The 230686-nt window shown below is 51.4% G+C and carries 187 protein-coding genes, 1 tRNA gene, 1 pseudogene and 1 riboswitch (1 of these 190 running past the window's edge); of the genes and pseudogenes, 91 read left to right on the forward strand and 98 right to left on the reverse strand.

From position 1 onward, the window contains the following. Window positions 1–40 precede the first annotated feature (40 nt). Window positions 41–478 carry a winged helix-turn-helix transcriptional regulator gene (locus tag GK091_RS08010; RefSeq protein ID WP_164036104.1) on the forward strand — a complete coding sequence of 146 codons (438 nt, stop codon included), beginning with the start codon at window positions 41–43 and terminating at the stop codon, window positions 476–478. A gap of 85 nt (window positions 479–563) precedes the next feature. On the opposite strand, the gene GK091_RS08015 is transcribed toward GK091_RS08010, so the two are convergent. Next, entirely contained in the window at window positions 564–2345 is a 1782-nt protein-coding gene (locus tag GK091_RS08015; protein WP_164036106.1) for a M61 family metallopeptidase, read from the reverse strand. A 335-nt stretch (window positions 2346–2680) separates the two neighbouring features. Here GK091_RS08015 and GK091_RS08020 point away from each other — a divergent pair, with 335 nt between their 5' ends. The 5 genes from GK091_RS08020 to GK091_RS08040 all read left to right on the forward strand — a co-directional run bounded on the left by GK091_RS08020 (window position 2681) and on the right by GK091_RS08040 (window position 11930). Beyond that, window positions 2681–3364, forward strand: coding sequence for a hypothetical protein (locus tag GK091_RS08020; RefSeq protein WP_170312634.1), 684 nt, complete (start codon window positions 2681–2683; stop codon window positions 3362–3364). A gap of 143 nt (window positions 3365–3507) precedes the next feature. Then, window positions 3508–4101: a YbhB/YbcL family Raf kinase inhibitor-like protein gene (locus GK091_RS08025; protein ID WP_164036108.1), complete on the forward strand. Its 594-nt coding sequence runs from the start codon at window positions 3508–3510 to the stop codon at window positions 4099–4101. A gap of 1050 nt (window positions 4102–5151) precedes the next feature. Continuing rightward, window positions 5152–7719 (forward strand): TonB-dependent receptor, encoded by a 2568-nt coding sequence (locus GK091_RS08030; protein WP_164036110.1) that lies wholly within the window; start codon window positions 5152–5154, stop codon window positions 7717–7719. Between the two features lie 443 nt (window positions 7720–8162). Beyond that, complete coding sequence (locus GK091_RS08035) at window positions 8163–11021, forward strand: TonB-dependent receptor (protein WP_164036112.1); 2859 nt, start codon at window positions 8163–8165, stop codon at window positions 11019–11021. A 57-nt stretch (window positions 11022–11078) separates the two neighbouring features. Beyond that, complete coding sequence (locus GK091_RS08040) at window positions 11079–11930, forward strand: ThuA domain-containing protein (RefSeq protein ID WP_164036114.1); 852 nt, start codon at window positions 11079–11081, stop codon at window positions 11928–11930. Window positions 11931–11977: 47 nt separating this feature from the next. Here GK091_RS08040 and GK091_RS08045 read toward each other — a convergent pair whose 3' ends face one another. The 4 genes from GK091_RS08045 to GK091_RS08060 form a co-directional block, all read right to left on the reverse strand. Continuing rightward, on the reverse strand, window positions 11978–12328 hold the full coding sequence (locus GK091_RS08045; protein WP_164036116.1) for a VOC family protein: 351 nt from the start codon (window positions 12326–12328) through the stop codon (window positions 11978–11980). 58 nt (window positions 12329–12386) lie between these two features. Beyond that, a complete protein-coding gene (locus tag GK091_RS08050) occupies window positions 12387–12854 on the reverse strand; it encodes a pPIWI_RE_Z domain-containing protein (RefSeq protein ID WP_164036118.1) in 468 nt (155 codons plus the stop codon). Window positions 12855–13270: 416 nt separating this feature from the next. Further along, entirely contained in the window at window positions 13271–13522 is a 252-nt protein-coding gene (locus GK091_RS08055; protein ID WP_164036120.1) for a hypothetical protein, read from the reverse strand. A gap of 51 nt (window positions 13523–13573) precedes the next feature. Continuing rightward, window positions 13574–14050, reverse strand: coding sequence for a pPIWI_RE_Z domain-containing protein (locus tag GK091_RS08060; protein ID WP_164036122.1), 477 nt, complete (start codon window positions 14048–14050; stop codon window positions 13574–13576). A gap of 137 nt (window positions 14051–14187) precedes the next feature. Between GK091_RS08060 and GK091_RS08065 the strand changes: the two genes are divergently transcribed. The 3 genes from GK091_RS08065 to GK091_RS08075 all read left to right on the forward strand — a co-directional run bounded on the left by GK091_RS08065 (window position 14188) and on the right by GK091_RS08075 (window position 16770). After that, complete coding sequence (locus GK091_RS08065; protein ID WP_164036124.1) at window positions 14188–15210, forward strand: helix-turn-helix transcriptional regulator; 1023 nt, start codon at window positions 14188–14190, stop codon at window positions 15208–15210. 17 nt (window positions 15211–15227) lie between these two features. After that, a complete protein-coding gene (locus GK091_RS08070; RefSeq protein ID WP_164036127.1) occupies window positions 15228–15749 on the forward strand; it encodes a YdeI/OmpD-associated family protein in 522 nt (173 codons plus the stop codon). A gap of 133 nt (window positions 15750–15882) precedes the next feature. Continuing rightward, window positions 15883–16770, forward strand: coding sequence for an NAD(P)-dependent oxidoreductase (locus GK091_RS08075; protein ID WP_164036130.1), 888 nt, complete (start codon window positions 15883–15885; stop codon window positions 16768–16770). A 91-nt stretch (window positions 16771–16861) separates the two neighbouring features. Here GK091_RS08075 and GK091_RS08080 read toward each other — a convergent pair whose 3' ends face one another. Next, entirely contained in the window at window positions 16862–19330 is a 2469-nt protein-coding gene (locus tag GK091_RS08080; protein WP_164036132.1) for a TonB-dependent receptor, read from the reverse strand. A 90-nt stretch (window positions 19331–19420) separates the two neighbouring features. Continuing rightward, a complete protein-coding gene (locus GK091_RS08085) occupies window positions 19421–19789 on the reverse strand; it encodes a hypothetical protein (protein ID WP_164036133.1) in 369 nt (122 codons plus the stop codon). Between the two features lie 438 nt (window positions 19790–20227). On the opposite strand from GK091_RS08085, the gene GK091_RS08090 reads away from it, so the two are divergent. After that, window positions 20228–20950: an SDR family oxidoreductase gene (locus tag GK091_RS08090; RefSeq protein WP_164036135.1), complete on the forward strand. Its 723-nt coding sequence runs from the start codon at window positions 20228–20230 to the stop codon at window positions 20948–20950. 63 nt (window positions 20951–21013) lie between these two features. Here GK091_RS08090 and GK091_RS08095 read toward each other — a convergent pair whose 3' ends face one another. The 4 genes from GK091_RS08095 to GK091_RS08110 form a co-directional block, all read right to left on the reverse strand. Beyond that, the gene (locus GK091_RS08095; protein WP_164036138.1) at window positions 21014–23209 is read right to left on the reverse strand and encodes a TonB-dependent receptor; all 2196 of its coding nucleotides are present in this window, start codon (window positions 23207–23209) and stop codon (window positions 21014–21016) included. 68 nt (window positions 23210–23277) lie between these two features. Next, a complete protein-coding gene (locus GK091_RS08100; RefSeq protein WP_164036141.1) occupies window positions 23278–24537 on the reverse strand; it encodes a sensor histidine kinase in 1260 nt (419 codons plus the stop codon). Then, window positions 24534–25217, reverse strand: a complete 684-nt coding sequence (locus GK091_RS08105; RefSeq protein WP_164036143.1) for a response regulator transcription factor — start codon at window positions 25215–25217, stop codon at window positions 24534–24536. The genes GK091_RS08100 and GK091_RS08105 overlap by 4 nt, the downstream gene beginning before the upstream one ends. A gap of 78 nt (window positions 25218–25295) precedes the next feature. Next, window positions 25296–26267, reverse strand: a complete 972-nt coding sequence (locus GK091_RS08110) for an aldo/keto reductase (RefSeq protein WP_164036145.1) — start codon at window positions 26265–26267, stop codon at window positions 25296–25298. A gap of 441 nt (window positions 26268–26708) precedes the next feature. Here GK091_RS08110 and GK091_RS08115 point away from each other — a divergent pair, with 441 nt between their 5' ends. Beyond that, window positions 26709–27020, forward strand: coding sequence for a putative quinol monooxygenase (locus GK091_RS08115; RefSeq protein WP_164036148.1), 312 nt, complete (start codon window positions 26709–26711; stop codon window positions 27018–27020). 19 nt (window positions 27021–27039) lie between these two features. On the opposite strand, the gene GK091_RS08120 is transcribed toward GK091_RS08115, so the two are convergent. The 6 genes from GK091_RS08120 to GK091_RS08145 form a co-directional block, all read right to left on the reverse strand. Further along, a complete protein-coding gene (locus GK091_RS08120; protein ID WP_164036150.1) occupies window positions 27040–27573 on the reverse strand; it encodes a hypothetical protein in 534 nt (177 codons plus the stop codon). 39 nt (window positions 27574–27612) lie between these two features. Continuing rightward, window positions 27613–28851, reverse strand: coding sequence for an MFS transporter (locus tag GK091_RS08125; protein WP_164036152.1), 1239 nt, complete (start codon window positions 28849–28851; stop codon window positions 27613–27615). Between the two features lie 51 nt (window positions 28852–28902). Then, the gene (locus tag GK091_RS08130; protein WP_164036154.1) at window positions 28903–29406 is read right to left on the reverse strand and encodes a GNAT family N-acetyltransferase; all 504 of its coding nucleotides are present in this window, start codon (window positions 29404–29406) and stop codon (window positions 28903–28905) included. Window positions 29407–29417: 11 nt separating this feature from the next. Continuing rightward, complete coding sequence (locus GK091_RS08135; protein ID WP_164036156.1) at window positions 29418–31223, reverse strand: family 43 glycosylhydrolase; 1806 nt, start codon at window positions 31221–31223, stop codon at window positions 29418–29420. A gap of 82 nt (window positions 31224–31305) precedes the next feature. Continuing rightward, window positions 31306–32250: an NAD(P)/FAD-dependent oxidoreductase gene (locus GK091_RS08140; RefSeq protein WP_164036158.1), complete on the reverse strand. Its 945-nt coding sequence runs from the start codon at window positions 32248–32250 to the stop codon at window positions 31306–31308. A gap of 121 nt (window positions 32251–32371) precedes the next feature. Further along, window positions 32372–33313, reverse strand: coding sequence for a cation diffusion facilitator family transporter (locus tag GK091_RS08145; RefSeq protein ID WP_164036160.1), 942 nt, complete (start codon window positions 33311–33313; stop codon window positions 32372–32374). Window positions 33314–33481: 168 nt separating this feature from the next. Then, window positions 33482–33682, forward strand: a riboswitch (cobalamin riboswitch). Between the two features lie 160 nt (window positions 33683–33842). Here GK091_RS08145 and metE point away from each other — a divergent pair. The 7 genes from metE to GK091_RS08180 all read left to right on the forward strand — a co-directional run bounded on the left by metE (window position 33843) and on the right by GK091_RS08180 (window position 40141). Continuing rightward, window positions 33843–36167, forward strand: coding sequence for a 5-methyltetrahydropteroyltriglutamate--homocysteine S-methyltransferase (gene metE / locus GK091_RS08150; RefSeq protein ID WP_164036162.1), 2325 nt, complete (start codon window positions 33843–33845; stop codon window positions 36165–36167). Next, window positions 36167–36748 (forward strand): PAS domain-containing protein, encoded by a 582-nt coding sequence (locus GK091_RS08155; protein WP_246202171.1) that lies wholly within the window; start codon window positions 36167–36169, stop codon window positions 36746–36748. Before metE ends, GK091_RS08155 begins: the two co-directional genes overlap by 1 nt. After that, on the forward strand, window positions 36726–36977 hold the full coding sequence (locus tag GK091_RS08160) for a cysteine-rich CWC family protein (protein WP_164036165.1): 252 nt from the start codon (window positions 36726–36728) through the stop codon (window positions 36975–36977). The genes GK091_RS08155 and GK091_RS08160 overlap by 23 nt, the downstream gene beginning before the upstream one ends. Next, window positions 36967–37368, forward strand: a complete 402-nt coding sequence (locus GK091_RS08165; protein ID WP_164036167.1) for an acyl-CoA thioesterase — start codon at window positions 36967–36969, stop codon at window positions 37366–37368. The genes GK091_RS08160 and GK091_RS08165 overlap by 11 nt, the downstream gene beginning before the upstream one ends. 27 nt (window positions 37369–37395) lie before the next feature. Continuing rightward, window positions 37396–37716 (forward strand): hypothetical protein, encoded by a 321-nt coding sequence (locus tag GK091_RS08170; protein ID WP_164036169.1) that lies wholly within the window; start codon window positions 37396–37398, stop codon window positions 37714–37716. Between the two features lie 146 nt (window positions 37717–37862). After that, window positions 37863–39146, forward strand: coding sequence for a GTP-binding protein (locus GK091_RS08175; RefSeq protein ID WP_164036172.1), 1284 nt, complete (start codon window positions 37863–37865; stop codon window positions 39144–39146). A gap of 221 nt (window positions 39147–39367) precedes the next feature. Beyond that, the gene (locus GK091_RS08180; protein ID WP_164036174.1) at window positions 39368–40141 is read left to right on the forward strand and encodes a ZIP family metal transporter; all 774 of its coding nucleotides are present in this window, start codon (window positions 39368–39370) and stop codon (window positions 40139–40141) included. A gap of 3 nt (window positions 40142–40144) precedes the next feature. Here the strand turns inward: GK091_RS08180 and GK091_RS08185 are convergent, their stop codons facing one another. Beyond that, window positions 40145–40603: a hypothetical protein gene (locus GK091_RS08185; RefSeq protein ID WP_164036175.1), complete on the reverse strand. Its 459-nt coding sequence runs from the start codon at window positions 40601–40603 to the stop codon at window positions 40145–40147. A 144-nt stretch (window positions 40604–40747) separates the two neighbouring features. On the opposite strand from GK091_RS08185, the gene GK091_RS08190 reads away from it, so the two are divergent. The 6 genes from GK091_RS08190 (at window position 40748) to GK091_RS08215 (ending at window position 47168) form a co-directional block, all read left to right on the forward strand. After that, entirely contained in the window at window positions 40748–41125 is a 378-nt protein-coding gene (locus tag GK091_RS08190; protein WP_164036177.1) for a hypothetical protein, read from the forward strand. Window positions 41126–41222: 97 nt separating this feature from the next. Next, on the forward strand, window positions 41223–43580 hold the full coding sequence (locus tag GK091_RS08195; protein ID WP_394351860.1) for a TonB-dependent receptor: 2358 nt from the start codon (window positions 41223–41225) through the stop codon (window positions 43578–43580). A 185-nt stretch (window positions 43581–43765) separates the two neighbouring features. Beyond that, window positions 43766–44908, forward strand: a complete 1143-nt coding sequence (locus tag GK091_RS08200; protein ID WP_246202172.1) for a sialidase family protein — start codon at window positions 43766–43768, stop codon at window positions 44906–44908. A 93-nt stretch (window positions 44909–45001) separates the two neighbouring features. Then, the gene (locus GK091_RS08205) at window positions 45002–45205 is read left to right on the forward strand and encodes a hypothetical protein (protein WP_164036184.1); all 204 of its coding nucleotides are present in this window, start codon (window positions 45002–45004) and stop codon (window positions 45203–45205) included. Between the two features lie 38 nt (window positions 45206–45243). Continuing rightward, the gene (locus GK091_RS08210; RefSeq protein WP_164036185.1) at window positions 45244–46059 is read left to right on the forward strand and encodes an MbnP family protein; all 816 of its coding nucleotides are present in this window, start codon (window positions 45244–45246) and stop codon (window positions 46057–46059) included. Next, window positions 46056–47168, forward strand: a complete 1113-nt coding sequence (locus tag GK091_RS08215) for a cytochrome-c peroxidase (RefSeq protein ID WP_164036188.1) — start codon at window positions 46056–46058, stop codon at window positions 47166–47168. Before GK091_RS08210 ends, GK091_RS08215 begins: the two co-directional genes overlap by 4 nt. Before the next feature lie 27 nt (window positions 47169–47195). On the opposite strand, the gene GK091_RS08220 is transcribed toward GK091_RS08215, so the two are convergent. The 3 genes from GK091_RS08220 to GK091_RS08230 form a co-directional block, all read right to left on the reverse strand. After that, window positions 47196–47576, reverse strand: coding sequence for a MerC domain-containing protein (locus GK091_RS08220; protein WP_164036190.1), 381 nt, complete (start codon window positions 47574–47576; stop codon window positions 47196–47198). 117 nt (window positions 47577–47693) lie between these two features. Next, window positions 47694–48398 carry a TapB family protein gene (locus tag GK091_RS08225; RefSeq protein WP_164036191.1) on the reverse strand — a complete coding sequence of 235 codons (705 nt, stop codon included), beginning with the start codon at window positions 48396–48398 and terminating at the stop codon, window positions 47694–47696. A 159-nt stretch (window positions 48399–48557) separates the two neighbouring features. Continuing rightward, window positions 48558–49433 carry a geranylgeranylglycerol-phosphate geranylgeranyltransferase gene (locus GK091_RS08230; RefSeq protein WP_164036193.1) on the reverse strand — a complete coding sequence of 292 codons (876 nt, stop codon included), beginning with the start codon at window positions 49431–49433 and terminating at the stop codon, window positions 48558–48560. Between the two features lie 216 nt (window positions 49434–49649). Between GK091_RS08230 and bshA the strand changes: the two genes are divergently transcribed. The 3 genes from bshA (at window position 49650) to GK091_RS08245 (ending at window position 52949) form a co-directional block, all read left to right on the forward strand. Then, entirely contained in the window at window positions 49650–50789 is a 1140-nt protein-coding gene (gene bshA, locus GK091_RS08235; protein ID WP_164036195.1) for an N-acetyl-alpha-D-glucosaminyl L-malate synthase BshA, read from the forward strand. 82 nt (window positions 50790–50871) lie between these two features. Further along, window positions 50872–52209: an NAD(P)/FAD-dependent oxidoreductase gene (locus GK091_RS08240; protein WP_164036197.1), complete on the forward strand. Its 1338-nt coding sequence runs from the start codon at window positions 50872–50874 to the stop codon at window positions 52207–52209. A gap of 92 nt (window positions 52210–52301) precedes the next feature. After that, window positions 52302–52949 (forward strand): sterol desaturase family protein, encoded by a 648-nt coding sequence (locus GK091_RS08245; RefSeq protein WP_164036200.1) that lies wholly within the window; start codon window positions 52302–52304, stop codon window positions 52947–52949. Window positions 52950–53030: 81 nt separating this feature from the next. Here the strand turns inward: GK091_RS08245 and GK091_RS08250 are convergent, their stop codons facing one another. After that, the gene (locus tag GK091_RS08250; RefSeq protein WP_164036202.1) at window positions 53031–53825 is read right to left on the reverse strand and encodes an alpha/beta fold hydrolase; all 795 of its coding nucleotides are present in this window, start codon (window positions 53823–53825) and stop codon (window positions 53031–53033) included. A gap of 99 nt (window positions 53826–53924) precedes the next feature. Here GK091_RS08250 and GK091_RS08255 point away from each other — a divergent pair, with 99 nt between their 5' ends. The 4 genes from GK091_RS08255 to GK091_RS08270 all read left to right on the forward strand — a co-directional run bounded on the left by GK091_RS08255 (window position 53925) and on the right by GK091_RS08270 (window position 55770). After that, window positions 53925–54170 (forward strand): hypothetical protein, encoded by a 246-nt coding sequence (locus GK091_RS08255; protein WP_164036205.1) that lies wholly within the window; start codon window positions 53925–53927, stop codon window positions 54168–54170. Between the two features lie 72 nt (window positions 54171–54242). Then, window positions 54243–54500: a hypothetical protein gene (locus tag GK091_RS08260; protein WP_164036206.1), complete on the forward strand. Its 258-nt coding sequence runs from the start codon at window positions 54243–54245 to the stop codon at window positions 54498–54500. A 103-nt stretch (window positions 54501–54603) separates the two neighbouring features. Further along, window positions 54604–54993, forward strand: a complete 390-nt coding sequence (locus GK091_RS08265; protein WP_164036208.1) for a DoxX family protein — start codon at window positions 54604–54606, stop codon at window positions 54991–54993. 69 nt (window positions 54994–55062) lie between these two features. After that, window positions 55063–55770 carry a hypothetical protein gene (locus GK091_RS08270; RefSeq protein ID WP_164036210.1) on the forward strand — a complete coding sequence of 236 codons (708 nt, stop codon included), beginning with the start codon at window positions 55063–55065 and terminating at the stop codon, window positions 55768–55770. A gap of 93 nt (window positions 55771–55863) precedes the next feature. On the opposite strand, the gene GK091_RS08275 is transcribed toward GK091_RS08270, so the two are convergent. Beyond that, window positions 55864–56523: a hypothetical protein gene (locus GK091_RS08275; RefSeq protein WP_164036212.1), complete on the reverse strand. Its 660-nt coding sequence runs from the start codon at window positions 56521–56523 to the stop codon at window positions 55864–55866. Between the two features lie 141 nt (window positions 56524–56664). On the opposite strand from GK091_RS08275, the gene sufB reads away from it, so the two are divergent. The 3 genes from sufB (at window position 56665) to GK091_RS08290 (ending at window position 61535) form a co-directional block, all read left to right on the forward strand. After that, window positions 56665–58149, forward strand: coding sequence for a Fe-S cluster assembly protein SufB (gene sufB / locus GK091_RS08280; protein ID WP_164036214.1), 1485 nt, complete (start codon window positions 56665–56667; stop codon window positions 58147–58149). A 180-nt stretch (window positions 58150–58329) separates the two neighbouring features. After that, complete coding sequence (locus GK091_RS08285) at window positions 58330–59523, forward strand: class I SAM-dependent rRNA methyltransferase (protein WP_164036216.1); 1194 nt, start codon at window positions 58330–58332, stop codon at window positions 59521–59523. A 239-nt stretch (window positions 59524–59762) separates the two neighbouring features. Continuing rightward, a complete protein-coding gene (locus GK091_RS08290; RefSeq protein WP_164036218.1) occupies window positions 59763–61535 on the forward strand; it encodes a pyruvate dehydrogenase complex dihydrolipoamide acetyltransferase in 1773 nt (590 codons plus the stop codon). 128 nt (window positions 61536–61663) lie between these two features. Here the strand turns inward: GK091_RS08290 and trxA are convergent, their stop codons facing one another. Together trxA and GK091_RS08300 are read right to left on the reverse strand one after the other, a co-directional pair. Next, window positions 61664–62008, reverse strand: a complete 345-nt coding sequence (trxA, locus tag GK091_RS08295) for a thioredoxin (RefSeq protein ID WP_164036221.1) — start codon at window positions 62006–62008, stop codon at window positions 61664–61666. 120 nt (window positions 62009–62128) lie between these two features. Next, window positions 62129–62983, reverse strand: a complete 855-nt coding sequence (locus tag GK091_RS08300; protein ID WP_164036223.1) for a sterol desaturase family protein — start codon at window positions 62981–62983, stop codon at window positions 62129–62131. Window positions 62984–63166: 183 nt separating this feature from the next. Here GK091_RS08300 and GK091_RS08305 point away from each other — a divergent pair, with 183 nt between their 5' ends. Continuing rightward, on the forward strand, window positions 63167–63682 hold the full coding sequence (locus GK091_RS08305; protein ID WP_164036225.1) for an acyl-CoA thioesterase: 516 nt from the start codon (window positions 63167–63169) through the stop codon (window positions 63680–63682). Window positions 63683–63835: 153 nt separating this feature from the next. Here GK091_RS08305 and GK091_RS08310 read toward each other — a convergent pair whose 3' ends face one another. From GK091_RS08310 to GK091_RS08320, 3 genes are read right to left on the reverse strand one after another with little or no spacing between them, the layout of a single operon-like run. Next, window positions 63836–64354 carry a nuclear transport factor 2 family protein gene (locus GK091_RS08310; protein ID WP_164036226.1) on the reverse strand — a complete coding sequence of 173 codons (519 nt, stop codon included), beginning with the start codon at window positions 64352–64354 and terminating at the stop codon, window positions 63836–63838. Window positions 64355–64410: 56 nt separating this feature from the next. Then, complete coding sequence (locus tag GK091_RS08315; RefSeq protein ID WP_164036229.1) at window positions 64411–65736, reverse strand: serine hydrolase domain-containing protein; 1326 nt, start codon at window positions 65734–65736, stop codon at window positions 64411–64413. Window positions 65737–65771: 35 nt separating this feature from the next. After that, entirely contained in the window at window positions 65772–66284 is a 513-nt protein-coding gene (locus GK091_RS08320; protein WP_164036231.1) for a hypothetical protein, read from the reverse strand. Window positions 66285–66721: 437 nt separating this feature from the next. Here GK091_RS08320 and GK091_RS08325 point away from each other — a divergent pair, with 437 nt between their 5' ends. From GK091_RS08325 to dnaE, 4 genes are all read left to right on the forward strand, one after another. Beyond that, window positions 66722–68017 (forward strand): NAD(P)/FAD-dependent oxidoreductase, encoded by a 1296-nt coding sequence (locus GK091_RS08325; RefSeq protein ID WP_164036233.1) that lies wholly within the window; start codon window positions 66722–66724, stop codon window positions 68015–68017. A gap of 139 nt (window positions 68018–68156) precedes the next feature. Then, window positions 68157–68477 (forward strand): hypothetical protein, encoded by a 321-nt coding sequence (locus tag GK091_RS08330; RefSeq protein WP_164036236.1) that lies wholly within the window; start codon window positions 68157–68159, stop codon window positions 68475–68477. A 250-nt stretch (window positions 68478–68727) separates the two neighbouring features. Further along, the gene (locus tag GK091_RS08335) at window positions 68728–71928 is read left to right on the forward strand and encodes a TonB-dependent receptor (RefSeq protein ID WP_164036239.1); all 3201 of its coding nucleotides are present in this window, start codon (window positions 68728–68730) and stop codon (window positions 71926–71928) included. Between the two features lie 198 nt (window positions 71929–72126). Further along, a complete protein-coding gene (gene dnaE, locus GK091_RS08340; protein ID WP_164036241.1) occupies window positions 72127–75762 on the forward strand; it encodes a DNA polymerase III subunit alpha in 3636 nt (1211 codons plus the stop codon). A 2-nt stretch (window positions 75763–75764) separates the two neighbouring features. Here the strand turns inward: dnaE and GK091_RS08345 are convergent, their stop codons facing one another. Beyond that, the gene (locus tag GK091_RS08345) at window positions 75765–76208 is read right to left on the reverse strand and encodes a hypothetical protein (RefSeq protein WP_164036244.1); all 444 of its coding nucleotides are present in this window, start codon (window positions 76206–76208) and stop codon (window positions 75765–75767) included. 242 nt (window positions 76209–76450) lie between these two features. Between GK091_RS08345 and GK091_RS08350 the strand changes: the two genes are divergently transcribed. The 6 genes from GK091_RS08350 to GK091_RS08375 all read left to right on the forward strand — a co-directional run bounded on the left by GK091_RS08350 (window position 76451) and on the right by GK091_RS08375 (window position 84603). After that, complete coding sequence (locus GK091_RS08350; RefSeq protein WP_164036246.1) at window positions 76451–77476, forward strand: fasciclin domain-containing protein; 1026 nt, start codon at window positions 76451–76453, stop codon at window positions 77474–77476. A 227-nt stretch (window positions 77477–77703) separates the two neighbouring features. Further along, complete coding sequence (gene polA / locus GK091_RS08355) at window positions 77704–80778, forward strand: DNA polymerase I (protein ID WP_164036248.1); 3075 nt, start codon at window positions 77704–77706, stop codon at window positions 80776–80778. A gap of 171 nt (window positions 80779–80949) precedes the next feature. Further along, complete coding sequence (locus GK091_RS08360) at window positions 80950–81165, forward strand: hypothetical protein (protein ID WP_212592946.1); 216 nt, start codon at window positions 80950–80952, stop codon at window positions 81163–81165. 354 nt (window positions 81166–81519) lie between these two features. Next, window positions 81520–82695, forward strand: coding sequence for an MFS transporter (locus GK091_RS08365; RefSeq protein ID WP_164036250.1), 1176 nt, complete (start codon window positions 81520–81522; stop codon window positions 82693–82695). Between the two features lie 98 nt (window positions 82696–82793). After that, the gene (locus GK091_RS08370; RefSeq protein ID WP_246202173.1) at window positions 82794–83795 is read left to right on the forward strand and encodes an SPFH domain-containing protein; all 1002 of its coding nucleotides are present in this window, start codon (window positions 82794–82796) and stop codon (window positions 83793–83795) included. A 79-nt stretch (window positions 83796–83874) separates the two neighbouring features. Beyond that, entirely contained in the window at window positions 83875–84603 is a 729-nt protein-coding gene (locus tag GK091_RS08375) for a universal stress protein (protein WP_164036252.1), read from the forward strand. Window positions 84604–84766: 163 nt separating this feature from the next. Here the strand turns inward: GK091_RS08375 and GK091_RS08380 are convergent, their stop codons facing one another. From GK091_RS08380 to GK091_RS08395, 4 genes are read right to left on the reverse strand one after another with little or no spacing between them, the layout of a single operon-like run. Then, the gene (locus tag GK091_RS08380; RefSeq protein WP_164036254.1) at window positions 84767–85249 is read right to left on the reverse strand and encodes an OsmC family protein; all 483 of its coding nucleotides are present in this window, start codon (window positions 85247–85249) and stop codon (window positions 84767–84769) included. 12 nt (window positions 85250–85261) lie between these two features. Continuing rightward, window positions 85262–85894: an FMN-binding negative transcriptional regulator gene (locus tag GK091_RS08385; protein ID WP_164036257.1), complete on the reverse strand. Its 633-nt coding sequence runs from the start codon at window positions 85892–85894 to the stop codon at window positions 85262–85264. Window positions 85895–85928: 34 nt separating this feature from the next. Continuing rightward, on the reverse strand, window positions 85929–86561 hold the full coding sequence (locus GK091_RS08390) for a LysE family translocator (RefSeq protein WP_164036259.1): 633 nt from the start codon (window positions 86559–86561) through the stop codon (window positions 85929–85931). Between the two features lie 5 nt (window positions 86562–86566). Then, the gene (locus GK091_RS08395; protein ID WP_164036261.1) at window positions 86567–87199 is read right to left on the reverse strand and encodes a pyridoxamine 5'-phosphate oxidase family protein; all 633 of its coding nucleotides are present in this window, start codon (window positions 87197–87199) and stop codon (window positions 86567–86569) included. 169 nt (window positions 87200–87368) lie between these two features. On the opposite strand from GK091_RS08395, the gene GK091_RS08400 reads away from it, so the two are divergent. Beyond that, window positions 87369–88853, forward strand: coding sequence for an aminotransferase-like domain-containing protein (locus tag GK091_RS08400; RefSeq protein ID WP_164036263.1), 1485 nt, complete (start codon window positions 87369–87371; stop codon window positions 88851–88853). On the opposite strand, the gene GK091_RS08405 is transcribed toward GK091_RS08400, so the two are convergent. Then, window positions 88843–89709, reverse strand: coding sequence for a bifunctional transcriptional activator/DNA repair enzyme AdaA (locus GK091_RS08405; RefSeq protein ID WP_164036265.1), 867 nt, complete (start codon window positions 89707–89709; stop codon window positions 88843–88845). The two genes, GK091_RS08400 and GK091_RS08405, sit on opposite strands and share 11 nt — an antisense overlap. A 242-nt stretch (window positions 89710–89951) precedes the next feature. Here GK091_RS08405 and GK091_RS08410 point away from each other — a divergent pair, with 242 nt between their 5' ends. After that, window positions 89952–90548, forward strand: coding sequence for a hypothetical protein (locus tag GK091_RS08410; protein WP_164036267.1), 597 nt, complete (start codon window positions 89952–89954; stop codon window positions 90546–90548). 17 nt (window positions 90549–90565) lie between these two features. Here the strand turns inward: GK091_RS08410 and GK091_RS08415 are convergent, their stop codons facing one another. Continuing rightward, window positions 90566–91279 carry a lysoplasmalogenase gene (locus GK091_RS08415; protein WP_164036269.1) on the reverse strand — a complete coding sequence of 238 codons (714 nt, stop codon included), beginning with the start codon at window positions 91277–91279 and terminating at the stop codon, window positions 90566–90568. A gap of 242 nt (window positions 91280–91521) precedes the next feature. Between GK091_RS08415 and GK091_RS08420 the strand changes: the two genes are divergently transcribed. Further along, window positions 91522–91824: a hypothetical protein gene (locus GK091_RS08420; RefSeq protein ID WP_164036271.1), complete on the forward strand. Its 303-nt coding sequence runs from the start codon at window positions 91522–91524 to the stop codon at window positions 91822–91824. A gap of 117 nt (window positions 91825–91941) precedes the next feature. Here the strand turns inward: GK091_RS08420 and GK091_RS08425 are convergent, their stop codons facing one another. The 4 genes from GK091_RS08425 to GK091_RS08440 form a co-directional block, all read right to left on the reverse strand. Beyond that, on the reverse strand, window positions 91942–92259 hold the full coding sequence (locus GK091_RS08425; protein WP_164036274.1) for a DUF3817 domain-containing protein: 318 nt from the start codon (window positions 92257–92259) through the stop codon (window positions 91942–91944). Window positions 92260–92277: 18 nt separating this feature from the next. Then, window positions 92278–92745 (reverse strand): hypothetical protein, encoded by a 468-nt coding sequence (locus tag GK091_RS08430; RefSeq protein WP_164036276.1) that lies wholly within the window; start codon window positions 92743–92745, stop codon window positions 92278–92280. A gap of 87 nt (window positions 92746–92832) precedes the next feature. After that, the gene (locus GK091_RS08435) at window positions 92833–93747 is read right to left on the reverse strand and encodes a helix-turn-helix domain-containing protein (protein ID WP_164036277.1); all 915 of its coding nucleotides are present in this window, start codon (window positions 93745–93747) and stop codon (window positions 92833–92835) included. Further along, complete coding sequence (locus GK091_RS08440) at window positions 93744–96338, reverse strand: M1 family aminopeptidase (RefSeq protein WP_164036279.1); 2595 nt, start codon at window positions 96336–96338, stop codon at window positions 93744–93746. Before GK091_RS08440 ends, GK091_RS08435 begins: the two co-directional genes overlap by 4 nt. A 329-nt stretch (window positions 96339–96667) precedes the next feature. Between GK091_RS08440 and GK091_RS08445 the strand changes: the two genes are divergently transcribed. The 3 genes from GK091_RS08445 (at window position 96668) to GK091_RS08455 (ending at window position 99873) form a co-directional block, all read left to right on the forward strand. Continuing rightward, window positions 96668–97852, forward strand: coding sequence for an asparagine synthetase B (locus GK091_RS08445; protein ID WP_246202272.1), 1185 nt, complete (start codon window positions 96668–96670; stop codon window positions 97850–97852). 192 nt (window positions 97853–98044) lie between these two features. Further along, window positions 98045–98899, forward strand: a complete 855-nt coding sequence (locus GK091_RS08450) for a 3-keto-disaccharide hydrolase (protein WP_394351877.1) — start codon at window positions 98045–98047, stop codon at window positions 98897–98899. 8 nt (window positions 98900–98907) lie between these two features. Further along, window positions 98908–99873: a Kelch repeat-containing protein gene (locus GK091_RS08455; RefSeq protein ID WP_164036282.1), complete on the forward strand. Its 966-nt coding sequence runs from the start codon at window positions 98908–98910 to the stop codon at window positions 99871–99873. A gap of 62 nt (window positions 99874–99935) precedes the next feature. Here GK091_RS08455 and GK091_RS08460 read toward each other — a convergent pair whose 3' ends face one another. Together GK091_RS08460 and GK091_RS08465 are read right to left on the reverse strand one after the other, a co-directional pair. After that, window positions 99936–100868, reverse strand: coding sequence for an NADP-dependent oxidoreductase (locus tag GK091_RS08460; RefSeq protein WP_164036284.1), 933 nt, complete (start codon window positions 100866–100868; stop codon window positions 99936–99938). 193 nt (window positions 100869–101061) lie between these two features. Further along, the gene (locus GK091_RS08465; protein WP_164036286.1) at window positions 101062–101667 is read right to left on the reverse strand and encodes a 2,3-bisphosphoglycerate-dependent phosphoglycerate mutase; all 606 of its coding nucleotides are present in this window, start codon (window positions 101665–101667) and stop codon (window positions 101062–101064) included. A 201-nt stretch (window positions 101668–101868) separates the two neighbouring features. On the opposite strand from GK091_RS08465, the gene GK091_RS08470 reads away from it, so the two are divergent. Continuing rightward, window positions 101869–102867 carry a type I glyceraldehyde-3-phosphate dehydrogenase gene (locus GK091_RS08470; protein WP_164036288.1) on the forward strand — a complete coding sequence of 333 codons (999 nt, stop codon included), beginning with the start codon at window positions 101869–101871 and terminating at the stop codon, window positions 102865–102867. Between the two features lie 72 nt (window positions 102868–102939). Here GK091_RS08470 and GK091_RS08475 read toward each other — a convergent pair whose 3' ends face one another. Further along, entirely contained in the window at window positions 102940–103986 is a 1047-nt protein-coding gene (locus GK091_RS08475; RefSeq protein ID WP_164036290.1) for an endonuclease/exonuclease/phosphatase family protein, read from the reverse strand. A 222-nt stretch (window positions 103987–104208) separates the two neighbouring features. Between GK091_RS08475 and GK091_RS08480 the strand changes: the two genes are divergently transcribed. Together GK091_RS08480 and GK091_RS08485 are read left to right on the forward strand one after the other, a co-directional pair. Beyond that, window positions 104209–104997, forward strand: coding sequence for a ThuA domain-containing protein (locus GK091_RS08480; RefSeq protein ID WP_164036292.1), 789 nt, complete (start codon window positions 104209–104211; stop codon window positions 104995–104997). A 32-nt stretch (window positions 104998–105029) separates the two neighbouring features. Next, on the forward strand, window positions 105030–106874 hold the full coding sequence (locus tag GK091_RS08485) for a glycoside hydrolase family 9 protein (protein WP_164036295.1): 1845 nt from the start codon (window positions 105030–105032) through the stop codon (window positions 106872–106874). Between the two features lie 7 nt (window positions 106875–106881). Here the strand turns inward: GK091_RS08485 and GK091_RS08490 are convergent, their stop codons facing one another. The 4 genes from GK091_RS08490 to GK091_RS08505 form a co-directional block, all read right to left on the reverse strand. Then, on the reverse strand, window positions 106882–107265 hold the full coding sequence (locus GK091_RS08490) for a VOC family protein (protein ID WP_164036297.1): 384 nt from the start codon (window positions 107263–107265) through the stop codon (window positions 106882–106884). 167 nt (window positions 107266–107432) lie between these two features. Next, window positions 107433–107789: a helix-turn-helix transcriptional regulator gene (locus tag GK091_RS08495; protein ID WP_164036298.1), complete on the reverse strand. Its 357-nt coding sequence runs from the start codon at window positions 107787–107789 to the stop codon at window positions 107433–107435. A 98-nt stretch (window positions 107790–107887) separates the two neighbouring features. Further along, the gene (locus GK091_RS08500; protein ID WP_164036300.1) at window positions 107888–109303 is read right to left on the reverse strand and encodes a PQQ-dependent sugar dehydrogenase; all 1416 of its coding nucleotides are present in this window, start codon (window positions 109301–109303) and stop codon (window positions 107888–107890) included. 79 nt (window positions 109304–109382) lie between these two features. Then, window positions 109383–111185 (reverse strand): ABC transporter ATP-binding protein, encoded by a 1803-nt coding sequence (locus GK091_RS08505; RefSeq protein WP_164036302.1) that lies wholly within the window; start codon window positions 111183–111185, stop codon window positions 109383–109385. 141 nt (window positions 111186–111326) lie between these two features. Between GK091_RS08505 and GK091_RS29800 the strand changes: the two genes are divergently transcribed. Continuing rightward, window positions 111327–111449 carry a hypothetical protein gene (locus GK091_RS29800; RefSeq protein ID WP_262889176.1) on the forward strand — a complete coding sequence of 41 codons (123 nt, stop codon included), beginning with the start codon at window positions 111327–111329 and terminating at the stop codon, window positions 111447–111449. Window positions 111450–111460: 11 nt separating this feature from the next. Here the strand turns inward: GK091_RS29800 and GK091_RS08510 are convergent, their stop codons facing one another. The 8 genes from GK091_RS08510 to pdxH form a co-directional block, all read right to left on the reverse strand. Continuing rightward, on the reverse strand, window positions 111461–111751 hold the full coding sequence (locus tag GK091_RS08510; RefSeq protein WP_164036304.1) for a protealysin inhibitor emfourin: 291 nt from the start codon (window positions 111749–111751) through the stop codon (window positions 111461–111463). A 29-nt stretch (window positions 111752–111780) separates the two neighbouring features. After that, window positions 111781–112815 (reverse strand): M4 family metallopeptidase, encoded by a 1035-nt coding sequence (locus GK091_RS08515; RefSeq protein WP_164036307.1) that lies wholly within the window; start codon window positions 112813–112815, stop codon window positions 111781–111783. A 193-nt stretch (window positions 112816–113008) separates the two neighbouring features. Then, complete coding sequence (locus GK091_RS08520; RefSeq protein WP_164036309.1) at window positions 113009–113929, reverse strand: helix-turn-helix domain-containing protein; 921 nt, start codon at window positions 113927–113929, stop codon at window positions 113009–113011. 71 nt (window positions 113930–114000) lie between these two features. After that, window positions 114001–115011 (reverse strand): aldo/keto reductase, encoded by a 1011-nt coding sequence (locus tag GK091_RS08525; protein WP_164036311.1) that lies wholly within the window; start codon window positions 115009–115011, stop codon window positions 114001–114003. Window positions 115012–115231: 220 nt separating this feature from the next. Further along, the gene (gene acs / locus GK091_RS08530) at window positions 115232–117127 is read right to left on the reverse strand and encodes an acetate--CoA ligase (RefSeq protein ID WP_164036313.1); all 1896 of its coding nucleotides are present in this window, start codon (window positions 117125–117127) and stop codon (window positions 115232–115234) included. Window positions 117128–117237: 110 nt separating this feature from the next. Continuing rightward, a complete protein-coding gene (locus tag GK091_RS08535) occupies window positions 117238–117471 on the reverse strand; it encodes a DUF6814 family protein (protein ID WP_164036315.1) in 234 nt (77 codons plus the stop codon). Window positions 117472–117553: 82 nt separating this feature from the next. Beyond that, window positions 117554–119122 carry an MFS transporter gene (locus GK091_RS08540; RefSeq protein WP_164036318.1) on the reverse strand — a complete coding sequence of 523 codons (1569 nt, stop codon included), beginning with the start codon at window positions 119120–119122 and terminating at the stop codon, window positions 117554–117556. A gap of 134 nt (window positions 119123–119256) precedes the next feature. Beyond that, window positions 119257–119898: a pyridoxamine 5'-phosphate oxidase gene (gene pdxH / locus GK091_RS08545; protein ID WP_164036319.1), complete on the reverse strand. Its 642-nt coding sequence runs from the start codon at window positions 119896–119898 to the stop codon at window positions 119257–119259. 95 nt (window positions 119899–119993) lie between these two features. Here pdxH and GK091_RS08550 point away from each other — a divergent pair, with 95 nt between their 5' ends. The 4 genes from GK091_RS08550 (at window position 119994) to GK091_RS29535 (ending at window position 124178) form a co-directional block, all read left to right on the forward strand. Further along, window positions 119994–122294, forward strand: a complete 2301-nt coding sequence (locus GK091_RS08550) for a DUF349 domain-containing protein (RefSeq protein ID WP_164036321.1) — start codon at window positions 119994–119996, stop codon at window positions 122292–122294. Window positions 122295–122431: 137 nt separating this feature from the next. Continuing rightward, window positions 122432–122515 (forward strand) — tRNA-Thr (locus GK091_RS08555). A 450-nt stretch (window positions 122516–122965) separates the two neighbouring features. Further along, window positions 122966–123922 (forward strand): hypothetical protein, encoded by a 957-nt coding sequence (locus tag GK091_RS08560; RefSeq protein WP_164036323.1) that lies wholly within the window; start codon window positions 122966–122968, stop codon window positions 123920–123922. A gap of 16 nt (window positions 123923–123938) precedes the next feature. Beyond that, window positions 123939–124178 (forward strand): DNA/RNA non-specific endonuclease, encoded by a 240-nt coding sequence (locus tag GK091_RS29535; protein ID WP_317166285.1) that lies wholly within the window; start codon window positions 123939–123941, stop codon window positions 124176–124178. 125 nt (window positions 124179–124303) lie between these two features. Here GK091_RS29535 and GK091_RS29805 read toward each other — a convergent pair whose 3' ends face one another. From GK091_RS29805 to GK091_RS08595, 6 genes are all read right to left on the reverse strand, one after another. After that, a complete protein-coding gene (locus GK091_RS29805; RefSeq protein ID WP_164040655.1) occupies window positions 124304–124459 on the reverse strand; it encodes a DinB/UmuC family translesion DNA polymerase in 156 nt (51 codons plus the stop codon). A 523-nt stretch (window positions 124460–124982) separates the two neighbouring features. Beyond that, entirely contained in the window at window positions 124983–125228 is a 246-nt protein-coding gene (locus GK091_RS08575) for a hypothetical protein (protein ID WP_164036325.1), read from the reverse strand. Between the two features lie 100 nt (window positions 125229–125328). Beyond that, window positions 125329–125709, reverse strand: coding sequence for a hypothetical protein (locus GK091_RS08580; RefSeq protein ID WP_164036327.1), 381 nt, complete (start codon window positions 125707–125709; stop codon window positions 125329–125331). Window positions 125710–125870: 161 nt separating this feature from the next. Further along, on the reverse strand, window positions 125871–126344 hold the full coding sequence (locus GK091_RS08585; protein ID WP_164036328.1) for a hypothetical protein: 474 nt from the start codon (window positions 126342–126344) through the stop codon (window positions 125871–125873). 2804 nt (window positions 126345–129148) lie between these two features. After that, window positions 129149–129307, reverse strand: a complete 159-nt coding sequence (locus tag GK091_RS08590) for a hypothetical protein (RefSeq protein ID WP_164036330.1) — start codon at window positions 129305–129307, stop codon at window positions 129149–129151. Window positions 129308–129905: 598 nt separating this feature from the next. Next, window positions 129906–130793 carry a PPK2 family polyphosphate kinase gene (locus GK091_RS08595; protein WP_164036332.1) on the reverse strand — a complete coding sequence of 296 codons (888 nt, stop codon included), beginning with the start codon at window positions 130791–130793 and terminating at the stop codon, window positions 129906–129908. Window positions 130794–131464: 671 nt separating this feature from the next. On the opposite strand from GK091_RS08595, the gene GK091_RS08600 reads away from it, so the two are divergent. Further along, entirely contained in the window at window positions 131465–132337 is an 873-nt protein-coding gene (locus GK091_RS08600; protein ID WP_164036334.1) for a PE-PGRS family protein, read from the forward strand. Between the two features lie 97 nt (window positions 132338–132434). Here the strand turns inward: GK091_RS08600 and GK091_RS08605 are convergent, their stop codons facing one another. From GK091_RS08605 to GK091_RS08615, 3 genes are all read right to left on the reverse strand, one after another. Then, a complete protein-coding gene (locus tag GK091_RS08605) occupies window positions 132435–132638 on the reverse strand; it encodes a hypothetical protein (protein WP_164036337.1) in 204 nt (67 codons plus the stop codon). A 134-nt stretch (window positions 132639–132772) separates the two neighbouring features. Further along, window positions 132773–136846 (reverse strand): hybrid sensor histidine kinase/response regulator transcription factor, encoded by a 4074-nt coding sequence (locus tag GK091_RS08610; protein WP_164036349.1) that lies wholly within the window; start codon window positions 136844–136846, stop codon window positions 132773–132775. Between the two features lie 293 nt (window positions 136847–137139). Further along, window positions 137140–137367, reverse strand: a complete 228-nt coding sequence (locus GK091_RS08615) for a hypothetical protein (RefSeq protein ID WP_164036351.1) — start codon at window positions 137365–137367, stop codon at window positions 137140–137142. 724 nt (window positions 137368–138091) lie between these two features. On the opposite strand from GK091_RS08615, the gene GK091_RS08620 reads away from it, so the two are divergent. Both GK091_RS08620 and GK091_RS08625 read left to right on the forward strand, forming a co-directional pair. Continuing rightward, window positions 138092–141220 carry a SusC/RagA family TonB-linked outer membrane protein gene (locus tag GK091_RS08620; RefSeq protein ID WP_164036353.1) on the forward strand — a complete coding sequence of 1043 codons (3129 nt, stop codon included), beginning with the start codon at window positions 138092–138094 and terminating at the stop codon, window positions 141218–141220. Window positions 141221–141256: 36 nt separating this feature from the next. After that, window positions 141257–142906: a RagB/SusD family nutrient uptake outer membrane protein gene (locus tag GK091_RS08625; RefSeq protein ID WP_164036355.1), complete on the forward strand. Its 1650-nt coding sequence runs from the start codon at window positions 141257–141259 to the stop codon at window positions 142904–142906. 40 nt (window positions 142907–142946) lie between these two features. On the opposite strand, the gene GK091_RS08630 is transcribed toward GK091_RS08625, so the two are convergent. The 7 genes from GK091_RS08630 to GK091_RS08660 form a co-directional block, all read right to left on the reverse strand. Beyond that, entirely contained in the window at window positions 142947–146081 is a 3135-nt protein-coding gene (locus tag GK091_RS08630) for an efflux RND transporter permease subunit (protein ID WP_164036358.1), read from the reverse strand. A gap of 3 nt (window positions 146082–146084) precedes the next feature. Continuing rightward, complete coding sequence (locus tag GK091_RS08635; RefSeq protein ID WP_164036360.1) at window positions 146085–147173, reverse strand: efflux RND transporter periplasmic adaptor subunit; 1089 nt, start codon at window positions 147171–147173, stop codon at window positions 146085–146087. A 1-nt stretch (window position 147174) separates the two neighbouring features. Beyond that, entirely contained in the window at window positions 147175–148461 is a 1287-nt protein-coding gene (locus GK091_RS08640; RefSeq protein ID WP_164036363.1) for a TolC family protein, read from the reverse strand. Window positions 148462–148595: 134 nt separating this feature from the next. Continuing rightward, a complete protein-coding gene (locus tag GK091_RS08645; protein ID WP_164036365.1) occupies window positions 148596–149963 on the reverse strand; it encodes a sensor histidine kinase in 1368 nt (455 codons plus the stop codon). 16 nt (window positions 149964–149979) lie between these two features. Beyond that, complete coding sequence (locus tag GK091_RS08650; protein ID WP_164036367.1) at window positions 149980–150675, reverse strand: response regulator; 696 nt, start codon at window positions 150673–150675, stop codon at window positions 149980–149982. Window positions 150676–150761: 86 nt separating this feature from the next. Continuing rightward, on the reverse strand, window positions 150762–151289 hold the full coding sequence (locus tag GK091_RS08655; protein ID WP_170312635.1) for a P-loop NTPase family protein: 528 nt from the start codon (window positions 151287–151289) through the stop codon (window positions 150762–150764). A gap of 178 nt (window positions 151290–151467) precedes the next feature. Beyond that, the gene (locus GK091_RS08660; protein ID WP_164036369.1) at window positions 151468–153762 is read right to left on the reverse strand and encodes an efflux RND transporter permease subunit; all 2295 of its coding nucleotides are present in this window, start codon (window positions 153760–153762) and stop codon (window positions 151468–151470) included. 951 nt (window positions 153763–154713) lie between these two features. On the opposite strand from GK091_RS08660, the gene GK091_RS08665 reads away from it, so the two are divergent. From GK091_RS08665 to GK091_RS08735, 14 genes are all read left to right on the forward strand, one after another. Then, window positions 154714–155115, forward strand: coding sequence for a response regulator (locus GK091_RS08665; protein ID WP_164036371.1), 402 nt, complete (start codon window positions 154714–154716; stop codon window positions 155113–155115). 39 nt (window positions 155116–155154) lie between these two features. Then, window positions 155155–156324, forward strand: a complete 1170-nt coding sequence (locus GK091_RS08670; protein ID WP_164036373.1) for a sugar transferase — start codon at window positions 155155–155157, stop codon at window positions 156322–156324. Then, a complete protein-coding gene (locus tag GK091_RS08675; RefSeq protein ID WP_164036377.1) occupies window positions 156303–157256 on the forward strand; it encodes a glycosyltransferase family 2 protein in 954 nt (317 codons plus the stop codon). Before GK091_RS08670 ends, GK091_RS08675 begins: the two co-directional genes overlap by 22 nt. A gap of 23 nt (window positions 157257–157279) precedes the next feature. Further along, window positions 157280–158473, forward strand: coding sequence for a glycosyltransferase family 2 protein (locus tag GK091_RS08680; protein WP_164036394.1), 1194 nt, complete (start codon window positions 157280–157282; stop codon window positions 158471–158473). 24 nt (window positions 158474–158497) lie between these two features. Next, on the forward strand, window positions 158498–159985 hold the full coding sequence (locus GK091_RS08685) for an O-antigen ligase family protein (RefSeq protein ID WP_164036397.1): 1488 nt from the start codon (window positions 158498–158500) through the stop codon (window positions 159983–159985). Beyond that, window positions 159982–161193: a glycosyltransferase gene (locus GK091_RS08690; protein ID WP_164036399.1), complete on the forward strand. Its 1212-nt coding sequence runs from the start codon at window positions 159982–159984 to the stop codon at window positions 161191–161193. Before GK091_RS08685 ends, GK091_RS08690 begins: the two co-directional genes overlap by 4 nt. A 221-nt stretch (window positions 161194–161414) precedes the next feature. Then, window positions 161415–162071 (forward strand): TolC family protein, encoded by a 657-nt coding sequence (locus GK091_RS08695; protein ID WP_246202177.1) that lies wholly within the window; start codon window positions 161415–161417, stop codon window positions 162069–162071. A gap of 4 nt (window positions 162072–162075) precedes the next feature. Next, window positions 162076–164310, forward strand: a complete 2235-nt coding sequence (locus GK091_RS08700; protein WP_212592947.1) for a GumC family protein — start codon at window positions 162076–162078, stop codon at window positions 164308–164310. After that, on the forward strand, window positions 164307–165743 hold the full coding sequence (locus tag GK091_RS08705; protein ID WP_164036403.1) for an MOP flippase family protein: 1437 nt from the start codon (window positions 164307–164309) through the stop codon (window positions 165741–165743). The genes GK091_RS08700 and GK091_RS08705 overlap by 4 nt, the downstream gene beginning before the upstream one ends. A gap of 3 nt (window positions 165744–165746) precedes the next feature. Beyond that, the gene (locus GK091_RS08710) at window positions 165747–166712 is read left to right on the forward strand and encodes a hypothetical protein (RefSeq protein WP_170312636.1); all 966 of its coding nucleotides are present in this window, start codon (window positions 165747–165749) and stop codon (window positions 166710–166712) included. A 146-nt stretch (window positions 166713–166858) separates the two neighbouring features. Beyond that, the gene (locus GK091_RS08715; RefSeq protein WP_164036405.1) at window positions 166859–167731 is read left to right on the forward strand and encodes an alpha-1,2-fucosyltransferase; all 873 of its coding nucleotides are present in this window, start codon (window positions 166859–166861) and stop codon (window positions 167729–167731) included. Window positions 167732–167768: 37 nt separating this feature from the next. After that, window positions 167769–168893, forward strand: a complete 1125-nt coding sequence (locus GK091_RS08720; RefSeq protein ID WP_164036407.1) for a glycosyltransferase family 4 protein — start codon at window positions 167769–167771, stop codon at window positions 168891–168893. After that, window positions 168890–170824, forward strand: coding sequence for a glycosyltransferase (locus GK091_RS29545; RefSeq protein WP_246202178.1), 1935 nt, complete (start codon window positions 168890–168892; stop codon window positions 170822–170824). Before GK091_RS08720 ends, GK091_RS29545 begins: the two co-directional genes overlap by 4 nt. 163 nt (window positions 170825–170987) lie before the next feature. Continuing rightward, window positions 170988–172487, forward strand: coding sequence for a T9SS type B sorting domain-containing protein (locus tag GK091_RS08735; protein WP_164036410.1), 1500 nt, complete (start codon window positions 170988–170990; stop codon window positions 172485–172487). 51 nt (window positions 172488–172538) lie between these two features. Here the strand turns inward: GK091_RS08735 and GK091_RS08740 are convergent, their stop codons facing one another. From GK091_RS08740 to GK091_RS08750, 3 genes are all read right to left on the reverse strand, one after another. Beyond that, window positions 172539–175967: a carbohydrate-binding protein gene (locus tag GK091_RS08740; protein WP_164036411.1), complete on the reverse strand. Its 3429-nt coding sequence runs from the start codon at window positions 175965–175967 to the stop codon at window positions 172539–172541. 426 nt (window positions 175968–176393) lie between these two features. Continuing rightward, the gene (locus GK091_RS08745) at window positions 176394–177464 is read right to left on the reverse strand and encodes a 3-oxoacyl-ACP synthase III family protein (protein WP_164036413.1); all 1071 of its coding nucleotides are present in this window, start codon (window positions 177462–177464) and stop codon (window positions 176394–176396) included. A gap of 52 nt (window positions 177465–177516) precedes the next feature. Beyond that, entirely contained in the window at window positions 177517–178026 is a 510-nt protein-coding gene (locus tag GK091_RS08750) for a hypothetical protein (protein ID WP_164036415.1), read from the reverse strand. Between the two features lie 305 nt (window positions 178027–178331). Between GK091_RS08750 and GK091_RS08755 the strand changes: the two genes are divergently transcribed. Next, on the forward strand, window positions 178332–180914 hold the full coding sequence (locus GK091_RS08755; RefSeq protein WP_164036417.1) for a glycosyl hydrolase: 2583 nt from the start codon (window positions 178332–178334) through the stop codon (window positions 180912–180914). Window positions 180915–181031: 117 nt separating this feature from the next. After that, window positions 181032–181421: a DMT family transporter gene (locus GK091_RS08760; protein ID WP_164036419.1), complete on the forward strand. Its 390-nt coding sequence runs from the start codon at window positions 181032–181034 to the stop codon at window positions 181419–181421. A gap of 78 nt (window positions 181422–181499) precedes the next feature. On the opposite strand, the gene GK091_RS08765 is transcribed toward GK091_RS08760, so the two are convergent. Next, window positions 181500–181691, reverse strand: a complete 192-nt coding sequence (locus GK091_RS08765) for a hypothetical protein (RefSeq protein WP_164036420.1) — start codon at window positions 181689–181691, stop codon at window positions 181500–181502. A gap of 280 nt (window positions 181692–181971) precedes the next feature. Further along, a complete protein-coding gene (locus tag GK091_RS08770) occupies window positions 181972–183132 on the reverse strand; it encodes a hypothetical protein (protein WP_164036422.1) in 1161 nt (386 codons plus the stop codon). A gap of 204 nt (window positions 183133–183336) precedes the next feature. Between GK091_RS08770 and corA the strand changes: the two genes are divergently transcribed. After that, window positions 183337–184419 carry a magnesium/cobalt transporter CorA gene (gene corA / locus GK091_RS08775; protein ID WP_164036424.1) on the forward strand — a complete coding sequence of 361 codons (1083 nt, stop codon included), beginning with the start codon at window positions 183337–183339 and terminating at the stop codon, window positions 184417–184419. Window positions 184420–184502: 83 nt separating this feature from the next. Continuing rightward, window positions 184503–186974 (forward strand): bifunctional UDP-N-acetylmuramoyl-tripeptide:D-alanyl-D-alanine ligase/alanine racemase, encoded by a 2472-nt coding sequence (locus GK091_RS08780; RefSeq protein WP_164036426.1) that lies wholly within the window; start codon window positions 184503–184505, stop codon window positions 186972–186974. Window positions 186975–187030: 56 nt separating this feature from the next. On the opposite strand, the gene GK091_RS08785 is transcribed toward GK091_RS08780, so the two are convergent. Both GK091_RS08785 and GK091_RS08790 read right to left on the reverse strand, forming a co-directional pair. Next, the gene (locus GK091_RS08785) at window positions 187031–187717 is read right to left on the reverse strand and encodes a hypothetical protein (protein ID WP_164036428.1); all 687 of its coding nucleotides are present in this window, start codon (window positions 187715–187717) and stop codon (window positions 187031–187033) included. Window positions 187718–187763: 46 nt separating this feature from the next. After that, a complete protein-coding gene (locus tag GK091_RS08790) occupies window positions 187764–188954 on the reverse strand; it encodes a THUMP-like domain-containing protein (RefSeq protein WP_164036430.1) in 1191 nt (396 codons plus the stop codon). Window positions 188955–189153: 199 nt separating this feature from the next. Between GK091_RS08790 and GK091_RS08795 the strand changes: the two are divergent. Continuing rightward, window positions 189154–189416: pseudogene (locus GK091_RS08795) on the forward strand (SulP family inorganic anion transporter); the annotation flags it as partial. Between the two features lie 32 nt (window positions 189417–189448). Continuing rightward, window positions 189449–189757 carry a hypothetical protein gene (locus GK091_RS08800; protein WP_212592948.1) on the forward strand — a complete coding sequence of 103 codons (309 nt, stop codon included), beginning with the start codon at window positions 189449–189451 and terminating at the stop codon, window positions 189755–189757. Between the two features lie 105 nt (window positions 189758–189862). Here the strand turns inward: GK091_RS08800 and GK091_RS08805 are convergent, their stop codons facing one another. Then, on the reverse strand, window positions 189863–190753 hold the full coding sequence (locus tag GK091_RS08805; RefSeq protein WP_164036432.1) for an N-acetylmuramoyl-L-alanine amidase-like domain-containing protein: 891 nt from the start codon (window positions 190751–190753) through the stop codon (window positions 189863–189865). A 61-nt stretch (window positions 190754–190814) separates the two neighbouring features. Beyond that, a complete protein-coding gene (locus GK091_RS08810; RefSeq protein ID WP_246202179.1) occupies window positions 190815–192545 on the reverse strand; it encodes an alpha-amylase family glycosyl hydrolase in 1731 nt (576 codons plus the stop codon). Between the two features lie 152 nt (window positions 192546–192697). On the opposite strand from GK091_RS08810, the gene GK091_RS08815 reads away from it, so the two are divergent. Continuing rightward, a complete protein-coding gene (locus GK091_RS08815) occupies window positions 192698–194560 on the forward strand; it encodes an alpha-amylase family glycosyl hydrolase (RefSeq protein ID WP_164036434.1) in 1863 nt (620 codons plus the stop codon). A gap of 58 nt (window positions 194561–194618) precedes the next feature. On the opposite strand, the gene creD is transcribed toward GK091_RS08815, so the two are convergent. Then, window positions 194619–195995, reverse strand: coding sequence for a cell envelope integrity protein CreD (gene creD / locus GK091_RS08820; RefSeq protein WP_164036437.1), 1377 nt, complete (start codon window positions 195993–195995; stop codon window positions 194619–194621). 244 nt (window positions 195996–196239) lie between these two features. Between creD and pgmB the strand changes: the two genes are divergently transcribed. After that, window positions 196240–196899: a beta-phosphoglucomutase gene (gene pgmB / locus GK091_RS08825; RefSeq protein ID WP_164036439.1), complete on the forward strand. Its 660-nt coding sequence runs from the start codon at window positions 196240–196242 to the stop codon at window positions 196897–196899. A 111-nt stretch (window positions 196900–197010) separates the two neighbouring features. Here pgmB and GK091_RS08830 read toward each other — a convergent pair whose 3' ends face one another. The 4 genes from GK091_RS08830 to GK091_RS08845 form a co-directional block, all read right to left on the reverse strand. Then, window positions 197011–199542 (reverse strand): DUF5686 and carboxypeptidase-like regulatory domain-containing protein, encoded by a 2532-nt coding sequence (locus GK091_RS08830; RefSeq protein WP_164036441.1) that lies wholly within the window; start codon window positions 199540–199542, stop codon window positions 197011–197013. Window positions 199543–199793: 251 nt separating this feature from the next. Then, the gene (locus GK091_RS08835) at window positions 199794–200537 is read right to left on the reverse strand and encodes a DUF4440 domain-containing protein (protein ID WP_164036443.1); all 744 of its coding nucleotides are present in this window, start codon (window positions 200535–200537) and stop codon (window positions 199794–199796) included. A 149-nt stretch (window positions 200538–200686) separates the two neighbouring features. Further along, on the reverse strand, window positions 200687–203500 hold the full coding sequence (locus GK091_RS08840; protein ID WP_164036445.1) for a TonB-dependent receptor domain-containing protein: 2814 nt from the start codon (window positions 203498–203500) through the stop codon (window positions 200687–200689). Window positions 203501–203676: 176 nt separating this feature from the next. Further along, a complete protein-coding gene (locus GK091_RS08845) occupies window positions 203677–204597 on the reverse strand; it encodes an RluA family pseudouridine synthase (RefSeq protein ID WP_164036448.1) in 921 nt (306 codons plus the stop codon). A 270-nt stretch (window positions 204598–204867) separates the two neighbouring features. On the opposite strand from GK091_RS08845, the gene GK091_RS08850 reads away from it, so the two are divergent. The 3 genes from GK091_RS08850 to GK091_RS08860 are packed head-to-tail and all read left to right on the forward strand — an operon-like array spanning window position 204868 to window position 207963. Next, complete coding sequence (locus tag GK091_RS08850; protein WP_164036450.1) at window positions 204868–206007, forward strand: FIST signal transduction protein; 1140 nt, start codon at window positions 204868–204870, stop codon at window positions 206005–206007. Window positions 206008–206010: 3 nt separating this feature from the next. Next, complete coding sequence (locus tag GK091_RS08855) at window positions 206011–207540, forward strand: ATP-binding protein (RefSeq protein WP_164036452.1); 1530 nt, start codon at window positions 206011–206013, stop codon at window positions 207538–207540. A gap of 54 nt (window positions 207541–207594) precedes the next feature. Continuing rightward, window positions 207595–207963 carry an Hpt domain-containing protein gene (locus tag GK091_RS08860; protein WP_164036454.1) on the forward strand — a complete coding sequence of 123 codons (369 nt, stop codon included), beginning with the start codon at window positions 207595–207597 and terminating at the stop codon, window positions 207961–207963. A 24-nt stretch (window positions 207964–207987) separates the two neighbouring features. Here the strand turns inward: GK091_RS08860 and GK091_RS08865 are convergent, their stop codons facing one another. Next, window positions 207988–208767, reverse strand: a complete 780-nt coding sequence (locus GK091_RS08865; RefSeq protein WP_164036456.1) for a LytR/AlgR family response regulator transcription factor — start codon at window positions 208765–208767, stop codon at window positions 207988–207990. A 48-nt stretch (window positions 208768–208815) separates the two neighbouring features. Beyond that, window positions 208816–209964, reverse strand: a complete 1149-nt coding sequence (locus GK091_RS08870) for a sensor histidine kinase (RefSeq protein ID WP_164040662.1) — start codon at window positions 209962–209964, stop codon at window positions 208816–208818. A gap of 181 nt (window positions 209965–210145) precedes the next feature. On the opposite strand from GK091_RS08870, the gene GK091_RS08875 reads away from it, so the two are divergent. The 3 genes from GK091_RS08875 (at window position 210146) to GK091_RS08885 (ending at window position 213397) form a co-directional block, all read left to right on the forward strand. After that, window positions 210146–210979, forward strand: a complete 834-nt coding sequence (locus tag GK091_RS08875) for an SdiA-regulated domain-containing protein (RefSeq protein ID WP_164036458.1) — start codon at window positions 210146–210148, stop codon at window positions 210977–210979. A gap of 212 nt (window positions 210980–211191) precedes the next feature. Next, window positions 211192–212214: a S66 peptidase family protein gene (locus GK091_RS08880; protein ID WP_164036460.1), complete on the forward strand. Its 1023-nt coding sequence runs from the start codon at window positions 211192–211194 to the stop codon at window positions 212212–212214. Between the two features lie 52 nt (window positions 212215–212266). Then, window positions 212267–213397: an AI-2E family transporter gene (locus GK091_RS08885; protein ID WP_164036461.1), complete on the forward strand. Its 1131-nt coding sequence runs from the start codon at window positions 212267–212269 to the stop codon at window positions 213395–213397. A gap of 100 nt (window positions 213398–213497) precedes the next feature. Here the strand turns inward: GK091_RS08885 and GK091_RS08890 are convergent, their stop codons facing one another. After that, window positions 213498–214505: a nitrilase-related carbon-nitrogen hydrolase gene (locus GK091_RS08890; protein ID WP_164036463.1), complete on the reverse strand. Its 1008-nt coding sequence runs from the start codon at window positions 214503–214505 to the stop codon at window positions 213498–213500. A gap of 191 nt (window positions 214506–214696) precedes the next feature. On the opposite strand from GK091_RS08890, the gene bshB1 reads away from it, so the two are divergent. Further along, a complete protein-coding gene (gene bshB1 / locus GK091_RS08895; RefSeq protein WP_164036465.1) occupies window positions 214697–215416 on the forward strand; it encodes a bacillithiol biosynthesis deacetylase BshB1 in 720 nt (239 codons plus the stop codon). 3 nt (window positions 215417–215419) lie between these two features. Here bshB1 and GK091_RS08900 read toward each other — a convergent pair whose 3' ends face one another. The 11 genes from GK091_RS08900 to GK091_RS08950 form a co-directional block, all read right to left on the reverse strand. Then, the gene (locus GK091_RS08900) at window positions 215420–216421 is read right to left on the reverse strand and encodes a hypothetical protein (protein ID WP_164036467.1); all 1002 of its coding nucleotides are present in this window, start codon (window positions 216419–216421) and stop codon (window positions 215420–215422) included. 52 nt (window positions 216422–216473) lie between these two features. Continuing rightward, entirely contained in the window at window positions 216474–219197 is a 2724-nt protein-coding gene (locus GK091_RS08905) for a hypothetical protein (protein WP_164036469.1), read from the reverse strand. 106 nt (window positions 219198–219303) lie between these two features. After that, the gene (locus GK091_RS08910) at window positions 219304–220695 is read right to left on the reverse strand and encodes a protoporphyrinogen/coproporphyrinogen oxidase (protein ID WP_164036471.1); all 1392 of its coding nucleotides are present in this window, start codon (window positions 220693–220695) and stop codon (window positions 219304–219306) included. A gap of 116 nt (window positions 220696–220811) precedes the next feature. Continuing rightward, on the reverse strand, window positions 220812–221573 hold the full coding sequence (locus GK091_RS08915) for a glycosyltransferase family 2 protein (protein WP_164036473.1): 762 nt from the start codon (window positions 221571–221573) through the stop codon (window positions 220812–220814). 335 nt (window positions 221574–221908) lie between these two features. Further along, window positions 221909–223075 (reverse strand): acyltransferase family protein, encoded by a 1167-nt coding sequence (locus tag GK091_RS08920; protein ID WP_164036475.1) that lies wholly within the window; start codon window positions 223073–223075, stop codon window positions 221909–221911. A 28-nt stretch (window positions 223076–223103) separates the two neighbouring features. Further along, window positions 223104–224906 carry a hypothetical protein gene (locus tag GK091_RS08925; protein ID WP_164036477.1) on the reverse strand — a complete coding sequence of 601 codons (1803 nt, stop codon included), beginning with the start codon at window positions 224904–224906 and terminating at the stop codon, window positions 223104–223106. A gap of 48 nt (window positions 224907–224954) precedes the next feature. Next, complete coding sequence (locus GK091_RS08930; RefSeq protein WP_164036479.1) at window positions 224955–225866, reverse strand: transketolase family protein; 912 nt, start codon at window positions 225864–225866, stop codon at window positions 224955–224957. 2 nt (window positions 225867–225868) lie between these two features. Beyond that, window positions 225869–226273 (reverse strand): hypothetical protein, encoded by a 405-nt coding sequence (locus GK091_RS08935; protein ID WP_164036482.1) that lies wholly within the window; start codon window positions 226271–226273, stop codon window positions 225869–225871. Window positions 226274–226280: 7 nt separating this feature from the next. Continuing rightward, window positions 226281–228281: an NAD-dependent epimerase/dehydratase family protein gene (locus tag GK091_RS08940; RefSeq protein WP_164036484.1), complete on the reverse strand. Its 2001-nt coding sequence runs from the start codon at window positions 228279–228281 to the stop codon at window positions 226281–226283. Window positions 228282–228367: 86 nt separating this feature from the next. Further along, complete coding sequence (locus GK091_RS08945; protein WP_164036486.1) at window positions 228368–229192, reverse strand: transketolase; 825 nt, start codon at window positions 229190–229192, stop codon at window positions 228368–228370. A 21-nt stretch (window positions 229193–229213) separates the two neighbouring features. Then, window positions 229214–230686, reverse strand: partial view of a glycosyltransferase family 39 protein gene (locus tag GK091_RS08950; RefSeq protein ID WP_164036488.1) — the 3' portion only. Its footprint extends 354 nt past the window's final position; only the last 1473 of its 1827 coding nucleotides appear in the window; its start codon lies off the right edge, out of view; its stop codon occupies window positions 229214–229216.

Here is a 230686-nt window from a genome sequence, read left to right on the forward strand (position 1 = left end):
GTCATCTTCGCAAGAAGGTATGTTTTGGTGCCTCAGTAACATGGACAGAACTATTGTTGATTACCAGTCGAATAGGTTACAGGAAAAGTTGCATAAAATTTTAGGATCGGTTGGCGGAACCGCGAGCGGTTGTCCAATCCGGAACATTCTGGACCGGTTCAGCGATAAATGGTCAACCTTATCCATCTTCCATCTGGGCGATGCGGGGACACTACGCTTCAACGAACTGAAAAAACGAATCGATGGCATCTCGCAACGAATGCTTACCGTAACGCTGCGTACGCTCGAACGCGACGGGCTGGTAACGCGCCGGGTGTACCCCCAGATTCCACCACGGGTCGAGTATGAGTTGACGGATTTAGGGCGTAGTTTCCTCGTTCAGATCATTGAGCTTGGCGACTGGGCCAGCGTTCATAGTGCGCAGATCATGCAGGCCAGAGAACAATACGCTGCCCGCGAGCATCTGGTTGTTGAGTGATTTCCCTCCCTCACCGACCCGTCGGACCGCCCCAACCCCTCCCGCAACGGCGGACCACCCATACTGGGCGAGGGGAGCAGAGGGGTTAACGCTGCTTCAGCCAATCGTCTAGTATTATTTTTTGCCGCTTGTCGGGGTTTGGGAGTCGCGAAATCTGAAAATTTCGTTCGGACTTTTTTTCTGCTATTATCGTCTTTTCCTGGGTTTGTCCCTGCTGAACCGGGCGCAGTTTTATAGCCTCACCAGTGCGTATGGCTTTAACCGCAGCCAACGTTGCCCGCTGTTCATTGAGTGTCAACAATAGGGCTCCGCTCCGAACACCGGCTTTCCAGGCTGGCGATTCCCAATCGACGGTCGAAACGAATAAACTGTCCGATTTTTCGCGTAGCGTCAAGCCCAGCCAGGCATCGGGCCTCTCCCGGAGTGTGGTATCAATCGCCAAGCCCGCGTAGGCGAGGTATTTTGGGTAGTCGATGGCATCGACGGTCGAGGCATAGGCAAAGATTTCATTTAGTGAGGTACCCGCCGTTTTCTCGCAGACTGCCCGGAATTCGTCATCTGAAAAGCCGCGTTTCTCCTTTTGATAATACGTCTGGTATAGAGTCCGCATCACGTCATCGAGCGACTTTTTGTTATTCGTCTCATGGCGTATCGTGAAGTCCAGTAACATACCCAGAACAGGGCCCTTATCGTAATAAGAAATCGTTTTGTAGGCTTCATCGCCCGTGCGGCCGAACGGACCGTCCGACCAGGTTTCGTAACTGGCCTGGGTAGCCGACTGAAACCGATGGCCTGGTTTGTTCTCATAGGCTGATAGGTTGCCGCGCAAGGCGTTCAGCAGTTCGTCTTCGGTCATCAACCCGGCCCGTCGAAGCATCAGGTATTCGTAATAAACCGTAAACCCTTCCGATACCCAGAGCATGTTTGTTCGGTTTTCCTGCTCGTAGTCGAAGGGGCCGAGCGCCATTGGCCGAATACGTTTTACGTTGTAATGGTGGAAATATTCGTGAGCCAGGAACAGGTACAAGCGTAATTTACCCTGGGGCGTGTTCAAACCGTTGCCGTCAAAACTGATCGAAGTCGAGTTGAGGTGTTCAATGCCTCCTCCACCCGGCCCAATAGCCAGAAAGGTGTAGTGTTTGTACGGAATATCGCCAATGATGGCAGCCCCGGCTTCAACTATTTTCTTAAGATCGGCCATGAACTGCTCCTGATTAAACGACCCCATGTTGTATCCCACGAAATAATGGGGAATACCCGATACCGTGAAGGAGGGGAGTTGCTCCAGGTTGCCCATCAGCATCGGACTGTCGTAGAGCACGTCGAAAGTAGGAGCGGTAAATGTGTTGGTTCTTCCGGCGAGCGAGTCCAGACCGGTAGCTACCCGTGGTTTCCAGCCCGAATACGGGTGGATGGTTACCGTAACGGGTTGCTGAAGTTGATTCGGCACATACATGAACAGGCCAGCGGGTGAGATGTAGCCCTTATGTTCGTCCAGATAGCTGCTGGCGACAAAGTTCCGGGTTGCTTTGACATCATACGAAAGCGTTACTACTGTTGCCTTATTTGCATACACGCGCCAGGTGCTCGCAGCGGTTTTCTCCCAGTTTAGCGGCTTGCCTGCTGCGTTCGTAGCCCGAACGTTCTCGACATGGCTGGCATAGTTCATGAGTTGATAATAGCCGGGTGTCCATACCGGCATTTTAAATTCTACCGTTTCTTGGTCAGGGTTTGGGTAGTTGAGCGTAACGTGGTATAGGTGACTGGCAGGCTTTTCCATTGTCACATCGAACGCCAAGCCGGTTGTCGTTGGTTGCGCGAGCGTATGCAGATGTAAAGTCAAAAATAGAACGGCAAAAATTGACATAGTTGCTGAGAATCGACGGAGCATAGCGAAGAAATAGCCTGAATGGAGGAAACGGCAAAGATAGCCCGATTGTGAAATGAGAAGGTGCTTATACCACCAAACTCGTTTAAAAATAGCTGGTTTTTAGGCGTGGAAAAAGCCGGAAAAAGGCAGCCGGATCGGTCTGATGTAGCGCGAATTATAGACGGGGTAAAATGACTGATTTTATTCGCGTTATCGCTTTGTTATCAGGGCATTGTTTCGTATATTTATCCCTCTAATTAGCAACAAACAACCATACTAATGATGCCGGTTCAGGGGCTATTTTGGTGGCCATTGACCGGCAGGACAACCGCATGAAGCGACGCTCAACTCCGAATCAACTCCAGATCGATTTTCTGGCCACTTTTCGCCGGATGCTCATCAGTCTTGGCAGTCCTGACAACCTGCCTGTCAACGAAAGCCTGTTTATGCGGCTAACCGATCAGTGGGAAAGCACTCAGGTCATTCCCGCTGATTTGTTGTTCCAGAAAAGTCCCATCGAAGCGATCGTTTTCCGGCTTCAGAAAAACGACGATCGGCTGCGTTTCCCTACCGAACTAATCGCGGGTGAGATTCGCGGTGAGCAGGGACTAACGGGGTTTTCTGCCAAGTTCCGTGAACAGGGGTGGGTAATTCTGCCCGCTGAATTATCGGCGATGTACAAAAACCTGTTCCTGAACATTCTGTCGGCGTCCATTGGGCTGGACTATTTGTATCCCTCCCGAATTGAGCTACTGGCCGAAGCCGAGCGTGTGGCCCTGACCGCCATGTTACCCGAAGAGGAGGTTCGTAAATTTTTTGGGTTACGGCTATCGAGGTTTCCGGATAGTTTCCGAAGCGAAGTATCGAACTACTTCAACCTGCCATTCGACTATGTATTGAAGCGTGCCAATCATCTTAATCTTGTTTCTGAACAGGTTATTGACGAAGCGCGGATCAATACACAGTCACTGCGCTCAACAACACTGCGTCGTCCGCAGAGCAGCCGGGCCGCTTAGATCGCGATGCGCAATTTAACGTATCCAAATCGACGTAAACTGCCACGTTGGTTAAGTTTTTGGTAGGGCTTCTTTGATTTTTCGTGAACTTTGGTTAATTATCAGCCGGTTAAGGATACAAATGTACCTAGCCGGCTGTTTTCATGCGCATTTTTACACGGATACTTTTTGGCCTGCTCGTCTTGTTTGGGCTGTTTCTGATCGTAATGCATTTCAGAGCGAAATCGCAGCGTGACGATGAAGAAGCCTATTTGACTACCCTGCGAAAGAACATCACGGTTGCCAGCGGGTCGTTCCCACCCAATGGCGATATGCCGGTCAACTGTAGCTGTCGGGGAAGTGAAGCCTCTCCGGAGCTGGCTTGGGAAGGTGATCTGCCCGATGCCGAATCGTATGTTATTCTGGCCACCGACTACGACGTACCGACGCCCACCTTCCCACTTTTTAATCTCTCTCACTGGGTTCTTTACAATTTGCCCGCATCGGTCCATAGCCTTCCGGAAGCACTGACTACTGAACAGATGCAGCTGCTGGGGGGAAAAGTCGGTAAGAACTCAAGTGGAAGCCTTAAATTTATCGGTCCTTGTCCCCCGGCAGGTCGTCATGCCTACGTCTTTCGCGTGTACGCACTCGACCAGCTACTTTCCTTTACCGATGTACCTACCAAACCGCAGGTTATCGATGCCATGAAAGGACATATCCTAGGCTATGGGGAGCTAAGAGGTTACTTCGAGTGATCAATCTATGCCTATGACAGCAGGTGTTTAGCGGTTGCCTGTCAACGCCTGAAACGAGTGATCCTGTTTCGTTGGTGGCGTACGGCTAGTGGCGCACGGCTAGTGGCGCACGGCTAGTGGCGCACGGCTAGTGGCGCACGGCTAGTGGCGCACGGCTAGTGGCGCACGGCTAGTGGCGCACGGCTAGTGGCGCACGGCTAGTGGCGCACGGCTAGTGGCGTACGGCTAGTGGCGTACGGCCCCGGATTGTGGTTAATTGTTCACAACTTCCCCGTGGGCAACCTGTTGTCAAAACTGACGTGTTGGTCGTCTGGTACCCCCCGCCAACGTGAGCAGAATTGCGAATGAGCACAATCCGCTGCAAATAGATACTTATTGGATAAGTAATAAATTTCTTCCTGTACAAAAACCAGCATAGGCTGTGGTCCTTGCCAATCGACTTGACAAGTTGGCTCACCGAGTAATAAACTTCGCCTGATGGTTAGTTTGGCCTGCATTCAGTCAATCAAGCATATTGCATTGACAATAGCAGTCCCCTTCTTGTGTGATAATATATTGACAATCAGTATTTTGAATTTTTATTGGTAATGTATAAACCTTCCTTTATGAGTCAGATAGGGGAGGTATGAATATCGAGAACAACTAAGGACAGCCATTTTTTTATTGGTAGATGTTTGGAAAAGAGAAGGTATCAGTCCTTACTTTGTAATCTCTATCAAATCAATAGGCTATAAGTACTATTAGTCTATCCAGTACCGGGAGTATAGGGAGAATACAAAAATGAGCACAGTTCGTAAATCCGTATTACAAGCAGCAAAGTCGCATCGACATACCCCAGGCACCCGCCCCCATTGGGTATCCGGCCAACCACACAGCCCATCATGTATGAAATCAACCAGAACCTTTACGAACACCTGTTGTCGCTGATAGAAGTCCCCGGCAGATGACCAGACTACCAGACTAACAGCTACAAGCTGGGATTCACCCAGAATGAAAAGCCAGTTTCGCGCGGCATAACTCACACGTATTACCCAGCACAATCCATTAGAAATGAAACAAGTTTTAAGGTTAACTTTTTTGATAGGTGTACTTATCACTCCTTTATTTTCATCCGCTCAGAATGCCCCTATCATTAATGCGACAATATCCGGAAAAGTTGTCGATGCCCGCACCAGTGAGGTGTTGATTGGGGCAACTGTTGTTATCAAAGGAACAACGAATGGCGGACCGACCAATCAAAACGGGGAATTCAGCCTGATTACCGGCCAGAAGCTTCCCTTTGTCGTTGTGGTAACCTTTGTAGGCTATCAGCGGAAAGAAGTCGTACTCAGTGGCGATCACGAAGAAATCAGACTTGAAGAGAGTGCCAACCAGTTGTCCGATGTTGTGATCACATCCAGACGTCGGCAGGAGTCGGCGCAGGATGTTCCCATTCCGATCTCGGTTGTGAGTGGTGTCCGCGCCGAAGATGCGGGTGCCTTCAACGTGAACCGACTGAAAGAGCTAGTTCCTTCGGTGCAGCTCTACGCGTCCAATGCGCGGAACACGACGCTCAACATTCGCGGGCTGGGGTCGAGCTTCGGGCTTACCAACGACGGTATCGATCCGGGCGTAGGATTCTACGTAGATGGCGTGTATTACGCTCGTCCGGCGGCAACCGCTCTTGACTTTGTCGACATTGAGCAGGTTGAAGTACTGCGGGGTCCTCAGGGAACGCTTTTTGGGAAAAATACCACAGCTGGTGCGTTTAACATTACGACCCGTGCGCCAAGTTTTCAGACCGGCGGTACGTTTGAGACAAGCTACGGTAATTTAAATTACATGCAGGCAAAGGCGTCGATAACCGGTCCGCTGAGCAAAAAACTGGCGGCACGCGTTTCATTTTCGGCAACCCAGCGGGATGGTACGGTCTACAACACCACCACGCTGAAACCAACCAATACCCTCAACAATTTGGGTTACCGAGTTCAACTGCTGTATAAGCCGACGGAAAAAGTCGCCATCACGATAACAGGCGATAACTCCCGCCAACGCCCCGACGGCTATGCGACAGTGGTTGCGGGTGTGGTGACTACGAAGCGGGCAGCTTACCGGCAATTCAATGCCATTATTGCCGATCTGGGTTATACGTTACCGACCACCAATCCATTCGACCGAATCACCGATGCCGATTCACCCTGGCGGGTCAACAATGATTTTGGCGGGGCTTCCGTCAATGTGGACGCTAAAATTGGACGAGGCACCCTGACGTCGACCACGGCCTGGCGTTACTGGGTCTGGGACCCCTCGAATGACCGGGATTTTACCGGTCTTCCCGTATTGACCAAATCGCAGGGTAATTCGAGACATCACCAGTGGACGCAGGAAATCCGATATGCCGGTCAGTTTTCGTCCCGGCTCAGCGGTGTGGCAGGAGTATTCATTATCGATCAGGACCTGCGATCGGACCCCGTTCAAACGGAAGAATCGGGATCAGCTCAATGGCGTTTTTCACAGAGTTCGACGAGTGCCTTATGGAAAACGCCCGGTCTGTTTGACGGCTTTGGTACCAATACCACGTCGCGACTTAAAACGTTAGGCGCAGCGGTATTTGGTCAGGTTGACTGGGCTATCTCCGATAAATGGCACCTGCTGCCTGGTATCCGGTTCAACTATGACAAGAAAGATGTCGATTATAAGCGTCAGACCTATGGAGGCCTGCAAACGACCGATCCGGCGTTGCTTGCCCTGAAAAATGGCCTTTACACGAATCAGGCGTTCGCGTTTGGGGTCGAAGAAAACAATTTTTCGGGCCAGCTGACATTAGCCTATAAAGCCAGTAAGCAGCTGAATGCCTATGCGACATACGCGAACAGCTACAAGCCGGTTGGGGTTAACCTGGGCGGTCTGCCTACGGCCAACGGAGTGACGCTGATTGATCTGGCCAGAGTGAAACCTGAATACGTGACGCACTACGAAGTAGGTGTAAAAACCCGCCCGACTCCCGGTTCTACCTTTAATGTTACGGTCTATAACACGGATATCGATGATTACCAAACGCAGGTGCAAACGGCGGAAGTGGGCGTGAACAGAGGGTATCTGGCTAACGCAGAGAAGGTACGTGTGCGGGGCGTTGAACTCGATGGGAACATCCGGGTCGGTAATAACTTCTCGTTAAACGGTGCGCTGACGTACACCGACGGCAAATACGTTTCTTTCAAAAATGCGCCTGTTCCCCTCGAAGAAACCGGTGGCGAGTCCGCATTTAAAGACATTTCGGGTGGTGTGTTGCCCGGCATCTCCAAATGGGCGGGTTCCCTGGGCGGAGAGGTGTCTGGTGCCGGGAAATTACTCAATCTGGATGGACGGTTTTTCCTGGCTATCGATGGCTATTACCGCTCCTCGTTCTCATCGAGTCCGTCACCATCGGCCTTTCTGAACATCGACGGCTACACGCTGTTTAACGCCAGAGTCGGTTTTCGGGCCTCCAACGGCATGTCTATTCTGCTCTGGTCCCGCAACGTAACGAACAAGAATTACTTCGAACAATTGCTGCCCGCGGCTGGTAATGCCGGTCAATACGCAGCCGTGCTTGGCGACCCCAGAACGTACGGCACGACGTTACGTTATACATTCTAAGCAATCTCGATCAGGCCCCTTGCGGGATAACGCTTTCTACGGGTGACCTCAGGCGCTGGTTCGTGAAGCAAAACCGGAGAGTTGCTCCGGCGACGCCGGAGCAACTAGAAATGAAGTGGGTGGGGTCTACCGGGTAAAGCTCGGTTTGATCCTGCCCATCAGTAATCTTGCCAGTGGTGTTCCGTATGCCAAAAAAAACAGTCCTTTTTATTGCTCGGTAGTGTGATATATCGTTACATTTATAATGTGAAAACGGAAGCGTTAATGGAGATGCCTGACGCTACGACTGCGGGCGTTGTTCCTTAAGCACGTTGCTACCATAAATAATGGTATAGATTTTGTAAAGCTGTTTACGTTATAGTTATCTAACGTGAACAGCTTTTGTATTTTTGTGCTGTTTGTATCCAACTTCCTTAAAATGTTACGCTTTCGACTGAGCGCCTATGAGACATTTCTTTTTACTGATACTAGGGTCATTACTTGGCATAAGTAGTGTCCGGGCTCAGATCATTATCGAGGGGCACGTTACAGACGAAAAAGACCAGCCATTAGCGGGTGTTACGATACTGATTCGGGGGACAAAAATCGGAACGGTCACGCAACCAGATGGACACTTCAGACTACCAACCACCGAAGAGCTACCATTAGGAATCAGCCTTTCCTTTATTGGCTACCGCCGTCAGGACGTAGCCGTTCGGGGTGGTAATTTTCGGAGCCTTTCCATAAAGCTTGTCGAGGAAACGATCGTGACTCGTGAAGTGATCGTAGCCGCCAGTCGTGTTCCCGAAGACATTCAGAAAGCGTCGGTGACCGTCGAAAAGCTTGGCGTCCGTCAGTTCCAGGAGTCCCCGGCAGCCAGCCCTTTCGATGCGTTGCAAAACGTGAAAGGCGTTGACCTGCTGACCCAAAGCCTGACGTTTAAGTCCGTCAACATGCGGGGGTTTGGTGCCAACAACAACAACCGCTTTTTGCAACTAAACGATGGTATGGACAATCGTTCGCCGGGGTTAGGATTCGGTTTCGGTACTATAGCGGGTATTCCGGATCTGGACATCGAGAGTATCGAAGTGATTCCCGGTGCTTCGTCGGCGCTCTACGGACCAGATGCCTTGCAGGGCCTGATGCTGACAACCAGTAAAAACCCATTTACTTACGAAGGGCTCAGTGCACAGGTGAAGGTGGGTGTCAATAACGTTGGCAAAGACGGTTTTGGTCCGAAGGGTTACAGCGACATGGCCATCCGCTATGCCCGGCAGCTCGGCAACCGCTTTGCAATAAAACTGAACTTTCAGCGGCTCAGCGGCACCGACTTCATCGCCGACGATTACAATGACCGCTCGACCCGCGCCCGCACGGGCTTTTTCGCTACCGATACCCGGCGTGGTGATGTGGCTACGGGAATTGGCTACGCACCGAATAACGACCCGAACACAAATCTTCAGTATGATGGCGTGAACACCTACGGCGATGATATAAATGCCGGAGGGGCGTACAAATTTTCGGACACATACGCCAATGCATCGCTACAGGGTAAGTTGGCGACGCGCACTGGCTATACTGAATTAGGCGTCATAGGCAACAACGGAAAAGTTGTTAACAACCGCGCCAATGTTGCGCTGCATTACAAACTGTCGGGGAATGTAGAAGCATCGCTGGGCTGGTATTATGGCAACGGTAATTTAATCCGAACGGCTGGTTTCCGCGAATATTTCCCGGACTATCACCGTCATCAGTTCAAGGCCGAAATCAAAGGGGATAATTTTTTGCTGCGCGCCTACACCACGCAGCAGCGGGCAGAAGGCTGGAACATCGGTCAGACAGCCGTTGCGATTAACAATTCCTGGAAATCACTGGACCAGTGGGCCACTGAATTCGGGCAGGTTTACATTGAGAACAAGGTGAGCGCCGGACTGGCCCGCAGTGAAGCCGATCGAGGTCGTTATTTGCCGGGTTCGGGGGTCTTTAACACGGTTCGGGATTTGTTTGCCAATACGTTCAATACCGACACCGTTCCCGGCTATAAAGGGGCGAAGGGGAACCGGTTCCGCGATAATTCGTCTCTCTGGCACTACGAAGGCATGTATAATTTCGCGGGCTTTCAGGACGTGATGGATGTGATTGTGGGTGGGAGCATCCGGCGTTACGTACTGAATACAGGCGGCACTGCCATTCCATTGCAGGAAGACGGATCGGAGTACACCATCAATGAATACGGCGCTTACCTACAGGTAACTAAAGACGTAAAGATCAATTCTACTGTGTCGCTAAAACCGACAGTGGCCATTCGATACGATAAGAATCAATATTTCGATGGTGGGTTTACGCCGAGGGCCGCAGTGGTGCTGAGTACCGGGTCCCACAATTTCCGCGCGTCGTGGCAATCGGCTTTTCGGAATCCATCGCCGGGGCAGCTCTTTTCCGTGCCAACGGCGGGTAAAGGGGGTGAGGTGGGGGGATCATCGCTCGCGATCGGGTCGATTGGTTTGGCTAAGAGCCCGGTTTACCGCGACTCCGACGTTACTGATTTTATCGCGGGTCGGATCACCGAAGCACAGCTCCTCAGCCGTGCTTACAACCCGGCTACCTTTACAACCGAAAAGATCAAAACATGGGAGGTTGGGTACAAAGCATTGATCCAGAACAAACTGTTTGTCGATGCCTTCTTCTTCCACAGTAACTACAAGGACTTTATTGCCGCCCAGAGTTTCTACCAGTCGAATACGGGAAAAGTGTCTGATTTCGAGTCAAGTACGTATCGGACGCTGCAAATCAATTTCAATAATACCAACGAGGTTTTCGTGAATGGCGGGGGCATTGGTCTGGAGTATGGATTGGGTCGGGGCTTCACCCTGAGTGGAAATTTTGCCTATCAGGTTGGAACCGTAACGCTTCGTGACGCGCAGGGTGTCGTCATAAAGGACAACGCCGGTAATGACATTGTTAAACGAAAAATGAGTAACCCCGAAGTGGCCCAGAAGGGGCGTAACTTCTTCAACTCGCCCGAAAGCCGGTACAACATCACCCTTGGCAATTACCGATTGACCGACCGCCTGGGGGCAACGATTACCTACCGCTGGACCGACCGGACGTGGATTGAGCAGGGCACCACGGCAGGCGATGTCTGGCTACCCGCCTGGACCAGTCTTGACGCGCAGGTATCGTACCGGATGCCTAGTTTTAAATCGGTCGTTAAAGTCGGGGGAACGAATGTCCTGAACAAGTATTACGCGCAGGGCTATGGGCTGGCTCAGATCGGTGGCTTGTATTACGTGAGCATCACCTTCGATGAATTGTTCCGGTAGTGAGTAGTTGACCCGCTGCTGAGGCTTAGGACATACAATACAATTAATCGAAGAAGTATGTCCCGACTGGATAGGCAGGCCATTATCGCCCTTGTCTTCTGTTTGATTTGTGTCGTTTCGAATACGCTGGCACAAACCAAAACGCCGAACTTTAACGTCATCGCTTTTTTTACCGCCAAAAACGATCAGGCGCACATCAGCTACGTACACGAAGCTAATCGATGGTTTTCCGAAGCTGCCGGGCGGTATAACTTTGCCTACGATTCAACGAACAATTGGGATAATCTGAACGCCGATTTTCTGGCGAACTACCAGATCGTCCTGTTTTTAGACACTCGTCCCGAAAAGCCCGCCCAGCGCGAAGCCTTCCAACGATACATGGAGAACGGTGGTGCCTGGATGGGGTTTCACTTCGCGGGGTTTGCGCTGACGCCCTCCGCGTATCCGCAGAACTGGGATTGGTATCACAACCAGTTTCTTGGGTCAGGTTCGTATAAAAGCAATACCTGGCGACCAACGTCGGCGATTCTGCGGGTCGACGATCGAAAACATCCGGCTACGAAGGGTTTACCCACCACCTTCAGCTCAGCGCCTAACGAATGGTACTGCTGGACAAATGACTTGCGGGCTAATCCGAACATCGATATTTTAGTGTCGATCGATTCAACGAGCTTTCCGCTGGGAACTGGTCCCAAACCGCACGAAATATGGCACAGTGGCTATTATCCGGTCGTCTGGACGAACAAAAAATACCGGATGCTCTACGTGAACATGGGGCACAACGATATTGACTACGAGAACAAAACCAACAAAGAGCTGTCGTCCACGTTTAGCAGTGAAGCGCAGAATAAGCTGATCATTACTAGTTTATTGTGGCTGGGCCGCGCATCGAAATCGGGTCGTAACTGATGCGATCACGTTTTCGTTAGCTGTTATTCTGCCCGTGCTCTTTTGCTTTACTCCACAAAATGCCAGCAGACCCCGGCCAGATCGATCAGGTTCACTTCGCGACCGTAGGGTTGCTCGATCGGTTTGCTGATTCGGATACCAAACGTTTCCGGTAGCTGTTTTTGCGTTACCTCCCGCCAGAATTCATCGGCGTTATCGATCCGAACGTTCAGCATGAGGTTTTGGGCAAACTCGACGTTGTCAAACTTCTGTAAGATGAATTTACACCCGTCCCGCTCAAAACCAACATAATCACCGGCATCCCAATTGATCGTGAACCCTAATTCCTGAAAAAACTGCTTCGATCCCTGAAAATTACTTCCTGACGGAACGAAGGGTTCAATTGATAGAAACGTCATGGTACTGATGTGGTTTGGTCGACTCGTAAACCAGGCAAAAAATAGTGTGAAGGGTACTCTACGCCAGGGCATCCTGAAACAGGCTTAGCCGTTCACGCATGACGTAGCTGCTCACGTCGGGATTCCAGCCAGCGCCATTTTTTAATGAGTACACCCGTAAGTCTGACGATAGTGTAGCGTATTTGTCCAATGCGTTGAACCAGACACTACGATCGCGGTACGGGGCTAACAGCACCCGCGCCTGACTCAGCGTACGATGTTGCCGGGGCGACCAGATTGTCCGCTGGCGATAGGCCGGGCCCTGACCGTTAAGCAGATCGGGGAGTGACAAGGCTGGTGCCAGGGGCAGCAACTCAGCCAGTAGGTACAGACCCAGTTCGACGTTGAGAAGTCGGTTGGCAACCATGCCGGGGAGGGCGTGTCGGTAGCGTAGCCGCGTTGCCAGTGGCTCCTGCCAGCGCAGTAGGCTGGACAGGGCCGGGCGGGCAACCGTGGTGGGATAGTTGGAAATTAATTGAGTGTTCATTAGTAAGGTCCGCTAAGGCGGTGTTGTTTGTTGTTCATATCAAAGTTACAACTAGAAGAACGTAACGTTTTTATGTTGTACATCGAGTTGTAACTTTTTTTTTGCGTACTGTCAATGATGCTTGATTAGCTTCCAGGCCAGCGATCGGGCTATCGGCTGATACATCCAGCACAAGGATCTGGATTGGTACACTACGGAACCAAGCGTCGTCAGATACTGCCAATAGAGATGACGGCCAAGCGTCAGGCTCCGGTGTATCAATTGTATCTGTTTTCGTAGTAGCCAGCAATTCATCCTGATTGGGCTCCGTGTCGGTGGAGCGTTTGCCCGATATGTGTTTCTTTGACATAGCGTATGCCCGACATGAATGCTGCAAAGCCGTATCGCTCGGAAGTCGGTGGTTAGCACCCGGCCTTCTAGTCGTGCGCGGGTGCCCGTTGGGTGGGGAAGCGGTAGACACGGAACAAACCCGTATCATTGATAGCCCAGCCTTCCTGCATCGCTACCGTCAGCAACCACTTCGATACTTCGGCCTGGTAGGGTGGGTAGCCCTGATTACGCAAAAACTGCTTGACAACCAGTTCGCTGGTTGCGCCTTCGGCTACGATGAGCGTCGTAGCGGCCAGACCAACGAGGGAAGGGGTGATTTGATCGACTGATGGGTTCATGCCAGAAAAGGGGTTTACCGTGGACACTAAATCGTACGAATCCAATCCGGATCAGCTCACCATCTGCTTCAGCGTAATGATGCGATTGCGGAAAAAACCGACCGTCTTTTCGCAGAACCGGCTCCGGTCGGCGCTGATGTCGTAGGCTTGCAGGCGATCGGGTATGGTCGTGTAGGCATCCAGCATGGCCGACCAGGCCGTTCCCTGTTGAATATGACCCAGTAAGAGCCGGCCCCGATTCAGTAGTTTATGTTGTTTCGGCGTCCAGGTAGGCCGATCGAGGAACGAAGACGTAGTGTCGGTCAGTAAACTGGGCAGGGCTTCCGGAGACGCCGACGGAAGCAGTTGCGACAACAGAAACAAGCCTAGTTCAACGTCTAACAACTGACCGGCGGATAACGCGGTCCGCTTCGACGGGCGGGTTGACACAGCAGCTACGGTCCATTCTACGGACGCGTTCAGCGGTGGGAAAATCGCCTGCGGGGAGCTTACGGCGCGGTTTGGGTGAGGGCGAAAGAAAGTGTTCATGAGTATGGTTGTTTAAAAATTCACAGAACAAAGTTCTACCGGGGAAAACGTAATCTTTTTACGCTCATCTTTTTTTGTGAATTTATTTTTTACAATCTTGCTCAGGCATCTGAAAACGGAATACCGTAAACCTAACTATGCCCATAACCCGCTCGGCCTTTCAACGGTACCGACTGATTGACGAAATCATCAGCCGCTATCCGCGCCAGTTTTCTAAACAGAAACTCTTCGATCTGTGCCGGGACAAATGCGGCATTCGCTCGATCTCGTCGTTGGAGAAAGACATCCAGCGGTTGCGCGAAGACCACGACGCGCCCATTGCCTACGACAAGCGACGCAACGGCTACTATTATACTGATCCTCAGTTTCGGCTGCTACGGCTCATGCTCTCGCCGGATGACATGGAAGCACTCGACTACGCCCGCGAAGTGCTGACGGCCACACAGGGGGCATCGGTGGCGGGTGAACTGGCCAACGCGTTGCAGAAAGTGCGGCAGAGTCTGGACATTATCCGGGAAGTGAAAACCGAAGGCTTGACCCGCCGGGTCGTATACGTGGAAGAGCGCGTGCTGGGTGGAAACCGGCATTACGTTCCCGTCCTGATCCGGGCTATCAACCAGAATCGACAGATTGCGTTTCGTTACCTGAAACACGAAACCGCCGTGGCTGACCACGATGCGTTTGCGGAAGTCCCCAGAATGCGGACTTTGCATCCGATTCTGCTGCGTGAAGTGGCCGACAGCTGGTACGTGATCGGCTACGACGAGCCAACCGGAAAAGAGCGAACCTTCGCGCTCGATCGGATGAGTGACCTGGAAATTACGGATGAGTTCTGCGCAGTTCCGCCCGATGTGTTGACAAACGTGAGCGAACTGTTCGAGCATATTTATGGCATCACCGACAGCAGCGGCCCCGTTGAAGACGTATTACTATCGTTTTCGCCCTTGTTTGGCCGCTACGTAAAGGCCAAACCAATTCACCAGACCCAGGAAGTCGTGCGGGATACTGACAGCGAGTGTGTAGTACGGCTCCGGCTGGCTCCCAATCGCGATTTGCTCATGCACCTGCGCAGCTACGGCGAACACCTGACGGTCTTGCAACCCGCCAGTCTGGCAAATGAACTAAAGGAGTCGCTGATGGCTACGCTAGCCCGGTACTAACGATTTATCAATACGGTATGATTTCCTTTACGACGATTTTACTGAAGTTCGACAAAAAAGGCGAGAAAACCGGCTGGACGTACATCGAACTACCGATTGACGGTACAACGGCCCTGAAGCCTGGTCGGAAAACCACCTTTCGAGTCAAGGGAATGCTGGATGACTACCCGATAAAACAGGTGGCACTGATCCCGATGGGCCAATCCAACGGGTCGGAGGGCGGTTTCATCATGGCCATCAATGCGACCATGCGTCGGGGTATCGGGAAAGAAGCGGGCGCAACAGTACGGGTCGAATTAGAGGCTGATGATTCACCAATCCTGCTGTCGACCGATTTTGTCGATTGTTTACAGGACGATCCGGCTGCACTGACATTTTTTGACACGTTACCCAAAGGACACCAGAATTACTTCAGCAAATGGATAGATGATGCGAAAACGCCCGAAACCAAGGCTAGCCGCATTGCCAAAGCCTTGCGGGGTCTATCGATGAGAATGGGTTACAGCGAGATGATCCGGTATTTCAAAAACCAGACGTGACTGCGGCACATTGTTCGATACGCCATATCTCCAAGATATGGCGTATCGAACAATGTGCCGCAGTCACTGAAACATCGTATCAACCGGTTTGTTAGAAGTAAGGAATCTACTTTGTTTACTAACCTGCATACCCATGAACATTGCTTTTATTGGGCTGGGCCAGATGGGCCAGGCAATCGCTCACAATCTGCTGAAAAGGAATCATACGCTAACCGTCTTTAACCGCAGCCGCGCCAAAGCGGATACACTGATACAGGCTGGCGCTCATTGGGCCGACACGCCCGCGAGTGCCGTGGCTGAAGCCGAGGTCGTGTTTACAATGCTCAGCGACGATGCCGCCTTACACGAGGTTGCCCTCGGCGAGTTCGGTTTTCTGGCCGCGCTACCCGAAGGAGCCATTCACATTTCCTGTAGCACCATTTCGCCCGAAACGGCCCGCCAGTTGGCCGAACAGCACCAAACCCGGAAGACGAAGTATGTGGCCTGCCCCGTATTTGGTAAACCGGATGCGGCTCAGGCGGCTAAATTATGGCTATGCACGTCGGGCAATCAGGGCGCTAAAGAGAACGTTCGTCCGTTGCTCGATCTGATCGGGCAGGGGGTCTACGACTTTGGTGATGAGGTTGGTGCGGCTAACGTGGTAAAACTGGCGGGTAATTTCCTGCTCGGCTGTGCCATCGAAGCAATGGCCGAAGCGTTCACGTTAGGCGAAAAAAACGGTGTTGCCCGCAGTGCCATGTATGACCTGTTCAGCAATACCCTCTTTGCGTCGCCCGTCTACAAAAACTACGGCAAATTGATCGCCGACGAAGTATATCAGCCCGTTGGCGCGTCACCGGCCTTGATTCGGAAAGATATGCGTTTGCTACTTGATGTTGCCCAAAAATCGCTGGTGCCGATGCCGTTCGGGATGGTTGTGTTCCAGCAGTTGACGGCTACCGTCGCCAAAGGTGTTCCCGACATCGACTGGGCGGGTTTTGCCGGTGAAGTATCAGAAAATGCGGGCGTTGGGAAGCGGTAATCGGTAAGCTAAACGAAAAACAACGATCCGGGTTTAGGGCGTCAAGCGTTTTACGCGACACCCTAAACCCGGACCAGTTTACAAGCCGACGTTAGTTAAACGGAATCGTCAATTTGACGCACAGGTTTCGTCCCATGCCGAAGATGCCCAGATGCCCATTGGGGGACTGGGTGAAATACTCGAAATACTTCAATCGACTCAGATTCGACTGGTAAGCCACATCGAACAGGTTATTGACCTGAACAATAAAACGCCAGCCGGGTCGATTCTGTCCCATGCGAATGAGTCCGTCAATACCGGCGTTGACGAGCGTGTAGGCTGCCGTAGCCGTTTCTGTGTCGTTCAGGCCCAGATACCGGTCTTGTCGGGCGTTATGCTCCACATCAGCTTTAAGGGTCAGTTCGGATAACCACTGGCTTTTCGTAGGAATTAGCTGGCTGACACCTGTAGACAGGCGCAGGGGCGGAATGAACGGTAAGTATTCGCCATTGACGCCCGCATCGGAAAAGCGATTTCCCCGGTTATAGCCATAGACAACCGCCAGGCTATTATCGAAACTGAATCCGCGCCAGGTAGTCGGGTGGAGACTAAACTGGGTTTCGAAGCCGTAAAGCTGCGCAGATGCCTGCTGATACTGGTACGTTTTATTACCCGGAACAATGACCACCGGCTCACCCTGTGCATCGACCAGCTGCGACAGCGAGATGTAATTCTGGATGTAATTGTTGAACACACTGACGCCCAGATTCACGTCGGGAAGGGTAAGCGTCAGGCCAATGTCTTCCTGCAAACTGAACTCTGGCTTGAAGTTTCGATTCCCGATGTAGACGATGTGGGCACCGGGATCAAGCCCATTCGAGGCAATCTCGGTGATGCTGGGTGCTCGGTAACCGCGTGCAATGTTCGCTTTTAACGCGAGTTTGTCGGAGAATTCGTAGGTCAATCCCGCGCTCATGGAAACACCGTTGAAAGATTGCTTCAGCAGCGGAAACTGTAATGTCGCACCGGCTGTATCGGGCAGCATCGCGTGCTCATCGAAGCCGGTTCTGGGATCGGTGCGCACGTAAAAATCGTCACCGTTCAACTGGCGCTGATCGTAGCGAATGCCCCCACTCAAGGTCAGCTTATCGGCCTGCCATTTCACGAAAACAAACGAGCCAACATCAAACAGGGTATAATCGGGAATAGGGAAAGCCGTACCGTTTTTATTCCGGTTGCTCTGGTACATCCCGTTTACGCCCACCGTCGTTGAGATGTTCGAAAAGTTGGGGAGGTTGTAGCGAACGCCGTAATTAAGCGTGTTGAGCCGGACGTATAAACCCGGCTGATCGGGTTGCGTGGGGTGGTTGTATTCCCGCCGAATATTTTGCTGGAAGGCCAGCAGGAGGTCGATCTCCCCGTTCCCGATCTGGTAATGGTTGTTCGTGTGAACCCGATAATGCTGTATGCGCTGGTGCAGGGGACTCAATTGGTAGGACGCTCTGGCGGGAACGATGGGCCGGTTCTGGATATCATCGTCACCCGATTCGGCTACCTGCTTCGTGAACTGGCGCGTTAGCGAGTCGCGACTTCCGTCGGGAATACCCTGCAAATTGTCGTACAGCGAAGCTCCGAATCGCGAGTAACCCCGCTGACCCGAATAGCCCAGCATAGCGGTGAGCGTCTTTTCGGCGAAACCGGTGTTATATACCCGACCATCGATCCTGTTTTTATAGTCGGTGGCGGCCCGCAGTGACCCGCGCAGATTCCACGCCCAGCGCGACCCGCCCGATGCCAGACTAATCGACTCGCCAAGCAGGTTGTTATTGGACTGATATTCGGTGACCAAACCAACCTTGATTTGCCCCTCGGTGTCTTTTGGGTAGTTCGGCATCATACTGACAACACCCGCCAGCGCGTCGGAGCCATACATCAGACTGGCCGGACCCTTAATGACTTCGGCCCGGTCGATGTTGTAATTATCGACCTCAACGCCGTGTTCATCGCCCCACTGCTGACCTTCCTGCCGTACACCGTCGTACAGCGTGAGGACCCGGTTATACCCTAGTCCACGAATAAACGGTTTGGAGATATTGGGTCCGGTTTTTACGGCGTTCAGACCGGGGGCGTTTTTCACCAGAATATCGATGATGTTGCTGCTGGCCGTGCCTTCGATGGCTCGGCGCGAAATAGCCAGCACCGCGACTGGATTCTGCCGAAGCAGCGTGCCCCGCGTAACGCCCGTGACGACTACTTCATTCAGGGTGTTTGTGTTTGGCAGTAATGCGGCTGTGTATTCGTCGGTTCCTACCGTGATCTGTATCGTGTCGGGCTTATAGCCCACGCAGGAAACGATCAGTTTACGCACCAGCGAATCGGGTTTCATCGCTAGCGAAAACTGGCCCCGCGCGTCGGTCAGCGCACCTTTTGTACTACCGATGAGGGTTATAGTGCCAAACGGAATTGGCTTTCGGGTATCAGCATCAAGGACTGACCCACGGATAATTCGATTGGGAGCTGGCTGCGCACAGGCAAGCCCCCCCAGTAGCCCAAGGCTAGCTAAGAGGAAAAATAATTTCATTCAGGATGACTTCGTTTGGTTGAGTGCTTCGATGGAATACAGCAACGACGCATCGGCTAATGAGCCGATGAGTCGTTGCCAATCAGGAAGTTACCGAACGACAGGAGGACCCCGATGCGAGAAACAGTAGAAGGCGGAGACGTAACGATACAAACGATCGGCGAACTGGAATACCGATTGTTGATAGCTACGCAACAGAAATAGAAAAGCGAAAAACTCACTGACAACCAGAGGTAGATTGGCTGCCAGATCGAGCAGCAAGATTTCCTGGGCTGTGTGCGTATTGGGCAGAATCGGCCCTTTACCGAAAGGCCAGTAGGGGTGAGCGTGAACGATGAGCCGTCCGTCGGATAACCGGTGCGCATGGCGAAACACAACTCCATTGACCCAAATGGCCAGGAAGAGCCCCAACAGGATTCGGGCTAGTCGGAGTTTATGTGTATGCAGCCACTCAAACATGGGTCACTCAGGCTACGGGATTCGGTACCAATAGGTCACGCTTTCCAGCAAATATAACAAACATCCGTTACGGCAATATATTTATTTATTTTTAGGGCTGTCTAAAAAACACTGCCAGATTCGGGAATAGTTCACGAAAGTAAAACGATCATTGATTGACTATCAGTTAGATAAATCCTGCTAAAAGTTGTTTTGTTGCTGGTTAGGCTTCCCATAGGTAGTTGGTCCAGAGCAACCCTTTGGGATAGGGTACGCTAGTCTGCCCCATTGCGGCAAACGGCTATTTCAGCTGATTGAGCCTGTGCGTCAGTAATCCATACATAGCAAGAGATTCGTAAAATTGGCTATAAAGATCGTCAGACAAACACTGCTTTGCGAATCGTATGACTCTCTTTGCGACCTTTGCCAGGCTGTAAATCTTTAGTCCAGTGAACACGTATGAATGTTGAAAACAAAACCATCATCATTTCCGGAGCCTCGCGGGGTATTGGCCGGGCAACGGCCATGCTGCTGGCTCAACACGGGGCCAATGTGATCGTTACGGCCCGTAACGCCGACGAGCTGAAACAACTCGAAACGGAGGCTACGCAAGGGTCTGTTCGGGGCAAAATTGTCGCCATAGCGGGTGACGTTGCCAGCGAATCGGATATGGCTGCTGTCGTTAGAACGGCTCTCGACCAGTTCCATCGCATTGATGTCGTGATCAACAACGCAGGTTACGGCGTCTTCAAAAACGTAGACGAAATATCGGTAACTGAGTGGGACGACCTGATGGCGACTAACGTAAAAGGTACGTTCATTCTGACCAAAGCCGCCCTGCCATCCATGAAAGCGCACGGGTCGGGGCATATCGTTGTCGTAGCCTCGGATGTGGCCAAGCGTACTTTTGCGGGAGGAGCACTGTATACTGCCAGCAAATACGCACAGGAAGCGTTTATGGGCGCGTTACGCAAGGAGGTTCGCTCGTTTGGTATCAAAGTAACGGGTGTTTATTCGGGCCTGGTCGACTCCAATTTCCACGCCAAAGGGCACGGTCACGAAACCTCGAAGAACTGGCTCAAGAATGAAGACATGGCCGAATCGATGTTATTTATCGTCAGCCGCCCCGCCCACGTGGTCATCGACGAGTTCATGGTGCACCCACTGTCTCAGGAGTATTAAGGGATAAAAGGTATATGCTGTAAGGTACATGCCATACATCTTACAGCATATACCATACAAATACTACAACGTATATTTCAATGCCAGATTGACAATGCGGCCTTCGAGTGGTGCCCAGATGGGGCGGAAACTTGGCTGGGTGATGGGGCCGCTGACAACGGTTTCGTAATTGGCCTGCTTAATGTTGAACAGGTTCTCACCATTCAAAACCAGCCGCCAGTGATCGCTGTAGTGATATTCGGCGGCTGCGGCAAAGAACCAGTAATTAGCTACTTTCTGATTGGCGTACAGGTATTGCGTGCCGACGTAACTACTCTCGATGCCAAACCGGAAATGCTCGTTTTCCCAGGCTAGCGTTGTCGAAAATTTGTCCTGTGGAGCCAGTGGCAGGTAGCTATTGTCACTGGCTCCGTCGCGTCGGGCGAGGGTATGGTTGTAGCCAAAATACAACTCATAGGCTTTGTACTCAAGTCGGACGTAGGTATCGGTTCCCAGACTGAACAGATTGTACGGTGCGTTGATCAGCTGCGTATACGCGCCGAGATTGCTGGACATGCTGGCAAACGCCGACACAACCGGCGAATTGACGTATGTGTAATAAAACGCCTGATCGACCTGTACCGAAAAACCATTTTCAAACGATCTGGAGTAGGCAACATCGATATTGGTCCCGACCGACCGTTCTGCTTTAACTGTGGTGACATCAATCGGTAACAGACGCGGGAAAATCAGGCTGACCATTGAGGCACCGGGTGTCTGGTTTACAAACAGGTTCGGTGTTTTGTAGCCCGTTCCAACGCTCAATCGTACTGTCCAGGGGTCCGATGGCTTGAGTTTGAGTGACAAACGGGGCAGTAGGAAATTACCGAACGTGTTGTGGTGATCGAAACGAAGTCCGGCCTGGATCGCTACGGTTTCGCCAACCTGCCAGTCGTCCTGCACGAAGGCACCGACCGTATTGTAGGTATAATCGACAAGGCGCGTGCTATCAGGGTTTTTTCGAAAGGCTTCGACTGTTAGGTTAGCCCCACTGATGAACTGGTGTTTACCGAATCGAACCAGGTCATTGGCTTCTAGATACACCGACGACTGCCGCCCGTCAGACAGTTTCTGGTAATCGGTGTTCTGGCGATGAAACGTGCTGACGGCACCCTTGACCGTTAGCGAATTACGTGCTGACGTATTGTGACTCGCGTTGAAATCGACGGTATGGCGTTGTAAATCAGTAACGTTTTGGTAGGCGTTGGGCATAGTTCCTTCCAGAGCGGGCAGATAACCACCCGCGCGGTGCTCAGTCGTAAAAGCGTAGCCAATATCTAGTTTGGTCCGGTCGGACGGGTTCCAGAAAAATTTGGGATGGAAATTAAATTGCTTTATTGCCGGGCTGTCGGTGAAGCCATCACCCGTTACATCTACTGCCTGCTGGTTCGTGTAGCCACTGAAGAGCGTGAGACCGGTTTTGCCGTAGCGCTGCGAGTAATAGGCATTGAGGTTGGTTTCTTTCAGGTTCGAGCGGTTGAGCAGTGCCGTAAACTCCGGTGTGCTGGACGTTGGTGATTTCGATACAATATTGATCATGCCGCCAATAGCACCGCCACCGTATAACGTCGATACGGACCCTTTCACCACTTCAATTTGCTTCAGATCCAGCGGGGGTATCTGCAATACGCCGAGATTACCCGAAAACCCTTCGTAAAGTGGCAGGCCATCCCGGAGGATCTGGGTGTATTTCGGGTCGAGTCCCTGCATTCGAATGGCCTGATTGCCGTTGACGGCTGATGTTCGTTGCACGTGAATGATTGAGATGTCGCCCAGAATGCTGCTCACGTTGCCCGGCACGACGGCACTTTCCTCGTCCATATCTTCCTGACCCAGTACTTCGACCTTGATAGGCAGATCATCAATGCGTGAATTGGTTCGAGTGGCGGTGACAGTCACTTCGTCAATGGATTCATCGGCAGCTTTAAGTCGAAACACAAGCGTATCGGCACCCAGTTGTATCGGGAATGATTCGGTCTTGTAGCCTACTGCGCTGACAGTAAGTGTAGTTATGGTTGCAGAGAACTCCGGCATGGTTGCTTTGCCTCGACCATCGGTAATCGTTCCAACGACCGGTTTGATCGATGTGGGTGTACGGATGGTTGCACCAATAACGGGCTCATGGGTCGTACTGTCCTCAACCTGGATGATACGGTTGGTTTGACCGAAAGCTGCGGCAATAAACAGCGTGAAGAACGTCAACAGAAAAAAAAGTCTCATTACATACAGCATTTTTCAGCAAGTAAAGACCCAATTATGAAGAGATTTTGAAGACGTTACACGCGTTGCTACCGTAGGCCAATCTGAAACGAATGTTTTTCCGCTGCGGAATCGTAGGTATACCCTATCGGTAAGCTATACCGATCACAGATCTGCTTCACCAGGGCCAGTCCCAGTCCTGTAGAATCCGGGCGGGCGGGATCTTTTACAAAACGAGTAAACAGCTGGCTTTCCGCAAATGGGAGTGGTCTCCCCGTATTACTGATAATGAGTGCGTTCGATAATAAGTCAATGGTGATACTACCGCCGGGAAGGCCATGCCGAACCGCATTTTTCAACAGGTTCGTCAATAAAACACCGGCTAGCTGGCGGTTCATCCGCTGGTATACGTTCGGAGCGATCGATGCGCTGAACTGCATTTGTTTATGCTCGAAAAACGGTCTGTATTCATCGGTATATTGACATACCAATGCACTCAAATCCAGCAGATCAGCACCGGAAAACTGATCATTTTCGACCTGCGTAAGCAGCAGCAGCGATCGGTTCATTTGGCTCAATCGGCTAAGTGCGTCGGTAGCACGTTGTAAATGAGCATGATCCGTTTCGGTCAATTGCTCCGATTGCATCAGTAACTCCAGCTCCGCCGAGGCAACGGCCAGTGGCGTTTGTAATTCATGCGACGCATTTTCCGTGAATTGCTTTTGCAATGAAAACTGGCGACGTACTTTCTGCGTCAGTTCCCGTAGTGATTGATTGAGCAAGCCAAACTCACGAATGCGACTTTGCGGAAATCCGGGATCGGTCGGCTGGTCGAGCTGGAAGCTCCCAAGCTGGTCGATGGTTGTGTAGAACGGACGCCATAATCGACGTGCCAATCCTAAACCAACACCAACTGACAGAGCCATCAGGATCAGGAAGCCAATGATAACGCCAAGTGACATTTCACGGGATAACTCGTTGAACTCGTGGTAAGGTAACCGAACCGTGATCTGGTACATTTGCCCGTTAACCAACGTCGTTGTGCTGAGTTGTCGAATGGGTTCGGGCCTGTTATTGGTCAATGAGTCCGCCAGCATAATGTCGGTAAACTCAGGCTGTTTAGCTGCCAATACGCGCTCGATATGAGGATTGTCGTCCCAGTTGGATAGAACTGTAACTGGCTGTGTCTGTAGTCGATGGATGGCTTGTTCAGCCTGGCTCGTCAGAATTTCATCGACTTCATACCGGATTTTTCGATGGATAAGCGTATAAAAGCCAACAGCTCCTGCCAGCGCAATGATAAACGCCGTAAGCAGCAGATAACGAGCCGTTTGACTAAGCAGACTCATGGTGTTCGGGTCGAGAAAATATAGCCCGCCCCGTAGCGCGTCTGGATGTAGTCGGGGCAACTTGCTGCCATAAGCTTCCGACGCAGGTTTTTGACGTGCGTATAAAGAAACTCATGCGAATCGGCGGCATCCATGGCATCACCCCAAACGTGTTCCGCAATCGCTGACTTCGACAGAAGACGCTCCGCGTTCGTGATCAGAAACAAGAGTAGTTCATACTCCTTCCCGGTCAGTTTAATGTCTCTGCCCCGTACGCTCACCCGCTGCTGATCGGGCCAGAGCGTGAGTTCTCCTGCCTGCACCGTTGCCTGACCGCCAAACAACCGCCTACGCAAAACCGACCGGAGTCGGGCATTGAGCTCGGACAGATGAAATGGCTTGGTCAGGTAATCGTCAGCGCCTGCGTCGAGGCCCGTCAACTTGTCGGATAGCGCATCTTTGGCCGTTACGACGATAATTCCAGCTGTAGACTGCTGGTTTTTCAGCGCACGAACCAGATCCAGGCCGTTACCATCGGGCAACATCAAATCGACCACAATACAATCGTAATCGTAGTCATGTGCCTTGGTAGCCCCCTGACGGAAAGTCTGTGCCGTCGTAACGGTATAACCTTCACCCTCAAGATAGTGACGAACAGCTGTTTGCAGGCCTGGTTCATCTTCGATCAAAAGAATCTTCATAAAGTTGGCTCAGACAGGCTCAGGCGCTTTGTACTAGTATTAATATACAGACAGCCGGAGTCTGTCTGAGCCGATACGTTACTGGCTCCACTCGGTTGGAGTCCGATCCCAGCGATGGCCTTTCAGCTCGTGCAGCACTTCCGGCGACAGACCACTACCGTCACTAACCGCCGTATTCGCTTCTACATTGCGCAACTGGCGCATACCGGGAATGGTCGTATGAACGTCAGGATTGCTCAGGATAAAACGCAGTGCCATTTCGGGCATCGTCATGCCAGCCGGAATCAATGGACGCAACGCATCGGCGTGGTCTACGCTGCTGTTGAGGTTTTCGGGCACAAAGTACGTTGACCGCCAGTCGTTTGCCGGAAATGTGGTCTCCTTGGTGAACGTGCCGGTCAGGGTGCCTTCATCGAAGGGTACGCGGGCAATTACGCCCAGGTTCAGTTTTTTACAGAGCGGGAACAGGTTATCTTCAGGGTTCTGGTCGAAAATATTGTAGATCACCTGTACCGCATCGATCAGGCCGGTTTGCAACGTGTTTAAGCAGTTGTCTGGCTCCCAGCGGTTTACTGAAATGCCCCACGCCCGGACCTTACCGTCCTGGGTGAGTTTCGTTATGGCTTCCTGCCAGTCGTCACGCTCCGCCCAGGCGTCTTCCCAGACGTGGAACTGCATCAGATCGATCGTATCGACGCCGAGGTTCTGCAAGCTTTTCTCCGTGTATTCAACAATGTAATCTGCCGGAAAAACGTCATCCAGTTTGAAGTCTGATTTAGAGGGCCAGATGCGGTTTTTTGGTGGAATTTTAGTGGCCGCATACAGTGTTTTTGCCGAATTTCGCTTTAGCAGATCACCCAGAATCTGTTCACTCAATCCGGAGCCATACCCCCACGCCGTATCGAAAAAATTGCAGCCACGCTCAACGGCGACGTCGAGGGCTTTTTCGATTTGTGAACGTTCGGAGCCGGTCCAGTCGGCAAGACCCCACATGCCGTAACCAATTTCAGAAATTTCCCAGCCAGTACGGCCGAATGTACGATAATTCATTTGTCAGGGTTTACGTTAGAAACGGAGACGCAAAGAACACGGAGATTTTTGACTAAACCCAACGTGATGCATGCCCTCGCTACGAAAAGAACTCGATTTAGTCCGTAAGGTTACCATTGATTTTCCGGTGGACGCCGTCTTGTACGCGTTCAACGTTAAAATTGATCCGAGGTCCCAATTTCAGGTGTGCCGTTCGGAGATAGGTCAGCAGCTGTAAGTGGTCGAATAGGATTAACGCGTGCACTGGCCCAAGCTTGCAGTATACCTCGATGCAGCGGCCTATTGTCTGGCGGCTTAGTGTATTACAAAATTCTTAGTTCACAGTTATGACGGTTTGGCGTAGTTTCACATAAAAATTCCCACGCGCAAAGAACACAGAGTTTTTTAGGTTAATTATCTCTGTGTTCTTTGTGTGTGGGAAAATAAAATGGAAATAAGCGTATGCTTGTTCGTATTGTACGCATGACATTTCAGGAAGATAAACTGGCTGACTTTCAGGCTATCTTCGATGCGTCAAAACACCTGATTCGGGCGTTTCCCGGAAATCGGTATCTTCAGCTTTTGCGCGATCCGGACAACCCGGCTGTGCGCATGACTTATAGCCTGTGGGATTCGGCGGAAGCACTCGAAAACTACCGGCATAGTGAGCTGTTCCGCACAACATGGGCTGCTACAAAAGTTCTGTTTACCGAACGAGCCGTTGCTTTTTCCGGCGAAAATCTGGAAACCGTACCGAGAATCGACATCGCCTGAGGCAACGGTCCATGAATGCTTACTTCGACCAAGCGGGCGCGGGTGTAGTTGAATCGAAAAGCTCGTCGATGTAGTAAGCCCGTCGCGACCGTTTGTCGCAAACGTCGTCCCCAATCGGATACCGACAGGTCGCATAAACCGCCACATCATCCGGATTCATCAGGCTTGTGTAGGCATGGTTTGAGAACCGGCTTGACTGATGCGCCCGACCGAGCAGGCAATGGCCCAGTTCATGAAACACCAGGCATTCGCGTTCGTTGGTGCTCGCTTTAGCCCAGCAAAAGTCATCCGGATTGATCGTAATGCGTGGCGTCTGACCAGCCTGTGCAAGGCAGGTTCCACACACGTCCTCGCTTTGTTGACTAGTTCCGAATGTTACGATCAGATTATCAATCGCCAGTGGGTTATTGCGTTTCTTGAGTTCATCCCGGAAGGATTGGATGTACGGCTCAACGTCAGCCGGAACAGCGTAGGTTGTAGCAGCTGGTTCCGTACGCTGACACCCGGTTAACAGCGTAAGAAAAAACAGAAGTAATCGTGTCCCTGGGCGCATCGGTAGTTCGATTAACCAATGAATCTACACTATCAATAGTCAATTGCTCATTCTTCTGAGTTCCTGGTTCGCCAGCCAGGCTACTACAGCCAGGCAAGCGCCAAACCAGGCAAAGGGTAATCGTAGATCAAGCAGCGATAAAGCGCCGAATACCAGTGTGGTTGTAAAGCTGGCCAGTCCCTGCAACGCCTGATTGATCCCAAACACTTCGCCCCGGTCTTCGTCGGTAGTACGCTGGGCCATCAAGCCTTCGATCAATCCCTGAATCAACGACAGCGTCAGGCAATCAATGGTGATCAGGATGTATAGCCAGACCATTGATGTACCAACCAGTCCATAGCTGCCTAACACGGGCGTTCCTACCAGAGCCAGCCAGAAAATGGCGCGTTGCTGGTTGATTCGATCGGCAATGTACGTATAGAAAACGTAACTGATAACAACGCTTAGCGCACCGAAATACATAAAAAAGTAAGACAGGTCTTTGGCGTCCATTTGCAGCTTGCCAAAACTCGCAAATACCACGAAATAGTTGTAATAGCCAACGCTGAACGTTAAGGCTAACTGCATAATGACCAGTTGCTTCAGCCCGACATGTTGTTTGTCTTTACTTGTCAGCCGACCCCAGAGTCGTTGCGCATTGAGGGATTGAATCAGTTCCGTTTTGAGGACCGAACGGGCAACGCCCGGCGGGTTAGGATGCGTCTCGCGGAGGGTCCAGCTCAGGATCATGTTCAGGCTCGATAACGAAACCGCCATGATCGCAATTACCTTGGCCTGATCGCCCTGCACGACATCGAACGTGGTGAGCAACAGACCCGATACTGCCGGGCCAATGACAAAGCCAAGCGAAATAATAGCACCTTCGATGCCGAGGTTCTTGAATAACTGATCTTTTGGCGAGATATCCGTAATGGCCGAACGAACTGTTGCATACATGCCATTGGTCGTGCCGTCGCTGATGCGGTTGGCGAAGTAAAAACCGACCCGAACGGGCAACAGAAAACAGTTGGCCAGGAAGGTACCGATGGCGGAGATGATAAAAATTGGCCGCCGACCATACCCGTCGGAGAGTTTACCGAGTAGGGGAGCCGAGAACAACTGCATACCCAGAAACAAAGCCGTGCCAATCGCCAGCCAAAGCTGTGGACGCTGAAGCCCTTTGACGAACTCGGGCAGAATAGGGCCTACCGCCGAGCCGACAATAACGTCGATCAGGATAATGGCGTAAATGTGAGGTAATCGAAAATCGCGGGTTGGTCGCGGATGCGGTTGCGGCATGAAGGTAAACGTATGGTGCCACTGGAAGAATAGGCCCCCAATGCTAAACCGCTAAAAAGTCATTCTGTAGAACTGGCACGTAAACGATTTGCCGAACTCCTGCATAGCGCGCTTGTAAGTCGGCTGAAAACCGTAACGCTCATAAAACTGCATTAGTTTAGGCCGTTTAGCGTCGGTTTCGAGCTGGAGCGTGTGAATATCCTGCTCCAGGCATTTAATCCGGCAAAAGTCAACGATCGAAGCAAACAGATTTTGGCCGTTGAAGGACCGTCTGATCGCCAATTTGTGAATAAAACCCGAGGTGTTGGCTGGAACATCAGGCCAGTAAATCGGATCTTCCCACTGTAGAATGAAAACAGCTGCGGGTTCCGGTCCATTGCCCCGGTCGGCATACATAACGTAAAGCTTATCGCGTGTGTAGTCGTCGATGAGGTTGTCAAGCGTGAGGTCATCAACCGACCAAAGTTCCCGGTCAGTATCGACGAGCCATTGACCGACTTCGCGCAGTATAGCTACTGCCAACGCTGGCTGGTCATTTCGGTAGGAGAATTGCATGGGTGAATCTATCACTTTTTCCCCAGTCCCGACCCGTCGTCTGTGACTTTACTTAATGGCGATACGCCGTTTTCGTCGAATGCCTCGATGGCAAAGTAATAGGGTACACCGACATTGAGCGCCCGGAGTTCGAAGGTGCTGGCTTCGTCGTTCCAGAACTGATAATTCTGATAGAGTTTATCCGGCGCAATGCCCCAGCGTATGTTGTAGCCAACGGCACCCGGCACTTTGCTCCACGACAGGTCGGCGTTGCGTTGGTCTTTCTGCCGTTTGGCGGTCAGCGTGGCGGGCGTCGCCGGGACGTTGCCGAACCCGTTGCCGAAGATACGGAACGCGTTGATGGCCAGATGCGGGCCCGCAACATAGACGTGTTCATACCGAACGTAGCGTGCTCGCGTTGGTTTCGCCAATTCGACATACGCCGAAGCCCGGTCGCGTTTGGGTTCTTTCGTAAGATCGGCGACAATTTCCCACTTCTTATTGTCCGTTGAGGTTAGGAGTTTGAACTGCGTATACACCGTTGAGTCGGAGTTGTAAATCGTCTGTTTATAGTCAATATAATCGACCTGAACCGCCCGAATTTCCCGTTCGGTCCCTAAGTCAGCGGTCAGGGTTTCGCCGGGTTTATTCTGAGCCGCCACCCAGAACGTACGCGGATTTTCGTCGGCCACATTAGCCGCTACCCGCACGGTATCGGTAGGGATGGCTAACGTTGACGAAGCAACGACCGGTTTTTTGTAGTTCAGGAGCATCCAGCCCGTAAACAACGCATCGCTGGCCATGCCGTTCTGATCGGGTATTTTCTGCGTGGCGAGGTAATGCGGGAAGTCGCCGAATCGGGTGTTGGCAAACATGTGATCATCTTTATCGAAACCCGCCGGATGCATAACGATCCGGCGCTCCATGCCCCAGTTGTAGCCGATCCAACTCGTACCCGTATTCCAGTAATTGCCAAAATTGTCCTGAAACGTGTTCCCATGCCCGCATCCCGTAGCGAAGCCCCCCGGCTTATAGGCAACCGGATTATAAGGCGCATAGTCAAACGGCCCCAGTGGGTCTTTGCCGACGTACGTGCCATTGCCGTACACATTGTATTCGGTGCCAGGCGCACCATATTGCAGGTAGTATTTGCCGTTGTGTTTTGTCATCCAGGCTCCCTCCGTGAACGGCTTGAAGGGGTCCGAGTGATTGTAGCCGAACCGTTCCCAGCCGTGTTGGTAAGGGTCGAGCCAGAGCATTGCTTTATATGCCTGTGCCGGGTTGTTCCCCGCGTAGGTCAGGTTTCGGCTCTTGTCCAGCTCCGCGCCAAAAATTGGATACACATTCGACGAACCCCAGTACATATACCACTTATCGGTATCGTCGTCATGGAACAGGGCCGGGTCCCAGGGGCCAATGTCTTTGGGAAGACGGGGAAGCCAGCGGTTATAAAAGGTAAGTTTGCCTTTTTCCGGCTCCGTCGAACTGAAAATGGGCCGCTGCTCAAACGTCGATTGGAACAGGTACAGGGTGTCGCGTACCGATAGGGCCGCCGGGGCACACATATCTTCCATCGGCCATTTATCGGGAACAATATAACGCCAGTTGATCAGGTCTTTCGAGTGCCACCAGCCACCCTGAATCGTGACGAACAGGTAGTATTCCTTTTTGTGATTGATGATGACCGGGTCTGCGCCGGAACGGTACGAAATCTTCTCGTTCAGTTGTTCGAAATTGTACCGATAACTGATATCCATCGGGTTACAATACGTTTTCTGCTGAGCAACGGACGGATAGACGCAGGAAGCGACCAGGAATAAAAAGAGCGTTAATCGCATGGAGCCGAAGTCATTATTCGGCAATAAAGATAAATTATTGGTAGTAAAATTTAATTTATGAATTGAGCCGTCCCATCAAAGACTAAGGCAGTGCTTCCGCATTAGCAAGTCGCGTGGCTAGATCCTCCGTAATCAGTTCCCGATTGATCATAACACCTGCCATGCTGCCGCTTGTTACAGCCGTGGATACCTGCCGCAACGGTGAACTGGTATCGCCCGCAGCAAAAACGCCCGCTACGTTGGTCTTGCCAAAGTTATCTGCGCTGATCACACCCGAGTCCGCAAGCGTACAACCCAACTGTTCGGCCAGATCGGTATGCTGCCGGAACGGCACGCGACTAAAAAGAGCGTCCAGTTCCTGAATCGATCCATCGGCAAAACGAAGGTTTGTCAGTTGACCATCCTGGTGATCGATGGCGGCAATGGTCGTTTCGACAAGGGGTATGCCGAGCTGGTTAAGGTCCTGCTGCTGGTCGGGTGTCAGCGTGGAAGGACCATTCGTGAATAGCGTCAACGTAGGACTCCAGTGTTGAATGTGTAAGGCCATCTCATACGCTGTTTCGCCATTGGCCAGTACTCCAAGCCGTTGACCGTGAGCTTCGTAGCCGTGACAATACGGGCAATGCAACACGGACCGGCCCCAGCATTCCGCGAAACCGCTGATTGGAGGCATGATGTCATACACGCCAGTGGCCAGTACCAGTTTACGTGACTGAACCTGTTGGCCGCCTGCCGTTTTTACCAAAAATCCAGCGGATTCAGCCTGCGCTGTTATGACCAGATCATCGATGAATGAAACGGTAGGGTAGTGGCGTACTTGTTCCTTCGCAACGGCGGCAATCTGAGCGGGTGTTTCGCCATCGCGGGTCAGGTAGCTGTGCGAGTGCGGGGTCTGGCGGTTACAGGGTTTCCCGCCATCAATTACGAGCACGCTGCGTAATGACCGGCCCAGCAGTAGAGCCGCACTTAGTCCCGCGTAGCTCCCACCCACAATGATGACATCAAATGAATCAACGGTTGAATACATAATCTGAAGAGGTTTTCAACAAAGCTACCTAATCGGGTGATTAAATGCAACATTGTTGCATTTAATCACCCGATTAGGTTATAGCCTGGTGGGCAATCACGAAGCTGGAGGTAAAACCTATTTATCCGCATTCACCGGCTCCACAATCGGCTTCGGCACTGAACTCGGTTTCGAGCGTAGCGTGGCCAATGTTGCGGTGTAACAAGCGATGCCGAACGTCGGCTTTTAGGGCCGTCTCGGCAGCATCCGACAAGCCCGGTTGCAGGACAAGATGCGCCGTAAGGGCGTTTTCGGTAGTGCTCATCGCCCACACATGAACGTGATGTACATCGCGCACGCCCGCAACAGCACGCAGGTCGGCGAGTACGGCGGGAAGATCAATCGTGGCCGGAACCCCATCGAGTGAAAGTCGTAAACTGTCGTTCAATAGTCGCCACGTCGAACCCAGAATAACGGCAGCGACCACCAGCCCGATAACGGGGTCGAGCCAGACCCAGCCGGTGTAACTGATGATGATGCCCGCAACCACTACGCCAAGCGATACCAGTGCATCGGCTGCCAGGTGCAGATAAGCGCCCTTGATGTTCAGGTCGTGGTCTTTGTCCCGGAAGAACAGGAGTGCCGAACCCGCGTTCACGAGAATACCAAATCCGGCGACCCAGGCAACCTGCCCCCCGGCAACGGGTTCAGGGTGGCGAAAGCGCTGGATGCTTTCCCATAAAATAGCCCCGATCGTAACCAGCAGAACAACCGCGTTGGTCAGGGAGGCCAGTACGGTGCTTTTACGATAGCCGTACGTGAAACTCGGCGTCTGACGAATGCGCGCCAGCCGGAAGGCCAGCAGCGAAAGTAACAGACCGGCTACGTCGCTGAGGTTATGACCCGCATCGGCAATGAGGGCCAGTGAGTTATAATAAACGCCCAGCGTAAATTCGACGGCTACATACACGGCGTTCAGGACGGCTCCAATGACCAGCGCCCTGTTCACCGACGTCAGAACTGTGGGTCCGTGGCTGTGTCCGGCGTGGCTATGTGAATGGTCGTGATGGTGTTCGTGCGCCATAAGTATACGTTCTGCTTACTAACGATTGGATGGGTGGAGTGGTTTCGAGATTTGGTACAACGACGGGTGATTTACGGTTTGTCGTTCCCCGGAGAAAGAATTGCAAACGCAATGTTTTCTTGTTTTTGCCGACCGAATCCAGTTAGTTTGCCGCAACGTTCTTTGTTTTCCGTCAAATTAGCTATCGGTTTTCCTGAGAGGTTCAGGAAATGAAAAAGGAATCGTGTGAGAATCACGAGCAGACGTTGCTACTGTCAGTGACCATTTAGAGAAGGGTTTGCCCTCGATGTCCATTGTCCCGCTACTGGGATGAGAAGGACGGCAGATACCGTCACAAGCCAGGAGACTTGCCTTTAGCTTTGCTGATTACGCCCACACGCGATTGGGCTTCATCAAGATTGACGTTCCTTTCATTACCTGCTTCGTTTCGAGGCCAGGTCGGGTATGTCGTGTTGGTAAAGTATTGATAATGAGTGGGCGTATGGAGTTCGGCATCGAACGCGATCAATCATTTTATCTTATTTACAACATGATCGCACACAATCTCGGCTATCCACGAATCGGTAGCCACCGCGAACTCAAACGGGCCAGTGAACAATTCTGGGCCCAGAAAATTACCCGTCAACAGCTGGAAGAGACCGGTCGGCGTATTCGACAGGACAACTGGCTGACGCAGCAGCAGGCTGGCATTACGCTGGTTCCCTGCAATGATTTTTCGTTCTACGATCAGGTGCTGGACATGTCGCTGACCGTTGGGGCGATTCCCGAGCGGTTTCGACCACTGGCCGGTCCGGATGATGACCGACTGACCCTGTACTTCGCCATGGCGCGCGGCTATCAGCAGAACGGTCTGGACCTGAAGGCGATGGAAATGACAAAATGGTTCGATACCAACTACCATTACATCGTACCGGAATTTACCGCCAACCAAGCATTCGAACTCGTTTCTGACAAGATTTTTACCGAATTTGACGAAGCCCGGCAAACGCTCGGTGTTACGCCAAAACCTGTGCTCATTGGGCCGGTGTCGTATCTGCTGCTCGGGAAAGAAAAAGAAGCGGACTTCGACCGGCTGGATTTACTGGATCGTCTACTGCCGGTTTATGAGCAGGTGCTGACTCGTCTACAGGCGCAGGGGGCTGACTGGGTTCAACTCGACGAACCGTGTCTATCGCTCGATCTGACCGATCAGCAGCGCGAAGCATTCGCCACGACCTACAACCGAATTCGGCGTCAATTCCCGCAGCTGAACCTACTCCTGGCCTCGTACTTTGAATGCTATGGAGCCAACCTGAATCTGGCCGTACAGTTGCCGGTCCATGCGCTTCACCTCGATCTGGTGCGTTGCCCAAGTCAGTTAGACGACATCCTGCAAACGGACTTCGTGTCGACCAAAACGTGCCTGTCATTGGGCGTTGTTGATGGACGGAACATCTGGATCAATGATCTGGAGCGTTCGCGAACCACGATTCAGCGGGCGGTAGTCGCGTTGGGTCAAGAGCGAGTATTGATCGCGCCTTCCTGCTCGCTGTTGCACGTTCCCTGCGACCTGAATTCGGAAATGCGTAACGAAGGGCTGACGCCCGAAATCAAGCAATGGCTGGCCTTTGCCCGGCAGAAACTGGATGAAGTAGCCACACTGGTTCGCCTGGTTAATGAGCCGGAAAACGAGCAGGTCGGTAACGTGCTGGCCAAAAATCAGGATGCCCTGAACGCCCGCCGATCCTCTGCCCTCATCAATCGGCCCGCGGTACGGGCCCGGTTAAACGCACTGACTGAGCAGGATGCTCAACGCGGAGCCGCCTTTGCGGAACGGCAGGCACTTCAGCATGAGCGGTTGCAACTACCCCTGTTTCCGACGACGACGATTGGCTCATTTCCGCAAACGGATGCCGTTCGGACCAACCGGTCTACGTACAAAAAGGGCGAACGGACACTCGACCAGTACGAAAAATTTATTCGGGTCGAAACCGAACAGGCGATCCGGTGGCAGGAGGAAATTGGTCTGGACGTGCTGGTTCACGGCGAATTTGAGCGTAACGACATGGTTGAATATTTCGGCGAATTGCTCGACGGGTTTGCCTTCAGCGACAACGGCTGGGTGCAGAGCTACGGCTCCCGCTGCGTGAAACCGCCGATCATCTACGGAGATGTGCACCGCCCCGCCCCAATGACTGTACGCTGGTCGGCCTATGCGCAATCGCTGACCGACAAGCCGGTCAAGGGGATGCTTACGGGTCCGGTTACGATTCTGCAATGGTCGTTCGTGCGCGATGATCAGCCGCGTCGGGATACCTGTCTGCAAATCGCACTGGCCATTCATGATGAGGTCGTTGATCTGGAAAAAGCCGGTATTCAGCTTATACAGATTGATGAACCCGCGCTGCGTGAGGGTCTTCCGCTGCGTCGCGAAAACTGGGATGCTTACCTGAACTGGGCCGTTATGGCCTTTCGGGTGGCGGCTTCGGGCGCGCAGGATCATACGCAGATTCATACGCACATGTGCTACGCGGAGTTCAATGACATCATTCACTCGATCGCCGATCTGGATGCCGACGTGATTACAATTGAAACGTCCCGGTCGCAGATGGAGTTGCTGGATGCGTTTGCGCGTTTCGCCTATCCCAACGAGATTGGACCGGGCGTTTATGACATTCACAGTCCACGGGTGCCCACGGTCGATGAGATGGTTGAGCTGTTACAACAGGCGACAACGGTCCTTCCAGCCCGTAATTTATGGGTGAATCCAGACTGTGGCCTGAAAACCCGTCGGTGGCCCGAAACGAGCCTGGCGCTGAAAAATATGGTCCAGGCTGCCCAAACCGTCCGCGAATTAGTTACAGAGTCAGTATAATGACTCACGGCCTTCTGCCGTTCAACCGGCAGAAGGCTTTAACTACCGTTAACATGGACTTTTGCGGAGTATATGACAAGCAGCTTTCGAAGCAACCCCAGCCCGTCTTTACTACGCCTTTGTGGGGTGGCTGGGAATTCAGGCCAAAACCGGATCTGCTGGCAGGCACCGCAGGCTGGATGGCGCTGGCCAAGTCACATGACTGGGATTTGCCCGCTGCCATTCGTCATGATTTACTCAGTGGTGACTGGGCGGTTGTCGTAACCGATCTGCAACAAATCATTCAGTACGTCAATCCACAATTCGAACGGATGACGGGTTATGGCAGCCACGAAACCGTTGGCCGACGACCCGACTTTTTGCAGGGTACATCGACCGATCCTGTGTCGAAACAGCGGATTCGGAAAGGGCTGGAACGGAAAAAAATAGTCATAGAACGAGTACTCAATTACCGCAAGAACCAGGACGCGTACTGGTGCCATATCGTTATCCGACCGATCGTGAACCGCCAGAAGCAGATCGTTAATTTTATCGCTTTTGAACAGGAAACCGAATTCGATGAGTCAGTTATCGGCCACTAGCAAGCACGAACATACGGCTTGCCCCCGTTGCCAGCGCACGTTCGAATGCCGCGTGGGTAGCATTAACCTGTGCCAGTGTCAGACGCTTACGCTGACCGAAGAGCAACGGCATTATGTTAGCTCACTGTATCAGGGGTGTCTCTGCGCCGACTGTCTGCACAGCTTACGAACGGATTATAACCAACTTACTCACCAGACTAAGGTAAACCAATTACTGCATGGGCATTGACCAGACAGATTCTGTTGCTGAACGAATTCTAACCGCCGAAACGCGCATATTCAAAGCGGTATTTCCCAGTACGACGAACCACTACGACACGCTTTTTGGCGGAACGGCGCTGCAATTGATGGACGAAGTGGCCTTCATTACGGCTACCCGGTTCTCACGCAAGCGAATGGTAACGGTGTCGTCCGATAAAATCAATTTTACGAAATCAATCCCGGCCGGAACGATCATTGAACTCGTTGGGCGCGTCGATCACGTCGGAAACACCAGCATTCGCATTGCCGTCGAGATATACGTCGAAGAAATGTATTCGATGGAGCGTCATCAGGCCATTCACGGTACGTTTACGTTCGTGGCACTTGACGAAGACAAAAAACCAATCCGCATTTTGTAAACCAGAAAAGTCCGGTAACCGGAGCTTATGTATTACAAAGCCAGTACATCCTTAAAAAAAGCCGACACGGAGGGACGGGTTCCCCAACACACACTGGGTCAATATGTTCGTAGCGAATTGTCCAGCCAATTGATAAAGGCGCTTAGGCCCCATTTGCCAATTAGCCGTCTTGACCAGTCCGGCCACATCGCCAATCAGAATACCGTCGATTTTACGACGGAACTCGTTTGTCTGGAACCGAACCAATGGCAGCGACTCAAGGAATCGCTGAACGGACACCTGAACCTGCTACCCACCGCCCAGCAACTCGTCATTCGACAGCTTATTGCTGAGGTCGATCATGAATAAACAGTAATCGCTTTAAGAGAAGGGCCCTTGGGCCTTTTTTTATGCCCGACTTCTGGTAAGTTTGATCCGTACGTCGATCACCGGTGTTTTTATTTTTCTTTTTGCAACAATGTTGCAAAAAGAAAAATAGTCTTTAGATTTGCCCCATGGCAAGTCAACCTATCTCCTCGGAAGTACGTAAGGCAATTGATCCGCGCTTACCGGTTACGGTATTAAGCGGTTTTCTGGGCGCTGGAAAAACTACACTGCTCAATCATATTCTTCACAACCGGCAGGGCCTCAAAGTCGCGGTTATTGTGAACGACATGAGTGAGGTCAACGTCGACGCTGAACTCGTTCGGCAGGAGGGAACCCTGTCGCGGACGGAAGAGAAGCTAGTGGAGATGTCGAATGGCTGCATCTGCTGCACCCTGCGTGAAGATTTGATCATTGAGGTTGAAAAACTGGCGAACGAAGGTCGGTTCGATTACCTGCTTATTGAGTCATCAGGTATTTCGGAGCCCCTGCCCGTCGCCCAGACGTTCACGTTTCAATCCGATGATTCGGTAGCGGACGCGCAAAAAGTCGATCTGTCGCGCTTCGCTCGGCTGGATACGCTTGTGACGGTAGTCGACGCCTTCAATTTTCCCCGCGACTTCGGCAGCATCGATACCGTTAACGACCGTGAATTGAACCGGGGCGCCGGACCGTCAGACGCGACCGATACCCGAACCATTGTCAATCTGCTGACGGATCAGATCGAGTTTGCCGACGTCATTATTTTAAACAAAACGGATCTGCTTAGCCGCCAGCAAGTGGGTGAACTAAAAGCGATTCTGCATACGCTTAACCCTAAAGCCCGGCTGATTGAAAGTCAGTTTAGTAAAGTCGATCCGGCGGAAATTTTAAACACAGGTCGGTTCAATTTTGACGAAGCGTCGCAGTCGGCGGGGTGGATTCAGGAGTTACTGAATCAGAAAAATGGGCAGGGACATACCCCTGAAACCGAAGAGTACGGCATCTCGTCGTTTGTTTTCCGTGACCGGCGACCCTTTCACCCCGTTCGTTTCTGGCATTATTTGAGCGAAAATTTTCCCGCTGGTATCATGCGGAGCAAAGGCCTGTTCTGGCTGGCATCCCGGCCCAATGATGCGCTGAACTTTAGTCAGGCCGGTGGGAGTTTGCGGGCCGAAGCCGCCGGAGTCTGGTGGGCCTCGATGCCATTTAGCCAGCGTGTTCAATACGGTTCCTTTCTGGAAAATCAGAAGTCGATCGAGTCACGCTGGCACAAGCGGTTTGGTGATCGGCAAAATGAGCTGGTCATCATCGGGCAGGATCTGAACGCCGACCGGATCACGAACGAATTGCAGGATTGTCTGTGTACCGAGCTGGAATTGAAGCACATGGAGATGGGTGGCATCTTCAAAGACCCGTTTCCCGTCTGGAAATAAGGGTAGCTGTCAGGCGTCAGGTAAGTGGTAAATCGTTGTTCATAACCGTCTGCATCCTGTGTCTTTCACCATACATCACTACGTCTTTTGTTGCGGGAGGGAGAGTGTCTTAGGGCTTCGTTTGATGGTTGGGTACTTTCTCGGTAGTCAAGCACTCCCCTCCGCCAAAATCATACCCGTTGGCCGGTCCTGCCAGACGGAAATAAACGCTAAAATTACGTATGGTAGGTACAGTCCAGATGATTCAATGGGCGATTTGGGGCCATAGTGGTCTGGCTGGTCTGGCGGTGTGCGGGATTTCGCTGATCGGTGGGCTGGCGTACCTAATGCCTTCGTCCGTTTTGCGTCGGCTATTGCCCCTGGGAATCAGCCTCTCAACCGGAGTTTTGGTAGGCGATGCGTTTCTGCACCTTATTCCCGAATCGTTGGAGCGAATTGGAAGCACGCAACTGGTGATGCTGGGAATAGTAAGCGGTATCGTCCTCTTTTTTAATCTTGAGAAACTGATTCGCTGGCGTAACCACCGGCACAGGTCGGGAAGCTCAGCGGTAAAGCCTTTGGCGACGATGAACCTAGTAGGCGACGCGTTACACAATTTCATCGACGGGACGCTGATTGCGGGTAGTTTTCTGGTCAGTCCGACCGCCGGGTGGGCAACAACGGCCGGTTTGCTGCTGCACGAACTACCGCAGGAAGTCGGCGACGTTGGCACACTGCTATACGGCGGCTTTACCCTTCGTCGCGCTTTGTTCTATAATTTAGTGTCAGCGTTAACCTGCCTGCTCGGAATTGGTGCGGTGCTGGTTACGGGATTATGGCTCGATGAGTATCTGATTTACAGCCTGCCAATTGCCGCCGGGGGATTTATTTACATTGCCGCCAGTGACCTGATCCCCGAACTGCACCGGTTACAGCAATCAGCTCAGTCGTGGTGGCAGAGCGCGTTCATGCTACTCGGTATTGGGCTGATGCTGTGGCTAGCCATGATGGAATGACCCTTACTGAACGTTCTTCGCGCGGTCGAGCGCCTGCCGGGTTTGGACGCTGATTTGCTTGATATTGGTTAGGAACTCCCGTTGCAAATCACGCATCTGGATGGCTGGCAGGTCTTTCGTGTCGTTGTTGTTCGCATGGTGGTGATGATGTTCACCAGTACCGTGCTCGTGGTGTTCGTGTTTCATACCGGGGACTTCCACCAGGTTTTCTTCCCATTCTTCGAAGGCCGTTTTCAGACTATCGAGTGATTGCGTCGTTCTCTTTGCAGCTGGTGACGTTTTTTTGACAAGCAGCGTGCGGACCGAATCGATCTGATCGATCAGTGGTTCGAGCTGCTCTTGAACAGCAGTAGCTTCGGTATGGTACCGTGCGGCTTCATCGAGCAGCGGTTTGTCGGCGTCCGACTTTCCTGAACAGGCAATCAGGCTGGGAACCAGACCTAAAAGAAGAATAGTGCGCATGGAGTACGTGTTTTTCGGTAAATATAGGAATATTTGCAACATTGTTGCGTTTGTGCTTTTGTTTGTATGAAGTTTGTGTTGCCGCAGAAAACTTTCACCACCGGGCAACGCACCGAAGCAATTCTACGGTACCTTTGTGCTGCCATGAAAAATGCGCTTCTCTACGTGTTGCTCCTTGCAACGCTGCTCCCAACGGTGAGCCAGTGGGGAACCATCGCGTATTATCATGCCAACAAGGCTTATATTGCGCGCGTGCTGTGCGAAAACCGCGATAAACCGGACCTGCATTGCAATGGACAATGCTATCTGGCTAAACGGCTAAAGGCGCAGCAGGACAAGCAGGATAAGGAAACCACGGAGCGGGTTCAGAACATGCCCGTTTTGCACTTGTTTTATGCCGCCAGCGAGCGATTCCTGTTCGCTCCTGACTGGTGCGAACAATTGCTCACTGCCTTACCTGTTTATCGGTTCCCCGCCTACAATACACCCACAGCTGGTTTGTTTCGCCCTCCCCAGGTTTAAGTCAACAGAATACCGATGATGTAGGCTAGCCGAGCACCCACGATGAATGGGGCCGACAGTCATGTCCTTTCATTTTCCTGACTTAAACAATTATTCATTGAAGACCTATAAATTGCTCATAGCCTTCGGCTTATGGGTTGGTGTTGCCTGTTGGGTAACTGCCCAATCAACTAAACAAGGGCTCGTTTTTGATGCCCTGACCAAAGAACCGTTACCGGGGGTGACCCTGATGTGGCCAGATGGGAAATCGGGTGTTGTAACGGATGCCAGCGGACGGTTTCTGCTACCGGCCAACTTTACCAAACTAGTTGTTTCAGCCGTTGGCTATCGTCGGCAGGAGGTAGCCGTAACGGCTGGCCAGTCCGTACGTATCGCGCTCGAACCCGCCGTTGAAGACCTGCAAACAGTGGTGGTAACGGGAAATCGGGAAGCAGCACTGCGTACCGAAACGCCGATGGCCATCTCAAAACTTTCGCCTAAGCTGATCGACGAGACAAAGCCAACGAGTATTTATGAAGTGATCAACAAAACGCCGGGTGTGCTGATGGTGAACCTCAATAATGAGCAGCACATGATGGCGATTCGCCAGCCAATGACGACCAACGCCTATTTCCTCTACCTAGAAGATGGCGTACCGATTCGGCCAATGGGGGTATTCAATCATAATGCCCTGCTCGAAATGAATCAGTTTACGGTCAGCTCGATCGAAGTGGTCAAAGGACCGGTATCCTCGCTGTATGGACCGGAAGCGGTTGGCGGAGCGGTAAACTTCATTACCCAGCGGCCAACGGCGGTCCCGACGGTTCGCGTGGGCATTCAGGCCGACCAGTGGGGATACCAGCGACTTCAGGTTGGGGCAGGGGCCCGGCAGGGTAAGTTCGGAATCTACCTGGGAGGTTTCGTATCCAGACAGCGCAACTCGTGGCTGGCCAGCTCCGACTATGATAAAGCGTCGTATTTCGCGCGTCTCGAATACGCGTTTACGCCAAGTACGCGCCTGACCGGTACGTTCTCCTACAACGACTACGATTCCCAAACCAGCGGTAGTGTTGACAGTACCGCTTTCTTTGCGCGTCAGTACGCCAGCACGACTGATTTTACGTATCGAAAAACGCGTTCTGTACGCAGTCGCCTGACGCTCGAACATACCTGGAAAGCCGGTTCGTCCGGTGTATCGGCGCAATCGTTTCTGACCGCTTTCGTGCGGAATAACAGCATCGGCCAAAACCCGACGTATTCGATTCGATGGGTGAGTGGTGCATCGACGGCAACGGGCCAGATCAACAGCAATGATTTTCGGAGTTATGGCTTCATTGCGCAACACACGCAGCCACTCAATTTCCTGAATAGCAAGCTCATCGTCGGGGCCACGCTCGATCTGTCGCCCAATACGTATTACGCCTATCAGACTGATTTGGCCGCTGAGTTACGGCCCGACAAAAAATCGGTGCTCAAGTATACTCAATTGCGCGAGCGGCCCGACATTCAGTTAGCCAACTACCAGGCCGATATTCATAACACGGCTGCGTATCTGCAATATGATCTGGAACCCCTGCGCAAACTACACTTGTCGGCCGGACTTCGCTACGACCGGATGGCGTTCGATTATACCAACGCGCTGGATAACAGTTCGGGCGGTAAAGCCTACAGTCAGGCAACCCCCAAACTTGGTGCAACCTACGATCTGGGTAACGGAAAAGGACTGTACGCCAGCTACTCGCAGGGTTTTTCTCCCCCGGCGCTTACCTCGGTGTTCCTGAAACGGACCACGCCGACGGCTTCCGGTGATTTGTTTTACTACAATCTCCAGCCCGCCCAATTCAACAATGTTGAGATTGGTGGCTGGGCTTCCTTACTGAACAATAAGGTCTACGTTGATGGTGCGCTCTACCAGATGAACGGGACTAACGAACTGCTCAACATACGCCAGCCCGATAACTCGTTCGATTACCAGTCGGCGGGCCGTACCCGTCACCGGGGCGTTGAACTTGGGGTAACGTATCGTCCGTCGAAGCAAGTGTTTTTTCGCTTTGGGGGAACTCATGCCGTTCACCAGTTTGTCGAGTTCACGCTTAGCCAGCGACAAACGGATGCGGTGCAGAATGTGAATGGAAAAGACATGCCATCGGCTCCCCGGACGCTGTGGAATACGGAAGTCAGTTACTATCCGACCTGGCTCAAAAACTTCCGAACGTCGGTGGAATGGCAGCACGTATCGGGCTGGTATCAGAACCAGATCAATACGGTCAGCTACGGTGGTTATGACTTTGCCAACGTGCGCGTAGGTTACCAGTGGAAGGGTATTGAACTCTTTTCGAACGTGCTGAACGTAACCAATGCGTTGTTTGCCACAAACGCGACACGGGGTAATAACGCCACCGATCGCACGACGTATACCCCGGCCGCACCGCGCACGTTTGTGGTTGGTATTCAATATAGTTTTTCCGGAAAATAATAATATCTGTAGAGACCGGTCCGCCGGTGCGGCAATCCCTTGCGTCTCCTGTGCGTCAGCAAAACCGTCCGGTCAGGAGACGCAAGGGATTGCGTCTCTACAAAAAATGAAAATGTATGATATACACATTATTTCTTCCGATTCTGAGCTGGTTACTAGCCGTTATCACTCCTGCCGAGACGACTATGTCTGATCCTCAATTTGTTGGAGCAACGCCCCGTCTGACAACCGATGCGGCTGGGAATCCGCTGCTGAGCTGGGTTGAAAAAGAAGGCGAAAAGAGTGCTGCCTTTTACGTCGCTACGTCCACGGATGGCCATTCGTTTGGGCCGAAGATTAAGGTGAAAGCGCCAGCTACGCTCTCAACCCATGCCGAGGGTATGCCCAAAATCGCCGTCAAGGCAGACGGCACGTTGCTAGCCGTTTTCGAAGTGCCACGGCCAACGCCCGAGTCGCGCTTTGCCGGTGATTTGCTGTATACGATGTCGACCGATCAGGGGAAGACCTGGCTGGAACCAAGACCCGTTCATCAGGAGGCCGCGCCCGGAAAGAGTCATTCCTTTGCTGATGTAACGCGGTTGCCCAACGGCGAGATCGGTATCGTCTGGCTCGACGAAAAATTGCCGAACCGCGATGGGCGACCCGTGGTCTTTGCGCAGACAACCAAAGGGAAAGGGTTCGGAACGGCGGTGCTGGTCGACGACAATGCCTGCCAGTGTTGCCGGACGAATGTATTTGTTGATAGTCGGAAAGCGATCCACCTGACTTACCGGGATATGATTCCATCGGCGAACGTGGGCGAAATTCCGGCCCGCGACATCAGCACTGCCGTATCGGTCGATGGAGGCAAAACGTTCGGGAAACCGCAGGTAGTCGTGGCCGATCACTGGCAGGTCAATGCCTGTCCGCACGCGGGACCCGTGGTGGCCGAATCGGGCAATGATATACTGATGACGTGGTTTTCGGGCAAAGAAAATGCCGCTGGGCTGCGTCTGGCCCGATTGGGTACTGATAAACTGGTATCGGACGTATTGACCAGCCGGGCTAAACATCCGCAGGTGGCAACGGTCGATGGCCGGATCGTCTGGCTTTGGGATGAAGCGATTTCGAAAGATGGCTCCGGCGAAATGGGGTCGTTCGTGCAGCGAATTGGTATGCGAACCGTAACCGGCAATAATGTTAGTGCAACGTCGTATATCACCCCTGAAACCGCCAGTGCGACGTATCCGGTTGCTATCGCTACAAAACAGGGGCTGCTGGTTGCTTATGAGCAGACGACCGCCGGACAAAATACGGTGATCGTAACCCGGCTAATGGAGACGCTGTAAGGATCGTTTATGAGTAACGAACTGGTGACTGTTGAAAATAGAATGGTCGCCCGTTCGTTACTTCTATACCGAAATCACTCCTGTTCCGCTGATATGTTTCGTCGACTGCCCCCCATCATTCAGTTTATTTTTGTCAGTATGATTGGCATTTTTCTGGGCACGGTCGCGGGACTGATCGACGAGTTGCTGCAAAAGCCGTTCAGTGCAGCCAATGCCCTGGTCTGGCTGTTTCTGATGATCGTTAGCGCGGCTATCGTGGCGGTCATTGCCGTGTACGGTCGCAACGGGTTTCGGTAAATTAACGTATTGCTAGTAACGTAATCCCCAAACGGGTCATGAAAAACTCTATTAAATTATTGGTGGCGTCAGTGCTGTTCATCGGCCTTGCCATTACGGCCTGCGATACGACTAATCCCTACGTTCCTCCTGATCCCTTTGGTTCCATATCATTGACGCTCGATAACGTTGCTGGTGACCAGGACCTTAAACTCAATACTAATACCTATCAGAATGCGGTAGGGGAGTCGTTTATTCCGACGAAGTTCAACTATTTTGTCAGCAATATCCAGCTTAAAAAGCAGGATGGCAGCACGTATACTTTACCACAGGCAAACAGTTACTTTCTGGTGCAGGAAGAAAAGCCCGAATCCCAGTCGCTGACATTGGCGAGCATACCATCGGGAAATTATACCGCAATCACATTTGTAGTGGGTGTCGATAGCGTACGTAGTCTGGCCGATATCAGTCTGCGAACGGGCGTTCTCGACCCCGCGCTCAACGACGGGATGTACTGGGAGTGGAATTCGGGCTATATCTTTATGAAACTGGAAGGGACGTCGGCCCTTGCACCGGCCACCCAGAACAATACATTCTTTTACCACATCGGTGGCTTTGGTGGTGGCTATAACGGCAAGAAGACCATCAATAACCTGCGTAAGATCACGATTCCATTCAACGGTGATGTGGTAAACGTAGACCCGTCTGTCAAGCCGCAGGTTCGATTGAAAGCCGATCTGTTGAAGGTGTTCAATGGATCAACCAGACTGAGTATCGCACAAAATTCGTCGGTCATGTTCGATGCTTACTCAACGAACATTGCCAATAATTACGCGAACATGTTTAGTTACGACGGTATGAAGACGAATCAATGAGCGAACAAGCCCGCCATAACGCCCGGAAGATTGGTCTGATTGTCAGCCTTTTTTTGTTTGGACTGGCCGTCGCCTGCCAGACAAAATCGGGTGATACTGTGCCGACTCCCGATCCGACATCGACCAATCCGGGCGGTATTCAGTTTAACCCAGAACCTGTTACCCTCCGGCGACCGGCCAATTTTCCGGCTCCGGTTTATGATCTGAGTCAGAATCCGCTCACCGTTCAGGGGGTAGCCTTGGGGAAAGCGCTGTTCTATGATACGCAGTTGTCGCGGGATAGCAGTGTCAGTTGTGGGTTCTGCCATCAGCAGTTCGCAGGATTCGCCCATTCCGACCACCCGCTGAGCCACGGAATCGACAATAAGTTTGGTACCCGTAATGTGCCTAGCCTGCAAAATGCAGCCTGGGGGCGGGAGTTTTTCTGGGATGGCGGAATTACGGATTTGAACACGCTGTTCATTGCACCCATCACGAACCCGGTCGAGATGGATCTGAAGTTCGCGGATGCACTAGCCAGGGTTCAGCAAAGTCCCAAGTACCCAAGTATGTTCAAATCTGCATTTGGGTCGGACACGGTTACCACGGCGCGATTCCTGAAAGCCATTTCGCAATTTGTTCTGACGCTCGTTTCGGCTGATTCGCGCTATGATAAATACGTCAGAAAAGAAGCAGGTGGCGAGTTGACGAGCGACGAACTGGCCGGGTTAATGCTGTTTCAGCAAAAGTGCGCGACCTGCCACGCAACCGACTTATTCACCGATCACAGCTACCGTAACAATGGCCTTCCGACCAGTAGTATCAACGATCAGGGCCGCTATACGATTACGCTGAACGAAGCCGACCGGCTAAAATTTAAGGTGCCAAGCCTGCGCAATGTCGAGCGTACGTTTCCCTACATGCACGATGGTCGTTTTACAACGCTGGAGCAGGTGCTTACTCATTACACAACAAATGTGAAGGATAGCCCAACGCTGGACGCTGCCCTCAAAACGAACGGAAAGCTGGGCATTGCGTTGACCGAGACCGAAAAAGCACAGGTCATCAGCTTCTTAAAAACGCTGACCGACAACACGTTCCTGACCAATCGGGCATTCAGCGCGAACTAGAACCGCTGGGTCGCCCCACGGTTCTGACTAGTGCGCGTGTTGTAAGCGATGCTGACGAATATTGGTGAGATGGGTGATAACTAAACCCGCTGAAGCGACGTAGCCGATGTATTCAAAAATAGGGTTAACGTCTTCCAGCACAATAGCTATGGCAAACAGGCCCAGAAAACTCCACAACGCTTTTTTGACAATCGGAAGGGCATAATGGCGGGTTGCGAAATAGACCGCAACGATATTGACACCAATAAAGACATAATCAAGACTCAGATAGCCGAAACGCAGGTGGTCGTCCTGAAGCAGAGCGGTGGACATCAGCAATATTGGTGTGATCAGGCAGTGGATAATGCACAATACAGACCCGGTGATGCCAATGTAGTCGGCTTTGCGAGAGAGAATTTCTGTTTTCATGGGCAACAGGACAATGCTTCGGTCAATCGTATTTCCTCCTAACCGACTTTTATGCAACAAAGTTGCGTAAATTTTACTTTTCGTCCAATCGCCCTGTAGCCGGCAACGTGAATTAACTCAGTTCGCCTTGCTCAACAGGGTATAACCCATAAGCTTACCATTTTTGTTGTACGTTTCTGATTTGACATCCAGGAGCTGATTGCTGGCCCGGTAGCTCACGATATGCATGGTGCCTCGGATTGGAATCGGAATACTCATCATGCGATTATCAAAATTCATATCCGACGTTATTTTGTAGGTGTCGAACGTACCGGCGGGCGTCGTTATCGACTGCTGTCCTTCGACCTGCCGGTTGTTCACCGTCATGTTCATCGTCATCATAGTGGAGCCATTGCTGAGCATATCGGCCTCCATTTGTCCGTCCGCTAATTTCTGCCCGACGCTGAATTTACCCGGATACACCAGCTTGTTGGTTTTGAGCCTCATTTCCATATCCTTCATGCTGCTTTGCATCCCCTGCGCCATGCCCGATAAGTCGGCAATCAGCTCATCGCCGGTGCAGGTGTAGTGAATCGGGTAGGGCGGTCGCTGGTTGCCTTTTTCGTCCTGAAACTGGGCAATAATGTCCATGACCGTTGATTTACCTTCTTGATGAACATCCTTCACCTGATACAAAACCTTGCCGGTTGGTTTGTCTTTGCCACTGAACATGCTCATTTCAAAGCTCATGCCGGATTTGAGTGTCATGCCCATACAGGTCTGTGCATGGGTTCGGGGTACCGTTATCAACAAAATAAGGAAGGCAAAGGCAAGTGTTTTCATAAGAATGGAGTGAATTAGTCCGTATGAAAACAAATGTATGCGGAACGGGGCCGCTACGGGCAAACCCTTGAGTGAACGGCAGGAGTAACTACGTATGGTGTATTATCGATGCTGTATGTGGTCTGGAAAGTGCCGCTTTTGACGGTAAACCAGTCACCATCAAGCCCACACCATACTGACAACACCCAGGAGCATAATAAGCTTGCAGAGGTTGCTGAGGTAGCCAAAATCGCGCCGGGTATCGGCGAAGACCAGTCTGTAAATGAGCCAGATCAGGGGCACGAGAAGCAGCAGAAAAATGATGCCGAGCCGTAGATTACTGAGCGAATCGGCGATCATGAACAGGCTGAGAATAAACGACCCGATCAGGACATAAAGCAGGTATTTGGTTCGACGCAGACCCCAGACGATGGGTAACGTCCGGCAGCCGAACCGGGCATCGCCCCGTACGTCCTGCATATCCTTGATGATTTCCCGTACAAGCGAAATGCCAAACGAAAACAGCGCATAGATAAGCAGCATCTCCGCATTCTGCCGGTAATATACGGCCAGTACGATCAGTGACAGTGCCGTAAGGAGTGAAACGACAATGTTGCCGATAAACGGCTGCCGTTTCAGGGTGGACGAATAAAGCCAGAGCAGCGATACCGAAATGACATCGGCCAGAAAAACCCACTTGCTCAGGTAAAGGCCAATCAAACAGCCAATTACGTTGAGCAACTGATGGGTGCCGATCGCGACCCGACGTTTCAGGAAACGCCCGATAACGACCCGCTCCGGTTTGTTGACAAGATCGATCTTGATGTCGAAATAATCGTTGATGATGTAACCGGCGGCCGCAATGCAAACGGTAGAGAGCGAAAGCAACCAGATGGTTGGGTCAACGAGCAGACGAGGCCACGATTCGCGGGGACCAACCAGAACGATACGGGCCAGAAACTGCGTCAATACAACAATCAACAGGTTCTGCACCCGGATCAGTCGAAGGAATCCGAATGCAAACGCCGAGAAAGGTATGGGCTGACGCGTTGACATACTGTTTTTTGCAAAAGTAAGGCTTTTAGTGATCGGGTGCGTAAGGTGATCGGGACAATTCTGACCAATTGGTAACCACTTCGTGCCGCTGACCGGACTGGTTTCGTATCAGGTCATCGACAACCCTGGTTACCAAATCCTGGATCATCGGGATTCTTTTTGCTGTAGTTTGGTGTTGTTCGAACAAATCGTTTCCGGCTCGCAAGGGCTTAACGCATGAAAATTGGTATTGTATGCTACCCGACTTTCGGGGGCAGTGGCGTTGTAGCCACCGAACTTGGCAAAGCGCTGGCTAAAAACGGCCATCAGATTCACTTCATTACGTATCAACAACCACCCCGGCTCGATTTTTTCAACGAAAACGTTTTTTACCACGAAGTAAATATACCATCTTATCCGCTCTTTCAATACGCTCCCTATGAGTCGGCGCTCGCCAGCGAAATGGTCAATGTCGTATTGAACGAAAACGTTGATTTACTGCACGTTCATTACGCTATTCCGCACGCATCGGCGGCTTACATGGCTAAAATGATTCTGCGCTCACAGGGTCGGACAGTGCCCGTTGTGACAACGCTTCATGGTACGGATATTACGCTGGTGGGAAAAGATGCGTCGTACGAACCCGTCGTCACATTCAGTATCAATGAGTCCGATGGGGTAACGTCGGTTTCCGAAAATCTCCGGCAGGATACCTACGCTCATTTTAAGGTTCACCGCGAGATCGAGGTAATTCCGAATTTTATTGATCTGGATCGTTTTCAACGTCAGCAGAAGGAGCATTTCAAAAAAGCGATCTGCCCCAACGGCGAAAAACTGATCGTGCACACGTCGAACTTCCGGCGGGTGAAGCGCATCGACGATGCCGTTATGGTGTTCTATAAAGTTCAGCAGCAGATTCCGGCAAAACTCCTGCTGGTCGGCGATGGCCCTGAACGGGCACGTATCGAGCGGCTGGTGCGGGAATTGGGCATCTACGATCAGGTGCGTTTTCTGGGTAAGCTGGATGCGGTTGAAGAAGTATTGTCGGTCGCCGATCTGTTTATTATGCCGTCCGAAAACGAGAGTTTCGGGTTAGCCGCGCTCGAAGCAATGGCCTGTGAGGTGCCGCTGATCACGTCGAATGCCGGTGGACTTCCGGAGCTGAACTTGCAGGGCGTAACGGGTTTTCTAAGCCCGGTTGGTGACGTAGACGATATGGTTAAAAATGCCCTGTATGTGCTGGATGATGCGCATCTGCCCACCTTTATGGCAAATGCCCTGGCGCGTGCCAAAGAATTCGAGTTATCCCGTATCTTGCCGCTTTACGAAGCTCATTACGAGCGTGTGTTGAGCGAATCCAGGTCATTGGTTTCATAAACATAGTTTTTGTGTCGTTTGTGAGTTGAGGTGTCTCAGTCCTATAAACGACTTTTCATCGTCAACCGACAAATCAGACGTAATGAATCCAAACATACCCTCAACAGATCGGAAGCGCGTTGTTATTGTTGGTGCCGGTTTTGGTGGCCTCAAGCTGGCCCGCAAGCTGTCTCGCACCAAGGAGTTCCAGGTAGTGCTGGTCAACAAGCAAAACTACCACGAATTTCAACCCTTGTATTATCAGGTTGCTACCGCCGGACTGGAAGCCAACTCCATTCTGTTCCCATTGCGGGCCGTGTTTGGTAACTGTAAGAATGTACACATCCGGGTCACTACGGTAACGGGTGTTCGCACGGCCGACAAAACGATCGATACGGAGCTTGGTCCTATCACCTACGATTATTTAGTGATGGCTACCGGAGCCGACACTAACTTTTTTAATCAGCAGAATATCATTGAAAAAGCACTGCCCATGAAGTCGGTCGCTGAAGCGATTGCCCTGCGTAACCGGATGCTTCAGAACTTTGAGGATGCACTGAGTGTCGAAACGGTAGACGAGAAAGAGGGGCTGATGGATGTCGTCGTCGTTGGGGGTGGGCCTACCGGTGTCGAACTCTGCGGTACGCTGGCCGAGATGCGCCGAACGGTGTTGCCAAAGGACTACCCTGAGTTGGATTTTAAGATGATGGACATTTATCTCATCGAATCGGGCGGGGAGTTATTAGGGCCAATGTCGGTACAGTCGCAGGAGCATTCGCTGGACTATTTGACGGGTCTGGGCGTAAATGTCAGGCTAAATACCCGCGTTAAAGATTTCGACGGACGGATCGTTACCATGAACGACGGCACAACGTTACGGACCAATAATCTGATCTGGGCCGCTGGTGTCAAGGCGAACCCGCTGGCGGGCCTGCCCCCGGAGGTGATCGGTCGTGGGGGGCGCGTGCTGGTTAACCGGTACAGCCAGGTTCAGGGATTTACGGACGTATTTGCCATTGGCGATGTGGCATTAATGACCGAAGAAAAGTGGCCCAATGGCCATCCGCAGGTAGCGCAACCGGCCATGCAGCAGGGTCGACAATTGGCTAAAAACCTGCTCCACCTAGTTCATAATGAGCCAATGGGAGAGTTTACATACCACGATTTGGGGACAATGGCCACCATTGGTCGCGGACTAGCTGTCGTTGATTTGCCATTTTTTAAGTTTCAGGGATTTTTTGCGTGGCTAACATGGTTGTTTGTACATCTGATGTCGATAGTTGGCGTAAAGAACCGCCTGTCGATCTTCCTGAACTGGATGTTCAACTACCTGACCTACAGCAATTCACTGCGGTTAATTATTAAACCGAAATTGCCGAAGGGAAACCTGGCTGATATGCAGGAAAAACTCTCCGACCAGCTGGAAGTCAGTAAAACGTAATCGGGATAGTAAACCAAATTTACTATTTGGGATGGCAAACCCATTTTTCGTTCTAATTTTGCACTATTATCATTTGTCAACGTATTTGCCCTATGGAATCAACTACTGAGAAGTTGCACACAATGGCTGGTCACGGCAAGACCCGGCCCAAAAACAACGGCACCAAAAAATTATTCGATAACCCAATCCTGGAAGCCCTGTCGCGTACCCACATTCTGGTCCCCATCTCGATGTGGCTGGTTCTGTCGGTCTTTCTGGGTTGGTACGCGTTCACCTACACCGAAATGAGTACGAGCACCATCGCGACGTTGTTCGTAACGGGTTTACTGGTGTTCACACTGTTTGAATACGTTTTACACCGGTATCTATACCACATAGCGCCTACAACACCAAAACGGGCTAAGATCCAGTATACATTCCACGGTATTCACCACGAATATCCGAAAGACAAAACCCGGCTGGCTATGCCTCCAGCGCTGGCTATTTTTGTGGCGGGTGCCTTCTTCGGTCTGTTTTTCCTGATCATGGGCGAAGCAGCTTACGCATTCTTTCCTGGTTTTCTGGTCGGTTATTCGGGTTATCTGGCTGTGCACTTTATCGTTCACGCCTATGCTCCTCCGAAGAATTTTTTCAAGCAGTTGTGGGTAAACCATAGCGTGCACCACTACAAGAATCCCGAAAGTAACTACGGTGTGTCGTCGCCAATGTGGGATTATATCTTCAAGTCGTTTCAGAAGTAGAAACCGCTGTCTGATCAAGAACAAGCCCGTCTGGATTCGTCCAGACGGGCTTGTTCTTTTTGTCAAGTAATAGAAACGGCTTTAGTTGGTCAAAAAACTGACTACCGCCTTTGCAAATTCGGGCGTGCGCATAGCCCCGCCATGATCGCCCGGCACGACGACCAGCCGGGAACCCGGAACCGCATCAACCAGCGTTTGCGGATCGCCATTGTCTTTGTCCTGATCCCCGTTGACAATCAGGAGCGGCACGTTGATTTTTGCCAGTTCGGCCCGCGTCGTAACGGGTTGAAACTCCTGCAAGCGAGCCAGCACCACCGTGTCAGCCCCGGATTTTTTGGCGTAATCGATAGCTCCCTGCAATTCCGGATGGCTTCCGGGCTTCGTTAACGCTTCGTGGAAATTCTTTCGGCGAATCCAGTTCGGGTCCGAGAAGTCGACACTGATGCCGCCCATCACCGCCCGACGAACCTGCTTATCCATGGTCAGTAATTTAGCTGTCAGGATGGCCCCGCGCGAGTAGCCAACCACATCATAGTTTTTCAGGCCGAGGTGTTTCATCAGGCCGATCACGTCTTTTAGCTCGGCATTATCGCGGTAGGCTTCGGCGGTGTGTGGTTTATCGGACAGGCCATTGCCTCGCAAATCGAGCGTTATGACCTTGAACCCGGCGTCGACCAGTGCCTGCCGGGTAGCGGCTCGTTTCCAGCTTTCGCTCGTACTGATAAAGCCGTGCAGCAGCACGACGGGCTTTCCTTCCCCCAACATGTCGTAGTGAATTTTTGTCCCGTCGAACGAGGTAAAGAGCGGTTCGCGAGTCGGCTGTGAATAACCGGCAAGCGCAAAAAGTAGGCTGATCAGTAAAAAAAGAGGGTTCATCTGAAAGGCAGGGGAATGGTTCAGCGTGAGCGAATTGGATAAGTCTAACTTTTCGCTAGTTTACCGGGTTATCTTACAATAAACAAATACGGAACGATCATGGCAACGATATTCAACACAAACGATGGCGACGTAGAACTGATCGGTTCACGAATTGCCCGTATTGATCCGGATAACTTTAGAAACCAGAGCGGTGCCAGCACCGACGACAGCGACAAGGACGATGAGGTCATTGACGACGAGGAACCAACGGATGAAGACGGTGACCCGACCGGCGAACATGATCATCAGCAGGATGATAACTACGCACTGGGTGGTCACGTGACGCGGTCGAGCGGTGAATAATAGACCATGGACGAACCGTTGCCTTTAAGTGTCTTTACTCAACTTTTAAACCGGGCTTCAGCCCGCATCAGCATGAATTCGAACGATAACTCAGCTATGTACAATCCCGCCGACGATGACAACCAGGGTGTCGTGCAACTATTGGCCCAGGGCGAAGAAGCCAACTCGGGCGTTTCGCAGATCGGGTATATGAACCCGGTGACGGCGCAGGGACCAGAACCCGAAAAAGCGGAAGTCGATGATTCTGATGTGGACGCCAATGGTGTTAACGACGATCTGCTGGCCGAAGAAGAGGTAGAAGATGGCGATGCCGATACCGAAGAAGAATAAAAAATAGAGAATGGATAGTGAGCAAAAGCGGATTCCCTTCTTATAAAAGCAAAACTCATTTGTAACTGCCTGCGCAGTTTAGTATTCATTCTCGATTGATAGTATGTCGAATAACCAACTGGCCCAGCTTGTCATTCGTATTGGCTTGGGTATCAATATGCTTATGCACGGACTCGTGCGTATTCCCCAATTAACGACGTTTGTAACGAAGACCGCAGCGGGCTTTGGCAAAACAATTCTGCCGGCAGTACTGACAAACGGATTTCTCTATACTCTGCCGTTTTTAGAACTTATTTGTGGTGTCTTGATTCTGATTGGTGGACAATTGAGCCGGTGGGGGTATTTGCTCGGTGGCGTCATCATCGCGATGCTTTTGTTCGGCACGACCTTAAAAGAAGACTGGGCGGGTGCATCTACGCAAACGATCTATGTCATAGCCTTTTATCTGGCCTTGCGCGGTCTGGACAGTGGAAGCCGCAGTCGGCACCGCTGATTTTTTTCGATTGGTTTCCAACGTTTCCTATCAGGAGCGGCTCCCTACAGGAAACAAAGTGAGTCGATAATGAAATCAACGTTGTTGTTAATGTCCGTCCTGACGGGCAGTTTAGTTGCGTTCTCCGCTTGCAAGGATAATGATGTTACAGTACAGCCAGGGCTTCCGTATCAGTCCAATTTCCAACGGGATCAGGATGGATGGGTAGCCGACATTGCCGACTATGGGGTTGCGCAGGAGGGAATTATGGAGTTCAGATCGGGCCTGAAAAACTTACCCGCTCCACTGGATACGACCCGTAAATCAGTGCTGCTGGAAAGCATGAACCGTAGTGATGATGCGTTCATGTTTCTGAAGAAGAAAGTAACGGGCTTGCAACCGAACAAGGATTATTCGCTGGTTTTTGCTATCGAACTGGCCTCGAAATACCCAACGAATTCAATTGGAATCGGCGGTTCGCCGGGAAGCAGTGTTTTTCTGAAGGTTGGTGCGTCTGCGGTTGAGCCCGTCAAAGAAAAGAAAGACGACTTCTATTCGCTGAACATCGATAAGGGCTACCAGAACGATAATGGTAAGGATGCGATTTTGATAGGGAACATTGGCGTCGACGATGATGACGCAGATGGGTACGAACTCATTACCCGTTCCAATGCCGACAAACCGTTTGTTGCCCGCAGCAGCAGCAACGGTGAACTCTGGTTGCTGGTTGGTACCGATTCCGGTTTCGAAGGACTAACTACGCTGTACTATAGTCAGATCAAGGTGTCCGTAAACTAGGGCCTTACATACTTGTGTGTGTGCCGAATGCCACTGCATTGTGTAGTGGCATTCGTTATTTTAGTTGTCACACTTTCCCCGAGCGACTGTTAGCTATGGTTTAGACGGGGGCGGGCAGTTGGCCAGCTGAAGAACGCTATTCCGATTGAGCGTATGGGTGAGTTGCCAGCAATTATCATAAACGTCGCTGTATGTGACCCGGATATGGTAACTGCTGTCGGCAACTAAGTCACCCATCCATGAGACGAAAGGGCCACCATTCGACCCGCTTCGCTTAAACGTAAACAGCAGCCGATTGTCTCCTTCCTTGATAGCGCTTCCTGCATATAGTATGTCCGCATCTTTGCCACCCTGTACATAATCATCGCTAATCCGAAACTTCTTGCTGGTTCTGAGGAGCGAGTCATACTTAGAATTCGTTAACTGATTTTCAGGAATAGCATTTAAAGCGACCCGAAAATCATCCATTACACCAATGATAAACTCATTGTAGCTATCATTGTCTTTCTGGTGATAGGAAGTGGCAAATGATTTTATAAAAGCGGGGCCAACACCTTGATTTTCTAGGTAAATAACCAGTTGGTTGTCAGAAATCTCGTGCCGGATCTGCAAATAAGGCAGCACTGACTTATGCTGTTGCTCGCGGGCGATCTTGGTTTGAAAGATCGAAACGACCAAAGCGGCTAAACTCAGAAATGTGGCTGAAATGCCAAGAAGCAGCTCAATATTGATGGTCCGTTTGGGAACACGCATGGTAGAAGGCAATACCTGAATGAAATGCCCTAAATAACGGAAACTTTCCGATATTTGTCCAACCTGCCCGGAACATACCTATCCAGGCTTTTGTTAAAATTATAACGCAATGGTGCAAAAACCACGCGATTAACCGAGACTATGAGCAAGGACGCTGACATTCTAGAAAGCATAACCAACGCCGAATATAAATACGGATTCGAAACGCTGATCGAAGCGGACGAGGCTCCTGTGGGCCTTGACGAAAGCACGATCCGTTTTATTTCCGCCAAGAAAAACGAACCCAGCTGGTTACTTGAAAACCGCCTGAAGGCATTCCGGTTGTGGCAGGAGATGATCGAACCGCATTGGCCGAACGTCAAATACCCGAAGATCGATTATCAGGCCATTAAGTACTATTCGGCACCGAAGCAGAAAAAAACGGTTAATTCGCTCGACGAGATCGACCCCGAACTGCTGGATACGTTCAAGCGGCTCGGTATCTCGTTGAATGAGCAGAAACGACTGGCTGGTGTGGTCGATGGCGAAACGGAGCAACGGGAACTTCCTCGCGTCGCTGTCGATGCCGTTATGGATTCGGTTTCCGTAGCCACAACGTTCAAGAAAGACCTGGCCGAGCGCGGTATCATTTTCTGTTCCATCACCGAAGCCGTTCACGAGCATCCCGAACTGGTGAAAAAATACCTTGGCTCGGTTGTTCCGGCTAAGGACAATTATTTTGCTGCGCTGAATGCTGCCGTGTTTACCGATGGCTCGTTCTGCTACATTCCGAAAGGTGTTCGCTGTCCAATGGAGCTGTCGACCTATTTCCGCATCAATGCGGCTGGTACAGGCCAGTTCGAGCGGACGCTGATCATTGCCGACGAAGGCTCGTACGTGAGCTACCTCGAAGGTTGCACGGCCCCTATGCGGGATGAGAATCAGCTCCACGCGGCTGTGGTTGAGTTGATTGCCCACGCCGATGCTGAAATCAAATACTCGACGGTACAGAACTGGTATCCGGGTGATAAAGAAGGTAAAGGAGGAATTTACAATTTCGTGACCAAACGCGGTATCTGCGAGGGGGCGAATTCAAAAATATCCTGGACGCAGGTGGAAACGGGTTCATCCATCACCTGGAAATACCCGTCAGTGATCCTGAAAGGTGATAACTCGATCGGTGAGTTCTATTCGGTAGCCGTTACGAACAACATGCAACAGGCCGACACGGGCACCAAAATGGTCCACATCGGCAAAAACACCAAGAGCCGGATCGTATCGAAAGGTATTTCGGCGGGCAAGAGCCAGAACTCGTATCGGGGACTGGTGCAGGTGCTGAAACGCGCTGATAATGCCCGGAACTACTCGCAGTGTGATTCGCTGTTGTTGGGTGATAAATGCGGTGCGCATACCTTCCCGTATCTGGAAGTAAGCAACCCATCGGCTACGGTCGAACACGAAGCGACCACTTCGAAAATCGGTGAAGATCAGTTATTTTACTGCAATCAGCGGGGTATCCCCACCGAGCAGGCCGTTGCATTGATCATCAATGGATACGCAAAAGAAGTGTTAAATCAACTACCGATGGAGTTCGCCGTGGAAGCGCAAAAGCTACTGGCAATCAGTCTGGAAGGTAGTGTTGGTTAATAAAGAAATCAATAGCGAATTGGAAGCCTCTGCGGAAACGTAGGGGCTTTTTTGTGCGCTCTGTTGCCAACTATTGGCTGAGTTGAATCGGTGATAAAAAGGATTGTAACGCCAACTAGACACCACATTGATGTATGACAAAGAACACTAACGTATCTTTGCGGTGTTTTTCGAATAGGAATGTCATTTACTAAATTATTTTTGCAGGCCGGACGTGATGAAGCCGTCCGGCGATTCCATCCCTGGGTATTCTCGCGGGCTATTGGTCGCTACGAAGGCAATCCCGAAGACGGTGACGTTGTCGAAGTGTTCGACCGGAAAGGGCATTACCTGGCCACTGGCCATTACCACGATGGCAGTATTGCTATCCGTATCTTCTCGTTTGGCGCAACGGCTGGCGGTCCCGTAACACCAGACGTTCCCTACTGGACCGAGAAATTACGGCACATCCGCACGATACGGCAGGCTATCGTAACCGGTAACACGAACTGTTATCGGCTCGTTCACGGTGAGGGCGATGGCTGCACAGGCCTGATCGTAGATATGTACAACGGAGTCGCGGTGGTGCAGGCCCACTCCATCGGGATGCACCGCGAGCGGCAGTTAATTGCCGAGGCACTGAAAAATGTTTTCGGCGACGAACTACAGGCGGTCTATGACAAAAGTGCCGATACCCTTCCTGACGAATACGGGGCCACGGTGATCAATGGCTATTTGTATGGTCGAACGATCGTACCGCATCCGGCGCAGGAAAATGGCAATACATTCCTGATTGACTGGATTACCGGTCAAAAAACTGGATTTTTCCTCGATCAGCGCGATAATCGCCAGTTATTGGCTCAGTATTCACACGGAAAGCGCGTTCTGAACGCATTCTGCTACTCGGGCGGATTTTCCATTTATGCGCTCAAAGCCGGAGCCAAGCTGGTTCACTCGGTCGATGTGTCGCAGAAGGCGATCGACTTGACGAATCAAAACGTTGCGGCCAACTTTGGCGAAACGGATAAACACGAAGCGTACGCAGAGGATGTGATGCATTATCTGAAAGCCCACGATCACCAGTATGACGTCGTTGTGCTCGATCCGCCAGCGTTTGCCAAAAGCCTGACAGCACGACACCGGGCCGTGCAGGGTTACAAACGGCTGAACGCTGAAGGACTGCGTCGGGTCGCCAAAGGGGGGATTTTGTTCACGTTTTCCTGCTCACAGGTTGTTGATCGGGAGTTGTTTTACAACACCATCGTAGCCGCTGCCATTGAAGCCGGACGTCAGGTGCGCGTGTTGCATCACTTGAGTCAGCCCGCCGATCATCCCGTCAGTTTATTCCATCCGGAAGGAGGATACCTGAAAGGATTGGTCTTATGGGTCGATTAATTGGCCCGTTTAATGATTGTCTGGCTAGTCAGCAGGGTCATTTAAGGCATAACGAAATGCCTTCGTTACTAGTTAATAGAGAAAACGCCGGTCAGCGATACAACATAGAGCCCTTTCCGTTAATTTTGGCCCCAACCGGGATGCCGGATCAACGGAGTGGCTGCCTGATAATCCGGCACAGTCCGCCGTTGCGGGCCCAACCAGTCTTTTTACAACTCGATATATACCCCTAGCTGGATATGGCTGAATTAATCCGAATGCCCAAGATGAGCGACACAATGACCGAAGGCGTCATTGCGGAATGGCACAAAAAAGTGGGCGATAAAGTAAAGTCCGGCGATGTGCTGGCTGAAGTCGAAACCGATAAGGCGACGATGGACCTCGAATCGTACGAAGAAGGTACGTTGCTGTATATCGGCGTCGAAAAAGGAGCATCCGTACCAGTAGACGGTGTGCTGGCCATCATTGGTGCCGACGGCGAAGATTATAAAGCCCTGCTCAACGGATCGAGTGGCGGCAGTCAGGAAGCACCGAAAGAAGAAGCGAAACCAGCGCCACCAGCGGGTGATGCCGCCCCTGCACCCAACGGTGCCGCCAGTGGTGAAACCGCTACCAAATTGCCCGATCAGAAGGCTGTTTCAGCCGCCCCGGCCGAGAATGTCAACGCAACTGTCATTCGTATGCCCAAGATGAGCGATACGATGACGGAAGGGACCATTGTTGCCTGGCATAAGAAAGAAGGCGACACGGTGAAATCCGGTGACATTCTGGCCGAAGTCGAAACCGACAAAGCTACCATGGATCTGGAAGCCTACGAAGAAGGTACGTTGTTGTACGTCGGCGTGAAAGAAGGGTCAGCGGTTGCCGTAGACGATATCATCGCCGTTGTCGGTGAGAAAGGTGCTAACTTCAAAGTGCTTCTGGATGGTGGTGGGTCTGCTCCTGCACCCGCTGAGCAACAGGCTCCCGCGGGCGAGAGTGGTAGCGAAACGGCCCAGCAAAATCCACAGGCCGATTTGCCAGCTAATGCTGACAGCGATTTGTCTTACGGTGGTGGTGAAGGCGATGGCGCTGAATCGAATGGTCGCCTGAAAGCGTCGCCCTTAGCCAAGCGCATTGCTGAAGAAAAAGGAATCAATCTGGCTCAGGTTCATGGAAGCGGTCCGGAAGGTCGTATAGTGAAGAGCGATGTCGAGTCGTTCGTACCGGGCGCACCCGCTGCCAAACCAGCGCCTGCGCAACCAGCGGCTCCCGCGCCAGCCCCAGCTCCCGCAGCATCACAACCCGCGCCGGCAGCACCACAGCCCGCTCCCGCAGCATCGCAGCCACAAGGAGACTATGAAGATGTGCCGGTTAGCCAGATGCGCAAAACGATTGCCCGTCGACTGAGCGAAAGCCTGTTCACCGCTCCGCACTTCTACCTGACCATGGAAATCAACATGGACAAGGCGATGGATCTGCGCGGAACTGTCAACGCGGTTAGTCCGGTGAAGGTGTCGTTCAATGATTTTGTGATCAAAGCGGCTGCGCTGGCGTTGAAACAGCACCCGAACGTAAACTCATCGTGGTTAGGTGATAAAATCCGGAAATACAAATACGTCAACATTGGCGTAGCGGTAGCCGTAGACGAAGGACTACTAGTTCCGGTCGTTCGGAACGCCGATCAGAAAACGCTTTCGACCATTTCGGGCGAAGTGAAAGACCTGGCCGGGAAAGCAAAAGATAAAAAACTGCAACCGAAAGACTGGGAGGGAAGCACTTTCTCGATCTCGAACCTTGGTATGTTCGGCATCGAAGAATTTACGGCCATCATCAACCCACCCGATTCCTGCATTCTGGCCATTGGGGCAATCAAGCAAACCGTTAAGGTTGAAAACGGTGAGATCAAGCCTACCAATGTCATGAAGGTGACGCTCTCCTGCGACCACCGGGTCGTTGATGGCGCAACGGGTTCTGCCTTCCTGCAGACGCTCAAGCAACTGCTCGAAGACCCAATGCGGATGCTGGTCTAAATAGTTTGCCGGTTTATCGGGATAATAGGGTTTAAGCCCCGCATTCCGATAAACCAAAACACTTACAAATCATAAAAAGGGCCTCCTGAAATTCAGGAGGCCCTTTTTGCTATCTATTGAAGAGCGAACTATACCGTTGTTGGTTCCAGAGCAGCCTGTAGCTTTTGCTCCAAAACGTTGCGGGGAACGGCACCGATAACCTTGTCGATCAATTGACCGTTTTTGAAGACCATCAACGTCGGGATACTACGGATACCGAACTTAGCAGGAATCTGGGCGTTTTGATCAACGTCCATTTTCGCCACAACGGCTCTGCCTTCGTATTCACCAGCGAGTTGTTCCACAACTGGTCCGATCATTTTACATGGACCGCACCATTCGGCCCAAAAATCTACTAAAACCGGCTTATCGGAATTAATCAGTTCGTTGAAGTTCGCATCGGTCGCTTCGACGGCATGTGATCCTGCTGCCATGAGTGAAATCTGTTTATTTAGTTTAACTTGTTTCTCACTCATAAACCGTTTTCAGGGCGATTAGTTCCGGATTATGTTCTTCCTGGGGCCTCTTTCCCCAGATACAATGAGTGGACTGACCTATGGCTGAATTTCCTTTTCGGTGTGAGTTGGTTCGCCCACCGGCGGCCGATAGGTCTGGAATGGAATCTTCAAAAGGCCGCCAATATGCGAGTGCTCACGCGGTTGTGGGTGCGTGTCGATGCCGTAGTGGATGTCCTTGCCCGCCATTTCGTGGTAAGTGCCGAACAGCCGGTCCCAGTACGGAAAAATATTGCCATAGTTGGTGTTGGTGACGGGTAACACATAATGGTGGTGAACGTGGTGCATATTGGGTGTTACGATAACCAGCCCCAGTAATCGGTCGGCCCAGCGTGGCAGCTCGATGTTGGCGTGATTGAACTGAGAGAGCAGCACCGACAACGCCTGATACAAAAAAACAAGCCACATCGGCGCACCGGTCACCAGAACGGCCAGTAGCGTAAAGACGAACCGGATTACGCTTTCGCCGGGGTGATGACGGTTCGCCGTGGTCGTATCCACATACACATCGGTGTGGTGAATAAGATGAAATCGCCACAAAAACGTAACCTGGTGCTGGGTCCAGTGGGGTAACCAGGCACCAACCAGATCTAAAGCCAGTAAGCCAAGCAGTAATTCAGCCCAGCGTGGCAACGATAGCCATTGGAGCAGACCAACATGGTGCTGCACCGTCCAGTCGCTGGTCCGCAGTAGCAGAAAAGCTAGACACACATTGACCACAGCGGTTGTCAGCGTAAAGAAAATATTGATCCCGGCATGGGTGGTTTTCCGGTACGAAAACTGAAACAACGGAACCGCGGTTTCGATTAGCCAGAAGATAGTGATGCCACCGACTAGTATCAAACTTCGATGTAACGACGGAATGTGCTCAAAATAATTGACAAGACGTTCCATGGGTTTTGTCTTATTCGTTAGCCTTATTGTTCAAATATACGATTTATGTGGAACACCAGAGGCATGGTAAACCCTCCGCGTTTGCCATTCGTCGCGGCTACTCTATATACAGTAAAAGCTGTTATACTTGTCCGTTTCGATTTTCGGTCGTTGGTTTGTGTCACTGATTACTACGAACTAAAAATGCCTCAGCCAAAACTTGCCCGTGAATCCATGACGGTGATGACCGAAATGGTGCTTCCCAACGATACCAATACGCTTAATAACCTGATGGGCGGGCGCTTATTACACTTCATGGACATTGCGGCTGCGATTGCCGCTCAAAAGCATTCCAACCGTATCGTCGTGACGGCTTCGGTCGATAACGTGTCTTTCTCCGAACCGATCCGGTTGGGTAACATCGTCACCATGAAAGCCCAGGTGACACGGGCGTTCAGTTCGTCGATGGAGGTATTTATTGAGGTGTGGGCCGAAGACATTCCGGCGGGTATTCGGGTGAGTACAAACAGCGCGTTTTATACGTTCGTCGCTGTTGATCAGAGCGGTCGACCGATCGAAGTTCCGACGGTTATTCCCGAAACCGACGAGGAGAAAGACCGCTATGCCAGCGCATTGCGTCGACGGCAACTGCGCTTAGTATTAGCCGGTCGTATGAATCCCGAGGATGCCGTTGAACTCCGTGAGTATTTGAAAGTCTAAACGAAGTCTTAACCGCCGGGCGACCCTACAGGATTTGTCTAATTTACTTTGATCTGTTTGATTTCGTTATTCGCTTCTTTGGAGTGCTTTACTGGTATAAGATCATGGTCAGTCAGGTAAATCCCATAAATGCCGCGGGGCCGCCCGGCGGTTTTAATTAGCCAGCCTGATCGACTGCCAGGCCACCATTTGCCATTGCTTGCCTTTACGCACGTATACATCCGTGTATTTCAGGTGCGTGTTGATCGTCTCGCCATTACTCATGGCCTTGATCATACACATACCATTGATAATGGCCGTGTTACCGTAGATGCGGACCTTTTGTTCTTCCACATCAATGGCATCGTACTTCGACTTACCGTCGCGGATGGATTGAATATACGACTGTTTGTTGTCCGTATTTCCGTTCGAGTGCGTGTAGACCAGATCATTGCCAAGCACCTGATCGAGTACGGCGTAATCTTTGCTGATCTGCGCTTCAAACCGTTGCTTTTCCGCAGCAATAACCGCATCCACGGTGGCCGCTTTCTCGTCGGCCGAATGGGCCATGGTCGACGTGGGGGCGGCCGCCGTGGATACGGCCGCCGTGGACACGGATGGGACGGGTACGGCTGACTGGGCATGTACCGAATAAACAGAAAGAAGAAGGGCCAGGGTAAGGATGTTTTTCATAATCTCAAAAGAAATGATGAATCGATTCCTACCGTTTGCCAGTTGGTAGAACGAGCTTACTTCGCCTGCATTTGCAGGATGGCCTGATAGACCAGAACTTTGAACTTGTCGTTCAAATCCCCATAGCTGTTGGGGGCTTTCTGTGTATAAAGCAGACCGACAATCCCTTCTTTGGGGTCGACCCAGTACGTGGTGCCGAAAAAGCCACCCCAGTCATACGATCCCTGCGACACGGGTAAACGGGATGCGCTGCGCTCCGACGTGATGGAAAACCCCAACCCGAATTTGTTGGCCCCCTGATTCACGTCGCCAATCTGATTGGTTGTAATGAGCCGCACCGTTGTCGGACTAAGAATGCGTTTGCCGTTGTATTCACCCCCGTTGAGCATCATTTGCAGGAAAATCGCGTAGTCATACAGGGTAGATGACAACCCCGCGCCACCGGAGAAGTACGTTCCCGGTCTGCTGGGATAATCGGCAGGGACACCACCACGGGCGGGCATCGGCCTTATGCTGGCCGTCGAGTCTTCGGTGTAAAGCGTTGCCAGTCGATTTTGCTTTGAGGTGGGCAGGTAAAAATAGGTGTCGTTCATCCCCAGCGGATCGAACAACCGCGTCCGAAGAAACTGATCGAGTGGTTGCCCGGACAGCACTTCGATGAGGTAGCCAACCACGTCGACACTGAGGCCGTAGGTCCAGCGGTCGCCGGGTTGGTGCATGAGCGGCAAGCTTGCCAGCCGAGTCATGGCATCGGCCAGTAGTATGCCATCAGGCGCACCGATACCACTTGGAATTTTATTTTTGGCGTAGATCGCAACGGCTTCTTTGGTTCCGATGCTTGGGTAGCTAATGCCCGACGTATGCGTCAGGATGTGCCGGATGGTAATCTCCCGCTTCGCCGGAACGGTCGTGTACGTAGTGTCTTTCTCGTTGTATTTGTCCAGCATTTTCGGATTTTTGAACGCGGGAATGTACTTCGAAATCGGATCGTCGAGCAGGAATTTTCCTTCTTCGAACAGCATCATCAATCCAATGCTCGTCAGGGCTTTTGTCTGTGAGGCAATTCGGAAAATGGCGTCGCGCTTGAGGGGCGTTTTGGCCTGAATATCATCCTGACCGTAGGCTTTGTGATACACGATCTTGCCGTTTCGGGCAACCAGCACCGCAACGCCTGCCTGACGACCTTTGGCGATATACTCGTTGATAACGGCATCCATCCGCTGAAGCCGGGCTGTGCTCATGCCAACCGTTTCAGCCGTAGCATCCTGCAACGGAGCCGATTTCGCCAGTCCGTTCGCCGTGACGGATTGAGCCGGAAGGTTTTGTAGGAAAGATGATAGAAAAAAACCGACCATCAGGCCGGTTAGGAGAACTTGTTTCATGAACGAGCCGGAGTTAGGAGCCGGTACGAAGATACTTAATTTCGCAACCCCGTATACGTTTCTGCTTTTCGAACGGCGGTTCCTTGCTCCAGCGTTTCCGTTGTGGCATTAATAGCAATCGCCTTTTTCCCTGTTGCCTGATCGACATCAAATACGCCCGTTGCCTTGTAGCTGCCGGTATAGGTGGTGTTACCGAATGGAATAAAGATCTGATTGGTAGACTTGTCGATCACCGTAAAGTTAGTACCGTTCAACTCAGCGGTCACTTTGAAGGACTGACGAGCCGCTTCGATGTAGATTTCCTTTGGATTGGCGCCCTTGGTGACCACAATGGTCGCAGCACCGTATTCAGTGAACGGAATTGTACTAATCGTGATGATACTCTGATAACCCTTATCGCCCCCTTCATACGTACCAACGTACTGGTCGCGTGGATCGACATCGGAGCCGCCGGAGCCTGACTTTTTGCAGGCAGTTGTAAAAAAGGTCAGGAGAGTGACGGCAATAAATAAAGTACGGAGCGATCGAAATGTATTTCGAGTAGCCATGAGTGAGTTGAGCTATGAGTTAGATTGGTAAGCTGTCTATCAAACGCCGGGTCGGGTTTGTCAAGTATAGGCGGCCGAAAAAAGGCCAGATTCCTGTATGTTCCAATGATGCATGATTGCCTGTTGGCTGATTGGCTTGTTGGGAAATAACCAGGAATAAAAATTAACTATTGGTGATTTTAAAAAATTATATTTTACATAAGCAGCTAATTTGTTATTTTTCTACGTTGATCGGGTTCTCCGCTACAACGGAAACGTTCGCCTTGTGCCGGGTGAAGAACCGCCGAGCTAAACGCAAAGGACAGGGTATTGTCAGGACAGAATCGTATGGCGTGTGTGTACGTAATTTATCACAGTTATACTTAGGTCGCCTGTTAAATAGAGCTGGTCGATCAATGTAGAATACACCACTATAACTCATTTCTCTTTCATCGTTCATGGAAATTGACCCCATCACTTCAGGTAAGAAAAAGAGTATCAATCGCCGGGAACTGTTAAAATATAGCCTACAGGGGGCTGCGGTAAGCGCACTGGGAACCGCATTACCTCCGTCGGCAATGGCCCACATGCCCGCCTTCATTAAAGCACCGGTAAAAAACGGGAACGTCATTGTGGTCGGTGCTGGTGCATTTGGTGGCTGGACTGCACTCCATTTGCTTCGACAAGGCTATACCGTGACGCTCATTGACCAGTTTGGTGCGGGCAACAGTCAGGCGAGTTCGGGTGGAGAGACCCGGCTGATTCGTGCCTATTATAAGGACCCGATCTACGTCGATATGGCGATGCGCGCCATGAACCTCTGGAAAGAGAACGAACCCCGCATGGGTCAGAAACTATTGCATCAGAATGGCTTGCTGTTGTTCAATTACCCATCCAGCAAAGCGGAATCCGATTCGGCGGTGGCTATCTACAAGAAAGCTGGTCTACCACTCGAAAAGGTGAGTCTGGCCGATGCGGTCAAGCGATGGCCGCAAATCGGTACGGATGGTCTTGACCATGTCATGTACGATCCGACCGCTGGGTATTTGGACGCGCGTAAAGGATGTCAGGCTGTGTGCAATTTGTTCGTCAAAGAAGGAGGGACCGTTTTGCAAAAACAGGTGAAACAGGCGTCCATGAAAGGTGGCAAAGCAACGTCCGTATCCCTTACCGATGGCAGTGTACTGGAAGCCGATCAGTTTGTGTTTGCGTGCGGTCCGTGGCTGGTACGGCTGTTTCCTGAACTCACGAAAAAGCTAAAAGTGACTCGTGCGCTCTGTTTCTTTTTTGCTTCTCCATCGGGCCAAGCCGACCTTGTGGAAAATAAACTACCTACCTGGATGGATCGTGACATGGATGGGCCATTTCGCTCGTTTGGGGTACCGGGAAGCGACTTTCGGGGCTTCAAAGTTGGGTTGACACCGCCGGATAATAACGTGACCGATCGCTTCGATACCTATCACCGCTATGCCAAACCCGAAGAGCTGGAACTGGCGCTGAACGTACTGGCTAAGCGATTTCCTAAAATGGTCGGTCAACCCCTGATCGAGCAGCGGGTTTGCCAATATACCAGTACACCCGATACCGACTTTATCCTGGACACGCATCCTGAAGCCGATAACCTTTGGGTGATGGGTGGCGATTCCGGTCACGGTTATAAACAAGGTGCTTCATTTGGTGAGATGGCTGCCCAATCGATTGATGGTAAACTGGAGAAACTAAGCAAATTTGCCCTCAAGCGATTGATTGGTTAAGTTCGTGAACGCCCGAATTTTTGGTGCATGACTCGATTTTAACAACACTCCTTCGTTTGCTGAGTTGTTAGTGAAACAGCAGGCCTTGTACCATCCTTCTATATACCCTGTTCTATTCGGATAATAATCGCCAATCAGTATGCTCATCGAACTGTATGCAAACCCAGACTTTCAGGCCGTAAAACTGCCCGAATCACCTATTGCTAACCTCAACGGCGAACTCCCCGATGAAGAAACGGGCCTCGAACTGGGTGATCTGCTGGGTAGTTTTTCGTCTAGAGAAGAAGCCATAGCGGCCATCACACAACACGTTAATGAGCAGAATGGTCAGGTTACCGAAAGCCACAGTGCTCCGTTCAATGACTATAGCCATGTAGAGTGGTTGACCGTAACGATTGAAACGGACCATAAGCAAATCGAAAATCGTGCCTATTATCTGGTTAGCGATGAAGGCTACTGACCCGAAACGAATAATCAACCAGGCGAGGAGACAAAATCATAACAAACGGTAATTTTGCAAACTATTGTTTATGAGGTAGTTAAATGGATTGGGCCGGTGGTCAGCGGTTTCACTATTAAATTCTTTCGTTTATCCGCGCCGTTCCTACCTGTTTTGTTCGTACAAAGATCACAAACTGATAATGGTTTAGTAACATCAAACCAGAGGAGGATCACTCTCTTTGCAGTGGGAAAAATTTCACTCCTGCTGTATGAACAAACATATACTCCTTTCAACTATTTTATTGCTTCTTTTTGCGTGTCTATCAATTCATAAAGTAAGGGCGCAAACAACGCAGGCATCGATTTCGGGGGTCATCTCAGACGATAAGAAATCGTCTCTGCCAGGTGCAACGGTTCAGGTCCGCAACGAATCAACGGGCTTTACAACCGGGACCGTAACCAACGCGCAGGGTGAATACCTGTTCAAAGAATTGCCACTGGGCGGACCGTACACCATCCGCGCTACGTTTGTCGGTTTCGGCGATCAGCAAAGAACGGGCTACATGCTGAACCAGGGCGATGCTATCCGGGTAAATCTCAGCATGGAAGAGACGGGTCAGTCGCTCGAAGTCGTGCAGGTAGTGGCATCGGGTCTGAAAAACAAGACCGAATTTCTGGGAGCGGCCACGACCATATCGGCGCGGTCGATTGCGGCTTTGCCGGTCAATGGCCGGAATTTTACTTCCCTAACGGATCTGTCACCTCTGAGCCGGGGGACCAATTTATCCGGTCAGCTTGGCTCATCGACCAACTTCACGATCGACGGGACAACGGCCAAGAACCCAACGTCGGCCGGATCAACAACCAGTCGCAGTGGCGCTCCGTACTCGATTTCTATTGAAGCCGTCCGGGAGTTTAAAGTGGTTACCAACCAGTATGACGTTATTTACGGTCGTAGCGGTGGGGGCACCATCAGCGCAGTAACCAAAGCAGGAACGAACAAATTAACCGGTAGTCTTTTCAATTACACACGCGCTAACTGGCTATCGAGCCGGTACGACATTCGGGGTAATGAGCGCAAGGTTCCGTTCTCGACCAACCAATACGGCTTCTCCCTGGGTGGGCCGATCATCAAAGACAAGCTGCACTTTTTTGTCGTCTGGGATCACCAGCAGGATTCGCGTCCGTTGATCATTGCCGACGTTCAGACGCCCGCTGACGAAAGCCGGTTTCTGGTGACCAGAACCACCCTCGACCGGTTTGTGGGCATTGCCCGTGCTCAGTACGGTACAGCCAATACACCCCAGTATGGTACATTCGATAAAGTTCGGGGTTCTGACGCTGCCTTCGCCCGCATCGACTGGCAGCTGAACGAGAAAAACCTGCTGACCATCCGCAATAACTACACCAACGACCGTAACAAACTGGGGCTGGCCGATAACACCGCCATCAACATCTACGAGTCGTACGGGAACGATTTCAACGTGGATAACAGCCTGCTGGCAACGCTGCGTACGTCGCTCAATTCTAAGTTTACGAACGAGCTGAAAGTTCAGCATTTATACACGTACCAGAAAAGTAGCCCCGGCGATCAGTTACCGGCTGCCAACATTCCCCGTAACATCGTCGAGAACGTAGCGTCGACCATCGACGGGGTCAGTCGGGCGACGAACATTCAGATGGGTGGCCACCGCTTCGCGCAGGAAGGCTTCACGAATAACGTACTTCAGCTGGTCGATAATCTGTACTACAACACGAACAAGGCGCAATACACGTTTGGTGTCGACCTGATGTACACCCATGCGAAGTCGCTCTACGGTAGTGAGGTCAACGGACGTTTCCATTACACGGTCGATGGGTCGGCTTCGGCGCTGGATAAGTTTGAACGGTTGCAACCCTACCGGTATTTCCGGGAAGTGCCTCTCGTCGCCGATCCAACGGTTGTCGGTAACACGCTCAACGCCGGTTTATACGGTCAGATGAGTACGAAATTGGCTCGGGGTCTGGACATGACCGCCGGTTTACGGTTCGATTATGGTGTATATCCAAGAGCGGCCTTCAATCAGGTGGTGTTTGATGACCTGGGACTGCGCACCGACAATCAACTTAAATCATTCGTGGTCCAACCCCGCTTGCAGTTAACATGGGATGTCAGGGAAGCGCACAAGGATTTCATCCGGTTCGGAGCGGGTGTGTTCGCATCTGATATCAACAACTACGTCATTATCAACAACCTGACGTTCGACGGAAAGCATTACGGAACGGTTGACGTACGGTCTCCGAACGTACCAACGCCGGATTTTGCCGCCTATCGGTCCAATTACGCCAGCATTCCGTCACTGGCCGCTTTCCAGTTGCCGACCATCAACATGACGGGAGCCGATGCGCGGGTGCCGGTATTGTACAAAGCCAACCTGTCGTACACCCACTATCTCACCGACAAGCTGAAAGTCAGTCTGACGGGCTACGCATCGCTGGCCCGCCACAACTATACCTACGTGGACCGGAACATTGTGGCGCAGCCCTTCTTCCGATTAGCCAACGAAGACAACCGGGGTGTTTATGTGCCTCTGGCCACCATGCCTGCCAATGGCGCGGGTGACTGGCAGCAGGGGCGGGTCAGCCAGCGATTGGGCCGCGTTCTGGAGCTGGGCAGTCAGGGTAAAGTCAACCAGTTTGCGCTCGTGCTTGACGGAACCTACCAGTATTTCCGGGATGGCGAAATCTCGGCGAGTTATACCTGGAACGATAGCAAAGACAATACCTCCTACAACGGTAACGTAGCGAACACCGCTACGCTGGTACAACTGGTAAAAGACGATCCGCGCGACCTAAGCCGGATGACGTATTCCGATAACCAGTTCCGGAACAAAGTGGTCGTCTACGGTACGCTGCCTTCGTTCTATGGCATTTCGATCGGGTTCCGGTACTCAGGCATCGGCGGTACGCGGTACTCGCTGCTATCGGGCGCCAACAACAACGGTGATTTTGTGTCGAATAATGATCTGGCCTTTGTTTTCGACCGGAACAATACGGAGACAGCTGCCAACGTACGGACTGGTTTGCAGAGCCTGTTGGATAGTCCCACCGCCAGCCAGAGCCTCAAAAATTACATCAACGATTACTCAGGTAAAATTGCCGAACGCAACGGGGGCATCAACCGATTCTACGGTGTTTTCGATCTTCGGGCCAACAAGCGCTTCCAGCTGTTCAGAAAGCGGACGTACCTCGATCTGTCGGTGGATGCCTTCAACGTGGCGAACCTGCTAAACCGCAACAAGGGTACAAACATGGCATTGAGCAGTCAAGCGCTGTATGCGCTGGGTGTTCCGGCTTCGGGAGGTAATGCCGCCATTTCCCCCTTTAGCCAGGCAACCCAGCAGTTTAACTACCGCGTAAACGCGACGGGTATCGTTACCCCATCGGGTGATCCATTCCAAATTCAGATTGGTGCCCGTTTTGGATTTTAACAGCGTAGAAAAATAAAGGCGCTTCACTTAATTCACCTCACCGACTGTCGGTGAGGTGAATTTTTTTGTGGTAGGATGTGGTTAACTACACGCGGTTGCCACTCAGCCCTTTACCAAATTCTTTCTAAAATTCTGCGATCATCGTTGCCCGTTACCCGCGTAAAGTGGCTATTTTTAACCCAGTAATCTGCGGATCCTATGCAATTTTCACATCTCCACTGCCACACCCAATACTCGTTGCTCGACGGGCAGGCCGACATTAAGAAGCTGATTAAGAAGGCTAAAAATGACAACATGCCCGCCGTTGCGATCACTGACCACGGTAACATGTTCGGCGTATTCGAGTTTGTGGCCGAAGCCAGCAAGCAGGGTATCAAGCCGATTGTGGGGTGTGAGTTTTACGTGGTAGAAGATCACCATAAAAAGCAGTTCACCAAAGAGCAGAAAGACGTTCGGTATCATCAGTTGCTGTTGGCAAAAAACGCACAGGGCTACAAAAACCTGGCGAAACTTTGCTCACTGGGGTACATGGAGGGCTTGTATGGCAAGTACCCGCGCGTTACGAAAGAACTGATTGACCAATACAAAGAGGGGCTGATCGCTTCGACTTGCTGCATTGGCGCATCGGTACCGAAGACCATCCTGAAAAAAGGCGAAGAAGCGGGTGAAATTGAGTTCAAGTGGTGGCTTGACCGGTTCGGTGAAGATTATTACGTCGAATTACAACGGCACGATATTCCGGATCAGATTAAAGCCAATGAAGTGCTGATCAAGTTTGCCCGGAAATACAACGTCAAGATCATTGCGTCCAACGATTCGCATTACGTCGACCAGGACGACTGGGTGGCGCACGATATTCTGCTGTGCGTGAACACCAACGAAAAGCAAAGCACACCGTCGATGAAGGATTTCAGCGACGACGATGTGATGCCCAAAAATACCCGCTTCGCCTTCTTCTCTGACCAGTTCTACTTCAAGAACACGCAGGAGATGACAACGCTGTTTCATGACCTGCCCGAAGCCATCGACAACACGAACGAGATTGTCGGGAAGGTGGAAACGCTGAAACTGAAGCGCGATATCATGCTGCCTAACTTCCCGATTCCCAGGGAGTTTCAGCAACATACCGACGACGTACTGAACCAGTGGGAATACCTGCGTCACCTGACGTATGAAGGTGCCAAGGAACGTTACGTCGATATTCTGCCCCATATTCAGGAACGCCTTGATTTTGAATTATTCACGATCAGGACGATGGGTTTTGCCGGGTACTTCCTGATCGTGGCCGACTTCATTAAGGCGGGTCGCGATCTGGGCGTGATGATCGGGCCCGGTCGTGGGTCGGCAGCGGGTAGTGCCGTGGCGTATTGCACCGGTATCACCAACATCGACCCGATCAAATACGACCTGCTGTTCGAGCGGTTCCTGAATCCCGACCGGAAGTCAATGCCCGATATCGATACTGATTTTGACGATGAAGGTCGTCAGAAAGTGATCGACTATGTGGTGCAGAAATATGGAAAAGCGCAGGTTGCCCAGATTGTTACGTACGGTACGATGGCGTCAAAATCATCGATCAAGGACGTAGCGCGGGTGATGGATTTGCCCTTGCAGGACGCCAACGCCGTCGTGAAACTCGTACCCGACAAGCCGACGTACAACATGACGCTCAAGCGCATTTTCGAGGACCCCCTCGAAGGGCCGGGCGGTTTGTCGAACGTCATCCAGCCGGAGGAGCTGGACAATGTGAAGCGGATGCGGGCGCTGGAGTCGGGCGATAAGAGTGCGGCAGCGGCCATGCGGATCGTCGATTACGAAAAAGTGTCGGCGGTGCTTAAGCAGGCTCGTAAACTCGAAGGTACCGTTCGAAATACGGGATTACACGCGGCCGGAATTATCATTGCGCCCAGCGACCTGTCGGACATCGTACCCGTCTCGACCTCAAAAGATACGACCCTCATCATTACCCAATACGAGGGGAAAGTCATCGAGGATGCGGGCGTAATTAAAATGGATTTTCTGGGGTTGCGCAACCTCACCATCATTAAGGAGTGCCTGCGTCTTCTTAAGCAGAACCACGGAGGATTGCTCATCGATGGCGTCGAAACCGGCATTGATGACATTCCACTGGACGACGACGAAACGTACAAACTGTTCCAGCGGGGCGAGACCAACGCGGTGTTCCAGTTTGAATCCGACGGCATGAAGAAGCACATGAAGGACCTGAAGCCTGACCGCTTCGGTGATCTCATTGCGATGAACGCCCTCTACCGCCCCGGCCCGATTGCCTACATTCCGAACTACATCAATCGGAAACACGGTCGTGAAGAAGTTAAATACGACATGCCAGAAATGGAAGAGTATTTGGCGGATACCTACGGCATTACGGTCTACCAGGAGCAGTTGATGCTGCTGTCGCAGAAGCTGGGTAACTTCACCAAAGGGGATGCCGACGTACTGCGGAAGGCAATGGGGAAGAAAGACCGGGCCACGCTGGACAAAATGAAAGGTAAGTTTATGGATGGCTGCGCGGCCAATAAACTACCCCTCAAAGTCTGCGAGAAAGTCTGGACCGACTGGGAAGCGTTTGCGTCGTACGCCTTCAACAAATCGCACTCGACCTGTTACGCGTTCGTCGCTTACCAGACGGCCTACCTCAAAGCGCACTACCGCCCGGAATACATGGCGGCCGTTTTGACGAGCTGCCTGGGCACCATCGACAAGATTACGTTCTTCATGGAAGAATGTAAAAACATAAACATTCCGGTTCTTGGCCCGGACGTCAATGAATCCGAACGCTTTTTTGGCGTTAACAAAAATGGGGAGATCCGCTTTGGGTTAGGCGGTATCAAAGGAGCGGGTGATGCCGCCGTGGAAGCCATTATCGAGGAACGCAAAGCGGGTGGCCCGTTCAAAGACATCTTCGATTTTGCCATCCGGGTCAACCTGCGAACGGTGAACAAGAAAACGTGGGAATCGCTGGCTTATGCCGGTGCGTTCGACAGCATCGACGAGTACCACCGGGCGCAATATTTTGAGTTGGCAGAGGGCGATACGTCGCCGTTTCTGGACAAGATTATCCGGTACGCCAACAACTACCACGCCGAAAAAGCTGCGGCTCAACAGTCGCTGTTCGGGGCCATGATGGGCGGGGAGCCCATGCTCAACCGGCCTAAAGCTCCTCTTGTAACGGAGTGGAACCAGATCGAAAAACTGAAGTTCGAGAAGGACGTCGTTGGCTTTTACATCACCGGTCACCCACTGGATGAGTTCAAGCTCGAAATGGATGGCTTCTGTAACACAACGCTGGCCACTATTTTCGAGACGAAACAGCCCGAAATTAAAGTCGGCTGTATTGTTTCCGCCGTACAAATGCGCGTCACCAAAAGCGGCAATCCGTTCTGTATTTTCAAAGTTGAGGATTACAACTCATCGCTTGAAATGGCCCTATTCGGCGACGATTACGTCCGGCTGGTTCAATACATCGAAGTGGGTCGGTTCCTGCACATTACGGGCAAAACCCAAAACAAATGGGGTTCCGAGCAACTGGAATTCAAACCGACGAGCATTCGGCTGCTGAACGATATGCGGGAAAAATTCTGCAAGGAACTTCGCGTGTCACTGACGATCGACTCCCTGAACGCTCAACTGGTAGCCCGGATCAACGAACTCGTCAATGCCCATCCCGGAACCTGCACCCTGTCCCTGAACGTGGTCGATCCGGCTGCCCGTATTGAAATTAGTTTGCAGTCCCGAACGCTGAAGGTATCGCCGGCTAATACCTTTCTGCGGGCGTTGGAGTCCATCGAAGGGGTGACGTGCAAAGTGGCGTAAACTCAGGGGCAAGTCATTTTATTGAGGACATACGCATAGCCAGTGCCGGGCTGTTTGAGGACCCATACACCTTCTTTTTCGACGCGTTCGCCTTCGTGCCAGGTAATGGCATCGGCTTTGAGCGTCAGGTCAAGCGCGTAACGTTGCGTGACGCCTTCACCCGAACGGTCCCAGTTTGCCCGAATCTCGTTACCGCTGATCGTTCCCTGAATCGGTCCCCTTGCCCGATCTTTTTCGTATGGATTGATGTCGAGATAACCCGTTGCCTTTGTCCCGTCTGTGATCAGGCGGAGCGTTGTTGTATCACGTTGCAGCACCTGCTGAAAGCAAAGCGTGTCGCGTGATACTGGTGCTTTGGTGGACTGGGTTTGGCTGGATTCGGTCGTCGAACGACTTTGGCAGCCGAAGGCTAAAACAAGGTTTACCAAGAAGAGAACAGTGCGCATAGACGGGTGAGGTAGTGAGATCTATTTTCCATAACTGGCATTCCACCCGGATGGTTTAGGCCTTTGATACTAGCAATGTTCTCACTATCAATTGGTCGAATCGACAGCTAGTGGTCGCTAAACTGATTGAACGGACAATAAATATACCGTCGGGTGTGCTAACAAAATAGGTAAACCGTCGTTCTTTTACAGAATAGACCAAAATAACCAGAACCTGTTTGCTTACTAACTCTCAATCAATCATGACGCTCAATCTACGCCTATCAGGTGGACGAACGTGGGGCCTTGTATCGGCCATGCTTGTCGCTGTTACTCTTTCGTTCTCGGCTTGTAAAAGTAACGACGACAATACACCAACGCCATCAACCGTGAATGACCTGATCAACACCGGAAATGGTACAACCAATCAGTTCACTATTTTCAGAACGGCTTTACGGCAATCGGGGTTGAGTGGCCCGCTCAGTCAGCAAGGCACGTACACCGTATTTGCCCCAACGGATGCAGCTTTCCGAGCTTTTGGTTACGCTGATACGAATGCAATAAAGGCAGCTCCCGTTTCTTTACTTACAGCAGTCATGCAATATCATGTGTTAACCAGCAGGCTTGATGCGTCGGCTATTCCAACTGCGGTCAATTCCCCCGTACAAACTTTGTCTGGAGGAACACTATACATAACCAAAGGAACGTCTACATCAGCGACGTCTACCACGGGTATTTCGGTTAACGGTGCACGGGTCGTATCGAGCAACGGAGACGCTAGTAATGGAATTGTTCATGTGATCGACCGAGTTCTCTTACCCCCTGTGTTTGGTAACGTCGTGCAGACCATTGCCGGCATCCCAAGCATATTACCAACAGCGTCGTTCAACTACCTGAACGCAGCCGTAACCCGGGCTGGCGTGGTCAGTTCATTAACCGCTACCTCGGGTGGACCCATTACGGTGTTTGCGCCGACGGATGCTGCCTTCACCACGTCGATCCCCAGTCTGACGTCGGTAGCGGCTGTCAATGCGCTACCAGTAGCGCAGCTTCAGCAGATTCTAGCCTACCATGTTATCCCCAATAATCGGTTATATACGCCGTTGATCACCAATGCGTCCAGTCTATCGACCAGTTTGCCAAGTTCGGTACTAACGGCGGCTGTCAGCACGACAGGCGTAACCGTAACCGGTAGAGGAAACGGTACTTCGGCTTCCAACATAACAGGGCCCGACATTACGGCAACGAATGGTGTTGTGCATATTATCGACCGACTGTTAGTGCCTTAGTAACGGCGCTTTCGTGTCGTACTTTCACCAAGAACCGCTTCTGATCAGGAGCGGTTCTTGGCATGTTTAGGGGCTTCCGAACCGGGTGTACAGGAATCAAAACTATGGCTGGACTGTTGTGTTTATAGGAATAAACTCTAGTCCAAGTCTCAATTTGTCGAGTCGAACGTGCGTGATTGTCCGTAAGACTGTCGACCTTTGACACATTGACTTGTGACCTGTATCGAATGGCCAAACCACAAAAAAAACTCTTTCTGTTAGACGCGCTGGCTCTGATCTACCGCGCTCATTTTGCCTTTAACAAAGCACCCCGGATTTCGTCGCGCGGGGTCAACACATCGGCAATCTTCGGCTTCATGAACGCCATGATTGAGGTACTGACGAAGGAAAAACCGACGCATATCGGTGTTGCCTTCGATTCGTCGAAGAAGACGTTCAGGCACGAACAGTTCCCGATGTACAAGGCTACTCGCCAGTCGCAGCCCGAAGACATCAGCGTGGCTACGCCCTACATCAAGCAGATTGTGGAGGCCATGCACATTCCAATTCTGATTCTGGACGGCTACGAGGCCGATGACATCATTGGAACCATCGCGAAAAAAGCCGCACTGGCCGATTTTGAGGTGTACATGATGACGCCTGACAAAGATTACGGGCAACTGGTTGAAGAGCATATCCACATCTACAAGCCCGCTTTTATGGGAAAACCCGCTGAAAAGCTGGGCGTTCCGGAAGTGCTGGAACGCTGGCAGATCGAACGTATCGATCAGGTCGCGGATATGCTGGGGCTAATGGGCGATTCAGTAGATAACATTCCGGGTATTCCGGGGGTTGGCGAAAAAACAGCGCAGAAGCTGATCGCTGATTTTGGTTCGGTCGAAAACCTGATTGCCAACGCCGATCAGTTGAAGGGAAAGCTCAAGGAAAATGTTGTCAATTTTGCGCAACAGGGTTTGCTGTCGAAGCAGTTGGCAACCATTCATCTCGATGTTCCGGTTGCGTTCGATGAAGAACATCTGCGCCATACTGAATACGACAAACCCCGGTTGGCTGCTCTGCTGGATGAACTGGAGTTCCGGCAGATGAAAACCCGGCTATTGGGTGGGAACTACGACGAAAAACCATTGCCCGACGCGTTTAAGAACAATCCATCAGCCCAAATGAATCTGTTCGATTCACCGGGTGGGGACACACCGGCATTTCTGCCGTTCCCGAATATGGGGGCGCTAAAGCCGTCTGGTGCGGATGATCTACCGTTTGACTTCGGATCGGGTTCTGCTCCGGCGGCACCGGCCCCCGTCGAAAAACCAAAAAGTAAGCGCACTAGCGTCAAAGTACCCGTTGCGTCGGCATCGGCAGCAACGCCGGATGCGGTGACTGATTCAACGACCATCGAAGGGGGCGAAACGGTTACGCCAGCGTCGGACCAACCGGCTTATCTGGACGTTTATCCCGACTACGAAATCGACGAAAATCAGCCCGAACGTCGTAAGACAATTTTATCTGTTAAACACGATTACCGCCTGGTCGACACGCCGGAGTTACGCGCGAGTCTGGTGCATTACTTGAGCCTTCAGGAGAGCATTTGCTTCGATTCCGAAACGACCGCCATTGATCCCGTAGAGGCCGATCTGGTGGGTATGTCATTCTCGTATCGGAAGGGAGAAGCCTTTTATGTGCCCGTACCCGAAGACCGTACCGAGGCTCAGGCGGTCGTCGATCAGTTCAAGCCCGTGTTCGAGAACCCGACTATCGGTAAGATCGGGCAGAATCTGAAATACGATCTGCTAATGCTCAAGAAATACGGCGTCGAGGTCCAGGGCAAGCTGTTCGACACCATGATTGCGCATTACCTCATTGAGCCGGAGATGCGTCACAACATGGACATGATGGCGATGACGTACCTGAACTATAGCCCGGTGGAGATCGAAGCCCTGATCGGGAAGAAAGGCAAAGGTCAGCTAACGATGCGGGATGTCGACGTGCAGAAAGTGGTCGAATACGCGGGTGAAGACGCTGATATTACGCTTCAACTGAAAGAAACGTTTGCGCCCCGGTTGGAAAAAGATAACCTGCACAAGCTCTTCGATCAGGTCGAAATGCCGCTCGTACAGGTGCTGACCGATCTGGAGTTAGAAGGCATTACCATTGACACAAACGCACTGGCCGAACTGTCGGCGACACTGGATGTAGATATGCGTCAGGTGCAGCAGGAGATTTTTGGGATTGCAGGTGGTGAGTTCAACATCGGGTCGCCGAAGCAGTTGGGCGAAATCCTGTTTGATAAACTCCAACTCGACAAAAACGCCAAAAAGACGAAAACCGGTCAGTATGCTACGGGCGAAGAAGTATTGTCCAAGCTCGAAGCCGAACATGAGATTGCCCGTAAGATTCTGGACTACCGCGAACTGATCAAACTGAAAAATACGTACGTCGACGCGTTGCCGCTGCTGATCAGCAAGCGAACGGGGCGGATTCATACGTCATTCAACCAGGCGGTGGCTTCGACGGGGCGGTTATCATCCACGAATCCAAACTTGCAGAATATTCCGATCCGTACCCCACGCGGTCAGGAAATTCGAAAGGCCTTCGTACCGCGCGGACCCGAATTTCTGATCATGTCTGCCGATTATTCGCAGATTGAATTGCGGATTATGGCGGCTTTCAGTGGCGATCAGACCATGCTCGATGCGTTCAATAACGGCGTAGATATTCACACGCAAACGGCCAGCAAAGTTTTCCACGTGTCGATTAACGAGGTGACGGGGGAGATGCGTCGGAAAGCCAAGACCATTAACTTTGGTATTATCTACGGCATCTCGTCGTTCGGCCTTGCACAGCGATTGAAAATTCCCCGTAAAGAAGCGGGCCAGATCATCGAAGAGTATTTCGCGGGATTTCCGGCGGTGAAAGATTACATCGATTTGTGTATCGAAAAGGCGAAGGGCTTTGGCTACGCCGAAACGATTCTGGGTCGGCGTCGGTATCTGCGCGACATAAACTCCCGTAACCAGACGGATCGGATGTTTGCCGAACGCAACGCCGTCAACGCGCCAATTCAGGGGAGTGCCGCCGATATGCTCAAGATTGCCATGATCCGTATCCACGAATTTATGCAGGCCGAACGGTTAAAGTCGAAAATGATCCTGACGGTTCATGATGAACTTGTCTTCGATGCGCACCGCGACGAAATCGAACTGCTTCGTGAACGTGTCGATGACATTATGAAGAACGCTATCCCGATGGGTGTGAAGATGGAAACCGGCATCGGTGTTGGTGCGAACTGGTTGCTGGCTCACTAAGCCCTTTACCTACCAGTAAAGCCTCTCTCTGAATACGTTGTATCGGAGGGAGGCTTTTTTATGGGCGCCAGTTATTCGCAACAAAAACCGTCCGGCTAATTTCCCTGCCTCCTGAATGGGAAATACCGCTGATACGGAAAAGCCGCCTTTCACGACCCTACGTTTGCCATTGTGATTACGAGGGAGGGTGATAAACTGTATGGTCCGGCTAAGGGCCAATTCTGGTTTGACTTATTCGCCGAGTCCCAAACAAAATTTTACCTCAAGGTAGTCGATGTGAAGGTATCGTTTGTGAAAAACGAGAAAGGAGAAATAGTCAACTCGTTCTTCACCAAAACGGGCGGGATGTACCGGGAAAACGGATATCACAGCGAGGTAGTAAATTGAACAATTCGAAGAGATTCTTTGCGTCAGAAAAAGCTGTAAAACTTATTTGAAGCATCCTGATCAGACTTAAAGAACGATCAGGATTTTTTTTGATACAGCCTACGTGACCTGTCAAAGTAGTCAGAGCGATCGTATAGCATAGGTTACGCTCAGAAATGACCTTTCGAAGCGACTTCTTTCGTTGCCCCTTGTCGACAATTGTACCTACTGATTAATAAATTAGAAGATTTATAGAAGTGGGAACGTTTTTGTACTTTTTTTATTTGCCAGATAAGATAGCCTTCGTGTAAGAAGGAGTATTCTGGATTTTTCGATTGGGAGAATCCATACGCTGCCAGAAACTAGTCGCTGCAAATGAAAAAGAATTTATTACCCCTTGCCATTGGAGGCTTCGGCATTGGAATGACCGAATTCGTCATGATGGGCATCCTGCCTGACATTGCTACCTCGCTACACATCTCGATTCCCGCTGCCGGTCACCTGATCGCGGCTTACGCACTTGGTGTTGTACTGGGCGCTCCACTACTGGTTGGTATTGCCGGAAATTATCCCCCGAAAAAGATTCTGCTGGGCCTGATGGCCCTGTTCACATTCTGTAATGTGCTTTCGTCCTTCGCGCCTAATTATGAAATCATGATGCTTACCCGGTTACTATCGGGACTGCCACATGGCGCTTTCTTTGGCGTTGGTGCGGTAGTGGCGAGTCGATTGGCGGGTAAAGGCAAAGAAGCGCAGGCGATCTCGATGATGTTTGCCGGGCTGACCGTTGCCAACATCATTGGTGTACCGCTGGGTACATACATCGGACATACGATGAGTTGGCGGATTACGTTCGTGATCATTGCGGCTGTAGGTCTGGTGACTATGTTCTGCATTCAAAAACTACTGCCAGTCATGCCGGTGGTGGGGGAGTCGAACCTTCGGAAAGATCTCAAACTGTTCACGCGGGCCGAGCCGTGGCTGATTTTGGGTATCACCGCAATCGGTACGGGTGGGCTGTTTGCGTGGTTCAGTTATATCGCACCGTTATTAACCGAAGTCGCTCAGTTCACCAGTGGTCAGCTTACGTGGATTTTGGTCTTGGCTGGCTTAGGCATGGCCGTTGGCAATCTGCTGGCCGGACGCATGGCTGATTTCATTGCGCCCATTAAAGCTACCGCTTTCTTTCTCTTACTGATGGTGCTTTGTCTGCTGATCATTTACGCGGTTGCGCCTTTCAAAGTGCCAATGCTGGTAATGACCTTTGTTACGGGCGCGATTGCCTTCTCGCTAGGCGCACCGATTCAGATTCTGATGATCCGGGCGGCCAACGGTTCCGAAATGCTGGCTTCGTCGGTTAGCCAGGCTGGTTTTAATATTGGTAATGCGCTGGGGGCATACCTCGGCGGTTTGCCGATTGCCGCCGGACTGGGCTACACGTCGCCTGAGCTGATTGGTGCCCTGCTCGCCTTCTCCGGATTCCTGCTGGCGATGGTCGTCTATTTCCGGCAACGGAGTGTCGTTAGGTACGAGTTAGCCACTGGTAATTAAGCACTGATAATCGCCGGTCTGATAAAAAAGTCACATGCATATCAACGGATTCTGTACCTTACACAGAATCCGTTTTTTGTTTATAACCTAGTCATCGTATGAGCTTTTTAGGCATTTTAGTCGTCTTGGCGATCATCATTATCTACCTGTCCATTGTCATCGTGCAACAGGGTACGGTGGCTGTGGTAACGATTTTTGGGAAATATTCGCGGGTGCTGGGGCCGGGCCTGAACTTCAAAATTCCGTTCATTGAGGTGATTTACCGACGTATTTCGATCCAGAATCGATCGGTTGAGCTGGCGTTCCAGGCCATCACTGCCGATCAGGCAAACGTGAATTTCAAGGCTATGCTCGTTTATTCGGTGCTCAACCAGCAGGAAGAAACGATCAAAAATGTAGCCTTCAAGTTCATCGATGAAGCGTCGTTCATGCAGGCGCTGATCCGGACGATTGAAGGCTCAATCCGTAGTTTCGTGGCCACCAAACGACAGTCGGAGATTCTGGCGCTGCGTTCCGAAATCATTGAACACGTTAAGGCACAGCTTGATACACTACTTGAAAGCTGGGGATATCACCTGACTGACCTGCAACTGAATGATATTGCTTTTGATGAGGTCATTATGCGGTCGATGGCGCAGGTTGTGGCTTCGTCCAATCTGAAAGCAGCCGCCGAAAATGAAGGACAGGCGTTGCTGATTACCAAAACGAAAGCGGCAGAGGCCGAAGGAAATGCAATTAAAATTTCTGCCGAAGCCGAAAAGACAGCCTCTCAGTTGCGTGGACAGGGCGTTGCTTTGTTTCGCGAAGAGGTCGCCAAGGGGATGGCTGAATCAGCCAAAGTGATGACGGAGGCTAAGCTGGATGCGTCGCTGATCCTGTTCTCGATCTGGACCGAAGCGATCAAGCATTTTGCCGAAAATGGGAATGGGAATGTTATTTTCCTCGATGGATCGACCGAAGGCATGGAAAAAACCATGAAGCAATTGCTGGCCGTCGAAACGATGAACAGTGGTAGCGCACGAATTATCGTTCCACCATCCGATGACGCTGGTAGAACGACCCAGGGCGGAAGCACCCCGGGCGGAAGCACCCGACGCTGAAAAATTGATAAAATTTGCTGATTGTTGAGAATGTTGGTCCTCTCGTTTGTTGATAAGACAAACTACTGTTCACTCAAGTATGACAAACCTGCTTTTCCCTACCGATTTTTCAATATCGTCGACGGCTGCTTTAGATTGGGCACGCCTTTTCGCACGCAAAACCGGGGCTACCATTACCCTGTTGCATGTCTATCAACCCATGATTCCCGACTCGACTTTCCCAACGGTTGGCGATGCTGGACTGGGCTTGATGGCTTCACAGGAGGTAGAAGAAATTAGTCAGCAACGCCTGGCGGAACTCGAAGCGGAGCTACGAGCCGAAGGGCTGTCGGTGCAGTCGAACTGGCGGCTTGGTTCCGTTGACGACGAGGTGCTGGATTTCGCCAAAGAATTACCGGCTGATCTGATTGTGATGGGACGTAGTGACTTAAGCACATTTTTCGACCGTGTGGCGGGTAGTGCCGTAACCGATGTGGCCGACGAATCGGTTTGCCCGGTATTGATTGTACCGCAAACGCCCGAAGGGCAAGCGGTTCGTCCGGCTCAGGTGCAGACGATTGCCTACGCGATGCAGTCCCAGACGACGCAAAGCCTGGTATCTGCCCAAACTGACTCGTTGGTCGACGCGTTCGACGCCCAACTTTCGGTTTTGACCGATGATCAGCTTGACAACGCTCATGCTGACCTGATTGTGATGCAGCTGTATCCGCAGTCGGGCTTTTTGGATAAGCTTCTTCATCCAAACCACACGGCCCGTCTGGTCGAAAAATCAGCCGTACCCGTGCTGGTTTATCACGAAGCGAAATAGATACTGGGTTAATAACCAGGTGAGTGGGTAAGTAAGGTAACTGGCTGTGTCGCGTTTATAGACTGTCAGCTACGTTACTAACCCACTCACCTTTCGGTGTAAGGCGGTACCAAAAAGAGCGATGTAACGCTACGATGACCCCTAACCAGAGCCGGTAGATATGTTAGGCAATTACATCTATCGCGTGGCAGGTAGGGTCATGATGAATCGGAAAATTGCAGGAATTGGCAATGAAGCACAAGGCGTGAGCCTGATAATGAAGCTCATTTGCTTTATCGATCATCGATTGATCCGCCACTACGACTTCCGGAGATAGCGTAACTTCACTGAAATGCCCACCGCCGTCCGGCGTCTCCACCATAATACCCGTTGGCTGATCGACATAATCGACAACGATAACACCGGCTTCGGCACACAGGTGTAAATACCAGAGCATGTGGCAGGTAGACAGCGACGCAACCAACAACTCTTCCGGGTTATAGCGCGTTTTATCACCCCGAAACGAGGGATCTGACGAGCCGGGAATATCCGGTTTATTGGCCGCCGAAATGACGTGCGACCGTTCATAAGTCTTGTAGGCGCTGGTTCCTTGGCCAGTATTGCCTGTCCACTTGGTCGTTACGGAATAGGTGTGTTGTTTCGCCATAATGAGCGGAGTTTATGGATTGATCGTTGGTCGGCGGTGGGCCATTTCGCTGGCGACCGCCTGAGCATTTGTATCGTCCTGCTGATTCAGTTCTGCAATAATAGCCTGATAGTTTTTATCGTCACGGTTCTGGCTCAGTTTGGCGGCTCCTTCTATCGTCTCAATGGCCATACTAAAGGCGACAAGGCCGCGCATCTGCTGTCGTACATAGCGCTCCGTCATGCTTTCGATCGACACGGGGCATTTCGACCGGGCTTCGTATTTATCAACTTGCTGGCGAAGAAGTTCCAGCGTCTCATCATCGGATAGCAAGGTTGTCCGGCCGGTTATCTGCACTGAGAGGTAGTTCCAGGTTGGTACGTTAACGTGATCATACCACGACGAGGAAATGTAACTGTGTGGCCCCGAAAAGACGGCCAGTGCCGGTATGTCGCGGCCAAGTAATGTCCACTGGGCATTGGCCTTTGCCAGATGACCAACCAGTTGAAAGTTACCGTCGGTTGTTGGTTGAAGTTCAATGGGAAGATGCGTTGCTACCGGAATGCCATCGTCGCCCGTGGTAATCAACAACGCGAAGGAATGGTCGCGGACGAATTGTAGCAAGGTCGTTTGGTCCGTTTCCTGAAATGATTTGGGTATGTACATGACGGTATAAAGTTTGGGTAAATGGCAAACTGGTTCAGTTCCCTTTATCGACTGCCATACGCACGGCAAGGCCGGTCAGGATACTGGCCATGACCCATTTCTGTACCCGGCTATAAAGTGGGCGCGCCTGGAACCAGCGTGCCATTCGGGCTGCGGACAGAATAATAATCATGTTGACCAAACCGCTGATGGCCAACTGAGTCAGCCCCAGTTGCAGGTTCTGGGTCAGTAGCGAGCCGTATTTGGGATGGGTAAATTGCGGAAAGAACGACAAATAGAATACGGCTACTTTCGGGTTCAGTACGTTCGTCAGGAAACCCACGCGAACTAGTTTCCAGTCGGAATCATGAGCCAGGTTTCTCGTTTGAAACGGTGAAACACCACCGGGCCTGATTGCATCCCAGGCCAGATAAAGCAGGTAACCGACGCCGAGCCAGCGCAGTACTTCGTAAGCTACCGGGATGGCCAGAAACAAAGCCGTTAGCCCGAACGAGACTAGGCAACTATGGACCAGAAAACCAGCCAGCACCCCCGTGAGCGATATGAGCCCGGCGCGTCGCCCCTGGGTGATTGAGCGGGAGATCAGGTAGATCATGTTGGGGCCGGGGCTGAGTACCAGGCCCAGAGCCGCCAACGCAAACAGCAGTAATTCGTTGATAGGAATCATGGTGTTTAGTTCGGTTGCTGTATATAATCGGGTAAGGCTATTCCCTGACTGTAATCGGCCGTAACGGGTTCTAGCCGCATTGTTTTCAACGGAATTACGCCCGCCCACGTTGGTAAATCCACGTCGTCAGGATCATCTCCGGGTCCACCCGTCCGGACTTTAGCCGACGCTTCGGCCAGTGAAAAAGCCAGTACCGTTGTTTTTCGCATTTCGCTGTCCGTCGTCGGACGGAGATCGGCCCAACGACCGGGAATCAAATGGTCCGTGATCAGCGCCAGTGCTTCCATTCGTTCATCTTCGTCCGTTACTTTCTCGGCGGTAGCGAAGATGATTACCGAGCGGTAATTGACCGAATGGTTAAACGCTGATTTAGCCAGCACCAGTCCATCGGCCAGCATAATCGAAATGCAGACGGGGCCACCTTTTTCGATTTCGCGAATGAAATGACTGCCAACAGACCCGTGGATATAGAGCCTGTTGCCACTTCGGGCAAACGCGGTAGGAATAGCCATTGGCTGACCATCGACAGCGTAACTGACGGTACAGAACAGGGCTTCGTCTAGAATCGGATGAATAATGTCGGCGTCGTAATGAACGCGTTTAGCGGAACGGCTGGGGGTTGTGCGGGGTGTTTGCATCGATAAAATGATAAGTGATGGAGTCGCGTGGGTGGAAACCCGCAGTTATGATTACGATCGCGGGTTTCCACGGCAGCGGCCGCCCGGCCGCGCTACTTTTACTGAACAAATGTCGTTCTTTGCCGGACTAGGTAAATCGTCCGGTTTCTAGAATCCCGCTAGTCCAGTTATGACACCGTTCAAATCACTTCTTCAAGTAGATAAGTCCTCATCGACGCCTGTTTTCCTTCAGATCAGTGAACAGCTTGGTCAACTCATCCGCGCCGGAACGCTCGTGGCTGGGCAACGACTGCCGGGAACGCGTCAACTGGCTGATCTGCTTAAACTGAACCGGCAAACAATTGTAGCCGCCTATGACGAGGGGATGGCGCAGGGCTGGCTCGCGAGTCGGGCGGGGAGCGGAACCTACGTAGCGGCTCATTTTCCCGAAATCAAACCACAACCGCTAGCGAGTACTGAGGCTACTGAATCGGGAACTGGACTGGCGGGCACGCAACCCGGCTACTCCTTCGAATCGCTTCCTTACCTGATTCGACCTGCCCTCACGCAATCGGCCGGGCTGCATCTGGATGATGGTTTCCCCGATATCCGGCTGGCACCGATGGACGAACTTAGTCGGGCTTACCGCTCGTATTTTCGCTGGGGAAATCCGCAGACCCACTTCGGCTATGGCGATACCAAAGGACATCTGCTGTTACGGGAACAGCTTTCGGTGCATCTGAACGAAACCCGAGGGCTGCGGACAAATCCGGATAACATCCTCATTACGCGCGGGAGCATCATGGGACTGCACCTGACGAGTCAGGTTTTGCTTCGGTCGGGTGATGTGGTCGTAACGGGGAAAACGACCTGGGCTGGGGCCACGATGAATTTCCAAAAAACCGGCGCTACGACACGAACCGTACCCGTTGATGCGCACGGTCTAGATGTCGATGCGCTGGCGCTTCTTTGTGAACACAACGGCCCCGTCCGGCTGGTTTCCGTAACCCCGCACCACCACTACCCAACGACCGTCACCTTGCGGGCCGACCGGCGGACGAAGCTGTTGCAACTGGCTGAACGTTATGGGTTCGTCATTCTGGAAGATGATTATGATTACGACTTTCACTACCTGAGTCGGCCAATTTTACCGCTGGCTAGCGCCGATCAGCAGGGTATGGTCGTTTACGTCGGTTCGCTCACCAAATCGGTTGCTCCCGCCTTCCGGATTGGCTACGTGGTGGCACCAACTGCCCTGATTGACGAACTGGCCCGGCTCCGGCGGATCATTGATCGGCAGGGGGACCCCATGCTTGAATTTGCGATTGGCCAGCTGTTTAAGAATGGCGAGTTGAAGCGTCATTTCCGCAAGTCATTGCGCACCTATCACGCCCGCCGGGATCGAATTTGTGAACTGCTGACGACTGAACTACGTGACGCGATACACTATGACAAACCGGATGGCGGCATGGCGGTCTGGGCTCGTTTTGATCCGGCTATTGATCTGGGTGTTCTGGCTAACCAGGCTGTACAGGAAGGCTTATCGTTCTCGAACGGTTTGCTGCACAACCCACCCGGTCAGCGACTAAACAGTACGCGACTGGGATTTGCGTCGAGTACAGAAGATGAGTTGGAGCGTAGCATATCGATAATGAAGAAGCTCATTAACCGCTGACCCGTGCCGCTTCCCAGCCAAGCATGGCTTGTTTACGGTTGGTACCCCATCGGTAGCCGCCAAACAACCCCGTTTTTTTGATAACCCGATGACAGGGAATCAGGTAACCGATTGGATTCGAGCCAATCGCTGTACCAACGGCGCGCGACGCTGTCGGCTGGCCGATCGCTTCGGCAACTTGGTCGTAACTCGCTAACCGACCTTCGGGAATTTTCAGCAAAGCTTCCCACACTTTCAGCTGAAAGGCCGAGCCACGCAGCAGAATAGGCAGCGGTTTGTCGGAGGTAATGTCACGTTCGCTGGTAGTTGTCGCATCAGTCAAGGGGAAAATCTGTCTCGTCAGTGGCCGAACGGCTTCGGTATCCTGCTGTAACGTTGCTTCCGGCCATGCCCTTGTCAAAATAGCTTCCGGTCGGTCATCGTCATTTAGGAAGTGGAGCACCGCGATTTTGCCGTTGATAGCCCCCAGCACATAATTGCCAAACGGACTATCGAATACGCCATACGACAGCAATAGTCCCGAACCCGCCTGCTTGAACTGCCCCGGTGTGACCCCTTCGACGGTAACAAACAAATCATGCAGGCGACCCGTGCCCGAAAGACCAGCCTCATAAGCTGTGTCGGCAAGGGGTGCACCCGTGCGCAGTCGGGTTTTTGCGTGTTCGAGCGTCAAGTATTGACTGAATTTCTTGGGGCTCACACCTGCCCATTCCGTAAAAAGTCGCTGAAAATGAAACTCGCTCATATTCACCGTTTCGGCCAGTTCGTTCAACGAAGGTTGCTGCCGAAAATTTGCGGTCAGGTAGTCGATGGCGCGGGCAATCTGCTGATAGGTAGTAGGGCTATTGGCGTTCATGTCGATTGTTGGTTGGGTGCTACAAAAGTCGGCGCAAACCCGTAGGTAACAAACCCGATTCTTGCGGAGTTTTCGTTGAAAATGGAACGTGATAGACCACTGAATAACGCCGGGTATGAATGCCTGAAACCAAAATCTTGACATTTATTGAGTAGGAAATAGCCAGAACGTGGTTACTGAATAGGGGTTGGTTTGTCGATAATGTTTATACGTATAAACTCCTTTTCAACATGCTAGGCTATATGAAAATTACACTTCTTTTCAGTTTTTCGGTCTTTCTCGCTCTGTCGGGATGCCGGGAGTCAATGGCTCCTAATGAAGATGTGCCTACGCTTAACCAGCGGTTTCATGGCAAATACAGACCCGTCTCGTCAATCGCAGAGGAAGTGGTCGACCTGAATTTTGATGGTAAGCCGTCAGCTGATTTACTAGCCGAGATCAGGGATTTGGCCACGACCGATCTGCGAATAGACATATACGGCCCGAATAAACACCTGGCAAAACGCAGTTATCTGTTTTACCAGCAATGGCCGGAGCAGTACGTATACAACTCATCCACGCGAAAAGAGCCGACAGCGTATGACTCCGTGGCAACGGTAAATTACAACAGACAGGGCGCAACCCGGCAGTTTGAATTCGATCAGTCGATCAAGCAGATTTATGTGCAGCCCGACGAAACGCCACTGGCTTATCCAGAGCGGTTTCCCTTACCTGAATCGGCTACGATAGAGGACGGCAACATGATTCGTGTCGTGAATCGCAAGCGGTTTTATACCCGGTCGGGATGGAAGTCAATGCGCGTAGAAACCGTATATAAACGATACACGACCGCGACATGACCCAGGGCCCTGATGTGCTATGTTGCTATTTTTAGGGACGCGTCAGAAGTCAGTTGCTGCATCATGCCAACCGCAATCAGATACTGAGCGGCTGCATATGTGCTCATAATCACCCAGGCTGAACCGGGAATTGGCTGAAGGAATTTATCGATGGCAATCGCCGAGTCGGAAAGAATGAACAGTAGGGCACCCGCAACGACCCAGGCGTATCCGGATAACTGCTGACGTTGGGTGGCGAGTAACCCCATCAGGCTCAGACAAAACGTGTAGAGAACAACGGGCCACCAGAGAACCGTTAGCGCTGAATTTTTGACGAACTCCGGTCGGAGCAGTACCAAAAAGAGAGCACCATACACCACAAAGCCGAGAACAACCAGCCCCGTCAAACGAACGCTGAAACGGTTCCGGCGCATCGACAGCCAGAACGCGCGGCAATAGCACAGTTGCATCACCAGAAAAGACGCCAGCCCCAACGCAAACAGATCGATCTCCTGAATCATCAGCAACACATCGCCGAGGAGGGCAAAGACCATCCCGATCAGTAGCCAGCGTGCGTAGTCCGACCAACCCGCCGACTGGATGCATTGACGGACATACAGCATAAGCAGCGCCATGATGAGCGGTTTGCAGCCGTAATGCAGAAATCGGATCGCCAGCGAATCGCCAATCATTTCGAGGACTGTACTACCAACGAACACAAGGGTAAAGGGTAAGGTGGGCCTGGCCGACATACGGATTAGTTGACTGATTTAGACATGCTAAAGGTAACGGTTATTAGGCGAATCAGACAACTTGGTAATTATTTGATAGACAGGTAATTGAATCGATGGTGTACTTGGTCTCAGCAGTAGAAAACTAGTCGTCGGATTCGTGATAGGATGATCGATGCCATCAAAAAAATCAAACCATTTGTCCGTCAGTGCGTTTATTGTCCAGTACTCGACACAAAACACAAACAGATAATACTACCATCATGGATAAGGCACAGAAGTTTGAGTTAATGAACAAAGTTGTTCGTGAACTGGAAGATCTTCAAAATAGCCAGACGGCACTCATTACTAAAATCGGTCAGATTGAAGTTGATAACATGAATGGGTTGAACGATTCGACTCTGGAGAAAAACCTGGGCGATATGCACTCGAAAATCGCGGAGAACGTCGACTCAATTAACGAAATCTTCTCGTACTTCGAAACACAGCGTGACGAGTACGCAGAGAAAAACGCAGCGGCTATTGCGGCCATCGAAGCTGCTGCTGCTGCCGAAGCGGTGAAATAGATAAGAAATAGTGGTGCTTCCCATAACGTGACGGCGGTCACAGAGACTAGTTTTAGTTCTCTGTGACCGCCGTCACGTTATGGGAAGTTTTTTTGTCGAGAGTAACTAAATGGTTTGTCAGACCTTTTCCGTATTGTCCGGTAAATGCCGAAAGACTTTGTGGTCGGCGTAGAACGTACCGCCCGGAATGATCGACGCCAACATGGCCAGCGCCGTTTTGCCCAATGGCCATCCGTATTCCGTTTTCGCCTGAATCGTGGTCAGGATATACAGGACGAAGAGTAGTCCATGAATCGGGCCGAGGATTTCTACGGCTTCCGGATGTCCGCCGATTCGTTTTAAGGGTACGCCAATGAATAACAGAAGTAGGTACGAAACACCTTCGGCGAAGCCTACGACGCGTAACCGGATTTTAGGAGAGTTGAAGAAATGCATAGTTTATACAATAATGAGTTAAAACGAGCGAAGCCAGGGCCGGGTTGCTAACGGTGAAAAAGGCCACGGAATAGCGATCAGTATGAGCAAAAGACCAAGGGTAAAGTAAATGACTGTCGTTTTGAATTTCTGTTGCGGCAGCGTTTGTCGTTTGGCCTTGCTCGACCCAACCGTCACAAGAACGACCGATGTGAACATCAATCCAATGTGAATCAGGCTGAAAAACCGAAACTCAGGCGCTTCGCTGGCGTCCGGAGAAAATTTCCAGTAGTAGCTAACAATCGGACTTTTGGCGTAAAGATAAAAACCAACCAGCAACTGTGTATGCGCAACGGAGGTAGCGATGACGCGCAACGTCTGGTCAATGGGCCGATACGAGCGGTTTCTAAGCCACCCCACGTAACTGCCGCCGAGCGAAGCCAGTAAACTTCCCAGCACGAGCCAGCGCAGGGCATTGTGAATGACTAATAAAACAGGGTAAATCATGTATAGAGGAAATCGGGCAACTTCCCGCAAAGTTCTGTCAATCTGCGGTTTTGTTGGTAGGCTCGAACCGGCTTCTATTCGTCAGAATCAATCATTCGTACCTGCGTAGCGGTTGCGAAAATCAGTTGGACTCACCTGTGCATATTTGCGGAAGAGCTTCCCAAACGTCGATTGATCCTCGAAGCCGAGCTCGTGTGCGATCTGGGCTATGCTTAAACCCGACTGAAAAAGTAGTACCTTGGCTTCCAGCACAATTCGCTCATCAATCCACACCGATGGCGATTTGCCCGTTCTGCCTTTGATTACCTTATTGAGGTGATTCGGACTGATTGTCAACCAGTCAGCGTATTGGCTAACCAGTCGTGTCTGGCGAATTTGGGTGGTCAGTAAGTCCATAAAACGCTGCACCAGCCCGTCGCCAGCGTCGATTTTTGGTCGTACTGTTCCGGCATACACTCGGTTGACCTCAGCCAGCAAAGCCGATAGATAGGGGCGAATCAGATCCGTGTTGGCCGACCCGTTTTCGGTGTATTCAACCGTAAGCCGATGCAACACCGCACCAATGAAATCCAGTTGTTGGTCCGACAGCGTCACATGGGGATTATTCGTTAATTTTAAGAAGTCAAAATCGGTATCGCCCACGGCCCGAAACACTAGTTCCTGACTAAAAAAGCACAGGAATCCCTGCGAATCTTCCCGTATCGCGTTGATCGTAAAGATCTGTAGAGCCGGTACGATCACCAGCTCGTGATCCGCCAGCGAATACGCCTGATGCCCAATCGTCATCTCGACCTGTCCGCCCGTAACCAGCACTAGCACGTGATTACTGGTTCGGGATGGCGGTAACGGAAGCTTAATGACCGGTCGGCTGTACTGGAGGGGCGCGATGATGAACTGGTTAAAATCGGCCTTGAACCGCTCCGTCGACGATGCATCGTTTACGATAAACCGGTCGCGGGCCATTTCGGGCGTGATGGCCGGGAAGGCGGAATCGTTCGTCATGGCCGATACAGTAAGGCACTGGCCCGAAACGGACTATCAGCCGCTTGCAATAGTTTGGCGCGTAAACGCGGATTGTACGTTGGGCGATCGGCGAGAAAGGTACGGATCAGCTTCGCCGTTTCGGGCGTCTGGTAGCTGGACAGGGTCGAACGAAGCCACGATTCGGGAAAGAAAATATCGCCCGTTCGCTGAATATCTTCCAAGAGTTCGAGACTTTTAGGCAGGTACTTCGCCGACGTTTGCGCGCGTAACGGGTGATGCAGATAGCCCAGGGCCGCCGTCACCCAGGCTTCCCGCTCACGGTTGGATTCGCTGGCCAGGGACGCAAAGAATGCGTCGCGTTCGGCTACATTGGACGATAGGGCGGGCATCATAAATTCCAGACGTTTCTTACGGTCCGGATTTTTGATCCGGGCCAGTTGCTTCGCCAGAATGCCTTCTACGGGATAGTCACGAACGGCCAGCGAAAGAGCCAGGCTCGTGTAATCATCTTCGGTGAGCGTAACCCCCTCGGGTGCTTTCTGGTCGTTCCAGATGGTATACAGCCGGTCGCGGGCCTCCGGGCTGAGGGCAATAGCCTGATACAGCCGGAAGAGTAATTTCTTTTTCCCCGCCGATGGCTCCTGCTCCATGGCCTGCCAGGCCCGCTGTTCGACCGAAGCCGCGAGGGCTAACCGATTTTCCGGTTTGGTGAAATTCCAGACGATATCCGACAACTGATTAGTCAGCAGGCGAAGGTTTAATTCCTCGGATTCCTTGCTTAATAAGTTCTGATAAATTGTCGCTAGCCGTACGGGGTCAATCACCTTGCCGGCCAGCATGTTCTCGTACAGGTTGATGTACGAAGCCGCCCGCGTAACCGGGTTCTTCAGCGTTGCCAGCTTGGTAATCATAGCCGTATCGATGGGAAAAAGACCATATCCTTGCCCCGATGCGTTAAAAACGATAAACGATGGCGCGGGCTTACCGACGGCTTCCTTGAGTTCGACCTGAGCCTGCGTCATCGGTACGGTCAGCTCATCGACGTGATCCGGATACACCAATGCGACTTCGAATCCCTGCGGCCATAACCGATTGGTGCCATCTTCGCCCTTCTGCGAAAGCAGGAACCGGCTGATCGTACCGTCTTTCTTTTCCAGTTGATAGGTAAACGTTGGCCGGCCCGTTTCCGAAACCCAAACCCGATTCCAGGCCCGTAGGTCGGTGGGCGTGTAGGGGTCGAGGATGGCAATCAGATCATCCCAGGTCGCGTTATTAAACGCATATTTTTTGAGGTAGGCCCGCAACCCATCGCGCAGGGCCGTTTTGCCCATCAACCGTTCCAGTTGCCGCATCATAATGGGCGCTTTGTGGTAGATGATACCGCCGTACAGTGTCCCGGCTTCTTTCAGGTTCGCCAGTGGTTGCCCGATCGGATTGGCCCCTTCCGTGCGATCGACCGCGTAGGCGGCCGGAAAGTGATCCACCACAAACTGAAGATCGTAGTTGGCATCGGGCGACGAGATTTCGGTGATCTTGTCGGCCATGAAGTTGGCGAATACCTCCTTGAGCCAGACATCATTGAACCAGCGCATCGTTACCAGATCGCCAAACCACATGTGTGCGGTCTCGTGAGCGATTAGCGTTGCGCGCGAGAGCTTCTGATCGCGGGTTGCCCCATTGTCCAGAAACAGGCTCGACAACTTGTAATCGATCGCTCCGGCGTGTTCCATGCCGCCGTACTGAAAATCGGGGATAGCGGTAAAGTCAAACTTTTTGAATGGGTACGGAATCTGGGTGTAGTCCTCCAGAAAGGTCAGCGCATCGGCGTGTAGGGTAAAGATCGGGTCGAGGCTGAGCCGTAGTTTGGTCGTATCGGTTTCGCGGTGCAGCAGCGTCATTGGCCGCTTGTTCAGCGTTCGGGTGACGGAGGTGAACTTTCCGGCTACGAACGAGAACAAATAGGTCGGGATGATGTCGGAAGGCAGAAAGCGGATCGACTTCCGGTCACCGGTTATGGTCGAGTCGTTCACGGCGGCATTAGTCATCGCCTGCCAACCTACTGGAACCGTCAGCGACAGTTGAAATGAGGCTTTCAAATCGGGTTGATCGAAGCAGGGAAATACCGTCCGGGCGCGGTCGGGAACGAGCAGGGTATAGAGGTATTCATCGTTTCGGTTCAGCGATGAATTTCCGGCAATAAACTGAATGGAAACTGTATTTTTTCCGGCGGCCAGATAAGCAGTAGAAATTGACACATGTTCGCTCTCGAATACAATGGGAATCGCTTTGCCGTTGACTGAAACCGACTGCAAATGAGCGCGTTCTTCTTTGAAGTCGAGCAGCAGGGGTGATGCGTTCTTCGTCCAGGTAAATGTTATCGACTCAGTCGCTGGAATAGGTTGGGTTTTCTGCGCGGGAATGTCGAACTTTAAGGCATAGGCTACCTGGCCGATGGTCTGCTTGCGGGCTTTTGCCAGCGTCTGCGATACCCCCGTTTCGATGGGTGCCGATCGGGCGGGCGTAGATTGGCTTTGACTATCCACAGCGATGAAGAAAAGTAGGCTTGCCGTAATACCGTAACGACTAATTATTGACGAGTTCCAGATCATGTTACGCAGGTAGAGCGGGGTTTTAGTGGCTGGCGCAGGTTGTTAACCGTTGTGGCATTGGCGAATGCTGTGTGCCCCAACAAGCCACCCACGAACCTGTAAACTACAAACTAAACTTGGTTTGGCAGTGCGATCGCAACGTTGGGTCAAAAATAATGCATGCTATGAAACGTCAGCTTACTTTTCGCGTTGATTCAGTCCACCAGACCGAGATAAAGGCCACGGCTTCGGGGACCAATGGTCGCTTCCGCTGGTTTCAACGACCCGCCTTCGCTTTGCTGCTGGTGCTGACGGCTGTCGTCAGCCGTGCCGGTTCGGTCCTGATTCCGATGGATGCTCAGCAGAGCAATCACCTCAAAGCCTACGGCATCGCCTACAAGGTACTCAAAGACGGCGACGATGTTGACTGGCTCCTGAATTATCGGGGGGGGAGTTTCCTGGTCAAGCAGACGCAGGCCGTGGAAACCGAATGCCGGGTTCGGGGAGTTTCTTTCGAGGCTATATCGGATGCCAAAGCCGCTTCGATCCGGCAGCAGCTCTCCGATCCTGATCTCAACACGAACGTGGTGACGCTTCAGAAGGCGGCCAAGATCATTGTCTATTCGCCCATCAAGGTTAGTCCGGCCGAGTTTGAAAATACGGATGCGGTTCTGCTGGTACTGACCTATGCCGAAATTCCCTACGAGGTGATCTACGACGAAGAAGTGCTGAAAGGCGACCTGCCCAAATACGACTGGCTGCATCTGCACCACGAAGATTTTACGGGTCAGTATGGTCGGAACATGCACCGGCAATCGCTGACCGATATCAAAGTGCAGGAAGATATTGCGCGTAAATATGGCTATCCGAAAGTATCGCAGATGAAGCTGGCCGTTGCCAAGGGCATCAAGGAGTTCTGCGCGGGTGGCGGCTATCTGTTTGCGATGTGTTCGGCTGCCGAAACGCTCGATATCGCGCTGGCTGCTGAGGGGGTCGATATTGTGGGAAGTGCCTACGACGGCGACGGGGCTGACCCGGATGCGCAGGATAAGCTCGATTTTACCAAAACGCTGGCCTTTGGCAATTTTACGCTCGAAGGCGACAACGGCTATCGGGGCTTCTCGACCTTCTCCGACATCAACTCATCCGGCGGGCGCGGGTTCGACCAGCCGAGCGGGTTCTTCGAACTGTTCAATTTTTCGGCCAAATGGGATGTGATCCCGTCCATGCTCACGCAGAATCACGAGCCGATCATCAAGGAGTTTTTTGGTCAGACGACCGCCTTTCGGAAGGGAGCCGTTAAGCCGAGTAGTCTGGTGATGGGTGAGGGTAAAACGTCTGATCGCTACATCTACGGCGAAGTTGGCCGGGGCCAATGGACGTTTTATGGGGGGCACGATCCCGAAGGTACACGCGGTGGAGGTAGTTTTCGCAACCCGACCGACCTGAACCTGCATCCGCACTCGCCCGGTTATCGATTGATTCTCAACAATGTACTTTTCCCATCAGCGCGCAAAAAGAAGCGGAAAACGTAGTGATGCCTGATGGCAGTTCTGGATCGAAAAAAAGTCCAGCTGAAGCAATAGGCAGGCAGAATCGTAAATCATTTTCCGTTAAGCAGTAGGCCGCGCTCATCAATCGCCTTTTCGGGGAAACTCCATCCAAAACTCGGATTGATGAACGTAATTACGCGTGTTTTCGCAGGTATATTTCTCCTGTTCGTGGCGATGCCAGCCGTCATGGCCCAGTCGAAGGCCGATAAAGAAGAATGGATTCAGCTCTTCAATGGTAAAGATCTGCGCGACTGGGATATAAAAATTGCCGGTCTGCCGCTGAACGACAACTACAAAAATACCTTTCGGGTCGAGAATGGCGTGCTGCGAATCGCCTACGATCAATACAAAACCTTCGACGGCAAGTACGGGCACATGTACTACAAAACGCCGTTCTCGTATTACATCGTCCGATTCACGTACCGCTTTGTCGGCAACCAGACGCCAGGTGGCGACGCGTGGAATGTGCGCAACAGTGGCGTAATGGTGCATTCGCAATCGGCCAAGAGCCTGTCGCTGGGGCAGACGTTTCCGGTGTCGCTTGAACTACAATTGCTGGGTGGTTTGGGGAAAGGGGAGCGTCATACGGCTAATCTCTGCACGCCCGGTACGCAGGTGTACATGCATGGGAAACTTCAGGCTGAACACTGCATCGACTCCGACTCCAAAACGTATGACGGCGACCAATGGGTAACCTCGTCGGCCATTGTACTGGGCGATTCAATGGTGCATCATCTGATTGGGAAAGACACCGTGCTAACTTACGAAAAAACGCAGGTTGGGGGTGGCTTTGTGAGTGCCGACCATGACTGGAACGCGGGCCATTTCAGTTCGGAAGCGGCTAATTACTGGGCCAGTCGTGCCAACACACCCCTGAGCGAGGGCTATATCGCCCTTCAGGCCGAAAGTCATCCGATCGATTTCAGGGTAGTCGAAGTGCTTAATCTGAAAGGGTGCATGGACCCGAAGGCTCTCAATTATAAATCCTATTTTATTAAATCCGACAACACGCAGTGCACGTACAAATAATCCCCGCTATGAACCGAGTTTTTCTGTATAGTTTTTGTCTGGTTGTCGGTGGATATGCGGCTCACGCCCAACGCTGGCAACCCGTTACAACGCAAAATACCTGCGATACCCGCCACGAAAACGCGGCTGCGCTCGTGGGCGATAGTTTATATGCCATCGGTGGGCGCGGGATGAAACCGCTGGAAGCCCTGAATCTGAAAACGATGGTATGGCGCCGACTGCCGGTTCCGCCGGTCGAAATGAATCACTTTCAGGCTATTACGTACAACGGAGAGATTTACGTGATGTGCGCTTTTGAAGGGAAATATCCGCACGAAACGCCCATTCCGAACATCTACATTTACAATCCGAAAAAAGGCGAGTGGCGCAAAGGACCGGAAATTCCCAAGGAGCGTTTGCGTGGGTCGGCGGGCGTGGTGGTCTACAAGGACAAAATTTATTTGGCGTGTGGCATTACGGACGGTCATTGGGATGGTCACGTTGCGTGGCTGGACGAGTATGATCCGAAGACGAACACCTGGAAACGACTGGCCGATGCCCCCCGCACCCGCGATCATATTGCCGCTGCTGTCGTGGGCGATAAACTCTACCTGGCGGGTGGCCGTAATTCAACGGCTCGTATCAACAAAGTACTGGAAACGACAATTGCCGAGGTTGATGTGTACGATTTTAAAACGGGTCGGTGGGAAACCTTGCCCGCTACGGCCAACATTCCAACGCAACGGGCTGGCAGTACTGCCGTTACGCAGGGCGGGAAAGTCTGGGTAATTGGGGGCGAAACAACCCAGTTACTGGCCCATAACGAAGCTGAGGCACTTGATCCAAAAACCAACCGCTGGACAGCCGGCCCGACCATGAATCAGGGTCGTCATGGCACACAAGCAGTTGTCTACGACGGAAAAATTTACATCGTCGCTGGTTCGGCTAACCACGGCGGAGGACCGGAGCTGAATACCGTAGAGGTGTTGAAATAAAGGCGTTGACATTTTAAACCAAGCCATATGCCGTATCTCCAAGATACGGCATATGGCTTGGTTTAAAATGTTAATACAATTTTCCCCGTCGTCCGGCGGCTTTCCAGCGACTGATGCGCTTCGGCCATCTGACTGGCAGGAAGTACCCGGCTTACGTTGATCTTTAGTTTGCCATCATCGATTAGTTGGTTGATGGTTCGCAGGTCATCACCACTCGTGTGGACCAGGATACGTTCCGCGCGAATGTCGGGCCGAATGGCAAGTACTTTATCCATGGCTCCGTACGCGATCGAAATGAGCCGTCCGTTGGGTTTGAGAACCCGTGCTGAGTCGAAAATGGTATCGGCTCCGGCTGTATCGAAAACGAGGTCCACATCGTTCAGCACCTCGTCGACTTTCATTTGGGTGTAATCGATCACCTCGTCGGCACCGAGCGATTTGACAAAGTCAGCGTTTTTGCCTGACGTTGTACCAATCACGTGAGCACCCAACGCTTTGGCAAGCTGAACGCCCAGATGCCCCACACCACCCGATGCGGCCTGGATCAATACCTTTTCTCCCGCTTTCAGTTGTCCATGTTCAGTCAGTGCCTGCCAGGCCGTTAGCACAGCCAGTGGAGCGGCCGCGGCCTCCTCAAAAGACAACGTAGCTGGTTTCAAAGCCAGATGAGCGGCCGGTGCTGCCACGTATTCGGCGTACGCCTGACCCGGCTCCGGAAAATTCACCATCCCGTAGACCGCATCACCTGGTTTAAAGGTCGTAACATCGCTACCCGCTTCGACAACTTCACCGGCCATATCCCAGCCCAGAATAATTGGATGCGTGTAGCCTTTGGCGTACGGTGCCGTACCGGTGCGGGTTTTAAAATCGGCCGGATTGACACCGAACGCTTTCACCTGGACAAGTACTTCGTCCGCCTTGATCGTTGGTTTAGGTACGTCCTGAACGAAGAAATTCTCCGGACCGCCCCAATCGCTTAATACAACAGCTTTCATACGTTTTTTGACTAATTATGTTCGTTTTAACAGGATCGGTTGTGGAAGAATTCGCGAGTAGCCCCGAAAAAAGAGTCCCCGTGCTCCCAATCAGTAGCGCGGGTTTCCACCCGCGACTTTAAGGTTTGCGTGTTTTTGCGTCAGCGGGTTTCTACCCGCGTTACTCGATGGTTGACCGCCACAGTATACTAACTCACTTTGGCAGTAGTTCAAACGTGCCCGTTGCCGGATCGAACGTGTACTGACGTGGAATGCCCGTCGCTAGTTCAACTTGCTCAATGTCTTCGGGACTGATCGACTGTAGTTTCATGACCAGGGCGCGCAAACTGTTTCCGTGAGCGGCTATCAGCACATCGTTACCCGTTTGCAAGCAGGGCAGAATGGTAGACTCAAAATACGGAATGACGCGCATCGAGGTGTCCTTTAAACTTTCGCCGTTGGGTGGCTGATCGGCAAAGCCACGTCGCCAGCGAAAAACCTGCTCGGCCCCAAACCGTTGTTCGGCTTCGGCTTTATTCATGCCCTGCAAGTCGCCATACATACGCTCGTTGAGGGCGTCGCTGCGTTCGATGGGTAGATCCGTCTGACCGGTTTCGCGGAGAATAATGTCCATCGTTTCAATGGCCCGTTGCAGCGTCGAGGTAAACCCAATACTGAACCGATCCTTTTTCAAAAGGACTCCTGCTTCCCTTGCTTCGTGCCGGCCAAGATCCGTCAGCGGTGTGTCTACATTGCCCGTAAACCGGTTTTCGAGGTTCCATTGCGATTGTCCGTGTCGGACGATGACGAGTAATGACATGAGGTGAGTAAATAAGCCTGTCAGTAGTACACATTCGAGTGCGAAAGTGTTTGCGCCTACTGGTGTTCACAATTTATTAACCACACGAGTTTGAAACCGCTGGTCTGTTTGGTGTGTTGTTAAGGTGAGCTAACCTCAGAAAATAGTGCGCCGGTGTTAGGCTCGTACCGGCGGGTTTCTTTCACCTACCAACCAATTAATATGAGCAACATTGCTTTGTTTGGTTTCGGCCGGATTGGCCGCACAGCTCTTCGAATCGCCCTGCGCGATAACCTCTTTACGCCTGTCGCCATTGCCGACATCAAAGACGAATCAACACTGGCTGCCCTGTTCTCGGTAGATACCAATTACGGTCGCTGGCACGAGCCCGTTAGCGGAACGGAGGGTCATCTAAAAATTGGCAACCGGGATATTCCATACTATAATTCGGCAAAAGAAATTCCGGATTGGGGCGCCATGGGCGTCGATCTGGTCATCGATTGTACGGGCCGGGCCACCACGCGTGCCATCGCGCAGGCTCACATCGACCGGGGTGCTAAACGCGTACTGATCAGTGCGGCCAGCAAATCCCTTGACGACTGCGATGCCGTGTTATTGAAAGGGATTAACCTGGATACGTTCGATCCGGAGAAACATAAAATTATCAGCATGGCCAGCTGCACGACGAATGCATTAGCCGCCGTTGTAAAGGTCATTAAGGATAACTTTGGTATTAAATCGGGCTTGTTCTCGACGGTTCATGCCTATACGAATACCCAGTCGCTGACGGATCAGCCGATGAAAGATCGTCGTGATTCGTGGGCGGCTGCCGAAAATATCATTCCCTCGTCATCGGGGGCGGCAAAGGCACTGAAGTTCATTTGGCCGGACCTGCAAATTACGGGTAAAGCCTATCGCGTGCCGGTGCGGACGGGTAGTATTGCCGAACTGAACCTGCTGACCGAGAAAGAGTGCTCGGTTGACGAAGTAAACGACGCGTTCCGGAAAGCAGCCGCCGAAGGACCACTGAACGGCGTGATGGATGTGCTGGAAGGCGAATGGGCGTCCAACCGAATCGTGGCTGACCCGCATTCGTCGATCATCGATTTACTGCTGACGGCCAAGCAGGGCGATCTGCTGTCGGTTGCGGCCTGGTACGATAACGAGTGGGGCTATGCTACCCGACTGGCGGAAGTAGCGGCTCATGTCGCTGCGAAGTAAAATAGCAAATCCCCTTGGCCCATAGAACCACGGGGATTTTTGTGTTATGGGCAGCGCGAGGTCGTAGAACGGTTAGCGCAGGTTCAGATCGACCACCAGCGCGCGATGATCGGAGCCGGGTTGGTCGAGGGTGCGAAACGATTGCGTTGTAAATCCCTTATTGATAAATGCATGGTCGATAGGGATCATCATGGCCGGGAAAGAACGGGGCCATGTCGGTTGCGTTCTCGTTTGCCGGGCTGCGGTCAATGGCCATTGCTTATCGGCCTGTAGGCTCGTTGTGGGTGCAACGGGCTGGAATAGATCCTTGTAAATCGGTGAAAACGGCGTGATGTTGAAATCACCGATCAGGATCGTCGGCAGGGCATTGAACCGGGTCTTTCGGGCTGCGTACGCTAGCTGTTCGTTGCGTTCGGTAAACCAGCTGGGTACGACTGGCGTGTGCGGATGAACGGTGATTACCGATAGCTGCTGACCACGGACGGCGGTTTCGAGGGCGATAATGTGGCGTTGCCGGGCCAATGCCTGATCAATCCGGAAGGGAGTTCGGCTACCAACCAGTGTCCACACCTGTTGCTTCGATGGGCAGGCAACCCAATACGGAAACTCGGTTCGCACCTGAGCCGTAACCAACCGAATCGTGCCGGGTGTCATCTCCTGCAATACGTACAAATCGGACTGGTGTTTCTTCAGCATGGCGACCGTTGTCGCGTATTCCTCCCGCGAGTAAAGGACATTCGCATGCAGCACGCGAATAGCACCACTGGGCGCTGGAATTGGTGTATCGTAATCGCCCGGTATCCAGGCCGTCCGGTTTAGGTAGACCGTGCCAAGTAACAATACAACCGACAGGAGAGGCAGCATTCCTTTTGCTACGTTGCGATAGAGCAGCCAGTAAACTACCCACAAGATCATGAAACCGTAGGCTACCCACGTATACTGGATTGTAAAATGACTGAACAGCTCCAGAAAATAGAAGCGTCCCAGAAAATGACCAAGGCATGAACAGACGAAAAGGGCAACCGATAAACCCGCCAAACCTCGGCTAAGCCATTGCCCGTTGCGGAACGGGTTGGGTCTGCGTAAGCGGTCGGTATTTGTAGAGGAAGGAGCAACCATATGGTAAAACTACAACGAACACAAGTTGGTGTAATTGGTCTGATGATTAAAATCAGTTGATCGTTCGTCCTGACGAGTAGTTTTAGGATGGGTCCGGTCTTGGATGAGCCTGGACGTTCTCGAAAATACACAAAAACGCCCAACCGGGACTTTCTGCCTATTCTGCTACTTCGGCAGTCAGTTATGAAGAAAGCCAGCCATGAATCGTAGGTACATTATCGTATGAAAAAACCTTTTTTTTGTCCGTTGTTTCGCTACTTCTTGCTTTTCTTCATTCTCATTGCTCTTGACTGGTCAGCCGTTGGTCAGGTAAACAAGACCCCAGTTCGGGTGTTGGCCCTGACGGAAGCGGGGGGTATTCATGCGCCTTTCGTCGCTGCGGCTAAACTATGGCTGAAGCAACTGGCCGACGAAAATAAGTTTACCGTTGATTACATCGAAACGGCCGAACCGATAACCGACGCGTTTCTGGCCAGATATCAGTTGTTTATTCAGTTGAATTACCCGCCTTATATGTGGAGCGACACGGCTAAAGCTGCGTTCCGGCGATACATCACGGAGGGTAAAGGCGGATGGATCGGATTTCACCACGCTACGTTGCTGGGCGAGTTTGACGGCTATGCCATGTGGCCGTGGTTTTCGGAATTTATGGGCGGTATTCGGTACAAGAATTACATTGCCAGTTTCGCCAAAGCAACGGTTCGGGTGGAAGCCAGAACGCATCCCTGCATGAAAGGCGTACCAGCCTCGTTCGACGTGCAAAAAGAAGAATGGTACACTTACAACAAGAGTCCCCGCCCCAACGTCAACGTGCTGGCAACAGTTAATGAATCGACCTATTCGCCCGATACCGACATCAAAATGGGGGGCGACCACCCGGTAATCTGGTCGAATGAGCAGGTCAAAGCCCGGAACGTGTACATTTTTATGGGTCATCACCCGGATTTGTTCAAGAATGCGGCATTCGTGACTATTTTTCGGAATGCCATTTTTTGGGGACTGGGAAACTAGCGAAGGAAAAACGGCTCAACCAGATGTGACACATGCCAGGACAATTAAGTAGGATAGGCGTTTTCGCGTTCCTGATTCAACTTCCTTTTTTACTGAATGCGCAATCGATCAAGGTGTTGACCAACCAGGTTGGGTATGAAGGGAGTAAGGCCAAGAAGGCGATTGTTGTTGCGGACCGAACGCTTATCATCGATGGTTTTCAGTTGATTGATACCAAAACGGGAAAAGCTGCTTACTCAGGCAAGCCCGTTTTCAGCGGGCAAGTGAACAAATGGAAAAACTGGTTATTCTGGTCCATTGATTTTTCATCGTACACCGCCGAAGGGACCTATCAGCTACAGGTCACGTTGCCGGAAAAAACGGTATCGTCCTACCCGTTCGAAATCGGGAAAAACGTGCTTGAGCAATTTACCCTGTCCGATGTGATTTACTACTTCAAAGGGCAGCGTAGTTCGGGTCTGCTGGATAAAGCCGATCACCGATTGACATTAGCGGGCAAGCCTGCCGATACGCTCGACGTACACGGGGGCTGGTACGATGCGTCGGGCGACTACGGCAAGCATTTGTCCCACCTTACGTTCTCGTCGTATTTCAACCCGCAGCAAATTTCGCTGACGGTCTGGAGCTTACTCAAAGCGCACAGTCAGCTGACAAAGCGCAAGGGAACCGATTTTCGCCAGTACAACCGCCGATTGCTGGATGAAGCCATGTATGGTGCTGATTATCTGGTTCGTGTGCAGGCAAAAAACGGCTCCTTCTATCGGTCGGTGAAAGCACCCGGACCCGGTAAGCTGGCAAAAGATCGGGTCATCCAGGCCGAAGATAAAGCGTACCGCATCAAGCAAACCAAAGAGCAGACCTTGATCAGCACCGCCGACGAAACGAACTGGCGCCGGTATCAGGTCAGCTACCGGTCGGGTGGGGGTGTGGCGATTGCTGCGCTGGCGATGGCATCAACGTACCGAGGTGATATGACCGGCGATTATGGTCCGGCTGATTATCTGAACGCGGCTGAACGCGCATTCGCATTTCTGGAGAACGAAAATGAAGCGATGATAAACGATGGCCACGAGAACATCGTAGACGACTACTGCGCATTGAGTGCGGCTACTGAACTATACAAAGCCACTAAAAAGGAGGTCTACAAACTGGCGGCTGATAAACGAGCGAAGCAGTTGCTGAGCCGGTTAGCGACCTGGAAAAAATACACCGATTACTGGCGGGCCGACGACAACGACCGCCCGTTCTTTCATCCGTCCGACGCGGGTTTGCCATTGGTCAGTCTGGTTTATTATTACCCGCTGGCTTCCGCCGAAACCCAGAAAACGATTAAGGCGGTCATTAAACGGTCGATGGACTACGAACTGGCCGTAACCCACGAGGTGAATAATCCGTTTGGCTACAGTCGGCAACTGGTGCAAGATACCCTCGGCAATCGACGGAGTACATTCTTTTTCCCGCACGGTAGTGAAGCGTCGCCGTGGTGGCAAGGCGAAAACGCCCGACTGGCCTCCATGGCAACCGCAGCCCGGCTGGCCGCGACGCTGTTCACCGATGATAAACCATTACACGACCGTTTGAACAGTTTCGCCCTCGATCAGCTGAACTGGATTTTGGGTCTGAATCCGTATGATGCCTGTATGCTACAGGGTGTGGGCCATAACAATCCGGCCTACGGTTTCTTTGGTACGTTCGAGTACACCAATGCGCCCGGCGGCATTGTCAACGGCATCACGTCGGGACTGGATAACGAAGACGATATTGATTTCAACCTGTCCTATAAACTGACCGGAAAAGATGCCGACTGGCGGTGGGCCGAACAATGGTTACCCCATGCCGCTTGGTATCTGATGGCCCTGGCCGTGAACGAAGAATAGGGCGTATCTACACCTGAACGATCTGAATGTTGTTGCCGCAGGTATCCCTAAAGACCGCCAGTGTTACCGGCCCCATGACGGTAGGCTTCATGCTGAATTGAACACCGGCTTTTGCCAGTCGGTCGTATTCGTTGTGGATGTCGTCTACAGTAAATGATGCCGCAGGAATACCTGCGTCGAATAAGGCTTTCTGGTAGATTTGTGCGGGTGGAAAGGCTATTGGTTCCAGAAGCAGTTCAACCCCGTCGCGCTCTTCGTTCGACACCACCGTTAACCATTTATGATCGCCCAGTGGTAGATCGGTTTTCTTGATAAATCCCAGTTGTTCTGTGTAGAATCTCAAGGCTTTCGCCTGATCGTCAACCAGTAGGCTCATTACGTTAATTTTCATGGTAGTCGGCTATATTGAGTGATGATGACGTTGCGCAATAGTCAATAAGGCAGATTGACTGACCAGGCAAAGGTCAGAAAGGGCTACTGAAGAGGCTTCTTTAAAATTGCTGACTTGCACGCCATCGGGAAAATTTTCTAGCCGAAAGAACGGTCATTCGCGTTCAACTACTTCTGGTTTGCTGAAAACTCGGAAGGGGTCAATCCCGTCATCTTTCTGAACAGTCCGGTAAACGAACTTGGACTATCAAAGCCAACCAAGAAACAGACCTCCTGGACCTTTTTGTCGGTGAGCAGTAACCGTTTAGCCTGTTTAATTCTGACCTCAATCAGGTATTGATGGGGCGTTCTGCCGTAGAATTTCCTGAAAAGGCGAATAAAGTGAAACGGCGAAAAGAACGCTTCTCCGGCAATATCAGTCAGACGTAGGGGACTTCCATAGTTGGTGTCAATGAATCGCTTTGCCTGGATAATCTGCCTGCATAAAAATGGGTCGGGGTACAGTTTAGCGGTAAATTTTTCCACTTGCTGCTGGTAAAACGTTGGCTGACTTACTTGCTCGCTCATCATTAAAAGACCGCCGGACAGTACTGCCCGGCGGTCGTTATAGTATTTTCATATTTCTATTGCGCCACCGGCATCAACCGGAAAATGTAGCCAGGGTCTTCCACCGATACGTACAGGTAGCCGTCGGGTCCTTGCTTGATGTTCCGAAGGCGACCAATATTCTTTAAGAGATTTTCCTGCTTGACCACCTGGTTGCCGTCCATCACGCACCGATTCAAGTACTGGAAGCGTAATGAACCGACGAGCAGATTTCCTTTCCAGCCGGGGTATTTGGGGCTATCCACGAAAGCGAGTCCCGACGGAGCAATGGAAGGAAGCCAATACGTAACGGGTTGCTCCATCCCTTCTTTCGCCGTCAGATTGGTGATGGGTTTTCCGTCGTAATTAATGCCGTAGCAGATCACCGGCCAGCCGTAGTTCGCCCCTTTTTTGATGATGTTCAGTTCATCACCCCCGCGTGGCCCGTGCTCGTCGACCCAGATTGTGCCGGTAACCGGGTGTTTGAGCATCCCCTGTGGGTTGCGGTGCCCATAGGAATAAATGGAGCCGCGAGCGTTTTTGTCCTGCACAAATGGGTTGTCTTCCGGGATACGGCCATCGTCATGCAGCCGGTGTACTTTGCCTAAGTCGTTCGCTATCGATTGCGGATTTTCCTTTTCATTCCCCCGTTCGCCCACCGACACGAACAGATAGCCTTTGTTGTCGAACACCATGCGCGACCCGTAATGATGGCGCGTTTTTGAATAGGGAAGTGCTTCGAAAATGACCTTCTGGTCCGTTAGTGTAGCACCTGACAGCTTCGCCCGCATCACGGCGGTAGTCGATAATTTCTGATCGCCTTCCGTCTTTCCGGCTGAGTACGAAAAATAAACAAACTGGTTTTTGGCGAAATCGGGGTGCAACACCACGTCCAGCAAACCGCCTTGTCCTTCAGCTACCACAGTCGGACCGCCTGAAATTTTGGTCTTCTGCTGGTTTTTGCCAACCCGGTAAATGTCGCCGGAACGGGTGCTGACCAGCATATCCCCTTCGGGCAGAAAAGCCAGTCCCCAGGGTGACCCCAACTCCGTGGCCACCGTATCCAGTTTGACCGTCTGGCCTTCTGAAGCAAAGACGTTAGACGTTGGTTTACTGGCAAATTTATACTGATCGACGTTTTTCAGACTTTCCAGAATCAGGTCCGACAACTCATCAATTTCTGCCGAACTGAGCGACGCTTTCCAGGTTGGCATGCCCAAATCGGGGTAACCTTCCGAAATACTTTTGACCAGATCGCTCTTGGCGTTGCCGTGCTTCCATTTGCGGTCCACGAACGCTTCTACTTTCTCGCCGTGACAGGACGAACAATAGGTTTGGTAGTTCTCACGGGCCGTTCTGGCGCTACCCACTGGTGTCGATGGATGTCGATCAATGAGAAAACTGCTCAGTAAGAACACACTAAGGAATGCAGCGCCGATGGTGTAGCGTAACATAAAGCGGATGGGTTGTTTTATACGGGAAGCCGTAATCAGCGTGTTTTTACTGACTACCCCACGTTTTCTGAGGTTGCTTCTAAATCGTCACCAACTCCTTACGCTCCCCAATCTGTTGCCGCCACATGGCGTAGTACAGCCCTTTTTGTGCTAACAACTCACTATGGCGACCCTGCTCAACAACGTGACCCTGCTCCAGCACGAAGATGCGATCGGCGTGGAGGATGGTACTTAGTCGGTGGGCGATCAGGATCGTGATGTGTTGCCGTGACCCGGATAAATCACGAACCGTACGGCCAATTTCTTCTTCGGTAAGTGAGTCCAGCGCCGACGTAGCCTCATCGAATACCAGCAGCGCGGGTTTGCGGAGCAGAGCGCGGGCAATGGACAGTCGTTGTTTTTCGCCCCCGGAGACCTTCACCCCACCTTCGCCGATAACCGTGTCGAGTCCTTGTGGCGCGCGGGCCAATAAGGTATCAGCCGCTGCCTGATGCAAAGCGGTCAGGCATTCTTCATCGGTAGCGTTGGGCGCAACGAAGCGGAGGTTTTCGCGGATGGTTCCGGCAAAAAGCTGCGTATCCTGCGTGACGAAGCCAATCTGTTCCCGCAATTCGTCCAGATTAACATCGGAACCAGGAATGTCGTTGTATAAAATCTCACCGCTTAGTGGTTTGTAAAGTCCTACCAGTAGCTTCACGAGCGTAGTTTTTCCGGAGCCGCTGGGCCCAACGAACGCGACGGTTTCGCCAACCTGCGCGTTGAACGAAATGCCATCGAGCGCGGGTTTTTCGGCGGTGAGGTGCTTGAAGTGAACATCCTCGAAGGCCAACGTTTTGAGTGCCTTGACGGACTGCGGATGAGTTGGTTTTTTGTCACGGGGTGTATCCAGAATCTGCTGAAAATTAGCCAGTGACGCTTCCGTTTCGCGGTAAATATTGATGATGTTGCCCAGTTCCTGCAACGGCCCGAAAATGGCGAAGGAGTAGATGAACAGCGAGAAAAATTCGCCCACCGTAATTTCGCCCCGAACGACCAAAAAGAGCATGAGCAACATAATGGCGTTGCGGAGCAGGTTGACGAACGTACCCTGTACGAACGAAAGCGACCGGATGTAACGTACTTTTTTGAGTTCGAGCTTCAGGATTTTGCCGGTCGTCGCGTTCAGCCGTTCGGTTTCCTGCTGAGCCAGTCCAAGGCTTTTTACCAGCTCGATATTACGCAGACTTTCGGTGGTCGAACCGGCCAGCGCGGTGGTTTCGGCCACGATGGTTTTCTGTACGGTCTTGATCTTTTTGCTCAATAGTGAGCTGACAAAACCCAGCAGTGGAATGGTCAGAAAATAAGCCGGTGCAATGGGCCAGTACACGGTAGCGGCATACCACATGACGAAAACGATCCCCACAACCGACGTAAAAAGCACGTTTACAAACGACTGAATCAGCTTCTCGACATCCGAGCGTACTTTCTGCAACTTACCCAGTGTTTCGCCCGATCGCTGATCTTCGAACACCTGATACGGCAATTCGAGCGAATGGCGAAGGCCATCGGTGTAAAGTTGCGCGCCCAGCCGTTGGGTAATCACGTTGACGTAATAATCCTGAAAGTTTTTAGCAATACGGCTCACCATCGCTACGCCGAGGGCTTGCAGAATCAGAAGGCCGGCCCCATTTTGCAGGAAGCCCCAGAAGTTGATCGAGAGCAGTGTACCACCGGGCGAATCTACGCTGGACGAATCCACGCCGGGTTTAACGACATATTGGTCAATGATTTTCCGGAAAATGTAGGGATCAAGGAGCGAGAAAACCTGGTTGATCGTCGCCAGTAGCAGCGCCAGTGCCAGCAGGCCCCAGTAACGCCGTAAATAACTGTAAAGTAGTTGCATAAATGAGTTGGAAGGTGCAGTTAATACCTGATGATGAATCGGGCGGAGTTGTTGCCGAACTGTTTTTTTTACAACACAGAACGGCGCGTTTTGGGTCAATTACTACCAAATGCATAGTGACGAACTGACCGCTGATTTGCTATGAAGAATTTTTTGCGCCCGCCAACAACGCAAACGGTCGGCAAGGTCAGTGAAGCACGGCTTAAACCAGATACGAAAAAGCGCCGGACATTCCCGCCCGGCGCAACGCTCCAATCGGCATAAACCTGTTTGGTTTATGGCTTTCCGGTGCGTTGTTGCAAAAACTGAATTAACGGCTGAACGTCCTCGGGAAGGCTCCCATCATCGAAAGTCAGGCTTATTGTCCGGCGGCCTTCCTGAAGATTGAGTGTATACTGATATCCGTCCCGCAGTTTTTTATTGGCCGAACCGGCTTTATAGGTTTCAGGATTCGCCAGGACCGCGCCCGCCAGTTTTTGCAAATTGGCGGGCAGGTCGGTGTCGTGCATTTCGGTCTGTGCTAGTTGCGGAAACAAGCCACCTTCGCGTGAATAGGTCAGTTTCATCGATCAGACTGCTAAAACCATTAGTGAGGTTACAAGCCCACGGCAACAAACGACTGTTTGGCAATGGTTTCCGTATCAGCGGGTACGCGACCCGCCGTAGCCAGTTTCTTCGCCTGTTTGAGCAGGGCTGTTTTAAAACTTTTAAAGTTTGTCGTTGGCTTAAGCGTTTTCAACGTTTCGAACCAGAGTAGGGCCGCTTTATCGGTTTCGATGCCGATTGAGACCAAGTAAAATACTTTGTTCGGAATGCCGCTGTTGATGTGTACCCCGCCGTTGTCGGACGATCCTTTGTAAATCGTAGCCATACTGTCGGGCTGCGGATCTTTGCCCATCAGTGGGTTGTCGTATGCCGTTCCCGGTGCTTTCATCGACCGCAGGGCCTGTCCCCGAAGCGAGGGCCCCATGATTTCGTCACCGATGAGCCAATCGGCGGTGGCAGCGGTCTGCTTTTTGGCAACCTGTTTGATCACCGACCCGAACACATCGGCATAATGTTCATTGAGCGCCCCCGATTGCCCCTGATAATTCAGACCAGCTGTGTACTGCACGACACCGTGTGTAAGCTCGTGGGCCGTCACGTCGAGCGCATTGGCCAGATTGATGAAAACCTGACCGTCGCCGTCGCCAAACGTCATCTCGTCACCATCCCAGAACGCGTTGGCGTAAGCTTTTCCGTAGTGCACGTTCAGGATCATATCCGCGCCGTGGTTATCGACCGACAGGTAGTTGAACGTATCCTTATAATAACTTCGTATCGTTCCCGCGTTTTCGTAGACCGTATTTACAACGGCATCGGTTGAAGCGGCACCCCCTTCTTTACGAACGAGCAGAAGCCGCTGATTCTGCGTTGTTTTTGAGTCATATACAAACCGATCCGCCGTTTTGGTGGGGGGTTCCACCAGCGAAGCTTCACTACTTCGTAGGGCCAGTTGTGCGGCACGGCGCGCGCGAAATTCACGGCTGATCGTTTTGTTTTGCGTCGCTACGTCGATGCCCGCTTTTTTTAGCTCGTCCACCACGAACGGCGGTATAATATGGCACTTGCAACGAGGATGATTTTTCATGCGAAACACAGTTTGGATTAGGTGAGCGTTGGGTACCTGAATAACGGTTATCGGCTTATCAAAAGTCTATGGTAAGCTAGCGAAAAACAAGCTAAATAATACCTATTCTGTACCGGGTTTATCCTCCTTTTTATCCAACTGTTTTCGCGCTGATTTGTCGCTGCCCGTTCGCTATTAATTTGCTGGTCAGCCGCTAATTGAACGATTGCCTGAATTCGAGAGGTGATACGCTGGTTTTGCTCTTGAATAATTTGTTGAACGACTGTGGATACTCAAATCCCAATCGGTACGCGATTTCACCGACCGAGAGCGACGTTGTCGTCAGAATCTCTTTTGCTTTTTCGATCAACTTACCGTGGATATGTTGCTGGGCGTTTTGGCCAGTTAGCGACCGCAACGTATCGCTTAAATAATTGGGCGATACGTTCAATTGCTCGGCAATCGAATGCACCGTCGGCAGTCCCTGTTCCTGGACGAGGTTTCCATCAAAATAAGCTGATAACAACGCTTCCAGGCGGATCAGTAAATCGTTGCTGGCATTTTTACGGGTGATAAACTGCCGGTTATAAAATCGATTGGAATAGCTGAGCAGCAAGTCGATGTGCGCTATGATCACATCCTGACTGTAGCCATCGATCGCCGAATAATATTCCTGCTCAATGTTGCGCATGATTGAGGTTACCATCGTCTCTTCTTTTTCCGACAGGTGCAGCGCTTCGTGCACCGCGTAAGAAAAAAAGCCGTACTCTTTAAGCCGCTTCGCCAGAGGATAATTCCGAACAAAATCAGGGTGAACCACCAGCCAAATGCCGCAAAGCGATATCTCGTCGGTTTCGGTCGTGGAAATGACCTGACCGGGCGAGAAAAAAGTCATAATGCCATCGTCAAAATCATAATAGCTCTGCCCGTATTTCATCTTGCCTTTAAAGTCTTTCTTGGTGCAGATCGAGTAGAAATTATAGATGACGCTGCGCATCGTTTCGGTGAGATGGCATTGTATGTCGTTCAAATTAATGACGCTCACCAACGGGTGCGCTGGCTTGGGCAGCTCCAGTAAACGATGCAATTCAGAAATTGACGTAATAACGTAGGGCGGAGTCGATTCTTTTTTCATCGGTACAAATGGTCTGGTTGCCCGTAAAAACTGTCGTTTGAGGGCAGTTTTTACGGGCTGGTTCTGCTTGTTTAGTTATCTATCGTTGCCATTGTCATGGCATCGTAGCGGTCGCCGGTCGGGGTTCCCAGCGGAACGATCGTTTCGAGTTGGTTCATTTCGTCAGCGCTCAGTGTAATGCGGGTAGCGTCGATGTTTTCTTCTACGTATTTAACCCGCTTAGTCCCCGGAATGGGCAGATACCCTTTCGAAAGAACCCACGCGAGCGACAGCTGTGACGCCGTGATACCTTTTGCTTCGGCCATTTCTTTGATCGCCTGAACCAGTTCCAGGTTTTTGTAGAACTGCTCGCCCTGAAACCGAGGAATACTCCGCCGGAAATCGTCGGCCGGAAAATCATCCGGACTTTTAACGTCACCGGACATAAAGCCCCGGCCCAGTGGTGAATAGGCGACAAAACCGATGCCCAACGCCTGAAGCGTAGCCAAAATGCCGGCCTCTTCCACGCTCCGCTCAAACAGCGAATACTCAGTCTGCACGGCTGTTAAGGGATGGACCTGATGCGCCTTTGTTATCGTTGCCGACGACACTTCAGATAAACCAATATAGCCGACTTTACCTTCTTTCACCAGATCGGCCATCGCTCCGACCGTGTCTTCAATGGGCGTATTGGGATCTAACCGGTGCAGGTAATAGAGATCGATGTAATCTGTACCCAGGTTTTTCAGCGACCGTTCGACCGCCTTCCTGACGTAGTCCGGTCTACCGTTCATTTGCCAGGTTAGTTGCTCGTTATCGTCGATCTCGTAGCCGAACTTGGTTGCAATGATGTACTTGTCCCGGTTTCCTTTGATCGCTTTGGCAACCAGTCGCTCGTTAGCCAGCGGACCATACAGATCGGCGGTATCTAAAAAGTTGCCCCCCAATTCGAGCGAACGGTGAATGGTCGCTATAGATTCCGTTTCATCGGCTTTTCCGTAAATATCCGAACCGGCAATTTGGGTCATGCCCATGCAGCCAAGCCCGATTGCCGGAACGACAAGCCCCTGACTGCCTAAATTGGTTTTTTGAAGAGTGTTCATTGGTTACGCTTTACGTTGTGTTGTGATTTGACGATGCAAAGGTCAGGCAACTAACAAGTCAAACTGTAGCCAAATCCCGTATTGTTGTGTCCAGAATGAGGAGTGAACAGCCTGTAAAACAGAACGTGGTTCGGGAAGGGGCCAGGATTGATACGCCGTATCTCCAAGATACGGCGTATCAATCCTGGCCCCTTCCCGAACCACGCTTTCAAACCGGAAATTACAGGGCTCCGGCTTTGATTTCGTCTACCACCGCCGGGTCGAGCAGGGTGGACGTGTCACCAAGGTTACCGGTATCGCCTTCGGCAATTTTGCGGAGAATCCGGCGCATGATTTTGCCGGAACGGGTTTTGGGTAAGCCCGTCACAAACTGAATTTTGTCAGGCTTGGCGATCGGACCGATTACCCGACTCACCGTTGCCAGAATGTCGCGCTTGGTCAGGTCGGCATCGTGGTCGGTCGGTTGCTGATCCGTGATCACATACGCGTAGATGCCTTGCCCTTTGATGTCGTGCGGATACCCAACTACGGCACTCTCGACCACGCCCGTGTGCATGTTGATCGCGTTTTCGACCTCGGCGGTACCGATGCGGTGTCCGGATACGTTCAGCACATCGTCGACGCGACCCGTGATGCGGTAATACCCCTCTTCGTCGCGCAGACAGCCATCACCGGTGAAGTAGAGTCCCGGATAGGTAGCAAAATAAGTCTGCCGGCAGCGCTCGTGGTCGCCGTAGGTAGTGCGTAGAATGCCCGGCCACGGAAATTTAATGCAGAGGTTGCCGCTCACGCCATTGCCTTCGATTTCTTTCCCGGTTTCATCCACCAGAATCGGTTGAACGCCGGGTAGGGGCAGGGTCGCAAATGTCGGCTTGGTTTTGGTAATGCCTGCCAATGGCGAAATCAGAATGCCCCCCGTTTCGGTTTGCCACCACGTATCGACAATCGGGCAGCGGTTTTTACCGATATTGTCATCGTACCAGTGCCACGCTTCTTCGTTGATCGGTTCACCAACCGAGCCCAGCACCTGCAAACTGCTCAGATCATGGTTTGTGACCTTGTCCAGTCCAAAACCCATGAGTGAGCGTATGGCCGTCGGAGCCGTGTACAAAATATTGACTTTGTGCTTATCAGTGATATCCCAGAAGCGGCCATTGTCAGGATAGGTCGGTGTTCCTTCGAAAAGCAGGGAGGTGGCACCACAAGCCAGCGGTCCGTAGACAATGTAACTATGGCCGGTGATCCAGCCGATGTCGGCGGTGCAGAAATGCACCTGATCCGGTTCGTATTGAAATACGTTCTGGAAGGTGTAGGCTGCGTAGACCATGTAGCCCCCACACGTATGCACAACGCCTTTGGGTTTACCCGTCGATCCCGACGTATACAGAATGAACAGCATATCTTCGGCGTCCATTTCCTCCGCCGGGCATTCGGCCGTAACCTGCTTCAGTTCCTGTTCCCACCACACATCGCGGCCTTTCAGCATCGAAACCGGTGTCCGCGTACGCGTCAGAACGATCACCCGCTGAACGCCGGGGCAGCCGATCAGGGCATCATCGACTGTACTTTTCAGCGGAATTTCTTTATTGCCACGGTAGGCCCCATCGGCCGTAATGACCACTTTGCACTGGGCATCGTTGATGCGGTCGGCAATGCTCTGCGCCGAAAATCCACCGAATACCACCGAATGAACGGCTCCGATACGCGCACAGGCCAATACCGCAATCGCCAGTTCAGGTACCATCGGCATGTAAATACAAACCCGGTCGCCCTTCACGACGCCATTGCGTTTCAGCACATTGGCGAAGCGGCAAACCTGATCATGAAGCATTCGGTACGTTAGCGTAGCCCCCGCTTCGTTCGGATCATTGGGTTCCCAGATAATAGCGGGCTGGTCGCCTTTCGTGGCCAGATGCCGGTCGAGACAGTTTTCGGTAATGTTGAGTTTCCCGCCAACGAACCATTTGATGTTCGGTTCGGTAAAATTCCACTGTAGGGTTTTGGTCCAGGGTTTGCGCCATTGAAACTCCTGCGCTATTTCGGCCCAGAACTCTTCTGGATCGTCAACGCTTTTCTGGTAAGCAAGCTGGTATTCGTCAAAGGTTCGGATACGCATAATCAAAGGTGACCGGAAGACCGGTTCGATGAGCGAATGAGTAAAAAATTGAGCAAAAAGAAATACTGGATGGCAAATCTATTCACTCTTTTGCTGGAACACCAGTCCAATCATTCATTCTTTCGCTCGTTGGAATCGTACTCACCATCCAACGCGTACTTGCCGAAAAGAAGCAGCCCACCCACAACGATGGGAATCAATACGCAGAGAATGACCCAGCCAAAAACGCGGTCTTCGAGTTTATCGCTGGTAATTTTGGCCAGACTGTCCGTAATCTGGTCGTAGCCGACATAGATGCCGAGGAGTATCCAGACGACACCGAGGTATTTTTTTAGTGCATTCATAAGGTTTAAGGGCGAAAGAGTGAATGAGAACAAGAGCGAAAAGCTAGCGCAACTAATTTTAGCTGTATTGGGAGTTGCTCGTTCACTCGTTTGCGCTTTCGCTTTTATTATTCAGGTAAAGCACACCAATCACGAAGCAGACCCCGGCCACCAGAATAGGATACCAGAGCCCTTCAAGGTACGGTTTATCGACCGATCCCGGTGTCAGTTCGTTGGCTTTCGTTGCCGTTGCTACCAGGGCCGTTGCAATGAAGGGTGTCAATCCACCAAAGATGCCATTGCCAATGTGATACGGCAACGACATTGATGTATACCGAATGCGGGTGGGGAACAACTCGACCAGAAACGCAGCAATCGGGCCGTAAACCATCGTTACGTATAACACTTGCAAGAATATAAGTACCGTCATCAGCCAGAAACTGGCGGAGGGCAACGTTATGGCTTTTGTGCGCTCCGGCTTGGCCGGTGAATTGGGCGTCGCGTTCGGCGTTACGGTGCGTTCGATGTCTTTCGCTACCAAGCCATCAGCGTAAAAATGAGCCGTCGTTACCGTCATCAATAAATCGCCGTTGGGTTGTTTAGTTAGTTTGCGGTTGATCGTACGGGCATCTGAAAACTCCTGCTTCGTCGTTAAGTCGGCCAGGTTGTACATTTTTTCGTAGATCGGGCGGTAGGTCAGGATACCCAGCAGCATACCCGCGAGCATGATTGGTTTACGACCAATGCGATCCGATAGTCCACCAAAAATGACGAAGAATGGGGTTGCTGCCAGCAAGGCTACCGCCACAATACTATTGGACTGGACAAACTCAATGTTGCACGCTTTTTGAATGAACGAAAGCGCGTAGAACTGGCCCGTATACCAGATCACACCCTGCCCCGCCGTGGCACCGAACAAGGCCAGCAATACCACTTTAAGGTTTTGTTTCTTCCCAAAACTTTCCGCCAGTGGATTTTTCGAGATCTTGCCTTCCGTCTTCAGCTTCGAGAATAGGGGCGATTCGGCCATGCGCATCCGGATGATGATCGAAACGCCGACCAATAGAATGGACAGGATAAACGGCACCCGCCAGCCCCAATCGGCAAACGCATCGACGCCCAGCGATTCGCGCGTGATCAGGATAACGCCCAACGACACGAAGAGACCGAGCGTGGCCGTTGTCTGGATAAAACTCGTGTAATATCCCCGTCGGCCTTCGGGTGCGTACTCCGCTACGTAGGTTGCCGCCCCACCGTATTCACCGCCGAGGGCAAGGCCCTGAATTAATCGAAGCAGGAGTACCAGCAGGGGAGCCCAGAAGCCAATCGTGGCGTAGCCGGGGACAAGGCCAATGGCAAACGTAGAGCCACCCATCAGGACCAGCGTAACCAGAAACGTATATTTTCGACCAACCAGATCGCCCAGCCGTCCGAAGACCAACGCACCGAACGGGCGCACAACGAAACCGGCGGCAAAGGTGGCCAGCGTAGACAGCAGGGCGGCCGTTGGATTATCTTTTGGAAAAAACTGCGACGATAAAATGGCGGCCAGACTGCCGAAAATGTAAAAGTCGTACCATTCGATGAGCGTCCCGACCGATGAGGCCGAGATAACGCTGAACAGTGTCCGATTGGAAATAGCCTGTTGGGCTTTGGCTTTGTTGCCGACCATAGATCAGGAGTAGAAAGGGGTGGGTTCTGTCTCCAAAGCAACAGGCTGGCATTTCTTACCGTATCTGGATCAAGGACGCTGACTACTGGCTATTTTCTTCAACAGCCAATAGCCAGCGTCCAACGGCTTACTAGCTAGGGAGCCAGTCGTTCGATGAGCCAATGGCCGGCTTCCTGACGATAGCGAATCCGGTCGTGGAGCCGACTGGGGCGGCCTTGCCAAAACTCGACCGCATCGGGCACGATCCGAAAACCACCCCAGTAGGGCGGGCGGGGGATTGGTTGACCGGCAAACCGGGCTTCAATCTCGTTCTGGCGGTTTTCCAGCACATCGCGACTCTCGATTACCGAACTCTGATGCGATACCCACGCCCCGATCTGACTTCCGCGCGGACGGCTGCCGAAATAAGCATCCGACTCCTGCGCGCTCACTTTTTCTACCCGGCCTTCGATGCGGATCTGGCGTTCGAGCGCCTGGTAAAAGAACGTAAGTGTCGCAAAAGGATGACTGATCAGTTCCTGTCCTTTCCGGCTTTCGTAATTCGTGTAGAAAACAAAACCGGCCTCCGATACATCCTTGAGCAGAACGATTCGCCCATCGGGGCGCCCATCGGCCGTAACGGTGCTAACGTACATTGCATTAGGCTCTGGAATGTTAGCCTGTAGCGCAGCATCGAACCAAACCCGAAATTGAGCGATGGGGTCCACTAAAACATCGGCCGTATCTAAACCGTTTAGCGTATATTCTTTACGTAAGTCACTGATTGTTGACGGCATGTCGCTGGGTTTGTTTAACGGCTTTTCAATGGCTGGAATACAGGAAAATCCGCATATTGTCGTACTTTTGCAAAAGTAATCGGTACGTTCCCAACATGGCAAACCAAGAACAGGAAATTAACCAGCAACCAGACACCACTAATCAGGTTAACGGCGAGCTGGCAGTTAATACACCCGACGATACCACGACGCAGCCTACTGCGGCAGTCGAGGGCACGGAAACTACGTCTGAACCGGCGGCAGCTTCGGTGACTCCAGCGACTGACCAGATGTCGGACGCAAGTGGTGAAGACGGAACTACTACACCCTCTTCCGAGGCTACTACTGTGCCAGAGGTTCCTTCTGCTGAGGCCGTCGATGCGCCAGCTGCAGAGTCGCAGGATGCTGATGAGGCTACACCGGACGCTATTGTCGGGACGACGGATGAACCAGTAACTGAGTCAGCACCAGCGGCTGTAGAGACATCAGCCGATGCAACGCAAGACGCGACGACTGAATCGGGTGACGAGCCCGCTACGGAGCCTGTTGTCAGCGATGAAGTGACGGCTCAGTATGCCGACGTCCCCGATGCGGACGACGAAGCAGACACGTCGAACCAACCTTCAACTGATTACAGTCAGTACTCGAAGCAGGACTTTGTTAGTCTGCTGGAATCACAACTGGCCGCTACCAGCACTGCGGCAGTTACGCCCGGCGACTTCAAAAAGGCGGATCAGACGCTGAAAGAAGTGAAGCCCCTGTTCGACCAGATGAAACGGGCCGAACGCGAGGCTGCTTTGCAGGCTTACGTTACTGAAACGGGCGCTGAAGAAGGGTTTGACTACAAGTATGACGAAACCGTTCTGCGATTCGATGACCTGTACAAGCAGATCAAGAGCCAGAAAAATACGTATTTTCAGAATCTGGATAAGGCAAAGGATACCAACTTTGCTGCCAAAACGGATCTACTGACCCGTCTGCGCGAGCTAGTCGAAACGGATGAGAACAACGCTGGCGATCCGAAGGTAAGCTGGAACGAGTTCAAGAAAATTCAGGATGAGTGGAAAGCGGCCGGGAATATGAATTCCCCGCATAACGCAACGCTGTGGGCTACGTACCACGCGCTGGTCGATCGCTACTACAGCAACCGGAACATTTACTTTGAACTGAAAGAACTTGACCGGAAGCGGAACACCGCCCTGAAAACGGAGGTGATTGAGAAAGTCGAAGCGATGGCGAAAGCTTCGGATGAAACGCCCGTAACCCGGCAGACCATCGACGAAGCAAATGCATTATTTGAAGAATATAAGCACATTGGTCCGGCTCCTAAGGCCGAACAAGAGGTGCTGTGGGGCCGCATGAAAGCCGCTCTTGATGTGCTGTACGACAAACGTCGGGATCAGACCAACGAGCAACGGAAGGAGTCAGCTCAGTTATATGAAGAAAAATCGGCGATTTACGAAGAGCTGGTTCCGCTTACCTCGTTTGCATCGAATAGTATTAATGACTGGAACGACAAAACGAAGGCTGTCATGGCGCTTCAGGATCGTTGGAACGGAATAAAAGGACCAATGCCCCGCGAGGATGGCAAAGAGTTGAGTAAGAAGTTCTGGGCTGCGCTGAAAACGTTCTTCCACAACAAAGGTGAGTTCTTTAAACAGCTGGAAAGCAAGCGGGAGGAAAATCTGCGGGCCAAAGTTGAACTCTGTGAGCAGGTAGAAACGATTCTGGCTTCTGGTGAAGAGTCGCCTGAAATAACGCAGACGGTTATCGAATTGCAGCGCCAGTGGAAAAATATTGGTCAGGTTCCTGAAAAGCAGAAGAACTCGATCTTTGATCGTTTCAAAGCGGCCTGCGATGCGTTCTTTAACAAAAAACGCTCCAAGAACCAGGAAACTGAACGCGAATTTGAAGCGAATCTGGCGCAGAAAATCACGCTCATCGAGCGTATCGAAGCGGCTGCCAATGAAAACGCTGACCTCTCTGAGCTAAACGAGTTCAAGAAAGAGTGGAATGCCATTGGGTTTGTTCCCAAGAAAGATATGCAGTCTACCCAAAAACGCTACATCAATGCGGTAAACGCACTGGTTGGTTCTACGGGTAAGATTCCGGCAAAAGATAAAGAGCGCGTTATGCTTCAAAATGAAGCCGAAGTGACGCGCGCTGGTGGTCGCGACCGCGAGTTCAATAGGGGTGGCAGCAGCGATCGTGACAGTGGTGGTAACAAGCGTGAGAACGATATTCGTCGGCGTATTACAGCCATTGAGAATGATATTGCTACCTATCGGAACAACATCGAATTCTTTGCACGGTCGAAGAATGCGGATAAACTCCGGGCCGAGATCGACAAGAAAATCGCTGATGCTGAAACGCAATTAGACGAGTTGCGCCATCAACTACGGGTAGCACAAGCTTGATGCATTGATCGTGTTCCAATAATTTTTTTATTGGACCACTAAATTCAAGAGTAGATTCTTGCACTTTACAGTCAAAACAACTACTTTTGCATCACAATTCGGGAATAGGCCATTTGGCCACCGAATTTGACCGGATTGCCAGTGTCGGATAGCGGTCGATTCCGCCTGATTTGTAATCAGGATGCGCAAGCGCGTCGGGGGTTCGAATCCCTCCACTGGCTCACAGATTACCAAGCACTTACATTAATTTTGTAAGTGCTTTTTTCGTTGGCGTGCAATGTAATGTGCAATGCGTTTACATAGTTTGGAATAGTAAGCTGGTATTTCTACATGGATGAACATTATCGTGGAGCGCCATTTGAAGCCTTTTCGTCGCAAACATGGTCCAACTACCAAGACCATCTATTTAAGGCACTAGATGCTGACGTAAATAAAAGAGACCGAAATTATATTCTTAATATTGATAAGGAAAAGTATATAGAAGATTCGTACAACTACTATAAGCTCGACACAATCGAGCTTGATGTATTAAATCCATTTATACCTGAGCCACAAATAAGACCTGTAACAATAACTGAGTATCGACAAAAAAGGACAGTCAATATGTACTGTTTCTTTATACAGTACAGTTTTTCGGGGTCTACTGATCTATTCCGGATAGAGCCCAATCCGTGTGTTTCCCCCACCGCCAGTATTCATATCGATGTGTTTCCCCCACCGCCAGTATTCATATCGATCCGAGCTTTCATAAGGTAGCTTTTGAAATACAAATTGAAGATCTTTCCGAGACAGCATTTACTGAAGAACTCGAAAGGTATCAGCAACTAGCGTTCGCAAATGTTGTCTATATAAATCATCATGTTCGTGACTTTAATGCTTGCTTGAAAGGTCAGATAGAAGATCGCTTTACTGAGCGATATAATGTAAGCCTTAATGAGAAGCGGGTCTTTACTGCTATCAACGTTGTTAAGACCAAACAAGCCGATGTCATAGCGGTACCAGTGATCCAAAGAAAAGTAGTCATTCAACCAAAAACTCATCAATCTGAGAGTTACGCTGACGAGCCGACATTAAGACAGGATATATACGAAGACGTTCTCAGTGTACTCTACAATGTTGGTAAAAGCCTGGAAAGGAAGCCGTCCCTGTATCTTAGTAAAGGCGAAGAGCAACTCAGGGATTTATTTCTTCTGTTTCTGGAAACCAGATACGAGGCTATAACGGCGACAGGAGAGACTTTTAATCGAATGGGCAAGACCGATATACTTTTAAGGTATAGCGTTGATGGCAGCAACCTATTTATTGCCGAATGTAAAATATGGAAAGGTCAGGCTGAATACTTAAAAGCGATTGATCAACTTTTGGGGTATTTGACTTGGCGGGATTCGAAAGCTTCTGTGATACTGTTTGTACGACAAAATGAGTTCTCTTCTGTATTGAGCAAAATTGTACAGTCAACCCCCCAACATCCCAATTTTCATAAAGAAACGGGTAAAAGAGGTGAGTCGTCATTCAGTTATAAATTTAACTTACCTCAGGACAAAAATAAACAGATATACCTTGAGATAATAGCATTCCACTTCGATACTAAATTTGAGTCTGAAGTAAGAGAGCTAAGACTCAAATAACCGTTCCTTCTGTCCTGTGGAAAGTGGTTATAGTTTTACTTATAGAGATTATGGTGATTTGAACCGGATAAGCGCGCAAACGAGAGTTATTGCGGTCTGGATGCCTAATACAGATGCAGTAGGGGAGCAGCCTTGGTCAAGCTATCGGGTTAGCGTTGATGAGGTTGAGAAGCTAACGGGCTACGATTTGCTGTCGAACGTGCCTGAGAGCGTGCAGCGGGTGATTGAAGCTAGGATTGATATGAAACTTATTTGATAAAGCTGTGCATTGGGCGGCATTTGAAGAATTTGAAAATTCAGCGAAGGGAAAATATAAAGGACTCGCGTCAAAGCAGAGCGTACGGGTTATTTAAGATTCTTTGAAGGATAATGAGAGTAAGCTTAAGCGGGCACCAGATCGGTTAGCATCACGCCCACTTTCTGATAGTTGTAGTCAAAGGCAAAGATCGCATCCAGTGCCGATTTGGCGTACCTCAAGAAATCTGGGGTGCTACTGGTCGGATGCGGCAGTTGCCCGGTTCGGGAGTTGCAACTCAGCCGGCCGGGCCTTTACGTCCCTGACTCGGCGTCTGGAAATAGCGAACAGATCGGCGTTACCGCCCGCCATAACTCGTACTTTGGCTTCGTGTTGATTTTTGAAGTTCCAATGGGTAACGTGTTGTGGATTGACGGCTGCGTATTTGTGAATGCGGATCAGATTGGGATAATGAGACAGTATTTTTTTTTAGGGTAACGCCGAAGATACCCAGGCTACCGTCAGCGTAGCGTAACCGGGTATAGTTTCCGGTACCCGTCAGGTAGGTTACTGGCTTTGAATAGTCGATGCGAATCGTAGGGCGAGGCATGTGGCTTCAACACGATTCCATCACAGAAGAGTTGCTGAGCGCAGCCATTTTTAGTGTTAGGCCGAGACGTTATTGGGTAACGCCAAATAACAAACCAGCATTTTTGCTTAGCGATAGCGGATGCGACTACAAAAAAGCCGTATCCAAGGTGAATACGGCTTTCCATCAATAAACTAACCCAAACGACTTTGGCGCGGTAAGCTCCAACTCAATCGCTACTTGACGGTATAGACACTGGTGCAGGAGATATAGCTGATAATGACCAACCTATTCCCTGAATTACCATCGGTAGCGCCCGTACGGGCAAGTAAGCGTGTGCCTGTGTTATAGGAGCCACCAATGCTGCCGCCACCCGAGCCTGAACCCGTTCCACCACTACCCGAGCCACCAGCTCCTCTATTGACAAAGGTTTTGCCGCCCGCCTTTGAATAGTCACTGGCTTTATTACCATCACTTAGCAAACTACCACCCCCACTGCCGATGTTTCCTCTTGGAAAGCCTGCTTGACCACGTTTTGCCTCAAAGTCTACACCAAACCCTGCGCCACCTCTCCCCCCGCGATTACAACTGGATTGGGATTAGCCGCGCTGCTGCCCGCCCCCACGACGAACGAGCCCCTCTCCTCTTCCACTCAGTTGCTGACCGACCAGAATACTCAATGGTTGGCCGGGCGTGACGCTTATCTGAGCAGCTATGATGATCCCTATGCCAGCGGTAGCTGCTCAGATGCACGTCACGACCTTTAGCCACCCAAGCCTTAATGGTGAGCGAAGTGACGTCCGTAGGCATCGTCCAGGTCACAATCTGCCCGGCGTAGGAAAAACTCTGTGTAGTCGTCACCGACCTATTCTGAGCCTGTAGGTAGCTACTAAGACTACTAAGTAAAACGAAAACCAGCAGGTAGATGGCCCGCCGACTAAAGAGGTGAAGCGATTGAGTCATAACGATTGACTTGGATTAATTGACTGGCCGCAAACCTACGACACGTCTGATTATCAAGCTCTCACCATTGTAACATCGACTCTCACTATTGTAACATTATACCTAAAAGGGCATTTTTTTTCGTGAGACGCCAAAAAAAGGTCGGTAATTTCAAGTCGTGGCTAGGGTGCTGCTACGGCCCGGCCATCTTTTAGCAGTCCTCTTAAATCGATCGCTAACGATTCCAGATACTCGATCACGGCAAACAGTCGAAATGGTACCGGCTCACTGACCGGCGCATCCGTAACTAAATCACGCCAGCGTTCCCCTTTTGGATTGACCTGATCAACCACTAGGCGCAGCGTGTTGTCGTAAACGGTCAGGGTGCCGTCGTGGGCGGTATAGTGAAACCCGGCACTGGGTTCACGCCGAAACGCCAGCCTGAAACACGCTTTGGCTTCATCTGTTGTAAGCGATTCCAACCGCCGGAGTACCGGTCGTACGTTTCGATACTGCGCTGGCAAGTTGGCTAGCTGGGCAAGTAAAGCCGGTGTCAGCTCCTCTTCGCGGGGTTGCCACTCACCGGAGCGTATCATCTCATACTGCACCCGGTGGGACAAGTGCCTAGTGAGCTCGGGGATAGCTAATAGGTTCATGGCAGCAAATTAGTGCAGGAACAGAATCACCGGTAGCCTGTACATCAGAAAGGCAGAGCCGGGCTAGGTAAACTGATTGTAGCCCTAAAGCAAAACCCGTGCATAGCACGGGTCTGTCCAGTAACACCATGATTGAAATGAACGATCAACCACAACACGTGCCGGGTAGTTACCCGAGACGAGGGAGCGGCCAAAACAAAAACCCAGCTATAAGCCAGGTTCTGTTGTTAACCTATCCTAGAATAAGAAACTATACCTATTAAAACGCAACTCACCATTGAGTACACCCTATGAGTGAGGATTCGGATCAAAACAGAAGCCCGCACTAAGTACGGGCCTTGTTTAGCTAATGAACAAACTCACAACTCTATAACACTACAGATCAGTCACATGGTCATAAAATTGAGAATTTGGCACAAAAAATAGGCCCGTACTAGGTACGGGCTTATTCAAAAGAACATAACGAGATAGTTTCATCCACCAGACAATAAATTCGTATATTGATCTATCATCTTTTGTTTACTTTTAAAGATAAATGAAAATAATACATTTATTAAAATCATGATTATTGATCTATAGGGTTACTTAATGTTATAATTAATTAACAAAAACACATTTTTATATACTAACATAAACAGTAGTTGGATTGCTTTGGATGAAAAAAACAAAAGCTCGGCCTCAGCTTGGCTCTGCCTATACATATCCATTCACGACCTGTACTTCAAGCCTAGTTAGCGAGCTTGGCTTTTCAGTCCGTCGGCGCTCATTCATGGGACGCTTATCTTTGCTCCGTGCTGATGAAAAACAGATCAACAAAAGCAAAATCGGTTATAAATGTTGATGTTTTCAATTCATTATCAGAAAAGCTAGCGGTGATTGGGGCATGAATCGAGACAACCTTTCGGGCATTACGCTCGGCGATCTTAGCGGGAAAGAATACATGTTTATAAGCGCAAACCAATCGCTGCCCAACCCGTACCGTGTCCATGTGATAAGAGTCAACATGGGTCACTTTACCACAAAGCATCGGGCTTTTCGGATCTATCCACACCGTGTACAGGTGACTAAACCTATGCACTCAAGACAAGGGTCAGCAATTGGGTTTATAATGCAAATAATGAGTTGAAGTTACGCAAACCAGCGAGATACGTGTATATGCATTAACTGCGCACCATAGACCCTAAGCGTCTACCTGCACGTATTAGTTTATTCATACGCTTCACACCTGATTTGACCTTTACCGATCTAGTAAACGTATCCTCCTCCTCATCATCAGCCTCCCCTGGCCATGTACTTTCCCGGCTGGAAGTGGGCAACAGCGCAATTCGTTGCTTCCACCGGATGTAGATCAACCGGAGAATAGTAAGTGCGAAAGTGACAATGGATAGCAAGACAAGGTAACGGCCAATTCGTCTTAGGGTAGTGTTGATGAATGATAGCATATATTGTTTAATTGTCCTTTGCGTTTAAATATAGGTACAATCGCTTACCGAGTTTATCTGATATTGAAAATAAATGAATAAATTAACCTATAAGCGTAACGGATAGTAATAATGGTGACAAAAAAAAGCCCGACTTCTACTTAAGCCGAGCTTTTTAATCCCTTTAATCGATAAGAAGCCCCTCCTAAGAATAAGCGGGGCTCATTGGTTCTTTTTTGCAGGTTAAATTCGTAAAACCTTCTTGTATTATTTTATCGCTCTTGCTTACTATTTAGTAAATTATAGTAACTTTATAGACACAAAAAAGCCTGACCTCATCGGTGGGCCAGGCTTTAAGTATTCTTACAAAATGTTATGACAAGCAATGTAGCTCATTCTGTTAACACAGAGTGAGCTTTTTTTTGACATATTAAATAAGTATCACCTATTCATGTGTTAATACAAAAAAAATACCCGGCGTAGTTACATCGGATATTTTTTTGTATTCCGTTTTACCTAGTGCGCAATAGACACTTAGGCTTATCGGGTTTTACATGGAAACCAATCGTCGTCAATTGACTTTAAGAATTATAATCAGGGGGTATTACCCTTTGCAAACCGTCTGTTGCAGTGCTGACAATGATACATCGCACGAGCGTGCCGTTGTGATCTAGTTTTCTTGAAGAGCGGTTGAGCGCACCGGGGGCAATTGGCTTTAGAGCTAAGTCTAAAATACAAAACGGTGCTAGCCGTCAAAGCACTAGTGAGCATACTGATAGGTAAGAGTGCATCCATAAAAGTAGTTTATAATAGGTGTATCTTAAACTGGCTGTAAGCCTAATGGGTGCATAGTTAATAAAATAAGAAAAATGATAACTAGTAATTTACTAATAGGTATATTTGCTGTATAATGGATAGGTAATAATTGCAGAAAATGGCCTAGACCTTCGGCGGGTATCGTAGAAAAGTGTAACGGTAGCAATCAGCATAGTCTTTTCCGTAATTGAGTCGCACTACATAAAGAGATACTGCGCAATGCGAATGTACGGAATCGACGCATAAGAGCATTAAGTATTGATAAAAGTTATATGAGTAAGTTGTTAATATACAGTGTAATAGCTTTGCATATATAAGTACACTAGTAACAGTAAAAAGAAGTCTCTTATGATTTGTAATCAGGATGCGCAAGCGCGTGGGGGGTCGAATCCCTCCACTGGCTCACAGACTACCAAGCACTTACATTAATTTTGTAAGTGCTTTTTTTGTTTACCACATACTATGTCGTGCGTTTATCTAGTTTAGCCCTCTTAGTTTGCCTGGTTTCAAGCGGCCTCCTGCCAGAATAAGGTAGTTAATTGATCTGGCTCCCCCGCAGATACATTTTCAATCTTTATAGCTAAATTGGATAACAACAAGTTCGTCGCCGTTGTCAAAATCGTATAAAGGCGGATTGGTAATTTCTTCGATGGCCAGCTCAACAGGGGAGTCAACAAGACTGATTGTAGCTTCCAGCGCGTACGCTTTGGCCACTTGATGAATCAAGGCTAAACGGGAATAGACAGAGACGCCTTCACTGCTATGGTTTAAGGAACTGTTTATAGTGGTCAACTCATCTAACCGTTGTTGAAATTTCTGTACCGTTATACTAACAGTCTGTATTTTTCGAGATGGTAAGTTCTCCCTCATAAACTTATAACCAGTAGTTAGTCAATCTGTTCCCTGCTGTGGTCTGGAGCTCTAACCAATCAATCAGCGAATCAATACTAGCTGAAAAGGGAGATTGTATTGCAGCCGTAATCCTATGAGGGAAAAGAAATCGTTTAACGAATGTCGCGCTGTGAAATCAGGTGTACAGTTTGGAGTAAAATATTCCCCAATCAAGCTACTGAACTGGTACTATTCGATTTTTAATAAACTGATTATCAATTGACTATGTATGTTCTTTATTTTGGCATCATTTAAGCAGAGGAATAGTCAACCCGGTTATTAATCTTCAGTTGTTCACTACGCTATTGCGTGGTCCCCACATAGATCGATTGCCTATTTACTCAACGTTAAGCTCTTTAAAAGGGAAAAAGCTCGGCTACAAACCGAGCTTTTGTGTTTTGTCGTGTTGACAGGGTCCAGGATACGGAACAGCTTACGAGGAGTGGCTATCCTGTTTTTTTACCTGCTTGATCAGGCGTTGCGCTTCTTTAGGGTCAGTTGTGGGGAAAGAGACAGGTAATGATTCAAGAACTTCCGCAATGATGGTGGCGATGATAAGCTGCTGATTACGCCGGTCATCGCTGGGAATGATATACCACGGGTTTTGCAGTGTTGCCGTTGCATTAATCGTATCCTCGTAAGCCTGTAGATAGTCCGGCCAGAACTCCCGTTCGACCAGATCATCGTCACTTAGTTTCCACTGTTTCTCGGTGTCCTCCAGTCGGGCGATGAGCCGTTTTCCCTGTTCCTCTTTGTCCACATTGAGGTAAAACTTAAGAATTGGAAAACCATTCCTGAATAGGTAGTCTTCAAAATGGACAATGTCGCCGAATCGTTCTTTCCAGAGCGTTTTATTATCTTTAGGAAGTAAGGATGGCGGAATTAACTGCTGCTCTAACCGTTCCGGGTGAACCCGCATGGCAAGCACTTCCTCATAATAGGACCGATTAAAAACACCAATAATGCCTCGTTCAGGGAGCGCTTGCCAAAAGCGCCACAGGAAATCGTGGTTCAGGTCTTCTTTATCGGGTTTCTTAAATGGAGCAATCAGAAATCGGGATGGATTGACACCTTTGAAAATCCGTCGGATGCTACTGTCCTTACCGGCGGCATCCATAGCCTGGAAGACGACCAGCAGGCCATAATGCCCGTCGGCGTGCATCTTATTCTGTGCCTGATCCATGCGGTCAGCCAGCACATCTAACTGGCGGGAATGATCAGCTTCGTCCGAGTAGAAGGGCTCAAGTTGCGTGGAACTTTTAGCGATGGAAAATTTCGGTTTTCCCTCGTAGCGGAAATGGCTGATAGTCAATTTGTTCATAAATAAGAAGCGGCTCCTCAGCCACGGGTAAACTTGTTGAGCGAATCACTGTGTTAGCGGTTTGCGAGTCAAAACGATTGGTATCGATGAAGCCAGAAAGTGAAAACCGGGGTTTGTGAACGCTAACGAGGTAAGTGCATAATATGTACCAGTCCTACAAGCGAATTGTTTGGCGATCATCCAACGATTGAGGCTATTGGCCATCGAACAGAAATTGTCACCGATTAATCCGGCCTTACTGCCATTTGTCTGTTTAGCCACTTTAGGAGGGAGTCGGGCGATGGTGAGCCTCCATTGACTGATGATGCTGAACGTCGGGGAAGAAGCGCTAAATAACTCGTGCGTACAGCAAACCGGTTCAAAGGGTAGTATGGGAACCAAAGAGCAGAAGAGTTTGTGTCGTCTGGCAGCCAAATGTGGTAGAGCTAGTCTACTTAGTATACATCGGATTTTCTTACTGCAAATGCCTGATTATCAAATTGTGGGTTGCTAACTATGTGGCGCTGGGCAACCTTAAATAGCCTCAAATGAATACAGCGATCGAGACCGGTCAATGCCAGTATGCGAAAAGTTGACTAAGGATGATCGATCTTCCCTACGATTGTAATCCGTATCTTTATGACATTGTCGACCGCCACGCGTGTAGGTGTTGAAATCAGTTATCCAATTTTATGCGTATTCTCATTGTCCTGTGCCTTGTCCTGGCCGTTTTTTCCTGTAAACTCGAAATTCCTGAAACGGATCTGACTCAGTTTTCACCAACGCCGACTACGGCATCCGTGTCAGCCGGAAGAATCGATAATGTATCAGGAATGGCAGATAGTCGCAGCCAGCCTGATAATATCTGGATTGTCCAGGGAAGTGGCTCGCCAGCCGCCTTGACGCTGCTTGGTCATGATGGAACGATAAAAGGAACACTCGACGTACCACGATTTTCTAACCGTGACTGGGCGGATCTGGCCATTGGGCCCGGCCCAAATCAGGGGACGAACTATCTCTACATTGCTGATATCGGTGATAGAAACCTGCAAAGTAGCATCTATCAAATTTACCGGTTGCCCGAACCGTCAACACTGCAAACTGCCATCACCCAGATTGAGCGAATCAATTTTCGTTATCCGGATGGTCCCCAGGATGCCAGGGCTATGTTTGTCGATGCGTTGAGCGGGGATATTTTCATCGTTACCAATCGAGTTCCTAATGCTCGATTGTACAGAATCGCCTATCCACAAAACATTGATGAAATTGCGATAGCAGAAGCCTTTGGCGAAATACCGGTTGAAACGCTGGTAACAGGAGCTGCAGCTTCGTCCGATGGTCGAGAGGTTGTCCTGCGAACGTACAGCCAGGGGGTATATTGGAAGCGGGCTGTCGGACAAACCTTTGACGACGCTATGCAAAAAAGTAATAGCCGACCTGCTCCGCTGGTGGCGGAGCCAAGAGGAGAAGCCATTTGTTTTGATAAAGATGGTAGCGGATACTTCACGATTAGTCAGAAGACTACGACAGATGCCGTGAATCTGTACTATTTCGGGAAGCAGTAAATCGGTACGATCTTACCTGCTACGAAAAACCGTTTAACAGAAGAAGCACCAGTACTACTCAATAGAGTTAGTCTGGTGCTTCTTCTGTTAAACGGGCTTACTTCTTCGTCGAATCGGGAACAACGATTTTTGTTGTGTCACTTTCGACTACTGTGGCATCACCACTCGTAAGCGTGTCATTTTCGATAACCGTAGTCGTGTCAGAGGCTGCCTGATCGGTTTCGGTTTTCTTAGACTGGCAGGCGGTGGCTATACCAAGGACGGCAACAAAATAGAGGGCTGACTTAAGTTGATTTTTCATGAGGTTACGTAAGTGAATGGTAAATTAGTTGCCATTTATCCACGATTCTCGGAAAAGTAACCCAATATACGCTGTACCCAAAAATGTCCTGAATCTTACAAGATTGTTCGGTAGTGGAAGGCAAAAAACCGCCATTAAGCCTCGCTTAGCCCTGTGGCAACAAATTCAGTGGGCGTTTTCTGGTAAAATTCTTTGAATACCATCGTGAAATAAGACGGCGTTTTGAAACCTGTCAGATAGGCCGTCTGGGATGCGCTGTAACCCGCTCGTAACAGATCGGCTGCTTTCCGCAATCGATACTGCCGAATCAGTTCGTGGGGAGACAGATGCAATAAACCGTGAATTTTTCGGTAGAATGTTTTGCGACTCATCGCTACCTGGTCGGCCAGCCAGTCGATGGTGAGCAACGGATCACTGAGGTGATTTTCCAGTAGTTCATAGACTCGGTGTAGAAACGCATCGTCAACCGTGGTGATTGGACTGGGTGTGTCGGGTAGGGAGAACGGCTGCCGATACTGGTCGCGGAGTCTTTGCTGACGGGCTATCAAATTGCGTACCCGCAGATGCAGTTCATTTAAATGGAAAGGTTTGGCTAAATAATCGTCGGCCCCTTCGGTCAACCCTTCAATGCGGCTGCTGTGGGCTGCTTTGGCCGTTAGTATAACAACTGCAATGTGGTCGGTGCCCGTATGATTCTTGATGCGGTGAGTCAGCTCATAACCATCCATGCGCGGCATCATTACATCCGAAATGACAATATCCGGTAGCTCATGCTGCGCCACTTTCCAGCCCTCTTCACCATCAACGGCACATAGCACCCGATACGTTGCGGCCAATTCACCAGCCAGAAATCCGCGTAGTTCGGCATTGTCTTCTACAATAAGAATCAGCGGGGCCTGCTGTTCGGCAGTCAGTTCACTGTCGGAGGATTCAGGTTGGGACGGGATGAACGGGTCGGTCGGGACCATTGCTTTATTCGGCAGGATCAGGCTTGGCGCGCTGACGTTGACCGATACGGACTGAACAGGTAGTTTCAACCGAAATGTTGTGCCCACCCCCGACTGACTGTCGACGGTAATCGTACCGCCAACTAAATCGACCAACTCCTTCACAAGCGCGAGCCCAATACCTGTTCCCTCATACGCACGGGTATGTGAATTGTCCACCTGATAGAAGCGATCAAAAATATGCGGCAGATTGTCGGCCGAAATGCCGATGCCTGAATCCGTGATCCGGATGTTTATCGCAGAAAGTTCACCCGTCGGGTAAGCAGAGTCAGCCGCGAGTACGAGCTGGACGGACCCACTCTCACCCGTAAACTTCAGGGCATTGGACAGGAGATTTGTCAGTATTTTCGCCCATTTATCGGCGTCGAATAGATACTCGTGTTCTAATCTGTCGGCTGTGTATGTCAGCGTTACGCCTTTCTGGTCAGCTGTATGCCGGAACGAGTCGACCAAATGGCTGACATAAGCGACAACATCACCCCGCATCGGCGAGATTGTCATGTGGTTGGCTTCCAGCTTAGACAAATCCAGCAGCTGATTGATGAGCCGGAGTAGCTGATCGGCGTTCCGTTGTACCAGGGACAGCGTTTGTCGGGTTGGCGTGTCGAAACGGCTGTCCAGCAATAACTTCTCGACCGGCGATATGATCAATGACAATGGCGTCCGGAATTCGTGGGTGATATTGGAAAAAAAACGCGTTTTCAGCTCATCGACCATTTTTAGCTGTTCGGCTTCCCGCCGGTTGAGCTCCATCGCCTGTTGTTGCCGGATTCGATCGGTATAAAAGCGGATATAGCGCCAAATGGCATATCCCGCCAGCAAGGTATAGAATGCATAGGCCCACCAGGTTGCCCACCACGGCGGCTGAATGATCAGGTGGATAGACGCTCCTTTTTCGTTCCAGATACCGTCGCTGTTGGCAGCTTTGACCCGGAAGGTATAGTCACCCGGCGACAGGTTCGTATACTTCGCAAAATGATGATTACCGTTAGGGACCCAGTTTTTATCAACGCCAACAAGCTGGTAACTATACTGATTCCGGTCGGGCTGGGCGTAGGTCAGGGCCGCAAAGCCGAACGAGAGAAAGTTTTCATCGTGCCTGAGCGTAATAACAGGGTCTGCGATGGGCTGGGGTTGATCCATCACGGTGAGGGTTGTAATATAGACCGGAAAGGGCCGGGTATCGTCGCGGATGCTATCGGGGTTAAAATGAACAACGCCATTCAGGCTGCCGAAATAAAGCCGGTTTTTGTGCCAGGTGATTGCATTTTGCAGGAAGTCATTGCTGGGTAATCCGTTCGTAAGCTCATAACTGCGGATACTATTCTTTTCCGGGTCGAATCGGCAGAGCCCTTTGTTGGTACTAAGCCAAAGGTGACCATGCCTGTCGCCCGCGATGCCAACGATGCTGTTACTGGGCAGCCCATCGAGCGTGGTGATGGATGAAAACAAACCTGTCCGGTAGTCGAAGCGGTTTAATCCGCCCTGGTGAGTGCCAATCCAGATAATTCCGTTTCTGTCCTCGTAAATTGTCTGGACATCATTACTGTTTAGCTGTCCTTTTGGCCCGGCCTTATAGCGGGTGAAGATCCCCGTCCTGGGATTCAACCGGCAGAGTCCCTGCCGCCTGAGGAGCACCCAGACATCACCGGTACGACTGACCATCAATCCATGCACATACTGATCGGGCAAGCTCGCCGTATCACCTGGTTTATAGTGGTAATAGACATACCGATGCGTCTGGGGCGAAAAGGAACCTATACCCCCATCGCCCCCCAGCCATAGGTCACCCGTTGGGGACCAGCTGAGAAATTGGGCAGGAATTTTGGAAGGGTAGGCCGTATACTGCTTCGATGCCAGGTCGAAATAGTAGATACCCTTTATTGTTCCCAGCCAGATTCCGGCAGCGCCATTTGAAAGAAACGTGTGGGTAGCGTTTTTGTGCTGGCCCGTCGCGCCAAGGGTTTCGGGCGGAATGACGATTGGCTTGGTTGAGCCCGCTTCCTGTCGGTATACGGTGTAGCCATTGCTGAGCCAAAGCTGATTGCTGGCATCCATCAGCAGAGCGGTCACCTTATTTTCGGGCAGATTGACCGTACCCATATTGGGTCGAACCTGATACGTGACAAATGGCTTCACAGTAGCAGCCTGGCGATCAATACCGTTGTCGGTGCCTATCCATACTGTGCCCGCCCGGTCATGATAAACCGTTTGAGCATTATTACTGCTAATGCCTTTGGGCGTGTTCGGATCGGGATGATACGTGAAAACCCGATTACTGACCGGATCGACGCATTGTAGGCCATTGGTTGTACCGATCCAGATAAATCCTCGCTTATCGCGGTGAATCGAGTTCAGATACACGAACGGATTAAGTTGCCCGTCCGGATTGTAGGGCATTAGTTGCCGTGGCTGTTTCGTCAGATCGAGTTTGAGCAGACTGAAGCCAGCGGTAGCCGTTCCCAGCCAAAGTATCTGCCCGGCATCCAGGTAAAACGAAATAATGGTAGGCTGCTTCTGATCGTCTACGCCCGCCACCGGAACCAGTGTAAAGCGTCCCGTCGATTGATCGAGCAGGTACAAGCCGCGCAAGGTGCCGACCCACAACCGATGCTGAGGGTCTTCGAAGACCGTTTTGATCGTTGCTGCGGGTTGAGGTAGCGGAAAGAGCGTATACAGGTGACGGTTGGGTTCGTACCGCGCCAGCCCACCCAGCGTACTTAGCCATAATGCGTGCTGGCTGTCTTCGTAAATAGAATGCTGGTAATTCCACCGTCCGGCATCAGTAGCCTGAATCGGGTGGGGTGTAACGCGACCCGTATGTTTATTGACTTCGTGCAGTCCACCACCTTCCGTTACGGCCCACAGCCGGTTTTCGTGATCTTCACACAGTCCGGATATTTGATTGTTCTGAAAGCTACGGGCTGGATTGTTCAGGTCTGGCTGTAGGACGGTAAAGGTGTAACCGTCGTATTTATTCAGCCCATCGTTGGTCCCAAACCAGATAAAGCCCTCCCGATCCTGGAGTATACAGTTGACCGAATTATTGGAGAGCCCGTCTTTAACGGACAGATGGTCAAAGCGATTATCGATGGGCTGGTCGTGGGATTTCGCTACCGGAAGCCTGTCAGAACGGAATGGCTGAGCGAGTCCCTCACACAGGGGGATAAGCAGGAATAGGAGTAAAGAGGGGCGTACCATACAAGTTGGCAACAGATTTAGTACGCTATGAAGGATCGGCCACTTACTTTTTAACCAGCAGTCCCGATTGTCGTCGCTCTGAGCTTCGGTAAGTAATCAATGGCATCGGTATATAGCACGTCTAGATTACAGAAAATGCGTATATCGTGCAATTATTATTGAGTAAGTGGTTTACATTCAGGTGTATGCGGAACGGGCTTCACTAGCCAGCCACTTTTTGCGTAGTATCTGTAAACAAAAAAAGAAACGCCCAATGCAAAGCCGCCGGGCGTTTCTCTTATACCCAGAGTCGTTTATTTACAGGTTGTAACGACCGATAGACTGCTGGTCGAAAACGTGTTGGCGATAATGAACGGCTCAACTTCGTCGCCACAAACCCTATTCACGATTCGGCTGGGCTCCGTACTCTGTGGGTTATACGTCAGCGTTTCGCAGGTTTTGCAGTTTTTCTTTTTGAAAAGGCCGCCATCGCATGCCAGTAGACCGACTGTGGCCAGAATAACCAGTTGTATACGTCTCATAGTTGGGTATTTTGTCCGTTTCGAGCAATTGCACCGTGCTTTCCGCAACTGGTGATCTCGTAGTGTAGCCACTTAATCTGGCATCATTCCACAAGCAATTGCAAAAATTAAACGTCGTACGCAAACCACTTGTTTTACCGGGCGGCCTAATTTGTCAGGGAGTAAGGCGGGCGGAAGCCCGCAGCGTTGATTGATACCTCAGCTATGCGGACTTCCGCCCGCCTTACTGCACTGCCTCCCATTACACCTGGCAAGAATTCTATTGTCTATAAATTAACCAAGATTGGCCTTAACGGTCAGGATGCTGTGATACATCTTATCGTGCGCCCAAATTCAGCCTATCAATAGCCAGTTGGCAAAATAATTTTCAAAACTCTACTACTAATTATTTTTTGCAACCGCTTGCGGGAACGGTTGCAAAAAATAAAATAGACTATATCTTATAAGTGGTTGTACTTAATGACTTTTTAATGGTGCTCACCTGATGAAGCACATGAGTAAACTCGCCCAACCCATCGCGTTTTAGGTATTATATCTTGGAATAGTGATTTTGCATCTTGTATTATTTTGATAAATGGGACTTTGTCACCTAAGTCTTCATACCGTAAGGCCCTGTCGACAGCGCTGGTAAATCAATCGGCAAGGTCGGCTGGGCTGTACGGATGGAGTTTTTACCTGTACGTTCATTTCCAGAAATCTTCACTCTTTAACGTCAATCAATTCTATGCAAAATCGACAATTCTACTTGAGATTCAGGACGAGTATACTTTGTCTGCTCCTTTTACAGCTGACCTTTGGGTTTACCGCCTTCACCCGGGCTGCCGACATACCGGTTTCGGGTAAAATCACGGATGAGAAAGGCGAATCCTTACCCGGTGTCAGTATTGTGTTGAAAGGGACAACACGCGGTACGACGACTGACGGCAACGGTCAGTACAAACTGTCGGTGCCGAGCGAAAAGTCAGTACTGATCATCAGTTTCGTTGGTTACCTACGGCAGGAAGTTACCGTTAATAACCGGTCGGTGATTGACATACAGCTACAGAACGACGACAAATCGCTGGAGGAAGTCGTGGTAGTGGGGTATGGGACGCAGAAAAAGGTCAACCTGACCGGAGCCGTATCAACCGTTGAAGCTAAGGCCATTGAAAACCGGCCCGTCAGCAATCTGGCCAACGCCCTACAGGGGGTTACGCCTGGTTTGAACATCACCCGCGCGAGCGGACAGCCCGGTCGTGAGAGTATGGCCATCCAGATTCGGGGGGTTACATCGGCGAATGGCAACGTGAATCCGCTTGTGATTCTTGATGGCGTGAGTGCGCCGATCACAACGCTGCAAACCCTGAACCCGAACGACGTTGAGAGTATCAGCGTCCTGAAAGATGCGGCTGCTGCGGCTATTTATGGGGCTCAGGCGGCTGGTGGAGTTATTTTGGTGACGACCAAAAAGGGGAAAGCGGGTAAAGTGGTGTTCGATTACCTGGCGCAGTACGGCACCGATTGGTCGATCAATACGCCTGGTCGCATGAGTCTGCTGGATGAAGCGAACTTCTCGAACCTAGCCCGGAAAAACTCGGGGAGTAGTGCGGAATACACCGACGAAGACCTGCAACGCATCCGTGATGGTGTGCCGTACGTGGTCAATCCGGCTGATACGGGCTCGTACCTATATTATAATCAGCAGTCGCTTTCTGACCAGATTTTGAAGAAAAATACCCTGATGAAAACCCATAACCTGACGGTTCGGGGTGGTACGGAGAAGCTCAATTTCCTACTCTCAGGTGGGTACTATGACAAGCAGGGGCTGTTCAAAGTTGGTCCCGATAACTACAAGCGGTATAACCTCCGGGTCAATCTGGGGGCGCAGTTGACGAAGCACCTCTCGCTCGATGCCCGGCTTTCCTACACACTCGACAAAACCCGAAGTTCGTCGGCCAATGCGAGTGGTGACGGATTGATTTATCAGATCAATCGATTGCGCACGCGGACGCCATTCTTCACACCCGAAGGTCGCTACAACGGGGCCGGTTCTGCCGCTACCGCTTATGCAGCACTCGAAGCGGGTGGCTATAACAACTACGACCGCAATTTCTTCGATAACGTGTTTACGCTTCAGGCGGCCAATCTGGTGAAAGGGCTGACCCTGCGGGCCGTGGCCGGTGTTCAGTATCGGTTGGGAAATCGGGCCATTTTCAACCGGACGGTGCCACTTTGGGGTAAGTCACGGGTGCTTAGCTACCTGAACCAGCCGAATTCGTACCAGCTGACCAACGAAACGACCAAAAATACGAACCTGCAATTCCTGGCCAACTACGACATCAAGGTAGGGGATAAGCACAATTTTGGTTTCTTTGCCGGGTATCAGTGGGAAGATTTTCGCTTCCAGGCCGACTCCTCACGAGCGCTTAGTCTGGTGAGTAACGACCTGCCAACGCTGAACCTGGGCGACGATAAAACGAAGGTGAACGGCGAAGTGATCCAGACCTACGCGTATCAATCGGTTTTCGGGCGTTTCAACTACAACTACGCCGACAAGTACCTGTTCGAAGCTACCGTTCGGCAGGATGAAAGCTCCAAACTGGCGCCGGGTCTGCGGACGAAAGTATTCCCCTCGGCATCGGCAGGTTGGAATATGCACCGGGAGTCCTGGTTTTCGCAGGCGCTGCCCTTCTTCTCGGAGTTCAAGCTACGGGGGTCCTGGGGCCGGTTGGGTGGTGCGCTCGGGACAAATTTGGGCTACTACGATTACCTGAGCCAGTTGACGAAAGCCGCTACGCTGGTGTTGGGCGATTCGCGCGCGTCCTACATCTACCAGGGGTCCATTCCATCGGGAAGCCTTTCGTGGGAAACCATCGAAACGACCGACGGGGGGATCGACATGGCGTTCTTCCAGAATCGGCTGCAATTCAACGGTGACTACTACGTGAAGTTCAACCGGAACATGCTAACACCGCAGCAGCTACCCGCTACAATCGGTGTGGGAACGCCCCGGAAAAACAGTGGTGAACTGAAGTCATGGGGTTGGGAAGCGGAACTGCGCTACCGGGACCGGATCGGTAAGGACTTTACCTACTCGATTGCGGCCAACATCTCCGACAACCAGAACAAGCTGATCAACTATTCGGGTCGGAACGTTGTCGCGGCTGGTACGAATAACCTGATTGAAGGATTCCCGATCAATACCATTTGGGGGTATCAGTCGTCGGGGTATTTCCAGAACGCTGACGAGGTGAAAAACTGGGCCTTTCAGGATAGCCGCACGGGTGCTGGCGATCTGAAGTTTAACGATCTGGACGGGGATAAACGCTTATCGGTTGGTCAGGGAACGGTGGCTAATCACGGTGATCTGGTGCTGTTGGGAACCACGCAGCCTCGTTATCTTTTCGGCTTTACGTTTGGTGCGCAGTGGAAAAACTTCGATATGACGATCTTCCTGCAAGGCGTGGGCAAACGCAATTACCGCCCCAATACCGAATCGATCGCGCCATTGCTGGTGACGTGGAAACAGGCCCTGGCGATCCACGGCGACTACTGGACGCCCGAAAACCAGAACGCCCTGTACCCAAGGCCGTACGTTGGAGCCACGCATAACTACGTAGCGTCGGACAAATGGGTATTGAACGCCAGCTACATGCGTCTGAAAAATATTCAGTTCGGGTATACGTTGCCATCGACCATAACGCAGAAAATCAACGTCTCGCGGGCGCGCTTCTTCTTCTCCGGGCAGGATCTGTTCACCATTTCGGGGCTGGGTAAATTCCAGGGCTATTTCGATCCGGAGTCGCGCGATGGCGTTGACAACGACTATCCGTTTTTTGCCACAGCCTCCGTCGGTCTAAATATCTCATTCTAACGCAGCGCGCTCCGTTAGTCAAACTAGAATTTATCAATGAAGTCGATACTAAAACCTGCAATTCTGGCCCTGGCAATGCTGGCTGGTTTGCCCTCTTGTGAAGTAGAACGGTTGCCCGAGACGTCCGTAAGCGACGAAACCTACTGGCGGACCGAATCTGATTTGAAAACAGCCGCTAACTACTTATACACATTCTTACCGGGATTCGGAACGATTGATGGCGTCAATAACTACGGCAACGAAGATGTATGGTCAGATGATGCGGTTGGCCTGGCCACGAATAACATTAGTGATGGGTCAAGATTAGCGCCTGCCACAGCGAATGAGTACAACTCACCTTACAGACTTATTCGGGCGGCCAATAATATAGTCGAAAAGGCACCACGAGCATCGGCGGCTACAGCAGCCAGTATTATTGAACGGTACACCGCCGAAGCTCGGTTCTTCAGGGCATGGGGCTATTTTTCGCTGGTGCAGCGATATGGCGATGTGCCGTTGATTCTGAAAATTCTCGACGATACATCGACCGAACTACAGGCTCCGGCAGCTCCACGAGCGCAGGTGATCGATCAGATTTACCAGGATCTGGACTTTGCCGCGCAAAAGTTACCGACGCCAACGGTACTCGGAACCGCCGATTATGGCCGCATCAGCAATACCGCAGCCCTGGCCTTCAAAGCCCGCGTAGCCCTGTTTGAAGGAACCCGCTCGAAATACCACAACTACGGTGAGCCGACCAAGCACCTGAAGCTGGCTGTCGATGCGGCCAAAGCTGTTATGGATAGCAAACAGCACGACCTGTTCACAGGTAGCTACTTCGACCTGTTTCAGATGGCGGGTGAGGGACGGCAAAACCGGGAGAACATCATCGTGCGGCAGTACGGCGTGTCGACCGCTGATCGGGTATCGACGCAGAACTTCTTTAGAGGTACGCTGGAAAACGGCAATATGAATCCGACCAAGAGCCTGGTCGATTCCTACCTGATGAAAGATGGTCTGCCGATTACGAAGTCACCCCTGTATACGGCACCAACGAAATCGACGGACGTGTTCAAGGACCGCGATACCCGCCTGACCGATACGTATTTCAAAGCGGGCGACGCGTGGATCGGGACAAAGCTCGTCTATGACGTAGCACCACTGGTGTTTAACAAGACGGGCTTTACATTCCGGAAATATTCGAACCTGGACGACTGGGTTACGTCGGCCTCGCTGATTGACCGCGTGCTGCTCCGATACGCCGAAGTGCTGCTTACCTACGCCGAGGCCACCTATGAACTGAACGGGACGATCAGCGATGCCGACCTGGACCTGACAGTCAACCGCCTTCGGGCACGGGGGAGCGTCGCTAAACTGTCGAACGCGTTTGCTACGGCCAATGGCCTGACGGTACGTGACGAAATTCGTCGGGAACGCCGGGTTGAGCTGGCCGAGGAAGGGTTCCGGTACTGGGATCTAATTCGCTGGAAAACCGCCGAAATTGAACTGCCGAAGCCAGTATTGGGTAACTATTTCTTCAAGGCTGAATACGGAACCTCTACGGCGGTAAATCTTACATCGGATAACATTATCCTCGTTCAGGCCGCTAACTTCCGCAAATTCGATCCAGCCAAAGATTACTTGTGGCCGTTGCCGATCAACGAAATTGCCCTGAATCCAGCGTTAAAACAGAATCCGGGCTGGTAACGTGTTTTCCCTCACGGCAACGGCCGTGAGGGAAATTTGCTTATAGCATCGCCACCGGCTCGGCGACCACTGCCAGTTTTTTCCGGTAAAAGATGCGGTAGATGATTGGGAAAACGAGTAGCGTCAGTACCGTTGCCGTGATGAGTCCGCCAATCACGACGATAGCCAGTGGTTTCTGTGTCTCCGAACCAATCCCGGTCGAAATCGCAGCTGGGAACAGGCCAATGGCAGCCATCAGCGCGGTCATCACCACCGGGCGAATCCGCGACTGAACCCCCTCCCGAATGGCCCGGTCGAGTGGTAGTTTGGCCTGTCGATTTTTGTTGAAAACGGAGATCAGAATCACACCATTCTGTACACAGATCCCGAACAGGGCAATGAAGCCAACCCCCGCCGAGATGCCGAAGTTCATGCCCGTTGCGTGCAGGGCCAGAATCCCGCCAATCAACGCAAATGGTACATTGATCAGCACTAAACCCGCATCTTTTGCATTCCCGAACGTGACGAACAGAATGACAAAAATGGCTGCGATACTGATCGGGACAACCTTACCCAACTGGTCGGTGGCCCGTACCTGATTTTCGAATTCGCCAACCCACTCAACGGAATAGCCTTTTTCGGGCTGGAGTTTTTCGCGAATCCGTTGTTGCGCTTCGGCAATGGTACTGCCCAGATCACGACCCCGCACCGAAAACTTGACCCCGATAAACCGCTGGTTGAGGTCGCGGTAGATGAACGCCGGACCCGTTACCTGCCGGATCGTAGCGATTTCCTTGAGCGGAATCTTGCCCCCACTCATTGTCGGCACCATGAGCCGCATGATATCGTCGTCGCTTTGGCGGTACTCGGGCTGGAACCGCACCCGAATATCGAATTTGCGTTCCCCTTCGTACAGAATCGACGCTGTTTTACCCCCGATTGCCATTTCGATAACGGCCTGCGCATCGGCTGTCGAAACGCCGTAGAGCGCCATCTTGTGGTCATGAAACAGAATGCTCATCTCCGGCTGACCCACGTTGCGGATAATGCCCAGATCTTTGATGCCGTCCACATCTTTGACCGCATCCATGGCCTGGTTGGCGTACTTTTCCAGTTCGTACACATCCGATCCGAAAATTTTGATCCCGTTACTGGCCTTATAACCGGCCACGGCTTCGGCTACGTTGTCGATGATGGGCTGGGAGTAATTGTAAAGAACCCCGGCGTAGTTACGCAGCTTAACGTCCATTTCGTCGGTCAGCTGTTCGCCCGTGAGCTTGTGACCATTATGCCGCTCGGGCCACTCTTCCTTCGGCCGTAAATCCACCTGGAACTGACAGAAATAGAAGCCGTTGGGATCGGTGCCATCGTTGGAGCGACCCACCTGCGAGAGTACCTGTTTGACTTCGGGGAAGCTGTTCAGATCCTGCCGGATGGTTTTGGACATGGCAACGCTCTCGGGTAGTGACATGCTCATGGGTAGTTCAGCCGTGACCCAGAGGGCTCCTTCGTTCAATTGCGGCAGAAACTCGGTGCCCAGCAGGGTCGAGGAGAAAAATGTAGCAACCATAAAGCAGATCGACCCGATCAAACTCAACCGCCGATGCCGGAAACACCAGCCAAAGCCGCCCATGACGATGCGCTCGAAGAAGTTGACGATGGGGTTGTTTTTCTCCCGCACGTTTTTCTTCAGCAAAATCGAACACAGTACCGGCACCAGCGTCAGCGTAAAGAGAAGGGCACCCAGGAGCGCAAAGCCGAGTGTCCAGGCGAGGGGCGAAAACATTTTACCTTCCACTTTCTGGAACGAGAAAATGGGTAGTAAGGCGGTAATTATGATGAGCTTCGAGAAGAAAACGGCTTTCCCCAATTCGCCACCCGTCTTGCGAATCAGCCCTAGTTTCGCCATTTTGTTGTAGCGCGTCATCCCGACGCGGTGGGCCATGTGATCCAGTGAGACGAAAATCCCCTCAACCATGACCACCGCGCCGTCGATAATGATACCGAAATCGATGGCCCCCATCGACAGTAGATTCGCCGACATACCCCGCAGGCGCAGGCAGATGAAGGCGAACAGCAATGCCAGCGGAATAATGATGGATACGATCAGCGTGGTGCGCCAGTCGGCCATGAACAGAAAGACAATGACCGTGACCAGCACAATCCCTTCGGTCAGGTTGTGCAATACCGTTTGCGTACAGAATTCGATCAGGTTGTCGCGGTCGTAGAAGGTGACCATCTTCACGTCCGAGGGTAAAATACGGGTGTTGAGTTCCTCGATTTTGGTTTTCACGCGTCCCAATACGTCGCTGGGATTTTCGCCCTTGCGCATCACCACAATGCCTTCAACCACGTCATCACTGGCATCCAGACCTACCTGACCGACGCGCGGCAGATTCGATTCGGCCACGTCGGCTACGTTCTTGACGAGTACGGGGTTGCCGCCCATCTCCTCAATGATGATGTTTTCAATGTCCTGAGCAGAGGTCAGCAGGCCGACACCACGCACCACGTAAGCCTGCCCATTTCGCTCGATCACATCGCCCCCAACGTTGATGTTGCTGCGCGTAACGGCCTGGTACACTTCGAGCGGAGTGATGTCGTACTTGGTCAGTTGCGTTGGATTGACCCGTAGCTCATACATTTTTTCGCGACCGCCAAACGCGACGACATCGGCTACCCCCGGCACGCTGCGCAGTTGCCGGTCAATGACCCAGTTCTGAAGCGTTAACAGCTCCCGGCTGTCGCGGTCTTTGCTTTCCAGCGTATAGCGAAAAATTTCGCCGGTTGGGCCATAAGGCGGCTGTACTTCGGGTTCGACGCCATCGGGCAGGGATACGTTGCGCAGGAGATTATTAACCTGCTGACGGGCGAAAAAATCATCGACATCATCGTCGAAAATAACTTTCAGCACCGACAGCCCGAACATGGTCGTCGACCGAACGTTGGATTTGCGCTGAACCGAGTTCATCGCCACCTCGATCGGCACGGTCACGAATCGTTCGACCTCTTCGGCGGAGCGGCCATTCCACTCGGTTACGACAATGATCTGCGTATTCGTGACATCGGGGAAGGCTTCGAGCGGTGTGCGCAGGTAGCTGAAAATGCCAGCAATTACCAGGGCCGCTGTCATGAAGAAGATAAAAAATCGGTTTTTGAGCGAAAAACCGACGATCGAATTGATGAGTTTGTTCATGAATTAATCATTCAGCGCATTGTAGACCAGCAATTGATCTTTGGAAATGACTTTTTCGCCTGGTTTCACACCCTGGCTGATGTAGGCGACACTCCCCAACGATTTGAGGACATTGACCTCGCGGGTTTCAATGTCGGCGCGACCCCGATAGACAAGGACGTAGCGTTTCGAGCGGTCGAAAATGATGGAGCTGGCCGGCACCGTTGCCAGTTGCCCACCCGCAGCATAGCGGAGCGTAACGGTCGCATGCATTTCCGGTTTGAGCTTCATCGCTTTGTTGCTCAGCCGGATACGAACGGTCATCGCTTTGGTGTTTGGGTCGAGCACGGTGTAGATTTTATCGACGTGCCCCTGGAATTGTTCGTTAGGATAGCTAAGCGTCTGAATCGACGCTTCCATGCCCTGCCTTACCCGGCCGATGTCGCTTTCGTTGACATTGGCCAGCACCCACACTTCGCTGATCTGACCAATGGTGAACAGGTTATCGGCATTGTCGGAACGGAGCTGCATCTCCCGGTTGACGTTCTTTTCGATCACGTAACCGTCAATGGGTGCTTTTACGGTATAGATCGACGCTTTGCCGATGCCATAAATCCGCGATACTTCCCGGATGCGGTTCATCTCGGCCTGAGCCTGTTCCACTTCTTTCTGGGCCGTTACAACCTCGCGCTGGGAGTTGAGCTTCGTCTCGAACAAGTCCTGCGCGACGCGTAAATTCTTCTCGGCCAGCAACAAATCAGATTTCGCCTGAATCGTTTGCCGTTCCAGATCCGCTACTTCACTCGATCGAATCGACGCCAGCGTTTGCCCCTTGCGGACATAATCACCCAGCTCGACCTTTACCTCTTCGACATTACCGCCAACGAGCGGAAACACCTTGATCACCCGATTCTCGTCGGCCACGATCTTGCCCACCAGGGTTAGTTCGTTGCGTACGGGTTGGGTGACAACACTGTCGAGTTTGATCCGGCTCATCATGGTGTCTGACAGCCGAAACGCTTTTTCTTCTTCGTGAGCGGGCTTGGGTCCGCACGACATGACGAACAGCAGGCTCACCGCCAGAAGCGGCTTATGGAGTTGATTGGTTTTCATTTTATTCGTTGAATAGGTCTTTACCGATGAGGTAATTCAATTCTTCGTAGGCACCAACTCGATCGGCTTTGAGTCGGTTAAGCTGCTGGACACTATCGTTGTAGGCTTCGATCAGATCGACAAATTCGAGCAGACTGATGTTGCCTTTCTGGAAGTTGCCGATGACGCCCCGGTTCAGTTGTTCGAACTGTTCGCTGAACTGTTGTTCAAGCCCCTGCACCCGCCGTTCGACTTCGCGAACTTTCTGAAGTGACGTTGCCACTTCGTTGCCCACCTGAATGGCCCGTTGTCGCTGAAGCTGAGTCTGGTAACCGATCTGACTACGGGCCGCGCGAATGGCTCCCTGGTTGCGGTTGAAGAGTGGGATGTCGGTAGACAGCGACAGGCCAACGTAATTGTTGATGTAGCTCCCAGCCTGATCGTAAGCACCACCCACCCGAACGTCGGGTACGGCCAATGATCGCTGGAGGTTATAATTGAGTTCGGCCTGACGCGTCAATGATTCCGTCGCCAGCAAATCCGGGCGATTGCGAAGCGCCATCTGGCGAAGCGAATCATCCGGTTGTACGGGTAGCCGATAGCGGGTTAGCGTGGCTTCGGCTACTATGGGATTAACGGGTACGTCAACGGATAATAGGGACCGTAGCGCCCGTTCATCGTCGGCGAGTTGAAAAATGATGCTGGTCCGGTCGTTACTGAGTTGAAACAGGAGCGCTTTCAGACGAAGCAGTTCACGAAGGGACACGTTGCTGCGTTCGTACTGTTTTTCGTAGGCCGATACCGTCGTTTGTAGCGTGGCCAGCTGCTGGTTAAACCGGGTCAGGGTCTGCCGCTGAAAATAGATGGAATAAAAACGGGTGCGCAGGTCAAACCGGAGTCCCCGGACTATGTCAAGCACTTCCAGCCCCGTCAACCGAGCCGCTTCCGAAGCCAGGGCAATGCGTTTGTTCCGCTTTCCTGCCGTATACAGCAACTGCTCGATGGCTACCGTTTTCTGGCCCTGACGACCAACGTCCAGCACCCGTCTGGTTTCGTTATTGTAGGTGCTAAGCTCGACGGTAACGGTTGGATTATCGTAAAGACCAGCCTGAATGACCTGTGCCTGACTGGCATCCACGCGAAAACGCTCGGCTAGCAGTTGCAGGTTATTTTTTAGAAACAGGCTATCGGCCTGTTGAAGAGTGAGCGTAAGGGTATCTTGAGGCACATTGGCTTGCTGGGTGGCAGGCTGACCATGTGCCAGTTGGGCAAAAAGAAAAAAACTGAAGGACGCTAGCAGCAACCGCATTTTACTGGATTAAGTACGGCAGCAAAGATCAGATCGCCCGATTACAGGGTACTTAGAGCGAACTTAGGGCAGGGTTAGAAATACATTAGAAATTAATTAGAGCTTATTTAGTATTCCCCGGCAGCGGCCATGCATCACACATGGGGTAGCGAAACGGTAAACGTACTGCCAACATGGAGCTGGCTGTCAACCGTGAACGTACCCTGGTGCAGTTCGATGATTCGGTAGCATATGGATAGGCCAATGCCGAAACCGTCGTACACCATCGCGTTGGGAGCCCGGTAGAATGATTCGAAAATGTGCTGGCGGTCAGCGTCCGAAATGCCGATACCCCGATCATGAACCGCGATCCGGCAGTATTGATCGTCGGTGCTGATGCGTACCTGAGCCGTATGGTCCGGGGAATATTTACAGGCATTGTCGAGCAGGTTGAGCATGACCTGTTTGAGTAGCCCTTCGTTGCCGTTCACCAGCGTTTCGGTTTCTTCATTCGGAATGTTCTCGTAATCGATCTGAATCGTATAGGCGGGTTTGGCGCTGAGTAATTCATCCTTGGCCAGAAAGAGAATATCGTCGGTGCGGATGGGTTGAAACGGAACACTCTGAATTGATTCCAGCGTTCGGGCCAGAAATAAGAGGCTGTTCGTCAGGCTTATCAGACGATCCGTGTCAGACAAGAGATTGACCAGCACTTTTTCGTGTTCCGGTACCGTTAACGGTCGACGCAACCCCAACTGGATTTCAGATTTCAGCGCGGCCAGTGGTGTTCGAAGCTCGTGGGACGCGTGGGAGACAAAATTTCGCTGCTGTTCGAACGCCTGTTCCAGCCGGTGCAGTACATCGTTAAAATTGATGGCCAGTTGACCTAGCTCATCCCGTCGGTTTCCTTCATCGAGTCGTTGTTGAAGGTTGCGGGCGGTGATGGCCGATACCTGCTCATTGATGCGGTTGATGGGCCGCAGGGACTGACCCGCGAAGAAAACCCCCAGTCCGATCGTGATGCTTAATCCACCCAGCAGACCCCAGCCGAGGGTAAGCCGCAGGTTATCCAATTTGCTCTTACCAAACTGATCATAGGCGGAGGACAGCACCACCAGATCGCGCCCGTTCTGCTGGTACAAAATGCCAACCAATTCGTTACCACCACTGAACGTTTCAATTTCTTTCTGCTGCCTTACCTCTTCCAGCAACCGGGCGTTATAATGAATCACCTGATCGTCTACGCTGCTGTAGATCAATCGATTGTGTGCGTCAAAAATAAGGACTTTCTCGTCGATCAGCGCCGTCAGCGTGTTGCGGTCGATGATTTTGAGCAACTCCTGATCCACCTCTTTCACTTCAACCAGAAAGCGGACGGTTGTCCGGCCTTTGTTCTTCAGCCGTTCGTAAAATTCTTCCCGGCGATACGTTGCCGACACAAAATAGATCAGCACCGAAAACGCGACCAGAATGGACGCGACAATCAGCGAAAACTGGAGCGCGATTCGGTTGCGGATGGTCATAAGCGGAGATCATTACTTACTCTTCTTTTAACACGTAGCCCATCCCGGAACGGGTATGGATTAATTTAGGCTCAAAGTCGCGGTCGATTTTCCGGCGCAGGTAATTAATGTAGACTTCAACCACGTTCGTGCCCGTATCAAAGTTAAGGCTCCAGACCGTTTCCGCAATGTCGGCTTTGGGTAACACCCGCCCCCGGTTGCGGATCATGTATTCCAGCAGCGCAAACTCACGGGCGGTCAGGTCGATTAACGTATCGCTCCGTCGAACTTCTTTGGTCGTAACGTTGACGGTCAGGTTGGCGACCTGCCAGATTTCCTGGCTCTCATCAGCCGCTAAACTCAGCGCCTGCCGCCGAAAGCAGGTCGCGACACGGGCAATGAGTTCCCGGAAATCGAACGGTTTGACCAGATAATCATCCGCTCCCAGTGCCAGTCCTTCGACCTTATCGTCGATTTCACCGAGGGCCGACAGAATGATGATCGGCAGGAGCGGACGCTCCGCCCGAACAGACCGGCATACTTCAAAGCCACTCAGGCCCGGTAGGTTGAGATCCAGAATTAGCAGATCGACGGTTGGCTGCAAAGCCGCCTGCCGACCATTCAACCCTTCGTAAACGACTTCAGTGCTGTAGCCTTCATCCTGAAGTCCCCGGCTGATATTCTGAGCAATACGCCGGTCGTCTTCAACGATCAGTATTTTTTTTGCGGCCATAAGCAGGAGGGGATGGCGTAAACGCCCCAATCATTTGATACCAGACGCTAACTGTTTAACGTCCGTACCCAAATCAACGATTTAACTCAAGGCAAGTTCCAGTGTTGGTAACACTGGCTGATTTGGCGGACTGATGATAAGCGTATCTTAGGCAGATCGATCGTGTGAAACATACGCTCATACCGACTTCGGTTTATGGGCGTTACGACAGCAATATGATGCAGCATATCCCATTTAATTCGTTCGGGTGCTCCGTCTAATCCTCCGTACCTTTGGCGCTCAACGAGCGTCCGGTAGACGTATCGTACCAGACTAGTCGAAACAGAAACGTCCAGCAGGATCAATCCTGTGGCCCGTTCGATACGCTGCTTCATACAACCAGAGTAATTGCCGTCTATGACCCAGCAATCACGCGTAATTACGGCCTCGTGTAAGGCTAAAAATTCGCTCGTGGGCCGTGCCTGCCAATCCGTGTTTGGCGCGTGATAAAGCTGGTCGAGATGCACCACTTCCAGGTTGAGTTTCCGGCCAATGGCAGTGGCAAGGGTCGACTTGCCGCTGTTAGACGGCCCCAAAATACAGATACGTTCGCCAAGGCTTGAGAGTGGTATCATCAGAATCTTTTTGCGCAGTACACGTATACCCGACGAGCAAACCAATTGACTCGTAGCCAACGCTCCCATCACAGCGTAATTTCTAGTAAATACTACCTGATGGTCAGTTAGCTAGCTGTCGTAACGTGGTTGGTCCCGTGATCGCTAATCACAGATCGATCAACAAACGCCGACCTCATTAAACCCGATATCGTTTTAGACTTAATAACAGCGCCGGGAGCAAGATCATGTTCGTCAGGCAGGCCATCAATACCGTTGTCGCTACCAGAACACCCAAGGCTGCCGTACCGCCAAAACCAGATGCGGCAAAAACGGAGAAGCCGCCCGCTAGAATAAGGGCGGTGTAGATCAGACTAACGCCCGTTTCGTGAATAGCCGCCGAAATAGCGTCTCCCGGTGCCAGGCCCCGCCGGAGTTGCTGCCGATAACTGGTTAGAAAATAAACCGTACCATCGGAAGACAGCCCAAAGGCGATGCTAAAAATCAGGATGGTCGATGGCTTGAACGCAATATCGGCATACCCCATAATGCCCGCCGTCACCAGCAGTGGTATCAGGCAGGGTAGCTTAGACAATAGAATGATGGGCACCGACCGGAACAACACCATCCCAACCATTGCAATCAGCAGAATGGCGATTCCCAGGCTTTCGTAAAGATTACCGAGCAGATAATCATTGCTTTTCAAAAATACCAGACTATGGCCAGTCAGGCTAACCGTGTAATTGGTGCCCCGAAAGAGCGAGTCAAGCCGTGGCTGCAAGGTGCCTAATACCTGCTTGAGTCGGATAGAACCAATGTCGGCCATCTGGTAACTCACCCGCGCCACCTGCTTCGTGCTATCTACATAGGCGCGGGTCAGTGACGAGGACGTTGCGCCAAGGGGGGCCTCGGCTACCATGTCACGCAGGGCCATAGCGGGTGGCAGGACGTAATACTTAGGCGCCCCACCCCGATACGATTGGTACGCGAACCGGATGGCATCGACCAGCGAACGGGGCTTTGAAAACTCCGGATACTGGCCAATGATTCGCTCCATCGCCCTGATCCGGTAGAGCGCTTCACCCGTTCCGGACAGAATACCATTGGGTTTACCCGTGTCGATCATCACCTCAAACGGTAAGGCCCCTTTGAACTGGGCTTCAAAAAAGCGCATATCGTTATAGACCGGATCATTTTTGGGCAGATCGTCGACTACGAACCCTTCTACCCGAATCAGGGGCAGACCGATCGCGCTGATCAGGGTGATAGCCGCAATCAGACCATATACCAGGGGACGCTTGTGGTGGACCCATCCATCAATACGGGTTAAAACCCGTTGCCAGATCGTGATCTGTGTCGATTCTTCCGGTTCCATTTTAGGAACGGGCAGGTAGCTAAGGATGATCGGCACCATGAACAGGCAAATGACGTAGACCGCCAGTACAGAAATGGCGGCCACCAGGCCAAACTCGACAAGCAGTCGACTGTCCGTAAAGTAAAAGACGCCAAAACCAATAGCGGTGGTCACGTTGGCCAGGAAGGAGGCCAGACCAATCTCACGGATGGCGTTTTCAAGCGCGAGCTGTTTCTGCCCGTGCTCGGCCAGCTCTGCGTGGTATTTATTGACCAGAAAGACACAGTTGGGAACGCCAATAACGATGAGAAGGGGCGGAACCAGACCCGTCAGCAGGGTGATGTCGAAGCCAAAAAGCACCAGAATGCCGAGCGCAAAGCAAACGCCCATTAGGACGACGGTCAGGGAGATGACCACCACTTTCCAGGAGCGAAACAGCAGCCATACCAGCAGACCGGTTACGGCGGCAGCTAATGCCATAAATAGCTTCATTTCGCCCGCCACGCGTTTCGATACTTCGGTTCTGATGGACGGTAAGCCAGAGTAGTGGATCGTAACGCCAGTCTTTTTGGCAAAGGCATCTCCAAAACGACGAATCGAAGCGACGATGGCAAGTCGATCTTTGGTATTCAGCTTTTTCTCGTCGAGCGAGATCGCCATCAGCGTCGAGCGGGTATCCGGATTGACGAGCAACCCATCGTAAAAAGGAAGCGACAGAATTCTTTTCGACAGACTATCGACCTGCTGCTGCGTCTGTGGCCGCTGCGAAACAATCTGGTTGATGCCCCAGGCCGTATCTTTTTTGGCAATGGTGTAGAGCCGGGTTGTCGAGAGTACGTCTTTGACGCCCGAAAGTTTCCGGACCTGCTCCGTCATATCGTACCAGGACTGGTAGACGGGGAGATCGAACCAACGTTTGTCTTGCCAGCCTACGATCATAACGGACCCGTCGATGCCGAACCGTCGTTTGAAATCTTCGTAATGCTGCTGGGTGCTGTCAGACAAGGGCAGGACACGGGCAACCTGGTAGGAGAGTTGCAGACTGGTGCCGAGGTAGCCCATGCCGATGGTGACAGCAAGGAGAACGATGAGCCAAAGCAACCGCAGTTTTAGTATCCCACGGGCAATTGAAATCCACATAAGCGAGTCGTATTATAGAATGGTAACGGACCAGCCGGTGGATTCTGTTCCATCAATATCAGGTTGTGACTGATCAGGGAAACGAGCTGTAGCCGGCCCCAAGCCCGACTAGTGAGTGATTAACTCTGTTTCGCCGTCAGTGATGCAAAGATTCAGTGATTCATCAAACATTACAAATCATTGTCTGTTCCAGGGCAGCACAAAGACATTAACTCTCGAAATTAACGAGGAGAGAGGGTTGTATCGGGTCTGTGAATGATCGATAGCCGGACCAAAAGGGTATGAGTAAAAATACCCAATATTTTTTTAGTATTGATCAGCTATCATAAGGAATCGAAGCCTAACCTAGTATGGTCGATTCGGTAATATGTCCTGTTAACTGAATTACGGATGATTATACACTATAGGTGAACGTATAACTAGTTAATCAACAGTTTAACTGATCGTATTTATTCGTTGACAGTCAAGAGTGTATATTTAAAGGACAGTTGAATTGGTATGAATTTTAAATTAACCCGTTACGTAATGCGCCTTACGCTGTCTAAAAATAAAAACCGGTTGACTTGTTTCGCTCTATGCTTAGTCATGAATAAGCGATGTGGCATCTTGGCAAAGGTGAGTTTTACGCGTAAATGCATTTTCAGACCGCTTTTTTGTATAAAGCTATCATACACCGATAATTTACATGATTGTATATTATAGTATTCATGGGACAATAACGGTAACTAAAGTAGTTGATTATTACAGGCGGTTATTGTATTAAAATAATTAAAATATGTGTTTTTATTTGTTTTATGTATATACGTAACCATATTTGTTAAGAATTAGGTTAATTTTTTATTTTTTAGTATATTAGAATACGTTAACATTTATTTATCTTTACAAATACGAACAATTGGTACTTATCATTAGTAAATATCCGGTTTTAAGTAGCTTAATCGCAATCCAGAGATGAAATCACTTTACCATGTTTTAGTTGCCGAAGATGATCCATTTATCCGTAAAGTACTCAGACAAACCCTGAAGGACGACTTTGACGTCATTACGAAAGAAAATGGCATCGAAGCTGTCACCTGGCTGGAAGAGGGAAATCCAGTTGATATCATCCTGTCTGACATTCAGATGCCTTTTATGGATGGTACCGACCTGCTGCGCACGTTGCGGGCAAGCCCGCTCTTTCAGAAACTACCCATTATCATTCTGTCGACGTATTCCGACAGTGATACCCGAATCAAGTTTCTCAAGCTGGGGGCTGACGATTATATCGTAAAACCATTCAATCCAATTGAGGTGAAAGCGAAGATCAGAAGCGTATTGCGTCGAATGGAAACGAATAGTGCAGACATGTCTTAATGTCGACCGATGAACGGTGAACTTAAATTCAGGACAAACATGCAGGCAGTAAAAGAAGGCATCAAGCCGTTCCGCGTGCTTTACGTTGAAAAAGACGACCGAATGATCAATTCGTTCCGACAGACTTTCGACGCACAGATCGATGTTATCGGCGTACCTGATGGACGGTCGGCGCTGGATCAACTGAACGATCATGACGAAATTGATCTGATCATATTCAACGATGATCTGGGTAGCAACTCGTTTCTGAAGGCGCTGGAGGCCAAACGCAAGCCCGGCAATCTGCCTGTGGTTTTGCTGACCGACCGAACGGATATCGATCTGACAGTCGCCCCCTTTCATGGACGCGTGGTCGATGCATTTCCGCACAATTATTCGGAAGATGCGCTGCGTATTCGGTTGAATTACCTGGTTCAGAAGAAAGAATACGAAAAGAGCGGCCACGCCAATCAAAAGTCTGTATCCATTCGTATCCCGATTGGTAAACGGCTATTCGATATTGCCGTCTCGTTCGTCATACTGGCCCTAATTTCCCCCATTTTGCTGATTGTGGCCATTCTGGTCAAGCTGGACTCCAAAGGCCCGGTTTTCTATAGCTCCAAGCGGGTCGGAACGGGGTTCAAGATTTTCGATATGTATAAATTCCGAACCATGAGTACCGGAGCCGACAAACTCCTGGCAAGTATGGCGTCGCAGAATATGTATAATGCACCGCTGGTCGAAAAGTCAGACGATGACCGATGCGAAGTCTGCCAGCTCGCCGGTACCTTGTGTCAGCGACCCCTGTTCATGGACCAGAAGCAAATCTGCGAAACGCTGTACCAACGCGAACAGAACGCGAAAGCCATGTTCTCGAAATTTAAGGAAGATCCCCGCGTGACCCGACTGGGTAAAATATTGCGGAACACCAGTATTGATGAACTGCCTCAGCTATTCAATATTCTGCGGGGCGATATGTCATTTGTCGGCAATCGGCCATTACCACTCTACGAGGCCGAAAAGTTGACCACGATCGGGTATGCCCGCCGTTTTGCGGCTCCGGCGGGGCTGACGGGGTTATGGCAGGTTACGAAGCGCGGTAAAACCAAAGTCTCCGATATGGAACGGATTCAGCTCGATGTTTTGTACGCCAAAAGCTATTCATTTCGAACCGATATGCTTATACTTCTGAAAACGCTAAAAGCAGTATGGCAGAAGGAAAACGTATAGACACGCTACCGCTCATTTCGCTGATTACCATCAACTACAACCAGGCGGTGGTAACCTGCGACATGCTGGAATCGACCCGGCAGCTGACCTATCCCCATTTCGAAATCATTGTCGTTGACAACGGCTCTACCGAAGACCCTACCGAACGCATTCGGCAGGGTAATTTTCCGAATGTAACGGTCGTCGTAAGCCCCGATAATCTGGGCTTTTCGGGTGGCAATAATCTGGGTATTACCTACGCAAAAGGTGATTACTATTTCTTTCTGAACAACGACACCATCGTTACCCCCGATCTGCTGGAGAAGCTGCTGGAGCCGTTTCTTCGCGATTCGACCGTTGGTTTGGTCTGTCCCAAAATTCGGTATCACGATCAGCCCACCATTATCCAGTTTGCGGGCTATCATCCGCTGAATCCGTACACGGGTCGTACCTGGTCGATAGGGTTGATGGAACCCGACAAGGGTCAACACGATAAATCGGGACCTACTTATTTTGCGCACGGCGCGGCCATGATGGTTAGTCGAGCTGTACTGGAACGGGCTGGCTCTCTGGATAATAGCTTTTTTCTGTATTATGAAGAATTAGACTGGTCAGCGCGGATTCGGCGGGCCGGTTTTCAGCTTTATTACCAGGCCGAAGGGCTGATCTACCACCGGGAGTCGATGAGCGTTGGCAAGATGAACCCGATGAAAGTGTACTACCACACCCGGAACCGACTGTGGTTTATGCGTCGGAACGTAACGGGCTTTCAACTGCTGATTTTTTATCTCTACTACTTTGGCGTTGCCATTCCCAAGGCATTGCTTAAATACACCATTCAATGGCAACCCGATTACCTGAAGGCAGTGAAGGAGGCTATTGTCTGGAATTTCACCCATAAACCGAGTAAAGAACCCGTACCAGCACCGTCGCCCGTAGCGCTGGCTGCCTGAGCGACATTAGTAACGATAGACGAATGGAAATACTGCTACTCATAAGTATTGGACTTGTACTCTACACCTACCTTGGCTATGGCGTTGTGGTCTGGGCGCTCATTAAAATGCGGCCCAAACGACCGGCAGTGACAGAGATATCGGACGATTTTACGCCCGACGTAACGCTGATCGTACCGGCCTACAATGAAGTTGACTGTCTGCCCGCCAAGGTAGCCAATTCACTGGGGCAGCTTTACCCCCGCGAACACATTCGTTTTCTGTTTGTGACAGAAGGGTCAACGGATCATTCGGATGCGTATCTGCGCAATACCTACGGGGAGGCACTCGACATTCTTGGCGGAACTGAACGGCGTGGCAAGGTAGCGGCCATGAACCGGGCCATGCAGCAGATCAAAACGCCCATCGTGATTTTTACCGACGCTAATACGCAGCTGAATCCCGAAGCTGTCCGGAATATTGTCCGTCACTTCCGCGATCCAAACGTTGGGGCAGTGGCCGGCGAGAAGCGGATTCAAACGACCGACAGCGAATCGGCGGCTGGTTCGGGTGAAGGGCTGTACTGGAAGTATGAATCCCAACTGAAAAAGTGGGATGCTGAACTGCACACGATCGTTGGGGCTGCCGGAGAGTTATTTGCCGTTCGTACGGAGTTGTATGAGCCCGTCTCGACGGATACGATCCTGGATGATTTTATGATTTCCCTCCTGATCGCCGAACGGGGATATCGGGTTGAATATGAGCCGGAGGCTTACGCACTCGAACGACCATCCTTTTCCATTGTGGACGAACAGAAGCGAAAGATCAGGATTGCGGCTGGTGGATTTCAGTCGATGGTCTGGCTGAAAAATCTGCTGAACCCGTTCCGGCATGGCCTGCTCACCTTCGAATATGTCTCGCATCGGGTGATGCGCTGGGCCGTCACACCCTTGTGTCTTCCCCTGATTTTGCTGCTCAACTTGGGGCTGGTTATTCAGGATGGCTGGGCGTCGGGCTGGGGGCTGCTCATGGCCGGTCAGATACTGTTTTACAGCGCGGCCTGGCTGGGATACATCCTTGAGAAGCGGCAACTGCGCTGGAAACTGGTTTTCGTTCCGTTCTATTTTACGTTTATGAACGTCTGCGCCCTGGCCGGACTGGTCCGCTATCTGCGTGGCAATCAGTCGGGAACATGGGAAAAAGTTCGTCGGGCCAACGCTGTCGACGCGCTCATATAGTTGCTTTTGGCGTACTGATTCATTATGGCACAATCGGCTTCTTTTCTGAGAAACCAGTTCTCGAACTACTTTTGGCTGTACACACTCGCCGGTGGATTGTACACCATTGGTATGGGCTTCCTGGTCAGTAGAATGGGGCCTGTCGGGGCGGTAGCGGCTATTGGTGCGCCAATCGCACTGCTGATTGTGGGGTTGATTCTGATGGAGCCCCGGTTTGGCTTATTCGTTTATCTGCAACTCGTTTTTATCATCGGGTTTGCCCGGTTCCTACCTACCTCTGTTCCGGTGGGCGTATTGATCGATGGCTTGCTATTTCTGATTTTGTTCAGTCTGTTTTTCAACGGTCAGCGCATGGAATGGTATCGACTGCGCAGTCCGGCGTTCGTGCTGATTGGTTTGTGGTTTCTCTACACCGTTATCGAACTGTTAAATCCCGAAGCCCCCTATCGCCCAGCCTGGTTTCTGCATGTTCGCGCCTTTTCGCTTCAATGGTTTCTGGTTGCCATGATGGTGCTGGTTATTCCCATTACGCGTAAAGACGTGCAGGTCATGGTCAACTCGTGGCTAGGTTGGTCGTTCTTTGCTGCACTCTGGGGTTTCAAGCAACAATACTTTGGCTTATCGCAGAGCGAGTGGATCTGGCTGAACAGTGGCGGCAATGCCATTACGCACATGCTGTTCGGGCAGCTTCGCTGTTTTTCGTTCTACTCCGATGCGGCCCAGTTTGGGGCGGAAATGGCAGGGGCAACGTTGGTCGCTATAACTCGGGTTTTTGAAGAAAAAGCAGTAAAAAACAAGCTGTTTTTTGCCTTTCTGGCGTTGGTGTATTTTTGGGGATACGCGGTTTCCGGAACACGTAGCGCCCTTTTTGTTATGGTTGCCGGTTTCGCTTTCTACCTGCTACTGAAGCGCGACATTCCCAAACTGGTTACGGGCGTGGTGCTGGCTATTCCCCTCATTTTGCTCCTGATGTTCACCAGCGTGGGCAGTTCGAATTACCAGGTGCAGCGCATGCGTTCGGCCATGACCCCGTTAAATGATCCATCGTTCATTCTGCGCTTACAGAATCAGGCCAAGATGCGGGCGTACCTACAGGACTTACCTTTTGGAGCGGGTATTGGCACGTCGACCGATGGAGGAGCCCGGTTTTCGCCCTGGCATTGGGCGGCTCATATAGCCCCCGACAGCTGGTACATAGAGCTCTGGATGGAAACCGGTCGTGTGGGTGTCACGCTGTATTTACTTATGTTGGTTGGCATCGTGGGCCTTGGCATCTACCAGGTCTGGCAGCTTAAAGACCCCTGGATGGTAAAAGTCATGTATGGATTCCTGGCTGAATTCGTCGGAATTGCCGTTATGGGTTACTCCAACCCGGTATTAGGTCAATTCCCGACGAACGGCATCATATACATCAGCACGATGCTGATCGCTACCTGCTACCGGTGGGATAGTCGGCCGGCCACAAAACCAGTAGTCCTTGATCAACACCAATCATTCGTTCCGGCCCTATGAAGCAATTTGATAGTATCATCTGCATTGCGCAAACGTCCTGGAAGGGCGACTTTCAAAAAGCGGTCGTGCAGCTTATGACCGAACTGTCGGTGAACCATCGGATTCTGTTTGTCGATTATCTGTATACCATCAAGGATCTGGCACAGGGAATGGCGGGGAGACCGGATATTCCGGTTCGGAAAATAATGCACCTCAACAACCCACTGAGCAAAATAACGACCGAACATGGCGGGGAACTGTACGTCTGGTCTCCGCCCGTCATGATGCCGATCAACTGGCTGGCCGCTCGGACACATGACCAGTTACTTAGCTGGAACACCGACCGACTAGTCAATGGTGTTCGCGATGTGATGCGTCGACTGAACATGCACCGGCCACTGGTTATCAACGCGTTCAATCCGGTTGTCGGGTTGCCTTTGCTGGGAAAGCTGAACGAGTGCGCTACCATCTATTACTGCTTTGACGAGATCACAACTGCCGGTGACTGGATGAGTCGGCATGGACAGCGGTACGAAGATGCTTACCTCCGGCGGGTCGATGCGGTCATCGCTACCTCAGAAACACTACGTCAGGATAAGTCTGCCCAGCAGCCGAACACCTTCTGCGTCAAAAATGGCGCGAACTTTGATCTGTTCAATCAGACTCGCCAACTTGCTCAGAAGCAGCCGCCCGTGACGCCAGTTGTGGGGTATCTGGGAACGGCTGATAACCGGGTTAACATCGATATTATGGAACATTGCGCCCGGACAATGCCTGATGTCAATTTTGAGTTTATCGGTGAAGTGCCTGAGCCTAAATTAACGGAGCGTTTAGGTGGTTTTTCAAACGTAACGTTCATACCACCCCGTCAGCCCGAAGAGCTACCGCCTTTGCTGGCCAGGCTGAGTGTCGGGATCATTCCGTTTGTTTGTAACAAGCATACCTATACGATCTATCCTCTGAAAATCAATGAATATCTGGCTGCCGGACTGCCAGTGGTGTCAACGCCGTTCTCAATCCTGGACGATTTTGCCGGGATCATTGAACTGGCCGATACACCCGAAGCATTTGCCCAGGCCATTCGCCGGGCTCTGGCCGATAACGATTCGCAGCGGATGCAGGAACGGGTCGATACTGCGCAAGCCAACTCGTGGGAACGTCGGGCGCGGGAGTTCGAAGCGGTTATTCAACAGGTTCCCAAAGCCTGGAGACAGGAGCAGCCCGCATAAGTCAATACCAGCATTTACTCAACCAGCATACACTCTAACAACAAAACAATATGAAGAAGGCTAGGATTGATCGACACGTTCGTCTTAGTAGGCATTGTGTGCTAGGGTTGGTTTTGTTGCTCGCAGGACATACGACAAGTTACGGCCAACAGGCAATAGCAACGCCGAACGCTGCGGTAAAATCATCGCTAACGGCGACCACCGTGGCACCTATCGATAGTATGACATTTGATTTCAACCGGGATATTGCCCAGCAATTGATCCCGTTTGATGAAATCTATAAGCTGGCGCTAGCCTATTCACCATCGGTTAAGTTTGAAGGGGCTGTCTCGAACTCACAGATGGCCGCATTTCAGCTGTCCAAACTGCAAGTACTGCAAAACGTAACTGGATTCGCTAATTACTCAACTGGTAATCAGGCTATTCTGTCAACGGGTACAAACGCATCCGATCAGCTGGGCCAGATTTCCAATGGCTATCGGGCCGGGGTAAACGTAGCGTTCAGTGTGCACGATCTATTCGGTCGACCACAGCAGGTTCGACTGGCGAGAGCAAATTACGAAGCAACGAAAGAGCGTCGTCGGATTGCCGAAATCCAGTTGAAGCGCGACTTGTTCAATATGTATCAGGACCTGCTTTTGGCTCAAAAAATATTGCAGATACGGTTGCGTGACGATCAGGCATCGCTGGCGGCATACCGAATAGGCGAGGTAGAGTTGCAGAAGGGAAAGATTACCCCCGAAACGCACGCTTTCAACAGTAACCGTTACGCGGAAACCAAATCGACAGTAGAACAGGCTAAAACCCAGTTTATCAAGAATATTTATGCCCTTGAACTGTTTGTCGGGGTTCCTATTTATCAACTGAAACGCAGCTAACCCTATGCTATTTCAAGGAATTGGTCAGCTGTTGAAACAGCATCTTATTTGGTTCATTGTGTTCCCCTGCCTGGCCGGTGGGGCCGTGTTCTACCTCATGCGAAATGAAGCAAAGACCTATAAGACCAAAGCAACGCTCTATACCGGCCTAACGTCTGGCTACTCGCTCCGTTCCACCCAGGAAGGGTTTCAAACAGATTACTCGGGGGTTAGTAATGCCTTTGATAACATTCTGACGACCCTCAACTCGAATCAAACGCTCCACAACGTCGGCGCTACAATGTTGAGCCAGCACCTGCAACTGACCAAACCGACGCCCCAGCAACTGTCTGTAACTAGCTTCCAGAAGCTGCAACAGGCCATTCCGGCCGGTTTGCGTCAGTCGTTGCTGAAGGCGGGTGATCTTGCCTACACCCGCAGCCGGATCGACAGTCTGGCGCAGAGTCAGACCAATAATCCCATCCGAGATCTGATGCAGGACGCTGATTCAGATTATTCGCCCGAGCACATTGGCAAAAAGCTGAAAGCGAACCGAAGAAGCGCCAGCGACATGCTGGATCTGGAGTACGAAGGTGACGACCCGGCGGTTACGCAGCAGACGCTGGCGCTGGCAATAAAAGAACTGAACGAGCGATACACCTCGTTGAAAAGTGGCGAAGCGAACCCCGTTGTCACGTATTACGAAACGAAAACGAAGGAGTCTAAAAAACGACTGGATGATGCCGAATCAAAGCTCCGGGCGTTTAACGTGCAGCACAACGTGCTCAACTTTGAGGATGAACTGAAAACACGGTCGACTACCCGTGAGGCTTTGGTGGCAGAATACAGTGATGAAGTCATGCGCAATCAGGCGGCCAAAGCGGCCATGAGCGCGCTCAATCAGCGAATGACGCAGGGCGGAAGTTTGCTTAAAATCAGTACGGCCCTCACGGACAAACAAGCCGAACTGACAGCCGCAGAAACGCAGCTGATCAATGCCCGCACGAATGCCCAGCCTCAGCCTGTTCTGGACCGCTATCAGGCGAAGATCGATCAGGCATCAACGGAGCTGAAACAAATCGCCCAAAATTATTACGCGGCTGACAATACATCCGAATCGGTTCCCAAACTGAAGCTTATCGATGAATGGCTGGCCAAGGTGCTGGAATATGAGGAGTCGGGTGCCCGGATGGCTGTGGTGAAAAAACGGCTGGATGAATACCAGAAAGAGTCGACGGCATTTACTCCGCTGGAATCTGAACAGCGGCAACTCACCCGCGACATGACCGTTGCCGAAAAAGATTACCTCGGCCTGGTTCAGTCGCTCAATCAGGCAACCACGCACCGGCAGGACATTGCCATTGACGGATCGTTGTCGGTGCTGGACTCACCTGGGTTCCCTTTTTCGCCACAACCGGCCAAACGAATGATGTTCACCGTCATCGCTGCCGGAGCCGGTTTTGTAATTGCCCTGCTATTGGCGGCTTTACGCATCTGGGCCGATAAGCGCATCAACTCGCTGGAACAGGCCGAACAGCGAATCGGTACCTCGGTGACGGCAGTGTTTCCGACCGTCAAAAAATTTGCGATCAACTCCCGATCCAGCCGGGCCGCTATCAGTATGTTCGAACAGTTGGGTAATGCCATTAATATCGAGATCGAGCAACAGCGAACGGCAGCCCATCCACCGCTGGTCACGTTGTTCAGCTTGCGGGCTAAACAGGGGAAAACCTGGTTTGCGCATGGCCTCGTCCGGCTGTACGCTGAATCGGGCGAACACGTTGCGTATTTATACCCAAGGGTGACGGATACGGATAAAAAATTCGAACAGGATGGCATTGCGTTTTTTCCGTATGATCTTCACGCAAATTTCATGAACGTGCGGGAGCCCGGCGATTTACTGACGAGTGAGGACACGATGGCGATGAGTGGTTTTGAGAAGATTATACTGGAAATACCCGCTCTGGTCGGTAGCCCGATTCCGTTGCATCTGGTCAATCGGAGTGCCGTGTCGATTCTGATCCTGACCGTACATACACTCTGGGGACGTCGGGATAAGCAATTGTTTGATCTGTACACCAAGGCGGCCAAGCATCCGGTGCTGATTACGCTCAATAAAGTGCAAGGCAGTGATACTGATGCGCCGACGGTGGTGGATATTGAGCAGGGGGTTGTACGAACGAAGCGGTATTCAGAGCCGAACGAGGTAACAAGTGGAGCATCGCCAAACGCAACGGCTTTTGATCGGCAAGCTAAATGAGTCACAAACAGGATGCCATAAGTGGGGGGAAATGGATGAGCGCATCAACCGCCATTTCCACTGTATTTCAGTTTGGTCAGGTGGCCATTCTGGCCCGGTTACTGGAACCGTCGGTGTTCGGAATCGTCAGCGTCAGTACGCTTCTGATCGCCTTTTTCAGCATTTTCGCCAATCTCGGCTTCTCAAATTCTATTATTTATAAACAGGAAGAGGACCGGAACGTACTCTCAACGATCTATCTGTTGAATCTGGCGTTGGGCTTGCTCATTGGTGTTGTCGTTTTCTTTAGCTGGCCATTGGTTGTTGCCTATTATAAAGAACCACGGCTGGAGAAGGTGATCAAGCTATCATCGCTGTACTTTATTATCGTCTACGTCGGCCAGATTTATCTGTTTCTATTACAGAAAGAACTGAAATTCAAGTCGGTAGCCAGCATCGATATTACCGGCACCATCGTCGGAACCTGCGTTACCATTTTCCTGGCCTATAACGGATACGCCGAGTTATCGCTGATTTTTGGTCAACTGGCGCAGCAGGCCGCTAAGTCGACGCTCCAGATCATTTACGGGCTAAAGCTCTTTAAACCTGTGCTGACATTTGACCTCAGCCTGATCAAAGACCATCTGCGGTTTGGCCTTTATAATGTGGGTGATGGCATCGTTGGCTTTGTTCAGGCGAATTCCGATAACATTCTGGTAGGAGGGATGCTGGGGGTGAAACCACTGGGTTACTACACACTGGCGTCACAGCTGGCGGTTTTTCCGATTGCCCGACTCAGCCCGATCGTGTTGCAGGTTGCGTACCCGATTCTGGCGCGCTTCAAGGGCGACACCAACGAACTGAAAAAGTCGTATCTGACCATTCTGGATTTGCTCAGTTACGTGAACTTGCCGTTGCTGGCCGGTTTGTTCGTCACGGCGGATAGTGTCGTACCGCTTTTTTACGGACCAGGCTGGGAACCGACAATCGTGCTAATCCGGATTTTTGTCTTTGTTAGCATTTTTACCTTTTTGAGTAATCCGCTGTTCACACTGGCCTTTTCGAAGGGTAAACCAAAACTGCTGTTCTACCTGAATATCGCGACCCTGTTTATCAAGATTCCGCTGGTTTACGTGTTGGCGCAATATTGGGGGGTGATTGGTATTGCTTCGGCGTTCCTGATTGCGACCCTATCGAATCTGCTCATCAATTTCCAGATTGTTAAATCGTTGATCGGTCCGTTCATGAGCGAATTTGGCCAGAATATTGCCAAACCGATTCTGTTTTGCCTGATCATGGTTGGTGCAATCGAACTCTACAAATCCTACGCTGATTCGATCAACGTCGTCAACACCATTGTCCAGATTACCATCGGTGCCCTGATCTACATCGGCCTGACCATTCGCTACAAATACCCTCTCGCCGAGCTAAAAACGTTCGGTAAAGCCGCCTGATTTATGCCTAGTATAGAAAAGCTCATTCTGAAATCGTTGTACGTAGTGGCCCGTTTGAAGTATCCCAAGCTCCGAAAGGATCTGGGGTATTTTGTGCGCGACAACTACTACTGCAAGCTGGTTCAGGGGCGTTATATCGTCCGTGACTATGTGCTGAAAAAGAAGTACAAAGTGATCAGCTACCACGGCGAGTTCGATCAGGAACTGCGTTATGTGTTACCCTTTGCTTACTGGCATTACCTGAACGGGACACTGAGTAAAACCATTTCGGCCAAGCATACCAACGAGTTTTACTTTTTCAGCCCTGACCACGAAGAGCGATTTGATAAACGTGTGTGGACGGAGTCATACGCGCACTACGACGTGCCGAACATGACACATAGCAATTCCTATAGTTTCCGGAACTGGGCGCAGGTTCCGTTCAAAGCGCATTACCGCAACGATATTTTCGTGTACGACAAACCGTTGCTGGTCATTGCCAATAAATACAACATCGAGTGGGATCAGCCGCCCATCAATTTCCTGGATATTCCAACGCTTGACCTCATTATCCGTACCTACGGGTCCAAATACCAGATCGTTTATAACCGGCCATTGCCATCCCAGATCGTTCAGGATAACAGCGAAACGATGCAGTTGAATGAGCATGCGTGGCTCCGGCAGAACCACCCCGATGTGATTCTGCTGGACGATCTATACAAGCAATATCACCCGTCGGTGGTTACCAATTACAACCACTTGCAGTTGATGGTCTACGCTAATAGTGACCATTTTATTTCCATGCATGGTGGTACGGCAGCGTTAGCTAGTTGCTTCGGCGGAACAAATATTATTCTGTCAGACCCGAACTGGGGCATGGAACATCACTTCAATGAGTACGAAAATCTGTTTCCCAAACTATCGGGTGCTACCATTTTACACGCCCGCAATCGAGCAGACGTACTAAGCCATTTAGCAGCTAGGTATTAATACCGAATTTTTGTATCCACATTTTTGGTAACATATATAAATTTATTATTTTTAGATTCGAAAGGTAGGGATAGTAACATATCTTCTCTATTAACTATATAGTCAACTTGGTATAGTATCGTTTCAACCCGTCTTGCGACGCCACCATGATTATCAGCAGAATAACCAGCGGCCTGGGAAATCAGCTTTTTCAGTATGCAGCCGCCCGGCATCTGGCGCTGAGAAATAAGACGGCTGTGTATGTGGACCTGAGTTATTATAACTATACGTATCAGACTGATACGCCACGAGCCTTCAAACTTGGACACTTTGCGGTGCCCTTTCGCGTGCTTCAGGATTCGCCGTATGAGTACGTTTCCAAAGCCACAAAACTCTTACCGAATCGTAGCCTGCCTCCGGTTTTCCTATTCCTGAAAGAGAAACACTTTCATTTCGATGAGCGCGTTGTACAGGCGCGGGCCCGTTTCGTTACACTCGATGGATTCTGGCAATCAGAGGAATACTTCCGGGAAAGTGCCGCGACCATAAGGCAGGAACTGTCGTTGGCTACAACGCCAAGCTCCGAATTTGCTTCGTACGAACAGCTTATCAAGGCGACGTCGGTTCCCGTGTCCGTGCACATCCGGCGGGGCGATTACGTGAATCACCCGGAGTTTAGCCAGACTTTCGGTTTCGTGGGACTTGCCTACTATGAGCAGGCCCTGGAACGGATTCGGGAGCAGGTTAGTGAGCCTCGTTTCTTCATTTTTAGCGACGATCAGGACTGGGTACGGGAAAACCTGAAGCTGCCTGCCGACGCGGTTTTCGTTAAAAATACCGGACCCAATAGTGATGTAGCCGATCTGGTGCTGATGAGTCGGTGCCGCCACCATGTTATTGCCAACAGCTCATTCAGCTGGTGGGGGGCCTGGCTCAATCCAAACGCCGACAAGACGGTGATCACCCCTAAAAATTGGTATAAAAAACAGCCGACCTGGAATACAAAAGATTTATTGCCAGCTACCTGGCTTTCTATTTAGCCTGTCCGATCCCACCTTTCTAATTGCCTGACGCACCATGTTAAATGTATTTATCGATCACCAGAAATTCAGTACGCAGAAGTACGGAGGAATCAGCCGTTACTTCGCGAACATCATACAGGGTATCAAGCGTACCGACGGCATGACGTATAAGCTGGGCGTTTTGCATGCCAAGAACCACTACATTCAGAATGAGTCTCTACCCATCAAAGGCCCCGTCAGTGATAAGATTCTAAACCGGAACGAGCGGTATGATTACCGGCTCAATCAGCTCTATTGCAAACGACTGCTGGAAAAGTCTGACTTCGATGTCTTTCATCCGACGTATTACGATCCGTACTTTATCGATCTGGTAAAAAAACCGCTCGTGATTACGATTCACGACATGACCTACGAGCGATTGCCCGAATACTTCTGGGCCCAGGACCCGCTCACGTACCAGAAACGATTGAACATCGAGCGGGCTGATTCGATCATAACCATTTCGAACACGACCCGAAAGGATATGCTCAGTTTTTTTGACGTCGATCCAGCGAAAGTTTCTGTGATCTACCACGGCATCGACATTGAGACTCCGCTACAGGTTCAACCGGTTAACAACCTGCCGCCCTACATTCTGTTTGTCGGCGACCGGAGCGGCTACAAAAACTTCTACCTGTTTATGAACGCTTTCCGGCAGATTGCCCGTCGCTTTCCGGATCTGCACGTCGTGCTGGCGGGTGGGGGAAAGCTGGAAATTGCAGATCGTGAATTTCTGGATCGGCTGGGTCTAACGGATCGTGTGCGGCACATCAACGCCACCGACGAAGAACTGAATTTTCTGTATCAGAATGCCCAGTTTTTCGTGTATCCTTCCCTATACGAAGGGTTTGGGTTGCCGATTCTGGAAGCGTTCAAGGCGCACTGTCCTATTCTGCTCAGCGATACCGAATGTTTTCGGGAAGTTGCCGTCGATGCGGCTGCCTACTTCGAACCGACCCAGATCGATGATCTGATCGATAAGCTAGAATTGATGTTGACCAGTACGACGCTGAAAGCCGCGCTCGTCGAGAAAGGGCTCAAACGGCTGGCCGATTTTCCGCTTCAGAAATCCATTGATCAAACGCTGGACGTGTATACATCGCTAGTCGGTAAACCGGCTGTCAACCGTGTTTTGGCATGAGGTTCCGGGCGGTAGATACATTTCGTGGACTGGCGGCCATTATGGTCATTCTGTTCCATTTGCAGCATCTCAATCTATTGGCCAGCAATGTTTTCATTGCTAAGAGTGATATTTTTGTTGACTTCTTCTTTGTCCTGTCGGGGTTTGTCATGACCCACAGTAATTTCAGCAGAATTACTGATTTCGCCAGCGTAAAACAGTTTGTCGTCAAGCGATTCAAGCGGCTCTATCCATTACACCTTTTTACGCTGCTCTTGGTTCTGGCCTTTGAGATTTTCCGATTCGGCGTTGATCGGTACGTGGTTCATCTGTCTAATGCCGTATTTGCCGCCGACAAAACATTCGTTGCGTTTCTGGCCAATCTCACCCTAACCCAGTCGCTCGGTTTTTTTGACCGCGTGACCTGGAACGGACCGAGCTGGAGCATCAGTGTCGAATTTTACACCTACATCATCTGGGCACTGTGTCTGGTGCTGTTTCGGAAAAACGTACTGCTTATCTGTGTACTTGGGTTCAGTTTGCTGGCCTGGTTCATCGTACAACACAACGGCAGCATTGTTTACAATTACAACTACGGCCTTATTCGGTGCTTGTATAGTTTCCTGATCGGGATGGTCACCTACCGGATCAGCCGCCGGTTTGGGCCCGATTTCGGCTATTGGCAGAGTTCACTCACCGAAGCAGCCCTGCTTTTGCTGACCATTGTATCGATCCGTTCGTTTACCCATGCCGAGAGCTGGCTCATGCCCATGCTGTTTGCGCTTGTCATCCTAGCTTTTTCGCAGGAAACGGGAGCCATTTCCAAATTTCTGGCGAGTGACCGTCTGGAATTTCTGGGCAGACTCTCATACTCCTACTACCTGAATCATGCGATCGTATTAGGCGTCATGGATTTAATCGTGTTCAAGCTGATTAAGCTCCCCCATACGAACGCGGGTGAACTGGTCTACGTGCTGATCTGCCTGAGTGGCGTCCATCTGTTATCCATCTTCACCTATAGGCATATTGAATTCTTACTCAACCGATCAAGCCCCCTTAGTTTTCAACCTTCACACAAGTACAGCATGAACATTCTGAAAGCCCCTGATTGGATTAGTGAGTTCAACTATCCTTATGCGTCATTCGATGCTATTCCTGAATCGGTTTTTGAGGGTATCAACCGTGATCTGGATGCGGTTCAACGGCCAGATCCGGTGGTGAGCGTTGTCATTCCGGCCTGGAATGAAGAAGTAAATATCCTGCGTAGTGTTGCCTCGCTGGCTAAACTAAAGACGGATATACCCTTCGAAATTGTGGTCGTCAACAATAATTCGACCGACGACACGCAGAAAACGCTGGATAAACTTCATATCCGTAGCGTATTTCAGTCAATTCAGGGATGGGGACCTGCCCGCCAGATGGGTCTGGAACAGGCACGGGGTAAGTACCTGCTGACCGCTGACGCCGATGGACTCTATCCGCCAGAATGGATCAATGAGATGATGGCTGTTCTGCAGCAGCCGGGTGTGATCTGCGTGTACGGTCGCTATTCGTTCGTACCGACGCCCGAAAAGGGATTTTCCCGGTGGAAACTATCGATACTCGAAACAATGAAAGATGTCATTGCTGAAGTCCGGCACATGAAGCGTCCGCATCTTAACGCGTACGGCATCAGCATCGGTTACGTTCGGGAATACGGACTGAAGGTTGGCTACGTTATGAAAAAAATCAGGGGCGAGGACGGTCGTATGTGCTTTGATCTGATGCAGTTCGGTACGGTAAAGCAGGTGAAGTCGGCCAAGGCCCGCGCCTGGACAGGCACCCGTACACTCGAGAAAGACGGCTCTTTTTCGCGTACCTTATACGTGCGCATTGCCAACGAACTTCGGCGACTGAGCAGTATGTTCGTTGCTCAGGAGCCACATGATACCAAAACTTCGCTGAATTCTTGATTGGTCGGTAGGTGTGACCGTTGATCGTAAAGAGTAGGTTGTACATAGGATAAATAGTCTGTCGAGCCATTACCTTTGTGTTGGTTATTCGCTGAAGGTCTTGCGACACGGCAGATTGTCAGACTAATGGCCATCAGTTTACGCTTTCATCACACCATTGGCTATGCTTGTTCGTCAGTGCAAATCTAACTTTTTAGGGTGGATCGTTCCTTTGTTGCTGCTGAGTATAACAGTCCACACCGCAGCCCTGGCGCAATGTAGTCCGGGTGCTATTATCTGTGAAACATTCGGGACGGGTACGCGCGGTCAGCTGCCGCAGGGACAAACTAATTTTTCGTACCGGGCAATCCCCTGTCCAAACGACGGTGAGTACAATGTAATGGACACTGTTGCCAGCAGTTGTCACGGCGACGCCTGGCACCGGGTAACGGAAGATCATACGGCTGGTGACGTGCGGGGCAATATGTTTGTCGTGAACGCATCGTATCAGCCCAGTGAGTTTTTTAGCCAGAAAGCTGAAGGGCTATGCCCTGGTGTTACTTATGAGTTTTCGATGTGGGTAATGAACATCAACAAGGTGCTGCAACCAGGCCCTTGTGATGAGTTTAGCCTTCGGAATCCAATCATTGCCATGCGGATCGAGCAAACCGATGGTACGCTCATCCGGGAAGTTGTTCAGCCGGCGGTACCCCGAACGACCACGCCGGTCTGGGTGCAACTTACGATGCAGTTCGCGATTCAGACGAACGTAAACGATGTTGTGGTCAAACTCATCAATAAAGGACTTGGCGGTTGCGGAAACGATCTGGCAATTGACGACATTGGTTTCCGTCCGGTCCACCCTACACTGACTATTCAGTTTCCTAATTCAACGGCTACCGAAACGACGGTTTGTGCTGATACTCGCCTGACGCTAAGCGTGGGGGCCGCTACCGGCTACCCAAATCCGGTTTATTCGTGGCAACAGAGTCAGGACAATGTTAACTGGACGGCCGTGCCCGGATCAGGACAGGCGACGTATACCATCAATCCAGTTCGCGCCGGCCGCACGTATTACCGACTACGGAACGCTCAGCCCATCAACGCTAATGCGGTTGGTCGTTCGCAGTGTTCGGCAGAGTCGAATGTGCTGATCGTCAATGGGCGTCCTGATGCGCCGTTTAGCATAGGTGATGATCTGGCGCTTTGCGAAGGAACGTCGCAGGTGTTGCGGGCTCCGGAACCGCTTCCGGCTGGCACTACGATTCAGTGGTCCGATCAAAGCACGAACCGGCAACTAACTGTCGACGCACCCGGTAACTACTGGCTGGAAACGAACCTGAACGGATGCACGTACCGCGACACGATAAACGTTGCGATTCAGAATTGTCACCTGGAGGATATTTACGTTCCCGATGCTTTTTCGCCCAACAGCGACACCGTCAATGATAAACTGGTTGTTATGCATCCCGGCACGTTTACGGCGTATTCATTTCGGGTATATGACCGATGGGGCAGTGTACTGTTTGTGAGTAAACAGGCCGATACGCATTGGGATGGCACGTTTCAGGGGCAACCCTGCCTTCAGGGAGTGTATGCCTGGACGGTTGATTACAGCGTGTTGAACGGACAAAATCAGGAACGTCATTTTGCCCGAAGTGGCCGGGTTTTGCTGGTACGCTAATCAGTTGAGTTTCCTGCCCCTCTCTCAAAACGGGAGAGGGGCAGGAAACACCTATTTCACCTTCAATACTTTCCGCATTGCCCGCTCACCATCCTGCTTGATCTCCAGAATGTACGTACCCGTCGGTAATTGGGTCAAGTCCATTTTTGATGAGAACTGATCGCCGGTTTTGGTTAAGCTAATCTGGCGGTGGAGTCTGCCGCTACCCGCATCGAAAAGGTTGACATAGATGGGGGCGCTGTTCGACCGCTCGGCCTGAATCGTTACAAAATCGGCAGTTGGGTTCGGGTAAACCCGGATAACCTCATCCAGACTTTTTGATTCGACGATCGGCGCGGCTTCACGGACATTAGGTGCTACATTCCCGGCGATGACAAACATTGGAGTTTCTGTCACCGTGAGGGCCAGTTTTCCCTGATTCGTGCTGACAACTTCCATATCCATATCGTTGCTGCCCGCTTTGGGGCGATAGATACGTGCCTGGGTGGCGGTGCCGAGATCCAGCGTATACGACGCCGTACGACCTACTTCATCCGGAACGACCAGCGCATAGGCTGATTTCCCACTGAGCTCATACCGGTCAACGATTGGGTTCTGGTTGAGGGTTTGTTTGTAGGCGTATTCCCCGAACAATTTACCCGTCTGGTATAAATAATCGGCAGCGGGCCGACGCGTGGTGTTGTCGCCATTGGCCAGTCCGGATGTACCGAACATACCACCCGACGAGTTATCGTCGTAAAGCTGATAGAAGAACACTTTCTCGATTCCCTGACGAGCATAAAACAGCGCAGTCCGCAGAATCCAGTCGCCCTGCGTTTCCAAGGCGGATTTGTTTCCGATGGGAATAGCCTTTAATGGGCTACCCTGGTTGATGTCAAAGCCGGCTTCGGTAACCCAAACCGGCATATCATACGACAGCTGGTGGGCTGTTTTCCGGAAATCCTGCGCTATCTTATCAATAGGTGTCACTTCCGGAGCCGCCCCACGTGTTGAGTTCCCGCTCTGCGCCGACGATGTATTGTCGGAATACATGTGGTAGTTAACGATGTCCCAGCACAGATTCACGGTTCCGTCGGCTTTGTAGCCTCGGTACTGTTTGCACCAGTCAACCATGCCTTTGAGGTAGTCCGAACCGCTGGATGCTGACGCCAGTCCGCCAATAACCACCTTTACGTTCGGATCTGCATTTTTGACGCCAACACCCGCGCCCATCGTATTCTTGTGGCCGTCATAAAAGGCCGACAGGTTAGCCGCATATTCGCGGGCGGTCTGGTATGCCTTACGGCCTTTCCACCACTTGTCGCGTTCATTGTCGCATTCGATGTAGTTGATCAGGCCGAGGCCGACTTTGATCGAGTTCGGCGTATCTCCGGTCCAGCGCGGGGTCGAGTTGACGCTCAATAACGCCGGATTTACGTTTGGATTGTTACCGTAGCGGGCCATGTATTGAAAGCCAACTTTGGCCTGCTCCAGATACGAAGCTGGGTTCGTAAAATCCTTTCCGTAACGCAGCGGGGTATTTTCGCTATCGCGCTGATCATTCGGATACGTATCCACCATCCAGTCGGGAATGGTTTTGAGGCAGGCCAGCACCTCGATTCCTTCGGCTTTGCAGCGTTCGTAGATGGCATCGTAGTTCCAGCCACCGCTCATGGTTGGATTATAGGAGTAGTTGCCCTCGGTCGATTCCAGTTTATTCCAGTCCATATAATGCCGGACACCAGAGAAACTTTTCACGATGTTCATTTTCGTTTCATTGATCATCCAGGGAGAATTGCCATCTTCAAAATTCCATTCGTAGGCATTGACCCCAAACATATCCTTCAGCTTTACCGACTTAGCCGGAGCGGCTGTTTGCGCCTGGCTGGCTGCTACATAGGAACCATAAAACTCGATTTCGGTTGGGAAGGCCCCCCACGTGTTAATGACTAGGTAACGGGCATTCGATATTGGCTGATCCAGTTTGAACTGGGCATTTCCGGTCGTTGTCCGATTGGGGTACGGGCCAACCCAGGTCGCATATTGCTCTCCCGTGAAGGTGGCGATGGGAATGCGCTGCCACTGATCCGTAATGATCGACAACGTCATGGGGTTGTCTGTGAATGTGCCCATGAAATCGTAAAACCGGATGCTTTCCAGCGTCATTGATTCGCCAGCCAGCAGGGGATAATACGCATCGTAATTGGCAAGCACTTTGCCCCACCCGGTTTCTACGGTTGCATCCGTGATGCCGTCGAAAAGCCCATCCAGACCGTTGCTTACATTGTTGAGCTGATACCAGCGTTTGCTGTCGATTGGGATTTTTTTGTTGGCCGAAATCGTAGTCGACCCGTTAATTGTCTGTGTTCGAGCTACGTCAGAGGCCGCCAGATAAGCAGACGAAGCCGCCTGTGATGCCGTGATGGTCGCCGTTCCTACACCTACGATCGATGCTTTCCAGGCTCCTGAACCGTTGGAAACGGAAACGACCGATGGGTTCGATGAGGCAAACGTGATGGGCGTCGAGGTATTGGTGCTGGTCGCAACCAGACTAAATTCGCTATCGTCAACGGTTTTGTCTGGTAAGGCGTTGAACGTGATAACGGCTGGCGACAGCACTATGCCCCCTTTAGCGACACTGAACCAGTTGAAATTGAACGTCCCACGAACCGCATATAGCCGTAACACCTGACTGCCTGCCGTTAAGGTCGCGGTCGTGCTTATCGTTGTCCAGTTCTGCCAGCCGCCCGTTCGGGGTACATCAACGCTACCCAGTACCGAGCCCGATTCCGTCCGAATCTCGATTCGCCCGTTACCGTAACTGTTCGCTACCCGAAACTGGAAGGTGTGGATACCCGCCGAAGCTACATTGACATTATAGTCCATCCAGTCGTTATCGTCGATATACCCGACATTGAGCCCTCCGCCCGTATCGGCGGTTGCCTCCGGACGTACATCCGTTGCCACGTCGAACGTTTCGGCTTCCAGCTTGCCGGGCAGAGCGCGACTGCTGGCTGCTTCAAACCAGTTGAAGTTCCAGTTTCCCGTGACAACGTACAGGCGGATTGTCTGTGTACCAGCCGTCAGGCGGACCGTTGCGTTGAAGGTTTCCCAGTTCTGTAAACCACCCGTTCGGGGTACACTGACCGCTTTGAGAACCGTTCCATTAGCTGTTCGTAGCTCAAATTTTGCATTGTCGCTCCAGCCATTGGCTACCCGAAACCGGAATGTATAAACGGCTGTGGTTGGCACAGAAACGGCGTAGTCTATCCAGTCACCATCGTCGATCTGACTGATGCTTTGTCCTCCGCCAACGTCATTGGTTCCTTCCTTCTGGATACCCTGCATGGCCACGTAGTTCTCGGCTTCAACGTGACCCGGTAGCGCAGCCGCCGTTTGAAACGTGGATAGAGTACGCTCCGGCAATGCCGTCTTTATCGAAACAAAAAGGCTACCAGCGAGAGCCGCACACAGACACGTGTGGAGTAGAGTTTTTTGCATAGTACTTGGGCTATATATTGATGTTACTTTATATGTGATAAAGGTAAGTAAAGTTATTCAAGTTGAAGGCGTTTTGTCGATTAAAAAATTTTAAGGTTATATACTTAGTGTATAGGTATTACGTAAATATGTTTTTCTGTTAATAAATTAATCTATGAATGGTGTTAGTTTCCAATAGTTCAGTAGATTGTGCTTTGCTCGATAAAATTTGAATTAGAAATTACTAGTAAGTTTTACGCATAAGGTAGTCGCTCAACTAGTCAGTCGAGAATGGCTAAAAACTGGCTGATCTGTATAAACAAATCACATTTTAAGGATATTATTTTTTGAATTGGTGTACTATAGAAAAGCAAAACCCCCTTCCCGATCGAAAGGGGGTTTTGCTGAAAAATAAGAGAGCAACGTGTACGTCTGATTTGACTGTTTCTAGAACTGGTAAATGACCGAGTTGATATTCATGCCAGCCCCAACGGAAGCAATCACGACTTTGTCTCCCGGTTTGATCTGCTGATCGTCAAACTTTCCTTTCTGAATCAGATCGAGCAGGGTAGGAATGGTTGCTACTGAGCTATTACCCAGCCATGAAATGGTCATGGGCATCAGTGTCAGGTCGGGACTGTCCAGATTATAGAGCTTGTAAAGCCGTTGCAGAATGGCCACGTCCATTTTCTCGTTGGCCTGGTGAATCAGCACTTTGTTGATTTGTGACAGGGAAATACCGGCCTTGTCCAGCGCTTTCTTTATCACCAGTGGCACCTGATTGAGGGCAAACTCATACAGTTTCCGGCCGTTCATTTTCATGAAAACGTCCCCACTGTCCGCCTGAGTGGGAGCGTAGGACTTGCTCATGTTTAAGAGCGTGGCGTAATCGTGGGCGTGCGTTTGGGTATGATGCGACAAAATGCCGGTATGCTCATCATCAGACGCTTCCAGAATAACGGCACCACTTCCGTCACTGAACAACATTGAATCCCGATCATGCGGATCAATAACCCGTGACAGCGTTTCGGTTCCGATAACGAGACAACGTTTGGCGTCGCCGGAGCGGATATAGTAATTGGCCTGAATGATCCCTTCCAGCCAGCCTGGGCAACCAAACGCCATATCGTAGGCGATCGTATCGGGATTTTTTATGTGCAGCAGGGCTTTGATCCGCGAGGCCAGCGAAGGCACCATATCGACCCGGTTACTGCCGTGAGCAACGTCGCCAAAGTTATGCGCAACGATGATGTAATCGAGTGTTTCAGGGTCAATACCTGAACTCGTCAGGGCATCGCTGGCTGCCAGAAAGCCCAGCTCCGATGCCTTTTGTTCCGGCCTGGCGTATCGACGTTCGCAAATGCCGGTAATTTCCTGAAACTTTGTTAACGTATGAGCTGAGTTTGTTGGGATTTCAGCTCCTTCTTTGGTGTAAAACTGTGCAGTCAGGAAGTCCTGGTTACGAACGGTAACGTCAGGTATATAGCTCCCGGTTGCAGTGAAAACTGATCTGATCATAGGTACGGAAAAGCCTTGAAACAACTCCTTTTTTTAGGCAAGAGATCGGGGTTTATGATTTGTTGAGGGTCGCTTGTAAATACGCTTTAGCTTCGGTAAATGCTCTTACCAGATGCCGATGGAAGTAGATCCGATCCTGACCGACGAAAAAAGCGAGATCGTCATCATGGTCACAGCGAAAAAACAGACCATTGGGAAAATAGCCATTACCCGCACCGTAGAAGTGATTAATAACGGGAACGACCGCGGTATTTGTTTCGGGCGTATTTTGGTTGGCATTGATCGTGTTGACAGACTGACGCATGGCATAAATCAGACTCGTAATATCCTGAATTTTACCATTCGTACCTACTTCATCAAAAAAGTCGACTCGCTTACCGGCCTGTTCAGCTTGCTCGAGCAAGTCACTTTCCAGGTTTACCAGCTCGATAAAGAGCGACTGTGTCTTTGTCGTATACGCTACATCTCGGTTAAAAGCAGGCTCGTGTACATGCTGATCGATAGCCATCAGGTTTTGATCGAGTTGCGCTTTGGTCCACGCTTTATTTGGGTATACTGTCATGAGAGACAAACCTTACTACGTTTAGTAAGCGGGCAGCAGGCGTGTGATAGGATAACTGATTTGTCCGCAAAACGCTTATTGACCGACCTGATTGTTGAGGGTAAACTCCTTCCGGAACAATTCCGTCAACGGCCAGCCAACTTAACGAGATTCGAGCCCATAAAGGTAGTGAAAACCGGCTGGACAACAGCATAGTAAATGCGTCGTGCTCTGTAGGTGCCAGTGCGCTGGCAAGTATATAAACAGGGCAACCGAGTAAAGCAGGATTATTTCGTCTTTTTGTAAATCATTTCCTATTCGTGCCGATGAAACGATGCCTGTTCATGCTTATTCTGACGCTGCTCACCACTATCAGTTGGGCACAATCTACACCGACTTTAGCCAATCAACATGCGAAACCCTGGACTTACTGGTGGTGGATGGGCAACGCCGTGAACGAGAAAGACATTACAAACTTACTCGAACAGTTTTCAAAAGCCGGCCTGGGCGGGGTACATATCATCCCGATCTACGGCGTAAAGGGATATGAACGCCAGTTTCTTCCTTTCCTGGGCGATCGCTGGCTGGCAGTTTTTGCGCATACCGTTCGGGAAGGTAGGCGGCTGGGGATGGGCGTCGACCTGACGATGGGTACAGGCTGGCCGTTCGGTGGACCAGGCGTTTCGTCGGCAATGGCGGCCAAAGAGTGGAAGGTGGAAAACGGGACGCTTGTGTCCGCGTTGACCAACCAGCAGGTGAAGCGACCCGCACCCGGTGGGCAGGGGCTCGTGATCGATTATTTCAGTCGTTCGGCCATTGAGACCTACGTAAAACGCTTCGACTCGACACTGGCACGCATACCCGAGAAGCCGCGTGCGGTGTATAACGACTCCTACGAGGTGTTTGGCGCTAACTGGACGGATAACTTTCTCACCGAATTCAGGAACCGACGTGGCTATGATCTTAACAGTCAGCTCTCCGCTTTTCTGGATACGACGCAAACGCAAAACAGTATTCTGGTTCATCAAGATTACCACCAGACGCTGGCCGAACTGCTGCACGACGGATTTACCAAACCCTGGGTTACCTGGGCACACCGGCACAACTACAAGGTTCGTAATCAGGCGCATGGCTCACCGGGAAATCTGATCGATCTGTACACGGAGGCTGACATTCCAGAAACTGAATCGTTTGGGTCGAGTCGGTTTTCAATTCCCGGTTTGCGCGTCGATGAACAGTATGAAGTTGACCGATTCGGTACACCCAACCCACTGGCCATGAAGTTTGCGTCTTCGGCGGCAAATCTGGCGGGCAAACCGTTGGTCAGTTCCGAGACCGGAACGTGGCTGGCGAATCATTTTCAGGTGTCACTGTCGCAGGTGAAACCGCAGGTCGATGAGTTATTTACGGCGGGCGTTAATCACGTTTTCTACCATGGCATTCCATACTCACCACCTGCCGAAGCGTGGCCGGGCTGGTTGTTCTATGCCTCGACAAACTATGGGCCAACGTCGCACGTCTGGCCCCACCTGCCGCTTCTGAATCGCTACATCGAACGTTGCCAGACGCGGCTGCAACGAAGCAAACCCGATAACGATGTGCTAATTTATTTTCCTATTCACGATCTGTGGGCCACACGGGCGAAATCAGCCGGAGGGATCCACCAGCTGGAAGTGCATCACGTTGAGCGATGGTTATTGCCGCAACCGTTCGGACAAGTATGCGACCTGCTGCTGAAGCGGGGCTACTCGTTCGATTACGTGTCGGATGATCTACTCAAGGGCCTAACGGTCACCAAGCAAGGGGTTCGTAGTGCCAGTGGAGCCGTATACAAACTGATCGTGGTGCCCCGGACCGTCTACTTGCCCGAACAATCGCTTCGGCAATTAGAGCGTCTGGCCCGGTCTGGAGCCCGTATCGTGTTCGATGGGCAGTTGCCGGAACAGGCTCCCGGCTTTCAGAATCATGCAAAACGAACCGCTGAACTAAAACAGATCGGGGCCACCCTTCAGCAACTGAACTCTGTAACGATCACCGCTGACCTATTTAGCACGCTCGGCCAAATGGGTGTTCGGGTGGAGTCCTGGGCCGCCGAGGGACTATCATTTATCCGCAAGCGGCACGCCGACACGACGCAGTATTTTGTGGCGAACCTGAGCAATCGTTTTCGTCAGAACTGGATTACGCTGGCTGCATCGGGGTGGGTAAGCCGCTATGATCCACTGGCGAACCAGACCGACCGTTTGCCCGTCCGGAAAAATAAACAGGGCGGGGTCGAGGTTTTTCTGCACCTGGAACCGGGGCAAACTTGTTTCCTGAATGTGAGTCCGGGAACTGCGCCAGTAACGACCCCGGCCAGCCAGTCCGAAGCTGATAAATTAGCTGACCAGCCCATTGCCTTACCGAACCCGTGGCAGGTGCAATTCCTGCAAGGTCGTCCGGCATTGACAGCGTCGGTAACGGTGCCCGGTCCTGTGTCGTGGGTAACGCTTACTGATTCCGCCGGTTTTTTCTCCGGCACAGTGCGCTACAGCACTACCTTCGATCTGCCCGGTGGCAGAGCCCGTGCGCGAACGTACAGACTCAACCTCGGCGATGTGCGGGAGGTAGCCGACGTTCGACTCAACGGACAGCCAATCGGCACGGCCTGGAGTATCCCGTTCCAGCTATCGATACCCGCCGACCGGCTGAAACCGACCGGCAACCAGCTAACGATCGACGTGACCAATCTATCGGCCAATTACATGCATCTCTACGACCGTCAGCATCCGGGTTGGAAAAAGTTTTATGATATCAACATTGTCGACATTCGCTATAAACCATTTGATGCGAGCCGCTGGGATGCCGTGCCGTCTGGTCTGCTGGGTCCGGTAACATTAACACCCGTAAATGCACAAGGTGGTCGGTAATGTACGCAACCGATCCTAAAGAGCGTGAGGGCTGCGTCGAAGGGGTTAACAAATTGGTCATATCGAACTGAATCAACTTACTTACATTGCAGCTGACTCAAGTTAACGACCATTTATATGCAATTGACGGCTTTGTCGTGGCTTTATCTTGTTGGCGCTGCGTTCTGCCAGATGGCCTGGACATACTCGCTGAAATACCTGCGCGTCGATGCGCTGAAAGTCCTGAACTGGGCAACGTTTTACCGGCTCGATGGTGGACTGGTTAGTCTGGTTCCCTGGATCGTCTATGTGGTTGCCGGTATCATCAACTCAGTGTTGCTGGCGATGGCAATGCGCGTGATTTCGTCGACAACCGCCTTTGCCGTCTGGATGGCTGTAACCTTACTCTTTATCAAAACGGCCGACGTTTACTGGCTGAAAAACAGCTGGTCGCTATCCGAATTGTTCTTTCTGCTGTTGATCACGGTCGGCATTGTCGGGCTTAAGCTGGTGGGCCCCGCGCAATGAGAACCGTAAACAAAACACCTACGCAGTCAGTGCCGGGTAGGTGTTTTCGGGTATCAGAAAATCGCTGGTAACAGACGATCAGACTTCAAGCGCTTTGCGGGTTTTCCGCTTTTGTTTGGTTCTGTTGAGCCGGGCGCAGCATAGGCATTCCACTTTGTGACCTGTTCCCGTGTGCCGGTCGATCGGATCGATCCGGACGGCTTCCGAGCAACCTGTGTTTGTATGATAAACGAGCTGCCGAATTGAATTAAAAGGTGTAACTTTTCCCATTATTGTCGAGATAATTCTTGCCTGTGCTTAGCATAACCAGTATAAAAGCACAGGTATAAGTAACAGAATAACCAGCGTTATAGTGAATAATGTTTGCTGACGGGACGAATAGATTACGTACCGGCTATTTCCGGCCAGCAGATTCATGAGTTCGAGTAGCCAGTGGCGCAAAACAAAATAGAGTAGTAGTGTCGAATCGCCACAAAGGTATGGGGTTGATTTACTGGTCAGTGTTATCATTTTGTTACCCTTGCCGACCCCACAATTCGATAGCGTACACTCAATCGTGCTTGTACTTCTGACGCAACCGCCTGACTACGTCATCGGCGAGTTCATCGCGCATGCTGTCGTAGAGCTGCCAGCGTGAGGGCGGAAACAGGTTAGCGCTTTTGAGGCTCGACCCATTTAGCGCCCGATCGTCGCCACTAAATGTTTGCCACTCGGTTTGCCAGCTTCGGGTTTCCCAGATTCTGTCGTCCCAGACTGTTTTGCCGGTCTGCGTATCGACACTGCGCATCTGTAGGGTCAATTCGGCGTGGATCGTTCGCTGGTAGGTCGTCAGCGTGCCGCTCACTTTTTCCATGATGTCGACCTTCGTGGAGTCGTTGATCTTCTTCTCGCCGACCTTATACGACTGATTGCTGTAGACGGTTGTGGATGATGATGTGGTATTGTCGCTGGACGGCCTGTAGTCGGAAACCTGAAGCTGGATCGCCTGATGAATGGGAAAGCCATCCCCCGCCGACTCGTCGGGTCGGTAAAGCCGAACGAAGGGGGATGGCGCTTCGTCTGGACCGATCTGGCGAAAAATCAGGTGCTGTAAGTACTCGTTTTCTTTCTCGCTGATCTCGCGTGTGGGTGATAACGGCTCCACAACGACCCGCAGAACCGCAAAGGGTAGGGCCTCTTCGGATTTGGCGTGGGCCTGTTGGTAGTCGGGCACCCACGACAGGGCTTTCTGGTAGTTAAGATACGCATCTTTGGCCGCCAGTCGATCCGTCTCCCGGTAGGCAAACGCCTGTTCTGCCGCTTCGTAGCGGTCGGCTGCGGCCAGTTGACGGGTTTCCTGTTTGCGGTCGGTGTATGACAGCGGGTAAGCCGCCAGCCAGCCGGCACACGCGTCGCAAGTTCGGGCGTTGTCGGTCAGCGCTTGCAGCGTTTCGTACTCCGTATGGACAGCCTCCCAGCGGTAAGCATCGGTACTGGACGGGGAGGACAGTCTTCGGATCGTATTCTGGTGCGTTTCGTAGGCGCTGACAAAAGCCTGTTTAAGAACCAGCGGTGCTTTGATGAACCCACGCTTGCTCAGTCCACGCCAGCCCTGAAGTCGTTGCGACGCCCGTTTGACGGCCAGGTCGAAGTCGCCCCGCTTGAGGGCTGTCTGGCCGCTGCTACAGGCCATCAGCACAGCGGCTAGTACGGAGAAGAGGAGAAGACGCATATCGTAGAATACGATTTTCTGAACATTCGACAACGCAAAACGTAGTTGGTTTATCGTTGATGTTAATTAGTTTGTGGTTTAGTCAATTCTGAGGGAAGATGCTGTCCGGCAAAACCTACTCACGTAAGGGACACGGAACAGATCCGGGTCAGTATTGATGCACCTGATAGCGACGAATCACAGGCCAAGTTTAGCTAACCATCCATGTCGAAACACAAACGTTACCGTTCCGCCGAGAAGACCCTCGGCAGCTCTCCCGGTACACTCACCTATGTAGGAGAAGAAATCGAACACGCGACCAAGATCAAGCGCATTGATTACAATGAGAAAGAATACCATGTCGATGATGTCAGTAAGTTAAGTACCTGCCGATTGCCCGACCCCGGAGCGCCCCTGGTAAACTGGATCGATGTGGATGGTATTCACGAGAAGCAGGTTGTGTCTGCCGTTGGCCAGCAATACCACCTGCATCCGTTACTGCTCGAAGACGTGATGAACACCGAGCAGAAACCCAAAATCGATCTGTATGACGATACGGTCGTGTATGTGACGCTTAAAATGCTGCACCATAGCCGTACCAAACAGGAGATCGATGTCGAACATGTGAGTCTGGTGCTGGGCAAAAATTACCTGGTTTCGTTTCAGGAAGAGCGGACACATGATATTTTCGAACCGGTCATTGAGCGGATCAAGGCGTCGTCGGGCAAAACCCGGCGCAACGGAGCCGATTATCTGCTTTACTCGTTGATGGACGTAATGGTCGACCATTACCTGCTGATCACGGAACGCATCGGCGAAAAGATGGACGAGCTGGAGGAGCAAATCGTTCAGGAGAAGGCGACGCAGCAAACACTGGCAACCCTCTACAAACTCAAGCGCGAATTGACCTTCATCCGGCGGACCATTTACCCGTTGCGCGATATGATTGGCGTATTGCTGCGGGAAGAATCCGATCTGATCCAGCATACTACGCTGCCGTACCTGCGCGACCTGGCCGACCATGTTAACCAGATTATCGAGTCGCTCGATTCGTACCGCGAACTGGTTTCAGGACTGATGGACGTTTATTATTCCATTGTCAACAACCGGATGAACTCGGTGATGAAAACGCTCACGATTGTGTCGGCTATTTTTATTCCATTGACGTTCATTGCCGGGATTTACGGGATGAACTTCGACAATATGCCCGAACTTCGGACAAAAACCGGTTATTTTTGGGTGATTTTTGCCATGGCACTTATTGCCGTTGGCGAGGTGATTTATTTCAGACGGCGCGGCTGGATGTGACTATGTTACGCCTGTTCGGGTGACTTTTCGGCCAGGATCGAACGGGATCGAATTCAGCGCGACCGTCTGTTTGAGAGTACTATATGACTACGCAGGAACTTCAATTAGATACGCTACAGTGGATTACCGACTCCCGGCAGGTTGGTGAGCATAGGACCGCTCTGTCGGGTCAATCCGTGTTTTTTGCCATACGGGGTGAACACCACGACGGGCACGAGTTCATCGGCGAATTATACCGGAAAGGAATTCGCTATTTTGTCGTCGAACGATCGGCCCTGACGTCTGACCGACGTACCGAATTGCTGAATTACCCGGAAGCTCAGTTTATTGAGACGGACAACAGCCTGCACATGGTACAGGCACTAGCCGCCGAACACCGGCGGCAGTTTCGGATTCCGGTGATCGGCATTACCGGCAGTAACGGAAAAACGATTGTCAAGGAATGGCTGGCGCAACTGCTATCCGACGATTTCGAGGTAGCAAAGAGTCCCAAAAGTTATAACTCGCAGCTGGGCGTTCCGCTGTCGGTGCACCAACTGAACGATAGCCATACGCTGGGTATTTTTGAAGCGGGCATTTCCCGATCACACGAGATGCAGGCGCTGGAAGCCATCATCCGGCCCACGATTGGCATTTTTACGAATATCGGCACTGCTCACGACGAAGGGTTTCGAACGTACAAGCAGAAGATTGCCGAGAAACTCCGGCTTTTCATTCACGCGGGTACGCTGATCTACTGCGCTGACTACGTCGATATCGATGAAGAGGTGAACATGCTGCTGCGAGCCGTTAATGCGCACATGCGGTTCATTACCTGGTCGATGACGGGAAAAGAAGCGGTTTATCAAGCGTCTGTGCAGCAGGACCGGCTCACGCTCATTGGACCAAACGGAGCCATTACGTTGACGCTTCCTTTCACAGACCCGGCATCGGTCGAAAATTTGATCCACTGCCTGGTGACGATGCTAACGCTGCGGACGCTGGATGCGGACTCGTTGCAAAACCGCCTGAACCGGCTCCGGCCTGTTTCCATGCGGCTGGAACTGAAAGAGGGTATCAACAACTGCGTCCTCATCGACGATTCCTACAACAACGATGTCGCCGGGTTGCAGCTTGCGCTCAGCTTTTTCAATCAGCAAAGTACCCGCGATGGTCGGGTCGTTATCCTGTCCGACGTGTTACAATCAGGCCAGCCGGAGAGCAATTTATACGAACACGTAGCCAGCTTGCTTCAGGCCAACAACGTTCGCTTGTTCATTGGTATCGGGCCGAAGGTTAGCGCCAACCGCCGTTTTTTTGCCGACAATAGCCTCTTTTTCGAGACGACTGATCAATTTCTGACCCTGTTTCAGGTTAGCAGTCTGCGTGACAGCACTATTCTGGTGAAAGGTGCCCGCCCTTTTTCCTTCGAACGAATCATAAACAGACTACAGCGGAAAGTACACGGTACACTGCTCGAAATTAATCTCGACGCGCTGACCCATAATCTCAACTACTACCGCGAGAAAGTTGGCACCGAGATCAAGATCATGGTCATGGTGAAAGCCTTTGCCTACGGTAGCGGCAGCGCTGAAGTGGCCCAACTTCTGCAATTCCACCGCGTCGATTACCTGGCCGTAGCCTATGCCGATGAAGGTGTTTCGCTCCGCCAACACGGGATCGAGTTGCCCATTATGGTCATGAACCCGGCCCCCGAAACGTTCGCGACGTTGTTCGAGTACAAGCTGGAGCCTGAACTGTACAGTATGCGGTTGTTACGGGAGTGGGGGAGCTTCATGACCAGTCAGCCGGCACAAACGGAAGCCACGTCGCCCGTTCACTTAAAGATCGACACCGGTATGCATCGGCTGGGCTTTCTGGAACACGAAGTGCCATCAGTTGTCGATTACCTCACCACCTGTCCTATGCTGCGCGTCGCGACTGTGTTCAGTCATTTGGTTGGGGCCGATGAAGCCCTGTTCAACTCGTTTTCTCAGCAGCAATACGATACGTTTCTGCGCGCGACGACCGAACTTGAGTCCGGATTGGGTTACCGGCCAACGCGCCATCTGCTCAATTCGGCGGGTATCGTGCGGTTCCCGGACTACAGGCTCGACATGGTGCGGCTCGGTATTGGTTTGTATGGCGTAGAGTCGAGCCAGATCGAGAAAGACGCCGTTCGGCCCGTTGGTACGTTACACACGGTGATCAGCCAGATCAAAACCGTTCCGGCGGGCGAATCGGTAGGCTACAGTCGCCGGGGGGTACTCGACCACGAGGCCCGAATCGCTACGCTCGCCATTGGCTACGCGGATGGGTACGATCGGCGACTTGGTAATGGCGTTGGTCACGTCTGGGTGAATGGAACCCGTTGCCCGACGGTCGGCAGCATCTGCATGGACATGACCATGATCGATGTGACGCAGGCTTCGGCCGCTGAGGGCGACGACGTGATTATTTTCGGCGATGAGATCCGGATCACCGAACTGGCTCAGCAGATAGGGACCATTCCGTACGAAATCCTGACAGGCGTTAGTGAACGGGTGAAACGTGTATTCTTCAAGGAGGGTAACTAGGTAAGTCATCGGGTAACTAGCTGTCTGTTCAACCAGTTACCCGATGACTTACCTAGTTACTCGTTACTCTTTTTCGCTTTGACGGCTTCGACGTTCTTTTTGCGATTTTCCAGCTCCGTCAACGCGCTGGCCTGTTCCGTTTTGTTGGCTTCGATGTCTTTCTGAAGTTGTTCTAGTTCTTTCGCGTTCTCATCGATGCGCTTCAGTAACCTCTCTTTTTCTTTTGCGTTCTGCTCGATCGACCGCTGAAGCTGTTCCCCTTTTTTTACCGTTTTCTGGTGGTTCTTCTGCCCTTCGTCGAAACTGCCTTCGGCTATACGGACTTCCTGACTGAATAGACTCTTGCCTGCAAAGTCCTTCAAAACTTGCTCCGCAGCCGCGTAGCCCGTACCGCCCGTCTTAACGTAATTGCCGTTGCCCAGATCATACGACACAAAGATCGTCGCCGAGGTCTTCGTTGATTTTACGGTGCTAACTAGATTGATCGGCTCGGACGAAATCGCCTGTATATCGGCATTGGGTACCCGGTACGTGCCACGCGAAGAAGACAGTCGTCCGTAGGTTTTAAGTTGCTCTTCCCAGTCTTTTTCCAGTTGCTTGCCATCGCCCTGTAGCGTGAGGTATAAGCCCGGTAGGCTGGCTTTATCGACGGTGGTCTCGCCCGCGTAGACAGTTTGCGCGTGCGATCTTCCGACTAAACCGATCAGAAGGAGAAGTAAGGAAATTCGGGATGCCAGTTTCATGCGTGTGTACTGTTTAAGTGAATTATGGGTGTTATTACCAGACGGGTTAGTCGCTTTTCCGCGTAATCAAGAGCCGCTTATCGCCGTTTTGTAGGGTTGTTGCCAGAATATATGTATCACCTCCTTCGCGTAATCCCAGCTTTTTACGCAAGTCGGCCACCGATTGTGGAAAATTCCGGACGGTCAGGTTCGCTTTCATGGATGGTAACAGTTTTTGCAGTGTTTTTCGATCCGGTTTACTAACAGCCTCAACCAGAAATGAGCGGCCAGGGAAATCCGGCTTCAGGACGTCACTAGTGTACAAATGACTGTTAGGGGCCAGTTTGAACAAACCAAACCGATCACCAACCAGCCGAAAGGCACCCGCTTTTAATACAGCCGCATTCGGTTCATAAACGTACTGCAACGGATCGCTCAGGGTAACGCTGGCGCTGGCTTCATCGCCTTTCACAAACCGGAAGCTAGTAGTTCCCCGAACAGTCATATTGATGGCTGTAACCTCGATTGCTGCTGCCGCAACGGGTTGTTTACCGATCACCAGGAGTATTTCTTTCACCTCGCCCTGCACCGCCACAATGTGAACCGATTCTACCGAAACCAATTGCTGGATGGCGGTGTCCACACTGAGTAACGGCGAAGCCTTCAGTAAAATTCGGTGACTCTTTTTTAATAAGGCCGACAGGACACCGGGCCGGGTCACGTCCGGTTCGCAATCCGCTAACTGGACAACTTTTCCGCCCTGATCGTTCCGACGGTGAGGGTCCAGGTAAAGCCAGTCCGCCGTTTCGGGCCACTGGGCAATGATTTCCGGCCCATCGCCCGTTCTGACGTCGGCGTTCGATGCCTCCAGAAGCGGCAGATTATGGGCTGCGATTTCAGCCAGATCGGCTCGTTGTTCTACGTATACGACCCGATCAACCCGCTGCGCAAAAGCCCACGTATCTACGCCCATACCCCCCGTAAGATCAACCAGCAGCTCACCACTTACCAGCGAGGCTTTGTAGTGCGCGGTCTGCTCGGAAGAAGCCTGCTCAACCGACAACGCGGGCGGAAACACCAACCTATCGTTCGCATACCAGGTAGGCAGTTTATCACGGGCTTTTTGCCGGGCCGCAAGCTGAGCAACTACTTTTTTGATGTCGATGTCGGCGGGGTGCTGGCGTAAGGATAATGCCTGCACATCGTCGGTACTGTGCGTGCTGATGAAGTGCTTTTCGACTGGAGAAATAGTGATCAACAGAATAAATATTAATTGGGCCTTACATTCTTTTAAATTAACCGTTACGCTTAAGTAACGTGCACACTATCAGGGGGTGATCATCGTTCACAAAACTTAACTTGCCGCAACTATCTTGCCCATGCAACGCATAAGCCCATTCTGTACCCGTATAATACGAGCCTGCTTTGTCAGGATATTCTAGCTGTAGGGGCTCTTCCCCCTCTGTCTTGGTAGTGCACTGGCATCGGGAGTACCACTTTTTTAGGTTTGGTCGCTGGTATAATCGGTGGCATCGTTGTCGGGCTGCAATCTGGTTCCGAAGTGAGCGTCAGTGGACCGGCGGCTGGGCTGGCCGTCATCGTTGCCGATGCTATTGCAAAAATACGGTCTTACGAGGCATTTTTGGTGACCGTTATGCTGGTTGGTGTGATTCAAGTTGATCTGGGCGTAGGTAGAGCGGGTCGATTCAGTAGTTTTTTCACGATAGCGTGATCAAATATCGTTTTTACTGATTGGCATTGCGCTCGGCACAGTCGTCGGTACGTGCTCAACACGTGTATTCAATCGACGTTCAACGTGGTCCATTATGGCCGTACGTGACCATTGAATTTGAGAAAGACCTATATTTTCTGAGCAAGCCGCAGCTAAAAGAAGCGCTCGGTGCATTGCAGCCAGGCGATGAGGTCACGATCGACGGGAGTAAAGCCCCTTTCATCGACCATGCTATGCGCAATATGCTTTACGATTACTGGGAAACGGCTAACGTGCAGGGCATTCACTATAAACTCCGCAATGTAGTATTGAACTGTAAGCCGGAGTAGGGGCAAACGGGACGAAGGGCGGGCACTAACCAGCGCGTAGTAGGGGGAGTTGTGATAAACAGGCAAGTGGGCAACTGCGAGCGTTTGCTTGTTTGCCCCACGTGCTTATTTTGCGACTTCACCCACCTGCACAACTGCCGTAGCGAGTCCGGTGGCTGGGCGTAGGCGGGCTACACGAATACCCGATAAACCTTTGTGCCACAACACATAGTCACTAAGCGGGTAGGAGGTGATGACCACCGCGCCCTGATCGGAGGATGCGTGCAGCAGATGAATTCGACCGTCTGGATGCCGTGTCGCCAAGCCAACATGTTTCATATCCAGTCCCGGACGGGCCGCCGTGAGCATGATAATGTCACCCTCGCGGAGTTGCGATTCCGCCTGCCGGATGCTCTTGCTGGGGATGAAATAAAAGGATTGCTGGCTAATGGACGCTTCGGCCAGCGCGACCTGTTTCAGAATGGCCGGGTCGATCAGGCGGGGATATTTATACGTTGCCGTTGTCATGTACGACAAGGGTTTCGCCACCGAAAGGCTACCGGGTAATTCTTTGGTCACATCCGTCAGTAGCCCTTTTCGTTCGTTGTCGCGGAGCCAATCCGAGAAGTAGTGCAGCCGACTGGCATACCCATTGATGAGTCCGTCGCGGTAGCGGAGTTTGGTCAAAAACGTGCGAAATGACTGATCTAGTAAAACGGCATTGGTTGATTTGTCGGCCAGGTCGTGCCAGGCCAGCGTAAGGGCCAGTACCGTTTCCAGGTAGGTCGTGCAATCGAATTCGCGCATATTGACGACCAGCTGTTCGGTTGGGCTGGCATCGAGCGTGTGCGGTACGTAGGGACGTCCCAGAAACTGTCTGCCGATGTTCACCGCCGTTTCAGAGGGCGTCTTGCCACCTACGATGGGTATTGTTTTCAACTCGTTAGGCACCAGTTCCTGAGCTAACAGAACGGGTGACACCAATAGTAGACTAAGCGCAGTAATCAGTTTTATCATTGAATGAAGCGTGTGATAACGTATTGATAGGGATGGTGTACCGCGCGAAAACCAGTACGGATTATTTTATTTCCAGAATCAGGACACCACGCGGGGGAAGTGACAGGGACATGCCTTCCTGACCGACGGTTTCGAATTCGGTATCAGTCAGAAACATATCCGTCAGGGTGTAGGTTTTGGTGGGCTCCAAACCCATCACGCCGAATGCATGCTGCGGTATTCGGACGGACGTTTCGTAGGTTGTCGTCGCCGAGAAGTTACAAACAATCAACAACTTCTGCCGGTCGGTATAACGCAGATAACTGTATAGCTGATGCGCATCGTATCCCGTACTCTGGCCATTGTCGTTGGCGTATTGCAAATCGTAAAAGTACCCGTTCTGAATCGCATCGGAACAGTTGACCAGATGGTTCAACTGCTGATAGAAGGCCCGGAGTTTTTGCTGATCGTCGGTTAGGCCACTTCCATCGTAGCGTCCGTTGTTGATCCAGCCCTGCCAGTCGGGTAAGCCCCAGTAATCGAAAATGGTCGTGCGCCCATCATCACCGCTAAAGCCCTCGACACCTTCTGCCCGAACGCCTACTTCCTGCCCAAAATAGAGCAGATAAGGGCCATTGTGCATCGTTGCCGATAGGGTCATGCCCGGTACAGCGGCCCAGGGATCATTGGTAAAGAACCGGGAGGCAATCCGCTGTTCATCGTGCGTTTCCAGAAACCGGAGCATGTGCTGCGCGTAGTCGCCGGATTGCTGCTGCCAGACGCGCGTGAGCTCATAACACGAGCCGTGGCCCTCCATAAGTGCCCGAACGGCATCGTAAAGGCCAACTTTATCGTACAGGTAATCGAAACCACCGTCAAAAATAAAGGACCGGTACAAACCCGGATCATAGATTTCCGCGATGAAAATCAGGCGGGGGTATTGTTGTTTGACGCGGCTAATCGCCCATTTCCAGAACTCGACCGGCACCAGATGGGCCATGTCGCAGCGGAATCCATCGACTCCTTTTTTTGCCCAGAACAGGAGCACATCGAGCATCTGATTCCAGGTTGCTGGAACCGGATTAAAATTCAGGCTACCGTCGAAAATATTGTACCCGTAATTCAGCTTAACCGTCTCGTACCAATCGTTGATATCGGGCGTGGCCGTGATGGAACCGCTGCCCGTAACTTTGGCCGGAAATTCATGCAGGGCCGGCACCGATCCACGATCCTGCGCGTAGCGACTGGCGTCGGGGCCTACGAACGTTTCGCCGGGCAAATAGTAAAAATTATTGTTGGGCGCAAACCGTACCGACGTGTCGTCGTTTTCGCCCAGATCGATCACTCCAGAGGGTTTGGTGTCGGAAGCGTATTGACGGGCTACGTGATTTGGTACGAAATCGATGATCGCCTTTAATCCGTGAACGTGTGTACGCTCGATAAGAGCCTCAAACTCGGCCATTCGGTTTGGCACATCGACGGCTAGGTCGGGGTCAATGTCATAATAATCCTTGACGGCGTAGGGCGAACCCGCACGACCCTTTACCACGGCCGGATCGTCGGGGCGAATACCGAACGCTGAGTAATCGGTTTGGGTCGCGTGTTCGATAACCCCCGTATACCAGATATGCGATGTGCCCAGCCGTTTGATGGACCGCAAGGCTTCGTCATTGATGTCATTTAGTTTGCCAACACCATTCTCATCACGAGTGCCATTGGGGCGATTTGTGGTATTCTGATTACCAAACAAGCGCGTAAAAATCTGGTAAATAATCAATTTGTCCATTACTGGAACAATAGAGGTCGTATTCATTGGCGCCGGCTGAGTGTATGTTACGAATGGGGTTGTGTTGGGACTGCAAAATTATGGCCTTTTTCGGTGAAAAAATTGGGTTATAATTGCGTTCTTGTTGCATTATTTCCCGATCATTTCGGTGCAGAAGGCTTAAACAGAAATCGATTACGATGAGAAGGTTTATTTTACTGATGTTGCTGTTAGGCAACATGACGCTGGCTAACGCGCAAAATGCTCAGATTCAACGCGTGAATCCGACCAATTGGTGGGTTGGCATGAAGAACCCAAACCTACAGCTTCTGGTCTATGGGCCTAATGCCGGAACGCTGGCTTATACGGTAAATTATCCGGGTGTCAGGCTGGTGAAGACGCATACGGTCGATAATCCAAACTACGCATTTCTGGACCTGACCGTTTCGTCTACCGCGAAACCCGGCACACTCCAGCTCGTTGGCAAGCGGGGTAGCCAGACGCTGACCCAGCCGTTTGAGCTTAAAGCCCGCGACAAATCGTCGAAGGGAGCGGGTGTTACGGCTGCCGATTTTATTTACCTCATCATGCCTGATCGCTTTGCCAACGGTGACCCGGCCAATGACAAATTTGCCGATATGGCTGATCCGAATGCTGACCGGACCAATCCGTTCTACCGCCACGGAGGTGATCTTGACGGGGCGGCTCGACGGATCAACTATGTAAAAGATATGGGCGCTACGGCCATCTGGTTTACACCCTTACTGGAAAATAACCAGCCGCTTACCAACGAAGGCGGATCGATGCGATCGGCATACCACGGCTACGGGTTCACCGATCATTACAACATCGACCGACGGTTTGGCGGTAACGAAGCCTATACGTCGTTTATAAATAAGGCACATGCTGCCGGCCTGAAGGTCGTTCAGGATGCGGTTTACAATCACGTGGGCATCAACCACTGGTTTATCAAAGACATGCCCAGCAAAGACTGGGTACACCAGTGGCCGACCTACACCAATACATCGTATAAACAACAGCCCATTACCGATCCGCATGCCTCAATGATCGATCGTAAAGTCACGGTTGATGGCTGGTTTGTGCCTTTTCTGCCCGACCTGAATCAGAACAATCCGTACGTGGCTAATTTCCTGATTCAACATGCGATCTGGACCGTCGAAAAGTTTGGGATAGATGCCTGGCGCGTAGATACGTACTTGTACAACGACATGCCGTTCATGAATCGCTGCAATCAGGCATTGATGGACCAGTACCCAAACATTCTTATTTTTGGTGAGTCCTCCGTCAGCAATGTGATCGATCAGGCTTATTATGTCCGGAATAAAATTGACTTTCCGTTCAAGTCGAATCAGCCTGGCGGACTCGACTTTGTGCTGTTCAACGCGATCACGAACAACGCGCTGAAACAAAAGAATAGAGAAGCCTTCCCAATCTATGAAACGCTGGCGCAGGATGCTGTTTATGTAGACCCGACCAAGCTGGTCACGTTTCTGGACAACCACGACCTGGACCGCTATTTTTCGGTCATTGGCGAAGATTACGACAAATACAAGATCGGCCTGACCTGGTTGCTGACAACACGCGGGATTCCGTCCATGTACTATGGTACAGAAATTCTGATGAAGAACTTTAAAGATCCGTCGGATGCCGAAGTGCGTCGGGATTTTCCGGGCGGATTCGCGGGCGATAAAGAGAATAAATTTGAGACGGCTGGCCGTACGGACCGCGAAAATGAAGCGTTTCAGTTCGTGCGGAAACTGGCTACGTACCGGCGCGACAATCCGGTTATGCACACGGGCAAACTGATGCAGTTTCTACCCCAGGATGGCACGTATGTTTACTTCCGTTACGATGGTACGAAAACGGTGATGATCGCTACCAATACGGGTGATAAAGATATCTCGCTCGATACGGTCCGATTTGCGGAACGAATGAATGGATTTACATCGGCTCGTGATGTGATGACCGATGCCACTCTTTCGGACCTGAAACTCATTAAACTGCCGGCAAAAACGGCGTTGGTGCTGGAGTTGAGGAAGTAGTATTGAGTCACCCCCGGCCCCTCTCCCGTTTTGGGAGAGGGGCCGGGGGTGAGGGGAATCACACCGATGCTTGGGCGGGCTCATAGAGCTTGTACCAGTCGATATGCCGGGTTAGATACATCGTCACGCCGAGAATCAGCAGGAGGCCCGCGCTACCCAGTAGCAACGAATAATCTTCGAGTTGAAGTAATAAATAAAAGAACCCGTAGAGCAGTGCCAGAATGGTACTGAACAGAATTGTCAACCGGCTGTTGCGGAACACATACCGTACGTAGAATGTGATCAGGGTCAGGATAATGCAACCACCGATCAGGTACGACCAATCGAAGGGAATATGCTCGGAAATGGCGAGCAGCAACAGATAGAACAGGCAGATAGCGAAGCCGACCAGTAGGTATTGAACCGGGTGAATACGACGACGGTCGAGGATTTCGATAAAGAAAAACGAGACGAATGTCAGCACGACGAACAGAATGCCATATTTGGCCGAGCGCATCGTCTTTTGGTATTCATCGACCGGAACCAATAATTTGACGCCAAACGAGGGAAGTTCTGCTTTTGAGTCCATGCTGGCGGATGCCAAAAAATTGCCTATGCCCTGCTGTGGAAAGTTCCGGTTAAACTCCAGTATTTTCCACGATGCCGCAAAACCCTGTGATGTTATGGTTCGGTTATCGGGCAGAAAAGAGCCCGTAAAACTTGGCGTTGGCCAGGGCGAACGCAGACTTACGCGTGTTTCCTTGCCGAAAGGAAGAAAACTCAGTTCGGTGCTCCCGTTCAGGTTAAGTTTGGACTCAAAGCGATACTTATCAGCATCCAGTTTGAGCGGAACACTTACACCCGAAGGCACGATATCACTCGTGGGAATGCCCGGCTGAGCGGGTAGCACGTTGCCATTGATGCTAAAGTTAATGGCATTGCGAATGCCTTTCATGTCGCTGATTCCCAGTGATAGAAAGGCATTGTCCCAACGGGGTGTGCCCGGAACCAGCCCAAGTGATTCCACTGACGGTTTTTTAAAGCTTCCCCGGATTGTCAGGTGCGTGTTGTACAGCATAACGACAAAAATACCCCGATTCCGTTTTTCGGGTTTAACCTCGCCGTCAAACTGTAGCTCATCGGGCAAGAAGTGAAGGAACGTGGTCTGGACCTGCGCAATGCCCTTGTCGTTCCGGGTAACCACTTCGTAAGGAACCGATAAGATCGGTCCACCAATCACCTGCTTGCCCCCCCATTTGCTACTGACCTCGTCTATGGCCGCATTGCGGGTCATTTCCCGTTCCACGATCAGCGACTGGAGCATGCTGGTCGGGATGAGTAAAACCAGGATGAGAAAACCAAGCACGAACACTTTAAGCATCGTAGACGTACGAAGCCAATGATTGACACGGTCGAACAAAGAGACAGGCGATTCGGAGGTTGGTAGATGGTCCATAGTAATTTGATTGAAAGTACTTTGTATTGCAAAGTAAATCAAACTGATTTGATATTTCCAACGGTTTGGCGAAATATAGTGGCATCCAGCGACGCGATCTTACTTGAAAGACTGTAATCCGTAAAAGTTAGGCGCTTGGATTGACTGAGCAATTATCGTTGTGTTAGGTCAATCAACGCGGATAGGGTGGCAGCAGCAGCGCAAATCTGCCTACATTTGCGCTCCATCTATTGACTGGAAACCCATGAAACCCATCAAAGCATTTCTTTTCGATCTCGACGGTGTGATTGTCGACACCGCCATATACCATTACCAGGCCTGGCGTCGGCTCGCGAACGAGCTTGGCTTCGACATTTCTGAAGAGTTCAACGAACGGCTTAAAGGAGTCAGCCGTATGGATTCGCTGGATATTATTCTGGCCCACGGGGGAATGACTCTGCCGGATGAAAAAAAGGAAGAACTGGCCGCGCAGAAGAATCAGTGGTATCTCGATCTGGTTAGCCGCATGACCTCGGACGATATTCTGCCGGGTGTTGCCACGTTCTTTTCGCAGGTTCACAAGGCTAACTTGCTCACCGCGCTGGGCTCCGTCAGTAAGAATGCACCGATGATTCTGGAACGCATTGGCATGTCGGACGCTTTCGACGCGATCATCGACGGAACCAAAATCTCAAAGGGTAAGCCTGATCCGGAAGTGTTTACCAAAGGAGCGGCTGAACTGGAAGTCGATCCTGACGAATGCGTTGTGTTTGAGGATGCCGTTGCCGGTGTCGAAGCGGGTAAACGCGGGGGTATGTTCGTGGTGGGGTTAGGTTCTCCCGACGTATTGACCCAGGCCGATTTGGTTGCTGCGTCGCTGGATGTATTGACGGTGGATGACGTGCTGGCCAAAGCCAGTGTCTAAGCTACTTCGCCAAGTCAACATGTGGTCTGGAAATGCAGCGTATCACGGATTTCGACCGGTTCGCGGTTGAGTTGAGCAGCGGGTTAAAACCCGTGATACGTTAGCTCAGCACTAAAAGGCCAGCCAGCCCGAAACCTTGATGGCGAACGGAGTAACGGGAATACCCGTCCGGGACAGATTATCGCGGTAGGTGAGTCGATGGATGGCATCGATACGGAGCACTTTAAAAATATTGTCGATCCCGTAACCAACTTCGACGTAGGGCGTACTGGTCAATGAACTGAACCCTTCTACGGCACGGCCCTGTGCGTCAGTGCCGGGTATCATGGCAAGATTAGCGGAAGAAACGCTGCCCATCAGCACTTTAGCCGTTACCAATTCGTGCCATTTGAGTCGGCGCAAGAGCGGCAATCGATTAAAGAGCAATCCGCCGAAATTGTGTTCAACCTGCGCCGTAGCCCAGCGGTCAGACACAAATTCGAAGTAGTTCATCAGGTTATAGGCGTTGCCAACGTAGAATGACGACTCATTGCCCAGCGGCATATAAAGCAACGGGTAGGGTATCGTTGACGGAATAAGACCAGCGCCCAGCGTGTAATACGTTCGGCCCAGAATCCCCATCCGGAAGGAGTGTTTCATAGTCAGCGCAACGCGGTGGTAAGTAAAATCGCCACCTAATGCCCCGCGAATACCAAGGGTGTAGCGCAGGGTGAAGATCGGTTTACGGGTGGCACCGGCACTAACCCGAACGTTGTCGTTTTGCAGAATCACTTCATCAGGGGCAAACCGCGTTTCGGAGATCAGTTCGGTTACCCGATAGCTATCCCGAATGGTTTGATCGTTATCGTTGATCTGAGGCTGAAAGGCAAAGGGAAATAAAGGCTCGAAGGTGCGGTTGCGCATCGCCAGCGTCTGCGTAAATCCCCGACCGATTTCCCGCCGAAAATAAACCAGATTTTCTTCCTGAAAGTAGGGTCGTCGGATGGTGCCGAAGCGTGAATAAGCGGCAAAAAGTGAGTTATTCCCAATGTTATCCGCCGATACACCAACGCGTTCCAGATCATATGTTCGCCGGGCACCGATAACCGTCCACGGTTTCCGGCTAAGGACATACTCAATATTGGCGCTGTATTTAAAGGTCTGATCGAGGGTGCCATAGGCCAGATAGCCGCTCAGTAGCCATTTCTTGCTGAAACCGGTGTTGGTTCGCATACCAAGCCGAAACCGATTGCCTTCAACGTTATTGCTGGCGTATGAATACAGAATCGGGCCCAGATCGATGTGGAGTTTGTCGATGGGTTTGTAGCCTAGAACGCCAAGTTTGATAATCTCACCGGCTACCTTTATGAGCGGCACGTTGCGCACCGAATCGACAACCTGCATGGCCCGCCACTCATTTGGTGAGAGCGAATCCGGGCGAACGCTTTTCCAGAAGAGTGGCGTAGCATCCCGATAATCATCCGCCAGTTCAATGGACGGGTCATAAAAACCAACTTCCTTGGGGTCATTTTCGACCACATTACGAGCCGTGGCAAAGACCCGGATCAACGCGCCGGGTGAGCGGGGCGTTGGCTGGTCGGTATCGATCGTGATCTGCGTCTGGGTCGGAAACCGGACGCCCGACGCTATGGACTCCCAGCTTTGTTCGATGCGAAGTTCGTCGATGAAATTAATGTTGGCCCGTTTGTCGACGCGGGCATCGACCTGAGCCAGTGCCATGTTCAGCGTGTCGATCCAAACGGTTCCGGCAAAAGCAAGGTCACTGGCGCGTTTGGGCGTAAATTCGATCTCGTAGCACACCGCATTGTCGAGGGTAACCGTGTCTTTGAGATGGAACGTATAGACCGTTTCCCACTGGGCACCTATCGGCGACGGAATGTCTTTTTGAAGGACGTAGAGTGAATTACGGTAGAAATTATACTGCTGAAACGAGGCCCCGGTCAACTGAGCGATCAGGCCACCGTCGCTGACGCCTACGCCCGTAACCCGCGACTTGAGCACCTTTTCCTTGACTTTCTCGGGATTCGAACGGGCAAAAAAATTGGAAAAGGTTTCCGAAATAAAAACCGGTATGGCAGGCAGGCCATTTTCGTCGGTGATGGCGGGGAGCTTGCCCAGCAGTCGGCTGATGGCTCCTGGTTTTCGATTCTTTTTGCGCTTCTGCCCGAAGTTATTAATGTAGCCTTCGATTTTGGTGTAGCTATCGTACTGATAGGCCGACAATTGGGCCGGATTGAATTGCGGTCGTCGGCGCACGGTTTCGCGAAGAACCCGGTAGGCCGGGTCGCCCCCTTTGGCGTAAACCTTTACTTCCTGAAGCTTTGTAGCCGCACCGACTAACTGCGCATCGATCGTCTGATTCGTAATGGGCGTGAGTCGATACGATTGCGTTTTGTACCCAAGGCTTAATACCTGAATCGAGTCGGCCAGCTGTTTTGTCTGTAGTTTATAGCGACCGTCGACGTCGGAGGTTGTGCCGCTGGTCAATCCTTTAACGGCGATACTGGCAAACGGGATGCCTTCGCCGGTGGTTGCGTCAGTCACGCGACCGCTAACAGTATAGATAGTCTGGGCTAGCGTTAGCAACGGCCATCCGACGAAGAGAAGGCTACAGGTAACGAAAGTCCGTAATAAACGAGTCATTCACGTGAAGTATAGGGATCGGGCATAGTCTCGTAACTAAAATTTAGTCAACAGGGTTTACTAACTGCCGAAACATTATATAAAACCACAGAATCAGGCTACGAATGCCAGCGACTCATCAGAAGTCCTGAAAAAGCGGATGCCAGAAATAAATGTATTATTAAGTACGCCAATCATGCCTGCTTCGTTGCACGCGAGTTCTATCGTCTGAACCAGATGCTAAACTGGACCAGACGGTTATACTGGCCAGACTAATTCACCAGCGTTACTTTTTGCGCTTTCACCGCAGATGGACTAGTAGTCTGAATGGCGGCAATCTGCCAACGGTTATCGTCACGCTTCAGCACGTGCGTATAGATCGTCTTTTCGGGTTTCGTCGTATTGGTCAGTGTGCCATAAACTACAATTATATTATCATCTATGGATTGAGCCCGATCAATCGTTGTTTGCAGCGCATCGACTGTTTTCGGCTGATCTAGCCCTAATAGGTTGGTCAGGCCGTTGGTAATGTCGTCCGCTTCATTCCGGACGGTCGTGTTCTGCGTCAAAATCGTTGACAGCGCAGCTGTATCACCAGTGCTGTAAGCCTTCGTAAAGGCAGCCTCTGTATTACGGGCAATGGAATCGATGGCCGTCTGAGCCAGTGGTCCCCGCCGGGGTTTGTCACCTCGGAATAGGTTCTTACCGGCATTGGCGAGTTGACTAAACACGGGTAGATCGGCCGATATGCCCACGGCAAAAATAACCGCAACGATAGCCGGTACGATGAACTCCCGGCGAATGCCCCCCGTTCGCCGATCTTTGGTATACCCCGTGATCGATGCCCAGTTATTGACAATGTGAAAGAGAGCCGCCGTTACGAATAGAATGCCAAACCAGGCGTGGGTATGTTCGACGGCGTGCGAACCCTGCCCGAAATAAATTAAAAGGCCCGTTGCGGCCAGCACAAAAAACACGACAGCCACCGAAAGGCTAACAAGGTTCTTGGATTTCATAGGGCACGAAGAGATTGACAGACAAAGATATACGGAGTGGGCTATAAACAAGGAATCCCTCCAGCAGTGCCGAGGGGATTACCACCAACCTATTCTAATTAAGAGCAAAGGCCGTAGCGAGTCTTGTTTCGCCACGGCCCTGAAAGGATTTACGAACGGGGCCGACCGCTGCGTCCACTGCCGCCACTGGCTGGCGTTGTCTGCTGCTGTTGCTGACCCCCACCGTTATTGTCGCCACCGCCGTCGCCATCTTTCACGTCGTCGTTGTTGATCGATCGCCGGCTTCTACGAGGGCTGTCAAAGCTCATTTTGCCGAGTTTGTAGCTGAACGTTAACCGAACACCCGCGTTGTAGAAGTTCGTCACTGCTTTTTGCGTCAGGATGGGCGACGAGAGTTCAGACGTCATCGTGAATGGGTGGTTGAGGAAGTTTTCCGCAGCCAGGCCAATGCTGGTCTTTTTGTTGTTGAATTCTTTTCGCATGCCCACGTTGTAGAAGTACATGCTGGTCTGGTAACCCTGCAACTGGATCTGCTTGCCCCGCATGCCACCGAACGCCTGGAAGGCCCAACCATTTGCAAGGTTCACGCTGCCGTTGATACGACCCGAAATGACCCAGCCCGAGTTGGAGGCCGAATAGATCGGATTGGCATTGTTGTTGGTTAGGCTGACATGGTAGAGGTCAATACCACCACCGAGTTGCAGTTTGGAGAACAGCGTTCCATTCCCGAACAGGTTGAGGCCATACGCATCCTGATGACCAACGTTCTGGTAACTGGTCCGAATCACCTGCTGAAGAACGGGGTTCGTTGGGTCGCCAAATGATTGCTGCGATACGTCCCGAACGGCTGTGATCTCGTTGTTCGTACGCCGGGCAAACAGCGATGCGTTCAGGTACAGACCCTTGATGTTGGCACTGGTGCTGAATTCAACGTTGTCGGTCAATTCAGGCGACAGATAGGGGTTACCAATTGTAATGTTCGTCGGGTTGGCCGCATTGATGTTCGGGTTCAGGAACTGAATACCAGGTCGCTGAATCCGGCGGTTATACGCCAGTTTGATGATCTTACCACCACCCAGACTTTTCGAGATGTTCAAGCTTGGAACGATGTTCCCGTAATCAGGGATGGACGTTGCCTGTCCGGCTGATTCATTGCTGAACTTGGCATTGATAAAGGTATATTCGTACCGGGCACCCGCCTTGATCGTGAATTTGCTCTTGGTTGTCAGCGTATAAGACAGGTACGAAGCGGCAATGTTCTGATCGTAGAAGAGCGTATTGCCCAGGCGGCTTGGGTCAGTTTGGTAGGCTCCTTCAGCTCCGTTTGCCAGGAAGTACTGATATTCACTGTTCGCCTGACGGAAGATACCCTTAGCCCCAATTTCCAGTAATTGATTCTGTTTGATGGGCGTCTGGTAATCTACCTGCAAGGTCGATTCCTGGTTATAGCTCGTGTTGTCGTTTTTCTGACGGGCGGTAATCGTTTCAAAATCAGTGCCGCTCAGAATGTCCGCTACGAAGTTGTTCGTGCGGTTGTTACGGCTATACAGGGCCAGCACACTAAATTCCTGCTGGGGCTTGTAGGTCTTCGTGTAGGTTATGTTGCCATCGACGGTTCCCGATAAATCCTTTGTCTGTACATTCCGATCGTTCAGGCTGGGGAAGTAGCCGTTCGGTTGAAACGTTTGGGTCAGCAGGTTATACTGGTTAGCCGTACCATTTCGGGCTCCGTAACGCAGACTGGCCGTTAGTGAGGTCGTTTTGTTGATGTCATAATCCCAACCCAGCTGGTAGTTACCGAACAGGCGCTGACTCAGGGTGTTGGCTGTTTGAAGCGTACGGGTCGTACCGGCACTCGATGTGGTGGTCTGGTCATTCATGAACGATCCTTTCACGTTGTACTCGGCCCGGCCAAATCCGCTCAGGCTGAAACCCATCTTGCCCGTACGATAATTACCGTTCAGACCGAGGTTACTGCCCCGGTTGCCTCCGCCCCCGTCTACATTGAGCGTAGCTCCCTGAAGATTATTTTTCTTGGTCACGATGTTGATGATACCCGCCGACCCTTCTGCATCGTATTTGGCGGAGGGACTAGTGATCACTTCAACCGTTTTGATCATATCCGCCGGAATCTGTTTCAGCGCGTCAGCAACGCTACTGGCCACGATCGTAGACGGCTTGTTGTTGATCAGAACCGTTACGTTGCTGCTCCCGCGAAGGCTAACGTTCCCGTCCATGTCGACGGCCAGCATAGGCACTTTGCGCATGATGTCGGTGGCATCACCCCCTTTGGCGGTAATGTCTTTATCGGCGTTATAAACCAGCCGGTCCACTTTTTCTTCGATCAGAGCGGCCTGACCAACCACATTCACCTCTTTCAGCGTCCGAACGTCAGATGAGATTTTTATGGTGCCGAGATTGATGTCACTGCCACGCTCGATGGTGATGATGTTTGACCGTTTGTCTTTGTAGCCGATAAACGAATATTGGAGCCGGTACTTGCCCGGTGCCAGTTTAGGCAGTACAAACTTTCCGGAAGCATCGGCGGTAGTGCCGTCGATGGGCTTATTGGTCGCCGTGTTAAGCAGCGCGATGGTTGCAAATTCAACTGGTTTGTTGCTCGATGAATCGACCAGAGCGCCAGAAATCTTACCGTTACCGCGAGCAATAGGCTCCGCTTCAGAACCCGTTGTTCCCGGTCTCGGCTGATCAGTAGTGGCTGGCGCAACGGCCTCTTTGGTGGGGCTGGCCGGCATCGTGAACGTGTCGGGAGGAGTCGTGGCAGGGGTGCCGGTAGCACTGCCGGGGGTGGTGCTGACCGGTGCTGCGAAGGGGTCGGGTGTGGTTGTAGCAGGTGTCCCAGCGGCTGGCGTCCCAGCTCCAGTCGGCACCTGGGCAACAGCCGCTGGAACGCCAGCCGCTGTTGAACCAACGATGAGTATAGAAAGTAATAGCGTTTTCATGACATTCGGAATTGACGATCCAAAGGTGCACTCAGGAGTGGTCGTAGCGAAATCAATTTGGCCGAATGCCGATTTTTGAACGCCGAAGCGGGGGATTGAGGGGTGGAAGGAAATGACTTTGCCGTTTCTAAATAGACAGGAACCGAGCCCAGACGAACCGAACTCGAGTCCCTGAACTACTCGTCGCGTTCTTTTAAAACGCTCGTAAAACTCTTCGGTATGGGGGCTTCAAATCGCAAAGGTTCGCCGGTAATCGGATGCTCAAACGCCAGCACCTCCGCGTGCAGACCCAGCCGACCGATTGGATCGGAGGTAGCTCCGTATTTGGTATCGCCCACAATCGGATGACCGATGTCCTGCATGTGGACGCGTATCTGGTTTTTCCGGCCCGTTTCCAGTTCCAGTTCCAGCAGGGCGAAATGCGGTGTGGCTCTCGCTACCGCGTAGTTCGTAACTGACAGATACCCATTATCCGGATTCTGGCTGGAATAAACGATCAGGGCTTTGCTTTCCCGCAGATACGACGTGATCGTGCCTTTTGGCGGCTCGGGTACCCCTTCCACCAGCGCGACGTACGTTCGTTCCTTGGTCGTTGCGTTCCAGGATTCCTGCATCAACTTCTGTACCCGTTCGCTCTTGGCAAACATCATCACGCCCGACGTTTCGCGGTCGAGCCGGTGAATGATAAATATTTTGTTTTTAGGGTCTTCCTTCTTGATATAGTCGCTCAGAATGCTGTAGGCGGTCCGGTCCCTTTCCTTATTCGTCGCCATGGAGAGCAAACCGGCCTGCTTGTTGATCACGATCAGGTGCTCGTCTTCAAAGAGCAGCGTAAGGCCGCGATACTGGGTCGTTTCGGGAGCCCGGTTGGCGGCCACAAGTACGGTCTGACCCGCACGCAAGGGGTGGTTGAACTGCGTATAGACTTTTCCGTCAACCAGAATCTGTTTGTTCCGCAGCAGTGATTTAATATTATTCCTGTTTTTGTGCGGCAGATTGACAACCAGAAAGTCCATTAGCTGGGCTGGTTCTACAACGGTTAGCTGGGTGTCGGAGCGTTGGCCGCGTTTCCGGCGGGGTTGATCGGTATTATCCATTGGGCAAAGATACGGTTTCGTCTGCTTATCACACGCTTGCTCTGCCTAGCGAGTTTGGTTTCCAGCCCTGGACCCGATCAAACGCTCCGACCGCCATTTTAACAGTTAAGGCGTCATGGGCAGATTTGTATCTGTATAAGTAGGTGAAAAGGTGATATGGTAAAATAATAGCGATGATTGTCATTTAATAGTAAACTTATTTATATTTCGTACTCCAATTGCGTTCATTAACGGTACTCTATTTTTTAACTGAATTTTTCATACCATACCATGAGAATAGGTCAGACCAGATATGCTGACGGTAGCTGGGAAAACGTGTCTGAAACACCGGGTTTTTTACCCGAAAAAGCAAATCTGGTACTGGCTTTTGGTGAGCGACGCGTACTGGAAACGACGAGTCCCTATGAACACCTGTGTCGTCTTTATCCAACCGCTGCCATCGTCATCAATTCCACATCCGGCGAAATACTGGCCGATAAAGTCTCTGACAATTCAATTGTCGTTACCGCGATCGAACTGGAAAAAACCGCCGTTCGGACGGTTCAGATCGACATCACCGATCACAAGCAGAGTTCTCAGGCCGGTGAGCAAATTGCCTCTTCGCTGGATGGCGACGATCTGGCCGTTATTCTTCTTATCTCCGATGGCAGCGTTGTGAACGGGAGTGATCTGATCGCGGCCAGTAACCGATGCCTGAACCGTCTGGTGCCTGTCATTGGTGGTCTGGCGGGTGACGGAGACCGTTTTGAACGAACTGTGGTGGGGGTCAATCAGAATCCCGAACCAGGAAAAGTCGTTGGGATTGGTTTGTATGGCCAGGGCCTGAAGATCGGGCACGGGAGCCGGGGTGGCTGGGACGTATTCGGCCCCGAACGCGAAGTGACCAAATCGTCTTACAATGAATTATATGAGATCGATGGCCGGATGGCGCTGGATCTTTATAAAGATTACTTGGGAAAATACGCCGAAGGGTTGCCCGGAACGGCATTACTGTTCCCGTTATCGATTCGTATAACCCCTGATTCACAACCATTGGTACGGACAATTCTGTCGATCAACGAGGCTACCAAAAGCATGATCTTTGCCGGTGATATTCCGCAGGGGGCCCGCGTTCGATTCATGCGTGCCAATCTGGACCGGTTGATCGATGCCTCGGCTACCGCTGCCCAGACATCATTGCAACAGTTGGGCACAACTCCCGAACTGGCTCTGCTTATCAGTTGCGTGGGTCGCAAACTGGTATTGGGACAGCGGACGGAAGAAGAGGTTGAAGTGGCCCGCGACATTTTCGGTCATCAGCCGGTGATGACCGGCTTTTACGCCTACGGTGAAATTGCACCGGCAGGACCTGCCTCGCCGGGGGAACTCCACAACCAGACCATGACCATAACGATCTTATCGGAACAATAAGCAATGGATGTCAATTCGCTACACAAAATACTGAAACGTCAGATCAGCAAACATCTAACGCCGGATTGTCTAGAACACGATCGTTTTCAACAGTTTATCCAGGCTGTCAATGAGTCCTACCTGAATTTTGATCGGGACAAAGAATTACTGGAACACTCGGCCTCGCTCAATGATCGTGAGTATTCCGACATAAATGATAAACTAAAGGACGAGGTCAGCCAGCGGAGCCAGTCGGTTGAAAAACTGATCGAAGCAATTCATTTGATCGAAGTGCCGGACGGTGAAACCATTGTGGGCGCTGATACTAACAACCTGGTGGGATTGGTCGATTTTCTGCAACGCCAGATCGAGTACCGGAAACGGATTGAAGACGAGCTGCGTAGTGCTAAGGAGGTGGCCGAAAATGCTACGCAGGCCAAGTCGGACTTTCTGTCGATGATGAGCCACGAAATTCGGACGCCACTCAATGGTATCGTTGGCATGACCTACCTGATGCTCCAGGAGGAAGTGCCGCCTGCGTTGACGGAAAATCTCAAGACGCTTCAGTTCTCCATCGAGCATCTTCAGGCGCTGATTAACGATATTCTGGATTTCAGCAAAATTGAAGCCGGTAAAGTTGAGCTGGAAGAAGTCAATTTCGATTTCAAGCAGCTTGTGTCCAATATCAAACGGGCACAGCAGGCCAAAGCGCAGGAAAATAGCAATCGAATCCGGTTAATGGTCGACGATGATATTCCGAATACGCTGGTCGGTGACTCACTCCGGATCGGGCAGGTTCTGACCAATCTGGTGTCCAACGCGATCAAATTTACGCATAACGGAACGATCACCATTGAGCTGTCGCTGGAGCAGCGCACCGAAGAACGGGCTTCGATTTACGTATCCGTTCAGGATACCGGCATTGGTATTGCCCCGGAGAAACAGGAGGCCATCTTCACCATGTTTACACAGGCAAATTCAGCCACGACTCGCAAGTTTGGCGGAACGGGTCTGGGTCTGGTCATTACCAAGCGATTGCTGGAACTGCATGGCAGCGCTATTCGGATCGAGAGCGAAGAGGGTAGGGGTGCTACGTTTTCGTTTACGCTCGATCTAGCGATCAGTCAGGCATCGGCCCCGACAATGTCGACCCCTGATGCGGTTGATAACGTGACGCTGAAAGGATTGAAGATTTTACTGGTCGAAGATTATCCGGTGAACGTGAAGGTAGCGATGAAGTTTCTGACCATGTGGGGTATTGAGGTAGAAACAGCCGAAAATGGCTTGATCGGGTATAATAAATGCCGGGAAGGACAGTTCGATCTGGTGCTGATGGACTTGCAGATGCCCGTTATGGATGGGTATACCGCTGCGCAGGAAATTCAGAAGATTAACGCCGATCTGCCCATCATTGCCCTCACGGCATCGGCCACGTTCAGCAACCGGGACCGGGCCGTGCTGGTCGGTATGGTTGACTACGTTACCAAGCCGTTTAACCCGAAGGATCTGTTCGCCAAAATTGCGAAGTACAGCCAACGACACCTGGCCCTATAGGCATTGCCATCAAATGACAGCATAGGTACAAATCAGTATAATAGGAAAATCGATATGACGACTATAGTACATTCCATTGATTACGAACGACTTCGGAAATTGCACAGCCATGACGAGCGGCTCATTATCAACGTCCTCACGTTGATTCTGGATGAAGTGCTGCCTGATTTCGACACGATAGAAGCCAACATTCAGAAGCAGGAGTGGGCAGAGGCCGCCCATACGGCCCATCAGCTAATACCCTGGGTTGGCATGGCGGGGTTGACATCGCTGGAAAACGAGCTGCGTACGTTTGAACAGGTGGCTAAACGGAATCCCAACGCCGATGACATTCGATCCGCCTGGTATCAGTTCAGAGCGGGACTCGACGAAGCCATACCGCTACTTCAGCAGGAGTTAACAAATCTGGAAGGCAAACGCTAGGCGGCTTACGCCCTTGCCGTTCGCCTATTTACCGAGCCATTCTTTAAACTCGGTCATGCGGTCTCCGCTGACAAATACTTCATGTTTTGATTTTGGCGTCAGGTCAATTTTGAGCTTACCGGCGGAAAAGGTATGAATGGTCTGAATAGCAGGCAGCGACACCAGAAACTGACGACTGATCCGGAAAAACTGACGGGGGTTAAGCAATTGAGTGAGTTTGTCCAGACTGTAGTCAACCGGTAGATTCAACCCGTCTTTCGTGACCAGAAAAACGATTTTTTCTTCGAGGTAAAAGAAGGCGATGTCATGCGTGCTGATGCTCCGGATCTTGCTGCCAACCGTAATCATGAAGCGGTCTTTATAGTCGGTCTGCGTCGATTTGCCGATCAGGTTCAGCAGCGTATCCAGATCGGGAGCGGGCGGACTCGCCTGGCCAAACTGCTTTTTCAGGGCTTTGAACTTTTCGATAGCCGCCACTAATTCGTCGTAATTGATCGGTTTGAGCAGATAATCGATGCTGTTCACTTTGAACGCCTGAATCATATATTCGTCGTAGGCAGTCGTAAAAATGACAGGTGTTGTCAGGTTCGCCTGTTCAAAGATTCGAAAACCCAGATCGTCTTCCAGGTGAATATCCATGAACACCAGATCAATGGCCGGCCGGTCGGACCGGCCCAGCCAGGCAACGGCTTCAGCAACAGAGGGGATTTGCGCTAGTACATTGATCGTCGGATCGTATTTGTTAAGAAGACTTTCCAGCCGCTTGGCGGTCAGGTTTTCGTCTTCGATGATAACAACGTTCATACGTGTAAAAAGTAATGAAGTAAAAGGGCGAACGGGTACCATACGGCGCTACGTTGCCGTTCGCTCGTTCAATAGAGGAATCTTCACAATGAAGGCTCCTTCGTTCTCGCCAACCCATACGGGCTGATCGGTCAGCAGCGCATAACGCGTAATGATGTTCTGTAGCCCAACGCCCGTTGAATTTTCGGACTGTGGGCGCGGTTGTAAGTTGTTCTGTACCAGCAAACAATCGCCCTCGAGTTGAATGTAGACGTGCAGCGGCTCTTTGGTCGACATCCGGTTGTGCTTCACCGCATTTTCGACCAGCAACTGCAAAGTCAGCGGAGCAATGCTATACCGGGTCTGGTCCGCTTCGGGCACGTTAATGACCACATCGAACTTGTTTTCGAAGCGAATATTCAGCAAAAAACGGTAGGCCTGAATGAACTCCAGTTCGGTTTTCAGCAGTACCCGCTCATTGTCTTTCTGCTCCAGAATATAGCGGTATGCCCTTGATAACTGATCGATGAATTTCTCCGATAGTTCGGCATCCGCATGTACCAGTGACGATAAAATGCTAAGACTGTTGAACAGAAAATGCGGATTGACCTGGCTTTTCAGGGCCGCAAACTGTGCCTGAACATTTTCTTTTTCCAGTCGTTCGGCCCGTACCTGCACGGCTTCCAGCTGGCGTTGAGCCCGGCGGTTGGAGGCCAGATAAAAAGCCGATAACATCGCCATGACCGTCAAGCCGTTGTTTGTCCGTCGGCGCTGGTCGCGGTTTTTGCGACGATCCTCCGACATAGGCTGCTGCGGATTGGGTCGTTGTGCCCGTGTTTCCTGCTCACGCACGATACCAAAACCGCGTTGCAGCGTATCATCGACACTGTGCCAGAGCGTGTAAAACGCTATATTGAAAACAACCGCCAGTGCGCTGGCAATGCCCAGCGTTGCCAGTTGGGCCGGAATGCCGAACTCAACGACGAACCCTTCGCCGAACCGACTGAAAAGCCGTTGCTGTATCCACTCGGTTACGTTGAGCCAGGCGTAAAAAAATAAAATGCTGAGCAGCGTTTCCAACATCCAGAACGGAATGTTGCGCATGATGAGCGCCCAGCTGAAAACCGATACATTGATGTATAGCCGAATAGGCCAGTAAATAACAAACACGCTCAGCGCGAGTTGCCATTTCTGTCGGTTCGTCAGGCGGTGGGTCAGGGTGGATACTGTCATTAGACAAAGCTACTGATAGTCACTGCCGGACAAAAAAGAAACCGGCGGAATGCCCGTTTCGGGAATCCGAATGACGCCATTCAGTTTATGAGTAGAGACCAATCGTACAAGGGCTGCGTGTTGCTATCAGTCTAACCCCTATTTTTACCGCAAAACCCCTTCGTACATGAATCGTCTTATTCTGGGAATGCTGGTGCTACTGATCGGCTGCGGCCCTTCGTCGAAAAAAAATGAAACAACCAAAGCTGGCCGAATCGACGCACCGTTCAAACTGCCTTATCAGCTCACGGCACCCGACGAAACCTATACCTTGCCCAAAAAACTGGAAGAAATTTCGGGTCTGACGTACTACAAAGATGATCAGTTATTGTGCGTGCAGGACGAGGAAGCGGTTGTTTTTGTGTACGATTACAAAAAAAAGGCATTGGTGAATGAATTTGGCTTCGGTGGCTACGGCGACTTCGAAGGCATCGAATATGTGAACGACGATGTCTATGTGCTGGAAAGTAATGGGAATCTGTTTCGCTTCAAACCCGAATCGACGCAGATCGGTCGAACGAAAACCGACTTGCCCAAAAAGACGGAAGTGGAAGGCCTGGGTTACGATCCGAAAACAAAACGGTTGCTGATTGCGGTCAAAAACGGAAATGGATCGAGCGACAAAGCTGTTTATTCGTACGACCTGCTGAACAAAGCCGTTTTCAAAGACATGAACCTGAACGACGAACAATTAAACGACGCGGGTATCGACCCCAAAACCTACAAGCCATCGGGTATTGCCGTACACCCGATTACGGGCGAGTGGTACATTCTGACGTCGGCGGGAAAACGACTGATTATTACCAGTCGGCAGGCTAAAATCCGTTATTCGGAACCGCTCGATCCCAAGCAGTTTCGTCAGCCCGAAGGTATCTGCTTCGCACCCAACGGCGATCTGTTCATTGCCAGTGAAGGCAGTGGCAAAAAGGGCTACATCATGAAGTTCAACTACAAAAAATAAATCCGTACCGAACCGCCAGCGGCTGTTCTTGACCGTTCGATACTGGTCAAGAGCATGAAGTAAGTACAGTAGTAGGCCGTAAAAGGGGTTATTTTTGACGAATAAAGCTGGATGCATGCTTGTAATGAGGGTAAATGGTTAATTTGGTGACGTACCGGTTTATACTGCCATTTCGGCAAACCAATTGCCTAAGAACAAACGCCTGATCGCCAATGCCTACCCGCCGTTCGCTGCTCAAAACCGCTGCGCTTGCTCCCTTCCTGCCTGTACTGCCAGCGACATCCCCAACGATCAAACCCCCGCGTCTCAAATCCGGCGATACCGTTGGGCTGATTTGCCCGGCAGCCCCCGCCTACAGCCGCGAAACGGTGCAGATCACCATTGAATCGTTGCAGGCGCTGGGATTGCAGACCAAACTGGCTCCTCATGTGTATGATCGCTACGGGTATCTGGCCGGACGGGATGCTGATCGGGCCGCCGACGTGAATGCGCTGTTTGCCGATCCATCCGTACAGATGATCATGGCCGTACACGGTGGATGGGGGTGCGCCCGAATCCTGCCGCTAATCGATTATGAACTGATCCGGCGGAATCCGAAAATCCTGATTGGCTACAGTGACATCACGGCTTTATTGCTGGCTATTCACGCTAAAACGGGCCTAACAACCATGCATGGACCGGTGGGGGCCGTGACGTGGAATGCGTTTACCGTAGACTGGCTGCGGCAGGTGCTCATGGATGGACAGGCGGTTACCTTTCAGAATCCGACGAAAAAAGACGATAATCTGACCCAGACGAAAGATCGAATTATGACCCTTCGGCCTGGCATCGCGCGGGGTCAGCTGGTTGGCGGCAATCTGACGGTATTGTCTCACCTAGTCGGGTCGGCCTATCTCCCCGACTGGAAAGGGAAGATTCTGTTTGTGGAAGATACCCACGAAGATATTTACAGCGTCGACCGGATGCTGACTCATCTGAAACTGGCGGGTATTTTGAACCAGATTGCCGGATTCATTTTCGGGAAATGTACAGCCTGCGAACCGGGTAGTGGCGGGTATGGCTCCCTCACGTTTGACGACATACTATCGGATCATATCGTACCGCTGAACGTACCTGCCTTTGCGGGATCGATGATCGGCCACATCACCGACAAGTTTACGGTGCCGCTCGGCGTCAATGCCGAAATCGATGCCAGTAAAGGTACAATCCGATTGCTGGAGCGGGCGGTGTTGTAAAGACAATGGGCCTTTATTTTAGTTTACCTGTAAATTCTTCTTTTCTATAGACATGCTTTCTGAAGCCCCACGTCCTCATTACCACCAATTCTCGCATTCGCTGCTGTCGCTGGCTATCCTGACGGCTGCCATTTACCTGGGTCAGGATATTCTGGTACCGCTGGCAATGGCCGGGCTACTGGCCGTATTATTACGTCCCGTCGAAGCTCGGCTTACCAAATGGGGTATGCACAAGGTCATCGCTATCAGTCTGGCGTTATTACTGGCCGTTGTTTTATTATCCGGCTTAACGATCATGTTGTCGATGCAAATCGCGGACTTTACCGATGACATCCCAAAACTGCGGGACAATATCAATGAGGTGTACCACGATGTGCAGCGCTGGATTCGGCAGGAGTACAACGTCAGCTACCGCCAACAGAATACGTATATTCAGAAAGCTCAGGCACAAACACTGAACAGTCTACAAAGCCCCGATACGCTGGGCATCATTGCCGGGCCGCTCGGTACGCTGACACTCGTTCCTATTTACGTTTTTCTGCTGCTCTATTACCGGACGATGCTGCTGCATTTTGTCGTTGTATCGTTCTCCGTAAAATACACGGCTCAGGTTCGTGAAGTGCTGAGTGAGATCAAAGGTGTTATTCAGAGTTACATGGTTGGCCTGCTGATCGAAACGCTGGTAGTCGCCGTGCTCAATTCCGTAGGACTACTGCTGCTTGGCGTTCAATACGCTGTCCTGCTGGGGATCATGGCCGCCATTCTGAATCTTATTCCGTACATCGGTGGCTTAGTGGCAACGGTACTGACGGTATTGATCACATTCGGAAACCAACCCGATCTGGGTGTTATACTGGGTGTGGTCGGTGTTTTTCTGCTCGTTCAATTTATTGACAACAACGTACTGGTGCCGCTTATCGTGGCTTCTAAAGTGCGGGTCAATGCGCTGGTGTCAATTATTGGCGTACTGATCGGTGGTGCTTTGGCGGGTGTATCGGGAATGTTTCTGTCGATTCCGGCTATCGCTATTCTTAAGGTCATCTTCGACCGGGTAGATAGTCTGCGGGCGTGGGGCGTTCTGTTAGGGGATCAGACTCCGGAAGAAGCGGGTAGTAATCTGTTTCGATTACCCAAACGACAGCGGAGAGTTGCCATTGTCGAAAACGGTGATGCACAACCGTAGCATGTAATCAAATAGCGTGGGCGGAAGCCCGCGAAACGAAGTCTGAGCAATACATCTATTGTCTCGCGGGCTTTCGCCCACGCTACTGTTTCACTCTCCGTCAGCTGTACAGTTTTTTGATAACTTCCTGTTGTGTCCGGATGAACTGTTGCCGTTCGGCGGGTTGGCTCAGGAGCGTGTTGGGTGGGTAGAGGCTGTGTTTGGCGTAGCTTTCCGAGTAAAGTTCGAGCCGCTGACGGGCCAGTAGATTGCTGGCTGAGGGTCGCTGGCGAAACTCCCGTAAGGCTGCCAGATCAATATCGGCGTTGGCGACCATGCTCTCGCCATAACCCGCTTCGGCTAAAACAAGCCCTTTCGGATCAATGACCTTGGACCCGGCATCGAGCGATCCCACCGGAAGTGCGCTATCGGTCATTCCCGCCGAATTAGCCGATACGACATACGCCATATTTTCGATGGCCCGAGCCAGTTTCGCCACATTCCGCTGAGTAGGCAAGGGACTCCCAATTTCCGACGTAGAATGCAGGAGCACTTCGGCACCCCGAACGGCTAAACACCGGGCTACTTCGGGATATAAAATGTCTTCGGAGGCAAGGCAGGCCAGATTACCAATGTTCGTTTTAACGACAGGAAACAGCGATTCGTAGCCATACGCATCCAGATAAAGCTCCCAAACGTCGTGGGGCGTGGGCGATACCATCGAGTTTAGCCGGCGATAGCGTAAGAGCACGTCACCGTTCGGGCCAATGATGAAACTAGTTTGAAAAAAGAGTTCCGGAAAGAAAGGGTCCTGTTCGTAGGCATTGCCCGAAAAGTAAACCTGCTGGCGTTGTACCATGGCACTGAGTGCCTCATAGATGCGACCGTCAATCTCCAGCGCAGCTTTTTCGCGCCACTCGTGGGTTGTTTCGGTGGTTGGAAAACCCGTTAGGAAGTACTCCGGCACGACGACAAGAAGCGTGTCGCGGCCAATAATGTTGATGGAAGCGGCTAGCTGTTTTTCAAGGCGATCGATGGTGTTAAGCATCACCGCTTCGACTTCGTCGCGGGTCTGATAGGCATTAACTGTCTGGCAGGTTAGCTGAAGGGCAAGCGCTTTGTAGGACATATAATGAATGTAAAAGGTAGTGGGTGTAGAGGCCTGTAGGCTCTCCGGGCCTAAAAATAGCCTTTTTCAGTGGAAAAATGATTGCCCGCAGTTTTTGCCCCGCGCGAACAAATTCCGGCTGACTTTGCTTGTCAATATAGCCGGCTATTATTGGCAGTTGCTGACCGGATGGATTATTAAGAGACAAGTTTATGAAAGTAGATGTATTGGCTATTGCCGCTCATCCCGACGATATTGAAATGACCTGCGCGGGTACGATCCTGTCGCTGGTCGAACAAGGTAAAACTGTTGCTGGCGTCGATCTGACCCGGGGTGAACTGGGGACTCGGGGAACGCCCGAAATTCGACTGGCTGAATCGGCAGAAGGGTCCCGGATTATGAATTTAGTGGCGCGGGAGAATATGGGATTTCGTGACGGCTTTTTCCGGAATGACGAAGAACACCAGCTCGCACTGATCGCCACGATTCGTCACTATCAACCCCAGATCGTGCTGACGAATACCGTTGAAGACCGTCATCCCGATCATGGTCGGGCGGCTCAGTTAGTGATCGATGCCTGTTTTTATTCAGGGCTGCGGCAAATTAAAACCGTTGGCAAAGATGGTCAGCCGCAGGAGGCTCACCGACCTCTTTTCATTTATCACTTTATTCAGGATCGTTCGCTCAAGCCGGATTTCGTTGTCGATGTGACACCCTATTGGGCGCGTAAACTGATGGCCATTCAGGCTTATAAAAGCCAGTTTTTCGATCCAACCAGCAGCGAGCCCCAGAGCTACATTTCGGGCGAAGCGTTTATGAAGTTCCTCGAATCCCGGACGCGTGAACATGGCCACATGATCGGCGCTGAATTTGGCGAAGGATTCATAACCAAGCGTATGCTGGGGGTGAAGGATATATTCCAGCTATCGTAACGACTACAGGTTCAGTCGCCGACGAACAGCGTCCAGCCAAACCGCTCTGCCCATGCAGTTCCAGTGGGTATCACCCGTCAGGTAAGGCGATTGGCTGGCCTGTTTATAGGGCGCATACACATTGACCGTTTTCACCTGTAGAGCCGGGTTTTCCTGAATCCGTTCGATGAGGTGATTATATACACCACGATTGGGTTCAAGAATGGTTGCTTTGTTCGGAATAATGGACAGATACACCTCATCGAAACCTAACCGGCGGTAGCGATTTGCCACTGAATTGACACTATCGACCAGCGTGTTGACTTCCTGATCAGAAAGCGGCACGAAGGACGATAATTTTTTGCGCGTTGTGTCGGTATCAAAATCCAGAAAAATGTTCTTGTGATCGCGGGACAGACTGACGCCCGTGCTGGTTCGGTTAAACCAGTTGAGGGTCAACGTAGCCTTCAGTTCTTTGAACCAGAAGGCCCAGTCGTGACTGAACAACGTCGATGCAAGTCGCTCTTCAACATCGCTACGGTGATAATCGTCCACCAGGCTACGACGCCACGATGCCCCTGGCAATGGATGCTGAGCGGTATCGCGCAGTACGACCAGTTCGTTGATCGGTTGGGCGAAGTGTTCACGAAAATGGCGTTCGACTGTTTCCAGCAGCAGCACATTTCGCTTCGTCGGGTCTAGCTGCGCCCGCTGCGAAAAGCCCCACTTAACACGCTGATAATGACTGACGGCGAAATCTTGCTGGCTAATCCGCTCTTCTTCCGAAAAACTATCGCCGATCACGTGCAGGTTTGTCGATGCCGTATCGCTCGATCGATTCGATGGCGGACACTGGGGTTGATTGTCTTTAAATTGGGGAAGCGCTGAGATCCGGTACAGATCCCCGTGGCGGTAATCATCCACGATGACACCCGCCGAATAGAGCCAGTGAGAAACAGTCGTCGAGAGCCCACCCGCCCACAAAACAAGGGCGATAACAAGAACGATATACCGGAGAAAACGCATCGTAATAACTGTAATGAGGTACGTAATGGTTAGGTAACTACCCCGCCATTGCCTACCGGAGTCGGATACTAAATAATTGCACGGTTTGCTTGGCCCCGCTTAAAATGTATAATTCATTGGTCCGTTCGTCAAATTGCAGGGACACCAAATGATCGCTTGGGATAGGCCGGTCGCCTATGATACGACCATTGAGGTCGTAGAGTGTCGTAAACCCACCGGACTTAACGCTGATCAGCTCAATACCGGCCCCAAGTCGATAATAGCGAATATTGCTGCGACCTGGTTGCAGGGCCCGAATATCAAACCGACGCTGCCCCTGCTGATCGAGTACCGTTGCTTCCGTATCACTGGATCGTAACAGAAGCCAATTTGTCTGGGCTTCGTCGGGGAACAGTCGGAAAACGCCACTGCGAACGGGGCGGTACAGCTGTGTCTTATGGGTAACTACGCCATTGGTGTTCAAGGTCAGAAGCTGGCCCTCTTCGGTAATTGTCTGAATGGTAGACTGGCCGAACGGCAACAGCGCCGGCCCCGCAAACCGGACATCCAGCTCATCTTCGGTAGCCCGCTTAACCTGAATCGGAAACCGGGGAAACTGGGTTCCATTTTCACGCCATCGGTTCAGTATGCCATCGGCTTGGGTGGCCAGTATTTCCATGCCCGCCCGCGTGGCAATGACCTGGAAAGGGAGCAGAAGGGGGCTTTTGCGTTGAGCGGCCATGATGCGTACAAATGCCTTTCGCTGGCGATCAAGCGCGTATACGGCACCGTCCTGATGGGCAACCAGTGCTACCCAGTTTCGTTGCAGACTACCGCGTGGTCGGGTCAGGTAGGTAGGATCGATGCCTGCCGGTAGCCTGATCGCGGTCAACTTCGCCGATCGCTTTCGAGGGTCGGTCACGTAAAGCGTCTGATCGGTCATGAATAGGTATTGCAGGTTCCCGTTATCCAGAAAGTCCACCGCCAGAGTGTTACTGCGAATAGGTCCGTCGAGTGCCTGCTGCGGAATTCGGTCGCCCTCCGGCGTTACCAGCACAAACTGACCCGCCTGTGCATAAAACTGCGGGGCGCCGTCACTCAAACTACCCGTCACGACCGGAGCGGAAAGCAATGGTGCTGTAAACTCGATCTTTTTCTGCAACAACAACCGGTTCAGCACGGCCTTGCTCGCACGTCGGGCTGTGCGACCCAACACCAGCGTCGATAGGATTTTTTCGTTGCCGTAGCTGGCCTGATAGGCTATATTGTCCAGACCAGCCAACCCCGAACTATGGTCGGTTCTGGCAGGGTCGTCGAGCAGGTTTTGCCACGCCAGCGGCCATGTTGACGTGAGCAGGGTTTGCGACTGGTCGGTGTTGACGCGGTTCAGGCGAACGAAGGCGGTGAAATTTGCCGGACGAAGCGTATTTTTTAAGAGGTCAGCCTGGCGCGGATCAGTCGACCAAACGGCTTTCCGCTGAAGCTGCTGAAGATACTCCTGCATCGCTTCTTCGGCGTTGGCTATGATCAGCGACGACCCGTGCTGGGTGATCCAGCTCCGCTGAAAACCGGTGAACAGGCTGCTAAACAGCGACGCGGGCAGTTCGGGTACGTCCAACAGCAGGGTTTTATGGCCCAGGAATGTTTTCGGCGCAGCCAAGTTTCTGGCTCCGGCCAGGTAAGCTGCCTGTTGATACGCGTTTGATAGTGCCTTGACGTTCGTCGCATTCAGGACCATAACCTGCTGGCGGGCACCGGAAGGCGACTCCATGCGACACAGCAGTATGTCGGAACCCAGCGATTGGTAAAGCGGTTCGGTGGCGGATTCGATCTGATCATATCGCTCCCGCAGGAAATCACTGGACGCCGAACGAAGCAATTTCCGCAGGGATCGACCAAAGTCGGAGGCATTACTGATGCCGATGTGGTAGAGCGTAGCCGTCGTTTGCGGAATCAGCTCCGGACTTTGAATACGCCGGGGCGTCTGGTCTGTAAATAACGATGCCACATCCTGTCGTGCGCCGATTTCATCCGCAGCGTATCCGATCAGGTGCGATTGCGACGCGGGCTGACGGAACTGCAAATTCAATTCTTCCGGCAAAAAGAGTCGTATCAGTGAACCGGCACTGCCGAACAGAGACTGAAGGATTTGGGGACGTACCGATAGAACCGCCAGGTGATCACGATCTACCCGAAAGTCGGGCTCCGACCGGGGTAACGTCAACGTCTGGTGCATGCGTTTGGCTACGTTCTCGATCAGAATACCCGACGAACTGCCAACCAAAAATCCGTCGGTGATGATGAACGAGAGAACAGGCTCGTTGGATCTGGATACCAAATCCAGAATTTTTTCTCCAGAGAATGTATGCCTCAGGATGCGGAACTGACGTGGATTCGGATTCGTCAGGCGATTCAAAAACGGTTGATCGGCCTCTGCTATGGGAATGTACAGAATAAAATCGAGCGTCGTTCGGGAGATCGAATGGAGCGAATACCGGATATTCTTCCCCTTGGCAAACTCGATCGCAGCGACAGAATCGGTAGCGGCAAAAAGAAAACGGTCGAGCCGTTGACGAGCCTCGTCGAAGATAGGTAGCTGCTGTAGGGCAATCTGATTTCGGAGGGCCTGCGCCGATACCGTATCCTGTAAGTGATCACTGGCCAGCACCAGCAGCGAACCAGCGGGCATCAGTGACCAAATCGTACGGTTCGATGGGTATACCTGTCGATAACCAAACCAACCACCCAGTACCAGTAAAACGGCTCCTAGGCCAATCCAGATGCGTTTGTCGCTCAAAACAAAAAAAGTTTGTGTCGGGCCGCCGGGGCGGTTTATAGTTTGTCGTTGGCAGGCTTGCGCCATAGAAACCACAAACTACAAACTATAAACCAAAAACAGAGTATTATTTCCCCCACATCGCATTGGCGGTTTCGGGGAACGGCATGGTTACTTCGGGAACATTGGCTGCCACACGGTTAGCCCATTCAACGCCTTGCATCAGGGAGTGATCCTGATTGCTGACTTCGTATTTCCAGGCACCGAACCGGCCGCGTGAATAAATGCCGAAGGGTTCCAGCTTGGGTAACACGGCTTTCAGAATGCTATCCCGCTCGACAGATGGCGTTGGGTACCCATAATCAAACGCCATGTGGAATGTCGATACGACATCGTCGGCTGATTCGATGAGCTGATCTTCCAGTAACGCCCGAATCGTGTCGTTGACCAGTGTTTCGCGGTTAACAGGTTTCGCCGATGATTCACTCGTTTCAGTCATCAGCGACCAGTTCTGCTCGATATCCGGAACGTTGTTCGGGCTGTAGTTCGAGAACACCGTTACGCGGTAATAAGGACTGTTGTATTCCGGAAAATACATCCAGCACATGGTTTCCAGGCTTTTCTTCGGCTTTCCTTTCAGGCCGATACCAACCACGTTCGTCGAAGAGTGTTTCAGCCCCTGCGCTGCCTGTACGGTTTCCGCGTCAAGCCCTTCTACCCGTTGCGTGAAGAGGTCGATCGGCATCGTACTCATCAGGTATTCGTAATGAATTTCTTCACCACCGGCGAGTACGACCTTTTTCTCCGGACCGACAACTTTTTCGACGGTAGCGTTCAGCTTCACGTATTCCCGGCCAACCAGATCACCAACGGCTTCCCAAATACCACCCGTTCCACCCTGTTTCGGGAACTTGAAGGTGCTGTTTGGTCCCCACGAAAAGTCATCCTGATCGAAGATGATGTTTTTTGTGACGCGCTGTAAATCCGTAACCGCTACCCGTTCGCCAACCCAAACGGCATTCATATCCTCCGGAGGATAGGCCCAAACTTTGAAGTTGTAGGGGAACATGAACGTTTCCGCCAGACCGGGTCCGAACGTAGCCAGAATCCATTCGCGGAAATTGGCTGGCTTGATGTTGGACGGATGTTTATAGTTATGGATAATACCTTCGAGGCATTTCCACATCGTTTCGGGCGAGAGGTATTTGATGTTGTTCTGGAATGGGTAGGGCACGAACCGATTTTCGATCCAGACCCACGATTCGCGCTGGTGACTCAGCCAGCCCTCTTCACCCAATGCTTTGAGCATCAGGTCGTCGAAGTACTTATAGTGCGAAAACTGCACGTGACCGCCTACATCCCACGTAAACCCCTTTTCATCAACAAAACTTTTTGACAAGCCACCGATACGGTTCTCTTTTTCCAGAACTATGAAATCGGTGATGCCCAGTTCTTTCAGGCGGTAGGCAGCGCCAAGACCAGTTGGCCCTGACCCAATAATGACATACTTATACTTCATGGGTTGAGTTTAACTGCCTACGGCTGGCTCTACGAGGGCAGCGTTGTATGGGAACAGACGACAAAACCAGCCGTCAGGAACGAAGCCAATCCCCAATTATCAGACGTTTAGTACACTTAGGCCGTTACCGGTTCTGGCTTTTTGAGCGCTTTTACCTTGCTGCTCAACTCAAGCCGGAACTGAGCCAGTTCTTTAAAGCTTTGGATACAAACCTTCAACAGCTTCCATTTCAGGATGGAAACCGTACCGGTAAGGCGTTCCTTGTGCGTGATGGGGATATCGAATGTATTGAATCCGGCCTTTTTCGCCATAACCGCCAGAAAAATATTGGGCGCGAATGGCGTCGGAGTTGGCAGTTGAGCCAGCAGTTTTTTTAGGAAGCTTCCCCGAATGAGCCGGAAAGGAATATTGCTATCCATGATGTATGTTCCGTAAATGAACGCGATGCTCATCCGAAGGATACGGGTAATAACCAGACGCGTCGGGGCATCGTACCGTTCTTCGCGGTACCCCAGGATAAACGGTGAATCATTACGTTTTGCCCAGAGTTTAGCGAAGTCATCGGCAACAAACTGATCATCACTGTCCGTCTGAAAAACATATTCAGAGTCCAGCGCAACGGCTTGTCTGTATCCGTTCACAACTGCATTCCCGTGGCCTCCATTTGGCTGATGAACAACCATCAATTTAGGGTACTTACTCTTGATCTGATCCAGAATTGCCCCCGTATTGTCACGCGACCCATCGTTGATGACGATCAGTTTAGTGTTTTCGGTCGGAAACTGACGGGTCAGCAAATCAGTCCATTGCTTCACAACGACATCAATAACTTCTTCTTCGTTGTAAGCGGGCATTACAATTGACAGCAGGATGCTCATGCAGCGTATCTATGGAGTTCGTAATAGGTGGGCCGTTTGGGCCGGTCCACCAAAACGCCGAGCAATCAGTCAGCCGCGACGCAAATGGTGTACAGATCTTAATTTATGCAAATATAGGAAATTGTTGGTGGAGCGTCTTTACTCTGAATAGGACTTTATTGAGCGGGAAAGAGAGTTCTCGTTTCGTTCATACACCCGATAAGGCCTGCTATTTCATGAACGAACTCCGATTTAGGCATAATCCAACCCTGTAAGTTGATGATAACGAGCCAGTAGTATAGTTATGGAGCCTGTTCGCCTGTCTACGCATCAGTTAGTGACCAATTGTTACTTTGTTAATACGAGAATCGATCCTTCAGATTGTTGATCGGCTTCTCGATCAGAAACCACGACAGGGTAGCCAGCAGAAGCGTTAGTGACAGATAAAACATGAAGGGGAAGATGTAGGAGCTGTTCAGGAGAGGGACAACATCCGTAATTCGGCGCCAGGCCCGCAGGGTAAAATGAGTGGGTGGCGTGTGGTAGACGTTAAAAACAAAGTTGTGGTATAAATACAGACCATAACTGATTTTTCCCATGTACTGACTAACCGGATTTTCGAGTATCCACTTCATCGGACCGCCGAAGCCCAGAACCGCCCGCCCGATCAGGAAAAAGCCGATGAGCGAAGCCGCCAGCCGCTCCCATACATCAGACATGATATTATGATGGCCCTGCCAGCCCTGAAGATCAGGGACGGCGGGTACAATTTTCGTTAACATAACCACCGCAATGAACAGCCCGATACTAAGCCAGATCCAGCCGGTGTTCTGAAATACCTGCTGGAATCGCTCGCGCTGATACAGCCACCAGAACGCCATGATCGTGCCCAGACCAAACGAATCCAGACAGGCGGGCATGGTCACGTAGCCAATGAACCAGGGTGCCCGCGCCCGATAGAGCACGTAGCGCAGGGCTATGGCACCCACGATCATAAGGATCGCCGTTGCCGGAACCCACCGGCGTGGCACCAGGAACAGCAGTAGAGGAAAAAAAAGATAAAACTGCTCTTCTACTGCCAGTGACCACAAGTGATCGACGGTGCCCATCCACACCGAATAATAGGCCATATACAGGTTGGTGGCGTAGAGAGCAAGCCAGCCGAACGTTTTCCGGACGGGCGGTTCATTGAGCGCGTAAAGAACAACCAGCACCAGATAATAGACCGGGAAAATGCGGATCGTCCGGCGGATGTAGAAGATTTTCAGGTATTTACCCAGTCCGCCATTGGGTCTGTCTTTGAGTTTGTCCTTGCTCGATAGTAGAATGCGCGTAATCAGAAAGCCACTGAGGACAAAGAAAATTGTGACACCCAGCGCGCCAAGCGGTAAATCGACGCGTCCGGCCATCCAGTGGTCGAATAACACCAGCGCGACGGCCAGGAACCGAACACCATCTAACTGACGAAGATGATACAGGGCTGGTCGGGCAGTGGTAGCAGTCGTTGGCGCGTTTGTTTGCATAGGGTTGGTAACTGAGGTAATTCGCTAATTACCAGTTCTTTTTAATGTCTTTTGGCTGTCCCGCAGACGTAATGAGCTGGCTGGTAGGGTATACTGTACACTGATTACCAGCTGAGATCGTCACGACGAACAATTGATACGTACCCGCTTTCAACGCACTTTGCCAGATATCGGCCTTGAAGCCGGTCGTGAAGATGTTGCCTGGCCAGAAACGAGCCTGACGAGGTGTACGCTGATTCTGCCAGACCGGAAACAAGTACGAACGTTCCGGCGACCGCGCCAGCAGATACGTACCCGCATCCCGTCCGAACGACTGATCGACTGATAGACTAGCCATCGCCGAAGCACCGGTCTGAACCATGTACCCGTAAGGAGCTTTGGCAACCGTTACTGGAATAAGCGACTTCTCGGCGGGTCCATACAAGGCGGGTAGTATGGAATCGTAGAAGGCCGGAGCCGGATCGGTGTAATGCAGCGTGAGGGAGTCAATCTCGGCAGTGGGCTCCTGTTGGGTGTAGGTCCAGTTGAACTGGTTCGTCGTTTGCCAGTGCCGGAACCAGATCGAATCGTCCAGGAAGGTAAAGTAAGCAAACCAGGCAAACAGAAAGCTACCTGCCAGACCACCTATCATTACCCAGCGACCCGCCGGTTTATTCACCGCAGTAGCAACGGACAGATACAAAAGGGCCAGCAGGGTTAGCGAATAGATCTTGTAACGGCTCGTAATGATCAGGTCAAGACCGAAACCCGTCCGTGTCCAGGCAACAACAGCTGCGGTACCCAACACGAACGCGGCACATCCCCAAAAAAACAACGTACTGGTAGGTATACCCTTTCCGGAACCGGCCATCCGTGGATTAACCAAGCCACGTAGGGCACGACTAACCGCCAGCCGGTTGATCACCAACTGCCAGCCCATCAGACCGAGCGTCGAGACAACCAGTAGTCCACCCAGCGCAATGCAGGCTGGCAGGGCTGATTTGACGGGAAGGGCTTCGGCAGCGGCCCCAATGAAAGCCAGCCAGCCTTTCAGCAAGTCAACCGCCGAACCGCGCAGTGGCGGATTACCTTCGGGTTTTGCGTAATCAGCAAAGTAAAGCCCAAGCACCAGTATGGCACTGACAAACCAGCCCGCTACCGGTAAAATACGGCTTTGTTTCGTTGCCTTGGCGGATTCGACCGATGACGAATTGTTGGCATTGAGTAGGATCAGCGCCAAACCAATGGGCCAGACGATCAGGCCGTTGCCACTAGTGAGCGTAGCCAATATGGCCGTAACGATAGCCCATCTCCATCGGTTTTCGTAGGTGAGCCAGTAGATGCTCAGCACAACCCACAGCACGACCGAGAAATTCTGTAAAGCGGCCATGCCCCAGAACATATTTTCCCAGTGAGACAGGTTGAAGATCAGCAAGGCCGGCGGAATCGCATACGCTATTGAACGACCTTCGCGACGCAGAACGCTGATAAAAACAAGTAGCAAGCCAACTAAACTCAGATTGCCAACCGCCATCAGGTGCCGGTAATCGAGCTTACCCAACACCTTGAAATCCAGCAGTGCCACAAAACGGTCCAGAACGATCCGGTGTTCGTTGTGCTGCTTGAACAGCTGGTACACTTTCCCCGAAATGGTTTTTTCCTGATCGAAGCTGTAGAGAAACGCACGAAGCGCGTGGTCGTCCCATTTGGGTACGTTGACCGCGTAATAACTCCAGACCGCCAGGAACAGAATCACCGGAATGGCAACCCCAACACTACCCACTAGCCAACTGGTCAACCGTGCAGCGGTCGATGGCAGACGAGTTTCGGGAGCGTGCTGTAGGGTCGGCAAGTGTTTTGTTCGCTGATTGTGTATTGGCAGTGGCTGACAGAAAATGGCTTAACTAATCGTAAACGAAGCCAGTTGCCGAGCAATGTTGGCCGGGTCGAGACCCGATAGTTGCTGGTGGTATTTCTGATCACCATACAATCCGTTCGGGTAACCCTGAGCGGATAGACTAACGAAATGGCTCGGTGCCGCTCCATCGGCCAGTAGCTTCACCGACAGCTGCTGCGCCAAGCCACCGATCGACACGTGTTCTTCAACAACCAGAAGTGGCTTCCCGGCCAGGCGATGGGCCAGACTGGAAGGCAGATCGAGTGGTAAATTCGTGGCGGTGTAGACGTCGAACTCGCCCGTCAGCAGTTCGTCCTGCAAGGCCGTTAACACATTAGCTGCTACAGGGCCAAGGGCAACCACGTTTCCAATTGGAGCTTTGCTGTGGACAATGTGCTTGAATGAGCCAATCGTTTCGGCACCGTCGGGTGTTTTTGGGCCAGCGCCTAACCGAAGGTAAGCCGGACGATTTTCCGCTATGATCTGATCGAGCATCGAAGGTACTTCATCCGCAAAGGCCGGAATGTAGGTGTTCACGTTCTGGAGACTGCTCAGACAGGCCAGATCCTCGATCGCATGGTGTGTACTACCCATAATGCCGTACCCATACCCACCGCCATTACCGACCAGAAAAACCGGCATGTTGTGCAGGCAAACGTCATTACGAAACTGCTCAAGGCACCGATAGACCGCAAAAGGCGCAATGCTATAGCAGAATACTTTGTAGCCCCGGTACGCCATGCCAGCCGCCACACCGACCATGTTTTGTTCGGCGACACCCGCGTTGATGAACCGGGGACCGAGTGCTTCCACGACGTTTTCGAGGGCGTTATACCCCAGATCGCCGGTAATAAATACCACTTTGTCATCGTCACGCGCAATGCGCTCGATAGCGGCTGCAAATTCATTTCTCATTACTAATGCCTTACGAAAATGGTGTCTTTCTTTACGGTTATGTACTGGGCCGTTTCTGAAAAAAAACCATTGGTTAAATAGCCAAATCTATAGGAACGCTTTTTGCCGCTTTTCTCCAAAGCCGTCATCAAATAGCCACCATCACTGGGCAAAATCATTGTCTCCGATAAAGTTCCTTTGGCCGTTTTCGCATCGGCGATCGTACCCAGGTGGCTTGAGTCCGTTCGTACCTGTTGATACGTACCGTTTACCGTCTTCCCCTGTACCACAAAAACGTTGACCGACTGTAAGTCGTTACCTGTCTGATTCTCAACGTGTATATCCATCGTGTCCGTCCTATTCGCTTCATACGGAGCCATGCAGCTTATCATACTAATGGCCAGAAAAGCACCAACACGCAGTTTCATACGGGGTTTATTTACTTTTTCGTTGCTCAACCAGCGTACTGATCTCGGCGGCTGTTTTGTAGACCCGCTGACCCTTCCGAACCATCGTCCGAATGAATTTCGGGCGTTTTTTCGTTTCCTCGAAAATCTTGCTAATGTATTCGCCCAGGAACGAGATGCCCAACAGGTTGATACCGCCAAAGAACATCACCAGAATAATAACGGTCGATAGCCCGGCGGGTGTATCGGGGAAGAACACGAACTTCGCCAGAATCTGCCACAGGATACCAAGCACCGACAGTACCGTCAGCACAAAACCGGCATAGGTCATCAACTCCAGCGGGGCAAAGCTGAACGAGAAAATCGCTTTTTTCGCCCACCAGATATTCTTGGTCCAGTTGTTGGTCGATACGCCGAACATTCGCTCGGGACGGACATAATCGACCCCCGTTTGTTTAAAGCCGACCCAGGCCCGTAAGCCCCGCAGAAACTGTTCCGTCTCCGGTAGGCTGACCAGTTCACGAACAACCTTCCGGTCGATCATCGAAAAATCACCCGCATCGACCGGAATATTGATATAAGCCGTCTTGCGGAAGAGCCGGTAAAACTGCTTGTAGAAGAAATGAACGTGCGGAGCCATTTCGCGCTGTACACGAACGCCGTACGTCACGTCAAACCCTTGCTGCCATTTCTCGTAAAACCGGGGAATGACTTCGGGCGGGTCCTGCAAATCGCCGTCCATCAACACAACGGCATCGCCTGTCGCAATTTCCATCCCGCTCAGGAAGGCCGATTGTGACCCAAAGTTACGCGAGTGCTTGATAGCAATCACGTTCGGATCTTTGGCGCAAATGGCATCCAGCACTTCGTCGGTATTGTCGGGCGAGTTGTCGTTGACAAAAATTATTTCGTAACGCACCTTCATTTCGTTGAAGGTTTTGACCAGTCGTTCGTACATAAACGGAATGGCCTGTGCGTCTTTGTAGCAGGCAATGATGGGTGAGATGACCGGATTGAGCGTTGGTGTATTGAACGCCGGAATCACCCGACTCTCGTATTCGTGCGAAATCTGCCAGTCGGCTGTTCGGCGCAGACCGTCGCCCAGCGTTGTCGTTGCCTTCCAGCCCAGGTCCGTTTCGGCAGCTGTCGGGTCACCATACCAGTCGGCCAGGTCCCAGTTGCGGTTGTTCATGCTGCCCCAAACCGGTTCGAGCGTGAGGCCGAAGGTTTGCCGGGCCGCGTCTACAAGCTCCCGCATGGTCGTTTTCTGGCCCGTCGCGATATTGTAGGAGCGACCCCGAATTTCAGGATTCACCCGTAAGGCAGCCTGCACAAAAGCATCGACGCAGTCGTCAACGTACACGAAGTCGCGGCTGATATCGGGCGAAACGAGCGGAGGCAATTTCCCGTTTCTGACCTCTTCGATCAGGCGGGGAATGAGCCGGTCGGGTTCTTCCCAGCCACCGTAAATGGAATAGAGCCGCAGGTTGAGCGTATTCAAACCATGAACTTTGGCGTAGAAGTCGAGCGTGTAAGCCGCCGATACTTTCGACACGGCATAGTGACTGTTCGGTTCTACCGGGTCGGTTTCTTTGGGCGCGGTGCAATTAAACCCATACTCCGAACTACTGCCAGCGTGGATATAGACCATCTCCGCCGAGCAGTTTTCCAGAATATTAACCGTACCCAGCACATTGGTTTCGTAGGTAAGCCCCACGTTTTTCTGTTTGCTATACGCTCCGTATGCCGCTAGGTTGAAAATGGTTTTGGGTTTGAGTTTCCCGAAAACATCCTGAACGGAGGTGTTGGATAAAATGTCGCAGTGGACGATATTTTCGGCTGGAACATCGAGCAGCTTGAGCCGCCAGGCTTTGGTTGCGTCATGCGTAAGGGCGAACACATCTTGACGAACACGAAAGAGTTGTTCAAACAAGTTCGCGCCAATGAAGCCGCTGGCTCCGAAAACAACGATAGGGCCCTGAAGTCGGGCGATTTTTTCTGGTAGCAAAATGGGGGCAGACTGATTCATTCAGGCCGCAATATTACGGCAAAAGGGCGGATGTGTCGTACTACTAGCCGCTTTTATAGCCAACGGCAACGGAACGCATGGGTCATTTAAGCGACTTGAGCCGATAGATATCGTTCACTAACTTCCGCGTACGCCTGCTCATACTGAGCCGCTGTCATGGGCAAATAGTGCCATTCGAGCTTGTTTTCCATGTAGGATACACCCTTGCCTTTCACCGTTTTGGCGATCACGACTTTGGGTTTCCCCGTTGGCGTAGCGGTCAAGTGATCAATAGTTGTCAGGATCGATTGAATATCATGACCATCCACTTCAACCGTGTCGAAGCCCATTGCCGACCAGGTCCGACTGTCGGCAGTATCGCCCAGTACGTTAGCCGTTTGGTTAAAGCCCTGCAAACCGTTCTTATCAATTAGTACGATCAGATTATCCAGGCCGTTCTGAACCGCGAAGTGAGCGGCCTCCCAGGTTGTTCCCTCATTGGTTTCGCCGTCTGACATGAGTACGAATACCCGCGAATCATCACCGAGGAGCTTACCCGCTTGCGCAATACCCGCGCCTATTGGCAGTCCATGCCCCAGTGAGCCCGTCGCAAACGGAATGCCCTTGTGTTTGTTCGGAGCCGGGTGAGCCGGGAGGGTTGTTCCATTCTTATAAAACGTGTCGAGCACGTCGTCCGAAATTTCGCCGAGGTGGTTCAGGCAGGCGTACAGCGAGGCCGCTGCGTGTCCCTTCGAGAGTAGAAACGAGTCCTGCTGACGTTTGCGCATGACCAGGGCCGCGATCATCAGGTCTACGCAACTTAACGAACAGCCAATATGACCGGCGTGTGCCTGATTGTATAGACCCAGGATTTTCAGCCGGAGCTGTCCCTGAAGCATTTGTAAGTCCGTTCGTTCTGTTGTCGACGTCATGATTGGTTGATGCGTAAAGCGCTAATCGCCGTAGCGGTAAGTGCTGCCTTGAAAGTCAAAAATAGTAATTTTTTTATCTGAATGCCCTTTCACCAACACAATTCGGTCGCGCTCATTGGGATCTACCCGTTGGATATACTGAGCATCCTGAGGGAGATAGATGTTCACGAGCTGGGCATCGTAGAGTGATACGGGCGAGAAACTTTTGTCATTTTTCTCCGACACGATAATTCGTTTTTTATTCGGATAAAGGATCGTGTCGCCCGGTGCGTAGAGTTTCGTCAGTTGCTGGGCGGCTGACCAATACGGATTAGAAATGCGGGGTTCACCGAAAAGCGTGTATTTGGGTGATGTATCGGCGTAGATATCGCCCAGAATCCGAACGATGTGAGCGGTCTGGATCAGTAACACGGCTGCAATCGGCAGGCTGAACCACCAGCGGAGACGGGTTAGTTGAGACAGGCCCATTGCCACTAAAATACAAACGTACGGAAAGGAGAAACCCGAATAGCGTTGTGTAATGCCATACGTGTGGCCCGATCGCCAGGCCATCAGCAGCAGGAACAGTGTCGGCACAAAAGCCAGCAGAAACAGGAGGGACACGAAGCGTTTTTGCTGCGTATTGGTCTGGTCAATCACGTAGCGACCAATCAGATAGACAAACGGTATAGCGATCGACAAGACCAGCAACCGAATGGGCTCCAGTGTATAAAACGGTAGTCCCGACAGCAACAGAACCGGCACGGCCCCGTAGACCCAGACCGGCGGCATCGCTACGGAGAAGTAGCGATGAATTAGTACCGTTGAAAGTGCCCCCAACCCTAAGGCCAGCACCGCATTTCGAATACCACCCAGCGTTTGACTAAGCCCATTGGTGACAATAAATAGGTCGGAGAAAACAGGAATGGCCCGAACCGTGATGTTGGGCAGCGTTGCTGGCAGAATGATGCCAAATCCGTTGTTTCTTGGGTTCGTCAGCGCCAGATTGTGGTAAAAATTCTTCTGCTCCTCCAGAATATAGAACGTGTATTTGCCGCCCCCGTAAATGAACCAGAGCGAAACCAGTCCCAGACCGATAACGCTCGTCAGTCCCAGGGTCACCCAGGAACGGGTATTGCGCAGATAAAGCAGTGCGTAGACGCCGTGACACAAAAAGACCGTTGTGCTCAAGTAATGCGACAGCACCGACGTGACAAAGACGAGGCCATAGGCCAGATAAAGTAGAGGAAGCGATGGCGTTTTGCGGTCCGTCGGCGCAGTGGACCGAACCCGCTCCATGATCAGCAGGAAAATATGGGTGCCCAGTAACGTCAGAAAAAACGTCATGGAATAGTTGCGGGCAATGTGGCTGTACGCAACGAAAAACGGTTCGATGGTGGCAATGGCCGCGCTGACGAGAGCCAGTGAGTTGGCCGGGTCTCGATCACCGGCCAGTGGTCCGCCCGACCGGAAATGGCGTCGCACAAAGACGAAGAGGAGCCAGACAATCAGGGT

It is taken from the genome of Spirosoma agri (assembly GCF_010747415.1).
Lineage (GTDB): Bacteria > Bacteroidota > Bacteroidia > Cytophagales > Spirosomataceae > Spirosoma > Spirosoma agri.

What these genes read in the sequence shown, in the direction of transcription:
- GK091_RS08010 (WP_164036104.1), top strand. Translation starts at nt 41, where the DNA reads ATGGACAGAACTATTGTTGATTACCAGTCGAATAGGTTACAGGAAAAG.
- GK091_RS08015 (WP_164036106.1), bottom strand. Translation starts at nt 2,345, where the DNA reads ATGTCAATTTTTGCCGTTCTATTTTTGACTTTACATCTGCATACGCTC.
- GK091_RS08020 (WP_170312634.1), top strand. Translation starts at nt 2,681, where the DNA reads ATGAAGCGACGCTCAACTCCGAATCAACTCCAGATCGATTTTCTGGCC.
- GK091_RS08025 (WP_164036108.1), top strand. Translation starts at nt 3,508, where the DNA reads ATGCGCATTTTTACACGGATACTTTTTGGCCTGCTCGTCTTGTTTGGG.
- GK091_RS08030 (WP_164036110.1), top strand. Translation starts at nt 5,152, where the DNA reads ATGAAACAAGTTTTAAGGTTAACTTTTTTGATAGGTGTACTTATCACT.
- GK091_RS08035 (WP_164036112.1), top strand. Translation starts at nt 8,163, where the DNA reads ATGAGACATTTCTTTTTACTGATACTAGGGTCATTACTTGGCATAAGT.
- GK091_RS08040 (WP_164036114.1), top strand. Translation starts at nt 11,079, where the DNA reads ATGTCCCGACTGGATAGGCAGGCCATTATCGCCCTTGTCTTCTGTTTG.
- GK091_RS08045 (WP_164036116.1), bottom strand. Translation starts at nt 12,328, where the DNA reads ATGACGTTTCTATCAATTGAACCCTTCGTTCCGTCAGGAAGTAATTTT.
- GK091_RS08050 (WP_164036118.1), bottom strand. Translation starts at nt 12,854, where the DNA reads ATGAACACTCAATTAATTTCCAACTATCCCACCACGGTTGCCCGCCCG.
- GK091_RS08055 (WP_164036120.1), bottom strand. Translation starts at nt 13,522, where the DNA reads ATGAACCCATCAGTCGATCAAATCACCCCTTCCCTCGTTGGTCTGGCC.
- GK091_RS08060 (WP_164036122.1), bottom strand. Translation starts at nt 14,050, where the DNA reads ATGAACACTTTCTTTCGCCCTCACCCAAACCGCGCCGTAAGCTCCCCG.
- GK091_RS08065 (WP_164036124.1), top strand. Translation starts at nt 14,188, where the DNA reads ATGCCCATAACCCGCTCGGCCTTTCAACGGTACCGACTGATTGACGAA.
- GK091_RS08070 (WP_164036127.1), top strand. Translation starts at nt 15,228, where the DNA reads ATGATTTCCTTTACGACGATTTTACTGAAGTTCGACAAAAAAGGCGAG.
- GK091_RS08075 (WP_164036130.1), top strand. Translation starts at nt 15,883, where the DNA reads ATGAACATTGCTTTTATTGGGCTGGGCCAGATGGGCCAGGCAATCGCT.
- GK091_RS08080 (WP_164036132.1), bottom strand. Translation starts at nt 19,330, where the DNA reads ATGAAATTATTTTTCCTCTTAGCTAGCCTTGGGCTACTGGGGGGGCTT.
- GK091_RS08085 (WP_164036133.1), bottom strand. Translation starts at nt 19,789, where the DNA reads ATGTTTGAGTGGCTGCATACACATAAACTCCGACTAGCCCGAATCCTG.
- GK091_RS08090 (WP_164036135.1), top strand. Translation starts at nt 20,228, where the DNA reads ATGAATGTTGAAAACAAAACCATCATCATTTCCGGAGCCTCGCGGGGT.
- GK091_RS08095 (WP_164036138.1), bottom strand. Translation starts at nt 23,209, where the DNA reads ATGAGACTTTTTTTTCTGTTGACGTTCTTCACGCTGTTTATTGCCGCA.
- GK091_RS08100 (WP_164036141.1), bottom strand. Translation starts at nt 24,537, where the DNA reads ATGAGTCTGCTTAGTCAAACGGCTCGTTATCTGCTGCTTACGGCGTTT.
- GK091_RS08105 (WP_164036143.1), bottom strand. Translation starts at nt 25,217, where the DNA reads ATGAAGATTCTTTTGATCGAAGATGAACCAGGCCTGCAAACAGCTGTT.
- GK091_RS08110 (WP_164036145.1), bottom strand. Translation starts at nt 26,267, where the DNA reads ATGAATTATCGTACATTCGGCCGTACTGGCTGGGAAATTTCTGAAATT.
- GK091_RS08115 (WP_164036148.1), top strand. Translation starts at nt 26,709, where the DNA reads ATGCTTGTTCGTATTGTACGCATGACATTTCAGGAAGATAAACTGGCT.
- GK091_RS08120 (WP_164036150.1), bottom strand. Translation starts at nt 27,573, where the DNA reads ATGCGCCCAGGGACACGATTACTTCTGTTTTTTCTTACGCTGTTAACC.
- GK091_RS08125 (WP_164036152.1), bottom strand. Translation starts at nt 28,851, where the DNA reads ATGCCGCAACCGCATCCGCGACCAACCCGCGATTTTCGATTACCTCAC.
- GK091_RS08130 (WP_164036154.1), bottom strand. Translation starts at nt 29,406, where the DNA reads ATGCAATTCTCCTACCGAAATGACCAGCCAGCGTTGGCAGTAGCTATA.
- GK091_RS08135 (WP_164036156.1), bottom strand. Translation starts at nt 31,223, where the DNA reads ATGCGATTAACGCTCTTTTTATTCCTGGTCGCTTCCTGCGTCTATCCG.
- GK091_RS08140 (WP_164036158.1), bottom strand. Translation starts at nt 32,250, where the DNA reads ATGTATTCAACCGTTGATTCATTTGATGTCATCATTGTGGGTGGGAGC.
- GK091_RS08145 (WP_164036160.1), bottom strand. Translation starts at nt 33,313, where the DNA reads ATGGCGCACGAACACCATCACGACCATTCACATAGCCACGCCGGACAC.
- metE (WP_164036162.1), top strand. Translation starts at nt 33,843, where the DNA reads ATGATCGCACACAATCTCGGCTATCCACGAATCGGTAGCCACCGCGAA.
- GK091_RS08155 (WP_246202171.1), top strand. Translation starts at nt 36,167, where the DNA reads ATGACTCACGGCCTTCTGCCGTTCAACCGGCAGAAGGCTTTAACTACC.
- GK091_RS08160 (WP_164036165.1), top strand. Translation starts at nt 36,726, where the DNA reads ATGAGTCAGTTATCGGCCACTAGCAAGCACGAACATACGGCTTGCCCC.
- GK091_RS08165 (WP_164036167.1), top strand. Translation starts at nt 36,967, where the DNA reads ATGGGCATTGACCAGACAGATTCTGTTGCTGAACGAATTCTAACCGCC.
- GK091_RS08170 (WP_164036169.1), top strand. Translation starts at nt 37,396, where the DNA reads ATGTATTACAAAGCCAGTACATCCTTAAAAAAAGCCGACACGGAGGGA.
- GK091_RS08175 (WP_164036172.1), top strand. Translation starts at nt 37,863, where the DNA reads ATGGCAAGTCAACCTATCTCCTCGGAAGTACGTAAGGCAATTGATCCG.
- GK091_RS08180 (WP_164036174.1), top strand. Translation starts at nt 39,368, where the DNA reads ATGGTAGGTACAGTCCAGATGATTCAATGGGCGATTTGGGGCCATAGT.
- GK091_RS08185 (WP_164036175.1), bottom strand. Translation starts at nt 40,603, where the DNA reads ATGCGCACTATTCTTCTTTTAGGTCTGGTTCCCAGCCTGATTGCCTGT.
- GK091_RS08190 (WP_164036177.1), top strand. Translation starts at nt 40,748, where the DNA reads ATGAAAAATGCGCTTCTCTACGTGTTGCTCCTTGCAACGCTGCTCCCA.
- GK091_RS08200 (WP_246202172.1), top strand. Translation starts at nt 43,766, where the DNA reads ATGTCTGATCCTCAATTTGTTGGAGCAACGCCCCGTCTGACAACCGAT.
- GK091_RS08205 (WP_164036184.1), top strand. Translation starts at nt 45,002, where the DNA reads ATGTTTCGTCGACTGCCCCCCATCATTCAGTTTATTTTTGTCAGTATG.
- GK091_RS08210 (WP_164036185.1), top strand. Translation starts at nt 45,244, where the DNA reads ATGAAAAACTCTATTAAATTATTGGTGGCGTCAGTGCTGTTCATCGGC.
- GK091_RS08215 (WP_164036188.1), top strand. Translation starts at nt 46,056, where the DNA reads ATGAGCGAACAAGCCCGCCATAACGCCCGGAAGATTGGTCTGATTGTC.
- GK091_RS08220 (WP_164036190.1), bottom strand. Translation starts at nt 47,576, where the DNA reads ATGAAAACAGAAATTCTCTCTCGCAAAGCCGACTACATTGGCATCACC.
- GK091_RS08225 (WP_164036191.1), bottom strand. Translation starts at nt 48,398, where the DNA reads ATGAAAACACTTGCCTTTGCCTTCCTTATTTTGTTGATAACGGTACCC.
- GK091_RS08230 (WP_164036193.1), bottom strand. Translation starts at nt 49,433, where the DNA reads ATGTCAACGCGTCAGCCCATACCTTTCTCGGCGTTTGCATTCGGATTC.
- bshA (WP_164036195.1), top strand. Translation starts at nt 49,650, where the DNA reads ATGAAAATTGGTATTGTATGCTACCCGACTTTCGGGGGCAGTGGCGTT.
- GK091_RS08240 (WP_164036197.1), top strand. Translation starts at nt 50,872, where the DNA reads ATGAATCCAAACATACCCTCAACAGATCGGAAGCGCGTTGTTATTGTT.
- GK091_RS08245 (WP_164036200.1), top strand. Translation starts at nt 52,302, where the DNA reads ATGGAATCAACTACTGAGAAGTTGCACACAATGGCTGGTCACGGCAAG.
- GK091_RS08250 (WP_164036202.1), bottom strand. Translation starts at nt 53,825, where the DNA reads ATGAACCCTCTTTTTTTACTGATCAGCCTACTTTTTGCGCTTGCCGGT.
- GK091_RS08255 (WP_164036205.1), top strand. Translation starts at nt 53,925, where the DNA reads ATGGCAACGATATTCAACACAAACGATGGCGACGTAGAACTGATCGGT.
- GK091_RS08260 (WP_164036206.1), top strand. Translation starts at nt 54,243, where the DNA reads ATGAATTCGAACGATAACTCAGCTATGTACAATCCCGCCGACGATGAC.
- GK091_RS08265 (WP_164036208.1), top strand. Translation starts at nt 54,604, where the DNA reads ATGTCGAATAACCAACTGGCCCAGCTTGTCATTCGTATTGGCTTGGGT.
- GK091_RS08270 (WP_164036210.1), top strand. Translation starts at nt 55,063, where the DNA reads ATGAAATCAACGTTGTTGTTAATGTCCGTCCTGACGGGCAGTTTAGTT.
- GK091_RS08275 (WP_164036212.1), bottom strand. Translation starts at nt 56,523, where the DNA reads ATGCGTGTTCCCAAACGGACCATCAATATTGAGCTGCTTCTTGGCATT.
- sufB (WP_164036214.1), top strand. Translation starts at nt 56,665, where the DNA reads ATGAGCAAGGACGCTGACATTCTAGAAAGCATAACCAACGCCGAATAT.
- GK091_RS08285 (WP_164036216.1), top strand. Translation starts at nt 58,330, where the DNA reads ATGTCATTTACTAAATTATTTTTGCAGGCCGGACGTGATGAAGCCGTC.
- GK091_RS08290 (WP_164036218.1), top strand. Translation starts at nt 59,763, where the DNA reads ATGGCTGAATTAATCCGAATGCCCAAGATGAGCGACACAATGACCGAA.
- trxA (WP_164036221.1), bottom strand. Translation starts at nt 62,008, where the DNA reads ATGGCAGCAGGATCACATGCCGTCGAAGCGACCGATGCGAACTTCAAC.
- GK091_RS08300 (WP_164036223.1), bottom strand. Translation starts at nt 62,983, where the DNA reads ATGGAACGTCTTGTCAATTATTTTGAGCACATTCCGTCGTTACATCGA.
- GK091_RS08305 (WP_164036225.1), top strand. Translation starts at nt 63,167, where the DNA reads ATGCCTCAGCCAAAACTTGCCCGTGAATCCATGACGGTGATGACCGAA.
- GK091_RS08310 (WP_164036226.1), bottom strand. Translation starts at nt 64,354, where the DNA reads ATGAAAAACATCCTTACCCTGGCCCTTCTTCTTTCTGTTTATTCGGTA.
- GK091_RS08315 (WP_164036229.1), bottom strand. Translation starts at nt 65,736, where the DNA reads ATGAAACAAGTTCTCCTAACCGGCCTGATGGTCGGTTTTTTTCTATCA.
- GK091_RS08320 (WP_164036231.1), bottom strand. Translation starts at nt 66,284, where the DNA reads ATGGCTACTCGAAATACATTTCGATCGCTCCGTACTTTATTTATTGCC.
- GK091_RS08325 (WP_164036233.1), top strand. Translation starts at nt 66,722, where the DNA reads ATGGAAATTGACCCCATCACTTCAGGTAAGAAAAAGAGTATCAATCGC.
- GK091_RS08330 (WP_164036236.1), top strand. Translation starts at nt 68,157, where the DNA reads ATGCTCATCGAACTGTATGCAAACCCAGACTTTCAGGCCGTAAAACTG.
- GK091_RS08335 (WP_164036239.1), top strand. Translation starts at nt 68,728, where the DNA reads ATGAACAAACATATACTCCTTTCAACTATTTTATTGCTTCTTTTTGCG.
- dnaE (WP_164036241.1), top strand. Translation starts at nt 72,127, where the DNA reads ATGCAATTTTCACATCTCCACTGCCACACCCAATACTCGTTGCTCGAC.
- GK091_RS08345 (WP_164036244.1), bottom strand. Translation starts at nt 76,208, where the DNA reads ATGCGCACTGTTCTCTTCTTGGTAAACCTTGTTTTAGCCTTCGGCTGC.
- GK091_RS08350 (WP_164036246.1), top strand. Translation starts at nt 76,451, where the DNA reads ATGACGCTCAATCTACGCCTATCAGGTGGACGAACGTGGGGCCTTGTA.
- polA (WP_164036248.1), top strand. Translation starts at nt 77,704, where the DNA reads ATGGCCAAACCACAAAAAAAACTCTTTCTGTTAGACGCGCTGGCTCTG.
- GK091_RS08365 (WP_164036250.1), top strand. Translation starts at nt 81,520, where the DNA reads ATGAAAAAGAATTTATTACCCCTTGCCATTGGAGGCTTCGGCATTGGA.
- GK091_RS08370 (WP_246202173.1), top strand. Translation starts at nt 82,794, where the DNA reads ATGAGCTTTTTAGGCATTTTAGTCGTCTTGGCGATCATCATTATCTAC.
- GK091_RS08375 (WP_164036252.1), top strand. Translation starts at nt 83,875, where the DNA reads ATGACAAACCTGCTTTTCCCTACCGATTTTTCAATATCGTCGACGGCT.
- GK091_RS08380 (WP_164036254.1), bottom strand. Translation starts at nt 85,249, where the DNA reads ATGGCGAAACAACACACCTATTCCGTAACGACCAAGTGGACAGGCAAT.
- GK091_RS08385 (WP_164036257.1), bottom strand. Translation starts at nt 85,894, where the DNA reads ATGTACATACCCAAATCATTTCAGGAAACGGACCAAACGACCTTGCTA.
- GK091_RS08390 (WP_164036259.1), bottom strand. Translation starts at nt 86,561, where the DNA reads ATGATTCCTATCAACGAATTACTGCTGTTTGCGTTGGCGGCTCTGGGC.
- GK091_RS08395 (WP_164036261.1), bottom strand. Translation starts at nt 87,199, where the DNA reads ATGCAAACACCCCGCACAACCCCCAGCCGTTCCGCTAAACGCGTTCAT.
- GK091_RS08400 (WP_164036263.1), top strand. Translation starts at nt 87,369, where the DNA reads ATGACACCGTTCAAATCACTTCTTCAAGTAGATAAGTCCTCATCGACG.
- GK091_RS08405 (WP_164036265.1), bottom strand. Translation starts at nt 89,709, where the DNA reads ATGAACGCCAATAGCCCTACTACCTATCAGCAGATTGCCCGCGCCATC.
- GK091_RS08410 (WP_164036267.1), top strand. Translation starts at nt 89,952, where the DNA reads ATGAAAATTACACTTCTTTTCAGTTTTTCGGTCTTTCTCGCTCTGTCG.
- GK091_RS08415 (WP_164036269.1), bottom strand. Translation starts at nt 91,279, where the DNA reads ATGTCGGCCAGGCCCACCTTACCCTTTACCCTTGTGTTCGTTGGTAGT.
- GK091_RS08420 (WP_164036271.1), top strand. Translation starts at nt 91,522, where the DNA reads ATGGATAAGGCACAGAAGTTTGAGTTAATGAACAAAGTTGTTCGTGAA.
- GK091_RS08425 (WP_164036274.1), bottom strand. Translation starts at nt 92,259, where the DNA reads ATGCATTTCTTCAACTCTCCTAAAATCCGGTTACGCGTCGTAGGCTTC.
- GK091_RS08430 (WP_164036276.1), bottom strand. Translation starts at nt 92,745, where the DNA reads ATGATTTACCCTGTTTTATTAGTCATTCACAATGCCCTGCGCTGGCTC.
- GK091_RS08435 (WP_164036277.1), bottom strand. Translation starts at nt 93,747, where the DNA reads ATGACGAACGATTCCGCCTTCCCGGCCATCACGCCCGAAATGGCCCGC.
- GK091_RS08440 (WP_164036279.1), bottom strand. Translation starts at nt 96,338, where the DNA reads ATGATCTGGAACTCGTCAATAATTAGTCGTTACGGTATTACGGCAAGC.
- GK091_RS08445 (WP_246202272.1), top strand. Translation starts at nt 96,668, where the DNA reads ATGGATGCTCAGCAGAGCAATCACCTCAAAGCCTACGGCATCGCCTAC.
- GK091_RS08450 (WP_394351877.1), top strand. Translation starts at nt 98,045, where the DNA reads ATGCCAGCCGTCATGGCCCAGTCGAAGGCCGATAAAGAAGAATGGATT.
- GK091_RS08455 (WP_164036282.1), top strand. Translation starts at nt 98,908, where the DNA reads ATGAACCGAGTTTTTCTGTATAGTTTTTGTCTGGTTGTCGGTGGATAT.
- GK091_RS08460 (WP_164036284.1), bottom strand. Translation starts at nt 100,868, where the DNA reads ATGAAAGCTGTTGTATTAAGCGATTGGGGCGGTCCGGAGAATTTCTTC.
- GK091_RS08465 (WP_164036286.1), bottom strand. Translation starts at nt 101,667, where the DNA reads ATGTCATTACTCGTCATCGTCCGACACGGACAATCGCAATGGAACCTC.
- GK091_RS08470 (WP_164036288.1), top strand. Translation starts at nt 101,869, where the DNA reads ATGAGCAACATTGCTTTGTTTGGTTTCGGCCGGATTGGCCGCACAGCT.
- GK091_RS08475 (WP_164036290.1), bottom strand. Translation starts at nt 103,986, where the DNA reads ATGGTTGCTCCTTCCTCTACAAATACCGACCGCTTACGCAGACCCAAC.
- GK091_RS08480 (WP_164036292.1), top strand. Translation starts at nt 104,209, where the DNA reads ATGAAAAAACCTTTTTTTTGTCCGTTGTTTCGCTACTTCTTGCTTTTC.
- GK091_RS08485 (WP_164036295.1), top strand. Translation starts at nt 105,030, where the DNA reads ATGCCAGGACAATTAAGTAGGATAGGCGTTTTCGCGTTCCTGATTCAA.
- GK091_RS08490 (WP_164036297.1), bottom strand. Translation starts at nt 107,265, where the DNA reads ATGAAAATTAACGTAATGAGCCTACTGGTTGACGATCAGGCGAAAGCC.
- GK091_RS08500 (WP_164036300.1), bottom strand. Translation starts at nt 109,303, where the DNA reads ATGTTACGCTACACCATCGGCGCTGCATTCCTTAGTGTGTTCTTACTG.
- GK091_RS08505 (WP_164036302.1), bottom strand. Translation starts at nt 111,185, where the DNA reads ATGCAACTACTTTACAGTTATTTACGGCGTTACTGGGGCCTGCTGGCA.
- GK091_RS29800 (WP_262889176.1), top strand. Translation starts at nt 111,327, where the DNA reads ATGAAGAATTTTTTGCGCCCGCCAACAACGCAAACGGTCGGCAAGGTC.
- GK091_RS08510 (WP_164036304.1), bottom strand. Translation starts at nt 111,751, where the DNA reads ATGAAACTGACCTATTCACGCGAAGGTGGCTTGTTTCCGCAACTAGCA.
- GK091_RS08515 (WP_164036307.1), bottom strand. Translation starts at nt 112,815, where the DNA reads ATGAAAAATCATCCTCGTTGCAAGTGCCATATTATACCGCCGTTCGTG.
- GK091_RS08520 (WP_164036309.1), bottom strand. Translation starts at nt 113,929, where the DNA reads ATGAAAAAAGAATCGACTCCGCCCTACGTTATTACGTCAATTTCTGAA.
- GK091_RS08525 (WP_164036311.1), bottom strand. Translation starts at nt 115,011, where the DNA reads ATGAACACTCTTCAAAAAACCAATTTAGGCAGTCAGGGGCTTGTCGTT.
- acs (WP_164036313.1), bottom strand. Translation starts at nt 117,127, where the DNA reads ATGCGTATCCGAACCTTTGACGAATACCAGCTTGCTTACCAGAAAAGC.
- GK091_RS08535 (WP_164036315.1), bottom strand. Translation starts at nt 117,471, where the DNA reads ATGAATGCACTAAAAAAATACCTCGGTGTCGTCTGGATACTCCTCGGC.
- GK091_RS08540 (WP_164036318.1), bottom strand. Translation starts at nt 119,122, where the DNA reads ATGGTCGGCAACAAAGCCAAAGCCCAACAGGCTATTTCCAATCGGACA.
- pdxH (WP_164036319.1), bottom strand. Translation starts at nt 119,898, where the DNA reads ATGCCGTCAACAATCAGTGACTTACGTAAAGAATATACGCTAAACGGT.
- GK091_RS08550 (WP_164036321.1), top strand. Translation starts at nt 119,994, where the DNA reads ATGGCAAACCAAGAACAGGAAATTAACCAGCAACCAGACACCACTAAT.
- GK091_RS08580 (WP_164036327.1), bottom strand. Translation starts at nt 125,709, where the DNA reads ATGACTCAATCGCTTCACCTCTTTAGTCGGCGGGCCATCTACCTGCTG.
- GK091_RS08585 (WP_164036328.1), bottom strand. Translation starts at nt 126,344, where the DNA reads ATGAACCTATTAGCTATCCCCGAGCTCACTAGGCACTTGTCCCACCGG.
- GK091_RS08595 (WP_164036332.1), bottom strand. Translation starts at nt 130,793, where the DNA reads ATGAACAAATTGACTATCAGCCATTTCCGCTACGAGGGAAAACCGAAA.
- GK091_RS08600 (WP_164036334.1), top strand. Translation starts at nt 131,465, where the DNA reads ATGCGTATTCTCATTGTCCTGTGCCTTGTCCTGGCCGTTTTTTCCTGT.
- GK091_RS08605 (WP_164036337.1), bottom strand. Translation starts at nt 132,638, where the DNA reads ATGAAAAATCAACTTAAGTCAGCCCTCTATTTTGTTGCCGTCCTTGGT.
- GK091_RS08610 (WP_164036349.1), bottom strand. Translation starts at nt 136,846, where the DNA reads ATGGTACGCCCCTCTTTACTCCTATTCCTGCTTATCCCCCTGTGTGAG.
- GK091_RS08615 (WP_164036351.1), bottom strand. Translation starts at nt 137,367, where the DNA reads ATGAGACGTATACAACTGGTTATTCTGGCCACAGTCGGTCTACTGGCA.
- GK091_RS08620 (WP_164036353.1), top strand. Translation starts at nt 138,092, where the DNA reads ATGCAAAATCGACAATTCTACTTGAGATTCAGGACGAGTATACTTTGT.
- GK091_RS08625 (WP_164036355.1), top strand. Translation starts at nt 141,257, where the DNA reads ATGAAGTCGATACTAAAACCTGCAATTCTGGCCCTGGCAATGCTGGCT.
- GK091_RS08630 (WP_164036358.1), bottom strand. Translation starts at nt 146,081, where the DNA reads ATGAACAAACTCATCAATTCGATCGTCGGTTTTTCGCTCAAAAACCGA.
- GK091_RS08635 (WP_164036360.1), bottom strand. Translation starts at nt 147,173, where the DNA reads ATGAAAACCAATCAACTCCATAAGCCGCTTCTGGCGGTGAGCCTGCTG.
- GK091_RS08640 (WP_164036363.1), bottom strand. Translation starts at nt 148,461, where the DNA reads ATGCGGTTGCTGCTAGCGTCCTTCAGTTTTTTTCTTTTTGCCCAACTG.
- GK091_RS08645 (WP_164036365.1), bottom strand. Translation starts at nt 149,963, where the DNA reads ATGACCATCCGCAACCGAATCGCGCTCCAGTTTTCGCTGATTGTCGCG.
- GK091_RS08650 (WP_164036367.1), bottom strand. Translation starts at nt 150,675, where the DNA reads ATGGCCGCAAAAAAAATACTGATCGTTGAAGACGACCGGCGTATTGCT.
- GK091_RS08655 (WP_170312635.1), bottom strand. Translation starts at nt 151,289, where the DNA reads ATGATACCACTCTCAAGCCTTGGCGAACGTATCTGTATTTTGGGGCCG.
- GK091_RS08660 (WP_164036369.1), bottom strand. Translation starts at nt 153,762, where the DNA reads ATGTGGATTTCAATTGCCCGTGGGATACTAAAACTGCGGTTGCTTTGG.
- GK091_RS08665 (WP_164036371.1), top strand. Translation starts at nt 154,714, where the DNA reads ATGAAATCACTTTACCATGTTTTAGTTGCCGAAGATGATCCATTTATC.
- GK091_RS08670 (WP_164036373.1), top strand. Translation starts at nt 155,155, where the DNA reads ATGCAGGCAGTAAAAGAAGGCATCAAGCCGTTCCGCGTGCTTTACGTT.
- GK091_RS08675 (WP_164036377.1), top strand. Translation starts at nt 156,303, where the DNA reads ATGGCAGAAGGAAAACGTATAGACACGCTACCGCTCATTTCGCTGATT.
- GK091_RS08680 (WP_164036394.1), top strand. Translation starts at nt 157,280, where the DNA reads ATGGAAATACTGCTACTCATAAGTATTGGACTTGTACTCTACACCTAC.
- GK091_RS08685 (WP_164036397.1), top strand. Translation starts at nt 158,498, where the DNA reads ATGGCACAATCGGCTTCTTTTCTGAGAAACCAGTTCTCGAACTACTTT.
- GK091_RS08690 (WP_164036399.1), top strand. Translation starts at nt 159,982, where the DNA reads ATGAAGCAATTTGATAGTATCATCTGCATTGCGCAAACGTCCTGGAAG.
- GK091_RS08695 (WP_246202177.1), top strand. Translation starts at nt 161,415, where the DNA reads ATGACATTTGATTTCAACCGGGATATTGCCCAGCAATTGATCCCGTTT.
- GK091_RS08700 (WP_212592947.1), top strand. Translation starts at nt 162,076, where the DNA reads ATGCTATTTCAAGGAATTGGTCAGCTGTTGAAACAGCATCTTATTTGG.
- GK091_RS08705 (WP_164036403.1), top strand. Translation starts at nt 164,307, where the DNA reads ATGAGTCACAAACAGGATGCCATAAGTGGGGGGAAATGGATGAGCGCA.
- GK091_RS08710 (WP_170312636.1), top strand. Translation starts at nt 165,747, where the DNA reads ATGCCTAGTATAGAAAAGCTCATTCTGAAATCGTTGTACGTAGTGGCC.
- GK091_RS08715 (WP_164036405.1), top strand. Translation starts at nt 166,859, where the DNA reads ATGATTATCAGCAGAATAACCAGCGGCCTGGGAAATCAGCTTTTTCAG.
- GK091_RS08720 (WP_164036407.1), top strand. Translation starts at nt 167,769, where the DNA reads ATGTTAAATGTATTTATCGATCACCAGAAATTCAGTACGCAGAAGTAC.
- GK091_RS29545 (WP_246202178.1), top strand. Translation starts at nt 168,890, where the DNA reads ATGAGGTTCCGGGCGGTAGATACATTTCGTGGACTGGCGGCCATTATG.
- GK091_RS08735 (WP_164036410.1), top strand. Translation starts at nt 170,988, where the DNA reads ATGCTTGTTCGTCAGTGCAAATCTAACTTTTTAGGGTGGATCGTTCCT.
- GK091_RS08740 (WP_164036411.1), bottom strand. Translation starts at nt 175,967, where the DNA reads ATGCAAAAAACTCTACTCCACACGTGTCTGTGTGCGGCTCTCGCTGGT.
- GK091_RS08745 (WP_164036413.1), bottom strand. Translation starts at nt 177,464, where the DNA reads ATGATCAGATCAGTTTTCACTGCAACCGGGAGCTATATACCTGACGTT.
- GK091_RS08750 (WP_164036415.1), bottom strand. Translation starts at nt 178,026, where the DNA reads ATGACAGTATACCCAAATAAAGCGTGGACCAAAGCGCAACTCGATCAA.
- GK091_RS08755 (WP_164036417.1), top strand. Translation starts at nt 178,332, where the DNA reads ATGAAACGATGCCTGTTCATGCTTATTCTGACGCTGCTCACCACTATC.
- GK091_RS08760 (WP_164036419.1), top strand. Translation starts at nt 181,032, where the DNA reads ATGCAATTGACGGCTTTGTCGTGGCTTTATCTTGTTGGCGCTGCGTTC.
- GK091_RS08765 (WP_164036420.1), bottom strand. Translation starts at nt 181,691, where the DNA reads ATGGGAAAAGTTACACCTTTTAATTCAATTCGGCAGCTCGTTTATCAT.
- GK091_RS08770 (WP_164036422.1), bottom strand. Translation starts at nt 183,132, where the DNA reads ATGCGTCTTCTCCTCTTCTCCGTACTAGCCGCTGTGCTGATGGCCTGT.
- corA (WP_164036424.1), top strand. Translation starts at nt 183,337, where the DNA reads ATGTCGAAACACAAACGTTACCGTTCCGCCGAGAAGACCCTCGGCAGC.
- GK091_RS08780 (WP_164036426.1), top strand. Translation starts at nt 184,503, where the DNA reads ATGACTACGCAGGAACTTCAATTAGATACGCTACAGTGGATTACCGAC.
- GK091_RS08785 (WP_164036428.1), bottom strand. Translation starts at nt 187,717, where the DNA reads ATGAAACTGGCATCCCGAATTTCCTTACTTCTCCTTCTGATCGGTTTA.
- GK091_RS08805 (WP_164036432.1), bottom strand. Translation starts at nt 190,753, where the DNA reads ATGATAAAACTGATTACTGCGCTTAGTCTACTATTGGTGTCACCCGTT.
- GK091_RS08810 (WP_246202179.1), bottom strand. Translation starts at nt 192,545, where the DNA reads ATGAATACGACCTCTATTGTTCCAGTAATGGACAAATTGATTATTTAC.
- GK091_RS08815 (WP_164036434.1), top strand. Translation starts at nt 192,698, where the DNA reads ATGAGAAGGTTTATTTTACTGATGTTGCTGTTAGGCAACATGACGCTG.
- creD (WP_164036437.1), bottom strand. Translation starts at nt 195,995, where the DNA reads ATGGACCATCTACCAACCTCCGAATCGCCTGTCTCTTTGTTCGACCGT.
- pgmB (WP_164036439.1), top strand. Translation starts at nt 196,240, where the DNA reads ATGAAACCCATCAAAGCATTTCTTTTCGATCTCGACGGTGTGATTGTC.
- GK091_RS08830 (WP_164036441.1), bottom strand. Translation starts at nt 199,542, where the DNA reads ATGACTCGTTTATTACGGACTTTCGTTACCTGTAGCCTTCTCTTCGTC.
- GK091_RS08835 (WP_164036443.1), bottom strand. Translation starts at nt 200,537, where the DNA reads ATGAAATCCAAGAACCTTGTTAGCCTTTCGGTGGCTGTCGTGTTTTTT.
- GK091_RS08840 (WP_164036445.1), bottom strand. Translation starts at nt 203,500, where the DNA reads ATGAAAACGCTATTACTTTCTATACTCATCGTTGGTTCAACAGCGGCT.
- GK091_RS08845 (WP_164036448.1), bottom strand. Translation starts at nt 204,597, where the DNA reads ATGGATAATACCGATCAACCCCGCCGGAAACGCGGCCAACGCTCCGAC.
- GK091_RS08850 (WP_164036450.1), top strand. Translation starts at nt 204,868, where the DNA reads ATGAGAATAGGTCAGACCAGATATGCTGACGGTAGCTGGGAAAACGTG.
- GK091_RS08855 (WP_164036452.1), top strand. Translation starts at nt 206,011, where the DNA reads ATGGATGTCAATTCGCTACACAAAATACTGAAACGTCAGATCAGCAAA.
- GK091_RS08860 (WP_164036454.1), top strand. Translation starts at nt 207,595, where the DNA reads ATGACGACTATAGTACATTCCATTGATTACGAACGACTTCGGAAATTG.
- GK091_RS08865 (WP_164036456.1), bottom strand. Translation starts at nt 208,767, where the DNA reads ATGAACGTTGTTATCATCGAAGACGAAAACCTGACCGCCAAGCGGCTG.
- GK091_RS08875 (WP_164036458.1), top strand. Translation starts at nt 210,146, where the DNA reads ATGAATCGTCTTATTCTGGGAATGCTGGTGCTACTGATCGGCTGCGGC.
- GK091_RS08880 (WP_164036460.1), top strand. Translation starts at nt 211,192, where the DNA reads ATGCCTACCCGCCGTTCGCTGCTCAAAACCGCTGCGCTTGCTCCCTTC.
- GK091_RS08885 (WP_164036461.1), top strand. Translation starts at nt 212,267, where the DNA reads ATGCTTTCTGAAGCCCCACGTCCTCATTACCACCAATTCTCGCATTCG.
- GK091_RS08890 (WP_164036463.1), bottom strand. Translation starts at nt 214,505, where the DNA reads ATGTCCTACAAAGCGCTTGCCCTTCAGCTAACCTGCCAGACAGTTAAT.
- bshB1 (WP_164036465.1), top strand. Translation starts at nt 214,697, where the DNA reads ATGAAAGTAGATGTATTGGCTATTGCCGCTCATCCCGACGATATTGAA.
- GK091_RS08900 (WP_164036467.1), bottom strand. Translation starts at nt 216,421, where the DNA reads ATGCGTTTTCTCCGGTATATCGTTCTTGTTATCGCCCTTGTTTTGTGG.
- GK091_RS08910 (WP_164036471.1), bottom strand. Translation starts at nt 220,695, where the DNA reads ATGAAGTATAAGTATGTCATTATTGGGTCAGGGCCAACTGGTCTTGGC.
- GK091_RS08915 (WP_164036473.1), bottom strand. Translation starts at nt 221,573, where the DNA reads ATGAGCATCCTGCTGTCAATTGTAATGCCCGCTTACAACGAAGAAGAA.
- GK091_RS08920 (WP_164036475.1), bottom strand. Translation starts at nt 223,075, where the DNA reads ATGCAAACAAACGCGCCAACGACTGCTACCACTGCCCGACCAGCCCTG.
- GK091_RS08930 (WP_164036479.1), bottom strand. Translation starts at nt 225,866, where the DNA reads ATGAGAAATGAATTTGCAGCCGCTATCGAGCGCATTGCGCGTGACGAT.
- GK091_RS08935 (WP_164036482.1), bottom strand. Translation starts at nt 226,273, where the DNA reads ATGAAACTGCGTGTTGGTGCTTTTCTGGCCATTAGTATGATAAGCTGC.
- GK091_RS08940 (WP_164036484.1), bottom strand. Translation starts at nt 228,281, where the DNA reads ATGAATCAGTCTGCCCCCATTTTGCTACCAGAAAAAATCGCCCGACTT.
- GK091_RS08945 (WP_164036486.1), bottom strand. Translation starts at nt 229,192, where the DNA reads ATGACGTCGACAACAGAACGAACGGACTTACAAATGCTTCAGGGACAG.